Raw genomic sequence first — 230,686 nt, forward strand, 5'->3', positions numbered from 1 at the left:
GCCATGTCCGCGGGCGGGAGGCTGTTCCAGACGGTCTCGTTGCCGTAGATCAGCATCACGTACTTCATGGCGGCCATCCTGCCGGCGCGGTCACCGCCGGGCGCGCCGGCGCCGGGTCCGGCATCCTGGCCGGACCACGACGAGAGGACCCGCAATGCCGCTGGTGAGCCCATCGGATCCCGGCCGTGACGACGTGTCGGTCAACCCGGTGTTCACGCGGGAGCCGGTGCGGATCCCGCGCAACCGCCTGCCCGACGGCGAGCTGGACCCGGACACCGCCTACCAGGTCGTGCACGACGAGCTGATGCTCGACGGCAACGCCCGGCTGAACCTGGCCACGTTCGTCACGACCTGGATGGAGCCCCAGGCGCAGCGGCTCATGGGCGAGTCCTTCGACAAGAACATGATCGACAAGGACGAGTACCCGCGCACCGCCGAGCTGGAGCAGCGGTGCGTGCGGATGCTCGCCGACCTGTGGCACGCCCCGGACCCCGACCACACCACCGGCTGCTCCACCACCGGGTCCAGCGAGGCCTGCATGCTCGCCGGACTCGCCCTCAAGCGGCGGTGGCAGCACCGGCGGCGCGCGTCGGGGCGGTCGACCGACCGGCCGAACATCGTGATGGGCGTGGACGTCCAGGTGTGCTGGGAGAAGTTCGCGAACTACTGGGAGGTCGAGGCCCGGCTGGTCCCGATGGAGGGCGAGCGCTTTCACCTCACCGCGGCCGAGGTGGCGGCCTACTGCGACGAGAACACCATCGGTGTCGTGGTGATCCTGGGGTCAACCTTCGACGGCAGCTACGAGCCCGTCGCCGACATCTGCGCGGTCCTCGACGCCCTCCAGCACGAGCACGGGTGGGACATCCCGGTCCACGTCGACGGCGCGTCCGGCGCGATGATCGCCCCGTTCTGCGACCCGGACCTGGTGTGGGACTTCAGGTTGCCGCGCGTCGCGTCGATCAACACCTCCGGCCACAAGTACGGGCTGGTCTACCCCGGCGTGGGCTGGGTGGTGTGGCGCGACGTGGACGCGCTGCCCGCCGACCTGGTGTTCAAGGTCAACTACCTGGGCGGTGAGATGCCGACGTTCGCGCTGAACTTCTCCCGGCCGGGCGCGCAGGTGATCGCGCAGTACTACAACTTCCTGCGGCTGGGGTTCGACGGGTACCGGCGGGTGCAGCTGTACTGCCGGGAGGTCGCGTCCTCGTTGGCCGACCGGATCGAAGGGCTCGGGGCGTTCCGGCTGCTGACGCGGGGGCGGGAGCTGCCGGTGTTCGCGTTCACGCTCGCTGACGGGGAGAGCGGCTACTCGGTGTTCGACGTGTCGGCGGCGCTGCGGGAACGCGGGTGGCTCGTGCCCGCGTACTCGTTCCCGGAGCACCGCGAGGACCTGGCGGTGCTGCGGGTCGTGGTGCGCAACGGTTTCAGCCACGACCTCGCCGACCTGCTCGTCGACGCGCTGGCCCAGGCCCTGCCCCGGCTGCGCGCCCAGAACGCGCCGCAACGGGGCTCGGAGTCGGCCTCCTTCTCCCACGGCGCCGACCCCGCGCACGACTGACGACAACACGCCACCCGCCGAAGCTCCGGCCCCCCAGCCGTTCCGCGCCTGTACCCCTGCTTGACATCATGGCGCGCACAGGAGGCCCGGATGGTGAGCGAGGCGTCCGTCGGCGGTGCCGGCGGACATGAGGACGACGTGGTGGCGAAGGTGGCCTCCGCGGTGGTGGGGTGCGCGGTCTACGTCGGCGGTGAGCGGTTGGCGGGGGAGTGGTCGCACGGTGACGCGCTGGCGGAGGTGAGGGAGCGGCGCGCGGGGTTCGTGTGGCTCGGGTTGTTCGAGCCGTCGGTGGAGTGCATGCGCGAGGTGGCGGCGACGTTCGGGCTGCACGCGCGGGCGGTGCAGGCGGCGGTGGGGGCCTACCAGCGGCCGAAGCTGGAGTACCACGACGGCACGGTGTTCATGGTGTTGAAGACCGTGCGGCACGTGGAGCACGAGTCGCCGACGACGGCGAACGAGATCGTGGAGACCGGCGAGGTGATGGCGTTCGTCGGCGCCGACTTCGTGGTGACGGTGCGGCACGGCGTGCACTCGAGCCTGCGGGGGCTGCGGGCGGAGCTGGAGGGGGTACCGGAGCGGTTGGCGGTCGGGCCCAGTGCGGTGCTGCACGCGATCGCGGCGCACGTGGTGGACAGCTACCTGTCGGTCACGAGCGCGTTCGAAGGGGACATCGACACGATCGAGGCGCTGGTGTTCGCGCCGGACGCGCCGGTCGAGGCCGAGCAGATGTACCTGATGAAGCGGGAGATCGTCGAGCTGAACCGGTCGGTGACGCCGCTGGCGACGTTGCTGAAGGCGTTGTGCGGCACGGAGAGCGCGCTGGTCCCGGACGACGTGCGGTCGGCGTTGCGCGACCTCGACGACCGGCTGGCGGTGGTGGCGGCGCAGGTGACGGCGTTCGACGAGCTGCTGACGAGCCTGCTGTACGCGACGTTGGCGAAGGTGCAGCTGCAGCAGAACAACGACATGCGCAAGATCTCGGCGTGGGCGGCGATCATCGCGGTGCCGACGCTGCTGGTCGGCGTGTACGGGATGAACTTCGAGCACATGCCGGAGCTTGGCTGGGAGTTCGGCTACTACGGGGTGCTCGGCGTGATCGCGGTCGGGTGCCTGGTGCTGCACCGGTCGTTCAAGCGGAACCGGTGGCTGTAGACCAGCGGGCGACGAGGTCGGTCACGTGGGCGCGCAGCTCGGTGTCCGGTAGCGCGGTCTGCGCGGTGAGCACCTGGTAGACGACCGGCCCGACCAGGTGCGCGGTGCACAGGGCCGGGTCCGGCATCGCGGGCGCGGTCCGGCGGACGCGGTCCAGCACGGCCCGCGCGCTGGTGCCCAACGGGTCGGCCGTGCGGACGAGGTCGCGCACGGCCGGGTCGTGCTGGGCCTCGCCGACGAGCGCGCGGTAGGCCAGGCCCGCCGGGTCGTCGAGCAGGAAGCGGCCCAACGCCCGCAGGTAGGTCGACAGGTCCTCGACCGGGTCCGGCTCGGCGGGGGTGGTGAGCTCCTCCAGGAGGTCGTCGATGGTGGCCTCGAGCAGGATCTCGGCCTTCGTCGTCCACCACCGGTAGAGCGTCTGGCGGCCGACGCCCGCGCGTTCGGCGATGCCCTTCATGGTCATCGCGGCGTAGCCGACGTCGACGAGCAGGTCGTCCGCCGCGTGCAGGATCGACTGTCGTGCCTGCTCACTGCGGGGACGGCCGATCCGCGCGTTGTCGCTGCCCATCCGGGGAACTGTACCGAGACACCCGATCGGCGCTGTGCTAGCGTACAAACGAGGCATTAAGCCTCGTAAGTCGACCCGTCGGGATGACCGTTCCCCGCCCCGACCTCCGTCCCCCGGACCGACGCACGCGGCCCCACCACGCCGTGGTGCGGTGAGGTGTGTCCCCATGCGCCCTGAGCGCGCCCTGATCGTCGACGTCCTGCGTCGGCGAGCCCGCCCGGCGGTCGCCGGCTGCGCGGCCTCCACCGTCCACCAGACCTGCGAGGCGCTGGTGCCGCTGGCCATCGGCCTGGCCGTCGACCACGCGATCGACGGGGCACCACCGGTCGCCGTCCTGATCGCGGTCGCCGGTGTCCTGCTGCTGTTCACCGTGCTCGCGACGGGCGGCGGGGTCGCGGCCTGGGTGCTCGGCTCGACCTGCCTGGCCGAGGCCCACGACCTGCGGGTGCGGGCGGTCGGCCGGGTGCTGGCCGACCCGCTCGTGGGCCGCGACCGGCGGCCGGGGGAGCTGATGAGCATCCTGACCTCCGACACCAAGGCCACCGCCGACGTCATGCGGGTCCTGTCCAACCTGACCTCGGGCTGCGCGGGCCTGGTCGTCGCGGTCGTCGTCCTGCTGCGGGTGGACCTCTGGCTGGGCCTCGGCATCGTGGTGGTGCTCCCGCTGCTGGTGCTCGGCATCGACCGGCTCGGCCCGTGGCTCGAACGCAAGGTGCGCGCCCGCCAGCAGGCCGGCGGTCTGGCCGCCGCACTCGCCGCCGAGCTCATCCACGCCCTCCGGCCGCTGCGCAGCTTCGGCGGCGTGCCCGAGGCGGTCCGCCGCTACCGCCTGACCAGCGGCCGGTCGCTGCACACCGCGCTCGACACGGCCTCGGCGACGGCCGTCGTCGCGGTCACCGGCCTGCTGGCGACCGGCCTGGTGCTGGTCGGCACCGCCGCCGCGGCCGGGACCATGGCGCTGTCCGGACGCATCACCGTCGGCGAGTTCGTGACCGTGGTCGTCATGGCGTCGTTCGTCGCCGACCCGGTGCGGCGCATCGCGACCAGCGTCGAGCAGGTCGCCGTCTCGCGCGCCAGCGCCGCCAGGGTCGCCGCGCTGCTCGCGCCGCCCACCGCGTCCGCCGACGGTGGCGCACCCGGCCACCCCGGCCCGCTGCGCGTCCACGACGTGGCGGTCGGACCGGTCACCGGCCTGGACTTCACGCTCGCGGCGGGCGAGGTCCTCGGCATCGCGACCACCGACCCCGCCACCGCGGACGCCGTGACGGCGCTGCTCGCCGGGCGCACGGCCCCGACGGCGGGGCGGGTCTCGTTCGGCGACGTCGACCTGGGTGCGTTCGACCGGAAAGCCCTGCGGCGCCACGTCCTGGTCGAGCCGCACACCGCCCACCTGCTCGGCGGCACCCTCGACGCCGTCCTGGACACCGGCCGCGGCACCGACCGCGCGACCGTGGACCGGGCGTTGGCCGCGGCGGGCGCCGACGACCTCGACCAGCACGTCCTGGAAGGCGGCGCGAACCTCTCCGGCGGCCAGCGGCAGCGCGTCGCGCTGGCCAGGGCGCTGGCGGCCGAACCGCCCGTGCTCGTGCTGCGCGACCCGCTCACGGCGGTCGACGCCGTCACCGAGGACGCGGTCGCCGAAGGCCTGGACGCGGTGCGCCGCAGCGGGTCCGCGGGCACCATCGTCATCACCACCTCACCACCGCTGCTGTCTCGGTGCGACCGGGTCGTGTTCCTCGACGGCGGCGCGCCACCCGTCGTCGCGACCCACGCCAGCCTCACCACCGACCGCGCCTACGCCGAGGCGGTGCTCCGATGACCACGACCACGACCGCGACCACGACCGGGCGGCGGACCCCGACCACCGCCGACGCCCCCGTCCTGCCCATCGCGACCGGCGCGCAGACCCTCGCGGGCCTCGGCCGGGCCCTGCGCGCCCACCCGGCCGACTGCGTACTGGCGTTCGTGCTGACCGCGTTCGCGAGCGCCGGCGCCGTCGCCGTGCCGCTGCTGCTGGGCAGGCTCGTCGACACCGTCCGCGCGGGTCGACCCGACCTCGTGCCGCTGCTCCTGCTCACCGCCGCGGGCGTGGTGTCCGGCGCCGTGTTCACGGCACTGGCCCAGCGCGCGACCGACCGGCTCGGCGCCCGGATCGCCGCCGACCTGCGCGACCGCGTCCTGGTCCGCGCGCTCGGCATCGAGTCGCGGGTGCTGGAGCGCGTCGGCAGCGGCGACATCTCGTCGCGGGTCACCGAGGACGTGGAGAACTTCGTCGAGGCGGTCCCGTTGGCGGCCACGGTGTTCAGCGCCGTCATCACGATCCTGATCTCCACGGCGGGTTTCGCGACCCTGGACTGGCGGCTGGCGCTCGCGTTCACGGTCGTGTTCCCGGTCTACTGGCTCAGCCTGCGCGCCTACCTGCCCAAGGCGGGCCCGCTCTACGCCGCCGAACGCCGGGCCGCCGCCGCCCGCGGCCAGGTCGTCCTGGAGTCGTTGCACGGCCTGCCGACCGTGCACGCCTACGACATGGCCGACCTGCAGACCCGGCGGGTCGCCGACGCCTCCGGGCGCACCCTGACCGCGGGTCTGCGCGCGGCGCGGCTGTTCATCTGGTTCACCAAGTCCATGAACGCCGCCGAGGCCCTGGGGCTCTCGGTGATCCTGCTGGTCGGCTACCTGCTGGTCCACGGGGGTGCCGTCACGGTGGGCGACGTGACCGCCGCGGCCCTGCTGTTCCACCGCCTGTTCGACCCGCTCGGCACCGTGCTGCTGTCCTTCGACGACGTCCAGCGGGCCGGTGCCGCCCTGGCCCGGATCGTCGGCGTCACCCTCATCCCCACCCCGCCGCCACGCCCGAGCCGTCCCCACGACGGTCCCGTCGCGGTCACCGCGCACGGGCTCCGCCACTCCTACGACGACCACCACGAGGTCCTGCACGGCATCGACCTGCACGTCCCCGCTGGCACCTCGCTCGCCGTCGTCGGCACCAGCGGCGCGGGCAAGACCACGTTGGCGGGCATCCTCGCCGGGGCGTTCCCGGCCTCCCTCGGCCGCACCACGCTGACCGACGTGCGGGGCAGCACCTCCGTGGACGACCTCGACCAGGCGCAGGTCCGCGACTGGGTCGGCATGGTGTCCCAGGAGACCCACGTGTTCGCGGGCACGCTCCGCGACGACGTCACCTTCGCCGCCCCGACCAGCACCGACGAGCAGGTCGAGGCCGCGCTCCGCACGGTCGGCGCCGCCACCTGGGTCGCCGCGCTGCCCGACGGCCTGGACACCGTGGTCGGCGCGGGCGAGCACCCGCTGACCGCCGCCCAGGTCCAGCAGCTCGCCCTCGCCCGCCTCCTGCTGCGCGACCCGCCGGTCGTCGTCCTGGACGAGGCCACCGCCGAGGCGGGCAGCTCCGGCGCCCGCGACCTGGAGGAGGCGGCCGCCGCGCTGGTGGCGGGCCGCACCGCGATCGTGGTCGCGCACCGGCTGACCCAGGCGCGCGCCTGCGACCGGATCGCTGTGATGGCGGACGGGCGGATCGAGGAGCTGGGCACGCACGACGAGCTGCTCGCGCTGGGCGGGCGGTACGCGGAGCTGTGGAGGGCGTGGTCGCGCAGGTACTAGCAGGTGTCCGGGTGGCCGGTTCCGGACGTTGACACCGACCGGCCGACCCGGAAACGTGGGCACGTCAGGTCTGCGGGGAAACCGACACGTGGTGGTGTGATGTCGTTCGGCTCTCGGGGGAAGCGGCTGGCGGCGGCGGCCGCTTGCGCCCTGCTCGTGCTCGGCCTGGCCACCGCACCGGCCGCGGCGGCCCCCGGTGACCCCGTGGCGGTCGGCTCGACCGACCGCGCCGTGGACTTCGACGGCGGCTGGAAGTTCGCCCTGGTCAACACCACCGGCGCGGACGCGCCCCAGCCCGCCAACGCCTCGGCGTGGCGCCCGGTCACCCTGCCCCACGACTGGAGCATCGGCCTCGACCCGACCCCCGGTCCCGGCACGACCGCGGGCACCGGGTTCCTCCCCGGCGGTCTCGGCTGGTACCGCAAGGACTTCCGCCTCCCGGCGTCGACCGCGGGCAAGAGGGTGTCCGTCGAGTTCGACGGCGTCTACATGGACTCCGAGGTCTACCTCAACGGTCGGCTCATCGGCTCCCACGCCTACGGCTACACCGGCTTCGCCCTCGACCTCACCCGGCTGGCCCACACCGACGGCACCACCGACACCCTCGCGGTCAAGGTCCGCAACCAGGTCCCCAGCAGCCGCTGGTACTCCGGCAGCGGCATCTACCGCCACGTCCGCCTGGTGGTGACCGACCAGGCCCACGTCACGCGGCACGGCGTCACCGCGACCACGCCGGACCTCGCGAACACCGCCAAGTCCGGCTACGCCACCGTCCACGTGGACGCCGAGGCCGTGCACGAGGGCGGCGCGGCCGACGCCGACGTCGTCTCCACCGTCAAGGACGCCGACGGCCGCATCGTGGCGACCGGGTCCGCCCGGACCACCCTGGGCGCCGAGCCCCGCACGGCGGGCGTCGACATCCGGGTCGACCAGCCGCACCTGTGGTCGACCACCGACCCGTACCTGTACTCCGTGGAGACCAGGGTCGTGGTCGCGGGCAGGACCGTCGACACCACCACGACGAGGGTCGGCCTGCGCTGGGCGGTGTTCGACCCGAACGAGGGCTTCTCGCTCAACGGCAAGCCGATGAAGCTCCAGGGCGTCGACATGCACCACGACCTCGGCGCACTGGGCGCGGCGGTCAACCTCGACGCCGTCCGCAGGCAGCTGACCGTCATGAAGGGCATGGGCGTCAACGCCCTGCGCACCTCACACAACCCGCCCGCCCCCGAGGTGGTCCAGGTGTGCGAGGAGCTGGGCATCGTCATGATGGTCGAGGCGTTCGACACCTGGCGCACCCCCAAGGTGCCCTACGACTACGGCCGGTTCTTCGACGCCAACAGCGACGCCGACGTGCGGGAGATGGTTCAAGCGGCCAAGAACTCGCCCGCGGTCGTGCTGTGGTCGATCGGCAACGAGATCCCCGACTCGACGTCGGCCGCCATCGGCGTGCCGATCGCGAAGCGGCTGATCGCGGACGTCCGCGCGGTCGACACCACCCGGCCGATCGTGATGGGGTCGGACAAGTACCGCAGCGTGCCCGCGCCGGGCTCCGCGCAGGACCAGATCCTCGCGCTGCTCGACGGCATGGGCCTGAACTACAACACCGCGGGCTCGGTCGACGAGCTGCACGCCCGGTACCCGGACAAGTTCCTGTTCGAGAGCGAGTCGGCCTCGTCCACGTCCACCCGCGGCGAGTACCAGGAGCCCGACCAGCTCAACACCGGCGAGAACTACACGCCGGGCAAGCGGTCCGCGTCCTCCTACGACAACAACCTGGCGTCGTGGACGATGAGCGGCGAGTACGGCCTGAAGAAGGACCGCGACCGCAAGTACTTCGCGGGCCAGTTCCTCTGGTCGGGCTTCGACTACCTCGGCGAGCCGACGCCGTTCGACAACGCGTTCCCGGTGAAGTCGTCGTTCTTCGGCGCGGTCGACACCGCGGGCTTCCCCAAGGACCTCTACCACCTGTTCCGCAGCCAGTGGAGCAGCGAGCCGGTCGTGCACCTGCTGCCGGTGGACTGGACCGACCACCGGCCCGGCGAGCAGGTGTCGGTGTGGGCCTACAGCAACGCCGAGGACGTGGAGCTGTTCCTCGACGGCCGGTCGCTCGGCACGAGGTCGTTCGACCGCAAGACCACCACCTACGGCACCGGCTACCTGGAGACCACCGAGGCCACCGGCGACGACAAGAACGTCACCTCCGGTCCGTACCCCGGCAGCTACACCAGCCCCAACGGCAGCGCGGGCAAGCTGCACCTGACCTGGGACGTCCCCTTCGCCCCCGGCAGGCTCGTCGCGGTGGCCAGGAAGAACGGCGTCGAGGTCGCCAGGGACGAGATCCGCACCGCGGGCGCCCCCGCCGCCGTCCGGCTCACCCCGGACCGCAAGGCGGTCGCCGCCGACGGCGAGTCGCTGGTGTTCGTGACCGCGGACGTCGTCGACCGGCGCGGGGTCGTCGTGCCGGGCGCGGCCGACCAGCTCACCTTCCAGGTGCACGGCGGCACGCTCGTCGGCCTGGACAACGGAGCGCAGGAGAGCGCGGAGAACTACCAGTCGACATCGCGGAAGGCGTTCAACGGCAAGGCCTTGGCGATCGTCCGAACAGGACTGAACGCGGGACCGGTCACGGTCACGGCGACCTCGCCGCGACTGCGGTCGGCGTCCACCACCGTCATCGCCACCCGCTCCCGGCACCAGGGGACCGCGCTGCCGCCCCCGGCCGGTCCGCTCCGCGAGGTCCTCACCGCGCTGCCGACCAGCCCGACCGCGGACGCGAGCTACTCCGGCTCGCCCGACACCGTCCCGGCCGCGATGACCGACGGCGACACCACCGGCGGCGGCTGGTCGAACGCCTACGTCAAGCAGGCCACCGCGCTGCTGCCCGCGATCAGCTGCGCCCGCCCCGCCGAATGGGTCTCCCTGACGCTGCCGCGCCAGCAGCGCCTGAGCGGTGTCCAGGCGTACTTCACCACCGACGCCACGCACGCGCTGCCCGCCTCGATCGACGTGACCTACTGGAACGGACGGGCCTACGAACCGGTGCGCGGCCTGAAGATCGCGTGGGCCGCGGGCTCGAACCAGCCGACCCGGATCACGTTCGACCCCGTCCCGACCGACCGGGTCAGGCTGGACCTCACCAGCAGCGCTCCCCGCACGTCCACCGGGTTCCTCCAGATCGCCGAGCTCACCGCGGGCTGAACCGACCCGTTCCGGTAGCGGTCCGCCCGAGCGCTTGACCTCAAGCGCTTGAAGGCTGGTTCGCTGGTCCCATGGCGACCTTGACCATCCAGGACGTGTCCCGGCACAGCGGGCTGAGCGAGCCGACGCTGCGCTACTACGAGGCGGTCGGCCTGATCGGCCCGATCCAGCGGGACGAGCGCTCCGGGCACCGCCGCTACGGCCCCGACGACGTCGACTCGATCGAGGTGCTGACCTGCCTGCGCGCGGTCGGCGTCGGCATCGAGGAGATGCGCTCCTACCTGGCCAACCGGACGCGCGGGCGGTCGGCCGCGGCCGAGCAGCGCGACCTGCTGCTCAGGCACGCGGAGCGGATCGAGGCCGAGATCGAGGCCCAGCGGGCCCGGCTCGGCTACCTGCGGGTCAAGGCGGCGATGTGGGACGCCCGCGACCGCGGGGACGTCGAGGCGGAGGCCGAGGCCAACCGCCTGCTGCCGGAGGTCGCCACCCGGATGATCGCGGCGGGGTGAACCGGCCCGCCGTCGACGTCCCCAGCCCAGTGGAGGAACGACGATGACATCGACAGACCCCGGAACCGTGCTGGTCACCGGCCCGACCGGAGGGCTCGGCAAGGTCGCGGCGCTGGCCATGGCGCGGCGCCCGCAGGCCGAACGCCCCGACCTGCTCCTGGTCGGCAGGCCCGGCCCCCGCATGGACGCCGTCGCCGCCGAGGCCCGCGCGGCCGGGGCGAACGCCCACGTCGTCGGCTGCGAGCTGTCCAGCCTGGCCGACGTCCGCGGGGCCGCGGCCGAGGTGCGCGACCTGCTCGCCTCGGCCGCGGTGCGACCGCTGCGCGGCCTGCTCGCCAACGCCGGGACCATGTCCGGCGACGTGAGCAGGGCCTCCGCCGACGGCTACGAGCTGACGTTCGCCGTGAACCACCTCGCGCACGCCCAGCTCATCGGCGACCTGCTCGGCTCGTTCGCGGCGCCCGCGCGGATCGTGCTGCTCGGCTCGGACACCTACCGCGCGGGGCGCGTCAAGCGGCTGCTGGGCGTGCGGCCCGCGAAGTGGCGCGACCCCGTGGACCTCGCCAGGCCCGCCACCGAGCCCGGTGGACTCGCGGGCTCCGCCGTCGCCTACGCCACGTCCAAGCTGGCGGTCCTGTACTACGCCCACGAGCTCCAGCGCCGCGTCGGCGACGCGATCGGCGTCTCGGTGTACGAACCGGGCTGGATGCCCGGCACCGACCTCGGCCGGGACGCCCCCAAGGCGTTCCAGGCGATGGCCCGCGGTCTGCAGCGCGTCCCCGGCATGGCGACGGCCGCCAAGTCCGGGCGGATCCTCGCGTCGATCGTCCTGGACGACCGGTGGTCACACCTGCGCGACGGCGCCTACGTGGTGGTGGACGAGGTCGACGAGCAGCCCGCCTTCGCCCACGACCGCGACCGCGAGCTGCGGCTGTGGGACGCGACCGCCGAGCTGCTCTCGAAGGCCGCGACGACGACCGCCTGAGCGCTGTCCGGAAACTTGCCATTCCGACGCGCCGTGGAATAACCGGTCCGTTCCCGTTCAGGGGAATACGGCGGGAATGGGGCCTTTGGTCTGCGCCGACCGGGCGATCGGCCGTGTCCTGAACGCGACAGGACCTTTTGGCGCCCTTGACGGACCTTTCCTCCGAGGACTTCTCTGGTCGTCCCGGTGATGACAACGATGTCATGGAAAGGTCCCGAGATGGCGTTGCCGAGAGTGCTCTCGGTGGCCGCGGTCTGCGCGGTCACCACTATCGGTCTGGTCGTTCCGACGTCCGCCGCTTCGGCGGCACCCGCCCTGGTCTCCGACCCCGCGGCGGTGGTCAACCCGTTCATCGGCACCAGCAACGCGGCCGACGACTTCCCCGGCGCCGACGTGCCGTTCGGCATGGTCCAGTGGAGCCCGGACACGCCGAGCCGCCCCGACGGCGGCGGGTACGAGTACAACGACTCCTCGATCACCGGGTTCAGCCTCACGCACATCGCGGGACCCGGCTGCGACGCGATGGGCGACGTGCCGTTCCTGCCGACCGTCGGCGCCGTCGACGGCGGGGCGACCGAGGCCTTCTCGCACACCAACGAGAAGGCGGACGCGGGCTACTACCGGGTGAAGGCGAACTCGGGCATCACCACCGAGCTGACCGCCACCACCCGGTCCGGGATGGGCCGGTTCACCTTCCCCGCCACCAAGCAGGCCAACCTGCTGATCAAGCTCGCGGGCAGCCAGACCCCCGTCAGCGGCACCGGCGTCACGGTCGTCAGCAGCACCGAGGTCGTCGGATCCGTTACCACCGGTCACTTCTGCGGCGCCAGCCCGACGTACACGGTGTACTTCGCGGCGAAGTTCGACCGCCCGTTCACCACCAGCGGCACCTTCAGCACCGCGGCCGCGGCCGCCGTCCCGCAGGCCCGCCCCGGTTCGCCGCGGACCACCCAGGAGGCGGCACCGCAGCTGGCCGGACCCAACGGCGAGTACCTGACCTTCGACACCACCGCGAACCAGGTCGTGCAGGCCAGGGTCGGCATCTCCTACGTGTCCACCGGCAACGCGCAGGCCAACCGCGAGGCCGAGAACGCCGACCGGACGTTCGACGCCGTGCACCAGAGCGCGCACGACGCGTGGAACACGATGCTGAACCGGATCCGGATCGCGGGCGGAACCTCCTCGCAGCAAACGGTCTTCTACACCGCGCTGTACCACGCCCTGCAGCACCCCAACGTGTACTCCGACACCAACGGCCAGTACCCCGGCTTCGACAACACCACCCACACCGCCGCCGCCGGGCACGCGCAGTACGCCAACTTCTCCGGCTGGGACATCTACCGCAGCCAGGCGCAGCTGTCCGCGCTGCTGGCACCGGCGCAGGCCAGCGACATGGCGCAGTCCATGGTCAACGACTACGCGCACAGCGGCAGACTGCCGAAGTGGTCGCTCAACAACGGCGAGACCTACGTGATGGTCGGCGATCCGGGCACCGCGATCCTCGCCGACTACTACGCGTTCGGCGCCCGCGCCTTCGACACCAGGGCCGCACTGGCCGCGATGGTGAAGGAGGCCAACACCCAGAACAACGTCCGGCCCGGTCAGAACTACCTGACCAGCCCCGGATACCTGCCCACCAACGGCCAGTGGAACTGCTGCAACTTCTACGGCCCGGTGTCCACCCAGCTCGAGTACAACACCGCCGACTTCGCGCTCTCGGCGTTCGCCGGCTCCCTCGGCGACACGGCCGACCAGGTCAAGTTCGCCAACCGCGCGCAGACGTGGAAGGCGCTGTTCAACCCCGCCACCGGTTTCATGCAGCCCAGGGAGGCCGACGGCTCCTGGACCTCCGGCTTCAACCCCGCCAGCGGCAGCAACTTCGTCGAAGGAACCTCCTGGCAGTACACGGGAATGGTGCCGTTCAACGTCGGCGGGCTCGCGCAGGCGTTCGGCGGCAACGCCAAGATGATCGCCTACCTGGACAAGGTCCTCGCCGGTTTCCACGGCAGCGGCGGCAGCCAGGCCGACCTCGGCAACGAGCCCAGCATCGAGCTGCCCTGGGAGTACGACTACGTCGGCCAGCCGTACAAGGCGCAGCGGATCATCCGCCAGGTCCAGGACGGCATCTGGACCGACAAGCCCAACGGCCTCGCGGGCAACGACGACCTCGGCACCATGAGCGCCTGGTACGTCTGGTCCGCGCTCGGCATGTTCCCGGAAACCCCCGGCACCGCCGACTTCGCCCTCGGCAGCCCGCTGTTCACCCAGGCCCTCGTCACCCTGCCCACCGGCAACACCCTCACCATCAACGCCCCGGCCGCCGCCGACAACGCGCCGTACGTGCAGAGCATGACCCTCAACGGCACCAGTTGGAACAACGCCTACCTACCGCCATCGATCATCACCACCGGCGGCACCGTCGACTACACCCTCGGCACCACCGCCAACACCTCCTGGGCCAGCACCCCCTCCTCAGCCCCACCCTCCTACCCCGGCACAGGCGCCCCCGTCGCCCCCACCGGCCCGATCGCCTCGGCACTCACCGGCAAGTGCGCCGACGTCGACCACAGCGCCGTCGCCAACGCCGCCCACATCCAACTCTGGGACTGCAACCAATCCAACGCCCAACGCTGGGTCGCCCCCGGCGACGGCTCGTTGCAGGCGATGGGCAAGTGCATGGACGTGTCGAACTCCGGCACGACCAACGGCACCAAGGTCCAACTCTGGGACTGCAACAACTCCGCCGCCCAACAATGGCAACAAACCTCCGGCACCCTCCTCAACCCCCAATCCGGCCGCTGCCTCGACGTCCCCAACAGCACCACCACCAACGGCACCCAACTGCAGATCTACGACTGCAACCAAACCACCGCCCAAAAATGGACCGCCCCGGCCTGACCAGGCAACCAAGCCGGCCGATCGACCCGGCCGACAAGACCGCCCAACCACACCAGTGACAGCGGACAGCTGCCCACCCGAGTCGGAAACGAGCGTGGCCGTCCGCAGTGCGGCCGGCTTTGCCTGGTACGACAACGGGCACAGGTTCGACGATGCGGGACTGGGCCGGCGTTCATCCCACCGGGTCAACCGTGGCGCGACGGCTACATCGAGTCGTTCCAGGGCCGGGGCCGCGATGAATGCCTCGACCTCACCCGGTTCTGGTCGTTGCCCAGGCCGGGGTCGTGACCACCGACTGGAAGACCGAGTCGACCTCGGTCCGAATGGGCGTTCACCGCGTCGTGGGTCTGGGTTACCGGGTCCGGCGTTGTCTGGTGAGCAGTACGAGCCCCACACCACCAGAGATGACCAGTGCGCCCAGGGCAAGCGCCGGACCGACGTTGGCGCCGGTGTTCGGCAGGTTGCCGGACGACGACGTGCCAGCGGTGCCACTGGGGCTTGTCGGGACGGTGGACGTGCCTGCCGTGCTCGCGGTGGTGACGGCGGGCGTGGTGGTCGTGGGTTCTGCGGTGGTCTGGTCGGTGGTCGAGGTGCCAGGACCGGTTGTGGTCGTGGGGGTGGTCGTCGTGGTCGGCTCCGGTGGTTTCGTGCACGACGGCAGGTCGCCTGTGAACGGGTACGCGTGGAACTCCTGCCCGCCGCCCGCGCCCGTGCTGGAGCCGTGGACGAGGTCGCCCGCGGTGAAGAACCGACCGTTGACGCCCGGCAGCGTCACCGTGGTCGTGCCGTCCGCGTTGCCCACGAGCACGCTGCCTTGGAACATTCCGCTGCCGGTGAGGGTGACCGTCTCCGCGTCCGGGAAGTTCCACAGGAGGCGGGAGCGGAGCTTGTCGAGCGGGTCGCCGTCGTCGAGGGTTCCGCTGTAGGTGTTGATCGTGCGAGGGCCGCCGGTGACGTTGACCAGCACCGTGGCGCCTTCCGGGATGCCGGTGAACACGATGCCCTGCGCGCTGTTCCCCGGCCCGGCGATGTCTTCGGTGAGGATGAAAACCTGGAGCGCGGACTTGCCGTCGCCGGTGAAAAGGGTTTGGTACTGCTGGTTGACCACGGTCCCGGTCGGTGGTCTCGGAGCCTCGTCGATGCGGGCGTAGCACCGGCTGGCGGCCGTCAGCTCGTCCCGGAGCCCCGCGTACGGCTTCATCGCCGCCGGGTCGTGGACGACAGTCCCGATGACGGTGCCGCTGACCACCCCGGCGTGGCGGACCACACCACCGCCGGAGTCGCCCACCGCGTCGAGCCGCTGACCGTCGGCCACGGTGAGGTCACCACCCACGGTGAGGAAATCGGCACCGTCCGACGGAGGCACTCGTGAGCCGACCCCGGCGACACCGACGTTGTAGATCGACGATCCCGACGTCTTGCGCAGGCTGAAGTCACCGCCGACGACCACTCTGCCCTCGGCCTCGGCCGCTGTGCCGGTGACGCGCATCCCGCCGCCGACGAACACGTCGATGCCGTCGTCGCGCCCCGCGAAGGACCCGTTGCCGATCGGCGGGTGCGTGCCGGGGCAGGTACCCGGCACGCACGGCCCGAGACCGCCGGGAAGCGGATCCGCGTGAGCCGCCGGCAGGGAGAGCACCACGAGCCCGCAAGCTGCCAGTGCCGCCAAAGCCGCACGGGTCACGTGCACGATGAACCCTCCCGTCCACTGTGGACCAACCAGTTCGGACGGTAGCCCCGATGGCAGGTGTTATCCGTTCGACCAGCGCTGATCCACCCGATAGAGGTGCCCGTCGTGGTGCCGGGGAGGGTCGACCGGGCTCGGTGAGCTGGTCGGCCCACCGTCGCAGGACGAGCTTGCCCGCACCGCCGAGCAGCCACCGGGTGCGGCGGGCTTGACCTCACGATGTCTCCTCGGTCAACGACCAGAGTCGGTTGGTGGGCATGGCGGTGGTCCGCTACCGGGTAGGCCACACGGTTGCGCGCTCGAGGTCCGACCACGCCGACGCGATGGTGTTGGCCGACATCCTGCGCACCGACATGCACGTCCACCGGCGGCCGTAGGCCGACACCGAAGGTACGGTGAACCGCGGTCCTCGCTCGCGCCCGTCAGGACGCGGTTCGGCGTCGCACCAGGGCGTCCACCAAGTTGCGTTCGTTGCCGCGCGAGTACTTTCCCGCCTTCCTGGGCGCGTTCATCGGCAAGCTCGGCGGTGTGAGCAGTCCGGTCGCCCAAGCGGTCCTCGCCATCGCGCCCACTCCCTGCCAGGCCGCGAAATCGTCCACCACCAGGATCGTCACCGCGGTGAACTAGGCGGCGCCAGTGGGTACCGACGCCGCGACGCGTGAGACCGGTGAACACGCACCACCCACCGCTCAGATTTCCTCGGCGATGTTCTGGATGGCCTGTAGCGCGATGTCCGGTCGATCCACGTAGATGTAGTGCCCGCTGCCCTCCGCGATGCTCTGCGTGCTCCGCGGCGACAACGCGAGCCACTTCTGCTGCCCGGTCGCCCACACCTGTTCCAGGGCAGGGCCGTATTCAGGGATCTCGGCGAGGTAAGGATTTCCGTGTCGGACGATCTCGACCGGGATCGTGCCCGCGGATCGGACGGGTCCGTCGTCGAGGGCGAGTTTCTCGGGATTCTCACCGTGGGTCGTCGCGAGCAGGCCTGCGCGCAGCTCCGCCGCGGGCCCGGTGGCGGTTTCGGGGATCAGGCTCGTGGTGTCGGTCAGCATCGTGGGAGGTGTGGCGTCCAGCAGGACCATTCCCTTGACGCGGTCCTGGTGGTCGGGGGCGTACCGGGCGGCGATCAACCCGCCCAGTGAGTGTCCGGCGAGCACGACCGGATGGTGCCTGGCCACGTGGTCGAGGACCTCGGACAAGGTCTTCTCGACGTCTTCGAGGTCCTGTTGTCCCGTCGGCTGGTCGCTCGAGCCTTCACCAAGTCGGTCGTAGGAACAGGTTCGGTGTTCCTTGCTGAGTGACGTCTGGATTCCGCTGAGCTTGTCGAGGCCGTCACCGAGGCCGGCCATCAGGAGGATGACCGGCTTGTTCTCACCGAAGCGGCCTGAGCAGGACACGGTCACCAGTCGGTCTCCGACGCGGATCCTCGTGGGTTTGCCTGCGAAGTCGTTCTCCTCGCCGAGCGGTGCGGCCGAGGTGTGGGAGGGGGCGTCCTCTCCGGTTGCCTCTGCCGCGTCGGAACAGCCGGTGAGCGCCATTCCTGCTGCACAGCAGACGGCGAGCAAGGCAGACGCGCGAAAAACCTGGGACATGTTCTCTCCGAGACTGGTGTGCCGGTGCCGAATTGGCGCGTTTGGGGCGGGGGATTCCGCCGAGGCTGGGCTCATGGGGGTACGTGATCAAATTAGGGTCACCGGCATGGCGCTTCCATGGTCTGCGCCCCACTGTTTCAGGTGGGGGCAGCCCTACCGCGGACTTGCCGCATTGCCAGGTGCAAGGCATGAGGTCGCTGCGATGGCGCTGTTGCGCCAACTCTCACGGCAGCAGCCGCAATTGCCTGACGAGAAGTCCGGTCTACCAGGTGACCGGCAGATCGGTGAGGCCGCGGAACACCCAGCCGGACCAGTTCCCCGCCCGCAGGGCGTCGGTGCGGAGGGTGGGAATGCGTTGGTGGAGCAGGGGAACGGCTATTTCCCCGACGGCGATCCGGGCCGCCCAGTGACCTGCGCAGCGGTGGACGCCGCTGCCGAAGCCGAGGTGCGGTTGCCTGGGGCGCGTGATGTCGAAGTCGGCTGGGCGGGGGAAGGCGGAGGGATCCCGGTTGGCTGCCGCGACGACCACGCCGAGCGCCGCCCCGGCGGGAAGACGGAAGCCTTCGAGCACCGCGGGTCTGGTGGTCTCACGCGGATACATGCCCACTGGGGAGCACCAGCGCAGGGCCTCGTCGAACACGGCAGGCCACCGCGCGGGATCGGACAGGGCCAGTTCGCGCTGCTCGGGGTGGTCGCCCAACGCCCGCACGATGGTGGTGGTCATGTGCTGCGGCTCGTTCAGTCCCCCGGAGATGGTGAGTTTGACGTTTGCCCGGACCTGGTCGTCGGTGAGGCCCGCGTTCGCGAGTGCGGAGGTGATCGAACCGTCCGGCTTCGCGCGGAGCCGGGGGAGGAGGTCGTCCAGTACCGCGTCGACCTCGCGTTGGGCGGCGTCGCAGCGCACCCAGATGTCCGGGTCGTCCTGGATGTTGCCGATGCCCTCGATGAAGGTGTGCGACCAGCGCCGCACGTCCTGCGGGTCGGCCATGGGCAGGCCAAGCATGTCGACGAGGTTGTACGCGGCCAGCGGTGCCGCGAAGTCGTGGTCGAGGTCGGCTTCGTCGGGGCCCTTTTCGAGCAGCGCCGCGAGGCAGGTCTCCGCGTTGCGTTCGAAGAGCGGAGCCCAGGCCTCGCGAACCCGCTTGGGACGCAGCGGCGGGTTGACCGGGCCGCGCTCGGTGGCGTGGTCGGGGTCGTCCCGGCGCAGCATGGGTGTGCCTCCGAGGGCTCGGACCATGGTCGCGGCCGCGCCACCAGCGCGTGCCGAGTAGGTTTCCTGGTCGGACTCGATCGCGCGGCAGGCGTCGGACGTCGTGACCAGGTAGCGGTTCAGGGCCGGGACGTGGACGACGGGTGCCAGGTCGCGAAGGCGGTCGTAGGTGTCGTAGGGGTCCCGCTGCATGGCCAGGGGATCGACCCAGTCCGCGGTGGGCGGTGGGGTGGATGCGGCGGTGTCCGGCGTTGTGGTCATGGTGATGCTCCGATGTCAGGTCTGGCTCACTGGTATGTCGACCTCGATCTCGTCGGCCACCGCGTCGAGCGTCACCTGGCAGCCGAGCCGGCTGCGCCGTGGATCGCGTGGCGCGGCCACGCGGTCGAGCATCTCGTTCTCGTCCTCACCCGGCCTGGGCAGTGCCCGGAGGTAGGGCTCCCGGACGTACACGTGGCAGGTGGCGCACATCGCCTGACCCCCGCACTCGCCGACGATGCCCCGAACGCCATTGGTCACCGCTGCCCGCATGAGGTTCATGCCCGCGGCGATGTCGAACGCCTCGCTGCTTCCCCCGTCGTGGTGGAAGGTCACCCTGGGCATCGCGCTCCTTGTCGGTCAGTGGATCGTCTTCCCCGCCTGGTGCGGCGGCCGCCGACTGCTCCTGAGAGTGTCAGGGCTGCTCAAAACCTGTAAAGCAGTGGTTGTTCAAGCGGTAGTCCAGAAAAACTCAAGCGAGAGCAGGACGTCGACATGCCTGGTACGGGCCCGCGCTTCACCATGCGGCAGTTGGACTACTTCGTCACCGTGGCGGACGAGGGCACGATGGCCGCCGCGGCCAAGCGGCACCACATCTCCCAGTCGGCCGTGTCGCTGGCGATCACCAAGCTCGAACGCGCTCTCGGTGTGCAGCTGTTCCTGCGCCGCAAGTCCCGCGGTATCGAGCTGACCGGTGCCGCCCGCCACATGCTCCCGGAGGTGCGCAACCTGCTCGCGCACGCGGGCGAGGTGCAGTCGGCGGCGCAGAACCTGGGGCAGGTGGTGAGCGGCGAGCTGGCGCTCGGCTGCTACCCGACGCTCACGCCGTTCCTGGTTCCCAGGATCCTCAAGGGGTTCCCGGTCGAGTACCCGGAGGTCACCATCCGGTTGTTCGAGGGGTCGGTGGCCGACATGCTCGGGCGGCTGCTGGACGGCACCTGCGAGATGGCGCTGATGTACGACCTCGGTGTGGGCCAGGACATCTCCACGACCGTCCTCTACCGCGTCCGCCCCTACGTCCTGCTCCCGTCCGACCACCGGCTCGCGGTACCGGGGCCGCTCTCCCTGGCGGAGCTGAGGGACGAGCCGATGATCATGCTGGACATGCCGCCCAGCTCGGAGATGTTCCGCGAGGTGCTGGCAGCAGGGGGCATCGACCCGGCCGTGCGCTTCACGACCGCGAACTTCGAGTCCGTCCGGTCACTGGTCGCGAGCGGAGCCGGGTACTCGCTCCTGCTGCAACGCCCGTCGCCGGAGACGACCTACGCCGGGCCTTCGTTGGTGTACCGGGAGATCGTCGAGGAGGTCAGGCAGGTCGACGTCGTCCTGGCGCACGCTCGCGACGCCCGCCTGACCCGCCGCATGCAGGCCTTCGCCGAGTTCTGCCGCGTGACCTTCGACGGGTCGCGCGCCGGCCAGGGGCGGGACTGACGGCCTTGCGCGTCGGCGGATCGGTGCGCGAGTCGTGATCTGGTTCCGGCGATGTCGGCGGGGGTTTCCGACGCGGCCGAGGGGAGCGACTGTCCACTCAGGACTCGACCGTTCCTGGGAGTTGCCCGTCGTGCCGTACGCAGGGGCACCGCGTTGACCTGGATACGGTGCGGGGCGAGCTCGCCGGCGAAGGATCGCATGGGAGGCGGCAGGGCCCCTTCGGCCACGGTCGTGGCCGCACCGATCCCCTCGCGGTCGGTCTCGACGAAGCGGCGCCGCTCGCCCTTGTGCCCGCGATGGATCTTCGACCGTCCGGTGGGTGGGGATTTGAGGGGAGTCCAGATCGATGGGATTCTCCTGCCGTCGCATCAGCTGCGAAAACGACCGGCTGACCTGAGGGCGTCGTCGAGCGACTCGCGTTGACGCATGTCGCCGAATTCGTCGATCTTGTTGATCTTACCGTTGCGGACCTCTGCCACCAGGCAGCGTGGGACACGGACGGGCCGACCGTCCTCAAGTTCACCCTGAAGTGTGGCCGCAAGTGCGAAGCCGTCCTCGCCGACGAGAAAAGAAGACAAGGAGTCGGAGTGGTTTCGCACCACCTCGGTGGTGGCCCGCAGCATGCGAACCATGGCGGCGGCGAAATCGCCTCCGTTCATGGACATCGACTTTTCGTAGTTGTGCCTGATCTCGACGGATTCGGCAAACAGATCCTCGAATCGGGGGTCGACTTCTTCGAGCAGGTAGGTGCGTCGAAAGCGTTGCGCGATCCTGTCGACGGAGATTGACATAAACCCACGAAACCAGTCATGGTCGGATCTGGCAAGCATCTTTGCCGTAGTGGCAAACCGAGGGCATGTGCACTCAGGCCGCCGAATTTCGGGTGGGGAGTTTCCGATGGCGTGTCTGGGATATTCCAGCTGGGCGGTAGCCGGCTTTTTGATGGCTCGTGTGATGGGGTAGGTTGTCGCTCAGCGCCGTGAGCGAAGCGTTTCGCCCGTGCGCCACATGATCATGCGATCGTGGTCGAACCACGAGATGCGCTGGTGCCACTCGGGCACGGCGACACCCCCAAGCACCGAAGCCGTCCTCAATGCACCAACACGATCTTCCCTCGCGCATGCCTCGTCTCGCACAGCTCATGCGCCGCCACCACCTCCCCGACCGGAAACGCCGCCGCCACCGGCACCCGCAGCCGTCCCTGCTCCGCCAACCCCACCGCGACCGCCAACCCGTGCACCGCCATCGGGTCGGCCGACGTCCCCGCGGCACCAGCGGGCACGCCGTGCGACATGTGCACGCCCAGCCCCGCCGCCGTGAAGTCCGGCGCGATCGTCACCACCTTCTCCGCTCCACCCGCGATCGCCACCAGATCCGGCAACGCCCCGCCCGCGCAGTCGAACACCGCGTCCACCCCCGACGGCGCCAGCGCCCGCACCCGTTGCACCAGCCCAGCTCCGTACGCGGTCGGCTCGGCACCCAGCGACCTCAGGAACTCGTGGTTCCCCTCGCTGGCCGTCCCGATCACCCGAGCACCGCGGGCCACCGCCATCTGCACCGCCACGGCACCGACCCCACCCGCGGCACCCTGGATCAGCACGGTGTCCCCGTCCGCGACGCCGAGCCGGTCCAGCACCCTGGTGGCCGTCTCCACCGCCCCGGCGGCACCACCGGCCTCCTCCCAACTCCACGACGCGGGCTTGGGCGCCCACGCCGTCAACACCGCGAAGTCCGCGTTGGCCGCCCGCGCGGCCGTGGTCGTCATGCCGAACACCTCGTCGCCGACCGCCACGCCGGTGACCCCGTCGCCCACCTCGTCCACCACACCGGCGGCGTCGAAGCCGGTCAGGTAGGGGAACGTCGTGGGCACGACGTCGCGGAACTCGCCTGACCTGATGTGCGTCTCGCCGGGGGAGATGCCGGAGGCGCGCACGGCCACGCGGACCGTGCCGGGGCGGGCGTGGGGTGCTTCCACCTCCGCGACGTGCATGACGGAGGGTGGGCCGAACTGGGTGAACCGGACTGCTCTCATGGTTCGGGAACGTAACGGAGCACCCCGTCCGTTTGGCTGAAGTGAGAGACGTGACGGCTGAAGTGGGAACGAAGCTCCGTTCGGACGCGCGCGACAACCGCGAGCGCATCCTCGCGGTCGCGCGCACGGCGTTCGCCGCGGACGGCCTCGACGTGCCGATCCGGGAGATCGCCCGGCGGGCCGAGCTCGGTGTGGCGACCGTGTACCGGCACTTCCAGACCAAGGAGGCGCTGCTCACCGAGGCGTTCGCCGAGCGGATGGCCTCGTGCTCGGTGATCGTGCAGGAGGGGCTGGCCGCGGACGACCCGTGGGAGGGCTTCAGCCTGGTGGTCTCCCGGCTCATGGAGGTGCACGCCCTGGACCGCGGGTTCGCCCGCGCGTTCACCTCGCAGCTGCCGCACGCGGTCGACCTGGCCGCCGAGCGCGACCGCACGCTGCGCCTGCTGCTGGAGCTGGTGCGGCGCGCGAAGGAGACGGGCCCGCTGCGGTCGGACTTCGTGCTGGAGGACATCAGCATGGCGCTGATGGCGAACGAGGGCATCCGCGCCGAGTCACCCGCCCTGCGCGTCGCCGCGTCCCGCCGCTTCGCCGCCCTCATGCTCCTGTCGTTCCGGACCGACCCCGTGCGGAGCCCGCTCCCACCGGCCGTCCGGCTACCGCTGTCCAGGGGCTAGGGCGGCCTGCCGGGCCGCGTCGAACGGCGCCCGGTCGAACACGATCCGGATGTGCGTGATCAGGCCGTCGTGGACCGTCACGCACTCGCTGCCCGGTGCGTGGTCCACCGGGACGGTCCTGGTGTCGTACATCAGCAGCGCGGTCCGGTCGTCGCCGAACGCGGCGATCAGGGTCGACCCGGTCACGAGCCGGGTGAACGGGCCCATGAAGTCGCGGAACGCCGCCGCGCCCTCGATGCGGCCCGCCGGGGCGTCGCAGACGACGTCCTCGGCGACGTGGGTCATCGCGCGCTCGAAGTCGTGGGCGGTCCAGGCGCGGTGGTAGGCGAGCGCGGTGTCGAGAGCCTTGGTGGTCATGGTTGGTTTCCCTTCGTCGGTGTCCCTGGTTGGACACCACGGGGGTGCGCGGCGGAACGGTCCGCGCCCGACCCGCGCCCCCGTGCGAGGATGCCGAGGTGACCCGGAGCACGCGCACGGTCGACGAGCAGGCGTTCCGCGAGCTCGTCACCGCGCACGAGCGCGAGCTGCTGCTGCACTGCTACCGGATGCTCGGGTCGTTCGCCGACGCCGAGGACGTGCTCCAGGAGACGCTGGTCGCGGCGTGGCGAGGGCTGGACGGCTTCGAGGGCCGGTCGTCGGTGCGGACCTGGCTGTACCGCATCGCGACCAACCGCTGCCTCAACGCCCAGCGCGACGCCCGCCGACGCCGCCCACCCGAGCCGGTGCCGCCGTTCGACCCGCCCACGCCCACCCGGCGCGGCGAGGTCACCTGGCTGCAGCCCTACCCCGACGCCCTCCTGGACACCGCGCCCGGCCCCGAGGCCAGGTCCTCCGCCAGGGAGGCGGTCGAGCTGGCGTTCATCGCGGGACTCCAGCGGCTCCCACCGCGCCAGGCCGCCGTCCTGGTGCTCCGCGACGTGCTCGACTTCTCCACCGCGGAGGTCGCCGACCTGCTGGGGACCACAGCGACCGCGGTCAAGGGAGCCTTGCAACGCGCCCGTGCGCGGCTGGACGGACAGGTGCCCGACCACGCGCCGCGGCCGGGCTCACCGGGGGAGCGCGACCTCGTCCGGCGGTTCGCCGACGCGTACACCGCCGACGACGTGGAGGGCGTGGTCGCGCTGCTCACCGACGACGCCTGGCTGGCCATGCCGCCCGCGCCCCACGAGTACCGGGGCCCGGCGGCCATCGCGGGGTTCCTGGGCGCGAGCGCCGCCTCGCGCGCGGGTCGCCGGTTCCTGCTGGTGCCCACCCGCGCCAACACCCAGCCCGCGTTCGGCTGCTACCTGGCCGGTCTCGACCAACCGGTCGGACTGCTCGTGCTGACCGTGCGCGACGACCGGATCAGCGCCATCACCCGCTTCCTCGGCGAGGACCTGCCCCGGCGCTTCGGCCTGCCGTGCTGACCGCGTCCGACAGCGGCGAGAAGTTTTTCGAGGTCGGTGTCGATCCGGTGTCTCCCTGTTCGACGCAGGGGTAGAGGCAGGGCGACGGAAGCCCCGCCGGACCGAGGGGACCCGACATGACCACCACGACCGCCCAGCGCACCGCGACCACCTCCGCCGCCGCTCCGCTCACCCGCCACCTGCCGACCGCGGGCCGGGTCGTCCTGGGCCTGCTGTTCGTGGTCATGGGGCTCAACGGCTTCCTGAACTTCCTGCCCCAGCCCGAAGGCGCCGCGATGCCCGCCGAGGCGCTCGCGTTCAGCATGGCGCTGGCCCAGACCGGCTACATGATGCAGATGACGATGGGCGTCCAGGTGCTGTGCGGGATCCTGTTGCTGGCCAACCGCTTCGTCCCGCTGGCACTCGTCCTGCTCGCGCCGGTCGTCGTCAACATCGTCGCCTTCCACCTGTTCCTCGAACAGGGCGGACTGCCGATCGCCGTCGCCGTGGCCGCCATCGAGCTCGGCCTGGCCTGGACCCACCGCGCCGCGTTCCGCTCGGTCCTGCGCGCCACCTCGGCGTGACGGGCGGGGCTAGTCGAGGAACCTCCGGGCCGCCGCCGCACCCGCGGCGGCGTCGCCCTTGGTCCCGAGAACGGCCGCGACCAGCTCCTCGGTGACGTCGGCGTCCGCCGCGACCAGCGCGTCGATCGCGGAGCTCCGCCCGGTGGCGTCGGCGTACGCGGCGATCAGCTCGTGGCACCGCTCGTCGGACGCGAACGGCGGGTCGACCGAGGAGAAGCCGTCGGGCAGGTCGTAGGGGACCCGCCGCCACCCGCCGTCCTCGTAGCCGTAGACGAACCCGATCCACTGGCCGGGACCCTCGGTCGCCCGAACCGGTCCGCCCCACCAGTCCGGGGCACCGGCCAGCAGGTCGGTCTCCGGCTCACCGAAGTACTCGGCCGCCAGGTTGTAGTAGGTCTCCGACATCTCGTGGTCGTGCCCGATCAGCACCGCCCGCCCACCGTCGAGCCGGTGGAGCTCCGCCCAGTTGCCCCCGCCGTCGTCGTAGTACCACCGACCGCCCTCCGCGTTCGAGCCGTCCCCGAACCCGAGCGCCCCGAGCACCGCCGAGTGCGCCGCCCACCGCCCTCGCATCTCCCGCGGAGCGGGCAGCTCCACCGCGACCAGACCCACGTGCTTCCCCCATCGTCGACAGTGGACAACAGGGGGTCATCCTGCCAAAGGACCCGACTACCCGCCGAGCCGTTCGACGGTGAAGGCCGTCAGGAACCCCACCGTCGTGATCAGTCCGGTGTAGAGCCCGCTGCGCTCGAACGCCTCGGGGATCATCGTGTCCGCCACCATCGCCAGGATCGCACCGGCCGCCACGGCCGTGATCACCGCGATCGTCGCGGGCGAGGCGTCGCGCAGCAACAGGTTCCCCAACAGGGCCGCCACCCCGCTGGCCACCGCGATCCCGCCCCACACCCCGAACACGTACCGGGCCCCGCGCCCAGCCTGCTTCATCCCCGCCGCGCTGGACAGTCCTTCCGGGACGTTCGAGATGAACACGGCCACCAGCACCGCCACCCCGACCCCGCCTCCGCTGAGCAGGGAAAGCCCCAGCACCACCGACTCCGGCACCCCGTCCAGCAACGCCCCCACGGCGATCGCCGCCCCCACCACCAACGCCCCGCCCCGCCCCCGAACCACCCGCAAAGCCAAGGCGCCAAACGATGCACAGCCGCCACCCCTCCCGCTACGGACCGCCCGCCCCTTCCCCGGCGGCAAAGCCGAGCAGCCACCCCAGCCACGTTGGGCGAAGCCCGCCAGCGCGCATCCGGCGCGAAGCGCCTGGGGCCTTGTCCGCCGCGAAGCAAGGATGTCCTGTCCGCGGCGAAGCGCGGATGCTTGGTCCAATGGCGCAGCCGAGGATGCAGTGTCGAGCGGAGCTCGATGCTGGCGAAGCCAGACTTCTCCTCTGTCCCCGATCCACAGCGCCCTCCTGCCCGATCTTGCTTGTCAAGATAGCTCTATCGTCTTGACAAGCAAGATCGGGCATTGAGACAATCGCGCACCGGGGGCCGGGCTTCGCCCCGCCGGTGACCAGGCTCCACCCCCCCGGTGACCCCCTACTCACCAAACCCCACCCCGCTCACCGCAAAGGCACAGCGAACTCCCCGTCCGGCCCCGTCCGCTCCCCACCGGCATTCGGCACCAGCACCATCCTCAACGCCCCCGCGGGCTCCCGCCCCTCCCGCACCACCCAGGCCGCCAACGACCTCAGCGCCTGTTCCGCCTGAGCCGCGCTGTCCCACCGCCCGGCCGCACCCTGCCGGATGAACGCCTCCTGGTGCGCCGCCTCCCGCCTCACCGTCAGGTCCGGGAACCGCGCCGCGACCTCCTCGGCCCCGTCGTCGGGCACCGGCCAGCACCACTCCACCGGGCCGTCGCTGTCCCCGCCGACCTCGCCGTGGTAGATCATGAACGGCGCCCCGGCGATGCCGTCGACCCGCGCGACACCCCCACCCCTCAACCGGTGGATGAACAGCTCCCGCCCGGTGGGCACCAGCTCCTCCTGCCGCACCCTCCGGACCATGCCCACCACGCTGCGCGCGGGCACGTCCCGCACCTCGACCTCGTCCATCTCCGACTCCTCCTCGTGCAGCCTCTCCACGAGCCCGCCCACGACCCGGCGCCGCGCCGCGTGTTCCGCCTCGGTCCCGGCCCAGTGCGCCCGGATCTCCTCGGCCGCCGCGGCGGGGTCCAGTGCCAGCAGCTCCTTCACGCGCGCCAACGGGATCCCGATCCGCCGCAGCGCGGCCACCAGCCCGGCCCGCTCCAGCTGCCCGGCCGAGTACCACCGGTACCCGGTCTCGGCATCGACGCGGGCGGGTACCAGGAGTCCCAGCTCGTCGTACAGCCGCAGCGCCTTGGCCGACAGCCGCGACAACCGCGAGAACTCCCCGATGCTGACCAGCTCCATGGACGGCTCCTCCGTTCCCGACGAGGCCCACTCTGCGGCCTGCCCGAGGGTGAAGGTCAACCAGGACCTCAGCGCCGCCCGTCCCACAGCACGCGCTCGTCCGCCCGGTCGTCCTCGACGGTCGCTGAGTCGGTGTCGAACACCATCGCGACGCGGTGGTCGGGGGAGTACACCGGCCAGCCCGGATCGCCGGAGGTGGCGAAGTCCACCCACGCGCGGTGCACGGTGTCGGCCAGCTTCTGCGGCGCGTGCCCGTCCGAGAGGGCGGCGAACGCGGGTTCGTCGAGGTTGTCGAAGACGAACGGGAGCTCGATCACGTGGCAGGCACCGAGAGCGCCGTCGTAGGCGGGGGACCGCCAGGCGAACTCGTAGACGTGCGTGCGGCCGTGGGCCTCGGCCAGGCGGAGCGCGGGGATCCGGTAGTACCAGTCGGTGATCACGGCGGCCAGCACGTCGCCCGGTGTGCTCCCCGGCCGGTTCGCGCGGTAGCGGCGCACGGCACTCCCGACGGGCAGCCCGTAGCGGAGCGCCGCGAGGTGCAGCACCGCGGAACGGATCTTCGAGATCGCCCCGGTCGGCACCACGAACAGCCGCGCCTCCTCGGTGTTGGTGCCGATCAGCACGTCCACGTCCGACCCGGCCCCCCCGGCGATGCGCTCGATCGGCGGGCCGGGGAGCACGTCCCCGTCGACCACCGGCTCGAACGGCATCAGGTTGCGGGCGACCTCGCCCCACAGCTTCGCCCTCGGTCGGGCCCCGACCTCGGTGGCGACCCGGGTCTGCGCGGCCAACAACCGGTCCGTGGACACGGAGGCGACACCCTCACGGGTCGGCGCGACACCGAGGATCGCGGCCAACCGGGTGCCGATCAGCCGGGCGGTGGCGGGGGAGACGACGCTGTGCGCCGCACCCGACTGCGCGATCGCCCGGTGGAACAGGCCGCGGGCCAAGGGCATGGCGAGCAGCGTGCACACGCTCATGGCGCCCGCCGACTCGCCGAAGACGGTGACGTTGGCCGGGTCCCCGCCGAACCCGGCGATGTTGTCGCGCACCCAGGTCAGCGCGGCCACCTGGTCGAGCAGCCCGAGGTTGGGGGTGCCGTCGCCGAACCAGAGGAAGCCGTCCGCGCCGAGCCGGTAGTTGAGGGTGACCAGGACGACCCCGTCGCGGGCGAAGCGGGTGCCGTCGTAGCCGCCGATCGAGCCGGAGCCGCTGGTGAACGCGCCACCGTGGACGAACACCATGACCGGCGCCGCGCCCGAGGTGTCCGGCGTCCACACGTTGAGGTTGAGGTAGTCGTCGCCGGGGATGATCGACCGGGGCACCAGGTCGGCCAGCGGTCCCGTGCCCTCGGCCTGCGGCGCGGTGGGCCCGAACCGGGTGGCGTCGCGCGTCGACGTCCACGGCTCCACCGGCCGCGGCGGCTGGAACCGGTTGGGGCCGACCGGCGGCGCGGCGTAGGGGATGCCCTTGAACACGAGGACGCCGCCGTCCGCGACGGCGCCGCGGACGCTCCCGTGGCTGGTGGTGGCGATCGGCTGGTCGGTCAACGATCCTCCGGGCGTCGTGCGGTCCGAAACGGTGGTCAGCGCATCGTGCCGGTCACGCGGCGAGCCCGCCGACGAGGAGGGCCACGACCCGGCGGGCGAGGTCGTCGACCTCGGCGGCGGTCTGGCCCTCGACCTTGCGGTACCACATGTCCACGGCGTTGAGGCTGCTCAGCAGCGTCCTGGTGGCCAGGCTCGGGTCCACCGCGCGCAGCGAGCCGTCGTCCACGCCCGCCACCACGACACCGTGGAACAGCTGCTCGTAGTCGCGGCGGAGCTGGTTCAACGCCACCAGGGCGTCGCGCTGGCGGGTCTTGAGCGCGGTCGACACCTCGCCCCGCACGGCCTGGTGGACGATGTGGTGGAACGCCAGGTCCTCCATCAGGTTGAGCAGGTGCGCGACCGACATGGCCACGAGCCGGTCCTTCCCGCTCCCGGTACGGGTCGCGTGCGGCTCGACGCGGTCGCGGACGCGCCGCATGGCCTCCTCGTACACCGCGAGGAAGATGTCGAACTTCGACCGGAAGTGGTAGTAGACCAGGCCCTTGGTCGCGCCGAGGACGTCGGCGATGTCGTCGATCGTGGTGTTGGCGAACCCCGTGACCATGAACGCCTCGGCGGCCGCGTCGAGGATCCTGCTCCGGGCGTCGGGCGCCGCCTCCGGGCTCGCGCTCACCGGCATCTCCTCTCGCCCGACTCGGCCATCGTCGCACACAGTCAACTGTGACGGTTGACACACCAGTCCGCTCGAAATACCGTAATACTCAGTAGTATCCCAGGTGAAGGGGTCTTTGCGAATCCGCCGCACTGGCCTGAACCAGCCGCAGGACCCGGACACCCCCGTGGAGCGCCAACTCCGGAGGGGCCGTCGATGACGACGAACGAGCACGACCTGCCGCACGAGAACGCCACCAGGAAGGCGATGGCTCGGCTGCTGCCGGTCCTGGGCATCGCCTACTTCATGTCCTACGTCGACCGCACGAACATCGCGCTCGCGAAGACCTCGCTGGAAGCCGACATCGGCCTCGGCGCCGCCGCCTACGGGCTCGGCGCGGGCCTGTTCTTCCTGAGCTACGCGCTGCTGGAGGTGCCGAGCAACCTGGTGCTCTACCGGGTCGGCGCCAGGGTGTGGATCGCCCGCATCGCCGTGACGTGGGGCGCGGTGTCCGCGGCGATGATGTTCGTGCAGGACGAGATCTCCTTCTACGCCCTGCGCCTGCTGCTCGGCGCGACGGAGGCGGGCCTGTTCCCGGCCCTGATGTACACGGTCACGCTGTGGTTCTCCCAGAAGCACCGGGTCACGGTGGTCGGCCTGATCTACACCGCCCCCTGCGTCGCCATCGTCATCGGCTCGCCCATGGGCGGCGCGCTGATGGAGCTGCAAGGAGTGGGCGGGCTGCACGGCTGGCAGTGGATGTTCCTCGTCGAGGGGCTCGTGACGATCCTCGTCGGCGTGCTGGTCTGGTTCGTCCTGCCCGGCCGTCCCGCCGACGCCAAGTGGCTCACCCGCGAGGAGGCCGACCTGCTCGCGGAGCGGGCCGTCACGCGGGGAGTGCCGTCGCCGACGCGGATGCGCGGGAACCTGCGGCTGGCGTTCGGGCGCCCGACCGTGCTCGTCCTCGCGTCGATCTACTTCGTCAACCAGGCCATCAGCTCCGGCATCGGGTTCAACTTCCCCGCGCTGCTGCAGTCGCTGGGCCTCAAGAGTCCTTTCCTCATCGGCCTGCTGGCCGGTGGCGGCGGCATCACCGCGCTGGCGGGCGTGCTCTTCTTCCCCTGGCTCAAACGCCGGGTCGGCCGCGAGGTCCAGCTGATCGGCCTGTGCGCCGGGGCGGGGCTGCTGATCCTCGTCGGCTTCCTGTCCTCCGCGAACCCGTTGTGGCGCATCAGCCTCGTCTTCGTCGCCAACTTCTTCGCCCTCGGCACGCTGCCGCTGTTCTGGTCGATCGCGATGTCCCGGATGTCCGGCCTGGTCGCCGTGGCGGGGCTCGCGTTCATCAACATGGTCGGCATCACCGGCGGGTTCGCCGGTCCGTACGCCTACGGCCTCGTCGAGGAGGCGACCGGCAGCCTCATCGCCCCCTACTACCTGATCACCGCCGCCTCCTGCGTCGGCGTGGCCCTCGTGCCCGTCCTCGCCCTGTGCATCCGCCGCGAGAAGCAGCACGAGGACACCGCCGAACCGCTGCCCACCGCCGGAGCCGACACGGCGAACGCGGGTGCGTCATGAGGGCCCGGTGGCTGGTTCTCCTGGTGGTGGCGGCGTTCGCCACCGGCACCGCGCCCGCGGTGGCGAGCGCGCCGCTGCGGTACGCGGCCCTCGGCGACTCGTCGGCTTCGGGTCCGCTGATCCCCAACCAGATCGACGAGCGGTGCCTGCGCTCGGACCGCAACTGGCCGCACGTGCTGGCCGGGCGGCTGCGCGCCGCGCTGGTCGACGTGACCTGCTCGGGCGCGCGGACGGTCGACCTCGCGGGCAGGCAGTCCGGTGTGGTGCCGCCGCAGTACGACGCGCTGCGCCGCGACACCGAGCTGGTCACGATCGCCATAGCCGCCAACGACATCGCGATGTACGAGGCCTTCACCGAGTGCGCGACCCCGGCACCGCCGCCCGTCCCCGCGGGGCCGACGTGCCAGCAGAAGTCCACTTCGGGCGGAGTCGACAAGTACACCGCCCGCACGGCCGCGACCGCGCCGAAGGTGGGGGCCGCGCTGGAGGAGATCCACCGCAGGTCGCCCAACGCGCGGGTGGTCGTCGTCGGGTACCTGACCTACTGGCGTTCCGGCGGCTGCTACCCGACCGACCCGTACCTGCCCGCCGACGCGGACTACATCCAGAGCCGGATGGACGGGGTCGCCACGATGCTGGCGCAGCAGGCGAACGCGCACGGCGCGACCTTCGTGGACATCCGGCGGCCCAGTTCCGACCGCGGCCTGTGCGAGCAGCCCGCCCGCCGGTGGCTGGAGGGCGGGAACCCGGCTTCCCCGACCTACCCGTACCACCCGAACGCCGCCGGGATGGCCGCCGCGGCCTCGATCATCGCGGGGGTGGTGCAGACCCGCCGCTGAGCGCGGGGACGAGCGCCCCGCGGAACGGCGCGGGCGGGCTCCGGTGCGGTCCGCGATCGGCGTCGCGGACGCGCAGGGAGCGGAGTCCGCCCGCGCCCCCGACCACTACCCGCCGAGTGCGACGTGCAGCAGCTTCTCGTTGCTGTTGTTGGGAGTGCTGTCCTTGTCGCCGGTGGTCGACGTCGTCAGCCACAGACCGCCGTCGGGGGCAGGTTCCACCGTGCGCAGCCGCCCGTAGGTGCCGTTGAAGTAGACCTGCGCCTCGGGCAGGCTCTCACCCGAGATCGGCTCCCGGTACAGCCGGGTGCCGCGCTCGCAGGCCACGTACAGCACGTCGCGGACCACGGTGATGCCCGAGCACGAGCCGTCGGCGGTGGAGTAGGTGCGCTTGGGCGCGATGAACCCGGCGGTGCCGCAGGACCCCGTGCCGTTCGTGGTGCCCTCGCACGCGGGCCAGCCGTAGTTGCCGCCCTTGGTGATCAGGTTGGTCTCGTCCATGACCGAGTTGCCGAACTCCTGCTCCCACAGCCGTCCCTGGGAGTCGAACGCCAGCCCCTGCGGGTTGCGGTGGCCGTAGCTCCACACGTAGTTGCCGAACGGGTTGTCCGACGGCACGCCGCCGTCCGGGTTCAGCCGCAGGACCTTGCCGTTGAGCCCGGACTTGTTCTGCGCGTTGTCGCCGTTCTGGGCGTCGCCGGTGCTGGCGTAGAGCTTGCCGTCCGGGCCGAACCGCAGCCTGCCGCCGTCGTGGAACTTGTTGCGCAGGATGCCGCTGAGCAGGATCTGCTCGGACCCGGTGTCGAGCCGGTCGTTCTCCAGCTTCATCCGCACGATCCGGTTGTCGTTCGGGGAGGTGTGCATGACGTAGAGCCAGTGGTCGCTCGCGAACGACGGCGAGATCGCCAGGCCCATCAGGCCGCCCTCGCCGTCGGTGCCGGACACGTTGGGCACCGTGCCGACCGTCGTCTTCGCGCCGGTGGCCGGGTTGAGGTGGACGATGTCCTGCGCGTCGCGGCGGCTGTAGAGGACCGTGCTGTCGGGCAGGGTGACCAGGCCCCACGGGATGTCGGTGTCGGTCCCGACCTGCGTCACCCCGCACACCGGGTTGCTGCACCCGGCGCCGGTGGTCACCGAGGCGGTGTTGCTGCGGCCCGAGGTGTTGGCCTGCCCGTCGCGCGCCGCGACGGAGTACTGGTACCGGGTGTTCGCGGCCAGCCCGCTGTCGATGAACGAGGTGGCGGGCGGGACGGTGGCGGTGCCGGTGACCGTGCCGACCTTGGTGTCCCCGCGGAACACGTCGTAGGCGCGGACACCGATGTTGTCGGTCGACGCGGCCCACGACAGCGTCACCGTGGTGCCGGACGCGGACCCCACCAACTGCGAGGGCGCGGTCGGCGGCTGGGTGTCGGCCTGGCACTGCGGCGGCGTGATCGGCACCGTCGTGCTGGCCTGCGACACGTTGCCCGCGGCGTCGCGCGCGTTCACGAACAGCCCCCAGGTGACACCGGCGACCACGTCGAGGCTGGTGGACAGGGTGGTGCCGCTGACCGACTTCATCAGCTGGCCGTCGTGGTAGACGTCGTAGAAGGCGACGCCGACGTTGTCGGTCGAGGCGTTCCAGGAGAACGTCACCGAGTCGCACGCCAGGTTGCCGACCCTGGCGTTGCCCGGCACCGTCGGGGCCTGGGTGTCGACGCTGCCGCCGGAGGTGCGCCACTTCTGGTTGTCCTGGCCGTTGCAGGTCCACATGCCCACCAGGGCGCTGTTGGCCGTGCTCTGGCCCTTCACGTCCAGGCAGAGGCCGGACTGCGCGCCGACGATCGTGCCGTTCGCGTTGAGCGACCAGCGCTGGTTGGCGCCTCCGTTGCAGGTGTAGACCTGCACGTCGGCAGGCGACGTCGTGTCCGCGCCGACCACGTCCAGGCACAGGGTGTCGTCGTAGACCCGGATCTCGCCGGTCGAGGTGAGGTTCCACGACTGGTTGGCCTGGCCGTGGCAGTCGAAGATGTTGACGGCGGTACCCGACTCGCGGGAGCCGCCCACCACGTCGAGGCAGCGGCCGGAGGCCACGCCGACCACGGCCGTCCCCGCCGCCGCGGAGGCGGGCACCGCGCTCGCGGTCGAGGCGATCGTCGCCAGGGTCGCCACGATGGCCAGCAGGCGGGCCGTCCCGGCCCTCGTCGTGCTTCGTCGCATGGGGTTCCTTCGGTGTCGCACAGGGACCGCGACGGTGGGAGGACCCCGGCGCCGCGGAGGGGAACGGCTCCGCGACCAGGCGGGTGGCGACGGTGCCGCGGCGGGCGGACCAGTGGAAGCGCTCTCACCCACCTGGAGGCCACTGTCCCAACGGTCCGCCTCCCCGTCAACTCGAGAGCGGCGAGGCGGGCTTCGTCGGACGACGGGGCCCTTGCGCCACCGGCGTTTTCCCGCCGTCGACCGTTCGCCACCTGAGACGGCCCTGTCCGGACCGGACCACAAAGGACGGTGCGTGGACCCGTCGGTCTACTCCGGGGTCGTCGCGTGGTCGGCGAAAGCACGCGCGTAGGAGTCCGCGCAGCTCTCCGGGGTGGTCAGCGACGTGACCACATGACCGTCCACGCTCAGCGGCGGGTCGACCGGTAGCGCGCGCACGCGGCGCGAGACCAGCCCGGCGAGCTGCTCGGCGGGCAGCAGCGTCCAGGCCCTCGGGTCGGCGCCGACCTCGATCAGGACGTTCACCGGGGTGCCGCCCGACGGCCCGGTCAGCGGACCCACCCCCGCCTGGCGCAGCGCGGACACGATCGCGTCGTGCAACGGCGGGTCGACGTCGCGCGAGGGCAGCCGCACGGCCGTGCGGTCCAGGTCGGCGAGCACGACCGCGGGGCGGTCGGCCGCCGGGTGGGTCTCGGACACCGCCACCCACAGGGCCTCCGACCACACCCGCACCGCGCGGACACCGGCCGTCGTCACCTGCCCGCGCACGAGCGCCAGGTCCAGCTCCCCGTCGCGGACTGCGTCGAGCCGCGCGGGCACGGGCAGGTCCACGAGCACCGGTTCCGCGGGCCGCTCCGCCTCGCGCATGCGGGCGACACCGCGTTCCAGCCGGTTGGTGAACCCCGAGGCCACCCCGATCCGCACCCGCGCCGCCGACTCACCCGCGACCACCCGCACGCGGGCCGCCACGGCCAGGGTCTCGCGCGCGGCCTCCAGCACCCGGACACCGGCCTCGGTGAGCCGCACGTGCCGGGGCGACCGGTCCAGCAGCACCACGCCCAGCTCGCGTTCCAGCCTGGCGATCTGCTGGCTCACGGCGGACTGCACGATGTCCAGCCGCTGGGCGGCCCGCCCGAAGTGCAGTTCTTCGGCGACGGTCACGAAGTACCGCAACGCCCGGAGCTCCACGGCGCCCTCCTCGATCACGAAATGTGATTACTGCGGAGTCTAGGTGGGGCTGGTTCGGGCCCGCCGGGTCGACTGGGATCGACCCATGCGCATCGGAACCGGACTGATCGGCCCAGCCACGCCCGCGGACGTGGTGGAGGCCGCCGCGGACGCCGCCCACCGCGGCCTGGACAGCTTCTGGACCAACCAGAACCCCGGCGGGTGGGACCCGCTCACGCTGCTGGCCACCCTCGGCGAACGGCCGCCCGAGATCGGCACCTCGATCGTCGCGACCTACCCCCGGCACCCGGTGACCTTGGCGGCCGAGGCCGTCACCCTGCAGGCCGCGACCGGCGGTCTGACGCTGGGCATCGGGCCCAGCCACGCCTGGTACGTGCGCGACCAGCTCGGCCTGCCCTACACCTCGCCCCTGCGGCACACCCGCGAGTACCTCACCGTGCTGCGCCCGCTGCTGCGCGGCGAGCACGTGCGGCACACGGGGGAGTTCTTCACCGTCGACACCGAGCTGTCGGTCTCCGCACCGCCCCCGCCGCTGCTGATGTCGGCGCTCGGGCCGCGGATGCTCGACCTCGCGCGGGAGCTCGCCGACGGGGTCGTGACCACCTGGGTGACACCCGAGCTCATCGCCGAGCACGTCGTGCCCCGCGTCGGACCCGGCCTCCGCGTCGTGGCCGGGGTGATCACCCTGCTGACCACCGACCCCGACGCCGCCCGCGAGGCGCTGGCCGTGGACCTCGCCTTCGTCGGCGACATGCCCGCCTACCGCGCGTCGCTCGGTCGCGCGGGCCTGTCGAACCCGGCCGACACCGTCGTCGTCGGCGACGAGGCGACGATCCTCGACGCCCTCGCCCGGTTCCGCGACGCCGGGGTCACCGACGCCGTCGTGACGCCCCTGGGCAGCGCGGCCGACCGGGCGCGGACCCTCGACCTGGTCGGCGCGTTCACGGCCACCGCGGGCTGACCGGCGTCAGGCCCGCCTCGCGGTGGTGAGCGCGTCGAACCAGGTGGGCACCACCGCGTCGGGGTCGGGGGTGGGGCGGCGGTGGCGGATCGCGTCGACCCCCGCCGCCCGTGCCGCCGCGAGGTCCACGGGCAGGGTGCCCACGAACGCGCACGCCTCCGCGGGCGTGGCACCGGTCAGCACCGCCGTGGCGACCAGGTCCGGCGCGGGCGGCAGGACGGCCGGGTCGGACCCGCTCCGCCCCGCCACCCTGCCCACGTGCTCGACCAGCCCGTGCAGCACGAGGAACGCCCGGATCGCGCCCACGTCGAGCGAGCCGACCACGGTGATCCGGGTCCCGCCCGCGGCCAACGCGGCGAAGGCCTCGCGGACACCGGGCGTGACCCGCGCCGCGGCCACCAGCTCGTGCTCGATCCGGCACCACTGCGCGTACACCGCGTGCTCGGTGGCGGGGCCGATCGTCGCCGCGTAGGCCAGCACGGCGAACGGGTCCTCGGTCCGCACGACCTTCCTCGGCAACCGGTCCTCGGCCACCATCATCCGCAGCCGGGCGGCGACCGGCCCCCGCACCAGCCCCTCGGCCACCGGTCCGTCCAACGCCACCAGCACGTGGTCCCGGTCCGCGAGCAGTTCCCCGGCACGCATCGGATCCCCCTTCCCCCGAGGTCCAGCATGCCGCCGATCACCCGTCCTGTCAGGGGTGTCGGGCAGGATTGCGCCGATCACCCCGAGACCACGAGACCGAGGATCGACGATGCCGCGACGGACCTCCACGACCCTGCACCACATCGAGGTGGGGGAGGGCGTCCCCGTGCTGGCGCTGCACGGGTGGACGCTGGACCACCGGGTGGTGCTGGGCTGCCTGGAGCCGGTGTTCGCCGGGCTGCCCGGCTACCGGCGGCTCTACCCGGACCTGCCGGGGATGGGGCGCTCGCCCGCGCCGGAGTCCGTGGCCGGGTCGGACGACCTGCTCGACGCCGTGCTGGACTTCGTGGACGACGAGCTCGGCGACGAGCCGTTCCTGCTGGTCGGCGAGTCCTTCGGCGGCTACCTCGCCCGCGCGCTCACCCGCGCTCGTCCGGAACGGGTGCTCGGGCTGGCGCTGGTGTGCCCGGTCGGCACGGCGGTGGACAGGACCGAGCGCGTCCTGCCGCCGCCGGAGGTGCTGGAGGACGAACCGGGGCTGCTGGACGGGGTCGACCCGCGAGTCGCCGAGGAGTTCACCGAGGACGCCGTCGTCCGGACCACCGAGACGCTGCGCCGGTTCCGCGAGGACGTCATGGTCGGCATCGAGCTCGCCGACGAGACCGCGTTGGCGCGCCTCGAAGGCAACCGGCGGCTGTCGCTGGACCCGGAGGGCGGGGCCCCGTTCACCCGGCCGACGCTCATCGTCGCCGGGCGGCAGGACTCCGTCGTCGGCCACGTCGACCAGTACGCCCTGCTGCCGCACTACCCGAGGGCGAGCTTCGCGGTGCTCGACCTGGCCGGGCACAACCTCCAGTTCGAGCGGCCCGAGCTGTTCGGGGCGCTGGTGGTCGACTGGGTCGACCGCGTCGCCCGCCACCGCTGAGCCGGACTCAGGCCAGGTTCGGCGAGCCGAGGCAGTGGGCGGCGGAGGTCGCGGCGGCGGTGAGGGCCGCGGGCACGTCGGCGCCCGCGAGGTGGGCCAGCAGGAAGCCCGCGAAGAACGCGTCGCCGGCCCCGTTGGTGTCCACGACCCGTTCGACCGGGACCGCCGCCACCCGGTGGTGCACGCCGTCGGCCACCGCCATGGCACCGTCCGCGCCCAGCGTCGCCACCGCGACCCGGCACCCGGCCGAGGCGAGCAGGGCGGCCAGGTCGGCGCGGTCGGGCACGCCGTCGTCGTTGAGGAACAGGTAGTCGGCGGCGTCCAGGAAGTCCTGGTGGTAGGCCGAACTGCCGTCGTAGTCGTGCAGGTCGCACCAGACGGGGAGACCGGAGGTCGCGGCCAGCAGGGGGCGGGAGTGCTCGGCGAGGTCGATCACGACGGCGTCGGCGTCGGCCAGGGCGGCCAGCGCCCGGTCGTCGTGCCGGGGAGCCGTCAGCACCGGCACCTCCAGGTAGATCGACACCCGGCCGCCGTGGGAGTCCATCAGGTTGAGGTGCTGCTCGGTCGGCCCGTCGGCGATCTCCGCGATCACCTCGACCCCGGCCGCCGCGAGGGTGTCCACGATCCTGCGCCCGTGGTCGTCGTCGCCCACGGCGGTCCGCAGGGTGACCCGCGCGCCGAGCCTGGCGAGGTTCAGCGCCTTGCCCGCCGACGTGCCGCCGATGGTCTCCCAGTGGCGCCGGGCGGACGCCTTGTGCGGACGGGCCTCGGGCAGCTCCTCCAGTTCCACCAGGCGGTTCCAGGACACCGGGCCCGCGACGAACACCCTCGGATCGGTCATCGGCCCATTGTGGATCACGAACCGGTGTAGCTGCGGTAGCGCAGCAGCACCCGGTCCACCAGCGGCCCGGCGGCCCCGGTGTAGCAGGCCGGGTCCAGCAGCTCGGCGAGGTCGGCCGCGGCCAGCTCGGGCGCCTCGGCGAGGACGTCGCCGAGCGGGACGTCCGCCGCCGCGGCGCGGAACGCGGCCCCGGTCAGCAGCGACTTGGCCTTCGCCTTGCCCACCAACGGGGTCAGGGCCACCGCGAGGCGTTCCGCCACGATGGCGCCGCGGGTGAGGGCGACGTTGGCCAGCATCCGCTCGGGGTGGACCTCCAGGCCCTCGGCCAGCTCCACGGCGGCGAACGCCGCGCCCCCGGCCAGCCGCAGCGCCTCCCGCAACGGCTGCCACTCGGCGTGCCAGGCCCCGGCGGGGCGCTCGTCCTCGGCGACCATGGACTGCGCCAGGACCATCGCGTGGGCGGGCACCTGCCGGGCGGCCGACACGATCAGCGTCGACAGCACCGGGTTGCGCTTCTGCGGCATCGCCGACGACGCGCCGCGCCCCTCGGCCGCGGGCTCGGTGACCTCGCCGATCTCCGTGCGGGACAACGTCTGCACGTCCACCGCGAACTTCCCCAGCGCCCCGGTGACGAAGCTCAGCACCGCGCCGAGGTCCGCGATCGGCGTGCGCACGGTGTGCCACGGCAGCACCGGCTCGGCCAGGCCCAGCTCCTCGGCGAACGGCGCGATCAGCTCCACACCGCCCAGCGGCAGCCCGCCCTCCCGCTTCGCGTGCTCCCCGTAGGCGGCCAGGGTCCCGGCCGCGCCGCCGAGCGAGGCGGGCAGCCCGGCGGAGGCCACCGACCGGACCCGCGCCAGCGCGTCGAGCACGAGCTGCAACCACCCGGCGGCCTTGAGCCCGAACGTCGTCGGCACCGCGTGCTGCGCCAGCGTCCGCCCGGCCACCAGGGTGTCGCGGTGCTCCTCGGCCAACGCGGCCAGCGCGGCCGCGACCCGGCTCAGGTCGGCGTCGATCCCGGCCAGCACCCGGCGGGCCACCAGCATCGCCGCCGAGTCCAGCACGTCCTGGCTGGTGGACCCGCGGTGCACGTGCTCGGCCGCCGCCGGGTCGACGGTCGCGACGAGCGCCGTGAACGCGGGCACCAGCGCCACCACGGGGTTCGCCGCCGCCCGCGACGCGCGGGCCAGCGCGACCAGGTCCAGCCTGTCGGCCTCGGCGGACTTGGTGATCACCTCGGCGTGCGCCGCGGGCACCATGCCGATCCGCGCCTGCGCCCGCGCCAGCGCGGCCTCGACCTCCAGCATGGCCTGCAACCAGGCCTCGTCGCACGTCGACGCCTCGGCGGGCGTCCCTGTCCAGGTGGGGGCTAGCAGTCCGGAGTCGGTCCCGGCGGCGGTTCGGCTCATGCTGTGGCGCTCCTGTACGGGCTGTGGATGGTGAGCACGGCGCGGGCGATGGCGTCGGCGTCCTCCAACGTGACCGATCCGACGCCGGGGCGGATGCCCGCCGCCGTCACCCAGTGCACGCCCTCGGTGGGCACGCCGAAGGCGAACCGCGCGGGGTGCGCGGCACCCGTGCGGTCGACCAGGCGGTACGGGCGCCCGGTCACGGCGAGGCCGCCGCTCTCGTAGCCCCCGACCAGGTAGGGCCGCGAACGGCCGGTGGTGAGCAGGTAGCGCAGCAGCGGGTTCGCGCTGCGCCGCACGTCGACGTCGGGCAGCCGGGCCTCCACGAGCGCGCGGCAGCGGACCGGGTCGCCGGGGACCTCCTGGGAGTCCACCAGGAACACCCCCTCCGCGGTAGACCGGCGGATCCTGATCCCCGGCCCGACCGCGTGCAGCACACCGGCCTCGACCAGGGCGATCATCTCCTCGACCCGCCGCGCGGGCGGGCCGATCGAGGTGAACGCGTTGAGCGGGCTGTACCAGCCCTCCAGCTCGTCGCGGTAGGACGTGCCGCTGATGCCGCCGTGGTCCACCACCAGCCGGATCTCGTTGCGCAGGTCCCGCAGCACGTCGAGCGCGGACTTGAGCGGGCTGGACAGGTTGCCCATCCTGGCCTGCCGCACGTCCTGGTGCAGGTGCTCCAGCAGCCACGCCTGGAACTCCTCGCGCCCGCCGAACACGCGGTCGCCCTGCGGGCGTTCGACCAGCGCCCAGTCCCACCGCTGCTCGACCGGGACGCCGTACTTCTCCAGCAGGGCGTCGTCCTCGGCCGGGTCACCGTCCACGAAGGACCTGGTGAACGAGTCCGAGTCCACGTCGCCGCTCGCCGCGCGGATCAGGATCCCGTAGTAGACGGCCCTGACCTCGCGGTCCACCAGCGGCCACACGGCCTTGCGGAAGCCCACCGGCTCCCCGGACCCGGCCCGCGCGCGCAGCCCGGCGATCACCTCCTCGGTGAGGAAGAACGGCTGGTGCCTGCCGTGCGCGCCCTTCTGGTTCTCCCCGCGGGCGTGGTAGGGGATGCCGCGGCGGGATCCCGCGTGCAGCACGGGTTCCAGCCCGGACGGCTCGTAGCGCAGCCCGTCGGCGACGCGGTGGAACCGCCCGCCCCGGCCGACGGTGAGCAGCGCCAGGTAGTCGAAGAAGTTGAGCCCGACACCGCGCACCGCCACCACCGTGCCCGGAGCGATCGCGCTCAGGTCGACGTCGGCGGGGTTGGCGGGTTCGACGTGGGCCAGCCGGTGCCGCCGGGCGAACCGCCGGTTCTCGTCCTGCTCGCGGCTGCGCGCGAGTGGACCGTGGCCCAGCGCCAGCACGACCGCGTCCAGGCCGGTGAGCCGAGAGCCGTCCAGCAGCGTCACGGTCTGCGTGCCGTCCTCGTCGTCGTCGACCGCTACCGCGGTGCCCGCGTGCACCGAGATCGCGACCGACCCCGGCGCGGTCGCGACCAGCCGCTGGAACACCCAGTCCAGGTACCGCCCGTAGAACGCCCTGGTGGGGTAGTCGTCCGGGCCGAGCGAGGACGCCTGGGAGGCAACGGGTTCCGCGCACTCGACCGCGCCCGCGACCACCAGCCGGGCCCACTCGTACAGGCTCGGCCCCGGCACCACGGGCCCCTCGCAGGGCACGCTGTCGTCGGTGTACAGGCTGATCTGCGAGGTGACCGTGTTCATCAGCAGGTGGTCGGACTGGTGGGTGCGCCACACGCCGCCCGGCCCCGGCGGGTACGGGTCGACCACGTGCACCTCCACCGGGCGGCCGTCCGCGTTGGCGCACAGGCGTTCCAGCACCGAGGTCCCGCGCGGGCCCGCCCCGACCAGGCAGACCCGCAGGGTGGCCCGCGCGCTCATCCGGACGCCAGCCCGCGCCGCCACGACACCGACGGCTTCCACCCGAGCCGTTCGCGGGCCCGGTCGGTGCTCGCGCCGCGCATCGCGGTGAGCTGGTGGTTGGTGAACCACCCCAGCACCCGCTGCGCCATCTCCGCGTCCAGCACCCGCGGCTCGGGCGCGCCCAGCATCCGGGCGTACTCCGGCAGCCAGGCCGCCCCCTCGGCCGGGTCGTCGTCGGCGATGTTGAACACTCCGGTCACCTCACTGTCCACAGCGGACAGAGCGGCGGTCGCGGCGTCGTCGACGTGCAGGAACGACGTCACGCCCACGGCGTCCTCCGGCAACGGCATCCGACCGCGGCCGACCCTGGCGCCGAACGGGCCCTCCGGGTCGTACTGCGTCCGGGCGCCGAACAGGGTGCCGTAGCGCAGGATCGTGCCCGCGATGTCGGGCGTGCCCAGCACCAGCCGTTCCAGCTCGGCCACGGCCTGCACCGTCCGCGCCCACGACGGGTCGGGCGCGTCCAGGTGCAGCGGCGCGTCCTCGTCCAGCACGGGCCCGCCGAGCGGCGCGGTGGCGAACGCGATGCTCTGCACCACCAGCTTCCGCGTGCCCGCCTCCCTGGCCGCGGTGATGAGGTTCGCGGTGCCCTCGGTGCGCAGCCGGGCCGTGGTCTCCATCGCGTCCGCGCTCATCTGCCGCAACGCGGTCAGCTGGTGCACCACGACGTCCGCGCGGGCGGCGCGCAGCGCGAGCCGCACCGCCACCGGGTCCAGGGCGTCGGCCACCACGACCTCGTCCGCCTCGGCGGTCCGCGACCCGTCGCGGACCATGGCGGTGACGTGGTGGCCCCTGGCCCGCAGCAACGGCAGCAGGGCGCTGCCGACAAGGCCGGTCGCACCGGCGACGAGCACCCGCACCGCTAGTCCCCTTCCGCCGGAGCGATCCGCATCAGCAGCCTGCACGCCGGGTCGCCGTGCCGCAGGCACCCCGTCGAGCAGTTCTCCACCAGGGCCACGCCGAGACCGTCCGACCAGCCCGCGTGCACCTCGGTGCACGGGCACTCGTAGCCCTCGGTCGACCCGGCCATCCGCACCATGGTGAGCGCGAAGTTCTGCCGGATGGTGATCTCCACCAGCTCGTCGTCGAGCACCTCCGACCGGATGTCGCGCAGCTCGTGGGGGAACATCCGGTCGGCGCACGCGTCGTAGCGCTGCCGCAGCTCCTCCATGTCCCGCGCGGGCTTCCCACCGAAGTGGCGCGCGACCTTGCGGCCCACGGCCGTGGCCACGTACCGCAGCGCCTCGGCGTTGACCTCGTTCGCGACCTCCTGGCCGAACCGCTTGGCCACGCCCTGGTACCAGCGGGCGTCGTGCAGCCACCAGGAGCGGTAGACGTCCATCATCTCCGCACGGGTGGTGCTGTCGACCTCCTCCACCGCCGTCATCGACCACCGCCGGAGAGCTGTTCCTGGAAGCGCTCGCGCATGAGCCGCTTGAGGACCTTGCCGGTCGCGCCCTTGACCACGTCGGTCGCGTCCATCCGCAGCGCCCGCGTCAGCGTCGGGAAGCCCTTGGCGCGCAACACCTCGTTGACCAGCTCGGTCCACTTCGCGTCGTCGGTGCCGTCGTCGGCGACCTGGAGCAGCACGTAGGCGTCGGCCAGCCCGTCGCCGTCCCAGTCGGCCCGGACGCCCTCGGGCGCCACGCCGACCACGGTGCAGTCGGCCAGCACGGGCAGCTCGGCCAGCAGCAGCTCCTCGGTGCGGGTGCTGAAGACGATGCCCTCGGCGGTGCGGATCGCGTCCGGCGCCCGGTCGAGGTGGTAGAAGTTGCCCTGCTCGTCCTGCATCGACAGGTCGCCGGTCAACCAGTACCCGCCCAGCCGCAACCGGTGGAACGTCAGGGAGTCGTTCCAGTAGCCGGGGGTCAGCGTGGGGGAGCGCACCCCGAGCCTGCCGACCACGCCGGGCGGCAGCGGCTCGCCGTCCTCGGAGAGCACCGCGGCCTCGGCGAAGCTGATCGGCTTGCCGATGCACCGGCCGTAGGCGGCGCTGCCCGGCTTGTGGCCGTTGTGGAAGATCGAGTACCCGGTCTCCGACGAGCCGAGCCCGTCGGTGAACACCGAGCCCGCGACCCGCACGCGCTGGAAGTCCTCGCCCACGGTCTCGTGGCTGCCCTGCGCGATCAGCTCCCGCACGTGCGCCTCGTGCGCCGCGTCCCCGGTGTTGTACCAGGCCTCGACGCTGTCCAGGTCGCGCGCGGACAGGTCCTCCGCGGCCATCTCGCCGTAGGTGCCGGCGAACGCGAAGATCGTGGTCGGGTGGAACCCCTCCGCCGCGTCGAGCACGTCCACACCGCGCTGGCTGGACAGCAGCTTCACCGGCGAGCGCAGCAGGAAGCCGAACAGCATCACCGAGATCGCGGCGTTGTGCGAGCCCGGCAGCGCCACCAGCAGCCTGCCCATCGCGGCCCCGACCGACAGCCGCAGGCGGTGCAGCTGCGCGTACAGCAGGGTCTCGTGGGTGTGCGGCACGGCCTTGGGCATGCCGGTCGTGCCGGAGGAGTGCGAGATGATGATCGGGTCGGTCTTGTGGTGGGAGTAGGGGTAGCTCTCGGGCAGCGGCCCGGACGCGGTGATGTCCTGGGCCGTGACCAGGAAACCGAGCTCCAGGTCGTCGTGCGCGAGCGTCGGGTGGTGCTCGACGTCGGCCACCGCGCCGACCGCGCCCTGGCGGCGGATGTACTCGCGGGCGATCTCGGGGCGCAGGTTGCCGTTGACGAACGACGGGATGGCGCCCAGCGAGGTCAGCGCCAGGAAGTTCACCGCGAACTCGGTGCTGGACCGGGTCTGGATGGCCACCGGGTCCCTCGGCTTCACGCCCCTGGCGTGGAACCAGGAGGCGTAGGCCTCGACGGCGGCGTGCAGCTCGCCGAGCGTGAGCACCTCGGGGTGGGTCCCGTCGGGCGCGAGCCAGGTGCCGTCGGTCCAGAGCACGTCGTCGTCCATCGACCTGCCGTAGGCCTTCAGCCGGTGGATGACGTTGCCCGCGCCGAGCGTGCCGTCGTTCAGCACCTGCGCGCGTTCCGCTTTGCTGATCATGGTGTCGACCCTTTGTTCTGGGCGGCCAGTGCGGCCAGCTGTCGGAGGTCTTGGCCGCCGGGTTCGGCGGCGGGGGAGTCGCGGTCGACGAGCAGGGCGACCGCGTAGTCCTCGGTGGGGGGCGGGACGTCCAGCTCCCGCAGCGCCGCGGTGGCGCGGTCGTTCGCGGCCAGCTCGACGCCGACGACGAGCACCCGGTCGAGCTCCGGGTCGTCCAGCAGGACGGCCGCGGCGTCGAGCAGCTCGAAGCCCAGGTCCGCGGTCGCGGACAGCGCCACCAGCGGTCCGGTGATCCCGAACTCCTTGCTCAGGTAGCCGAGGACGGCGTTCGGGGTGGCCTGCATGAACAGCAGCGGGTTGCCCACCTGCCCGCCGACCATCAGCGTGCTCGCCAGGTCGGTCGTGGTGGCGTCGCCGACGACGCTGCCCAGCACGACCGCGGTCCGCGTGCCGTCGCCGGGGTGCTCGACCAGGCAGCGGTGCGCGACCGCGTTCACCAGCGGGCTGAACGTGGACTCGATGAAGCCGGGCAGCGGCTCGGCGCTGCTCGCGGTCGTCACGGGCGCTCCAGCAGGAGCGCGGTGTTGGCCCCGCCGAACGCCGCGTTGATGCTCAGCACCCGCCGCACGTCGGCTTCGCGGCTCCGGTTGGGCACGACGTCGAGGTCGCAGTCCGGGTCGGGCCCGGTGAGGTTCGCGGTGGGCGGCAGCACGCCGTCGCTGAGCGCCAGCAGCGCGATCACCAGCTCCACGACCCCGGCGGCTTCCAGCAGGTGGCCGGTCGTGCTCTTGGTGGAGCTGACCGGGACCCGGTCGGCGCGCGTGCCGAACACCTCGCGCAGCCCGCGGGTCTCGGCCGGGTCGTTGTGCTTGGTCGCGGTGCCGTGCGCGTTCACGTAGTCGACCCGCAGCCCGTCCGGGTCGCCGGCGCGGCGCAGCGCCCGACCGACCGCGGCGGCCAGCCCGGCGCCCTCCGGGTGCGGCCGGGCGATGTGGTGCGCGTCGGAGGCGGCGCCCCAGCCGACGACACCCGCCAGCGGTCGCGCGCCCCGGCGCCGCGCGGCCGTCGCCGACTCCAGCACCACCGCGGCCGCGCCGTCACCGAGCAGCAGCCCGTCGCGGTCCGCGCTGAACGGCCGGATCACGCCTCCGCGCGACAACGCCCGGCCCGAGTCGAACTTGGCGAAGTTCTCCTCCTCCACCAGGTAGGCGCCCGCGCACACGGCCGACTCCAGCCGCCCGGACGCGATCAGCCCGCAGGCGTGGATGATCGCGGTCGCGGAGGCGACGCAGGCGTTGGTGAACGCCAGCCGCCGCCCCGTCGCGCCGAGCCGCGCGGCGAGCAGGTCGGCCAGCCGCGAGGGCACCGTGTCGGCCACCTCGACACCCGCCTCGCCGCGCCGGAACCGGGTCAGCGCGGCGAAGTCGCCCGCCGTGCCGACCAGCACGGCGGTGTCCTCGCCCGCGGTGAACCCGGCCATCCCCACGGCGTCGTCGGCGCACTCGCCGAGCACGTCGCGCAGCGCGTCGGGCTTGTCGCCCCCGGTCGTGGCGGCGAACCGGGTCCGGTAGGGGGCGGTGTCGAACCGGGTCGTCGGCGCGAACGCGTGCACACCGCCGAAGACACCGCGCCGCACGGCGTCGGCGCCCCGGCCGAAGGCCGTCCGCACCCCGAACCCGGTCACCACGACCTCACCCATCGACGCGTCCACCGGCCTTGTTGACGTAGTCGGTGATGCCGCGGATCGAGCCGAACGCCGTGATCAGCTCGTCCTCGGGCTCGATCACCAGGTCGTGCTTGGTGCCCAGCAGGTGCAGGAACCACACCAGCCCCAACGAGTCCAGCGCCAGCTCGGCGTCCTCGTCGAGCTCGGCGGGCAGCTCGGGGAAGATCTTGGGGTCGGACAGCAGCTCCCGCACCACGTCCGTGGTGATCTCCACCCGTGCCGAGGATCCGGTCGTCATGCTGTCGCGCCCCTCCCGGCCACGTCGGCCGCCAGCTCGCCGAGCGTCATGGCGCCGAGCGGTTCGATGTCGGTCTCCGGGAACTGCACGTTGAACCGCCGCTCCAGCCTCATCGTCAGCTCGATCAGGCTCAACGAGTCCAGGTCGATGCCGCCGCTGCCCAGCGGGCTGGCGACGTCGACCTCGCCGTCGTCGATCGGGTGGTTCATGTCCTTGGTGACCGTGGTGACGATGAACTCGCGGATCTCGTTCTCGAGTGCTGCTGGCATGGGTCGACCCCTTCTGTGGTGGGACTTCAGGACGGTTCCGGCACGGCGGCGCGCAGGGTCTGCGTGCGCCGGATCAACTTCCCGTTCGGCGTGCGCGGCAACGACGGCAGCACCCGGACCAGCCGCGGCACCTTGTAGGCGGCCAGCCGGTCGCGGCACCAGCCGACGAGCTCACCCGCGCCCGGCCCGTCGTCCTCGGCGGACACGTAGGCCTCGATGGACTCGGCGTGGACCACGACGACGTCGGTGACGCGGGGGTGCTGGCGCAGCACGGACTCGACCTCGACCAGGTCGACCTTGAGCCCGCCGATCACGACCAGCGAGTCGCTGCGGCCCAGCAGCCGGACGGCTCCGCGCTCGTCCTGCGAGGCGCGGTCGTGCGTGCGCAACCAGCCGTCGACGTACCGCTCCGTCGCGGGGTGACCGGACGCGGCCGCGCCGCTCCCGGACTCGAACAGGTAGGGCGTGCCCTCCGGCAGCTCCACCTCCAGCTCGCCGTCGGCGACCCGCAGCACGACGCCGGGCGCGGCCCTGCCGACCGCGGGCCGCAGGTCCCCGCTCACGTCCATCGCGATCACACCGGTCTCGGTGGTGCCGTAGGACTCGCCGAGCCCCACGCCGAACCGCTCCCGGAACGCCTCCGCGACCCCGGCGGGCATCAGCTCGCCACCGGACACCGCCGCCCGCAGGGACGGCAGCACCGGCACGGACCTCGTCGTGGTCAGCAGCTCGTAGTGGAACGGCGTGCCGAAGATCGCGTGCACGTCGTGCCGCTCGGCCGTGGCCAGGACGTCCTTCGCGGACAGTCGGGGCGTGAACACCGCCGCCACCCCCGCGGCGAGCGAGTGCAGCAGCCCGGCGACCAGGCCGAAGCTGTGCGCGGTGGAGCTGAGCAGCAGCACCCGTTCGCCCGCCGTGGGCATGCGGTCGATCCGGGTGAACCGCTCGACCTCCGCCGCCAGCGACCCCGGCGTCCGGCCGATCACCTTGGGCAGCCCCGTGGACCCCGAGCTGAACTGGACCAGCCGGTGGTCGGTCGCGGCCCGCTCGCCGTCGCGGTGGTGCTTGGTGACCAGCTCGTAGGTCGGCTGGAACGCCATCGCGAACCGGCCGCCCGCCGTGGCCCGCACGGTGAACTCCGGGCGGCACAGCCCGCGCAGCGCCTCGACCTCCGCGGGCGCGAGCCGGTGGTCCACCAGCATCACCTGCGCCCCCAACGACCACAGGGCGAACACCACCTCGACCTGGGTCCGGCTCGACGGCACCTGCACCAGGACCGCCGACCCGTCCCCGATGCCGAAACCGCCGAACACCTTGGCCTCCGCGGCGACGGACGCGCGGACCTCGTCGCGGTCCACGACGCGCTCGTCGTGCACGAGGTAGGGCAGGCCGCCGGGGTGCGCCTCGAACAGCTCGTCGAGCAGGGCCCGCATTCCGCCGCCCATCAGCTCTCCTTGCAGAATTCGCCGATCGGGATGCCCACGTGCCGCTGGTCGGTGGCCAGGTAGCCCAGCAGCTCGTCGCCCTGGCGCAGCTCGGTCACGTTGCGGACCTTGCCGCCGGGGCCGAGCAGCCGGACGTGCCAGTCGTCCTGCACCGTCAGGCTGACCTCGACGCCGTCCACCGAGTGCGCGGTGATGCTCAGCAGCGGCCGGGACTCGAGCTTGGACCGCCCCACCACGACCCGGCGGGTGCGGCCCTCGGAGTTGACCGCGAGCACCGTGCTGCCGGAGTGCAGCTCGCTGAGGTAGTTCGTCCGGTTGTCCGGGCCGAGCACGTAGGAGTGCAGCGCGCCCGCGTTGACCCGGAACGGCCGGGTCGGCATGTAGGGCAACGGGTGCGTCTCGCTGCAGGACAGCAGGAACCCGGTCGAGAACGACCCGACCAGGATGCCCTCGTCCTCCTCGAAGTGCGTGCAGGTGTCCACGCACACCCGGTCGCCGAGGCCGTGGTGCTCGATGCGGTCCACGATCAGCGTCGCCAGCTCCAGCTTCGGGCTGGTCGCCTCCAGCAGCCTGCTCAGCGCGAACACCTCGGTGGCGTCCTTGGGCGCCAGCATCACGCCCTCGGAGCCGCGTTCCAGCACGTCCACGACGATCGAGGCCTCCTCGATGTCGGCGCAGACGGTGAACAGGCTGCCCGGCGCGCGGTCGGCCGCCGCCAGCACGATCTCCAGCGGGATCTTCGTCGGGTCGGCGAACCGCACCACGCTGTAGGGCAGCGCGACCGCGGCCGCGCACGCCAGCTGCAGGGTGCGGTCGTCGTGCACGTCCACCCACGCGGCGGCGTTCTCGTCGCCGCGGCTGGCGAGCACGAGCTCGTCGAGCTGGGCCTGGTCGGCGACCACGGTGGTGGTGATGCCGCCGAACCCCTCACCGCCGTCGGCGCCGACGAGCACGCCCGCGATGGTCGGGGGCAGCGTCGCGAGCACGGCGGGGTCGTCGGACACCAGGCCGTGCAGCCGGGAGTGGATCGCGGCGTCGACGACGCCTTCCACGTGCTGCGGGGCCACGGTGCGGAGGTCGATCCAAGCGAGCGTCATACGGCACCTGTCGTCATCGTCGGAAGAGGGGGGAAGTCGGCCCGCGGGCCGGGCGCGTGCACGACGGCGGCGAGCCGGGCGACGAGCGAGGCGGGGTTGGACGAGGTGAAGACCTTGCGCCCCACGGCGAGCCCGGCGCAGCCCGCGGCCATCACCTGGGTGGCGTGGGCGACCACGTCGGAGCCGTCGGTCGGGCCGCCCGCGACGAGCACGGGCACCGGTGAGCTGGCGACGACCTCCGCCATGCGGTGCACGGGCAGCGTCACCGAGGTCTTCACGATGTCGGCGCCCAGGTCGGCCGCGATGTTGACGACGTGCGCCAGCAGGGCGGGGTCGTGCGGGTCGGTGATGCGGGGACCGCGCGGGTAGGCCATCGCGATCAGCGGCAGCCCCCAGGCGTCGCACGCCGTCGCGACCGCGCCGAGGTCGGCCAGTTGCCGCTCCTCGGTGTCCGAGCCGATGTTCACGTGCACGCTGACCGCGTCCGCGCCGAGCCGCAGCGCGTCCTCGGCCTCGCCGACGAGCACCTTGGCGTTGGTGTCGGCCGCGTGGGACGTGCCCGCGCTCAGGTGCACCACGAGCGCGCAGGTCGCCAGCACGTCCGGTGGCACCGTGCGCGCCCGTCCCTTGTGGACGATGATCGCGTCGGCGCCGCCCGCGACGAGGTCGCGGAGCAGGTCGTGCCACCGGTCGTTGGGGACGACCGGGCCGTCGGACACGCTGTGGTCCAGGGGGACGAACAGGTGCCTGCCGTCGTTCGCCGAGGACAGCCTGCGCATTCGGAAGAGCTTCCCGGTATTCGCCATGGCCGTTGACACCTCCTTTTCGTGAACTGGTCGGAGAGAAGGAAGTGGAGGGGGAATCTGCGCCGCCACGCTAGCCGGGGGCCGGGATCGCGGACAAATAACTTCTACCGATAACCCGGCAGTTATGGCCGGTCGGGGCGAATTCGTCGGCATCGGTTACCGGGGTGTATACCGCCGATCGGCGCATCCGGTTCCCAGGGAATGGGCTCTAAGAAGTTTCTCATTTCCGGCTGGCACATTCGTGGGGTCGCCGGGCTCGGCGTTGAGCGGGAGGTCGTCTTGAGAGGTCCGACGGATCCGGTGCTGCTGGTCGTGGCCAGCCACGACGGGCGAGGGCACACCGGCAGGCTCGCCGAGGCGGTCCGCAAGGGCGCCGGCGAGGTCGAGGGCACCGAGGTGGTGGCCATCGCCGTCGACGACATGGCACCTGAGCAGTGGTTCCTGCTCGACGACGCGGACGCGGTCATCTTCGGCGCCCCGACCTACATGGGGTCGGCGTCGGCGGCGTTCCACCGGTTCGCGGAGGCCAGCAGCAGGCGGTGGCTGACCCGCCGGTGGCAGGACAAGCTCGCTGCGGGGTTCACCAACTCGGGCGCGAAGGCGGGGGACAAGTCCGGCACGCTCGGGTACCTCACCACATTCGCGGCCCAGCACGGAATGGTGTGGGTCAACCTCGGCCTGCGTTCCGGCTGGAACTCCACGAAGGGCAGCGAGGACGACCTCAACCGGCTGGGCTTTTCCCACGGGGTCGCCGCTCAGTCCAACACCGACGAGGGGCCGGAACGGATGCACGAGTCCGACCTGGCCACCGCCGAGTACCTGGGGAAAAGGGTTGCCTCCTACGCGCGGATCGTCGCCGAGGGAAAGAAGGCGATGGGCGGGTGAAAAGGGTTTCCGAGATCGGCGGCACCGCGGCGGGGGAGCGCGTGGTCGCGCACCCGTGGCTGGTGGTCGCCGTCGCGGTGGGAGCCCAGACGCTGCTCTGGCTGGACAACTCCATCCTCAACATCGCGCTGGAGACCCTCGCGGACCCGGTGCGCGGGCTCGGCGCGACCGCGGGCGAGCTCGCCTGGGCGGGCAGCTCGTACTCGCTGGTCTTCGCCGCCGCCATGTTCGCAGGCGGCGCGCTCGGCGACCGCTACGGGCCGCGCGCGACCATGGTCGTCGGCCTGGTGGTGTTCTCCACGGCGTCGGCGTTCGGCGCGGTCAGCAGCACCATGCCGGAGCTGGTCGTGGCCCGCGGGTTCATGGGCGCGGGCAGCGCGCTGCTGATGCCCGCGACGCTGTCGGTCGTCGTGCGCTCGACCTCGGAGGCCGACCGGCCCAAGGCCATCGCGCTGTGGGCGTCGGCCAGCGGCATCGGCGTCGCGCTGGGACCGGTGCTGGGCGGCGCGCTGCTGGCCCGGTTCTGGTGGGGCTCGGTGTTCCTGGTCAACGTGCCGATCGTGCTGGTCTGCCTGGTGGGCGTCGCGGCCTTCGTGCCGCGGCTGCGGCTGCCCGAGCGGCGACCGCTGGACCCGGCCGGGCTGGTGCTCTCGGTGCTGGGGCTGGGCAGCCTGGTCTACGGGATCATCGAGGGCGGCGACCATGCCGACTGGACGGCGCCGGGCGCCCTCGTGCCGCTGGTGCTGGGCGTGCTGCTGCTGGCGTGGTTCGTGCGCGTGCAGCGTTCGGCCGAGCACCCGAGCTTCGACGTGACGTTGTTCACGGTCCGGCGGTTCGCAGGCGGCAGCGTCGCCCTGCTGGTCGCGTTCTTCGGGTTGACGGGGCAGCTTTTCGCCAACGCCTTCTACCTCCAGGGCATCCGCGGGCTCACCCCGTTCGGCGCCGGTGTGGTCATGGTGGCCGCGGCCGTGGGCATCGTCGTCGGCAACCTGGTCTCGCCGCGGGTCACCGGGTACCTCACGGTCCGCTGGACGGTGGTCGGCGGGATGCTGCTGGCCATCGCCACGTTCGCGGGCTACGTGTTCTTCGACCAGCGCACGCCCATCGCGGTGCTGGTGGCGGTCCTGGTGGCGCAGGGCTTCGGCATGGGCATGATCAGCGCCCCGATCACCACCGCGATGATGGCCGTCCTGCCACCCGCGGTCAGCGGCGCGGGCGCGGCGATCAACAGCGCCATGCGGCAGGTCGGCGGAGCGCTGGGCACCGCGGTGCTCGGGTCCGTGCTCACGGCGGCCTACCACCGCGCGATCACCCCGAGCCTGGCCCGGTTGCCGGAGCCCGTGCGCGACCAGGCGGCGGAGTCCGCGCAGGGCGCCAGGGCGGTGGCCGCGACCTCCGGGCAGCCGTGGCTCGCCGACGCGGCGGACAGCGCTTTCCTGCACGCGATGCGCACGTCCTCGACCTGGGGCACCCTGCTGTGCCTGGTCGGGGTCGTGTTCGTCGCCAGAAGTCTTCGACCGGAGAGGTGAAGGGCGTCATGGAGTTGGGACTTCGACACCTGCGGGTCGTCGTGGCCGTGGCCGAGGCGGGCAGCGTCAGCCGGGCCGCCTCCGCGCTGCGCATCGCGCAGTCGGGGCTCACCGCGCAGCTGGCCAGGATCGAGCGGGAGTTCGGCGCGCCGCTGTTCGTCCGGCGGTCGCAGGGCGTGGAGCCGACGGAGCTGGGCACGCATGTCCTGCTGGGCGCCAAGGGCGTGATCGCCGGGTTCGAGGAGCTCGTCGCGTCGACCCGCCGCCGGGCCCACGCGGGGTCGACGACGGCGGTCCGGCTCGGCGGCGTGGACAGCCCGTGGATCCCCGCGGCCGCGGCCGCGCTGCGCGGCCTGCTGCCCGGCCACGAGCAGATCACCTACGTGGAGGACAGCTCCGCCGAGGTCGTGGAGCTGGTCCGCACCGGGGGCCTCGACCTCGCGGTGATCACCGAGTTCCCGGACGTGCCCGCGCCGACCGACCACCGGCTGGTCGTGCGCGAGGTCGACGTCGAGCCGCTGCTCGTCGGGATGCGCGCCGACCACCCCGACGCCGCCCGCGACCGGGTCCGGCTCGCCGACCTCGCCCGGCACGACTGGATCGCGCCACCGGACCGGGCGGGAGGGCTGCGGCGCAGCCTGCGCACGGCGTGCGAACGGGCCGGGTTCGCGCCGCGGTTCCGGCACTTCGGCGTCGACCAGGCCACCGCCGCCACGATCGTCGCCTCCGGCACGGCCGTCGGGATCTTCCCGGCGCACACCGGCCACGTGCCGGGCGTGGTGTTCCGCGCCGTGTCCGACGAACCGCTGTGGTGCCGCACGTCCCTGCTCTGGCAACCGGGCTCGCCGGTGGCGCACCTGGCCGCGGAGCTGGTCGGGGCGGTGGTGGACGAGCGGTTCGGCAGGCGCCCCCAGCCGTTCCGCGTCCTGGACCGGGTGACCGGCGACTACCCGCGGGCCGGGTGACCCCGCTGGACCTTGGCCTTGCAGGCGGCCACCGGGTTCGTCGCCGCGCGCGGCGACGGGATCGGGGTCGCGACCGACGGCAGCTCGACGGTGAACACCGCGCCGACACCGGGACTGCCCTGCGCTGACAACCTGCCGTGATGGCTCTCCACCACCTCGCGCACCAGCGCGAGACCGATGCCGAACCGCTGGCCGCGACCGTCGTGGCCGCGGGTGAACCGGTCAAACAGCGCGGGCCCCTCCGCCTGGTCGAAGCCCACCCCGCTGTCGCGCACCGAGAGCCGCACGGTGTCGGGGGCGGGGTTGTCCAGCGTCACCACGACGCGGCCGCCCGACGGGGTGTGGCCGATCGCGTTGTCCACCAGCGCCGTGACGACCCGGCGCAACGCGGACTCCGCCCCGTTGACCAGGTAGCCGCCGGGCTCGCGGCGCACCCGCAGCACCAGGCCGATCTCGGCGGCGCGCACGTCCTCCGCGGCGACGACCTCGTCGGCCACGGCGGCCAGGTCCACCTCGTCCAACGGGTCCGGCGGCCGCTCACCCGGCCCGCCGACCAGCGTCGAGCGCAGGATGTCGTCCACCACGTCACCGAGCTGGCGGGTGCCGGTCACCAGCTTGCGCATCTCGCTGGCGAGGGTCTGCGGGCAGTCCAGCGACTCCGCCTTGCGCGCCAGCATCTGCGCGCGGGTGTGCAGCTGGGTCAGCGGCGCGCGCAGCTCGTGGCTCGCGTCGGAGACGAACCGGCGCTGCCGGGTCAGGGCGTCGGTGAGCGGCGCGGTCGCGCGGTCGCACAGGAAGCGGGTCGCGCTGGACACCACGGCGGCCACCACCAGCGCGGTCAGCAGCATCGCGACCCCGAACGCGACCAGCAGGTTCCGCTGTTCCAGCAGGGAGAACCGCTGGTCGAACACCACCTGCACGACCTCGTCGCCCCGCCGCCGGGTCAGCACGCTGTAGTCGCGGTCGCCGAAGCCGACGTCCTGGAACAGCTCGGGCCCGCCCCGGCGCACCGAGTCGAGGCTCGCGGTCAACGGGAACTCCGCGGGCAGCCCGGCGGTGCCCTCGGCGATGCCGCCGCGGTCGACGACCAGCCAGGTGCACGCGGGCGGGCTGGACAGGGAGCTGTGCTCGACGGCCCAGCCCATGTCGCGGCGGGCGTCGTCGGCGCGCATGTCCGCGGTGAGGAAGTAGACCAGGCACTCGACCAGCAGCACGACGACCGTGGTCAGCACGGTCATCCGGGTGGTCATCGACCAGCGCGCGCGGCGCAGGTCGGCGTGCTCCCGCCGCGGTGTCCTGGTGGGGGCGGGTCGGACGAGCAGCGCCATCAGACGGCCCCCGCCCGGTAGCCGAGCCCGTGCACGGTGCGGACGGACTCACGGCCCAGCTTGCGGCGCAGGTAGTGCACGTACGTGTCCACGATGGACTCCGATGTCGCCTCCGGGAAGACCTGCGTGCGCAGGTCCGTGCGGCGGTAGATGGTGTTGGGGGCGGTGGCCAGCGTGCGGAGCAGGTCGCACTCGCGCGCGGACAGCCCGACCACCTCGCCGGTGGAGGTCAGCACCTCGCGGTGCTGCAGGTCGAGGTGGCCGCCGCCCAGGGGGAGCAGGTCGGTGTGCTCGAGGTGCCGCCGGTGCAGGGCGTTCACCCTGGCCAGCAGCTCGTCCAGCTCGAACGGCTTGCCGAGGTAGTCGTCAGCGCCCGCGTTCAGGCCCTCGACGCGGGCGGTCACGTCGCCGAGCCCGGTCAGCATCAGGACCCGCGCGGTCACCCCGGCGCGCCGCAGCCGGACCAGCAGGTCCAGCCCGTCGATCCCCGGTAGACCGCGGTCCAGCACCATGATCCGGTGCTTGCGGCTCAACGCCAGGTGCAGTCCTTGCTGGCCGTCGAGGGCCACGTCGACCGCGTAGCCCTCGCTGGTGAGCAGCTCGGCCAGCATGGCCGCGACCTCCCGGTCGTCCTCGACGAGGAGCAGGCCGATCGGCTCCGTCTCGGCTGGGTTCGGCACGGTGACCACCTTGGCACTTCCGGCCCGCCGCCACACCCCCTATCTGACTGTGAGTCGTGTCCCTGGTACGGAAAGCTACGGGAAAGCGGTCACCGCACCGACAGCATCAACTTCGCCACGAGACTCGCCCTGGTGAGCCCCGACTCGCTCTCCACCGGTGCCCGCGACTCCGGGGGGTGCGACGGCGACATCCCGTCGAGCCTGCGGTTCCCCTTGCCGTCGGGCCCCGTCGCGAACAGCGCCACGGCGGTCGTGACCGCCTGGTCCTGGCCCACCGCCCACGCCCATTGGCCGCCGTCGTCCACGGCCTGGTGCAAACCCTGCGCGGGTACCGCGAACGTGCCCGCCCTGGCCTTCTCCTGGGCTTCCGCCCGCGTGTCCCGCTCCGGTTCGGGAGCGCGCCACACGACCTCGCCGTCCTTGCGGACCTCCACCACGTGGTGCGGCTCGTGGTAGTCGGTGCCGATCGCGGCGAACGCGGCGGCCGCGCGCATCGGGGTCGTCGCGAAGTCGTTGGGGCCCGGCGGTTTGCCGTCGTCGCGGGCGTCGAAGATCCGCATGGACTCCAGCGACCGCTCCGAGGAGTCCAGCAGGCTCTTCACCAGCAGACCGCCGAGGCGACCGATCGGTCCGTTGGCCTGGAAGGCGTCGTTGAAGCTCTGCTGCAGGTAGCCGGGCCCGCCGCGGAAGCCGACCACCGCGCCGGTGGCGGTGTCCACGCACGCGACGGCCAGGTGGACGTCGCGGTCCTCCGGCCGCGCCGGGTCGAGGTTCGCCAGACCCGCGGTCACGGCCCGCTCGACCGCGCTCATCACCTCGGGGCGGTAGGTCGTCTGGACTGTGTAGCCTCCCCTGGTCAGCATCGCGGCGTCCGGAACGGACGGATCCCGCTCGTGCAACCCGTTGAGGTACTGGGTGGCCGCGTCGACCGCGTACCCGTTCACGCCCGTCAGCTCGTCCGGCTCGTACTTCACCGGCTCCGGGAACGCCAGCCCCGCTCGTTTCCCGGCCTCCAGCCATCCTTCCTGGACCATGCCGTCCAGGACGTAGTCCCACCGCTCCCGCAACGCCTTCGCCGCCTCCGGGTCGTCCGGCGCGGTGGCGTAGTAGTACGGCGCCTGGATGATCGCGGCGATGTAGGCGGCACGCGCCGGGTCCTCGGCGAGATCGCCGACGGGGACACCGAAGTAGGCGCGCGAGGCGGCCTCGACGCCGTAGGTGCCGCGCGCGAAGAACGCGGTGTTGAGGTAGTCGCGCAGCACGATGTCCTTCGGGACCTCGTTGGCGATCTTGATCGACACCAGGATCTCCTCGGCCTTGCGGCTGAAGGTCTGCTCCTGCGTGAGGTAGTAGTTCTTGACGTACTGCTGGGTGATCGTCGACCCGCCCTGCAGGCTCCCGCCGTCGCTGGTGATGTTGTTCTTCACCGCCCGCAGCAGCCCCGTGACCGAGACACCGGGGTCGCCGTAGAACGAGCGGTCCTCCGCCGCCAGCACGGCGTCGCGCACCACCTTCGGGATCCGGTCGAACTCGACGGGCTGCCGGTTCACCCCGACGTGGGTGATGCGCGACCCGTCGTCCCACGTGAAGATCGACGCCTCGCGGGTCGCGAAGTCGTTGGGCTCCGGGATCTCCACCACGGCCAGCGCGATCGCGAACGCCGCCCCGGCGAGGGACACCACCAGCAGGACGAGGCTCGCGGCCAGCTTCGGCGACGGCAGGAACCGCCGCACGCCCCCGCGACCGCCGGCTCTGTGCCGGGGTCGCGTGGTCCGGGTGGTCCCCTGGTCCGCGGGATCACCGCCGACATCGCCCGCCGCCGTGACTTCGCTGTCGTTGCTCATCACCAGACGTGACTCGCCGGGCGCGTGCCGAGTTGCACGGTGGCGAGTTCGAGCCGCCGCGACGGGCGGTTGAACCGGGTGCGCCCATCCGTACGTGGCGCACCCGGTCGACTCCTACCCGCTGACCGCCGCGGAGAAGTTCGCCACCGCCAACCCGGTCCCGCCGTTCCACGGCTCGAACCCGGCCTGGACGCTCGTCAGGTACCACGAGGTGGTGATCGCCCCGCGGGCCTTCACGTCGTTGACGAAGTCCATGACGCTGAACGACCAGGAGGACAGCGCGGACGGCGCAACGTACGAGATCACGTTGTTCCCGCCGTTGTTTCCGCGCCACACCTCCCAGGTACGACCACCGACGGAGGTCGTCCCCACGACGCTCCCGATCGGCTGGATCGACCCCTGCCGGTTGAACCAGATCATGATCTCCACCTGGTTCACCCCGGTGGTCTTCGGCGTCGGGTCCAGCCAGATGTCGTACGCGGCGTCGTAGGTGCCGCCGGTGTACTGGTAGGTGATGGACGAGGTCGCGCTGCGGATCCGGCTCACCTGCATCGGCAGGGTGGAACCGGGGGAGCAGTTGCCGTAGTGGCACCCCAGGTAGACCGACGGGTACGACACCGGTGCGCCGTTGGTCGGGGCCGAGCCCTGCTGGGTGGTGATCCGGAAGCCGGTCGAGGTCACGTTGAGGCACTGCGTGGCCGACGTGCCCCACCGGTTGTTCTGGACCACGTAGCGGCCCTGGATGGTGGTCGACCCGTACTGGTCGCAGATCGTCGTGTCCGCCTGCGCCTGAGCGCTCGTGGCGACCACGGTGCCCGCGGCCAGCAGGACGGCCAGCGCGAGGGCGCGGATGGTGCTAACCATCGAACTCCTTCCGATGAGCCCGCGGCGACGGTGACGGGGCTTCTGGGAGCGTTCCCAGACTAGGTACCCGCCCGTGGGCGCGCTACACCTGGCGAGCTCGGCGTCGGTGTCCGGCGGAAAAAATCCGCGACGGGTGTCGATCGGCGGGCGGCCCGTTCGACGCAGGGGTATGACCGACACCGTGAACGAACCGACCTCGACCGGCAACCTCGACCGCTACGGCTCCGCCGAGCTGCCGTGGAGCCGTGCGCGCGACGTCCTCGTCGCCGACACGCCCACCGCCGACCTGACCTTCTTCGTGGCCACCACCCGGCCCGACGGACGCCCGCACTCGGCGGGCGTCGGCGCGGTGTGGGTGGACGACGCCCTGTACTTCACCAGCGGACCGGGCACCCGCAAGGCGCGCAACCTCGCGGCGAACCCGGCGTGCAGCGTGTCCGTGCGCCTGCGCGGCGTCGACCTGGTGCTGGAGGGCGACGCCCACCGGGTCACCGACGCCACCACCCTGGACCGCCTGGTCGCCGTCTACCGCACCGGCGGCTGGCCCGCCGAGGTCGACGGCGACGCCCTCACCGCGCCCTACAGCGCCCCCAGCGCCGGCCCTGCCCCCTGGCACCTCTACCGGCTCACCCTGCGCAGGGCGGTCGGCGTGGCCACCGCCGAACCCCACGGCGCCACCCGCTGGGACTTCACGGGCTGAGGTCGGGCGCGGCCGTCACAGGCCGGACGTGTCGGTCTGCTCGATCAGCCCGTGGTGGTGGGCGAACCGCACGGCGTGCACCCGGTCGCGCAGCCCCAGCTTGGCGAGCACGCGCGACACGTGGGTCTTCACCGTCTGGCTCCCGACGTAGAGCTGGTCGCAGATCTCGGCGTTGGAGAGACCGGCCGCCATCAGCAGGAACACCTCGTGCTCGCGCGCGGTGAGCCGGTCGACACCCGGTGCCGCGCCGCGCGGCCGGGCGGTGGGGACGAGGGCGTCGGCCAGTCGGGGGACGAGTCGTCGGGTGACCGAGGGGTCGATGTAGGTGTCGCCCCGCGCGGCGACGCGGATCGCGGTGACCAGCTCCTCGGGCGGCAGGCTCTTCAGCACGAACCCGCTCACGCCCGACGCCAGCGCCTTGCGGACGTAGTCGTCGGCGTCGAACGTGGTGAGCAGCACGACCTTGAGGTCCTTGTTGCCCGCCGCCATCAGCTCGTGGGTGGCCGCGAGCCCGTCCATCTTGGGCATGCGCACGTCGAGGATCACCAGGTCCGGCCGCAGCCGCCTGGTGGCCTCCACGGCGCTGTAGCCGTCGCCGACGTCGGCGACGCAGGTCATGTCCGGCTGCGCGTCGAGCACCGCGCGCAGGCCCGAGCGGAACATCGCGTGGTCGTCGGCGATGACGATGCGCAGCGTCATGACCCGGTCCCGGTCGGCATCGTCACGGTCGTCTCCCAGAACTGCCCGTCCTCGACGGGACCGCAGGTCGCGGACCCGCCCGCCATCTCTGCGCGCTGCGCCATGCCGCGCAGCCCCCGCGACGAACCCTGGTGCGCTATCAGGGAACCCCGCCCCGCCAGCACCGTGCCGGAGGCGATCCGGTTGCGGGACGTGAGCGTCACGCGGTCGCCGCCGTACTCGAGCTCCACCCGCACCGCCGTCCCGTCGCCGTGCCGCAGCGCGTTGGTCATCATCTCCTGCGCCACCCGGTACAGGGCCGTGTCGACGGACCGCGCGATGGGGCACGGGTCGTTGTAGACCGCGAAAGCCACCCGCAGCCCGGAGGACCGGACCCCGTCGAACAGCTCCTGGAGCTTGCCGAGTCCCGGTTGGCCCTCGGAGTCGTCACCCTGGTGCAGCAGGTCGAGCAACCGCCGCAGGTCCACCATCGCCGCGCGGCTGGACGCCTCCACCGCGGCGAGCGAGGTGTTTACCGGACCCGGTTCCGCCGACGACCGGTCGACCAGGTTCAGCCGGGCCGCCGCCGCGTGCACGCCGATCGCGCTGACGTGGTGGGAGATCACGTCGTGCAGGTCGTTCGCGATCGTCTCGCGCTCCCTGGCCACGGCCTTGCCCACCTCCGCCTCGGCGTCGCGCAACGCGTCCTCCCGTTGCCTGCGCAGCTCGTCCACGTGGGCCTTGCGCGCGGTGGTGTAGCGGCCGACCAGCCACGGCAGCACGCTGTTGGCGGTCACCAGGGTCAGCAGCGCGAACGGCGCCGTCGACCCGCCGATCAGCATCGACGTCAACGCGCCGAGCGCCAGGACGGCCAGCGTCAGCGCCGCGGACCAGCCGCGCAGCCAGGCACCGGCCCGGTAGGCGGACACCAGGAACCCCGCGGTGATCGCGCTGCGCCCCGGGAGGACGACCGCCAGCACGGGCACCAGGGCGGCGTGCGCGAGCGCGACCCACCCCGAGTAGCGCGGCGAGGACGCGAGCGCGGCGTCCGCGGCGACGAGCCCCAGCAGCAGCAGCCCGTCCAGGACACCGATGCTCTCCGGCCCCCTGGTCGCGAAGCTCACCGCGTCCGTCACCAGGCACACCGCCGCGACCAGGAACGACTGGCGTGCCAGGGACTGCTCCACCTCGCGCCCGAACACCCGGTGGGCGAGAGCCCTGCCCACGTCGAGGGCGCTGCTGGTCATGCGCACATTGTGCTGACCGCCGGATGGCGGGGCGTCACTCCCCAGGGGGAGGGCTCCTCCCCACCGGGTACGACGGCATCTTCCTGCCGTTCCGCGAACCCGGCGCCGCCCGTTCACGGGTATCGCGATCGCCGGCGATCTCCTGGATCCTGTCTTCTGCACGTCATCGGACGACCGGCCTTGGGAGTATCCAGTGACCCTCAACCAGTTGGCTGACCGGGTGGTCCTCGCCGACCCGGCCGCGGTGCTCGTCGGAAGGGTCTTCGACCCCGACGCCGACGGGCCGTGCCTGGTCGTCAGGCGCGGCGACGAGCTCGTCGACATCACCCCGCACGGCCCGACCTCCGCCGACCTCCTGGCCCGGCCGGACGTCCTGGACGTCGCCCGCCATGCGGAGGGGCGGACCTGGAACCTCCACGAGGTCGTCCACTCGACCATGTCCGGTGCCGGGGGGAGTGCCCACCTGCTCGCTCCCTGCGACCTCCAGGTGATCAAGGCGGCGGGCGTGACCTTCGTCAGCAGCATGATCGAGCGGGTCATCGAGGAACGCGTCGCGGGAGACGCCGCACGCGCGGACGCCATCCGCGCGTCCCTGCACGACATCGTCGGCACGGCCCTCACCGTCACCCCCGGCAGCCCCGAAGCCGCCGCGGTCAAGCAAGCGCTGGTCGAGCAAGGCCTGTGGTCGCAGTACCTCGAAGTCGGCATCGGACCCGACCCGGAGATCTTCACCAAGGCACCCGTCCTGTCCGCGGTGGGCGTCGGCGCCGACGTGGGCGTCCTGTCCAGCTCCTCCTGGAACAACCCCGAACCCGAACTGGTCCTCGTCGCCGGTCCAGACGGCACCGCGGTCGGCGCGACCCTCGGCAACGACGTCAACCTGCGCGACTACGAAGGTCGCAGCGCCCTGCTCCTGGGCAAGGCCAAGGACAACAACGCCTCCTGCGCCATCGGTCCGTTCATCCGCCTGTTCGACGACCAATTCGGCCTCACGGACATCGCTACCACCACCATCACGATCCACGTCACCGGCAACGACGGGTTCCACACCGAACACACGGGCCGCATCACGGACATCAGCCGCCCACTCCCCACCCTCCTCGCCGCCACCTGCGGCCCCCACCACCAGTACCCGGACGGCTTCATCCTCTTCACCGGCACCTCCTTCGCCCCGGCTATGGACCGCGGCGAGCCCGGCATGGGCTTCACCCACCACGACGGCGACATCGTCACCATCGAATCCCCCCACCTCGGCCTGCTCGCGAACACCGTCGTCAAAAGCGAAGCCGCCACCCCCTGGACATCCGGCGTCAGAACACTCATGCACAACCTGGCCACCCGCGGACTCCTCGGCACTCCGAACGGTGCCCGATGAGTTCGTGTGTGCGGTCGGCACCGCACTGAGCAAGAAGAACGACAACGACGCCGTGGTGCGGCTGGTCCGGCTGGACACCGCCCACATCCACATCCTGCTGTCCGACCGCCACACCGGAGTCCGTCGTCGTGCGGGAGGACACCAAGCCCAGCAGCGCCTTCTCGCGTTCGCAACCAGTCGTGAAGACCGGACAGACCGCGCACATTTCTGAGCTGACCGCAGTTTTGCGGCCGCGCATAAGGGGAGTTGACTATTAGGTAGGGGTGACGATGGGGGAGACGCGTGGCGGACGGCCGGATTCCACGAGGTCGGGTCGTCTTCGTCGGTGTGGCGGCGATCGTCGGTGCTGTGCTGGTGCCCACCGCGATCAACGTCGGCACAGGCGGGGTTCTGCCGGCCCCGTTGGCGGGTTTCGAGCCGTGGGCGTGGCCGGTCGTGGGGGCGGGACTCGCTGTCCTGATCACGTTGGGAGTGCTGGAGATCCAGCGTTCCCGCGATTCCGTGCGTGCTTATGACCATCCCCGGAATCGGGCGAACGCGTTGGCGCAGGTGGAGAACTACGTGACCAAGAGGTCGGCACAAGCCTTGGCCGAACGCGTGCACATCACCCTTGTCCTGGACCAAGCGTCTTCCGCCGTACGGCCGACTCCCCACCTGGTCCAACCCGTGGACGAGATCCAACTCCCCCCGAACTCGAGCATCGTCGACGCGTTCGGCATGTTCCAGGAATCGCTGCTGCTACTGGGTGAACCGGGCGCGGGCAAAAGCACGTTGCTCCTGGAGCTGGGTCACCACCTGGTCGAACGCGCCAAACACGACGTCGGCCAACCCATTCCGGTACTGGTGGATCTGGGCGCGTGGTCGAGGTCCGGGAGGGTGCGATCCCGACACGACCCCGAGCCCGTCGGGGTGATTCGTCAGCGGGTGGACGGGTCGCCCGTCGTGGCACGGGACTTCGCGGGTTGGCTGTTCGCCGAACTGCAGCGCCGCTACACCTTTCCGCCGCAGATCGCCCGCGCGTGGCTGGCAGCAGGGCGGTTGGCGTTGCTGTTCGACGGCCTGGACGAGGTGGAACCCGCCGACCGCGAGCGATGTGTGCATGAGCTCAACCTCTTGCAGAAGACGTTCGCCGTGCCGCACTTGGTCGTGTGCAGCAGGGACGAGGTGTACAAACGGCTCCAGGGACATCTGCGCTTGCAGGGCGCGGTATCGATCAGACCGGTGGATCCCGGCCAGGTGGAGGAGTACTTCGACAAGGCGCAGGGACGGCTCGACGGACTGCGGGAAGCCATGCGCACCGACGGAGCGCTGCGGAACCTGGCTCGGACCCCGCTCGTGCTGAGCATCATGTTCCTGGCGTACCACGACCGTCCGGCAGCGGCGCTGGCCGGACATGCCCGACTTGGCTGGTTGTTCGACGCCTACGTCAGCGAGATGGTGGTCCGTCGCCGCGTCCCGCGCACCCGGTACACCGCTGAGCAGGTGGCGCGTTGGCTGTGGATGCTGGCCAACCTCGACGACTACGGACGTCGGATGCTGCTTGCGGGGTTGCCCGCCGGCGCGCGGCGCCGGATCACCCGCGAAGACCTGCCCGTGCTGCTCGCCGGATGCGTAGCTGGGATGGTGGTGCCGATGGCGTTGGCGTACGGCACGGTCGCTGGACTGGCGACCGCGCTGGTCGGTGTCGGACATGTTGCGCTGCTGGACCACACCATCGGACTCGGCACCGTTGTCAGCCCTGTACCGGAAAGGAAGTGGCGACTGTCCGCAGGGATGCCGCTGTGCCTGCTCGGCGGGCTCGCGCTGGGGACTGGTGCGTTCCTGTTGGGCGATGCCGCGAGCGGCATGTTGAGTCGCTGGGTGTTCACGGCTTTGTGCGGGTGCGCAGCGCTGAACATCGTGTTGTACGTGGCTCGACTTCGTTGGCCGTTCGCGATTCCCACGGTTCCGCTGGCGATCCTGGGTGGCCACGAACTGTCCGAAGTGGATGGCGTGATGGTCGGCTTCGGTTTCGGGGCAACGTTCGGATGGGCGTTGGCGAGCCTGTGCGTGGTGGGCGACATGATCCTTTTCGCCGTGTTCAACTCCGAGTGGGACCTGCGCGGTTTCACAATCCGGGTTGTCGTGTGTTCGTCGCCCGTGGCTCCAATAGTGTTGCTCGTGGGGGAGAACGGCTCGATCGAGTGGCCCTTGCTCGCCGGGGTCGTGATCGGTGGCCTGCTCGCACCGACCGCCACCGAGACCACGTGGGCCTGGCTGGAGCGGCTTCGTCAGGAGTGGTGTGGGTTGGTGGTGCGGTTGCTGCTTGTGTGGGACGGCTACCTCCCATGGAGACGGCGTGCGTTCGTCCGGTACGCGGTCGACCGCGGTGTGCTCGTCACGGACAGCGGGGGAAAGCACCGGTTCGCGCACGCCCTGCTTCGCGATCACCTGAAACGACGCGATCCGACGCAGTTGGCCGATCTGATCCGAGAACGCGCCGCTCGCTCATGACCGAACGTCGATGCAGCCGCATCCGCTGTCCTCCCATGACCGTGGCGCTGTGCTGATCGGAGGCCTGTGCCGCGGAGTCGCCTCTTCGGGTGAACGTGTCCGCGATCCGTAACGGATACGACCACTTGGCCTATCTCACAGAGGTGATGGCGCGGCGGTTCGCACTTCGTCTCCCTCGCCGGGTGGTGATCTCGGTGGCGGTGGTCCTCGTGCTGGCCTGCGTCGCAGCAGGGGTTGTCGCGGTGCGCTCCGGGTGGTTCGGCAAGGAACCGTCGTCCGCCAAGGAAAATGCGATCTCCGCAGTGGTGGGTACGGACGGTCTCGACGTGACGTTGAGCGGTGTCCACCTCAGCGGCCCGGCAGGCTTGGCTCCCGCCGGCACGGTTGTCACCGCCACGCCGACGACCTCTTCTCCTCCCGAACTCCCGACCGCGATCACCACGAACCTCGGCGCGGGTGTGGACATCTCCTTGCAGGGGCGACAACCCGACAAACCGTTGGAGGTGCGCTTCCCGGTGGTGGGCACACCTCCGGAAGGGCAGCACGCGGTGCTGGTCACCGTTCCTTCCGACGGGTCCGGCGCACATCTGGTCCCTGCCTCGTTCGACGCTGGTACCGGCACGATCACCGCCACCACCAACCACCTGAGCCTGTTCTGGCCCGCGTTCATCGATCTCCGTGAGGTCGGCCGGACGTTCGACAAGTTCGTCACGCAGACCCTCGGCATCACCTCACCCCGACCGGACTGCGCGGGCGAGAAGGTCACCGACCCGTCCGGCACGACGATTTCCCCCGTGGGTGACTACTCGCCGACGGCGAAGCCCGCCGCGTGGCCTTGCGTGTCCACGAAGGACGGTCAGGTGGTCGTCGAGCTCACCAGCAACTCGCCCCTGCCGTGGCGCACCCGCGCCACACCGGCAGCTACCCTCGACCCACAGGGCACCCCTGACCTCGCCAAGGCCGCGATCCTCGCCGGCTACCACACCCTGGTGACCGAACGGCCCTACGCCGAGGGCCTGCTCATCCCCGGAACGACCATGTCCTACCGGTTTCCGGCGGGATCGTCGACGGCGACCGTGCAGGGGCAGGTGGACCTCGGCACCTGGCTGGCCATGGACCTGGTGTTCGCCGTCCAGTCGTTGATGGCGTTGTTCCACGTCGACTACCAGGACGTGGGCACGAACGCGGACAGGCTCACGTGCCTGGGCGACGCGGTAGAAGCCGCCCAACTCGGTGCCAAACCCGGTGTGGACGCGGTGACGAACCTCGCCCGCGCGGTCCTCTCCTGCCTGGCGCCGCTCGCCGGCGACGCCCTGAAGGACGCGGCCGCGTTCGTCCTGCTCGTCTTGTCCAGCGGCATCAGCCTGGTCGTCGGCGGGTTCCTCGGCGCGGCCCTGACCGCGACCTCGGCGGACACCTTCCGGATCGACGTCGAGTCGACCGGCAAACCGATCACCGCGGCCGACCTCTCCACCGCACCGGTGCCGGGGATGTGCCAACACCCCGCGGGCACGCTGGTCGACGGCTCCCTACCCGGCATCCCCACGCACGACGGTTTCGTCCAACTCGTCGCCAAGGGTTCGCCCTCGGAAGTCGACAACCCCATCGTCGTCGGCGACTTGACCGCCGACGGGACACCCGACGCGGCGGCGGTGTTCATGTGCTCACGCGGCGGCGTCGGCTGGCCCCACCACGTCGTCCTCTACGGACCGGGACCGGAGGTTCTCGGCTCGGTCGACCTTGGTTCGGTCACCGACGGCGAACACTCGAACGTGCGGAACATGAGCATCGAGGGTGGTGACGTCGCGCTGGAGTGGAACTCCTACCAGGGCGCGTCCTTCTGCCTACGGGGATGGTCGGCTCGCATCCACTGGACCGGGTCGCAGGCGTCGGTGACCGGACTTGTGCAGACGTCAGGTCCAGCGAAAGGCACGTGCTAGAGCTCGCGGTCGACGACAGAAGGCGCTCACCCGGTTCAAAACCCCACCGACCCAGGAAACAGGTCGACATGCGTGCTCCTTCGCGGTTCACCGCAATCCTCGCGGTGCTGGCGATGGCCGCCATGAGCCCCGGCACGGTTCGGGTTGCCCCAGAGCCGACGGGGGCCTCCCCTTTCGCCGTGTCCGACCCGGCGCCGCGCACCGCGGGCTCGGGGACGGCCGTCGGCCCGGAGGGCACCTCGGTCGTGGTCGGTGCCGCGCAGGTGGTCGTGCCGCCGGACGCGGTGCCCGCCGGGCACACGTTCCGGATCGCCGACACGCTGGCGATCCGGCGGAACGCGGCCGAGATCTACGGGCAGCCGGTCGGACTGGACCACGACGCCCCCTTGGCCAAGCCGGTCACGGTCCGGTGGACCCTCCCCTTGCTGTCCGATGTGCAGCGGGCATCGCTGGTCCTTGTGCGCTGGGACAGCCAGAGAAACGCCTGGAGGCCCGAACCAGAGGTGCCGTTCCGGATCGAGGACGACGTCCTGGTCGCGGATCTCGACGAGTTCTCCTTCTGGGACTGGGTGGCCAACGTGGGCCAGGTTGTCGGGGAGATCGTCGGTGTTCGCAAGGACGGGCCGACTTGTGGTGGTGCCGAGCTTCCCGTGTGGGTCCGCGATGTCGTGGACCCGGACGAAGGCATGAGTGCGGCCGCCATCCGGGTGTGCTTCGAAGCAGACCACGACGACATCGTCACGGTCAGAGTCGTCAACAACCGGACCTTCACCCAGCAGTTGGTGATGTCCCAAGGCGGCCAACGCTGGGCGTGGACCTGGCCGGGTCCGGACGGGTTCGACGTGTCGGCAGCCCTTGACGGCGCGGCTCACCTCGCCTTGGACAGCGACACCGCGTACCTGCTGCCGCCACTGACCGAGGTGGCGGTGGGGATCGACCGCCCCTCCGAGCCGGGCAGCGTCGTGATCGCGGCGAAGGCGTCCGCGACCCCGATCAGCGTGCTGGTCGACGTACTGCGATTCGCCCTGGACCAGGTGAACATCGGCGGCTTCGACAACCCCCTGCTCAACGCTTTGGTCCAGGCGACCTTTGAGTGCGGTGGACAGCAGTTGCTGGCCCGTCCGGACCTGTCGGACGCCGCCCAGTTCGTGCAGGTCGCCATCGACGCGATCGGCACCTGCGCCACGGAGATCCGTCGCTCGGACAGCGAGTTCGGCATGCGCTTCGAACAGCTCTCACTCGCGGCGATCAAGAAGGTCGGCAAGGTCGGCGACGACGTGGTCATCAAGGCCAACCGGCTCGCCTACCAAGCAGCCGGTGCGTTCAAGGCGTTGACCTTCGCCAAGATGGCCTTCTACGTCAGCGACCAGTTGCAGAACGCCGCAGTGGGTCCGCTGTCGTTCAGCGTCCGCGGCGATGGCCGACCGCCGCAACTCGGCGCATGGACACCGAGCTGCGGTGACGTGCGGGCCGACGCCAACCTGCTCTACCGCAACCTCGCGCTCCAGGACGCATTCCGCGACACGGCCAAGCAGCTGTGGGAGTACCCCGACTGGGACTCCGCCTCGGCCACCGCGGTGCGACCGTTGAAAACCTGCTCCACCTCTTACCTGCGCGACCTCGCCGTCGAGTTGTCGAACGGCTGGGCCGACCGGAAGTCGGCCGAGATCGTCGCCGACAAGATCCGCGCCCTGGTCGCGGCGGTGGACCCGAAGGTGATCGGGTTCGGCGGTGTCGGCACCTTCACCCTCGGCCTGACCGCCACCGAACTCGGCGCCATGGGTTTCGCCAACAAGGGCAACCAGTACAGCGGGATGACCGCGGAGTGCGTGGGGTACGCCAAATCCGGGTCGCCCCTGACCTTCAGCGTCGAGTCGAAGACCGGCCGCGTGCTGTCCATCAACACCGCCGGCACGGACCCATCGCTGCGCACCGAGATCGGCGGGATCCGCGTTGGCTCCACCCTGGCCGACGTGCGGAAGGCCTTCGCAGGCTACGAGATCGAGGAACACCTCGCCGCGGACTTCGGCCAGGGCAGCAACGGCGTGATCATCAACGGCCCAAGCGGATCGATCGGACTCAGCCTCACCGATGCCACGCCGACCGACTACGCCTCCGGGCGCCCCACGGTCAGCTTTCTCAACGGGGTGGGTGTACCGGGGCACGCTCCGACAAACAAGGAGGACGGGTGCTGACGCGCCACCGAGACAGCGTCAGCCGTACACGTACGACTCCGAATCCACTGGGGTCATGGCTTCCAGGCCCTCCGGCAGGCGCAGCGAAGGGGATCTCGTAGTCACCGACGTCCTGCTGTCGGAAACGGAGAGATGACGGCTTGTCGTTCATCAGCCGCCACCGCACTTCTGTACGGCCTTCGGTGGCGAGGAGATACCGCAGAGGTAGCGAACGCCGTCATCGGTAGCGATTAACGGCCTGCCCGCCGAGCGCAGGAAGACGAGGCTGTAGAGGCCTTCGTCGACCTTCTTGAACCGGAACGAGTCCTGAACTTGATGGACGTACTTGGGTACCTCCGACACAGGGGAGCCGTTCATGCTGTACGAGAGCGACACGTAAAACCCGATCAAGCCATCGTCAGTGGGCAAGAACTCGAGTTCGCCCGACTCCTCGCAGAACCCTACGGCGCCAGTGCACGGTCCGAGGTTGGATGACACGCTGCCTCTGAGATCAGGGCCAATCTTGATCGTGGTCCCGTGGAACATCCATTCTCCCGCGTAGTTCGCCGGATCGAGTTGCGCCGTGCCGGTCGGGGGAGATGTCTGGCTCGCCGCCATGATGCCGCGAACAATTCGGACGGCGGTCAGGACATCGCGGGATTCCGAGGTGACCACGTCCTCGTCATCGCAGGAGGTGTAGTTCTGGGGTGAGGTGTTGACGCAGGTGATCGACACGAGTGAATCCCTCCCGCTCGACGTGCCGCCCGCCAGAGATGTCCTGTTCAGGAACCGGGCGTGAAGGGTCTTCTCGTCTGGCACCCACACCAGGCGGATACCGTTCACGTTCATTGTTGCCGCGCCAGGTTTTTCCTTCAGGGTGGCGAACACGTCGATCCCGTTCTGCACGGCGGGAGTGAGGATGATCCGCAGCAGGTCGGCCGGTTGTGCATTGGACCCGGTCGCCTCGCACCCGGCGGATTGCGGAGGTGTTGGCAACAACGGTGCCACGGCGACGACCGCTTCTTCGATGCCGGTGAGCCGCTTGGACACGGCTTTGGTGTCGATGACCGAACACAAGCTCTCCACCTTGACAGGTGGTGCTTCTTCGAGTGGCGGTAATGATGTGGTGGCGGTCGTTCCGGGGCTCGGCGGTTCAGCCGGAGACGGCGTCTCGTCGACCCCGCAAGCCGTTGCCACGAGCAGGAGCAGCGCGACCGAGCCCGACCGGATTCTCCTTGTCGCCCTGACCATCAACCCGTGCCCTTGAACGACTTGGGATCTGCGGCGACGAACTTTCCTGTTCTGCTGGCCACTCCTCCGGCATAGATCGCTTGGTAGGTGTCGAAAGCGACCATGGCAGTGGGGCTGCTGTCGGTGGTTGGCATCGCTGAAACCTCGAAAGGCCTACCTGCGTTGTCCACCGCCTTGGTAAGCGTCGGCTGCCCGTCCCCTGGGTTCACGGTCAGGTCGAAGTGGAACGCGCAGTAGCTTTTGCTGGTCGCGACGTTGATGAGCAGGGTGGCCACCTCGCCGGGGACCAGCTGGATCGTCTGCGCGCTCGTTCCGGTGAAGTAGCCGCTCCCCTCACGGCCGTCGAGGGCGACCGGGTAGTCGGCGTCCAAGTCGAAGTACATGGCGATGCTGCCGGTGGGGCCCGCTGTCGGTGAGTACAGCAGAGTTCCGGTCAACGGCTCGCGGCACTGCTTGACGATCTTCACGTCGGTGATGTTCAGCGTTTCCCGCCCGGTACCGCGGAGCCCAACCTGTATCGTCGCTGCGTTGGGATAGACTCCGCCGTGAGCGAGTACCCAGTCGACGTAGCCCTTGCCGTCGCCCTTCTTCGAATCGAGTTCTGCCAGCTCCTCGGATGAGAAGGACTGGGCATCCGGGAAGACGAAGTCGTGGTTGCCCCTGTTTTCCAGATAGGCGACTGATTCGACGGCTATGGGAGCTGTCGCGTTGGCAGTCTGACTGGCCGGCGGCAAGGCGATGTCGTTCTTCACCTGTCCGGTGTGCGACCGAACCGCCCAGACGATCGCGGACGCCCCAATGAGTGCCACGAGGAGAATCGCGCCGAGCAGGGTGTACACCCGCTTGTCGGTGGGGTTGAAGTTCACCGACCCGATGCTGCCGCTCTGGACGACATTGCTCTGCCCCAGTTCGGTCGCGGAGTTCGACGCCGTCGGCGGGTGTTCGTCGTGGTGATCCTCTGTCACCTCATGGCTATCCTTCTGTGCCGAATTGCCGTTACGCGGTCGCTCTGGTTCAACCCGATTGGGTGCTGACCGGGTGCGTCAGGACGCCCGAAGCGGTGGTGGCCAGTGAAGAGACGGCTCACCCAACGCCCCGGCTGCCAGCGACTACGGGACGGCCTGTGACCACTCTTGCCCAGCTGCCGTGCCAGTTCGAACCTGTCGCGGTGGGACTGCATCACGTCGAGCAGGACCAGGTCGGCGTCCGGGCAAGCAGGCCCGGCCGCCGCCACATCGAACCCGGCGAACCGCAGTGTGCGTTCCGACAGTTCGCGGATCGTCGTCACCATCAGGATCAGCGCACGCTCACTCACGCTGCGGGCCCATGAGTGCCGCAGAGCTCAGCAGGTGATCAGCTGAGACGGCGGGGTCGTGTGGTCGAGCTGTTTCACGTAGGCGTCCCCGCCGACGGCGGCGCGCTGCGCGCACGCCTCGTCCTGGGTGGCGAAGGTGCCGTAGTACACGGCGTAGATGTCGACCCCGTCGAGCTGCTTGCGCAGGGAACCGCACCCGGTCGTCGGCGCGTGCAGGTACCGCGTGCCGGGGTGGTTCGACAGGAACTGCTGGACGTCCGCGCGGTACCGCGCCGGTACGACGGCCGCCCCGACGAACGTGACGTAGGCGCCGTTGCAGGCGGGCACGCTCATCGGCTCGGTCAGGCCGAGGTCCGCACCGGGCGGCACCACGACAGCCGGCGGCGCGCTGACCGGCGGTGGTGAGGTCGCCACTGGTGCTGCTGTCGTCACCGGCAGAGGCGTCGCTGTCGACGCCGTCGTGGTGGTCTCGGCGCCGCTCGCCGGGGTGAACCGCTCCGCTCGCGTCTCGCCCGTGCTGGTCGCGGTCCCGGATGTCGACCGTCCCGAGAGGGCGACCGTCGTGATCACAGCTGTCGTCGCCACCACGACTGTCACAGCCGCGACCAGCCACTGCGTCCGTCGTGGCCGCGCACCCGCAGACACCAACGTCGGCCGGGGCGCGACCGACGGCGGCGGGGCGGGCGGCGTGTGTCCGGTGAGCGCCGCACGTGCGGCTGCGGCCAGTTCGCCCGCGCTCGCGAAGCGGTCTGCCGGGTTCTTCGCCATCCCACGCACCACGACGGCGTTCAGGGCGTGCGGCAGCCCAGGTCGTACCGAGTCAAGTGAAGGCGGCGGCTGGTTCAGGTGCGCGCCGATGAGCGACGCGGCGGTGGTGCCGGGGAACGGCTTGCTGCCGGTCAGGCACTCGTGGAGGAGGCACGCCAGTGAGTAGACGTCCACCCGGTAGTCGGTGGGGCCGTCACCGAACCGCTCCGGCGCCATGTAGTCCAGCGTGCCGATCACGGCGCCGGTCCCGGTCAGCCCCGTCGTCGCGTCCAGCGCCCGCGCGATCCCGAAGTCCACGAGGTAAGCGAACCCGGCCTCGGCGATGAGGACGTTGGACGGCTTCACGTCCCGGTGCACCAGGTTCTGCGCATGGGCGGCACCGAGTGCCTGCGCGATCTGTTCGACGATCCCCACGGCCTCACCGGGATCGAGCGGGCCGCCGTTCCGCAACCGCGCGGCCAAGTCCTGCCCGTCGACGAGGCGCATGTCCAGGTACAGCCGACCGTCCAGCTCGCCGTAAGCGTGAATCGGGACGATGTGCGGTTCTTGCAACCGCGCCACCGCGTGCGCCTCGCGTCGAAACCGCTCCCGATACTGCTGGTCCTCCGCGAACTGCGGGGCGAGCAATTTCAGCGCGACCATCCGGTCGTGCCGGGTGTCGTAGGCACGCACGACCTCGCCCATTCCACCCCGAGCGATGAGCGACTCCACCCGATAAGGTCCATACTTCCAAACCACCGAACGACCCCTTCGGCTCTCGTACCGTGCCTGACCACCCACACTTCGGATCATCCCGCCCGTTCGTTACAAAGGACCGGCGGCAGATGCAGATACCCGCAAACACCCGTGCCGAGACGTAGATTCACCATCGTGGCTGCCGAGGCGTTCCATAAGCAGGGACCTGCTGCGGGAAGTAGGGATCTGCTGTGGGCGTGGAAATGGGAGCACGGTTGTGAGAGCAGATTGGGAGAAGTCGAGCGCGTTGAATGGTGCTGAACTGCTCTCAACGTCCTGCTATAGCACCGTAATGACGTGTGGCGTCTCTATTTCCACTGGTCAGAACTCTTTGGGATTTATGTTGACGGTAGTGCTCATCGGGTGGTGATCGACAGTGATTTCCGCTGTTCGAACGCTCGGTTGAAGTGGGGAACTCGGCCAGAGACACCTGGTTCTACCCCGGCGAGCTCGCCGACGACCTGGAGTACGCCGGGGTGCTGGACGCCGTGGTTGCAGGCATCCCCGCCCATGCTGCGAGTTCCGCATGTTCCTACCCAGCTGAGGGGCATCCCGGTGCGTGCCGTCGCCGTCTTTGCCGGCTTGGAAGCGCAACTTTCGGAACTGTGAGCAATCGCACGAACACGTAGGGTGGGAACCAAACGGACATTTGGGCCGTTCTGCCTCTCGTGGGTGGGGTTGGCTCCGCCCAACGGCCCAGTGCTGTGCCGGTACGGACCGCTGCTCTCCCGGAGGACCCCACGTGGACCCACGCGATGTGCCCTCGACCGTCCAGCACACCCGCCGCGCTGCCGTGCGGCGGTGGGCCAGGCGGGACCTGAGGTACGACCTGTCGGCATCGTTGGTCGTGTTCCTGGTGGCGATGCCGTTGTCGTTGGGCATCGCGGTCGCCTCCGACGCGCCGATCACGGCCGGGTTGATCGCGGCGGTTGTCGGGGGTGTTGTCGCGGGGTTGCTTGGTGGGGCGCCGTTGCAGGTGAGTGGTCCGGCCGCGGGGTTGACGTTGGTGGTGGCGGGGTTCGTCGCGCAGTTCGGGTGGGCGGTGACGTGTGCCATCACGGTGGCGGCGGGTGTGTTGCAGGTCGGGCTTGGGGTGAGTCGGGTGGCTCGGGCGGCGCTCGCCATCTCGCCCGCGGTGGTGCACGGGATGCTTGCGGGGATCGGGGTCACGATCGCGTTGGCGCAGCTGCACGTGCTGCTGGGTGGTGAGCCGGGTACGGGGGCGTGGGAGAACCTGACGCAGCTGCCCGCGCAGTTGCTCGGCGTGCACACCGGGGAGGCGGTGGTCGGGCTGGTCGTGCTCGGTGTGCTGCTGCTGTGGCCGGTTATGCCGGCGGCCGTGCGTGGGGTGCCGGCCTCGCTGGTCGGGGTCGTGGGTGCCACGTTGCTGGCGGGGGTGCTGTCGTGGGACGTGGACAGGGTGGAGCTGCCCGGTTCGCTGCTCGACTCCGTGCGGCTGCCGGAGCTGCCCGACGGGCGGTGGGGAGCGGTGGCGTTGGCGGTGTTCACGATGACCGTGATCGCCAGCGTCGAGAGCCTGCTGTCCGCGGTGGCCGTGGACAAGCTCAAGGACCGGGGTCGGTCGGCCGACCTGGACCGCGAGCTGGTCGGGCAGGGCGCGGCCAACGCGGTGTCCGGCCTGCTCGGCGGCCTGCCGGTCACCGGCGTCATCGTCCGCAGCTCCACCAACGTGGCCGCGGGCGCGCGGACCAGGGCGTCCGCGGTCCTGCACGGCGTGTGGGTGCTGCTGTTCTCGCTGCTGCTGGTCGGCCTGATCGAACAGGTGCCGATGGCCGCGCTCGCCGGGCTGCTGGTCTACGTCGGCTTCAAGCTGCTCAAGCTGCAGGACGTGCGCACGGCGCTGCGCCAGTCCGAGCTGCCGGTCTACGTCACCACCGTCACCTGCGTCGTGTTCCTCGACCTGCTGATGGGCGTGCTGATCGGGTTCGCCCTGTCCGTGGCGGTGATGCTGCGCCGCGTCGTGTGGGCGAAGCTGCGGGTGTCGCGGACCCCGGTGCCCGGCGGGCCGGACCACTGGACGGTCGTGGTCGAGGGCACGCTGAGCTTCCTGTCGATCCCGCGGCTGTCACGGGTGCTGTCCCACGTGCCCGACGGCGCCCCGGTGGACGTCGAGCTCGCCGTGGACTTCCTCGACCACGCCACCTACGAGCACCTCGTGATGTGGCGCGACCAGCACGAGAAGACCGGGGGAGTGGTGCACGTCGACGAGGTGTCCGGCATCCGCGGCGGCATGTCGCGGCGCGGTGCCGGAGCGGTGCTGCCGCGCTGGTTCGCGCCCTGGTCGTCCTGGCAGACCTCGGTACCCGCGCAGCGCCACAGCGACCACGACGAGGCCGCCCGCCCGCTGGTGTCGGGCGTGCAGGAGTACCACCGCCGCTCGGCCCCGTTGCTGCGCCCGGTGTTCGAGGGGCTGTCGGACGGGCAGGAGCCGCAGGCGATGTTCCTGACGTGCGCGGACTCGCGGATCGTGCCGAACGTGATCACCAGCAGCGGACCGGGCGACCTGTTCACGGTCCGCAACGTCGGCAACCTCGCGCCCTGCGACGACGACGGCGTGGGCGCCTCGGTGCACTACGCCGTGGACGTGCTGCGCGTGTCGGCTTTGGTGGTGTGCGGGCATTCCGGGTGCGGCGGGATGCGCGCCCTGCTCGATGGCGACGCGGGCTCGGACGGTCCGGTCGGCCGCTGGCTGCACTCGGGCGTCGGCAGCCTGCACGCCCTGCGCGCGGGCCATCCCGCCGACCCCGGCACGGGGTCCGAAGTGGACAGACTGGCCATGGTCAACGTCGCCGTCCAGGTCGCCTCCCTGGAACGCATGCCCGTCGTGCGCGACGCCGTCGCCGAGGGCAGGCTCAAGGTGATCGGCATGTTCTTCGACATCGGCGCCGCCCGGCTGTCGTTGCTCACCGACGACCGGACGGCGTTCTCGGCGTTGCCCGAAGGGGTGGACGTGCTGGGCTAGGGCGTGTGTCGAAGTCCGTGTTCGCGGTAGCCGGGCCTGAGGCGGCCCCTGGGGGCACGGCCGACTGACCCGCATACAACAGAGGTATGCGGGCCAGTCGGCCGCACCGCCAGGAACCACCTCAGGCGCGACTCCCATCGAACGAGACTTCGACACACGCCCTAAAGGTTGTCCCGTAACGCTATCCCCGCAAGATCGATGCCCCTGGTGTGGAGCAGGTGATCAGTGCGGACCGGCCCGACTGGGTGCCGGTGTTCACGGGCTTGTCGGTGCGGGTGTTCCGCACGCTCGTGCGGGTCGTGGCCCGTCGGGGCGGCGAGCAGCCCGGAACCGGTCGACGCTGGGGGTTGCCGCTGGAGGATCGGGTGCTGCTGGTGGCGGTCTACTACCGGACGAACCTGACGTTCCGTCAGGTCGCGCTGCTGTTCGGCATCTCGAAATTGGCCGCGGGCCGTGTCGTGGATCATCTGGCACCCTTGTTGGCGCTCGCGCCGGTGACCCGCAAGCACGGCCCGGACACCGTGCTGATCGTGGACGGCACGCTGGTGCCCACCCACGACCGGAGCGTGTCCGCCTCGTCGAGGAACTACCGGTACTCGGTGAACATGCAGGTCGTCATCGACGCCAACACCCGCCTGGTCGTCGCGGTCGGCGACCCCGCACCGGGCAACCGCAACGACTGCCGGGCCTACACCGACTCAGGAGTGGACCGGCAGTGTCGGGGAGCGACGGTGATGGCCGACGGCGGCTACCAGGGCAACCCCGAGGTGATCATGCCTTACCGGAAACCGCGTAAGGGACAACCGCCACTGCCGCAATGGAAGGAGGACCTCAACACCGTCCACCGGAGCGTCCGCGCGCGGGTGGAGCACGCCCTGGCACAGATGAAGTCCTACAACATCCTGCGCAACTGCCGCCGCAAACGCGACGGCGTCCTGCACGCCACCCGAGGCATCGCCCAGATGCGGAACCTGGCCATGACGACCTGAGCGGCCAACAGGCCCAGACAGCACCGTGGTTACCTCTGCCCACCAACACTCTCGATCATTACGGGACAACCTTTAGGCGACCGCGAAGCCGCCCGTGGCGCCGGTGAAGCCGGTGATCCGCCCGGTCCACCCGCTCTTCCAGTCGCCGAAGTGCACGATCCGGTAGGTCCCCGCGGGCGTGCCGGCCGGGATGGTCCAGGTGATGGTGGCCTCGGAGTCGGCGACGCCGGACCGGCGCCACCGGTAGCGGGTGGACCAGTCGCCGTCGTCGCCGTGGCGGGTCCACCTGCCGTCGACCAGGCGCTGCACCTCCAGGAAGGTGCCGTTGCGGTGCAGGTCGTTCTTGGGGTGGCCGGTGACGAACACGGCGGTGACGGTCTGGCCGGCGGTGTAGGACGCGGCGGGCTGGGTGAGGACCTGGCCGAAGGTCCGCGACGGGGCCTTGTCGTCGAAGACGACGCCGGTCTGCAGGTTCAGCTCGGTGAACGGCGGCCTGGTCGGCGTGGGGCCCGGCGTCAACGGCGTGCCCGCGCGCAGGGAGGCGGCGAGCTTGCCGAACTCCTGCTGGTAGGCGGGAGTGGTGTTGCGGCCGAACAGGGTGGAGCCGCCCTCGTACTGCTGGAGGTCGTACTCCTCGGGGGTGGTGACGTACTGGCTGTAGTCGTTGGCGTAGCCCTGGATGAGCACGTCCTGCAACGGCACGCCCAGTTCCGCGGCCACCGAGCGGCGGATCCGCAGACCCGCGGTGATCGTGACCTCGCCGGGCACGGCGACCAGGTGCAGCTGTCCTATCCGGACGATCTGCAGCGGCACGACGTTCGGGGTGGCCTGGACGAGACCGGTCGGGACGAGGGAGGCCTTGGGGTACTGGCAGTCCTTGAGCCACTGGGGGACCGGGATGTCCAACGGCTCCAGCAACGACTTGATCGGGCTCTGCATCCCCTCGGTGAAGCCGGGGATGGCCGGGCCGTCCTCGACGCTGCCCGCGAGCGTCGAGGCGCCGACCACGCCCGAGCAGGTGGTGCCGGGCGTGCCGTCGGTGGTGTAGCGGCCGTCGACGGCGACCGATCCCATGTCCACGAACCGCATCCGGTGGCCGACGCCGCCGGTGACCGCGGTCTGCGGGCCCGCGAAGATCTGCTGCGCCTTGCGGTTCTGCCGCTCGCCGATGATCCGGGTGTTCTCGACGTAGTCCTCGGTCGGCCCGGATCCGGGGCGCAGGTCGAGGTTCGGCGACATGTCGCCCGCGTTGGTGTTGGGGAACGCCGCCACGAAACCGGGCCGCCCGTCGAGGTAGCGGACGCCCGCGTCGTCGTGCTCCCACTGGTAGGAGGCGTAACCCTTGTTGTCCGGGCTGATCAGGGTGTTCTCGCCGACCATCGACGTGTTGTGGGTGGCGAACCAGCTGACCGCGCCCACGTCGGTCCCGCCCTGCCGGAACTTCAGCACGGTCATCGACGGGTCGATCGCGTCGGGGAAGAAAGCCTTGTCCGAGGCGGGGTTCGCGTCGAACGCGACCCGCGACCGGTTGACGCTCGCGTCGGTCAGCTCACCGCGGCCCAGCGACAACGAGCCCGGCTTCACGTCCTCGTGCGCCGCCACCACGGACTCGACGATGCCGTCGGTGACCGCGTCGAGCGTCTGCTGCTGCATGCCGAGGACCGACAGGTTGTAGGCCAGGTTGTGGGAGTAGCCGCCGGGACCGGCGTGCGTGTGCGTCGCGGACAGCAGCAGGTTCTCGCGGGTGTAGAGCGACCCGTAGCGCTGCTGGAGCTTGGCCAGCACGCCCTCCTGGACCGCGCGGAAGACCATCGCCAGGTCGGCGTTGACGTAGGCGACCCGACCGCCGGTGGCCCGGTCGACCACGACGTAGGCGCGGGAGCGCTGGCGCTGGTGGATGCCGGTGGTCTTCTGGTCGAAGTCCGAGTACCCCATCATGCCGTTCTCGGCGGCGGGACCGGTCACGTCGGAGATGCCGCGGCCGACCAGGTAGGGCTCGGCGTCCGCCCGCGCGGACTGCTGCCCGGTGACCACGAGCAGGCCCGCCAGGGTGGCCAGCACCGTGGCGAGGGCCGAACGCCGAGTCGTCCGCATGCGCACTCCCGAGGTACGTGAAGCAGATTCATGTTCGCCTCGACCGTAGGTGATCCGCGCAATTCGGACAAGGGTCCGGACGTCGGTCGGGGTGTCCGACAAACGGACACGGCGGCGGTCGACGCCGCGGTGAAATCGACCGGCCATTCCTAGTACGCGTCCGCGGGCGGATTCGCCACCCGTGAGCAGCGTTGTTTATCGCTGCTATAGGGGTAGCTGATGGGAAAAGGCCAATCGGCCGAATTCGCGGCGCCCTGCCGAATGGTGATGTACGCCCGCCGGCCTCAGGTGGTCCATTTCCGGCCCGGAGGTCGCCACCGGGTATCGGGGCGGGGAACCGGGTTGACCTCGGGTGTCCCGGTGCGGCCGTCCGGTGGGGGTGGCGGCTCGAAATCGACTTCCTGTAGCCCACCGTCACGTGATACTGGAGGTTGACTTGAGTTGTACGCCAATCGGCTGACGTATTAACACCGGATGTCCATTGGCCATCGACAGGGTTCCACGCCGTGTATACGGTGAGGCCTCGGTAAGGCCCGACCGACTGGGGGAAGGGCCTCGTTCATGAATGGGTGGTCATGGGGGATGCCGTCATGCGGTCGGCGACCGCGGGTGAGCTGGGCGGCCTGTACGCCGCGCTGGCGGGGGAGGACCCGGCGTTCGACGCGGGGTCGCCCGCCGTCGTGCTGGTCGGGGTGCCCGCCGACGCGGTCGTGTGCAAACGGTTGCGGCAGTTCGGGTTCGGCGTGCACACCCTGGACGGGCAGGCGCCCGGCGTCTACGTCCTCGGCGGCTCGCTGCACGGGACGTGCCTGACCGGCCCCGACTTCGTCGAGGTGCTGGAACGGGCCCGGCTGCGCGACCTCGCGGGCGACGTGGCCGCCGAGCCGCGGTTCACCACCCTGCACAAGCCCGGTTCCGACTCGCGCGGGGTCGTCCAGTTCCACCTGGACGGCCGCGAGGTCGTGGCCAAGATCGGCGAGGCGGAGGCGATCGCGGGCGAGGTCCGGTTCGCGGGCGCGGTCAACGACCTGCTGGCCCGCGAGGGTCGGCGCGCGCTCTTCCCCGTGGTGCACGGACTCCGCGTCGAGGGCGGCCAGGCCGTCAGCCTCATGGAGGCGGGCGAGCCGATGCCCATCGCGCTGCTGTTCGCCGACGACCGGCGCACCACGCTCGCCGACGACGCGCTGGGCCGCCTGGAGGCGCACCTGGACCAGGTCTCCGCCTGGTACCGGCTCACCGCCGCCGACCGGCGCCCCACCGTGGCCGACTACCTCTACCGCGAGCGCTACCACGCGCTGCCCGCGGAACCCGTGTTCGCCTCCACGTTCCGCGCCCTGTTTGGCGAGGCGGACCTGGAGGAGGTCCTCGACGCGCGGGTGCTGCTGCCCGGCGGCGTCGACCTGCCGTCCTACCGGGAGTCGGTGCGGTGGCTGGACGAGGTCGTCCCCGGCCTGCTGCCCGACCACGGCAGCGCGGTGCACGGCGACATCTACGCGGCCAACATGCTCCTGCGCGCCGACGGCAGCGCGGTGCTCATCGACCCCCGCACCGTGTGGGAGGGCCGCGACCGCCCCGACGTCGGCTACGGCGACCCCGTGTTCGACTTCTCCACGCTGCTGCACGGCGTGTTCCCGATGGCCGCGATCCTGCGGGCGGTCGAGACCGGCACGACCGCCGACCTGTTCGACGGTCCGGTGCGCCCGGCGGCGGGCGTGCTCGACCTGTCCTCGCTGCGCCTGCCCGGCGAGTTCCCGGACGCCGTGGAGAAGCTGGAAGCCGTGATGCTGCAAGGGCTGCCGCGTCCCGACGGGCACGCGCGGACCCGGCTGCTCATCGGCGCGGCCACCTCGCTGCTGGGGTGGCTCAAGTACGAGAAGTCGCTGCGGTCGCCGCAGGCGTGGCTGGCCACCTTCGGCTACGTCGCCTGGTACCTCGACCGGGCCAGGAAGTCCTTTGACGACAACGGGAGACGAGAGCTGTGACGGCACTGGACTACGACGACCTCGCCACCGAGTACGCCAAGCACCGGCGTCCCTACCCCGGCCTGGTCGAGCACATCGTGGAACGCGCGGGCGTGACGTCCGACTCGACCGTGCTGGAGGTCGGCTGCGGCACCGCGAACCACCTCGCCGCGGTGCGCCGCACGACGGGCGCGCGCTGCATCGGCGTCGAGCCGTCGGCTGAGATGCGCAAGCAGGCCGCCGAGCACCCGGAGGAGCTGGACCTGCGCGAGGGCTTCGCCGAGGAGCTGGACTTCCCCGAGGGCACCTTCGACCTGGTCATGTCGGTCGACATGATCCACTACGTGCGCGAGCCGCTGCGCTACTTCCAACGCGCCTTCGCCGCGCTCAAGCCGGGCGGCCACTTCCTCACGGTCACCGACTCCGACTGGGCCATCCGCAACCGGATCCCGATGGCCCGGTACTTCCCCGCCACGATCGAGGTCGAGTTCGCGCGCTACCAGCCGGTCCCGGCGCTCGCGGGCGACCTCGCGCTGGCCGGGTTCACCGACCTGTACGAGCGGATGATCGAGAGCACCTACCTGCTGCACGAGGCCACCAAGTTCGAGGACAAGTCCCACTCCTGCCTGCACCTCATCGGCGACGAGGAGTTCGCGGCGGGCATCGCGGCCCTGCGCGCCGACCTCGCCAAGGGGCCGATCGAGGCGAACCAGCGGAGCCTCGCGCTCTGGGGGCGGCGGCCGCTGTGATCGACCGGTACGCCCTTCCCGAGATGAAGGGGCTCTGGACACCCGAGCGGAAGTACGCCTCGTGGGTGGAGGTCGAGGTCCTCGCGAGCGAGGCGCAGGTGCGGCTCGGCGTCGTGCCCGCCGAGGCGCTGCCCGCGATCCGCGACGGCGAGGTGCCCACGCCCGCGCGGGTCGAGGAGTTCGAGCGCGTCCGCGACCACGAGATCCTCGCGTTCCTGGCCGCCTACACCGAGACGATCGCCGACGGCCACGGCCGCTGGGTGCACCACGGCATGACGAGCTACGACCTCGTGGACACCGCGCTGGGCCACACCCTGGCCGCCTCGTGCGACCTGGTGCTGGCCGAGGCCGTCCGGCTGCGCGCGGTGCTCGTCGCGCGGTCCAAGGAGCACTGGGACACCGTGTGCGTGGCCCGCACGCACGGCATCCACGCCGAGCCCACCACGTTCGGCCAGAAGCTGGCGCTGCACGCCTTCGCCGTCGACCGGAGCATCACCCGGCTGCGCGCCGCCCGCACGGCGGTCGCGGTCGGCACGATCTCCGGCGCGGTCGGCACGTACTCCAGCATCGACCCGGCGGTCGAGGCCTACGTGTGCGACCGGCTCGGGCTGGGCGTCGAGCCCGTGCCCAGCCAGGTCGTCGCCCGCGACCGGCACGCCGAGCTGATGGCCGCGCTGGCGCTGCTCGGCGCGGTCGTCGAGCAGATCGGCCTGGAGCTGAGGCTGTTGCAGCGCACCGAGGTGCGCGAGGTCGAGGAGCCGCGCACCAGCGAGTACCAGGGCTCCAGCGCCATGCCGCACAAGCGCAACCCGACCACGAGCGAGCGGATCAACGGCCTGGCCAGGCTCCTGCGCGCCTACGCCAACGCCGCCTACGAGAACGTGGCCCTGTGGCACGAGCGCGACCTGGCGCACTCGCCGGTGGAGCGGGTCGTGTTCCCCGACGCGTTCACCATCGCGCACTACCAGGCCGGCAAGGCCGCGGACGTCATCGGGAACCTCACCGTCCACAGTGGCCGGATGCTGGCCAACCTCGAGGCCACCCACGGCCTGATCTACAGCTCCGAGGTGCTGCTGGACCTCGTGAACGCAGGCGAGGACCGGGACAAGGCCTACCGCGTGGTGCAGGCCGCCGCGCTGGAGTCGACCGAGACCGGCGAGCACCTCGCCGACACCCTGGCGGACCGCGGGATCACCACGACCGCCGCCCAGTTCCAGCCGGAGCGGTTCCTCGGTCGGCGGGACGTCCTCCGCGACAGAATGGAGAAGTTGCTCGATGTGGAAGTGTGAAGTCGTCCAAGGCGCCGACCTGGACGTGGCCGAGGTCGCGGCGCTCTACCACGCCTCGACGCTGGGGGAGCGCCGCCCGGTGGCGGACACCGAGCGCTTCCGGGACATGGTGCGCGGCGCGAACCTCATCGTGGTGGCCCGAGTGGACGACCGGCTCGTCGGCATCTCGCGGTGCGTCACCGACTGGTCCTACGCGACCTACCTGTCCGACCTGGCCGTGGACAAGGAGTTCCAGCACCAGGGGATCGGCCGCGACCTGATCGAGAAGACCAGGCAGGCCGCTCCCCGCGCCAAGATCGTGCTGCTGTCGGCGCCCGCCTCCGTGGAGTACTACCCCCACGTCGGGTTCAAGCAGCACAACTCGGCCTGGGTGATGGATCCGCTGACCCCATGAGCACGAGCAGAGCGCCCCGGATCGGTGTCACCACCTACCAGGAGAACGCCTCCTGGCGCGGCTGGCACCGCAGTGCGTCCCTGGTGCCCAGGGACTTCCTCTCCCCGCTGGCCGACGCCGGCGCGTTGCCGCTGATGCTGCCGCCCGACGGCGGACCGGCCGAGGCGGCCGACCTGGCCGCGTGGCTCGACGGGCTGCTGCTCGTCGGCGGTCCCGACGTGGACCCGGCCAGGTACGGCGCACGGCGCGAGGAGCACACCGGTGGCGCGGAGCGCAAGCGCGACGAGTGGGAGCTCGCGCTGCTCGCCGCCGCCCTCGACGCCGGCATCCCGGTGCTGGGCGTGTGCCGGGGCATGCAGCTGCTCAACGTCGTCCGCGGCGGCACCCTGCGCCAGGACATCGGCAAGACCGACCACCAGCCCGAGGGCAGCCGGTTCGGCTCGGTCGTGGTGACCATGGTCGAGGACCTGATGCCGGGCGCGCTGATCGGCCCGTCCACGACGGTCTCCTGCTACCACCACCAAGCCGTCGACGTGCTCGGCGCCGGTCTCGTGGCCACCGGGCGCAGCGCGGACGGCACGGTGGAGAGCCTGCAGCTCACCGACCGCGACTTCGTCGTCGGCGTGCAGTGGCACCCGGAGGTCGGCGGGGACCAGTCGCTGTTCAAGGCCTTCGCGACGGCCGCGGCCGGGCGGGTCCCGTGCTGAGCGCGGTGCTGCCGCGCAGCCACCGGGGCCGGGTGCTGGCCGCGGGGGCGCTGCTCGACGCCGTGGCCACCGGCCTGTACCAGGCCGTGGCGACGCTGTACTTCGTCCAGCACGTGGGCATCCCGGCCGCCTCGGTCGGGCTCGCCCTCACGCTGGCCAACACGTTCGGCCTGCTCGTCCCGATGCCGGTCGCGCGGCTCACCCGCCGGATCGGGGTGACCAGGGTCTACGTCGCCCTGCTGGTGCTGCGCGGTGTCGGCATGGCCGGCTACGTCCTCGTGGACGGCTACTGGCGCTACCTCCTCGTCACGGCCTTCTTCACCGCCGCCAGCCGCGCGGCCCTGCCGCTGCTGCAGGTGCTCGTGGGGCAGATGGAGGGCGAGGGCGACCGGACGCGCACGATGGCGTCGATGCGGACGGTGAACAACATCGGCCTCGCCACCGGCTTCTTCTTCGCCGCGGGCGTCCAGCTGTTCCAGTCCCGCCTGGCCTACCAGGTGCTGTTCCTGGTCGGCGGTATCGCCTTCGCGCTCGTCTCGTTCGTCACGGTCGCGGCCACGCGCGGGATCGAGGGGCGCGACGCCGCCGTGCCGGACAAGGAGAAGCGGCCCAGGACGGTCTACCGGGACGGCCGGTTCATGGTCGTCGCGGTCGCCAACGCGGCCCTGCTCCTGCACGACAGCATGCTGTTCATCCTCATCCCGCTGTGGGTGGTGCAGCGGGCAGGACTGTCGCCCACGGCGAGCTCGGTCCTGCTGATGCTCAACACCGCGATCACCGTGCTCATCCAGGTCCGCCTGGCCAAGTACGGCAAGGGTTTCGGCGGCGCCATGCGACTGCTCCGGTGGTCGGTGGTGGCGCTGGCGACCGCCTCGCTGTTCCTCGGTTCCGCGGGATCGGGCGGCGACACGTGGGTGCTGGTCGCCCTGCTCGCCGCGGCGGTCGTGCTGCTGACCGTGGGCGAGAACCTGCACGCCATCGCCGGGTGGGAGCTGTCGTTCCTGCTGTCGGCGCCCGAGCAGCGGGCGCAGTACCTCAGCCTGTTCAGCCTCGGGTACACCGGCCAGCTCATCGTCGGGCCGGTGCTGATGACCTCGGTCGTGCTGCCCTGGGGCATGCCGGGTCTGCTGGTGATGATCCTCGTCTTCGTGCTCGCCGCGGTGGCCACCTCGATCGCGGTCCGCGGTCACTCGGCCGTCCGCGAAGCGGAGGTGCGCGCGTGAGCACGCCGACCGGGTTCGTCTTGTCCCACCTGTCGTTCGTCAACGGGTCGGCCTCCCCTGATCGAGCCGGTGGATGCCAGCCACGGGAAGGGGAGCTGTGGTCTCGCTCAAGTCCGAAGGGTTCACCGAACTGGTCGCCGACGTCGCGCAGGTCGCGCGGTCGTCGCGGGACGTCGCCGTGGTCACGAAGATCGCGCTGACCCTGGACGGCCGTCTCGGCGAGGACATCGGGTCGGCGGCGCTCACCGCCGCGGACCGGGTGGTCGTGGAGCTGTTGCGGGGTCCGGGGATCCACCTGGACGCCGACGACGTCGACGACGCCGACGACCGGCTGTTCCTCACCCGCACCGGCAGGCTCGCGGTGCGGCTCGACGGGGCCGAGGGCCCCGAGGACGCGTTCCCGCTCGGCGCGGTGCGGTGGGGCGACGTCGACCCCACCGACGTGAAGGCGCGGGCGCGGGCCGAGCACGACCGGACCGCGCGGGGCATCGCCGCGCTGCACGCCGAGCTGGTCGCCCAGCCGGAGGCGGAGGTCCACGCGCGGCTCAAGCGGATCGAGCACGCCGTGGTGCACATGGCACCCGTGGTGATCTACGTCGACGAGCGCGTGTACACCAACCTGACCAAGTTCGGGACCCTGCCGGGGAAGTCGCTGTCCGCGACGCACGCCCGGTCGCTGTTCAACCGGCTGCGCGCCACCCCGGTCGCGGACTGGGCCCCGGTGGACGCCTGCTTCGTGGCGTGCGCCGACGTCCTGCTGGTGTCCGGGCCGCCGGTGCGGCTGGAGGAGTTCAACGGCACCCAGCTCGACCCGGAGGCGCTGCGCGACTTCCTGGTCGAGCGCATCGGCACCTACGGCGGGGCACCGCTGCCGGGCGGGACCGACCTGCGGCGGCTGGAGGAGCTCGCCGTCCGGTGCGCCGCGCTGCGCAAGGAGACCGTCGGCGGCGGCGACTCGACGCCCTACCGCGTGATCAACGGCCTCAACCTGCACAAGTCCGAGCACCTGCTGCCCACCCCGGCGGTGCTCGGCGACGCGCCGGAGGCCGTGATGGCCCGATTAGCAGAGGTCCTCGGGGTCGACTCGCCCGTCGACACCCGGATCACCGACCTGGCACCGCTGTTCACCGACCTGGCCTCGCGCCTGGTGACCGCGCCCGCGCCCGAGGGGTTCACCACGGCGTTCGAGTCGGTCCTGCACGCGTTCGTGACCACGGCCGCCGAGGCCTTCGACGCCGACGTGGCGATGAGCAGGGGCCCGCAGACGTTCGACCCGCTGCGCACCGAGCACGAGGTCGACCCGCTCGGGCTGGGCACCGGGGACTTCTACTGCTGCGTCGCGCCCAGGCAGGCGTTCGTGGAGCGGTTCCGCGAGTTCACGCCGGGCCTGACGCGGGCGCTGTCCGCCTACAGCGCCCGGATGCGGTTCAACACCTGGCACTACCTGCCCTCGACGCTGGGCGTGGTCGAACGCGAGCCCGGCCGGGACGACTGGTTCTTCGCGCCCACCATGCCGGACGTGGCGTCGTGGTCCGACCAGCACCACACCGGGCACGTGGCCTTCGGCGTCCGGTACGCCATCCGCGTCCCGTTCGGCATCGACTACGACGGCCGCGCGCTGCCCGGTCTCTACGACCTGCGGCTCATGCGCACCTCCCTGCCCGCGTTCACGGTGGGGGAGCTGCGCGGCGCCATCGCCACGGCACTGCTGCTCAAGCAGCTCTACCAGGCGATGTCCGCGCACGAGCCGAAGGTCGTCGACTTCGGCAAGAGCTGGTACGAGAGGTTCCATGGTTGACCCGCGCCACGCGAGCGCGGCCGAACTGCGCGCCTGCTACTCGACCAAGGAGCTGTCCCCGACCGAGCACGTCCGCGCGACGCTCGACCTGCTGGAGGAGTCCCAACCGGAGCTGCACGCCTTCACGACCGTCACCGCCGACCTGGCCATGGCCCAGGCCGCGGAGGCGGAACGGCTGATCCTGGAGCACGGGGAGGAGGCCTGGCACGGGCGACCGCTGCTGGGCCTGCCCGTGTCGGTCAAGGACCTGACGCCCACCGCGGGCGTGCGCACGACCCGCGGGTCGCTGCTGCGCGCCGACTGGGTGCCGGAGCAGGACGCGCCCGCCGTGACCCGGCTGCGCGAGGCGGGTGCGGCCCTGCTCGGCAAGACGGCCACCTCCGAGTTCGGCTGGAGCGCGGGCACCGTCAACCGGCTCACCGAGCCGGTGGCCAACCCGTGGGACCTCACCCGCAGCGCGGGCGGGTCCAGCGGGGGAGCCGCGGCGGCCGTGGCCGCCGGGATCGGCGTCGCCGCACTGGGCACCGACGGCGCCGGGTCGATCCGGATCCCGGCGGCGTTCTGCGGGGTGGTCGGCTACAAACCGACCTTCGGGCACGTGCCGTACGCGCCGCTGAGCCCGGAGGGCCTGTCCCACCTCGGGCCGCTGGCCCGTGACGTGGCCACGGCGCGGCTGGTCGCCGACGCGATCGCCGGACCGCACCCCGACGACCCGCTGTCGGTGCCCCGACCGCCCCGGCGTCCCACACCGGACCGCGTGCGGGTGGCGTGGCTGCGCTGGCCGGACGAGACCGGCGCACCGGGCGAGGTGGCGGCCATCGCGCGGGACGCGGCGGCGGCGCTCGGCGACGTCGCCGAGGTCGACCTGCCCTTCGCCGACCCCTACCCCCACCTGGTGACCATCCTCGCCGCGTTCGACGCGGGCCAGCGGCCGCGGGACGACGCGCTGTCCGACCCCTTCCGGCTGCGCGTGGTCGAGCACGGACGGCGGCTGGGCGCCGCCGACCTCGCGCACGCCCTGACCGAACGGCAGCGGCTCGTCCAACGGGTCGACGCGCTGATGGAGCGCTTCGACGTGCTCGCCTCGCCCACCGCGTGGGTCGAGCCGTTCGCCGTCGACCGGTGGCGGCCCGACGACGGCGACGACCTCGACTGGCTGGCGTGGTGCCGCGCCGCCTACCCGTTCAACCTCACCGGCCAGCCCGCGGTCTCCGTCCCGGCGGGGCTCACCGCGGCGGGCCTGCCCGTCGGGCTGCACCTCGCGGGCCGACGGCACGAGGACGACCTCGTCCTCGACGTCGCCGAACGGTTCGGGAACGCCCGCCCGTGGCACCGGCAGCACCTCGGAAAGGAACAGCGGTGAACAGCGACAGCTACCTGGCGCAAGCGGCGGGGCAGACGGACTTCGTCGCCCGCCACGGGTTGTGGGACGACGAGCAGAAGGCCGCGGCCACCGAGGTAGAGGCCCGGCTGGACTCGGTGGACTTCGTCCGGGTCGTCTACGGCGACCCGCACGGCATCGCGCGCTCCAAGACCGTGAGCACGGAGGTGTTCCGCACGGTCCTGCGCAACGGCATGGACTTCAGCCCCGGCCCGTTCGTCTTCGACACCGGGCACGCCGTCGCCGTCGACTTCTTCGCCGAGGGCGGCGGGATCGGCATCCCCGAGCTGACGGGGGCGGGCGACTTCATCGTGGTGCCGGACCCGCGCACGTTCCGCGTCCTGCCGCACACCGGCCGCCCCACCGGCTGGGTGATCGGCGACGAGCACCTGCGCGACGGCTCACCGCACCCGCTGTCCGGACGGGCCGTGCTCAAGCGCCAGTGCGACCAGCTCGCCGCCCGCGGCCTGAGCTACGTGGTCGGGCTGGAGGTCGAGTGGTACCTCACGAAGAAGACCGGGGACCCGCTCGCCCGGCCCGGCGGGTTCGGCGTCCAGGGCGGGCCGCCCGCGGTGGAGCACGTCAACGGCGGCTACCAGTTCAACTCCGACTCGCTGCTGGACGCCGTGATGCCGGTGATCGACCCGGTGATCGACGCCCTGCTGGCGCTGGGCCTGCCGATCAGGACCGTCGAGCACGAGTCGGGGCCGGGGCAGCTGGAGTTCACCTTCAGCCCGATGGACGGACTGGACGCCGCCGACGCGATGCTGCTGTTCCGCACCGTCACCAAGCAGGTGCTCGCCCGCGGCGGCCACCACGCGTCGTTCATGGCACTGCCCGGCCTGCCGGGGTTCGACCCCAGCGGCTGGCACCTGCACCAGTCGCTGGCCGACCGCGCGACCGGCCGCAACCTGTTCGTCGCCGAACCGGGCGCGGACGTGCTCTCGGAGCTGGGGATGGCCTACCTCGGCGGGCTGCTGGAGCACGCCCCCGCGGCGAGCCTGCTGTGCGTGCCGACGATCAACGGCTACCGGCGGATGCGGACCGGGTTCAGCCTGTCGCCCGACCGGATCGCCTGGTCGACGGAGAACCGCGGCGCGTTCCTGCGGGTGCTCGGGGCGAACGGAGACCCCGGCAGCCACGTGGAGAACCGCATCGGCGAGCCGTCGGCCAACCCGTACCTCTACCTGGCCAGCCAGGTCAGCGCGGGCGTGGACGGCGTGGACAACCAGCTCAAACCGGGTCCGCCCGCCGGCGACCCGCACAGCCCGGAGGCGCTGCCGCTGCCCACGACGCTCGTCGAGGCCCTGGAGGGCTTCACCGCGAGTGATCATTACCGCGTTACGCTGGGCGGGGCCCTGCACGAGGCGCTGCGGCTGATGAAGACCAGCGAGCAGGCCAGGTACGACGAGTGGCGCACCGGCGGCGGTGCGGTGCGGGACGACGAGGTCACCGAATGGGAGCACAGTGAGTACTTCGCCACTTACTAGCGGCGCTTACCGGCGCCGGGTGGTGCGCAGCGTCGACGACCTGAGCCCCGGCACGGCCGCGGTGGTCAAGGCGGCGGGCGCGAACATGAACTACAGCACCGAGTTCATGCGCGCCTACGAGCGCTTCCCGATCCAGGCCGTGCACGGCAACTACTACGTCGAGCTGCTCGACGACGCCGACGAGGTGGTGGCGTTCGCGCCGTGCTTCGTGCAGGGCGACCCGCTGGGCGCGCTCGGCCTCGGCCCCGGCGAGCACGCGCTGCTCAGCCAGGTCTGGCACTGCTCGGACACCCGGCTGGTCGCGGCGGAGGCGACCCCGGAGATCGCCACCGAGCTGCTGGCGGCCATGCGCGAGGTGGCCGCGTCGCTGGGCTTGGCGCGCACCGGGTTCATCAACGTCGCCGAGGGCTCGCCCAGCGCGGTGGCGCTGGAGACCGCCGGGGTGAAGGGCGTCCACCTGGACACCCGGTACTGGCTCGACCTGGCCAAGTACGGCAGCGAGGAGGGCGTGATCGAGTCGATCAAGCCCACCAACCGCCGCGAGTACCAGCGGCACTGGCGGCGCGGCACCGAGGCGGGGGTGCGGATCACCACCCGGCACGCCGGTCCCGACGAGCAGGTGTCGAAGCTGAACCTGCTGCTGACGACCATGGACCGGGTCGGGTCGCCCGGCTACTACGACGCGGAGAAGCTCGCGAAGTTCCTCGCCGAGACCCCGACCGCGTGGATCATCGAGATCGCGCTGGACGAGAAGCTGCTGGGCTTCGCGATCCTGTTCGTCGACGACACCCGGCTGCACGCATGGGCGCTGGGGTACGACCGCGAGACGAAGCTGACGTTCAGCCCGTACTACCTGATGTGGGGTTCCTTCATGCGGCTCGGCTACGAGCTCGGCCTGCCGACGCTGGAGGCGGGGCGGCGCAACGGCGAGTTCAAGATGCGCCACGGCCTCGTGCCCCAGGACCTCAGCGCGTACGTGGTGGACGTGTGATGACCGAGCTCCTGGTGACGCCCGGCCTGCCCGACGACTGGGACGCGGTGGCAGGCGACGGCCCCGCGGCCGGTCGCGGCCGCTGGGTCCGCTTCGGCCAGTCCTGGTACCCCGGCCCGTACAGCACGTTCGCCCTGCGCGACGAGGACGGCACGTGCCTGGTCGCCATGGGCGGCACCGTCCTGCCCGAGCCCGCCGCCGTGCCCCGGCGCGACGCCTACCACATCCTCACCGGCCGCACGGCGCACCTCGGGTTGTTCACCGAGGACGAGCACCCGTGGCCGACGGACCTCGACCCCGCCGAGGTCCACCCGTGCCTGGTGCTGATGTACCCCAACTACGCCACCTACCAGGCGGGTCCCGGCGCCGAGGACCCCGAGGTGCTGCGCCGGTTCGTGGCCGAGCTGGTGGCGTGGGCCAAGACCGGCGGCATCGCCTCGATCGCCCTGCTCTACCTCACGCCCCGCGCCCGGCCGCTGGTGGACGAGCTCGCCAAGGCCGGGTTCGGCGTGCACCGCAAGGGCGAGCGCTGCGACATGGCCGTCACCTGGACCGACTTCGGCGGCTACCTGCGCACGTTGCCGAAGAAGTACCGCGACGAGGCCAAGCGCGAGATCAACCGGATGGACGAGCGCGGGCTCGTCCGCGCCCACCGCCCGATGGCCGCCGACGAACCCGAGCTGCTGGACCTGCGCTGCCGCCTCATCGAGAAGTACGACGGCAAGGTCGACCGCGCCGACCAGGCCGCCATCTTCGACGGCATCCGCGAGCACGTGGCACCCGAGGACATCACCGTCTTCACCGTCTCCGACGGCGACAAGCTGCTCAGCTTCAGCCTGTTCATCCAGGACGGTCCGGAGTGGACGGTCATGCTGATCGGCTCCGACTACAGCGAGCCCGACGCGTCCTACGGCTACTTCTCCTGCATGTTCTACCAGCCCATCGAGCTGGCGCCCGCGCGCGGCGTGGAGCTGCTCGCCTACGGCTACGGAACCCTGGACGCCAAGCGCCGCAGGGGGTGCCAGCTCTCGCCGTACTACACCGCGGACCTGAGGTTCTGACCGCCGCGCCGCCACCCGTGCCAGCCCTTGCACAGGACGAGGGCGACCACGGTCGCCACGACCAGGCTGCAGTCGACGAAGAAGGTCTGCTTCGCGTCGGGCAGGTCGAAGAACACCAGGGCGAACACGGTGATCGCGGACTTCTGCACCAGCAGCAGCTCCCACACGCCCCGCTGCGCGCGCGGCGCGACGGCCAGCATCGCCCACATCCCCGCGAACACGATGTAGGCGAACGTCCGCCACGCCTCGGTCAGCACCCGCTCGTCGGACACCTCGGTGACCAGCTTGATCCCGCCCGCGAACGCGGCGGCGGTCGCGACCGAGCACGCCGCCAGCAACCCCCGCCCGATCCGGTCCGCGAGCGCGCTGGGGGCGTCGACGGTGACTGCGTTCGCCATGGCTTTCCTTCCCTCGTGGGGCTCCGCCTCCGTGGCGGCCGTGCCCCACGCTCCCGCGCGGCGAGGTGTCCCGGCATCGGTGGTACCTACGTAGATCGGGCGCTCAGCCCTCCAGCTCCGCCCGCCCCCGGAGCTGCCTGCGGGACGTGATCCCCAGCTTGCGGAAGATGTTGCGCAGGTGGGCGTCCACCGTCCGCGGGCTCAGGAACAGCCGCGCCGCCACCTCGTTGGACGTGGCCCCGGTGGCCACCTGCCTGGCGATGAACAGCTCCTGCATCGTCAGCTGGTCGTAGCCGTCCCCGGACCGGCCGCGGACCTTCTCGCCGGTGGCCCGCAGCTCGTCGGCCGCGCGCCGGGCGAACGCCTCCATCCCGATGTCCGACAACAGCTCGTGCGCGGTCCGCAGGTGGGTGCGGCAGTCCTTGCGCCGCCCCTCCCGCCGCAGCCACTCCCCGTACAGCAGGTGGGCCCTGGCCCGGTAGGGCACCAACGGGGTCTCCTCCAACAGGTCCACGGCCTCCCGGTAGTGCTCCTCCGCCCCGGTCACCAACCCGCGCGCGTACGCGGCGACGCCGAGCCCCGCCGTGGTTCCGCCCGCCTCGGTGCGTTCGGTCAGCGACTCCAGCGCCTCGACCGCCGCCCCCGTCTCCCCGCACCGGACCGCCGCCTCCACCAGCTCCGGCAACGAGCCCCCGGCCAGGAACAGGTCGCCGTGCGCGGTGGCCCGCCTGGCCGAGGCCAGCGCGGTCGGGTAGTCGGCCACACCGTTGTGCAGCACGGCCGACGCCCAGTGCACGTTGGCGACCAGCTGCCCGGAACCGCTCGCGGCCGCGGCCTTCGTGGCCCTGGCGAACAGCTCCACGGCCTCCGCGCGGCGGCCGCGCACCGCGGCCAGCTGCAGCCGGTGGTAGAACACCTCGGGCCCGCCGACCGCGTCGGCGATGGCCTCCTCCTCCGCGACCGCGGCCATCGCCCGGTCGAGGTCGCCCGTCCACACCCCGCTGGAGACCACCTGGGCGAGGCCAAGGCGCAGCACGAGCGGGGAACCGGACTCGCGGCCGCTCTTGAGCAGCCACTCGACGATGGCGGCGTGGGTGTGCGGGTCCCACAGCTCACCCGCGATCATCACCGCGAGCGCGGGCCGCCGCGTCCACATCGGACTCTCGCCGCCGTCGAGGACCCGGCGCAGCAACGGAACCGCGGCCCGGTGCCCGTCCGCGGCCAGGACGGCCAGCGCGTCCAGCACGTCCGGGGAGCGCCCCGAGTCCGCGGCGGACCGCACCGCGGCCAGGACCTGGTCCAGCACCCCGCCCGCGCGGCCGACGACCAGCGCCATCTCGAGCGCGTCCAGGTAGGTCTCCCGCGACCGCCGCGGGTCCAGCACCTCCAGCCGTCGTCCGGCGCGCAGCATGAACATCGGCCCGTTGCCGTCGTTGTGCCGCACGAAGGCGATCCGGCCCCGCAGCACGTCGACCGCGGCGTGCTGGAGCTCGTCCAGCACCGCGTTCTCCACCGTCGTGAGCAGGGCCGCCGCCGTGTCGGTGGCGCCCGCGTCGAGGTGCGCCCGCACGGCCGCGAGCGTCCGCTCGACCCGGTCGGTGGTGTCCAGCGACAACGCGGCCGCGCGTTCCATGAACGCCGCCGCGGCCGTCACCCCGCCGCGGGACAGGGCGCGGGAGGCGGAGCGCTCCAGCTCGGCGGCGACGTCGTCGTCGGGGCCGGTGCCCGCCTGCGCGCGGTGCCAGGCCCGCCGGTCCGGGTCCACGACCGGGTCGGTCACCTCGGCCAGCACCCGGTGGGCCGCGAAGCGGTCGTGCGGCTCGGCGGCCCGGTAGACCGCCGAGCGGGCCAGCGGGTGGCAGAAGCGGACGCGGGTGGCGAACTCGACCAGCCCGGTGGACGCGGCGGCCGCCCCCGCCGTCGCCACCTCGACGCCCAGCCGGGCCGCGGCGGGCCACAGCAGACCGGGGTCACCGGTCGGGTCGGCACTGGCGATGGTCAGCAACAGCCGCGCGTCCGCGTCCAGATCCTCAAGCCTGGCCCGGAAACCGCGTTCGATCCGGGTCGGCGCCGACGACGTGTCGGGCGGCGCGAACCCACCCGCCCGCGGCAGCTCCAGCAACGCCAACGGGTTCCCGCGCGCCTCGGCCATGATCCGGTCGCGCACCTGCTCGTCCAGCGTGACGTGACCGGCCGCCGCCAGCAACGCCCGCGCGTCCGCGTCCGCCAACCCCTCCACGTCCAGCGCCGGCAGCTCGTCCAACCCGCCCGCCGGACAGGGCGACCGCACCGCGAACAGCACGGCCACCGGCTCGGCCGCGACCCTCCTGGCCAGGAACGCCAACGCCTTCGCCGACTCGGCGTCCAGCCAGTGCGCGTCGTCCACCACGCACAGCAGCGGACGGTCGCGGGCCGCGGCCGCCAGCAGCTCCAGCGTCGCCAGCCCGATCCGGAACAGGTCGGGCGTCCCCGTGTCGAGCCCGAAAGCGATCCGCAGGGCCTCCCGGTGCCGGTCGGGCAGGTCCACCAGGTGCTCCAGCACCGGCACGCACAGCTGGTGCAGGGCGGCGAAGGGCAGCTCCGTCTCGAACTCCGCCCCGGACGCGTGCACCACCCGGAACCCCGACGTCCGCCGCGCGTGGTCCAGCAGCGCGCTCTTGCCGATGCCGGCCTCGCCGCGCAGCACCAGCACCCCGCCCCGGCCCCCGCGCGCCGCGCCGGTCAGCTCGTCGACGCGCCGGAGCTCCTGCCGCCTGCCGACGAGAGGACCGGAGGGGGAGGCCGACGTCCGCATAGCCCCGTACGGTAGCGAGCCCGCGTCACTCGGGCAGGTGCGCCGCGGAGTACGGCGAACTGACGCCGACGTAGGCCAGGTGCATGATCATGCCGTCGGCGCCGTGCTCGAAGTTGTGGCAGTGGTCCATCCAGATGCCGGGGTTGTCCGCGGTGAACGCGACCTCGTACACCTCGCCGGGCGCGACGTTGAGCGTGTCGGTCCACCACGGGGAACCGCTCGCGGGAGTCCCGTTGCGGGACAGCACCCGGACGCGGTGGCCGTGCAGGTGCATCGGGTGGTCGATGACGCTGCGGTTGGCGATGCGCACCCGCACCCGGTCGCCCTCGGCGACGGTCAGCGTGGGCACCGCCGGGTACAGCCGGCCGTTGATCAGGCTGCTGACGTAGCCGAACCGCCCCTGGCTGAACCCGAGCCCGTCGTCCAGCCGCAGGTCGTAGTCCCGGTCGAAGCCGTCCGGGACGGGCGTCGCGCCCGAGCCGTAGGCGAGCGGGTCGAACAGCGGCCCGTCGACCAGCGGTGCCGGGTCGGCCTTGCCGTCGGGGCTGAACGTGAGCACCGCGGAGTCCGGTGCCTCGGCGACGGCCACGGTGACCGGGCCGTCCGGCATCGTGAACGCCAGGTCGCGCCGTCCGCCCGCGGGGAGCAGGAACTCCGTCCCCTCCTCCAGCGGGGTCGCGCCCTGGACCGCGTTCCCGTCGATGGCCGCGACGGCCACCCCGGTACCGCCGACCCGGACGTGCTTGGGCTCCCTGGAGCTGTTGACCAGCCGCAGCCGGACGTCCTCACCCGCCCGCGCGGCCTGCCGGGAGGGCTGGTCCGAGCGGTCGAGGGCCACGACCGGCCTGGTCGCGTCCGGCCACTCGTGGGTGAAGACCGTGCGCTCGATCCCGGTGAACGGCTGCTCGTCCTCGATGACCAGCGGTCCGAACAGGCCGCGCTGCACGGTGCCCAGCGCGTCGCGGTGCGTGTGGTACCAGAAGGTGCCCGGCCGGTCGGGCACGAACCGGTAGACGTGCCGCTGACCCGGTGGCACGGCGTCCTGCGTCACGCCCGCCACGCCGTCCTCGGCGTTGGGCACGTCCACGCCGTGCCAGTGCACGGTCACGCCCTCGTCGACGTCGGTGTTGACCAGGGTGACCTCGACGAGCTGGCCCTGCTTGGCGCGGATCTCCGGGCCGGGGGCGGTGCCGTTGAAGGTGAGCGCGTCGACCGTCCTGCCCGAGTCCAGCCGCACCTGGGTGTGGGCCGCGGTCAGCGTCATCCGGACGTCGGGCTCGCGGTCGCGCGGGCCGGTGAGCGTGTCGACGCTCGTGGCCCCTGAGGTCGGGTGGTGGTGCTCCTCGGGGACCGCGTTGGCCTGGCTGGCGAGGGCCAGCGAGACCGCGGGGACCAGCAGGAACGCCGTCGCCAGCCAAGGTGCGCGCGAGGCACGGGAGCCCTTCGCACGCCAACGGCCCAGCGCGACGGACAGGCCGGTGACCACGCCCAGGGCCACCGCGGACCCGGCGAGGACGACCGCGGTGTCCTGGAGCCCGAACGGCAGCAGGAACCACCAGACCGACAGCAGCACCCCCGCCGCGCCCACGTGGACGGTCGTCGTCCCCGGTCGCCAGAGCGCCACGGCGACCGGGACGACGGCCAGCGGGACCTGCACCACCAGCCGGGTGTCGGCCAGCGCCGGACCGCCGGTGAGGAGCAGGAGGGCGACCGCCAGTCGCGCTGCCACCAGGACGGCGGTGACCAGCAGCCAGCGCCTGCGCGGACGGCCGTCGGCGGACGCCCTGGCCGCGAGGGCGAGGGCGGCGGCGATCGCCAGGACGGCCAGGGTCATGTCGGTGAGCAAGAGCGGTTCGAACACCTGTCCACGGTGACCGGTGGCCCGCCGTGCTCGCGTCGGTGGAAGTCGCCTACCCGCGTGACCCGATGGTGTGAGTCGCGCCGGAGGACCGATCCCCGCGGCGCGTCGGCGCGAACGTCCGGATGCGCGGGCCGACCGAGTGGCCCGACCGGTTTCGGGCCGGGAGCGCGTCCGGGCCTCCGCACCCACCCCCAGGGGTCCTCGGGGTGCGGAGGTCCGGGCATCCGGCGGGCTCTACGACGGTTCCGCCGCGCGGTCGGCGAGCCCGGTCAGCACACCGGGCAGCGGGTGCCGGTGCAGGACGCCGAGGCGCTGGGTGGCGCGGGTGAGGGCCACGTACAGCTCCGCCTGCCCGCGCGGACCGTCGGCCAGGATGCGGTCCGGGTCCACGACGAGCACGGCGTCGAACTCCAGGCCCTTCGTGTCCGACGCCGCCGTCACCCCCGGCACGTCGGGCGGCCCGATCACGACGCTGGTGCCCTCGCGGCCCGCCTCGTCCCGCACGAACTCCTCGATCGCACCGGCGAGCCCGTCGTCGGTGACCCGCCGGGACCACGGCCGGACACCGCACGCGCGCACGGACTCCGGCGGCCGCACGTCCGGCGCCAGCTCGGCCAGCAGGGCGGCCGCCACGGCCATGATCTCGGCCGGGGTGCGGTAGTTCACCGTCAGCGACCGGTACACCCAGCGCCCAGGCACGTACCGCTCCAGCATCGAGCCCCACGACCTCGCACCCGCCTCGGACCGGCGTTGCACGAGGTCGCCCACCACGGTGAAGGAACGACCGGGGCAGCGGCGCATCAGCACCCGCCAGTCCATCTCGGACAGCTCCTGCGCCTCGTCCACGACGACGTGCCGGTAGGTCCAGTCCCGGTCCGCCGAGGCGCGTTCGACGAGGGTGCGGGTGTCGTGCTCGACGAACCGGTCGGCGAGGTCCTCGGCGTAGAGCAGGTCGGTGGCGAACAGGTGGTCCTCGTCGTCCATCGAGTCCTGGCGGCCGACCAGGCTGTCCAGCACCTCGGCGGCGTGCGCGGCCGCCGCCCTGCGCTCCCGCTCGGCCGCCCGGTCGTCGGTCCTCGGCCTGCCGAGCAGGTCGACCAGCTCGTCGAGCAGCGGAACGTCCGACACCGTCCACGCGGCACCGTCGGCGCGCGCCAGCACCGGGTCCGCCCCGATCGCCCGCAGCCGTTCGGGGGAGGAGTACAGCGGTGCCAGCAGGTCCTGCGGCGTCAGCACCGGCCACAGCTCGTCGAGCGCGGCGGTGAACGCACCCTCCTCGGCCAGCTCCTTGACCAGGTCCGCCCGCATCCGCTCCCACGCCGCCTTGTCCGACCGGTTCAGCCAGCCCTTGCCGATCCGGCCGATCGCCCGCTCGGTCAGCACGTAGGTGACGATCTCGGCGAACACCGCGCGGGCCTCGTTGTGCGGCAGCCCGCTGGCCCGCGCCTCGTCCCTGGCCCACTCGGCCGTGGCGGCGTCGATCCGCGCCGTGACACCGCCCAGCCCCACCGGCAGCGGCTCGTCGGGCAACCGCTGCCGGTCGGCGACCGCCGCCGCGAGCACGTCGAGGATCTTCAGCGACCCCTTGAGCCGCGCGGCCTCCGGCGGGTCCTCCGCGGTGACGCGCAGGCCCGGCACGAGGTCACCGGTGGTCGTGAACACCACGTCGGACTCGCCCAGCGACGGCAGGACGCGGCCGATGTGGTCGAGGAACGCCGGGTTCGGCCCGACCACGAGCACACCGTGCCGTTCCATCCGCTCCCGCTGCGTGTAGAGCAGGTAGGCGACGCGGTGCAGCGCCACCACGGTCTTGCCGGTGCCGGGACCGCCCTCGATCACCAGCACACCGGGGTGGTCGAGCCGGATGATCTCGTCCTGCTCGGCCTGGATCGTGGCCACGATGTCGCGCATGCCCTCGCCGCGCGGCGCGTTGACCGCCGCGAGCAGCGCCGCGTCACCCCGTTCGACGCCGTCGGGGCGGCCGAGCACCTCGTCGGTGAAGTCGACGACCTGCCGGCCGCGGGTCTGGAACTGGCGTCGTCGCCGCATCCCCTCCGGCGAGGCCCCGGTGGCGATGTAGAACGGCCGCGAGGCCGGTGCCCGCCAGTCCAGCAGCACCGGCTCGTAGTCGTGCTCCTCGTCGAACAGGCCGATCCGGCCGATGTAGGACCGCTCACCGGTGATGGCGTCCAACCGGCCGAAGCACAGCCCGCTGGACCCGAAGTCCAGCCGCTTGAGCTCCCTGGCCGACGTGCGCACCTGGACGTCGCGTTCCATCGGCGTCCCGCCGGTGCCGCCCAGCGCCGACGTGTACTCGTCCTTCACCCGCGCGCGCTCGGCGTCGAGCCGCGCGTACAGCCCGGCCACGTAGGCGCGCTCGGACCGCAGTTCCTCTTCGTACCCCTGGGTCGACACAGGCCCCTCACCCCGTTGGACTGCGATCGCGTTCGTTGCGGTGTCCTTCACGCGGTGACCCGCTCCCGGTCGACGAGCAGCCTCGCGGCCACCGCCGCCCCGTCGGTGCGGATCGTGCCGGCGACGGCGGCCGCCCGCTCGCGGGTCCGCTCCGCCAGCACCTTCGCGAGCGCGGCCGTCAGCGACCCGACCGTCGGCGTCGGACCGTCGTGCGCCACGCCCACGCCGAGGTCGGCCACCCGACCCGCCCAGTACGGCTGGTCCGCCAGCTGGGGGACCACGACCTGCGGCGCACCCGCCCGCGTCGCCGTCGTCGTGGTGCCCGCACCGCCGTGGTGCACCACCGCGGCCACCCGACCGAACAGCGCCCGCTGGTTCACCTCGCCGACCACGAAGCAGTCGTCCCGCAGGTCCACCGGCGCCAACCCGGCCCAACCGCGCAGCACCACCACGCGGTGCCCCACCGCCCGCACAGCCTCGACGGCGTCCTGGGCGACGTCGGCCGAACCATGCATCGGCATGCTGCCGAACCCGACGTACACCGGCGGCGCCCCCGCGTCCAGGAACGCCACCAGGTCGTCCGGCAGCGGGCGCTCGTCCGGCACGACCCACGCGCCGGTCTGCACGACGTCGAAGTACGCGGGCTCCCGCCACGGGTCCAGCACCGGATCCGTGGCCAGCCACGGCCGGTCGCCGATCACGTGGTCGCGCACGCCCCGCACCGGCGCCATCCCGTTCGCCACCCGGCTCGAGTTGAGCGCCTCGCCGAACAGCTCCTCGACGCTCTCGGCGTCCAGGTCCCACAGCGCCCGGTTGTCGGTCACGTCGACCGGCAGCTCCCGACCGGGGTAGGCGAGCGGTGCGCGGTGCGGCGAGGGCAGGGTGAGCTGCTGGAACGTCACCGACACCGCGGGCACACCCACCATCTCCGCCACCGACAGCGCCCCCGCCGCGGTCGGCGTCATCCCCGTCACCACCATCGCGTCACACCCGCGCGCCGCCCCGGCCACCACCTCGAACTGCTCGGCGACCAACCGCGCCGCGCGCTCCGGAATCGACGACGGCGCCGGCGCCGCCACCGTCAACGCGCTCGCCGACGGCCCGACCGGCACGAACCCCACCCCGACACCCGCCAACCGCTCGGCGAAGTCCGGCGGCGCGCACACCACCACCTCCACCCCAAGCACCCGCAACTCCACCGCCAGCGCGACCAGCGGCTCGACGTCCCCCCGCGATCCGTACGTCGACAACAACACTCGCACTGGGCGACTCCCATTTCCGCAGGTGACCGGCTTAGGGCGCTGATTCTGCGGCACAACCGGGGCCTTGCCACAAGCCCCCCGGTGCGCTATACGTTGAACATGGAAGGGAGTGTCCACTCCTCCTTCCGACTCCGTTTGGAGATCACGTCCGCCGTTCCAAAGCCCCGCCGATGACCTGTGCCGCGCGGGGGAAGGCGCCGGGGTTCGGGCCTGCGTAGTTGAGCCTGAGGTAGCGGCCGGTCGGTTCGGCCGGGAACCACTCGTCGCCGGGGGCGACGACGACGCCGGAGGCCTCGCAGGCGTGGACGACCGCGGCCAGGTCGGTGGTGTCCGGCAGTCGCACCCACAGGTTGAGCCCGCCCGGCGGGACGGCCTCCAGGTGTGCCTCGGGCACGTGGTCGCGGAGCGCGTCGACGAGGAGGTCGCGGCGGGCGGTCAGGTGTTTGCGCAGGCCGCGAAGGTGGGTGCGCCAAGCGGGGTCGGTGACGACGTCGAGCGCCACGGACTGGAGCAGGCCGCTGACGTAGATCGACACGGCCTGCGCGTCGGCCAGGATCCGTTCGCGGGCCGGGCCGCGGGCGACGATCCCGGCCACGCGCACGGCGGGGGAGACGCTCTTGGTCAACGACCGCAGGTACACGACGTGGCCGCCGTCGTCGCGCGCGGCGAGCGGCACCGCGTCGGTGGTGATGCCGAAGTCGTGCGCCCAGTCGTCCTCGACCAGGAACGCCCCGTGCGCGCGCACGACGTCCAGCACCTGGTCGGCCAACGCCGGTGACCACTGGGCGCCGGTCGGGTTGGCGTAGTTCGGCTGGGCGTAGAACGCGTTCGCCCCGGTGCGCTCGAACGCCCGCGCCAACGCCTCCGGGTCCGGCCCGCGCACACCGCTGGGCACGGGCACCAGCCGCACACCCACCTGCGCGGCGGCCAGGATCGCGCCCCAGTACGTCGGCGACTCCACCAGCAGCGGCCGACCCGCGCCCACCAGCGCGCGGAACGCCGTGCCGAGCCCGATCTGGCTGCCCGGCAGCACGATCGCGTCGCTCGGCGCGGGCGGCGCCACCCCGACCGGGGCGGCCGCACCGAGCTCGGCCGCGAACCACGCCTGAAGCTCCGGCAACCCCGCCGCCGGTGGCCTGCTCACGGCCGCGTCACCGCGGGCGGCGCGGGTGAACGCGGCGCGCACCAGCCGTTCGGGCAGCAGCTCGCGGTCCGGGTAGCCCGAGTGCAGCGCGAGCACGTCGTTCGGGGTGGTGCGCAACGCCGACGACAGCGGCGGGACGGGGTGGTCCGGCGACCCGAGCGCGGCGGTCTGCCAGCCGTAGTCGTTCGGGCGCGCGACGCGGACCGCGCTCACGAACGTGCCCACACCGGGACGGCTCTCCACCACCCCCTGCGAGGTCAACGCCCGCAGCGCCTTCTGCACGGTCACCGGACTGGCCCCGAACCGGGCCACCAGCTCCCGCGTCGACGGCAGCCGCGCACCCGGCGCCGCCCCGGCGACCCACTCCCGCAGTTCCGCCACGATCCGCGAGCTGCTATCAATGGACATGACAGCGGACAGTAGCGCTACTCTCGCTCGACCCCCAGTGCTATCCACGCCCCGCGCCGGGCTCGGCTGGGGTCTGCTCGGCGTGCTGGCGTTCTCCTTCAGCGTCCCGTTCACCCGCGTCGCCGTGGCCGGCGGCGGGATGCCCCCGCTGTTCATCGGCTGCGGCCGGGCCGTCGTCGCCGCCGTCCTCGCGGCTGCGGCGCTCGCGCTCACCCGGCAGCGCCTGCCCCGCGGCGTCCAGTGGGGCCGCCTCGCGGTCGTCGCCGCTGGCGTGGTCATCGGGTTCCCGGTGCTCACGTCGTTCGCGCTCACCACCGCGCCCGCGGGACACAGCGCCGTCGTGATCGCCCTGCTGCCCGCCGCGACCGCCGTGCTGGCCGTGCTCCGCGGCCACGAGCGGCCACCGCTCGCCTTCTGGGTCACCGCCGCCGCGGGCGCGCTCGCCGCACTCGGCTTCGCCGCCTCCCAGGGCAGTGGCCTGGGCGGCCTCGGCTGGGCCGACCTGCTCCTGTTCGGCGCCGTCGTCTCCGCCGCGATCGGCTACGCCGAAGGCGGTCTGCTCGCCCGTGAGCTCGGCGCGTGGCAGACCGTGTCCTGGGCGCTGGTGCTCGCCGCGCCGCTGATGGTCGCCCTCACCGCCGTCTCGGTGGCCGGACAGCCGCCCACCGGCACCCCGGTGGAGTGGGCCGCGTTCGCCTACCTCGCCGTCGTCAGCATGTTCCTCGGCTTCTTCGCCTGGTACCGCGGCCTCGCGATCGGACCCATGGTCCGGGTCAGCCAGGTCCAGCTCGTCCAACCCGTCCTGACCATCACCTGGGCCGCGATCCTGCTGCGCGAACAGGTCACCTGGGCCACCGTCCTGGGCGGCGCGGCGGTCGTCGCGTGCGCCGCAGTGGCCGTCCGCTCCAGGCTCGCCGCGGGGGAGGACTAGGGTTTCCTGTCCGCGGGTCTCCCCGTGTGCGCCGGTCCTCTACGGGGTACACCCACCGCGGCGCACCCTGCCCGTCGTCCGGAGGAGCCGCCCGATGGATCACCAGCACGACCCCGGTCCCCCGTTCGACTTCTTCGGCAGGCCCCCACTGGTCAGCGGCTCCGTCACCGCCGCCGTGGCCGCGTTGCACACCGAGGTCGAGGAGGCGCTGACCCTGGCCGTGCTGCCCTGGGAGGCCGACCTGCGGCACTGGCAGGACGTGCGCTCGGTCCGCTCCGGCATCCGCAGCCACCTCGAGGCAGTCCTCACCTCCCGCGTCCTCGAGGACGTCCTCGTGGTCGCCTCCGAGCTGGCCGCCAACGCCCACCGCCACGCCCGCCTCCCCGGCCGCGTCCGCGTCTTCCGCAAGGGCTGCGCCGTTCGCGTGGAGGTGACCGACCGCGACCCCAACCGCCCCAGCACCGGCGGCCGCGGCATCCCGCTCGTCGACCGCGTCAGCAACGCCTGGGGCGTCCTGCCCGACGGCGAGGGCGGCAAGACCGTGTGGGCCGAGCTCTCCGAACACCGCTGAGCCCCGAAGAAGGATGCGTATGCGCAAGTTTGCGCGTGCGCAGTACTCCTTGGGATGCTGACCCGGTGACCACGGGCCGTCCGGGACTGCGCGAGCAGAAGAAGCAGGCCACCCGCGAAGCACTGCGCGAAGCTGCACTCCGCCTGGCCCTGGAGGTCGGCCCGGACAACGTCCGCGTGGACGACATCGCCACCGCCGCGGGCGTCTCGCCGAGGACCTACAACAACTACTTCTCCAGCCGCGAACAGGCCATCGTCGCCGCCATCACCACCGAACGGGAAACCCGGATCGCCGCGGCGGTGACCGCCCGGCCGCCGACCGTCGGACTCGCCGACGCCGTGGTCGACGCGGTCGTCGACCAGTACGCGAACCAGGGCAACAGCTCCCGCGACGCACTGCTGCTGATCACCACCAGCCCCGCGCTCCGTGACGCCTTCGTCACCAGCCCCGCCACGATCGAACACCCGCTCGCCGACGCCATCACCCACCGCCTCGGCGACACCGACCCGCACACCGCCCACGTCCTCGCGGCGAGCATCGCCGCCGCGGTGCGCATCGCACTCGAACGCTGGGCGACCCCCACCTCGACCATCCCCGGCTTCCTGCGGCTGTCCGGCTCGCTGCCCGACCTGCTCCGCGCCACCCTGGCCCCGCTCGTCCCCGCACTCGACGCCGCGGAGCAGAGCCTGTCGTCCCGGTGAGGCGGACATCCCCCGTCTCCGGCGCGGCACGCCAGTGCGCTCGACCACCCCGGCGGGCGTGGGCGATGCTGTGGGCGTGGAGTACGTGTCCAGAGTGCCGCGACCGCCGCTGGACGGGCTGATCGACGACCTCTACTACCTGGAGGGCACGCCGCCGTACGCCCGGCTGACGCTGCCGCCGATGCCGGGCGCGCTGCTCATCGTCAACCTCGGGGAGCCCTTCCGCATCCGCGGTGGCACCGACGTCGAGACGGCCGAGTACGCCGACGGCTGCGTGGTCACCACGCCCACCCGTGCCTTCGAGTTCGGCTACCCGCTCCGTACCCGGTCCGTCGGCGCGCACGTCAAGCCGTGGGGCGTGGCACCGTTCCTGCCGATGCCCGCGGCCGAGCTGTGCGACCGGCCGGTCACGCTGGAGCAGGTCTGGGGCAGGCCCGCCGTCGCCGGGCTGCGGGACCGGCTGGCCGCGGCGGACGGACCGCACGAGATGCTGACGGTGCTCGAGAACGAGCTGGTGCGACGGCTGCGCGAGACCACCGGCCTCGGGCTGGTCCGCCACACGAGCAGCGTCATCGCCGCGACCACCGGAGCGGTGGCGATCGGTGACCTGACCACGGCGGCCGGTGTCAGCAGCACCCACCTGGCCCAGCGGTTCAAGGAGCTCGTCGGCGTCACGCCGAAGCGGCTGGCCCGCACCCACCGCTTCGCCGCCACCGTGTTCGCGATCGACCCCGCCGGACCGGTCGACTGGGGCGACCTCGCCGGGGGCGCGGGCTACTTCGACCAGGCCCACTTCGGCCACGAGTTCCGGGCGTTCACCGGGCTCACGCCGACCCGGTACGTCGAAGTCCGGCGCCGGTTCCTGCGCGAGCACCCCGGCCACGTGCTGGACGGCTGGTCGCTGCCCGCCGATTGATTTCTTACAAGAGCGGGCGGGCGCGACGCGTTAATTTGGGGCTCCCGAAGCAAAAGGAGAGTCCCGTGGGCAAGGTCGTCATGTACAGCTCGGTGTCGGTGGACGGCTTCGTCGCGGACGAGGACGACCAGCCCGGACCGCTGTTCGACTGGCTGACCGGTGGTGACGTCCCGCTGGACGAGAGCGGCGCGCTGAAGGTGTCGCAGGCCTCCTACGACCACACCCGGTCCTACTGGGACCGGATCGGGGTGACCGTCGTCGGCCGCCACGTCTTCGACATGACCGACGGCTGGGACGGGAAGCCGCCGGGCGGCATCGACCACGTGGTCGTCGTGACGCACCGACCGGCGCCCGAGGGCTGGGACCCCGAGGCGCCGTTCCACTTCGTCGACGGCGTCGAGGCGGCCGTGGCCAAGGCGCAGGAGCTCGCGGGCGACCGCCTGGTCGAGGTCGCCGCGGGCGACGTCGGCGGCCAGGTGCTCGCCGCGGGTCTGGTCGACGAGGTGCGCATGGACGTCGTCCCCGTCGTGTTCGGGTCCGGCAAGCGCTACTTCGGGTCGGTCGACGCGCAGCACCTGCTGGAGGACCCCGAGGTGATCCAGGGCGACCGGGTGCTCCACCTGAGCTACCGGGTGCGCCGCCGACCCGACCGGACCGCTGTCACTCCAGGTGTCGTTGCGGCTTCGGAGGGTCACCTGTAGGCTCCGTTCTGGGAACGCTCCCAGACCGCCGCTGCCGCTCTCGTTCAACGGAGAATGGAGCTCACTCATGCGCATGCGCAGCACTTCCGGGTCGGCGACCCGACGGAGGGGCGTCATCGCACTGGTGGTCAGCGTGCTGGTCGGAATGTTCGTCCTCACCCCGTCCGCCTCGGCGCACGGCACGATCGTCGGCCCGGCCACCCGCGCCTACCAGTGCTGGCAGACGTGGGGCAGCCAGCACACGAACCCGGCCATGCAACAGCAGGACCCCATGTGCTACCAGGCTTTCCAGGCCAACGCCGACACCATGTGGAACTGGATGAGCGCCCTGCGGGACGGCCTCCGCGGGGACTTCCAGGGGACCACGCCCGACGGCCAGCTCTGCAGCAACGCCTTGTCGCGCAACAACTCCCTGAACGTCCCCGGCAAGTGGAAGACCACCAGCCTGGGCAGCAGCTTCTCGATGCACCTGTACGACCAGGCGAGCCACGGCGCCGACTACCTCAAGGTCTACGTCAGCAAGCAGGGCTTCGACCCGACCACCCAGCGCCTCGGGTGGGGCAACCTCGACTTCATCACGCAGACGGGCAGGTACGCCCCGGCCAAGGACATCAACTTCACCGTCACCACCAACGGTTCCTACCGCGGACACCACATCGTGTTCACGATCTGGCAGGCCTCGCACGCCGACCAGGCCTACATGTGGTGCAGTGACGTGAACTTCGGCTAGGACCCGAACCAGGGGAGTGCCCGTCCGGTGCGCACCGGACGGGCACTCCCCGCGCGGGAACCGTTCGCGCGCAAGGCGAGGAGACGGGACCGCGGTCGACGTGCCTCACCCGGTGGCGTCAGGTTTCGCGCCGATCCCGTCGAGCTCGGCCAGGTCGTCATCGGAGAGCGCGATCCCCGCGCCCGCGACGTTCTCGGTCAGGTGCGCCACCGACGAGGTGCCGGGGATGAGCAGGACGTTCGGCGACCGCCGCAGCAACCAGGCCAGGGCGACCGCCATCGGCGTCGTGCGCAACCGCGAGGCGACGGTCGACAGCGCCGAGGACTGCAGCGGGCTGAAACCGCCGAGCGGGAAGAAGGGCACGTAGGCGATGCCCTTGTCGGCGAGCTCGTCGACCAGCGGGTCGTCGTGCCGGTGCGCGAGGTTGTACATGTTCTGCACGCACGCGATCGGCGCGATCTCCTGGGCTTCGGCGATCTGCTCCGCGGTGGCGTTGGACACGCCGAGGTGGCGGATCAGGCCCTGTCCCCGGAGCTCGACCAGGGTGCCCAACGCCTCGGCGAGCGAGCCCGGCTGCGGCCCCAGGGCGTTGCCGAGCCGGAGGTTGACCAGGTCGAGCCGTTGGAGGCCAAGGGTTTCCAGGTTCTTGTGGACCGCACGGCGCAGGTCCTCGGGCCGTCGGGCCGGGGGCCAGCCGCCCTGCTCGTCGCGGTCGGCGCCGACCTTCGTCACGATGTGCAGCGATTCCGGGTAGGGGTGCAGCGCCTCGCGGATCAGCTCGTTGGTGACGTGCGGGCCGTAGGCGCCGGAGGTGTCGATGTGGGTGATGCCGAGGTCGACGGCCTCGCGCAGGACGGCGATCGCGCCGTCGCGGTCGGCGGGCGGACCCATGACACCAGGGCCCGCCAACTGCATCGCGCCGTACCCGAACCGGGTGACGGTGAGATCGCCCAGGGGCCAGGTGCCACCAGGCAGGGAGGCCGCGTGTCCGTTCGTGTTCATGCCGTCGATCGTCACCCGCGGACGGGCGGGGCGGCCAACACCGATCCGGTGAGCTGTGATACTCGGCAGGTATCACCGCGGGTACGCTGTGGCATGGACACCGTGGAGACCCGCGAGCTGCGCTACTTCATCGCCGTCGCCGACGAGCTGCACTTCGGCCGCGCCGCCGAACGCCTCGGCATCGCCCAGCCCCCGCTGTCACGGGCGATCCAGCAGCTCGAACGCCGCCTCGGAGTCGCCCTGCTGCACCGCAACCGTCGCGGTGTCTCGCTGACCGGCGCCGGGGAGGTCCTGCGCCAGGAAGGCCGCGCGGCCCTCGACGCGACCGCCGCCGCCGTCCGCCGCACCCGCCGTGCCGGGGGAGCCGACGGTCCGGGCGACACCGGCGACCACCTGGTGCTGGCGGTGAAGGCAGGCGCTTTCCACGAGCTGCTGAACAAGCTCCTCGACGCCTACGCGAACGAGCCCGGCGCCGCCCGGATCGACGTGCTGCCCAGCGGCACCTGCGAACAGGAGGGGATGCTGCGCGACGGGCGGGCCGACGTGGCGCTCATGCACACGCCGTTCAACACCCTCGCCGGGTTCGACAGCGTCGCGCTGATGACGGAGGAGCAGGTGGCCATCGTGCCCGCGCGGCACCCCCTGGCCACGCGCAGGACGTTGTCGCTGGCCGACATCGCCGACGTCCCCGACCTCCCGCTCGCCCGCTGGTCCAGCAACGGCGTCTTCCCACCCGGCCCAGGGCCCGAGGTCCACGACCAGACGCAGCTGGCCCAGCTGATCGCGCTCGGCCGCACCATGACGGTCTTCCCCGAGTCGGCCCGCACGTGGCTGTGGCACGAGCACGCCGCCGTCCCGCTGACCGACGCCCCCAAGGTCACCACCCACATCGCCTGGCCCGCGCACAGCCGTTCCCGCGCACTGGCCGAGCTGGTCCGGACAGCCTCGAGGTTGTGATACCGCACGGATATCACAGCGCAGCGAATCGGTCTTGGACGGCACCGCACTCCCGGACGCACCCTCGGCGGGTCACCCGAGAAGGACCGCGCTGAAGGAGAAAGCAGTGAGGGAACCCGGTTTCCGCCGCTGGAAGGCCGCCGCCGCGCTATGTGCCGCCGTGATCGCGACGACCACGGTCACGCCGACCGCCGCGTCCGCCGGTCAGGCTCCTCATCTCGACTTCCAGGTCGAGGTCGGAGTCGACGGCGTCAGCTCGGCCACGATCCACGCCGAGCGGTACACCCCGACCGGGCGCGCCCGCGGCGTGCAGGTCATGGTCCCCGGCACCACCTACGACCACCACTACTTCGACCTCGGCGTCGGCGTCGTCTCGCAGGCGCGGCAGGCCGCTCGGGAAGGATGGGTGGTGATCGCACTCGACCGGGTCGGCACCGGCCGGTCGTCCACACCCCCGGCCGCGTCCGTCACGACCGCGGTCCAGGTGGCCTCGATCGACCGCGTCGTCGACAGGATCGACCGCATGTACCGGGGTCTGCCGATCGTCCTGGTCGGCCACTCCTACGGCAGCGTCGTCGCAGAGGGCGTGGCCGCCGCGTCGGACAAGGTCGACGCCCTGGTCGTCACCGGGTTCATGTACCGCCGCACCCCACCGTCGTTCGAGGGCTTCCCCGCACTCACCCCGGCGGCCACCGACCCCGTTCTCGGAGGCAGGAACCTGCCCGCGGACTACCTGACCACCGCGCCGGACTCCCGGACGTTCTTCTACCACCTGCCCAACACCGACCCCGCCACCCCGGCCGCCGACGAACGGACGAAGACGACCACCACCGCCGCCGAGGTACCCGGCTTCGCCCAGGAACTGACCGGCCAGACCTACGCGAAGGCAGTCCACGTACCGGTCCTCGTCGTCGTGGGGGAGTACGACTACCTCTACCAGGGCGACGATCCGACCGCCTTCGAACCCGACCAGAAGAACGCGTTCGCCGCCGCCACCGACGTCCGGGTGCACCTCATCCCCAACGCCGCCCACGACCTCGCACTGCACCGCAACGCCCCGTTCACCACCGCGCTCATCGACCGGTGGGCGTCCTCAGCGGTCGCGTGACCACGTGGCGTGGTCGATCACGGTCTGTCCTTTGTGGAGCAGGCGCCGGTGGAGGCGATCACGAACACTGGGCAAGTAGCGGATACAGGATCGACCGCAAGCGCGTCACCGGGTTTCCGCGGCGCAGAGCACATCGGTGCTCGGCTGCTTGCCCGTCACCAGGAATTCGGTCACCGCGGTGTTGGCGCACCGGTTCGTCCCGAACAGGTAGACGCCGTGACCGCCCTGGTCGACGGTGACCATGCGGGCACGGTCACCCAGTGCGGAGCGCAGCGTGCGGGCGTTGGCCAGCGGAGTGCCGGGATCGCGTTGGTTCTGCACCATGAGCACGTTCGACGGCCCCTGGTCGGTGATCCGGACCCGCGGCTCCAGTGGTGCCGGCCAGTACGCGCAGGCCGAGATGTTCGCCGCGGCGGCACCGAGAAGGGGGTAGCGGAGTCGGTTGACCTCCACGTCCAGCTGGTAGCTCCTCACCGACCGCGGCCACGTCGAGTCGCCGCAGATCACGGCGAACCGGGCGGACAGCAGGGTGTCGAGGTCGTCCGTCGTCGGCACGTCCGGGGCTTTGCCCGCGTCCAACGCCTGCCAGTTCTCCGCGAGGGCCGTCAGGTCCGCCGAGTACAGCCCTTCGAAGGTCAAGCCGCGGAACAACGAGCCGGTGATGCCCGCGACCGGGGCCCGGTCGAGCCGGGCGGCCAGTTCGTGGAACTTGGCGGTGACCTGCGCGGGTGTGGTGCCCAGCCCGTACTGCGGCCGGGCGGCCGCGAACTCCGCGAAGTCCGGGAACCGGTCCTCCATGCCGCGGGCGAAACCGTGCATCGCCTCGATGTCGTAACCGCCCGCACCCAGGTTGCTGTCCAGCACGAACCGGTCGCCGCGCCGGGGGAACAGTTCGGTGTAGACCGCGCCGAGGTAGGTGCCGTACGACGCGCCGAGGTAGGACACCGTCGACTCGCCGAGAGCCGCGCGGACCCGGTCCATGTCCCGTGCGGTGTTCGCCGTGGTGATGTGCGGGAGCAGCGGCCCGGACTCGGACTCGGCGCACCGCTTCGCTTGCGCCTTCGCGCGTTCGGCCTGGTCCAGCACGTCGGCCGGGCCGTTGGGGTAGGGCAGGTTGCCGCGGGCGACCTGCTCGGGGGTGAAGTCGCAGGCGACCGGGGTGCTGTGCCCGGTTCCGCGCGGGTCGAGCCCGATGACGTCGTAGGTGTCGAGCACGTCCTGCGGCAGCTCGAAGAGCTTCAGCAGCTGCGGGTAGTCCAGGCCGCCAGGGCCGGGGCCGCCGGGGTTGGTGAGCAGCACACCGCGCCGTTTCTGCGGGTTCTTGCTGGGCAGGCGCGAGATGGTCAGGTCGATCCTGCGGCCGTTGGGGTCCCGGTAGTCCAGTGGGACTTCGAGCGTCGTGCACTCCAGGTCCGGGGTGGGCAGGGGACCTGCCGGGCATGGTGCCCAGTCCAGTCGGGCGGGTGCCGAGGACGCCGTCGGTGTCACGACGGTCGCGCCGAGTACCGCGATGGCGGCGATCAGCAGGGTGGTGCGCATCAGGATTTCCTCTTTCGCAGGGTTCTGCCCGTCGACGACAGGTCCGCTCATTGGAGGCCATGCCGTCGCGGCACACGCAACGGACGCGGCGGGTGATCTACGCGACAAGCGCGAGTGCTGGACACGACCGGCGGCACCACCCACCGTGGACCGTCGACCACCGCCGCGGCGAGAACGGAGACCGTGCCCGTGCCCTGGAGCACCCGAGAACTCGCCGATCTCGCCCGCACGAGTCTGCGGACCGTCCGGCACTACCAGGAACTGGGCCTGCTGTGCGCGCCGCCGCGCGACGCGAAGGGTTACAAGCAGTACGGCACCGAACACCTGGTCCAGCTTTTGCGCATCAAACGCCTCACCAACCTGGGGTTCTCCCTGTCCCAGGTCGCGACCGCGCTCGACGAACCCGACAACACCCAGACGGCGCTGCTCCACCGGCTCGACGACGAGTTGACCCTGGCCATCGCCCAGCTCGAACGGACCCGCGACGACGTGCGCGACGTCCTGCGCCTCGGTATCGCCCCGGACGTCCCGCCTGAGCTCGCCCACGCGCTCAACCCCCGAGACCGCACCGCGTTCGGGACATCGCTGGGCATCGTGGTCTCCCATCTGCTCGGACCCGTCACCGCCGAAGTCCTTTCCGCGCTGGATCAGGAGCACCGGGAGAAGGTGATCAGCTTCGACCGCGAGTTCGTCCAGCTCGCCGCCGACGCGGGCCCCGACGCACGGGAACGGCTGGCCCGAGCGGCGATCGACCTGCTCGCGGTTCTCCTCGAACACCCCGGTGACCGTGTCGAGGCGCGACCAGTGCACCCGGACGCGTACAGGAACCTGGACGCCGTCCTGCCGGACCTCCTCAATCCCGCGCAGGCCGACGTCGTGCGCAGGATCCAGGAGGGCTTCGGCCACCAGGACCCCGACGACTCCCGCGGGCACTAATATCCCGGTCGGTACAGATGTGCTACGGTCGGATCATGGCGGTCACGCAAGGCGTTCCGGCGGGCAGGCCGAGGGAGTTCGACCTCGACCAAGCGCTGGACCGCGCCGTGGAGGTCTTCTGGCGGCAGGGGTACGAGGCGACCAGCCTGGCCGACCTGACCGCCGCGATGAAGATCGGCAAGCCCAGCCTGTACGCCGCCTTCGGGAACAAGGAGCAGCTGTTCCGCAGGGTGCTGGACCGCTACAGCGAAGGTCCGGGGTCCTACGCGGTCCGCGCGTTGGAGGAGCCCACGGCCAGGAAGGTGGTCGAGGCGTTCCTGAAGGGCGCGGTCGAGGCCACGACCCGGCCGCAGTGCCCGCACGGCTGCCTGGGTGTCCAGGCCGCGCTCGCCGCCAGCGATGACGGGGTGGCGGTGCACGACCTGCTGACGGCCTGGCGCGACAGTGCGCGCGCCATGCTGGAGGTCCGGTTCCGGGCGGCACTCGCGGAGGGCGACCTGACGAAGGGCGCCGACCCCGCCCGCCTGGCCCGTTATGTCATGACGCTCTCCTTCGGCCTGGCGGTCCAGGCGGCAGGCGGGGCGGAGGCGGACGAGCTCCTCGGTGTCGTCGAGGAGGTCCTGCTCGGCTGGCGCTCGTAGCGCCGCCCGCGGCTCACTGTGCAGGCGTGGCGATCACGCATGTCCGCATTCTGTACCAAATGGGATAGAACTAGCGGGTCGAGGAGACTTGATGAGGTCGGAGGAAGCACCCGGCGATGACGACGGCCGCCGGATCGGTGTCGGCGTCGTCGGCCTGAGCGCGAGCGGCGGCTGGGGAGCCGGAGCCCACCTGCCCGCGATGGCCGAGGCCGGAGGGTTCGAGCTCCGCGGACTCGTGGCCGGCTCCGAGGCATCGGGGCGCGTGGCGAGCCAGGTGCACGGCGCACCCAAGTACGCCTCGGTCGAGCAGCTCGCCGCCGCGGACGACATCGACCTCGTCGTCGTCACGGTGAAAACCCCACGACACCGGGAGCTCGTCCTTCCCGCGGCCGCCGCGGGAAAACCCGTCTTCTGCGAATGGCCCTTCGCCGTCGACCACCGCGAAGCGGAAGAGCTCGCGTCAGCGGCCGCGGGGCTCCACACCTTCGTCGGCCTGCAAGGGCGGTCCTCGCCGACCTTCCGCTGGCTGGCGGACCTCGTGGCGCAGGGCTACGTCGGCACCGTCCTCTCCGCGACCGTCCTGTCCTCCGCGGCGGAATGGGGCTCGCCCGTCTCGGAGCGGGAGCTCTACCTGCTCGATCGGGACCAGGGGGCGGCGATGCTGGGCATCGCGTTCGGCCACGCCATCGACCCCGTGCTCATGGTGCTGGGTGAGCTGCGCGACGTGGTCGCGACAACGGCGACCCGCCGCCCCGAGATCCCGCTCGGCGGCACCGGACGAGTCGTGCCCATGACAGCGGCCGACCAGATCGCGATCTCCGGATCGCTGCCGGGCGGCGCTGTCCTGTCGGCCCACCAACGAGGTGGCACGGCCTCGGGCCCCGGATTCTCGGTCACGGTCGACGGCACCGAGGGCACCCTCGTGGCCACTGCCGCCGACCACCCCCACATCGCGCCGGTGACGGTGCGCGGGGCGCGCGGCGGTCTGCCGCTCGCGACGCTGACACCGCCCACCGGGTACGACGCGTTCCCCGGGCTCGCGGGCTCTCCGATCCACACCCTCGCGCACGCCTATGCCGGTATCCGCGAGGAGCTGCGGGGAGGCGCCCGCCTCGTTCCCGACTTCGCCCACGCGGTCAGGCGCCACCGCCTCCTGGACGCGATCTCGGACTCCGCCGCCACCGGACGGCGGATCGCACTCCCCGCGGAGGACGGGGTTTGACCACTCGCAGCACGACTCCTCCCCAGGCGGCCGCCGTAGCAGGCGGTCTCCTCCCCGCCTGCCCCACCAACGCAGAATGAGAAGGGAAAGGTTCATGCGCAAGAAGATGACCGGACTGGCCGGTGTGGTCGCGACGGTCGTGGTCGCGATCTCCCTGCTGTCGTCCGGAACGAGTGCGACCGTGGCACAGCCGCTCGACGCCGTGCAGGCCGTCGCGGACACGGCGGCGGAGTCGGTGAAGCCGCCCAGCGGCTACCGGTCGGAGTTCGCCGAGGTGAACGGGTTCCGCATGCACTACCTGCGCGGCGGAAGCGGTTCACCTGTTGTCCTCGTCCACGGTTTCCCGCAGACCTCGGCCGAGTGGCGCCCCCAGCTCGACGCCCTCGCCCGCGACCACACGGTGATCGCCGTGGACCTGCGCGGCGCCGGAGACTCCGGGGTCCCGGCTGACGGGTACGACACCGTGCAGCTCGCGACCGACATCCACGCGCTGCTGTCCAAGCTGGGCCTCAACAACAGGGTCCAGGTCGTCGCCCACGACATCGGGGCGTGGATCGCCTACCCGTACGCGGCGATGTGGCCGACCGAGGTCAGCCGGGTGGTGGTCATGGAGGGGCCCATCGTCGACGACTCCGTCTACCAGTTCCCCTCGTTGGCCCCTGAGGGAAACCTGTACGTCTGGCACTTCGGTCTGTTCCAGAAGAAGCTCGCGGAGCAGCTGGTGCGCGGCCACGAGCGCGAGTTCGTCGAGGGCTTCGTCGACCAGTACCTCGTGCAGAAGAAGGCGTTCGGTCCGGCGGACTACGAGTTCTACGCCCGCTACCTCCGCGAGCCCGGCCGTTTCCACGCCTGGATGCGGATGTACCAGGCGATCGACACCGACGTCCGCCAGACCAAGCAGCTGCGCGAGGCAGGACCGCTGCCGATGCCCGTGCTCGCCATCGGGGGAGAGAAGGCGTTGGCCGGAGGTGTCGGTGCCCAGTGGAGCACCTACGCCACGAACGTCGAGACCCGAGTGCTGGCCGACACGGGCCACTGGGTCACGGAGGAGCGACCGCAGGAACTGACGGACCTGTTGCTCGGGTTCCTGCGCTGACCACCTCCGGATCGCGGTCGGTCGCGCTCACCTGCTGAGCCGCAAGCGCCCGCGAACGAGCTGGAGGGCCGCGTCGGAGCGCGGCCCTCCAGCTCCTCCACCGTGATCATCGTGTCCCGCGCTGGTCGGACCATCTCCGTCTTCACCGGATCGGCTCCGGGACGGGGACTCCGGGGGAGCCCTTGACGGTGTGCAGCACCAGCGAGCTCTCCACGGCGCGCACGTCGTCGAGAGCCGGGACCGCACCCGACAGGAACGCGTAGAGCCCGGCGACGTCGGGCGTGGCCACCGACGCGTACAGGTTGTGGGCGCCGGTGGTCGCCGCGGCGAACACCACCTCCGGGTGGGCGGCCAGTGCCGTGCCGGTGGCGTGCACACGCGCTGGTGCGACGGTCAACCACAGCAGGGTACGGACGTGCAGGCCGAGGCGGGCCCGGTCGGTGTCGACGTCGAAGTAGAGCACTCCCGTGCCCCGCAGGTCGGCGATCCGGCGCTGCACAGCGGAATGCGACATCCCGGTCTCGGCGGCCAGCGTGCTGACCGACGTCCGCCCGTCGACCCTGAGCAGAGCGAGCAGGCGGTGGTCGACCTCGTCCAGCTCGACCGGCCGCGCCAGGTCGGGGGAGGGCGGCCGCAACAGGTCGACCTGCTCCGGGGAGAGGGCGTCCAGCTTGGTGACCGCGCCACCAGCGCGGCCGCCGAAGACGTGCAGCAGGCAATGCGCCGTGATGTCGAGGATCCTTGCACTGCGCGGCAACGACTTCAGCAGCAGGTCGCCCGCCGGTGTCGGGGAGTGCGTCACGCAGACCAACTCGGTGCCACCGGAGGTGCGGCTGATCCACGAGGTGTCACCGCGTCGGGCGAGGGCGGACGCCACGCCCGCGGCGGAGTCGGGCGCGCACCGGATGCGCACCACCCATTCCACGTGCCCCAACCGGGCCGGGTCGGCCAGCCCCCGCACGCGCAGCGAACCCTCGGCGCGCAGACGGGCGCACCGCCGTGCGACGGTCTGGTCGGAAACCCCCAGGACAGCGGCGATCCGGGCGAACGGCGCCCGCGCGTCGAGGTGCAGAGCGTGCAGGATCCGCAGGTCGAGCACGTCGTAGCTGAGGGAATTCATCGCTGTGGTCCCGAGGGATGTCGGATGTGTGCGTGCGGGAGATTCTAGGCGGAGGTCGGTTCGGTCGCGTGGACAGGATCGGGGCATGACTCCTCAGAGCACTCCGGTGCTGATCGTCGGCGGCAGCGTCGTGGGCGCGTCCGCCGCGTTGTTCCTCGCCTCCCGCGGCATCACCCCCGTCCTCGTGGAGAAGCACCGGTCGGTGTCGACGAGGTTGCGGGCCAAGCTGTTCACCCCGCGGACGATGGAGGCCTACCGGGCCGTCGGAGCCAGCCAGGACATCTACGCCCGGCAACGCACCCTTCCACCGGCCGATCACGCGGCTGTGGTCGACTCGCTGGCAGGGGCGGAGGTGCGGCGGTGGCGGCTGCCCGCCGCCGAGTACTTCGGGGACGTCTCGCCGTGCCCGAGCGCGTTGGTCAAGCAGGCCGACCTGGAAGTGATCGTCCGCGCGCACGCCCGCGCCGCCGGTGCCGACCTGCGCTTCGGCCACCGGTTCCTCGGGCTGGTCCAGCACGGCGACCACGTCGTGGCCCACGTGCTCGACGAGGACGGTGAACCGTACGAGGTGCGGGCCCGCTACCTGCTCGCCGCCGACGGGAACGGCAGCAGCATCAGGGAAGCGCTCGGGATCGGCCGCACAGGCGAGGAAAATGTCGCGCACGTACGGGAGATCGGCTTCGAGGCGGACCTGCGACCCGTCCTCGACAACCGCAGGCTCGCGATGGCGTGGGCAGGTGAGGCGTTCATCTCGTGGAACACCGCACAGGACGGCGGCGCCGTGTCCGTTCCCCGCGATCCGGGAACGGCCCCGACCGCCGAGGAGGACCGGGACGCGGTCACCCGCGCGCTCGGCCTGTCCCCGGCCGACGTCGTGATCACCGGCGGCACCCCGTGGCGGATGAGCGGCTGGGTGGCCGACTCCTACCGCGCGGGACAGGTCTTCCTCCTCGGGGACGCCGCGCACGTCACCCCGCCGACCGGCGGGTTCGGCGCCAACCTCGGCATCCAGGACGCCTGGAACCTCGCCGCGAAACTGGTCTCCGTCCTGCGCGGCCACGCCGACCCGCGACTGCTGGACGACTACAAGACCGAACGACGCGCGATCGCCGGACCGACCGTGGACCAGGCACTGCTCCGCGTCCGCGACCACGCGGCGGACCGGCCGCCGTTGAGCGAGGCGGCCGTGGCCGTTGGCTACCGCTACCCCGGAGGTGACGACCTGCCGGTGTTCGCCGAGCCGGACCACTGGCGCGGCGAACCCGGCACCCGCCTGCCTCACCTGTGGCTCGACGACATCTCCACCCTCGACCTCGTGCGCGACGGCCGTCACCTGCTGCTCACCGGCCCGGACAACAGCATGTGGGTGCGGGCTGCTCGCGAGCTCGATCCCGTGGGCGCCTTCCTCGACGTGGCGGTGCTCCCGCACGGACTCGACCGCTGCGGCATCGCCGAAGACGGCGCACTGCTGCTCCGGCCCGACCTGGTGGTCGCCTGGCGTGCGGTCCACGCGGCACCGCACGACCTCGCCGACGCGGTGGCCGTGGCTCTGGGACGTGCCGCACGCCCCGATGTGCCTGCGTGTCAACGGGTCGGCTGCGGTCCATCCACAGAGGACGCCTCGATGGGGGAGACGGGCGAGGCCGGGAGCTGAGTGGGAGACGGCGACGTGGTGGTCGAGGTGGACGGGGTCGTGGTGGCTGGGTCGTCCGGCGCGGGCGGCAGCGTCATCGACAGCGCCACCGCGGCGACGACGGCGGTCACCACGGCGGCCGCGGTGACCGCCGCCGTCACGTTCCTGCGGCGCCGCAGTGCCCGACGCCCTTCGTGCAGCACCGAGTCGACCGGAGGACACGCCGGCTCGTCCGCCGCGGCGTGGTGGAACGCTCGGCGGAGGTCGTCCTCATCCATGCCGTCCACCTCGCGTGTACTCGGTGAAACTGGTGCCCACCCTCACCTTCAGCGCCGCGAGAGCCTTGGTGGTCTGGCTCTTGACGGTACCGGTGGAACAGCCCAGCACCCGCGCGGTGTCGTCCACGCCGAGGTCGAGCCAGAAGCGCGCCACCAGCACCGCGCGCTGCCTGGGGCTCAACGCGCCCATCGCCGACCACAGCACCATCCGGTTCTCCCCGGTGCCCTGCGGCGGCGCGGGCGGCTCCGGCGGTTCGGAGGTGGTGCGCTCGCGCCGCCACCACGAGGCGCGGCGCTGGGCAAGGTACCTGCGCAGCACCAGGGTGCGCAGGTAGTTGCCCAGGCGCTCGCGTTCGTCCACCCGGTCCCACGCCACGTAGAGCGCGAGGAACGCCGACTGCGCCAGGTCCTCGGCTCGATGCCGGTCACCGCACAGCAGGTACGCGGTAGTCGTCAACGACGCCACGTGCTCGCCGTAGCAGCGGCTGAACTCGGCGTCGTCCAGGGTGGACCTCATCGGCAATGGTCCTCGTGGTCCCCGGTCAGACCTCCGGCACCGGCTGTGCCGACGGGTCCGCCGTCTGCGCGGGCAGCTGCACCGGCTCGGCCGGGAGCTGCACCGGCTCGGCCGGGAGCTGCACCGGCTCGGCCGGGAGCTGCACCGGCTCGGCCGGCTCCTGCTCGGGCTGCGCGGGCTCCTGGATGGGCTGGGCAGGCTCCTGCACCGGCTGTGCGGGGAGCTGCGTCGAGGAGGCGGGCGGGGTGGGCCGCGCCTCGTCGCTGGCGAAGGCGATCGTGGTGCCGCCGAGCGCCATCAGACCGAGGGTCATGGCGATGACGAGTCGTACGTTCACAGAACACTCCTGGCCTTCGGTGCACCCCGTTGTTCGCGGTGCCTCACCCCTCCCCAGTCCTCGCCCTCCAGTCCGGTTGCCGCGACTTCGGCGATCGGACGACGCCGGCACATTTCTGCCTGACCCTCTGTTGTAGTAGCTATAGATCAGATAGAGTCCCTCTTGTGCATCTGATACTGGACCTCGACAGCGAGACGCCGATCTACCAGCAGATCCGTGACCGCGTGGTCGAGGCCATCGCCGACGGGGAGCTGGCACCCGGTGCCGACCTCCCCTCGACCAGGCAGTTGGGCGTCGATCTGGCGATCAACTTCCACACCGTGAGCAAGGCCTACGACCTGTTGCGCCGCGAGGGGATCATCCGGATCAACCGGAAGAGCGGCGCGGTCGTCCGGCCGGACGTCAAGCAGCCGTCCGGTGACGCGGGAGCCGACACCGACTGGAAACGGCGCGCCCGGACGCTGCTCGCCGAGGCCGACGTCCGCGGGCTGCCGAAGGCGGACGTCCTGGAGTTCATCCGCACGACCCTGCACGGCTTCCCCGGCGGTGAAGGCGGTGATCCGGGTGACCGGTGACCCGAGCGCCGCAAGGTCCGTGCGGACCCGTCCCCGTCCTGTCACACAGCGATCTCCCATCAACCGGAACAGGTGAACGTCGTGCTGGTCATCGCAGCCCTCAACCTCGGCATCATCGCGATGGTGGGTGCCCTCCTCCACCTCGTCCCGCATCCGCGCCTCGGCTCGCCGTCCGCCGCGTTCGGGGTCCGGACACCTCCGGACCGGGCGGACGATCCGGTGATCCTCGAGCAGCGCCGCCGGTACGGCAGTGTCCTCCTCATCGTCATCCCGGTGATCTCGCTGCTCACCGCCCTCGCCGGGGCGTTGCTCGACAGCGTGGCGCCCGCGAGCGTGGGTGTCGCCGTCCTCTGCCTCGTCGCCGCCGCGCTGTGGGCACGCGCTCACCGCGCGATCAGCCAGGCCAAGGACACCGGCAGGTGGTACGGACACCTGCGCCAAGGCGCGGTCGCCGACACCTCGTTGCGCACCGACCCCGTCCGCTTTCCCTGGCTGTGGACGATCCCCTCGGCTCTGGTCGTCGCGGTCACCGCGTTGGTCGGCGTCGTCGTGTACCCGAACCTGCCCGACACGCTCCAACTGCCTCGGCGTGGGGTCGGGGAAACCGCTTACCTCGACTACCCCACGACCGTCTGGACCGCCTTCGGTCTGGTCTTCGGCCAGGTGCTGCTCACCGCGCTCATGGTCGGCGTGGTCGTCTCGGCGCTGCGTGCACGGCCCGACCTGGACGCCGCACAGCCTCGCGGAAGTGCCGTGCGGTACCGCAAGTACCTCGCGGGCACGGCTCGCGCCCTCCTCGCAATGGCCACCCTGCTGAACCTCATGCTGTCGGGCCTCTCCGCCGTGGTCTGGAGCGGGAACCACTCCGGCTGGCTGCTGGCGGCGATCGTCGGGATTCCCCTGGCGGCATCCCTCGCGGTGGCCGCGCACCTGGTCCTGCGGGTCGGTGGTGGGGGAAAGGCGTCCGAGGCGGAGGCACCAACCGGCCTCGTGCGCCGAGATGACGACCGTCATTCGGCGGCGGCCGGACTGCTCTACATCAACGCCGACGACCCGGCGGTGCTGGTGCCCAGCCGGGTGGGCCGCGGCTGGACCGTCAACCTCGGCAACCCGCGCGTCCTCGCCGGAGCGGCGGCGACGCTCGCCGCGGCAGGCGGTGCGGCAGCACTGTTCGTCCTGATGTGAACAGGACCGACAACGTCCCGACAACACCCATCCACAGAGGAGAACGAACCATGATTCCCCGCACTGACCCGACCTCGGCCAGGATCAGGACACGGGTCGCGCTCGCCACCGCGGCGACTGTAGCCGTGGCAACAGGTCTGGCCCTCGGACCCCAGATCTCCGACGCCGCGCCCCGCCCGCCGTCCACCACTCCCCGCGCCATCGCCCAGCACGACGCCGACGCCTTGCTGAAGTTCGGTTCTCCAGGGGTGCTGGTCGGCGTGGACAGCGCGGACGGCGACTTCAAGGTCCGTAGCGGGGTGGGGAACCGCACCACCAGGACGCCCGTGCCCTGGGAGGCGAAGTTCCGGATCGGCAGCTTCACGAAGACCTTCGTGGCGGCGACGCTGCTCCAGCTCGTCGGCGAGGGGAAGCTCTCGCTCGACGACACCGTGGACCACTGGCTGCCCGGCCTGGTCACGGGCAACGGCAACGACGGCACCAGGATCACCGTGCGGCAGCTCCTGCAGCACACGAGCGGGCTGCCCGACTACACCCACTTCATCCCGTGGCTCGGCGACAAGGCGAAGTTCCTGGACGAGCGCACCACGACCATGACGCCCCAGGAGGCCATGGCCTTGGCCATGGGGTCCGCACCGCTGTTCCCGCCGGGGACGTCGTGGAGCTACTCGAACACCAACTACCTGCTCGCCGGCATGATCATCGGCAAGGTCACCGGCACCAGCTGGCGCAGCGAGGTGACCACCCGCATCATCAAGCCGCTCAAGCTCACCAACACCTCCGTCCCCGGAACGTCAACCACACTGCCCACCCCGCACGCCATCGGCTACCAACGCTTCCCAGGGGAGGGCGCGACGCCCGAGGACCCCAAGTTCGGCGATGAGATCGACGCGACCACGATGAACCCGTCCTGGGCGAACGCGGCCGGGGAGATGATCAGCACCGTCGACGACACCAACCGGTTCCTGCGCGCCCTGATGGGCGGCAAGATCCTCAAACCCGCCCAACTCGCGGAAATGCGCACCACCGTCGACACCAACGACGTCTTCCGGACCATCCTGCCGGGCGTGCGCTACGGGCTGGGCATCATGTACGTCCCGAACGCCTGCGGCGGTTCCTGGACGCACGGCGGCGACATCCACGGCTTCAAAACCCGCAACGGCGTAACCCCTGACGGCTCCCGCAGCGTCGTCGTCTCCATCAACACCGACTCCCCGAAACCCGACCAGGGCACCGAACTACCCGCGACCGACCTCGCCTACGACCTCGTCAACCACGCACTCTGCGGCCCTGACACGGGGCTGACCCGCTAGAGCCGATTCCCTGATCCGGCCAACATCATCGAAACCCCACATCCGATGCTCCTCACGGAGCGCACGACCAATGCCACCGGCCCGTCCTTTGATCTCGGTCAGTGGTCGAGGCGGCTCCAGAAGCTCCTCGTCAACTCCACCACCGCGTCCGGGGCCTGGTTCATCCAGTAGTGCGACTTGCCCGGTGGCACCGGTTCGGCGGAGGTCCACTCTGCTGTCGCGCGGTTCAAGCGCAGATGTCGCGCCGAATGCAGGTGGACCGAGTACCGCACCTTGCCGATGACGACCACCTCGCCCCGGGGTTCACCCCGGGGCGAGGTGGTCGTTCACCTGTCGGGCTTCGTCAGCGCACTCCGGCAACTCGTCAACCGCGATCCCGGCCGCGGTCAGCAGCTCGTAGCCCCGTCCTTCGACGAACAGCGGAGGTTCCCGCCATGCGATCACCACGCGCGTGATCCCCGAACGGAGTACCAGGGCGGTGCACGACAGCAGTCGTGACGCGCGAGCGGAACAGGGTTCGAGGGTGGAGTACAAGGTCGAACCGACCGCGTTGTCGGGTCGGTCGACGAGCTTGGTCAACGCGGCCTCCTCAGCGTGTTCGAGAGGATCGAACTCGCGGGAGTAGCCCGAGGCGACCTCCTCGTCGGTCGCAGAGACGATGATCGCTCCCACGGAGAACGCTGTGGCGGAGGGTGGGCAGCGGCGCGACAGGTCGATTGCTGCCTTCATCCACCGCACGTCATGCGGATCAGTCATGATGTTGTCTCCGACTTGGGCAGGTGGTGCGTCACCACCACGTCCTCGACCTGCTCCACGTCCGCCGGGTCCATTCGGCATTTGGCCTCGCCTGGTTTCCGGAAGGCGACACGCGCGTTCTTTGCATTTCGACCTCATCCGGGAGCAGGCCCCTGACCTCAGTCAGGTCGAGCACCTCGGACAACCAGTCGCCCGCCATAATCGCACTATCGGGCACGACCCGTCGGGGCCGCAACCCATCCGCTCAAGCCTTGAACGGCGTTGTCGATACTCCCGGTACGGCAGCCGACGAGCCTCGGTCAGGTAGTTCTTGCAGCTGCCGGCCCGTTCCGGCACCGGGTTCACGCTGTCGTCGCTTCTCGTTCATCCCGCGGAATGGGCTGTTCACGCGAGATCCGATGTGGCGCGGATGTCCTAATCGATGACGCTGTAGTCCAATTCGACGATGGTCCAATACAGCTAGTCTGTCGAGTCGGGCAGCCCCGATTGCCCTGCCGGAGGTTTGCAAAGGACAGGTAAAGTGTAAGCCAAGAACCTGGACGTACACACCGCCATCTCCACGCACTTTCGCTGCGGAAATCGTGCTGCCTGCCGCGAGACGGGGTGATCGACACATGGTGAGCTGCATCCCCGAAAAGGTACGACCATCGGCATGCGGTGGCTGGATGTGGTGGTCGATTTCGTATGGAGATGGAGCTGTGCGGTGAAGGATGACGTTGCGATCCCGCAGTCGGCGAGTTCCGCGTCAAGCGATGTCGAGTCGCAGCCACTTCGGCGGGTGCCGATCGCGGAGCTCACGGGCGCGTTCTCGCCGCGCCTGGGCGGTGAAAGCGCGAAACACGTAAGCCTGCTGGCGGAACTGGATAAACAGCTGCCCCCGATCGTGGTGCACCGGCCGACGATGCGTGTCGTGGATGGCATGCACCGCGTTCGAGCCGCGGCAAGGCGTGGCGAGGAAACCATCGACGCGGTGTTCTTCGACGGGAGCGAGGATGACGCGTTCGTCATCGCCGTCGAGCTCAACCACGCGCACGGCCTTCCGTTGTCCACTGCCGACCGGCGTGCCGCGGCGGATCGCATCGTCGTGGCTCACCCTGAATGGTCGGACCGGCGCATCGCCGCGGTCGCGGGACTGGCGGCGAGCACGGTGGGATCGATTCGCGCCCGTTCGACCGACCGGATCGAACAGTCGGACACGCGCATCGGCAGCGACGGCCGGGCGCGTCCTCGCGACAGTGCTGAGGGGCGACGGCGTGCGGCCGAGCTGATCCTGGCTGATCCGGAGGCCTCGTTGCGAGAGGTCGCCCGAAGAGTGGGCATCTCACCGGCGACGGTGAGCGACGTGCGTGCCCGTCTCGCCAAAGGGGAGCGGCCGGAGCGGCCTCGTCGACGAACCAGGAGCGGGTTCAAAGGTCGACAGCGAGACGACGACGAGCCACTGGTGGTCGACAGTTCGCCTTTTGTCCGAATTGTCGGCGCGCTTGCTCGCGACCCTTCGCTGCGCGGCACCGAGGCTGGTCGAACGCTGTTGCGCCTATTGAACTGGGGCACGACCAACCGGCAGCACTGGGATCGGTTGGCTCAAGGTGTACCGGCGCACCAGCGGACCATCGTGGCTCGCCTTGCGAGGGAGAGCGCGGAGTTGTGGCAAAGGTTCGCCGACCAGCTGGATGGACACGGGGAAAACCGACCTCCGGTGTGATCCGCTTGACACTCGGTAACGACGAGTCTATGAAAGTAGTAGTCGGGAAAAAGGAACGGTATCGCTGCCAGGTCAGGGTCAACAGAGGAGTAATTGTATCCATGTTCCCGTTGCAGCCCTGGAAGAAGGCCACCAGTACGGTTGGTTTGGTCGTCACTCGCGGATCGGGGTGCACCAATGTCATGGCCGCCGAATGGACCTATTTTGTCGCACGTGAGCCGCCGCACATCGCAGTGGTCATCAACGAGAAGAACTGGACCGCCGAACTGGTCGGACTAGGTGATTCCTTCACCGTTACGCTGGCTTCGAGCGGGCAAGCCGATCTCGTCGATTTCGTCGGTGGATTTTCCGGGCGGGACGTGGACAAGTCCACGACGTCGGGCCTGCGTTTCGAGCCCGGCTCCTCCGTGGAGGTTCCCTGGGTCGCCGGGGGAGTGGCGGCCTTCGAATGCGTGGCCGTCGCCGAGCTGGACCTGCCGCAGTACCGTCAGGTCGTCGGCGAGGTGGTGGACTGGCACGAGACCGTTCCTGAGCCTGCGCCGCTGGTCAAGCATGACGGGATGTACCACCTCGGCATCCCGGTCGAGCGTGTGGCCGTGGTCGCGGCCGCCGGGCTCCTGTCGGGGGGCCGGACCGTCCGGGTGTGCGCGACCGGCCCGGTGGACGACGACCTGCCGTTCGGGATCCGGCTCGACGCCCTCGACGGCACCACCGTCGAACTGGGCGGGTATCCGTGCGACGAGTACGGCGATCTGCTCGCCGAAATAGAGGTCCCGGAAGGCATCGCTGTTTCCGGACTGACCATCCAGGTGTCTCGGCCTGGGCTGAGGAGTGCTGTGGTCAGGCTCGCTCGCCCACACGTCGAGAGCTGATTCCCGGCCCATCTTTCCAGCGGGTCGGTGCTCCAGTCGGAGAGGAGGTGTTTCGTATGCGCAAGCCCGTGCGCCGCTTCACCCGTCGAGCGCGGTAATTAAACCGAAAGGGCGTCGCGGGGAGCCGCTACTTCTTCCCGCGACGCCCCTCGGTCTCGTTTCTCTTCCTGAGTCGGAAGTGGTGGGCAAAAATGGAAAGCAAGGCCAGGATCGTCCGTGTCATCGAATATCCCGGAAATGGCTTCTTCGTGGCCGACGTCGCCGGCCACATCCACCGGCTCGACCACGACCTGACGTTACGGCAGTCCTCGATCGACTCACCGGGCAGGCAACCGTTCTACGCACTGGTCACCGACGGCACGTCGGTCGTCGGCAAAGACCGGCTCGGCAACATCGCGCGCTGGGACGCGGACAGCCTCGACATGCTGGACTACCTGCACAGCGCCGCGTTGCGCGACAGCTCGTTGCCCGAGGAAGAGGAACCCTCGCTCACGCTCGCGCGTGGGATCGCCATCTGGGGGGACAAGGTCTACACCAGCACCGGCTACCTCCAACTCGCCGTCCTCGACCTGGTCGGCCTCCGGGTGCGGGAGCTGCGCGAGTCCCCCACCGGTGACGCGCCCATAGAGTGGATCTGCACCGAGGCCGATGGGCTGCACGCCTTGTCGGACAAGCTCGGGCGACTGTTCCTCGGGGACCTGGACACACTCGAGTTCCCCACGGTGGTCCAGATCGACGCCGAGAGCAATCTCCACCGCGTGCGCTACGACCGGGCGTTCGACCGGTTCTGGGTCACCCAGGACAGCGGCATCGGGGACTCGCGAAAGGTCGCGAACGGGGTCGTCACCATCACGAGGTCCGGTGAGCTCGACCAGAACAACCTCTTCGCCTCCGACGACGTGGAGTGCATGGAGCTGTCTCGTGACGGCACGTCCGTCTACGTCGGTGGTTTCGACGGCGTCGTGCACCAGTTCGACAACCGGACACCCGAGCTGAAGATCGCGCGGACCTACGGCCCCTTCTCCCACCAGATCAGCGACCTGGTGGTCGGTGAGGACGGGGCCGTCACCGTCCTCACCCAGGACGGCGAACTGCGCACGTTCACCGAGTCGGGCGAGATTCGCGACCGGCACCCGTTCCGCAGGCAGGCGGTCTGGGACATGCAGCCCACCGTTGAGGACGAGCGCGTCCTGCTGCTGGCCACCGATCACGGCGTGACGCGCGCGAAGTTCACCGCCTCCGACGTCTCGGGCCCCGCACTCGTCGTGCAGGAGAGCGAAGAGCTCGACCGCGGTTTTGTGCGCCGAGTCGTCCCCGTGCCGGGAGGATGGGTCGCCGCCACCCGACAGCAGTTCATCCTCCGCTCGGGCCCGGACGGGATCGCCTGGGAGAAGCGGTTCGACGGACTGATCCACACGATCTCGGTCGCCCCGGACTTCCGGACCGTTCTCGCGGCGACGAACAACGGCGGTTTCGAACTGGACCTGGAGACCGGCGACGTCCTGCGGAGCCTGTCGATCTCCGACAACCCCTTGTGGGCCAGCTGCTACCTGCCGAACGGCGACGCCGTCCTGGGCACGCACAGCGGAAAGGTGTGCGTGTTCGACGCCGGAAGTCGGATCACCGCCGAAGTCGAGCTCATCGACTACCCGAAGCGGATGTGGCTGCACGACGGCGAACTCATGGTCAGCGGCGCCGGTGGTGTGCAGCAGCTCGACCTCGCCACGAACAGCGTGCGCGCGATCTGGGGCGAGGCGTTGTCGAACACCTGCGAGAACGCGGCGGTCGTCGACGACGCGAGGATGTACATCGTCACCTACGACCAGCAGTTGGGCGCGTACGACTACGCCTCGGGCGAGCTGATCGGCATCTTGGAAGACCTACCGGACATCCCCAAGGCGATCACGGTTCTCACCGACGAGAACGGATCGCACCTCGTGGTCGGGGGCCGATCGGGTTTCCTGCGCACCTACCGATTGGCCAAGGACGGCACCGTCCTCGCCGGCCGCGACATCTACCTGCCGCGGCACGCCGATCCAGGTTCGACGCGCATCCCGGTCAGCACGGTCCGGGACCACTGAGCGCCGCGTCGCGTGATGACGACGCCGGACCACTCTTCCGAGCCCTCGCCGTGGAAAGACCCGCGGTTCCGGATCTTCGCGCTCGGCAACGCGCTCAACAACGTCGGTGAAGGAGCCTACGACCTCGCCATGCCGTTGTTGGCCTACCAGCTGACCGGCTCGCTGGGCCTGATGGGCGTGTTGGCGGCGTTCACCCCGGCGACCCTTTTGCTGGGCCCGGTTTTCGGGGCGGCCGCCGACCGCTGGGGGCCGCGTTGCCTGGTGCTGCCGGGGCTGGCACTGCAACTGTTCGCGGCGGCGATGGTCAACCTGGTCGCGTTGCGGGGCGACCAGCCGTCGATCCCACTGCTCGCGGTCCTCGCAGCGCTGGTGCAGCTGGGGGGGAGCGCTTATCGGGTGGGGTGGATGACCGGGGTCCCGCAGATGTTCCCCGGCTGCCCGGTCCGTGCCCGCGGAACTCTCTCGAGCCTGTACGTGGGCACCACCATCGCCGGTCCCGCACTGGTGGCCGTGCTGGTCGGGTCGATCGGGTACACCGGGCTGATCTGGGTCAACACCGCGACTTTCCTGGCCCCCGTGGTGGTGTGGATGCTGGGCGTGCACCCGAAGGGAAGGCCGGGGAGCAGCAGGTCCGAAGGGTTCCGGGCGACCGTGCTGAACGGCTGGTCCGCGATTCGCGACCGGCCGGTCTTGTTGGCGGCGACACTCGCGCTGATCCCGCTGCAGTTCGTGACGTCGGCCGTGGTGCCGACGCTGGCGACCTTCCACCTGCGGAACGAGGCGCACGTCTCGGCCGACGCGGTCAGCACGGTGTTCGTCGTGGTCAACCTGGGCGGCCTCGCCGGTGCCCTGTTCGTCTCCGAACGGCGCCGATTCGATCCCGGCCGCCTGCTGACCGTGTCCGCCGCGGGCCTCGCCGCGGGCTCCTTCGGTGCCGGGAGCGAGGTGACGGTGGTCAGCGTCGCGGCACTCGTGGTGTTCCAGTTCTGCAACGGGAGCTGCGGTTCGGCGGTTTCGATGCTGATCGTCCAATCGTTGCCGCAGGAGACGCTGGGCCGGGCCTCAGGTCTGGTGCGGCTGATCAGCGGGGTGCCGTTCGTGCTCGGACCGCTGCTGGTGGTCCCGCTGCAGCAGAGCTTCGGCAGCACCGCGACTTTCGCGGTCCTCGGCACCTTGTGCTGCGTAGGACTGGCGGCGCTGCGCGGGTCCGCGCTCCGTGTGCGGCAGCAGCGAGAATCAGGAGGTTGAATGGCTGCGATCAGGTCCCATGTGAAAGTCCGGATGCAACGCGCCGGCGGACGGGTCGCCGAGCTCGTCACCTTCACCGGCATCTACGACGGGTTGGAGCACTTCGCGTGCGTCTTCGGCGAACCGCGACCCGAGGCGCTGGTGCGCCTGCACAGCGAGTGCCTGACCGGCGACGTGTTCGCCTCGACGCGCTGCGACTGCGGCGCGCAGCTGGACGAGGCCCTGCGCCGCCTGGCCGCCGAGGACGGTGTGCTGCTGTACATGCGACAGGAGGGGCGTGGCATCGGTCTGTACAACAAGATCGACGCCTATTCCTTGCAAGACCACGACATCGACACCTTCCGCGCCAACGAACTGCTCGGCCGCGGTCGCGACGAACGCGACTACGGTGCCGCCGCGGAGATGCTGCGGGCTCTCGGCGTCGAACGGGTTCGCCTGCTGACCAACAACCCGGACAAGTGTCGACAGCTGGAGGAGAACGGGATCAGCATCGTGGCGCAGGAACGCACTGGCGTGTACCTCACTCCCGACAACCGCGCTTACCTGGCAGACAAGGCCGCCCAGTCAGGGCACCTGCTGCCGGGAATGGAGTCCCTGTCCTGACCGTGCACGAAGGGATGTGCGAGAAGTGATCGAACACCACGGCCCGATCAGCGGGATCGCGGCCTACGCCGACCGCTACGTCGCCACCGCGGGCTACGACAACCAGGTCGTCCTCTGGGACCAGGCCACCGGGCGGGCACTGTCCAGGTCGATGCACGACCACCTGGTCAACCAGTGCGCGTTCAGCCCGGATGGCCGATACCTGGTCACGTCGTCCAGCGACTACACCGCCCGCCTCTGGTCGGTACCCGAACTCGACCTGCTGACCGTGTTCAGGGGCGCCGAGGACGACGTCGAGATGGCGGTGTTCCACCCGACCCGTGAGTGGGTGGCCACCGCCTCGCGCGACTTCGTCGCACGCGTGCACGACTTCTCCGGAAAGCTGCTCCGCGAGTTCAAGGGGCACAGGGCCGACGTGGTCTCCGTCGAATGGGTCGACGACGGCGACGAACTGATCTCCTCCAGCGACGGCGGTGAGATCAAGCGCTGGTCCATGGCGACGGGCGCACTGGTCGAAGACGTCGGGCTCGACGGGGTGGAGCAGACCGACGCCACCGCGGTCTCGCGCAACGTCCTCTACGCGGGGAACGACAGAGGCGAGATCGTCGTGATCTCCGAGCAGGGGACGGCGCAGGTTCCGGCACACGAGGCCGGTGTCAAGCGGCTGCTGCTGAAAGCCGATCGAGACCTGCTCGTCAGCCTCAGCTACGACTCGACCATGCGGTTGTGGGACATCTCGGAGACGATACCCAAGAACATCGCCGAGACGACCTTCCCCGTTGACGTGTGGCCTCGTTCCAGCGCGTTCGCCGGGGAGTCGAAGCTCGTGTTCGGCACGTTCGGCAGCAAGTACCGGACCTACGACTACGAACGCCAGGAGTGGCTGGCCGAAGAGGTCCCGCCGACCCATGGCATCAACGGGTTGTGCGTCTGGGACGACCACGTGATCACAGTGGGCGACTCGGGGGTGGTGTACCGCGACGGGGTGCCCATCTCCGAAACGGGCAGCCTGTGCAACTTCGTCCTCCCCACAGGCCCGACCATCCTCACCGGCGGGCAACTGGGGACGGTGGTGGACGCGACCGACGGTCGAGTGCTGCATCGGCACCACTCGCCGTTGAACTGCGGCACCACGTTCACCAAGGACGGCAGCGAGCACGTCGCCATCGGGTCGTACGCCGGTGAGGCGCTCGTGTTCCGCTGGGAGGGAAGCACCCTCGTCCACGTCGAGGACCTCAAGCTGCACACCAGTGCGATCAAAGGGCTTGTCACGTCGGGGGACGTCCTGTTCTCCACGAGCTCCGACCAGTCGATCGCCTGGCACCGCATCACCGACTTCAGCGAGCTGCACCGGATCGAGGAAGCCCACGAGCGGGTCGCCAACGGCTGCGTCGCGTTCGACGCCGGTCACTTCGCCACCGTGGGCCGGGACCTGACGCTGCGCACCTGGACACCGGAATACGAGTGCACGACGATCCGGCTGCCCATCCGTCGTTCCATCCGCTGCGTGGCCGCGTCGGCGGACGGGGACGTCGTCGCGATCGGCAGCTACGACGGCCACATCGCCCGTTACGATCCCCGTACCCGCGGCCTGCTCGCCATCGACCGCCCGACGGCGGCCGGTATTTCCGCGATGACGTTCTCCTCCGCGAGGGACGCTTTCCTGGCCAGCTCGTACGACGGCCAGGTCTACGAGATTCCGAGGACGGTATGACGATCGAGGACCAAGCGGTGCTGGTGGACCCGCACGACGCCGACGACCGGGTGGCGATGGGCCTGCCGCATCGGCTGGTCACCCGCGTGCCCGCGGACAGCGCCGGTCACCTGGCAGAACTGGTGCCGCTGCCCGCGGACGAACTCGTCGGGATCGTGGAGTCGGAGTCGGTGGAGACATCCCGCCGGTACTTCGCCGGCCAGCTCCTGGCCTTGCTCGGTGACCCGAGGATCCGGCCCGACGACCCGGCGATGGTGGACATCCCCGGCGGTGCCACAGCGATCGGACTCCCCGAGGAGGAAGTCGACGCCGTCCTGCGGCGCTGGGGGCCGTACGGCGTGCAACGCGACTGGATCGTCAAGGAGTGCCCGCGGCACGAGGTGGAGGTCGCACCATTCCGGATGATGCGCTTCCCCGTCACGAACCTCGAATACCACCGCTTCCTGTCGGACACCGGGCATTGGCCGGTACCGACGTCGTGGCAGTTCGGCGCCTACCCCCACGAGCGCGCCAACCATCCTGTGTGGACGGTGAGCGAGACCGGGGCCGAGGCGTTCGCCGACTGGTCGTCCCGGCGGTTGGGGCGGGCTCTGCGGTTGCCCACCGAGGCGGAGTGGGAGTACGCCGCGTGCGGCGGTGATGACCGGGCCTACCCGTGGGGTGCGGAGTTCCGGCCCGATGCCGCCAACACCGTCGAGGCCGGGCCGTTGACCACGACACCGGTGGGGATGTACCCGATGGGGCGAAGCCCGTTCGGACTGGATGACCTGGCGGGCAACGTCGAGGAGATCGTCGCCGACAGCTATGCGCCCTACCCCGGTGGTGTGGCCGTGGCCGACGACCTCACTTCCGGCGACCCGCAGTACAGGGTCGCACGGGGCGGGAGCTTCACGAGGTTCGGCGACCTCGCCCGGTGCCGGCGCCGACACGGCTGGTACCGGGACCGGTACATGTACGCGGTCGGATTCCGGCTCGTCGAGGACATCTGAACCAGCACACTGGCGCGCCACCGGACCCCGTCGGTCCGGTGGCCGGTCCTTTTCGGCGACCGCATGACGGATGTGGTCGCCAACGGTAGTTCTGCGATGAAAGCCCGGCGAACCCGGCCGACGCGACCCGAGGACGCCGTCGCCTCGGAATTGAGGTCGGCGGCCTCTGGTCGGGGACCGGCTCGACCAGGACCGAGTTCCGGTCGGAGAGCGTCCCACGACCACCTGTCGTGCTGGAAGTGCCGCACCCGGCGCAGGTCCGGCCCTCCGACGGCCTTGTGTGCCGCCATCGACGACGCCGCTGGTCAACGCCACCCGCGACCGCTACAGCGGTGCCACCGGTGCAATCACGTCCTCGGTGCTGCCGGTCCGCATTGGTGACCGCTCACCAGGAATCCCTTTGACGATGCCGTGTTATGCAAGAACCGCGACATCGGACGGCAGAAGCCTCGCAACCCCTTGCTGAAATGGGCTATTGCGCCCTCTGCAATATTTCGCCTTCGACTGGTCGATTCTATTGTAGTGTGCGCTCGGCATGTCGGTCGGGTCTGCGCGCAACCGAAATGCCGCTAATATGACATATACGTGCCACATCGCGAGTTCGGCTTTCGTGCGGGCTTGGGTGCGAATAGCATTGCGGTTCCTGACCGGTAGTCGAGGGTGAGGAGCTTGGTGTGGGGCACCGTGCGGTACCAGTGCTTCGAATCATCGAAGTCGGGATGGGCTGACCGGCGATGAACGATGTCGCTGTGCAGGTCGATGCTTCGCTCGGTGTCGGTTCTTCACCCCATTTTTCTTTCGGGACCACAATTAGCGGACTGGATGATTTTCGACGCGAATGGGGTGCGCAGTTCGGCAAAAGATTTCAACTTCCGGCCTTCACGCGCGATTCGATGAACGACTTCCAAGTCAGGAGCAGGGGCTTCAGGATTCACGACGTCGCGAGCGTCAACCTGCACGGCGTATCGGCCGTTCGGACCGCAGGTGTCCCTGGCTGCGACGAGGACCTGGTGCGGCTGTACGTGGTGCGGCGCGGGACGTGGACATTGGGTGGGCTCCGCGATCTCGACGAGCACGACGTTTCGGCGGGCCAGTTCTTCTTTCGTCATTTCGGGCAGGCGCCGAGCTTCGAGACGACGCCGCGCACCACGGCGTCGATTCTCTACCTGCCCACTCCGGCGCTGGCACCTCTACTGCGAGGGCGCAGCGCCTCCGGGCCGGCGGACTCGGCCGAGCTGCGTCTGCTGCTCGCCCACACGAACATGCTCCAGGAGAACATGTCCGGTCTCAGTCCGGTCGGTGTGCGTACCGCCTACAACGTCCTGGTGGAATTGGCCGGAGCGGTGTTGCTCGGTCGGTTCGATGACGTGGAACCACTATTGGCTCCTGCGCTGGCTCAGGCCGCGAAGGGCATCGTGGACCGTCGTCTGGCTGATCCCGAATTGTCCACGACGATGCTCGCACGTGAACTCCACGTCTCCCCCCGAACCCTTCAGCGGGCTTTCGCCGTGGCGGGGGAGTCGGTGACCGCCTACATCCGCCACCAGCGACTGGAACGAGCTCGGAATGTGCTCAACACTCCGTTCACGCGGTTGAGCGTCTCCCAGCTCGCTGCTCATTGGCACTTCACCGACAGCAGTCACTTCATCCGTGCCTTCAAGAAGCAGTACGGCCAAACACCTGCCGAGTACGCCCGCTCGCGAAGGTCCGGAACAGCATCCTGACCGATCCGACAAGCCGCGCGTCCTTCGTTGCAGCCGGGCGCACCTGGGGCTCGATCGGGTGGGCGAGGTGGTCCGTTGCGTGGACGGGTCGGTGCGTGCTCCAGTGCGGTGGCGCAAGGGAGGCACGGGGGGATGTCGATGTCCGGTCCTGCAGTTGACACCGAATGGCGTGTGCCGTGGTTCGACGGTCGTGCCTCGTTCCGCGACGAGTGGCCGGACATCGCCGGGCGGGTGCGCCGCGTGTTCGACAACGACCGGTTCGCCCACGGTGAGCTGACCCTCGAACTGGAGGAGGCGGTCGGGCGGTACACGGGTGCGCGGTACGCGGTCGGGGTGAGCTCCGGTGCGGACGCCCTGCACCTGGCGCTGCGGGCCGCGGGAGTCGGGGAGGGCGACGAGGTGGTCGTGCCCGCCTTCGGTCCCCGGTCGTCGGTGGCGGCGGTCCTCCGCACTCGTGCCACACCCGTGTTCGCCGATGTGGACGCGGTTTCCGGCACGCTGGCACCGGACGCCGTCGCGGCTCGACTCTCGGAGCGCACCAAGGCGGTGGTGCCGGTGCACGTGTTCGCCCGGCCGGTGGACGTGGTGGCGTTGCGGAGGATCACCGACGAGGCGGGCGTGGCGGTGGTCGAGGACACCATGCAGGCCATGGGGGCGCGGGCCGAAGGAGTCCATTCAGGACTCGGCGGCGCCGCTGGAGCGCTGTCCTTCGCCCCGTGGAACACCCTCGGCGCGCTCGGTGACGCGGGGATGGTCATCACCGACGACGCCGAACTGGCGCGGAGGTGCCTCCTGCTGCGGCACCACGGCAGGACCGGGGAGGTCCCCGGCCGACCGTCCGAGGTGTCCGGCTCGGCCGCGGTGGTCGGGGTGAACAGCAAGATGGACGAGATCCAGGCGGCGGTCCTCTTGACCAGGCTCGCCTCGCTCGACCACGCGATCGCCCGGCGCCGCGCGGTCGCCGCCCGCTACACCGGACGACTGGCCGGGCTCCCCGGCGTGGACGTGCCCCTCACGACCGACGACCAGGTGTGGCCCACCTACGTGCTGGAGGTCGACCGCCGGGACGCCTTGGCCGACCACCTGGCGCGGGCGGGCGTCCAGACCGCGATCCCCTGCCCGGTCCCGCTGCACCTGCTGACCGGAGGCTCGCCGGGCACGTACCCCGCGGCGGAAGCGGCCTCCGCGCGGACGTTGGCGCTACCGGTGCACCCGGACCTCGCCACGGCCGACGTCGACCACGTGTGCGCCGCCGTCGCCCTGTTCTGCGAAGGGGGACGAGGATGAGGCCCCTCCCGTTCTTCCCGCCCGCGGCGTTCGAACAGGAGCGGGAGGCCACGCTGGAGATGATCCGGCGGATCGGCCTCGATCCCGCGCAGCGGTTCGTGCTCGGCCCGGCCGTCACCGAGCTGGAAGAAGAGATCAGCCGGGAGACCGGTGCCCGGTACGCCATCGCGTGCGCGACCGGGTCCAGCGCGCTCGCGCTGGCCCTGGCCGCCGTCGGCGTCGAACCCGGCGCCGAGGTCGTCGTGCCCGCCTTCGGCTGCCAACCGATCGCGGGCATGGTCGTGGGCTTGGGAGGGGTCCCCGTCTTCGCCGACGTCGACCCGCGGACGCTCGTCCTCGACCCGGCCGCCGCCGAGACCGCGGTGACCTCCCGGACCACCGCGGTCGTCCCCACGCACATCTTCGCCACCATGGCCGACATGCCCGCGTTCCGGACGATGGCCCACGACCGCGGACTGACGCTGGTGGAGGACGCCGCGGTGGCCTACGGCGCGGCCCTGGACGGGAAGGCGGCCGGTCGGTGGGGTGACGCGGGAGTGTTCTCCCACGCGCAGTTCAAACCGCTCGGCGGGATCGGCGAAGGGGGTGTCGTCGTCACCGACGACGACGGTGTCGCCGCGAGGTGCCGGGCGTCGCGCGACGGCGACCGACCGGACGGCTGGAGCGGCGGGATGGACGAGATGACCGCGCGGTTCCTCCTGCGACGGCGACGCGGGTTCACCGCGCGGATGCGCCGCAAGGCCGAGATCGCGCGCCGCTACACCGACGCGTTCGCACCGCTGGTCGAGGCGGGACTGCTCACGTTGCCCGCCGCCGAGCCCGCGCCGGGTCGGTTCTGCCACGTGTACGCGCTGCTGACCGACCGCCGCGACGACCTCGCCGCGCACCTGCGGGAGCAGGGGATCGGCACGCACGTCTACTACCCGGTCCCGCTCCCGCGGCAACCGGCCTTCGCGCGATTCGCGGGGCGGGCGCGGTTCCCCAACGCCGAAGCGGTCGGGAACCGCAACCTCGCCATCCCGGTCTGGCCCGGCCTGGACGACGAGGACGTGGACCGGATCATCGCCGCGGTCAAGGGGTTCTTCGCCTCCGCCGTTCGGGAACAGCCGCGCTGAGCCCGTGTTCATCCGGCGCTCGTACCCGGTTGAACACCAGCCTTGCCCACCACGACGGCGCCGAATACCTTCGGCCGTGTCGAGGCGGGCCGACGGTGATCTCCCCGCGGAACGCCCCGGCGGATCACCGGAGCCGACCGACGGGATGCGGTCGGCGGGGGCCGGTTCACCTGTGGGGGTTGGTACCTGATGTCGTTGACGGATTCCACCGCTTTCGAAGACCGATTGACCGCTGCCTTCCGCGCGGGCCTCGACCTGCCCGCCGATGCCGACGCGACCGCGTTGACCTTCGGCGGGCATCCGCACTGGGACTCCCTGGGGCACATGTCCCTGGTCACCACGATCGAAGAAGCCTTCGCCGTCGAGCTGTCCGAGGACGACGTGATGGCCATCGACAGCTACGCGTCCGCCGCGGCCGTGCTCAAGGCCGTCGTCCCCGTCGTGCCATGAGGCAGAACCTGCTGTGGTGGCTGGGGAACCCACCATCGGGTACCGCGTTCGTCGACGCGCCGTCGGGCCGGAGGTGGACCTACGCCGAGCTCGCCGCGGACGTCCTGTCGCGAGCCGACGAACTGGCCTCCCGGCGCAAGTCCGTGGTGGCCTGCCTGTGCCGGACGGATCCGGACACGGCCATCGGCTACCTCGCCGCACTGGCCGCGGGCCACACCGCGCTGATGCTCGACGCCTCCGCCGACCCGGCCACGACCGATCGGCTGATCACGGCCTACCGGCCCGACTTCGTGCTCGACGGCGAGCGGACCGAACGGCTCCAGGGCTCCAGCGGCCCGGTGGCGGACCCGACCGCGGTCCTGCTGGGGACGTCGGGCAGCACGGGTACGCCCAAGTACGTGCGGCTCAGCCGGGACAACGTCGACGCCAACGCCGCGCAGATCATGCAGGCGCTGACCATCGACGGCGGCGAACGCGCCGTGCAGAACCTCCCGCTGCACTACTCCTACGGCCTGTCGGTGCTCAACTCCCACCTGCTCGCCGGAGCGGCGGTCGTCTTCCCCGGGACCAGCCCCGTGCGCCCCCGGTTCTGGGAAGTCGTGCGGGACAACGCCTGCACCTCGCTGGCGGGTGTGCCCCACACCTACGACCTGCTCTCCCGGATCGGCTTCGAGAACCAGTCCCTCCCGAGCCTGCGGACGCTGACCCAGGCGGGAGGGCGGATGGAACCCGACCACGTCGTGCGCTTCGGCCGATGGGCCGCCGACCGCGGCGCCCGGCTGGTGGTGATGTACGGCCAGACCGAGGCCACCGCGAGGATCGCGTACCTCCCGCCCGAGCGGGTGCTCGACAAACCGGACCGCATCGGTGTACCCGTCCCGCAGGGCGAGCTGACCCTGGCCCCGGACGGTGAACTGCTCTACCGCGGCCCGAACGTGATGCTGGGCTACGCGAAGGGGCGCGAGGACCTGGCCGCGGGCGACGTGAACAGGGGAGTGCTGGCCACCGGTGACCTGGCCCGGGTCGACGACGAGGGCTTCTACTCGGTGGTCGGCCGCAAACGCCGAGTGGCCAAGCTGGCGGGCAAGCGGGTGAACCTGGACGAGCTGGAGGCGCTGCTGGCCCGGCACGGCCGGGTCGCGGCCCTGGAGGTGGACGGGCGGCTGGTCCTGGCCACGGCAGGCGGACGGGCAGGCGGTGAGCTGTCCCTGCACGCACGCGAGCTGGTCGGTGTGCCCACCCGGTACATCCGCGTGCTGGACGTCGACCCGCTGCCGAGGACCAGTTCGGGCAAGACCGACTACGCCGCGCTCACCGCCGTGCTGGAGGCCGGTGGCGCACCATGACTGACCGACCGGGAGGAACACGGGGATGACCAGGGTCGTGCAGCACGACCGCACCGCCGAGGAAGCGGTGCCGACCGACGTCGACCGGGTGGTGCGGGCGGGCGAGGAGCTGGTCGGCTTCCTGGCCCCTGACGTCGAACCGGGCGTGGACGTGGCCAGCTGGCTCAACGTCACGCGGTTCGCCGAGGCGCTGGGCGACGAGAACCCGCTCTACACCGACCCGGAGCACGGAGCCGGGTCGTCCCACCACTCCATGCTCGCGCCACCGGCGTTCGTGCTCGCGGTGAGGATGCCGGGCTCGGCGGGCGCCGCGGACCAGGTGGACCACCAGCTCGCCACCGACCTCGCCGCGGTGACCGTGACCTGGGACGACGTCGTCCGGCTCGGCGACCGCCACCTGACCGGGCGGATCCACGTCACCGGCGTCACCGCGGAGCTCACCGCAGCAGGCCGCCCGAAGGCGACGGTGACGTCCACAGTGGACTACCAGCGGGACGGCGAGCGGATCGCGCGAGCCCAGGCGCAGGTCGACCTGGTACCGATCGCCGACCTGCCCCCGATCCGGCCGCTGAGGCGCTACGACCCCGCCGAGATCGACCGGATGAAGCACGAACTGGACACCGAGCCGCCACCCAGGGGCACGACACCCCGGTTCTGGAAGGACGTGACCGTCGGCGACATCGGCGTGACCATCCTGAAAGGACCGCTGACCCTGGCCGACCTCATGGTGTGGACCTTCGCGGAGGGACGACCGGTGCGGGCGGGAAACCTGGTGCACCAGCGCTTGGCCGAACGGGCGGGCAGACGGGCGACGCACCCGATCACCCAGTGGCCGGTCTGGGACCGCGCCGAAGCCGGACTGGACTCCGCGGTCACCGACCCCGGCGGCCCGCAGGCGCCCGGCGGACTCCTCTTCGCGCTCGCCACCCAGTACGCGACGCACTGGATGGGCGACGACGGGTTCCTCCGGCAGGTGGGCGCGCGGCTGCACCGGCCGTTCCGCTACGGCGACGCCCTGCGCCTCACCGGGAGCGTCACCGACCGCTGCACCGCGACCGACGAGGCCGGTAGCCGCCACCACGCGGTCCACCTGCGAGTGGACGGCCGCGACCAGCTGGACGAACCCGTGATCACCGCGCACGCCGTGGTGCTCCTCCCGGATCCGGGCAAACCGGTCCGGTTGCCCATCCGCGGCGGACTCGTCCGCGACACACCGCCGGAGACCTGATGCAGACCCACGAGGAAGCCCTGACCGAGTTCATCGACCGCAGCAGGGACCTGCTGGACGCGGAAAGCCCGGAAGACCTCCCACCACCCACCGGACCCTACGACCGCACCGCGGTGCCGGTACCCAGCGCGCTCATGCTGACCTCGGACCTGATCCGGCGCTACGCGCACGCGATCGGCGAGGACAACCCGCTCTACACCGACCCGGCCCACGGCGAGCGCTCCTGGCTGGGCAGCCAGATCGCCCCCGGACCGGCGCTCATCCACGTCCGCTACCCCGGCGACCACGGCGCGCAGCGGCCGCAGGGGTACCCGGTGGCGAACTTCCTGTCCGGTGTCGCCTGGGAGTTCTACGACGTGCTGCGGCCGGGCACGCGGTTCACCTCGTCGAAGACACCGAGGGAGCTGGTCGTCACGAGGGGCAGGCAGGGCAAGGCCATCTCGCACCACTCCGAGACCTTCTACTGGGACAACACGGGTGCGCTGCTGGGCAAGGCGTACGGGCGACTGATCCACATGTCGGTCGAGCAGATGGGCGCGACACGGGTCATGCCGGTCGAGCGCCTGCGCGAGCGGCTGTTCTACGACCGCGAACCGCACCGGTACTCGGCCGCGGAGATCACGCGCCTGCGCGCCGCGCTCGACGGTCAGAGGTGGCGGGGCGCCGAACGCCTTTACTGGGAGGACGTGCGGGAGGGCGACGCCCTGCCGGACCTGGTGCAGCCGCCCTACAGCACCCGCGACGAGCTGACCTACCAGGCGATCGACCACGGGCTGCTCTCCGCCTTCGACGGCAGCAGGCTGGTGCGCGCGTTCGGGCCCGCCTACCGGCGTGGCGTGGCCAGCCCCGACTTCGCCAGGACGCACCCGGTGACCGGCTGGCCCTACTCGCCCTGGGACGAGCACGAGGACAGGTTCCTGTCGCCGTACCGGTGCGAGCCCTTGCCGTTCGACTTCGGCATCCAGCGCGCGCAGATGCCCATCCGCCTGCTCACCAACTGGGCGGGGGACTTCGCGTTCGTGCACCGGATGTACACCTCGATGCGCAAGCCGGTGTTCTACGGCGACGCGGTCTGCTACCGGGGTCGGGTGATCCGCAAGTACGTCGCGGAGAAGACCACCGCGGCCGGCCGGACCGCGCGGTACGCCGCCGTGGCCGTGGAGATCACCGGCCTCAACCAGCGCGACGAGGTGCACTGCCTGGGGTACGGGACGGTGTTGTTGCCCTCCAAGGCGTTCGGCGACCTGACACTGCCGATCCCGCACCCCGAACGCCCGGACTATGTGCCGTTCGACGTGCACCGCTCGGCCGGGTGGTTCTGATGACGGGAACGAGGTGACCGGATGTCCACCACCAGCGACCTCGCCGTGACCGGGGGCCGAGCCCTCATCGGCCCCGACGAGCACCGGCCGTGGCCGGAGATCACCCCCGCCGACCGCCGAGCCGTCGCCGCGGTGCTGGAACGCGGAGTGCTGGCAGGCCCCAACGCCCCGGAGATCCGGGCGCTGGAAGAGGAGTACGCCGCCTACACCGGTGCCCGCTACTGCCTGGCGACCAACGCGGGCACGTCGTCCCTGCACGCCGCCCTCGCCGCGGTCGGGGTACGCCCTGGGGGCGAGGTCATCGTGCCCGCCTACACCTTCGTCGCCTCGGCGTTCGCCGCGATCCACCAAGGCGCCGAGCCGGTGTTCTGCGACGTCGACCCGCGCACGTTCACCCTGGACAGCACACTGGTCGAAGCGCTGATCACCGACCGCACCCAGGCGATCATGGCCGTGCACGCCCACGGCCAGCCCGCCGACATGGCCGAGCTCGCGGCCGTCGCCGAACGGCACGGCGTCCCGGTGGTGGAGGACAACTCGCAGGCCCACGGCATCCGCTACCGGGGCCGGACGACCGGCTCGCTCAGCGAGGCGTCGGGAGCCAGCGTCAACCACTCGAAGAACCTCCCGGCGGGGGAGGGCGGGCTGTTCACCACCGACGACGAGGACCGCTACCACGTGGTGCGGCGGATGATCCTCTACGGCGAGGACGTGCCCGCGGACGCCCCGCGCCCGTACTGGTCGCACGGCGTCGGCTGGAACTACCGCGGCCAGGAGATGGTGTGCGCGCTGGCCCGCAGCCAGCTCCGCAGGCTGGACGAGCACAACACCCGGTCCCAGGACAACGCCGCACGGCTGAGCGGCGGCCTGCGGGGGATGGCGGGCGTCGAGACGCCGTACGTGCACCACGACCGCGGGTCCTCCTTCTGGAAGTACCACCTGCTGCTGCACCCCGAGGAGCTGGGCTTCGACGGCGATCCGCGCGACCTGCGCGACGGCGTCATGCGGGCGCTGCGAGCCGAAGGCGTCGAGGTGAGCACCTGGCAGCCGCAGCCCGTTCCCGCCCAGCCGGTGTTCCGCCGCCGCACCCAGGTGTGGCGACCGGACACCGAGGCCGAACCCGCCCGCCCGTGGGACTCCGACGCGTTCCCGGTGGCCTCGCGGATCTGCGCCACCGGGTTGAGCCTGGGCACCATGTGGCGGCCGCTCTACGTGCAGGAGCCGGAACTGATGGACCGGTACGTGCTGGCCGTGGAGAAGGTCTTCGCGAACCTGGACCGCGTGCTGTCCGTCCCGTTCCGGCCGTACCCGCGGCCGACCTGACCTCGGCGCGTCAGCCGCCCGCGACCGGTGCGGTGGCCCGCGTCCGGCACAGCGACCGGGCTGCCACACCGGCCACCGCCGCCGCGACCCCGAGCCCGATCCAGCCCGACCACTCGCTCCCGACCACGATGAGCGTGACGACCGCGGGCCCGGCGAAGGTCATGAACCCCTCACCGATGGCGAAGACCGACAGGTAACGACCCCGCCTGCCGTCCGGGGCGAGGGCGAGGGGAACGCTCCACCCCGCCGCCGAGCTGAAGATCTCGGCGATCGTGAGACCGACCACCCCGACGACCATGCACAGCACGGCCACCGCCGTGCCGCCCGCGGCCGCCAGCACGAACATCGCGCAGCCCACCAGCAGTGCCACTCCGCTGAACAGGTAGGCCCGGCCCGCTCCACCGAGGGTCCTGGCCATCCGGCCGAGACCGACCTGCAGCAGCACGATCAGCACGGTGTTCAGGGCGAACAGCAGCCCGACGAGCGCCGCCGGAGCGGAGGTCCGGGTCGTGAGCCAGACGGGCACACCCACCAGCAGCGCCGAGTTCCCGGCGAGGAACACCGCGTTGAGGGCGGCGAGCAGGAGGAAACGCCGATCGCGCAACACCCTCCGGTCCGCCCCGCGGTCCGACGTCCCCGCCTCGACGTGGTGACCGTCGGCGGGCAGCGTCCTGACGAGCAGCGCGCCCACCACGTAGGACACCGCGTTGGCCCACACGACCGCGAGGTAGGCGGCGCGGCTGTCCACGACGATCGCCGCGGTGGCCCCCAGGTTGCCGATGCCGACGGCGAGGTTGCGGATCGCGTTGAGCCCGGACAGCATCCGGATCCGGTCCTCCTCGCCCGCCATGCCCGCGACCACCATCGTCCGCGCCGAACGCGCGGCCTGCGACGAGATCCGGTCGAGGCACACGAGCGGGACGAAGACGCCGACGGAGTGCACCAACGGGTAGGCCAGGTAGACGGCGGTCCTGAGGGCGTACGACGCGACCAGGACCAGCCGCGGGTCGTACCGGTCCAGCACGCGCCCCGCCAGGGGCGTCATGGCGACCGAGGCGATGCCCCCGCAGGTCAGGCCCAGCCCCACCGTGGCCACGTCGAGTCCCGCGCTGCGGGTGAAGAACAGCACCATCACCGGCAGGAACAGCCCGGAGCCGAGCGAGTCGACGAACGACCCGATCGCCAGCCTGCGCCGAGGTCCGTCCGTGAAGACGTCGCTGCCGATGGACGCCCGCCACAGCCTGCCCACCCCGGTCATGCCGACCGCCCGCGCACGTGCCCGTCACCCATAAGCCAAGCCCCCGGTGTTCGTCGCCCGCCCCTCCACGACGCCTGTTCTGGCATCATGGCACACCGGGGGGCGCTCGTCGCGCAGGTCGGATCCGACCGACCGACACCGTGGAACTTCTTTCCCACCAACGAATTCAGGGGGATCAATGGGTTTGCCGCGTCTGCTGGTGGTGGATGGGATGGGCGGGGCCTCGCCGCGCGACTACCTGAGGTCGCTGGCTCCGCTGGCCGAGCTGAAGGTGGTCTACTCGCCGCCACCGTTCCCCGATCTGGCCGCGCAGAAGGAACGCGAGCTGGCCGCGCGGGCGGACACCGTCGAAGTGGTGACGGCCCACCGTCCCGACGACGTGGCGGAGGTCGTCGAACGCACAGCCCGCTCGTGGTCCGCGGACGGGGTCTTCGCGCAGAACGAGCACCTGCTCACCGAGGTGGCACTCGCGGCCGAACGACTCGGGCTCGCCTACCACTCACCGCACAGCGCGTCGCTGTTGCGGCGCAAGGACCTGCAGCGCGACGCGCTGAGCGCGGCCGGGCTGCCCGGACCGCGGACCGCGGTGCTGGAGCCGGGCGTGGACCCGGCGGTCGCACTGGCCAAGGTCGGGCTGCCCGCCGTGCTCAAACCGGCGGTGGGCGTCGGCAGCATCTCCACCATGCTCGTCGACTCGGCGCAGGCACTGGCGGCCGCGGTGGACGAGGCTGCGCACCACTACCGCAACGACCCCCGGATGTACGGCAGGGAACCCCTGCTGGTGCTGGAAAGCCTGCTCGTCGGCGAGCGGTGGCACCAGGACGAGCGCTTCGGCGACCACGCGAGCGTGGAGTCGCTGGTCTTCGACGGGGAGATCACCCACCTCGCGGTGAGCGACAAGACGCCGTTGGCGAGGCCGTTCCGCGAGACCGGGCACCTGTTGCCATCCATTTTGGACGATGAGCGGCAGGAAGTCCTGCGGGAGGCCGCGAGCGCGGCCATCCGCGCGCTGGGTCTGCGCCACGGCGCGACGCACATCGAGTTCAAGCTCACCTCGGCCGGACCGCGGGTGATCGAGGTCAACGGCCGCCTCGGCGGATCGGTGGCCCGGCAGCTGGAGCTGACAGCCGGGTACGACGTGATCGCCGACCTCGGCCGGATCGCGCTGGGCGTGCGCCCGCACGCCAACCCGCGGTTCGAGTGCTCCTCGCTGTTCCTCAGCCCCGCCTCCCCGCAGCGCGACGTGGTGGTGCGGGCCGTCCACGGCGAGGACCGGGCCCGTGCCATCGAAGGTGTGCGCGACCTCGCCATCCGCTGGCCCGCGGGAACCAGGCCGGACTGGCGGATGGGCGGGTTCAGCAGCCTGTGGCGGGCGTGCCTCACCAGCCCCACCGCGGACGGCGTGTTCACCGTCGCCCGTCGACTGGAGGACGCGCTCACGGTGGAGCTCGACGACGTCGGCTGACCTGCGGCGCCGGTCCTCGTCGGGGGCGAGGACCGGCGCCGCCGGACGGTCACGCCATGCCGCGGATCGTGCCGCCGTCCACGCCCCAGACGCTGCCGGTGACGAACGACGCGGCGTCCGAGGCCAGGAACGCGATCACGGTGGCCACCTCGTCGGGTTCGCCCATGCGCCCCAACGGCAGTTGCCGCCTGCTCATCTCGTACTCGACCGCCTCCGCGGCCTCCCTGCCGTGCAGTCGGCCGAGGCTGTCCGCGAGCCCGCCCGGTCGCGTCCACAGTGGAGTCATGACCGGGCCCGGCGCCACGGCGTTGACCCGTATCGCGGGCCCCTCGGACAACGCCAGGCTCTTGGTGAGCCCGATGAGGGACACCTTGGAGACCTGGTAGTCGATCAGCGCCGCCTCCGGCTGCCGGGCCAGGTCCGAGGCGTTGGTGACGATGCAGCCACGCCCCTTGGCGCGCATTCCCGGCAACACCACGCGGATCGCTCGCACGGCACTGAGGAAGTTGATCTCGAAGGTGTCCAGGAAGTCCTGGTCGGTGAGCTCGTCGAAGGACCTGACCACGGCTTGGCCGACGTTGTTGACCAGCACGTCCGCCGTGCCGCCCAGGTCGTCGAGCAGCCCGGCCACCCCCTCGGCGACCCCCTGGGCGGTGGAGAGGTCGGCGACGCGCACGGCCACCTCGGCGCCCAGCCCCCTGGCCGCGTCGGCGACATCGGACAACCCGGCCCCGTCCCGGTCGACCAGCCCCAGTCGGGCGCCTTCCGCGGCGAACGCCGACGCGGTGCCCGCGCCGATCCCGCCTGCCGCGCCGGTGATCAGCACGGTCCGTCCCGCCAGTCCCAGCTTCATCGGACGCCTACCTCCGTGCTGATCAGGGTCAGGGCGCTGTGCGCCCTGGCCGTCCAGGTCGTTCGGGGCCCGACCGCGAGGCAGGTGCCCGCGCCACCGCGGTGGTGCTCACCGTCCACTTCGAACTCGACGGTGCCGCTGACGACGTACAGCACCTGGGTGTTCCCCGGTGGTGCTTCCCGCACGGCGGTGCCGTCCTCGGGGACCTCGATCAGGCTGAAGGTCCGCCAGTCACCGGTGAAGTGCGGACGCAGGTCGACGACGGCGCGCCGCCGACCCTCCGGGCCGCTCGCCAGTTCCGGCACCGCGACCCTGCTCGGTCGCCCGGCCGCTCCGTCGCGGGGGAAGACCTCGATGACGAAGAAGTGCATGTCCTCGTCCTCGCGGTTCGCGATCGCGTGCGCCGCCCCGATGGGCGTGGTGATGAGATCACCCGCGCGCACCGGGAACTCGACGTCGTTCATCGTCATCACGGCCCGGCCCCGCAGGATGTAGTAGATCTCCTCGGTGCGGGTGTGGACGTGCTCGCCCACCGATCCACCCGGCCGGATCACCAGGTGTTCGACCAGGTTCCAGTCACCTTCCAGGTGCGCGCCGTTGACCAGTGTCTTCCACAGGCAGACGCCTTCCCCGCCCGCGTGGCGGTACGTGGTGCCTGCACCGCCGGTGTCGTTGACGATCGGCCCGAACGGTGGGCGTGCGCCCCTCACGACCGTGCCCATCAGAGCACCTCCCCGGAGTCGTCGATCCGTGCGATGGAGTCGATGCCCAGCCGGACGACCTCCCGCGGCACCTGCGTGATCAGCGTGCCGTTGGTGCGGTGCGGCCTGCCGAGGCCGTCCAGCAGGATCATGTCCTGCATGCCCTCCGCCGGCTTCACGTAGCCGCGCTTGTTGTCCAGCCGCACCGCGTCGAACACCGCGTCCGCCGGTGCGTCGGCGGGCAGCCTGGTCGGTGCCCCGTTGCGCCGGAGCAGCTCGTGGTGGGCGTCGTGGTCCGCCTGGTCGAGGAACCCCAGCTCGCGCGAGACACGGGCCGCGGCCAGCAGGCCGAGACCCACGCCGTAGCCGTGCCGCAGACGACCGCCGGTGACCAGTTCGGCGGCGTGGCCGACGGTGTGCCCGTACTCCAGCACCAGGCCCTCGGCCTCCTCGCGCGGGTCGTCCCGCATGACCGCGGACTTCGCGTCGACGCACAGGTCGATGAACCAGGCGATGTCGCACAGGGGGTAGACGCCGTCCGTGCGGAGCCGGGCGGAGACCTCGTCGTAGCGCTCGGGCACGACGCACAGCACGTTCTTGATCATTTCGCAGAGCGCGGAGCGGATCTCGTCGACGGGCAGCGTCCGCAGGAAGTCCAGGTGGTTCCACACCAGGGTCGGGACGTGGAAGGCACCCAGGTGGTTCTTGCCGACACTGGAGTTGACGGCCTGCTTGAGCGACAGGACCGAGTCGGACATGTTCAGCAGCGTCGTCGGGAGGTGCACGAGGCGGATGCCGCGGAAGATGAGCGCGCTGAGCAGTCCGGCGACGTTCCCCACCAGTCCGCCGCCCAGTGCGATGACCACGGACTGCCGGGTGATCCGGGTCGGGAACACCTGCTCGGCCAGGGAGTTGACCACCTCCAGTGATTTGGCGGGCTCGTCGGCGTGCACCGTCAGGACCGTTGTCGGAGCGACCTTCCCCACGTGGCGGGTGACCTCGCCGACCTGCCCCTCGGTGAGGGCGGAGTCGGCGATGACCACCACGCGGTCGGGATCGAGGGCTTTCATCCTCCGGCCCAGCTCGCGAAGCGATCCGCGGCCGTGTCCGACGTAGAAGCCGTAACCGACATCGCCGAAACGCACCTCGCGGTCGACAATGGTTGAAGCCTCAGCTAATAAAGACACAACTTCCCCATTTGCGATGTTGAGTTCACCTGGATGCCGCTCGTCCGGACAAGAGGTGCACGGAAATCTTTCCGCGCGCCTCGGTCACATGGCCGAGTGCATTTTCTTCTCCAGCTGCTGCGCGAACTGGAGATACGCCTCCGCGCAGCCGCGCGAGATCTCGATCACGAGATCGGCGCAGTGCGGTGGAACGGAAGTGGCCAACCTGGCCCATTGACCGGGATCCACCGACCCCGCCTCCAGCAGTCGCAGCACCGCTCGGCCCACGTCGTTGAACCGCAGCGACGGGTCCTGGCGCAGGGCGCGCAGCGCCACCTGCGGGTCGACCGGGGCGACGTTCTGGACGGCCTGGGTCTGCGGCGGCCGAGGCCGTTCCGGCAGCCGCACCTCGTCGCCGCGATGGCGTTCGGGCACCGGGTCCGCACCCGACCTGACCCGGTCGCGGACGTCGCGGACGGTGGCGACCGCTATGCCCGCCTCGCGGGATATCTCGCGGAGCGAGGCCTGCGGCCGCTCGACGATCAGCTCGGCGGCCAACCGCCTGCCGCCCGCCGAACTGACGGGCCTGGTCCTGCCGTCCTGCCCACGGCGGAAGCTCCGCTCCGGTAGGTCGGCGCCTGCCCGGTGTCGAATGCCCCAGACCGTCTTGTGAGCCAGGCCCGCCAACGCCGCGATCATGCGATCGGACCACTCCGGGTGGGACCTCATCACGCGCGCGGCGGCGGCGAGGCGGTCGGGCAGCGACAGCGGCAACCCGTGCTGGGTGTTGAGCCGCACCGCGAGGGCGAACGCGTCCCGTTCGTCCCCGGAGTAGAAACGCGCGGGCACAAGGGTCTCGCCACGCGCCTGCGCGACCCTGAGCCGGTGCATCCCGTCGATCACCCGCAGGGTGTCGCGGTGGACGGTGATGGGTGGCAGTGGATCATCGGATTCGGCCAGCAATCGGACGTGCTCCTCTTTCACGCCCTCGGTCCTCGGTGAAAGCGCGGGCCCCAGGGAACTGATGACGACGTCGACGACCTCGGCGTCGATCAGGTGCTCCGCGGGCTCCGGCCGTTCAGTGGTTCGATCTCCGCTGTCGACCTGTTCGGCAGCGTCCAATTCTCCCTGCTGCGACATGTGAATTCCCCCCGGGTGGACATCCGTCCACCGGAAACAAATGCACGCGGTCATTGCCCCCCAAGGCAATCCGCTGTGCCCCCCGACGCCGTGAGCATCTCATCGGTGGTTAAGGTTGTCAACGAATCCCGTCGCTGCCGAAAACAGACTTTTGCGACCTCGTGGCTGTGCTATGGAAGCGGCCACGGTGATTTGCGCATTGTACCCGCAGGTGAATTAGTCACGCTCCGCGACGCGGCAATCACCAAAAGGGTCGCATATGGGGAAAGGCTGACAGTGGTCGTGAGCGAGCGGCTGGGCGTGCGGTCTCGGCGGCCCACTCCGCCAGGTGTTGTCCCGCAGGGCGTTCGCGTCGAGGACGGTGGCCTTGACCGGTGCCTCCCGCGCCACGGCTGGAGCTTGGTCGAAGCGGCTTCCGGGCCGCGCCGCCGGCTGCGCCGCTTTGTCGCGGTTGCGTAGCAAGACGTGGTCCTGCGACGGTGGGCCGGGTGGTCGTTGTCGATACTGGACCGCGTGGCGTCGATTCTGCTCATCGAGGACGACCCGCTGGTCCGGCGCGGCATGGAGCTCGCGCTGAGCCGGCTCGGGCACGTCGTGCGGACCGTTCCCACCGGGGAGGACGGGTTGTGCGAGTTCCGATCGTCCACTCCGGACATCGTGGTGCTCGACCTGATGCTGCCCGGCATCGACGGGTTCGAGGTGTGCCGGGAGATCCGGGCCCGCGGCGACGTCCCGGTCATCATGCTGACGGCCAGGGGTGACGACTTCGACGTCGTCGACGGGCTGGCGGCGGGGGCGGACGACTACGTGGTGAAGCCCGCGCAGCCGACGGTCCTCGACGCGCGGATCAGGGCGGTCCTGCGCCGGGCCTCCGTCGTGCCCGCCGACGTCCGGGTCCACGCCGCGCTGCGCATCGACACCGCCGGGCTCGTGGTGACCGTGCGGGGTGAGCCGGTGCCGCTGACACCGACCGAGATGCGCTTCCTGCTGACCGTGTCCAGGGCGCCGGGCCGGGTGTTCAGCCGCGAGCTGCTGCTGCAGGAGGTGTGGGAGCAGGACTACCTCGGCGACTCCAGGCTCGTCGACAACTGCGTCCAGCGGCTGCGCGCGAAGATCGAGCAGGACCCGGCCGCACCGCGTTACGTGCAGACCGTGCGCGGGTTCGGCTACCGGTTCGGGCCCGTGTGACCGGGCGGTGGCGGCCGCGCGGGCTGCGGTCCCGGCTGGTGGTGGCGTTCGTGCTGGTGACCGTGTCCGGCGCCGGAGCGGCGGCCTGGTCGAGCGCCGGGTCCGCGAGCGCCGCGCTCGTCACGTCCGGCGAGCAGCGACTTGCCGAGACCGTCACCGGCCAGATCGCCGCGGTCGCGCCCGGCCTCACCTACCCGCCGGACCAGGACGCGGTGGAACGGCTGCGCGTCGCGGTCGGCCCGGACACCGTGGTGACCTACCGGGACCTGGCGTCGGCGGACGGGCCCGACCGGACCACCGCCGAGCTCCGCGCCGCTGTGCGCACGGGACAGCGGCTGGTCACCCAGCGGATCACCGCGGACGGGACGGCGTGGCTGCTCGTCGGCACACCGGTGATGATCACGGCCGTGGACGGGACGCGCACGCCGTCCGGGATCGAGGTCTACACCGCCCGCGACCTCACCTCCGTCGAGCAGCAGATCGACGGCATGGCCAGGGCGGCCGCCCTCACCGCCGGGCTGGCGCTGCCCCTCGCGGTGCTCCTGGCGCTGCTGGCGGCGGCGAGCGTGCTGCGTCCCGTGCGCGACCTGCGGGACACCGCCCGGCGGCTGGCCGCGGGGGACATGGCAGCGCGGTCGCAGCCGCAGGGCGTGGACGAGCTCGCCGACCTGACGGTGACCGTGAACGAGATGGCGGAGTCGGTGCAGGCGAGCATGGCCGCGATGCAGCGCATGCAGGTCGACGCACGCAGGTTCGTCGCCGACGTCTCGCACGAGCTGCGCACCCCGTTGAGCACCCTGACCGCCGTGGTGGAGGTGCTGGGGATGTCCGCGGACGGGATGCAGGCCGACGCCAGGGAGTCCGCGGAGCTCGCGATCGTCGAGACGCAACGGCTGGTGCGGCTCGTGGAGGACCTCATGGAGGTGTCGCGCTTCGATGCCGGAACCGCCGCGCTGCGCATCGAGGACGTGGACGTCGCGGTGGCCGTGCGGGACTGCCTGCGGGCCCGGCGCTGGCTCGACCAGGTCGACGTGGACACGCCTGCCGCGCTCCGGGCGCGGCTGGACCGCCGCAGGCTCGATGTCGTGGTGGCCAACCTCGTCGGCAACGCCCTGCGGCACGGTGCGCCGCCGGTGCGCGTCGCGGTGCAGGCGGTGGGCGGACAGGTGTCGATCGAGGTGACCGACTCCGGGCCCGGACTGCCGGACCACGTGCTGCCGCACGTGTTCGACCGGTTCTACAAGGCGGACGCGGCACGGACGCGCACCCCCGGCAGCGGGTTGGGGCTGGCCATCGCGCAGGAGAACGCCAAGCTGCACGGCGGCGGGATCACCGCGACCAACCGGTCCGGCGGCGGCGCGCGGTTCGTGGTGCGGTTGCCTGCTGGGGAGCGCGGGTGAAGCGGGCCTGGCTGGCGGTGGTGCTGCTGTTGGTGGGCTGCGGCGTGCGACCTTCGGGTGTCGTCGACGGTGGTGACCCGCCGACCGGTGTGGCGCCCGGCGTGACGCTGTACTTCGTGAACGCACGCGGAGAACTGGAACCGCAACTGCGCGAGACCTCCCGGCTCGGGTCGATCTCGGAGGCGTTGTCCCTGTTGCTGACCGGCCCCGGAACCTCCAGCCTGCACAGCGAGATCGCCGACACCCCGGCACCACGGGTGACCGTCGTGACGTCTTCCCAGGTCATCCGACTGGTGCTGCCGCTGACCGTGCAGGAGGTGACACCGCTGGGCATCGACCAGATCGTCTGCACGGCTCTCGGCGTGCACGTGCAGAGCGGGGGAGCGCGCACGATGAAGGTGCAGGCGCGCTTCACCCAGCCCGCGGCGGAGTCCGACGTCGAGCGGACCTGCCCGCTGATCACCACGGGCGGCTGACGCCGATCGGCGTGTGGCGGAGCCTTCGCGACGCAACCGCGACACGACCGGAGAGGGAACCCGACACCGCGGCGGCAGGGTCGGCGTCATGAAACCCGCACTGACAGCCGCGCTGATCGCCGCGGCCACAGGACTGCTGACGCCGACGTCGGCCACCGGACCGCTCGACATCGCCGAGTACGACGTGACGATCGACTACCGCCCGGACGACGGTGTGCTGCGCGGCTCGGCGGTGATCACCGCGACGGCGCCCTCCGCTCTGGACGAGGTGGCACTCCACCTCGACGGCCCGGTGGTCAGCGCGGTGACGCTCGACGACACCCCGGTGAAGTCGTTCGCCCAGAATGGTGGTGACCTCGCCATCACGCCGTCCGAGCGGATCCGGCCCGGTGCACGGTTCCGCGTCCGCGTCGACTACGAGGGCAAGCCCGGTCCCGGCTGGCTGCCGACGGACTCCGGTGGCGCTACCGCGTTCCAGGGCGCCTCCAGCACCTGGTTCCCCGTCGGCGACGCCCGGGACCGCGCCGACTTCCGGCTGACCGGCACGGCGCCCGCGGGGTGGCACGTCGTCGCGGTCGGCCGGGAACAGCAGGCTCCAGGGCCGACCACGATGCGGTGGGCCGCACTCGACATCGCGCCGGACAACATCGCCGTGTCCGTCGACCGGTTCACCGTCGACCGCTCCACGCTCCCCAACGGCATTCCCGTCGTCAACGCCTACGCCCCAGGGCTTCGCGAGAAGACCGCGCCACTGGCCGACCGGCTTCCCGAGATCCTGGACTTCCTCACGACCCGTTACGGCACTTACCCCTTCGAGGCCGCGGGCAACGTCTTCGTGCACGTGAACAACGACGGACCAGGCACCTCACCGCAGACCCGCCCGGTGTACCTCGGCGCCCGCAGCGACTACATGGACCTCCTCCAGGTCGTGCACGAGCAGGCGCACCAGTGGTACGGGGTCTCGGTCGGCGCGCGACTGCCCGAGGACGCCTGCCTGTCCGAGTGCTTCGCCTCCCACAGCACCTGGATGTGGGAGGAGGCCAAGGACCGCGTCGACCTCGACGAGCGCTACCGGTCGATCGTCACCGCGAAGAAGGCGGACGCCGCGTTCTGGCGGGAACCGCTCTACCAGGCGGGCAAGCAGCCGGGGTTCCAGATGTACGACCGAGGACCACTGGCGCTGCACGCCCTGCACCGGAAGATCGGCACGGAGGCGTTCGGTCGGCTGCTCACCCGGTGGGCACAGGAGAACCGCCACAGCACCGCGTCGTGGCCGCGCTTCGAACACCTCGCCCAGCAGGTCGGCGGACAGGACCTCACCGGGTTCCTCGCGGCCTGGTTCCACGGGACCGCAGTGCCCCCGGACGACTTCCTGTGGCCCGGCGGCTTGAAGCCGTGATGACGCGTGGCAGATCGTCTGCTGAACACTTCTACCAGTTGGGTTGGCCCGGATCCGAAAATCATGACCCGAGCCAACCCCTCGCTGATCATTTTTGTTCGCTCATCCGCTGGTCCAGTTTTGTCTGAAATTCAACGACAGTGTGCGGTCCGGGTCACGCCCAAGGTGATTCGGGAAGGGACACCAGGTTGGCATCCCCTCGGGCTTTCACGTAGTACGCCCAGTAGTTGCCGGTCGCTCCGAAGCAGACCGACCACGAGTTCGCCGCGACCCCTGAACTCGCACATGACCACCGGTCCACGAACTCATCGCCCCTCGAAAGGTCGGACTGGGCTGTCATCCCGACGAGGAAGGAGTTGTTGTTCCGCACGATCACCGCCGACTGGGCGTAGTGTTCATCGGCCGTTCGGACCACGCAGACCTGCGCGAGCAGGTTGCTGCCGACCGGCCAGGTCTGACCGCAGTGCCAGGTGGAAGTGCCGACTTCGAACGGGCTCTTCTTGTACGCGACCCAGCTTCCGGTCGCCGCCGCGGCTGAACCTGCGCCGACCCACCCCGTACCCAGCACGGTGCTGACGACCAGAGCCGCCGAAGCGGCCATCTTCCAAAACTTCATCGCGCGTCCCCTCGAGATGTATTCATCGGACATGAGTACTCTAGTGGGGTTTACGTCCTGCGAGAGGGTAATCCACAAGAATTTCAAAGGATGCGGATGTCCGATTTCGGCCATGGATATTCCGGCCGGATCCGCTCTGGCTTGTCCGAAATGGAGTATCGAGCATTACCGTCCACAATGACAGTGCGCTGACTGTTTTCGCAGGTCTGTCGGCTACCTGTTTCCACAGCGAGGACCGGCACCTGATCCCATTCGGCGGCGCCCCGGTCAAGCCGACGCCCTCGTCGCCACCGCGGGCGTTCCGCCAGTGTTGCGCGGCGCCGCCGCTACCACTGCAACGGGCCCGAGCGGCCGATGAAGGTGCCGGTGGGGCCGTCGGGTGCGAGGGTGGCGAGGGCGATGATGCCGTCGGTTCCCTCGGTGACGGTCTGGGTGCCGTTGTGGCCGTTGAGGTCCGTCGCGGTGTAGCCGGGGTCGGCGACGTTGACGCGGAAGCGCGGCAGGGCCTTCGCGTACTGGGTCGTGATCATGTTGAGGGCGGCCTTGGACGCGGGGTAGGTGAGCGCGACGATGGTCGACTCCTCCCGGCTCGGGTCGCCGGTCAGGGCGAAGGAGCCCATGCCGCTGGTGACCATCACGATCCGGGGCGCGGCCGAGAGGTCGAGCAGGGGCAGGAACGCGTGCGTCACCCTGACCACGCCGATGGTGTTGGTGTCGAGGACGATCCGCATGTGGTCGGCGGTGGTGTCGCGCGGCCCGACGCGTTGACCGGTGATGCCCGCGTTGTTGACCAGCACGTCCAGCCTGCCCCAGCGGCGCTCGATCGTCTTGGCCGCGGTCGCCACGGAGTCGTCGTCGGTCACGTCGATGACGACGCTGTGCACGTCCCCCTCGATCTCCGCCGCGGCGGCGGCCCCACGCCCGGCGTCCCGGCTGCCGAGCAGCACCGTCCACCCCAGTCCGGCCAGCCGCCGGGCCGACTCGTGGCCGAGTCCCTTGTTCGCACCGGTGATCAGCGCGATCGTCGTGTTCTTCATGGTCCCCACGATCGAACAGGCCTCGGCGCGGTGCCAGGGATCGGCGGTACCACGCTCCGGCGGCCGCCGTGGGCCATGCTGGGCCCATGGACCGGACAGAACTGGGTGCCGCGCTGCGGATGTGGCGGGAGCGGATCAACCCGTCCGACGTCGGGCTGCCCGCCGGGCTGCGCAGGCGCACACCCGGTCTGCGGCGGGAAGAGGTCGCCCACCTGGCCGGAGTGTCGGTCGACTACCTGGTGCGGCTGGAACAGGCCCGTGGGCCCCACCCGTCGGAGGTCGTGCTGAGTGCGCTGGCACGGGCGCTGCGGCTGTCCGAGGCCGAATGCGACCACCTGTTCCGGCTGGCCGGGGTGAGCCCACCGGGTGCCGGGCGGATCCGCGCCACGGTGCGACCGAGCGTGCTGCGCCTGTTCGACCGGTTCGCCGACGTGCCCGCGATGCTCATCGACGCGAAGACCGACGTGCTGGCCTGGAACCCGGTGGCCGCGGCGCTGCTGGGCGACTACTCCGCCGTGCCGCACGCCGAGCGGAACGTGGCGTGGCAGGCGTTCCTCGGCGGTGCGGGCCGGAGGTGGATGGACCCGGTCGACCGGGCGCGCATCAGCGCGCACCTGGTGGCCGACCTGCGGCGCGCCTCCGCGCGCTACCCGGACGATCCGGGGCTGCGCCGCCTGGTCGGCGCGCTGCTGGCGGGAAGCCCGCGGTTCGCCGACCTCTGGGAGGGGCACGACGTCGAGGAGCACCGCAGCGAGCGCAAGACGATCCACCACCCAGAACTGGGCGAGATCGTGCTCGACTGCGACCACCTCCAGCTCGACAAGGACGACCAGGTGCTGATCATCTACTCGGCCGAGCCGGGCACGCCCAGCGCGCGGGCGTTGGAACTGCTGCGCGCGGTGGGCCTGCAACGGTTCGCGGAGCGACCATGACCCCGCGGCAGCTCCTACCGCGGGCCCGCCAGGAGCTGGTCGAAGTGGCGCATGAAACCGGCCATCACGGCCTCGAAGTCCATGTCCATGCCGCGCGCGGACATCGTCAGAGCACCCTCGCGGCAGCAGCACATCATGCTCGCCATCTCCGCGCAGTCCACGCCCTCGGCGACCTCGCCGCGGTCCCGCATCCTGACCAGACAGCCCTCCACGAACGCCCGCTGCTTCTCGTGGAACTCGAGGAAGTGACCGGCCATGAAGTTGTCCTGCCGTGACATGTAGGCGATGTTGGAGAACACGTCCTCCAGCTCCACGGCGTGCACGCCCAGTCGCGCGTCCATCTTCTCCCTGACCTTGGAGGTGAAGGTCGTGAAGAAGCGCAGGATGTCCGCGGTGGAGTTCGCCTCGTTCTTCTCGAACTCGGCGAACGCGTCCGAGACCGGTTTCAGGTAGCACTCCTCGAAACAGGCCTGGATGAATTGTTCCTTGGTGTCGAAGTAGTAGTAGAACGCGCCCTTCTTCACCTCGCTGTACCGCAGGATGTCGTCCAGCGATACGCTCGCCACCCCGTTCTTGATGGACAGCGAGAAACCGGACACCACCAGCCGCTCGCGGGTGCGCTTTCCTCTTGCCCCCAGTTCTGCGGCGCCGGTCAAAGCAGTCCTCCAGGTCGTTTTCGCGAAAACTGAGTCAATCGTATTGCCCGATTTGACCACTTGTCAAACCGATCAGTCCCGCCTTCGCGCTAAACATCCCGTTGACACGGAAATGGGCCGGTGCTAGCTTTCACGTTCACTAGACCAACCAGTTGGTACAGTTGCTGGAGGCCAGGTAGATGCCCATCGAGACACCGCACCGCGCACCTCGGACCAACAGGGACCAGGCCGACCGGGCCAAGCAGGGGATTCGCGTCTTCTCCGGACTCGGCCAACGCGACCTGCTCGCTTCGAATCGGCTCGAGACCGCAGGTCCCGGCTGGCGAATGCTCATCCGGAACCCCTGGTACACCGGCACGCACCTGTCCACCGTGACCTCGATGAGGATCACGGTGAACGGTCATCCCGTGCCCGAGGAGAACACCCTGATCTCACTGCGCGGCCAGACGCTCCCCATCGCCTGCGCCAAGGCCATGCACGAACTGTGGTGGGGCATGGGCGAGGTCGCGGAACTGTTCCTGACCGACCCCGCCTTGAGCGGGGTCCTCGCCGAGAAGAACGTCGTGAACATCGACATCGACATGCGCACCACGTTCAGCTACGGCTTTCCCGACGACACCCTGCCGTACCGGTTGACCGGCGAGATGGAGTTCGAGAAATGAAACTGGGACTCAGCCTGTACTCGTTCGGCGCGGACGTCCACGCGGGCCGCATGGACGTCTACGACGCCATTCGCGCGGCCGCCGAGATCGGCTGCGACGGCGTCGAGATCATCGCCGAACAGCACATCCCGGGGTGGCCCAACCCCAGCCTGGACGACCTGACCGCCATCCGCGAGCTCGTCGCGTCGCTGGGCATGGAGATCTTCTGCTTCAGCTGCTACTTCGGCAGGAACGTCCGCAGCGACCGCCCGCAGACGCAGGACGAGATGGTGCACCACGCGAAGCGGATGATCGCCATGACGAGCTACCTGGGCGCGAAGGTCATGCGTCCCGCGTTCAACGCCAGCCCGGTCGGCATCCTGGTCGACTACGTCACCAGCGTCCTGCCCGCACTGGAGAAGTACGGCGTCATCTGGGGCGTCGAACTGCACGCCCCCCACCCTCCCGAGTACTACCTGGAGGCGCTGGAGGCCGTCGACTCGCCGTGGTTCCGGCTCGTCCCGGACTTCTCCTGCTGGCAGGGCCCGAACGCGCCGGGCCAGATCCACCCCAACGAACTGTCCACCTTCGAGCCGCTGCTCGAGTACACCGTGCACTGCCACGCCAAGGCGCACATGTTCGACGAGAACGGCGACGAGCCCAACACGCCCTACCGGGAGCTGATGGGCATGCTCGCCGACCACGGGTTCGACGGCTCGGTGGCGGGGGAGTACGAGGGCTGGTTCATCAAGGACGTGCCCTCCGAGCGGACGGCGCGCACGCTGTTCGCCCTCCTGGAGAAGCACGGCCGATGACCACGACAGCGAACACCGGCCCCGTCTTCGCCGGACCGCGCACCCCTCTGCCGATCCCCGCGCAGGTCGACGTGCTGATCGTCGGCTCCGGGCCGAACGGGGCCACCTACGCCCGCGTCCTGAGCGAACACCACCCCCGCGCCCGCATCCTGATGGTCGAGGCCGGGCCGCGCCTCACCACCGTCCCCGGCCTGCACACCCGCAACATCACCGACCCCGACGAGCTCCGCCGCACCGTCGTCGGGTCCGAGGGCGGCGACTCGACCCGTTCCGCCGAAGTCGGCACGCACCTGCGCCAGGAACGCGCGGGCGCCGTCCCCGCGGCCGGCACGTTCTTCGTCGACCGCGACGCGGCAGCCCGCAACGACGCCGGCACCCTCCCCGCCGCCGCGCTCTCCTCCAACGTCGGGGGAATGGGCCGCCACTGGGCCTGCGCGACACCGGACCCGCACCCGGCGGAGCTGCCGCGGTTCGTCCCCCGCGAGGAATGGGCGCGGGTCCTGGACCGGGGCCGTCGCCTGCTCGGGGCGAACGACGGTCCGCTGACCACCGCGGCCCACTGGGCGGAATGCCTCCGCAGGGTCTCGGCCACCTTCGACGCCTCCCTCCCCGCCGACCGCCGCTCGGGCAACATGCCCGTCGCCCGGCGGAGCACACCGGACGGCTCCGTGCACTGGTCGGGCAGCGACACCATCCTCGGCGCACTGGCCACCGAACCCCGCGACACGTTCACGATCGCCGCGGAAACCCTCTGCACCGCACTGCACGAGGAGGACGGCCGCGTCCGTGCCGCGACCCTGCGGTCCCTTGTGGACGGATCCACGACGACGGTGGCCGCCTCGGTCGTGGTCGTCGCCGCGGACTCGCTGCGCACCCCGCAGCTGCTGTGGAACTCAGGCATCCGGCCACCCGCCCTCGGCCGCTACCTGGGCGACCACCTCGTGATCGCGGGCTCGTTCACCCCGGAGTACCTGGACGCCCCCGAGGACATCTCCGAGATCTTCGGAGCGGGCCGCAGCCTGAACAACACCACCGGAACGGCGTCCAACGGCCTGGGCACCATCCCGTTCAACCCCGACACCCACCCCCTGCACAGCCAGTTCGGCCAGGCCGCGGTCCAGCGTGAAGGCAGGCCGCGTCCGGTGGGGGTGACCATGTTCGGCTACATGCTGCCCAAGCAGGCGCGCTACGAGGACCGCGTGCGCTTCCGCGCCGACAAGAGCGACCGGTACGGGATGCCCGCCATCGAGTTCGACTACTCGCTGACCGACCGCGACCACGAGCTGGCCGACCTCGCCACCGCCAACGTGGTCCGCGCCGCCGAGGTGCTCGGCGCGTCGGACGTGACACCGGTGAGGCAACCCCACGGCATGTCGCTGCACTACCTCGGCACCGTCCGGATGGGCGCCGAGGACGACGGGACCTCGGTCTGCGACAGCGGTTCACGGGTGTGGGGGTACGACAACCTCCACGTCGCGTGCAACGGCGTGATCCCGGCCGACCTGAGCTGCAACCCCACCCTCACCAGCGTCGCCATGTCGGTCCGGGGCGCCATCGCGGCCTCCGCCGTCCTCGAAGCCGCCATGGCCTGAACCGACCCTCCCACCAGCCACCGGACCGCCGTGTGAAGGAGCACCCATGTCCGTCGCGTCGCACGAACCCGAAGCCACCACCAACGACCCGCACGACGGGAGAGGACTCCCCGGCCTGCGGGAGAACCGCCTGTTCCCGCTGCTGTCCACGCTCGTCCTCACCGCGGTCGTGCTGTTCCTGTTCTGGTCCGCGTTGTCCTCGGTTTTCCTTGCCCTGCAAGTGAAGCAGCTCGACCCCGAAGGCGCCGCGGGCGGACTGGCCAAGGTCCTGGCCGTCGGCGCGATCGGGGCCCTGCTCTCCGCACCGCTCGCGGGCGCGCTGAGCGACCGCACCCGCAGCCGGATCGGCGGACGCGGACCCTGGATGCTCGGCGGCGCCGTCGTGACGCTCGTGCTCGCGTTCCTGATCGGCCGCGCCTCCAGCACCACCGAGCTGATGGTCTACTGGACGCTCGTCCAGGCGAGCACCAACTTCATCTTCACCCCGCTGCTCGTGCACATCCCGGAACGGGTCCCGCTTGCCCGCCGCGGGATCTTCTCCGCCGGCTTGGGCCTCAGCCACCTCGGGGGCATGCTGCTCGGCTCTGCGGTCGGCGCGGCCTTCGCCACCAGGCTCACCGTCGGCTACCTCCTGGTGAGCGTGCTGCTGGTCCTCGCCGTCACCGCCTTCGTCCTGGTGAACCGCCGCTCCAACGTCGGCACACCCACGTCAGCCTTCCGCCTCGGGCCCCTGCTCAGGACGTTCTGGGTCAACCCCGTCAAGCACCCCGCCTTCGGGCTGGTGTTCCTGGGCAGGTTCCTGTTCATGACCGGGTTCTTCCCGACCACCGTGTACCTGCTCTACGTGCTGCAGGACTACCTCGGCCTCGGCGACGCGGCGGTGGCGCGCATGCCCGCGGTCAGCCTCGCCAGCCTGGTCGGCTCCCTCATCGGCACACCGCTGGCGGGCTGGCTGACCGACCGCCTGCGCGCCACCCGCCCGTTGATCTACGCCAGCTCGGCCATCATGGTCGTCGCCTTCGTGCTGCCACTGGTGTTCCCCACGTTCATCGGCCTGCTCGCCTACAGCTTCCTGATCGGACTGGGCTTCGCGTCGTTCGGTGCCGTGGACTACGTCCTGATCACGAAGGTGCTGCCGTCCCAGGACGACGCGGGCAAGGACCTCGGCATCATCAACATGACCACCACGCTCTCCCAGACCCTGGGGGTCGGTGTCGCCGGCGCGCTGATCGGCGCCGTCGGCTCCTACGCCGTCCTGTTCCCGCTGGGGATCGTGCTGGTCTCGCTGGGCGCGGTGTGCGTGATGTTCATCAAGGGCGTGCGGTAGCGCCCTGCTAGCCTCCACGCCACTGTTCCCGACCTGGTGGGACCACCCGTGTTCGACGCTGACGACCTGCCCGCCTTCGAACCGCTTGAGCTCGACGACGAGAGCGACGGCGACGACGTCGAGCGGCCGCCGTTGCGCGGCACCACGACACCGCCCGCCGGGGTGCACGACGTGGACTGGGCCGCCCTAGAGGACGCGTACGGCACGGCCCACATGACTCCGTGGTTCATCGAGGCGCTCACGAGCGACGACGCCGGCGACCGGGACTTCGGTGTCTACGGCCTGTACTCGGCCACCACGCACCAGGGCTCGGTGTACACGGCGTCGGAGGCCGCGATCCCGTTCCTGGCCGAGCTCGTCCGCCGCGACACCCCGTCGGCGTTGGTGTTCCTGGCCAGGATCGCCGTCGGCGAGACGCACTTCGTGACCCGACCCGACGACGTCGCCAAGGCCACCAGCGAGTACGCGGGAGCCGTGGCCGAGTTCGCCGCCGACGTCGAGGCCATGTGGACCCGCACCGGCGACGAGGAGGCGTTGCGGCTGCTGGTCCTCCTGGGCCGGGAACCCAAAGAACTCCCCGCGCTCACCCCGGACGCCACCGCGGGTCTGTGCTTGGCCCACGCCTTCCTCGCCGCACGGGACAACGACGTCACCCCCGGCACCGCGAAGCACACCGGCCCGAAGGTGGACCACCTCGCCGCCGCGCGAGACCTGATGACCAGCAGCCCGTCGCTGCACGTGCGAGGCGCCGCCGCGGCATGCCTGGTCTACTCCGGATTCCCCGACGACCACGCGTTCGCCCTGCTCCACCACCTCGCGCAGGGCGAGTACCCCGTGCTCGACGCGTGGACCGCGGATCTCGCCGACCTGGCCGCCTCCGCGTGGACCTTCGGCACGGACGACGACGGGCTGCTCACGGCACCCGACAACACCCTGCCGAACCTCTACTCCCGACTCCTCGAACGCATGGCCCGCCAGTTCCGCCCCAGCGGCGACGCCTACCGCCCGCTGTCACCGGACGAGGTGACGCCCGACCAGCGCACCACCCTGGAGACCGCGCTGCGCGCCGCCCCGGAGGCGATCACCGGCACCGACGCCTCCTACCTGTCCATCGACGCCCCGGCGACACTGGCCGCGACCCACCGCCTGCTCGGCACCGCCACCGGCGAACTCACCCGACGCACGTCCCGAGGCCTGCTCTGGTACGTCCTCGAAACCGACCTGCTCGCCCAGGGCCACCAGGAACCAGCCCTCACCGCCCTTGCCGAAGTAGACGCCTGGACCGCCCTCGCCGAGGTGTTCGCGCCCAGACAGCCGAACGGCACCGAAGAGTCGATCACCCTGACCGTCCGCCACCTCAACGGCGACCCGAACGCCGCGACGCTCGCCCTGTGCTCGACCTTCGCCGACGCCCTCACCGACTACCGCCCCCAGGCGGAGGCGTTCCTCGACGAATGGCTTCCGACTGTGTCCGAAGTGGACGGTTACGACCTCGCGTTCAAGGTGCCCGCCCAGCGCATCGGCACCGCACTGACCGCACTGGCCCGATCGGGCGAACTACCGACGCGCTTCCACCCGATGATCAAGCCCTACCACCGCTTCCCGGAGCACTCCCGGATTCCGCTGCCGCTGCTGCGCGAACTGGCAGCTGTACTGCCGCCGGACATCGCACCCGTCTGATCCGACGACATCGGAACATCCACCTGTCCAGGTCACGACAAGCGGTCGCCACCCCCGCGATGATCACGAGGTCGGCGTGGTCCGGTCCGCCGCGTCGAGCCGTCCGGAATCGTCCGGATTCCTTGTCGCCGGAAGGGTGTCGGAACGACGATGACGCGCACAGGCAGAGCCAACGGCGATGTGCTGCCACGACCCCGGACACCTTGGTGGAAGACCCCGCACACGGGGGTGAGTGGGCGACGACCACCTTGAATGGACATCGATGGCTTATCGCACGGTTACCGAGTTCGTCGACGACCTCGACGGTGGCGAAGCCCACGAGACGGTGACCTTCGGTCTGGACGGTGTCCACTACCGGATCGACTTGTCGGAGGCCAACGCGACCAGGCTCCGTCAGGAACTCGCCCTGTTCATCCGGCACGGTCGGCGCGCGGAAAGCACACGCCGTTCTCCCTCCGCGACAGGCGCTTCAGCCGGAGAAGCCGCCCGCAACCGGCAGATCCGCTCCTGGGCCCAGGCCGCCGGACTCCCCATCAACTACCGCGGACGCATTCCGGCCGAGATCACCGCGATGTTCCGCGCGAGACACGACTGAGCAACCACGGACCACCGTCCCGTGAAACAGCAACGCGGGACACGACCCGATCCGGTGCCGGGCTGATTCCGCCATCGCGGCCCCGGCCGCAGGGACCCTGGTGGCCCCGATCGCCCGGCTCATCGCCGCGCACGAGAACCCATCTGCGAGTCCCACGGGCACACCTGGGCGGACCGGGGTCGAATCTCGGCCACGATCAGATGCTCCCAGCTTTTGGCTGTGCGGAGGTTCCAAGGGGCGATTCGGTCGGCTCATCCTGCGTGGCGGATTCCGAGGCTCTACCAGTGTCGACGCTGATGGTCTTCAACTCACCAAGCGCGGACATCGCCTTGCGCCGAACGGACTGGTGCAGGTCGTCGGCGAGATAATCGTTCCTGCCTTCCAAATCGTCGAACGTAACGATGGCGGCATGGGTGAACGGGGCAGACGACTCCGGAAAACCACGGTTCTCGCCGATCGAGACGTCCTTGACAGCGGGGATGGTGGCGAAACTCCGGATACCCTCCAGGATCTCCTCCACCTCCGCTTGCGGCGAGTCCTTCCGGAACCAGAAGAACAACAGGTGGTGAATCACTACGCACTCCTCACCCTGATGGCCGACCTTCTCGGTCTGCTGTTCAGCGAGGTCGCCCTGACCCCTGTCGCCCGCACCGACTTCGGGCCCACCCACCGCGCCTCCGTGGAGGCGGGACCGGTGTGAGCCCGCTCAGGCCACCCACTCCTTGAGAAGACGCACCAGTTCGGCGGCGTCGTCACCGACAGGGGTCACCTGGAGGTCGGTCACACCCGATTCCCGGAAGGCCTCGACGCGTTCCTTGACGTACGACGCCGGGCCGACGAGATTGGTGCGTTCCAGCAGTTCGAGCGGTACGGCGGCCTCGGCCTCCTGCTTCTTGCCGTCGAGGTAGAGCTCCTGGATCCGCCGGGCCTCGTCCTCGTAGCCGTACCGACGAACGAGGTCGTTGAAGAAGTTCTCGCCGCGACCGCCCATGCCGCCGACGTAGCGGGCGAACACCGGGCGGACGAGGTCGAGGACGCCCTTCACGTCTTCTCCGATGGCCACCACGCCACCGGCCACGACCTCCAGCGGCGCGAGATCCGCGGAGCGCGCGGCCACGCCGGCGGCGAGCGCGTCTCCCCATACCCGAGCGGCGTCCTCGGGCGAGTAGAGGAACGGCAGCCAGCCGTCGGCGTACGACGCGGCGCCCTCGACCGACTTCGGGCCCAAGGCGGCGAGGTAGATCGGGACCGCGGGACGCGGCGGCCTGCTCATCAGCTTGAGCGGCCTGCCAAGGCTCCCAGGGAGCGGCACCTGGAAGGACGGGCCGTCGTGCTCGATCGGCTCACGGCGCAGGGCGGAGCGCATGATCCCCACGACCTCCTTGGTCCGACCGACGGGTCGGGCGTAGGGCACGCCGTGCCAGCCCTCGACGACCCGCGGTCCGGAGGCGCCCAGGCCGATGACGGCGCGGCCGCCGGAGACGCTGTCGAGGCCCGCTGCGGTCTGGGCGAGCAGGGTCGGCGTGCGGGAGTAGACGTTGAGGATCGCCGACCCGATCTCGACGGTCGAGGTGCGCGCCGCCAGGTAGCCCATCAGCGTCGGGGAGTCGAAGCCGTAGCCCTCCCCGACCCACACCGTGTCGAGCCCGGCGGCCTCGAAGGCAACGACCTGCTCCGCGGCCGCCCGTGGATTACCTCCGTGGGCCAGCATGGTCGACAGCCTCACGACCGGGACCCCTTCGGTGCGGGAGCCGCGGAGTCGAAACTGGCGCCCATCCCGATGCTGGCGCCTCCGTCGACCGGGGTCACCGTGCCGGTCACGAACCTCGCGCCCGGCGAGACCAGTGTGGCGACGAGGTCCGCGAACTCCCGGGGTGCGCCGATGCGACCCAGCGGCGCCGTGGTCCCCAGCCGCTCCTTGGACAGTTCGGGCTGACGTTCGATGGTCTTGGCGAGCAGCGACGTGTCGAAGTAGCCGGCCAGCAGCGTGTTGACGCTGATGTCCTGCGCACCGACCTCGAGTGCGAGGGTCTGCGCGTAGCCGATCACCGCCGACCACACCGTCGTCGGCGCGGCCATGCCGACCGCGGGACGCCGGGCGACCGCCGACACGACGTTGAGGATGCTGCCGCCCTCGGCCGTCATGTGCGGCAGCGTGGCCCGCACGGACCTGACGACGTAGAAGAAGTGCCGTTCGAAGGCCTGCAACCAGACCTCGTCGGTGAGCTCGGAGATCCGCCGGATCGGCGGCCCGCCGTCGTTGGTCACCAGCACGTGGACGGCGTCCCCGAACCGCTCCAGCGTCGAGGCGGTCACCCCTTCCAGGTCCGCGGCGCTCGAGCAGTCGGCGGCCAGGCCGAGGACCCGCTCCTCGCCGTACCTCTCGGCGAGCTGCCTCTCCGCCGCGGCGACCTTCTCCGCGCGCCGTGCGAAGAAGGCGACATGGGCGCCCTCAGCCAGGAGGCGCTCGGCGATCGCGAAACCGAGCCCGTCGCTACCGCCACCGACGATGGCGACCTTGCCGGTCAGTCCCAGGTCCATCACGCCACCCGATCCCGGCGAGGAAAGCCGCGGCATTGCCCGTGAAGACGTCGTCGAGGACGTCAGCGGAATAGCCCTGCTCGCGCCACTCGGCGACCAGCCGCTCGTGGCTGAGCATCGGGTAGTCGGCGCCGAAGAAGACGCGCTTGCGCAGCCGCTTACCGATCTCGCGCTTGAGCTCGTCGGGGAAGTAGCGCGGGGACCAACCGTGGAGCTCCATCCAGACGTTCCCCTTGTGCAGGGCCGTCGCGATCATCTCCGACTGCCAGGGCCAGGCCACGCGGCCCGCGATCACGTTGAGCTCCGGGTGGCGCGCGGCCACCCGATCGACGTACCGCGGGTGGCCGCCCTCCAGGGTGATGCCCATGCCGCCGCGGGTGCCGGCGCCCGTCGCCGACATCCCGACGTGCATCAGCACGGGGCGGCCGGCCTCGCGGCACAGGTTCAGGCAGGCCTCCCAGCCCGGCTCGTCCGGCGTGCCTGCCGCTGTGAACGAGTGCACCGCCAGTCCGATCAGCCCTGGTCCGTCGCTGAGACAGCGCTCCAACTCCTTGACGTGGGCCGGCTGCGTGGGATCGATGCCGATCCAGTGGCCGAGGACGACATCGGGGTACCGGCGCGAGAAGTCGAAGGCGTAGTCGTGCTGCTCCCGGACGGCGCCGACCTCCAACGTGTAGGTGAAGGCGAAGTCCAGCATCACCCGTGCGTTCGCCGTGCGGAACTGCTCGGCCTGCTCCTCGTCGCTGACGAAGCTCATGCCCCACTTGAAGTAGCCCCGCAGCGCTTCGCGGTCCGCCGCGGTTTTGTAGGGACTGCCTCGCCACCCTCGTTCGGTGCCCCAGTGGGAGTGGAAGTCGATCAGGCGGGGGGCCGTGTCCGTGCGCAACGCTGAGCGCCTTTCCTCGATGCTGCGGGTGGGTCTGATGGGTCAGTGGACGTTGCGCGTCGAGTCGCGCCAATAGGGAGCCCGCAGTGCCTTCTTGTCGACCTTCCCGACAGCCGTCCGGGGCAGCGAGTCGACGACCACGACCTCCTTGGGCGCGTACATCGAGCCCTTGACCTGCTTGACGAAGGCCTGGAGAGAGCGCCCGTCGATCTCCTGCCCCGAGCGGGCAACCACGAATGCGGTGACGATCTCGCCCCACCGCTCGTCGGGTACGCCGATGACCGCGGCCGAGCTCACCGACGGATGGCCGGTCAGGATCGTCTCGACCTCGCTGGCGTAGATGTTGAAGCCGCCGGAGATGATCATGTCCTTCTTGCGGTCCACGATGTAGAGCAGACCCTCGTCGTCCTGGCGAGCGAGGTCGCCGGTGTGGAGCCAGCCGTTCTTCAGTGCCTCGTCGGTCTGTTCGGGCAGGTTCCGGTAGCCCGACATGACGCCGCGGTTGCGCATGACGATCTCGCCGACCTCGCCCACGGGTACGTCGTGGCCGCCGTCGTCGACCAGCCGGATGCGGTTGCCGAGGACCGGCCGGCCGCAGGAGCCGAGCCGCTCGAGGTCAGTGGTCTCGTGAGCGGCCTTGGGCAGCACAGTCCCGATGCCGGTCGACTCGGTCTGGCCGTAGATCTGGGAGAAGACCGGCCCGATGCGCTCGCGCGCCTCGGCCAGTCGCACCGGCGACATCGGCCCGGTGGCGTACCAGATCACCTCGAGGCTCGACAGGTCCCTGGTCTCCGGCCTGGCGTGGTCGAGCAACGCGTAGATCATCGTCGGCATCCCCATGAGGCAGTTGACGCGCTCCGCCTCGATCACGTCCAGGAAGCGGCCGGGCTCGAAGCCCTGCTCGACGACGACCGTCCCACCGCGCAGCAGGACCGGCACGACGCTGAGCACGGTGGCGTGGGTGAGCGGTGCCGCGGCCAGGAAGCGCGGCAAGTGCGGCTGCTCGAAGTCCACCAGGTGCGAGAGCGCGATCTGCGCCATCGCCCGGTGCGGCAGCATCACGCCCTTGGGCCGACCGGTCGTGCCGCCGGTGTACTGCAGCCACGCGATGTCGGACTCGGTGGCCGGCCCGGCATCGAGCGCCCGTGCGGCGTAGGACTCGCCCTCGGGCAGACCCCCGTCGGTCGGCACCACCAGCAGGTGGCGCAACGAGTCGACCTGGTCGAGGACCTCCCGGCCGTGCTCCTCAAGAGGCGCCGACACCACGAGCACGACTGCCTCCGCGTCCTCGCAGACCACGATGTGGTCCTGCATCGAGGCCAGGGCCTGGAGTCCCGTGAAGCGCCCTCCGAGGAGGTAGGTCGCGGCCTGCACGATCCAGGACTCAGGCATGTTCGGGCTGAGCATGGTGACGCCCACGCCCAGACCAACGCCGCGCCGGCTGAGCGCACCCATGTACTGCGCGACCAGGTCCCGCACCTGGGCGTAGCTCAGTCGCCGGTCGCCCGCGACGAACGCCTCCGACGAGCTGTGCCGCGTCAGCGACTGGACGATGAGGTCGCTCAGCGTCGCACCGGCCGAGGCCGTCGATGCAGGCGAGGCGCTCTGGGTGGTGGCGGAGGGAGTCACCCACCCAGCGTGTGCTCCCGCACCATTGGGCTGCCACCGATGTTCCGCCAGGAATTACGGCTACTCCGCCGGCCCCTCATCCATGGGAGCCGCGGGAGGACCGGGCCGACGAGCGATAGCCCCCTGGTGTCTGACCGACCAGCTCGGTGAAGGCGTCGATGAAGCTGCTGGGGTTCGACCAGCCCAGCCGGATCGCCGTGGCGGTGACCGAGGCACCGTCGTCGAGTTCGATCAGCGCCCGCTGGATGCGCAGCAGGGTGCGCCACTGGTGGAAGCTCATCGACAGCTCGCTGCCGAACAGCCGGCTCAGGGTGCGTTCGCTGGTGCCGGCGCGGTGGCCCAGCTCGGCCAGGGTCGCCGGGCTTGCCGGGTCCACGTGGAGCAGGTCGGTGACCGCCTTGAGACGCCGGTCGCTCGGCTCCGGGAGGCGCAGCGGCTCCTGTGCGGCGCGGGCGAGCTCGGCGAGCACGACGTCGATCAGCAGCCGCGCACGAGGACTCTCCAGCGGCTCGCCCTCGCTCATCAGCGCCAGGTAGGCCTCGCGCAGCAACGCGCTCGCCACGAAGACCGACGGCTCGGCCGGCAGCTGTCCGGTCAGGGCCACGGGCAGCGACAGCACCCGGATGTCCGTCTCGCCGTACGCCTTGCTGCTGTGCACCGCGAAGGGCGGCACCCACATGATCCGACTGGCCGGCGCCACCCAGGTGCCCGCCCTGGTCGCTGTGACCAGGGCTCCGCGCGCGGCGTAGCGGAGCTGGCCGTAGTCGTGGAAGTGCGGGGCCACGTCGGCGCCATGGGCCAGCGCCGCCGACAACGGCGCGTCGTCGGTGCAGAAGGTCGGCTCGCCGCTGGGGTCGGACATGCGGTTGAGGCTACCCACCGCTGGCGGGTTATCGGAAGAACCTGGCGTGATACCAGTGGCGCGCCTGAAGCCGCAGACCGCACCATGGGGACATGTCACAACAGATCAAGGTCGAGGCCGCTGGTGAAGGGTGGCAGCGATGAGCACGAAGACCACCGGCACGATCGCGGTCTTCGGCGCGACGGGCCGACAGGGTCGGGCGGTGGTCGACGCGCTGCTGGACCACGAGGCCCCGGTTCGGGCCCTGGTCCGCGACCCGCAATCCGACCGGGCTCGGGCGCTGGCCGCTCGGGGCGTCGAGTTGGCGGCCATCCGGACCGACTTCCCGGCATCACTGGCCGCCGCGCTGACGGAGGTCGAGGCGTTCTACTTCATGACCCCGGAGGCGAACAACCTCGAAGAGGTCGAGACGGAGATCCGCATCGGCACCGCTCTCGTCGACGCGGCGGTCGCGGCACGCGTCCCGCACGTCGTGTTCAACTCGGTCATCGGCGCGGACCGGGCGTCGGGTGTGCCGCACCACGACTCGAAGCACTCGATCGAGGATCACCTGAGGAAGTCCGGCCTCAGGGCCACGATGGTCCGCCCGGCCCCCTTCATGGAGGAGATGGCGCCGAGCCTGGAGCACGGGGAGATCGTGCTGAGGCTGCCGCTGCCGGAGGACGCCGCCCTGAAGATGATCTCGATCAGGGACATCGGCCGGGTCGTCGCGGCGCTCCTGCTCGACACCGCGGAGGCACCCGGCGGGGCTGTCGAGCTCGTCGGCGACGAGCTGACGGGCCCTCGGATCGCTGCGGCGTTCGGCGCGCGCGCCGGGCTCCCGGCACGATACGAGGCCCTCCCCTTGAGCGTGCTTCCCAGCGAGCTCGACAGGGGATGTTCCGCCAGTTCGCGGAGCTGGCGGAACACCCGTCGGATCTTGCGGCGGTGCGGGCGATCGAACCGGCCACCCTGGACCTGGCCGAGTGGATCCGATCCACCGGTTGGACCGCGCCCGCAAACGTCGCGGTCTCCTGAGCCTCCGGCCGCGATGACCGTCCCGCGATCATGCCCGCGGTCTCGGTGCTCCGGGCACGTCAACGCATCCGCCACCAGTCGAAGTCACAACTCGAGGAGCGACGAGAACCCATGCGAGCGATCACCTTCTCCGCCTACGGCGGGCCGGACGTCCTGCAGCTGTCCGAGGTCCCGGTGCCGCAACCCGGCCCTGGACAGGTGCGGGTCGCCGTCCGGGCCGCCGGAATCAACCCGCTCGACTGGAAGATCCGCAACGGCACCAAGCAGCAGAGCTTCCCGGTCTCCTTCCCGCACACCCCCGGTTTCGAAGTCGCCGGAGTCGTCGACGCCGTCGGCGAGGGCGCGGACTTCGCCGTCGGCGACGAGGTGTTCGGCCTGCCCGACACCGGCGGCTACGCCGAGTACGCGCTGGCGAAAACGCTCGCGCCCAAGCCCGCCGGCATCTCGTGGGCGGACGCGGCGGCGCTGCCGGTCGCCGGCGAGACCGCGCTTCGCGTTCTCGGGCTGCTCGGGGTCCGCGAAGGCGAGACGCTGCTCGTGCACGGCGCCAGCGGCACGACCGGGCGCTTCGCCGCGCAGGCGGCCGTCGCGCAGCGCGTCATCGTCATCGGCACCGCAGGCAGCCGGAACCTCGACGACCTGAAGTCGCTGGGGGTCGTGCCCGTCCTCTACGGCGACGGCTGGGAGGAGCGGGTCCGCGAGGCCGCGTTCGGATCGGTGGACGCCGTGCTCGACGCCTCCGGGCACGGGGTGCTGCCAGGGTCGATCAAGCTGCGGGGCACGAAGGACCGGATCGTCACCATCGCCGATGAGGCCGCCTTCGAGCTGGGGATCCCGTACTCGGGTCCCGAGCAGTCGCGGGAGGTGCTGACCGCGATCGCCGGCTGGGTCACCGACCGCGGGGTCCGGATCGCGCACGGCGGGAGCTACCCGCTCGAGGACGCGGCCGCCGCGCAGATCGAGAGCGAGAACGGTCACCCCGGCGGGAAGCTCACGCTCGCCATCAGCTGAACGGCGGCGTGGCTTCGTGCAGGCGGAGACCGGGCGCGCCTGACAGACCGGTCAGACCGGCCTGTCGCGTCAACTGGGCGATGTCAGCCGGACTGGCGGGGCCTTCGTGCGCCGTTACCCGCGGCGAGCCCCGCCGTGTCGCGGGTCGAGGAGTGCAGCCCGTCCGCGGCGACGAGGTACCGGGCGCGCAGGTCGTCGACGCGCACGTGGTCGGCGTGCTGCTGCGCCTCGGCAGAGTCGACGTTGCCCGGCCACGTGGACAGCGTCGGCGACGAGAAGCTCGTTGTCGACATGCTCGTCGGCGACCTGCACCGCGTCGCCGAACATCCCAAGTTCGGCTGACGTGGTGTTGTGCGAGTTGGTTCCGGATGAGTGCCGGTCGAGGATCTCGCCGCGGCAGGTCCGGATCCAGCGTTCGACGATCGTGTTGCACCCTGCGGCCCACGCCCTCGGGAAGCCTTACGCCGGTTGATGGTGTCGCGTTCCCACCCGGCGCGGCCACACTGGTGCGGGGCAAGGAAAACGGAGGGGAAACGATGATGGTTCCTGCTCGTCCTGCTGTGGTTGTGGCCGTCGCGCTGGCGCTGTCCGGCGTCGTGACGGGTACCGCGGCCGCCGCGGGTGTCGACGTGGTCAGCTCCTACACCTGCGTCACCTCGACCGGGCGGAGCGTGCCGGTCGGCGTCCACTTCGGCGGGGGTCTGCCCGACGACGTCGGCACCAACGGCGTGTCCTACTCGCAGTACTCCTACGTCGACCTGGACCTGGACATCGCCAGCCTGGTGAGCGGCCGGGTCGACGGCGACAGCACCGCGGTCGTCCAGGCCTCCGCTGTCGGCCCGACCACGAAGCAGGTCCAGGGCACCCTGAAGTTCGCGGCCACGCAGGACACGCCGTGGCTGCATGCGGCAGGCGGGCTTGCCCCGCTCTACCTCGACCCTGCCGGCACCTACCAGATCCGCCTCGGCGCGGTGTCGATGTCGTTGCGCCCCAAGGCCTCCGACGGCTCGCCGCTGCCCCAGGTCGATGCCCGGTGCACCCCGAACACGGGTGACTCGGTCTTGTTGGGGTCCATCCAGTCCTTCGGCCTGAACGCCGACCGGCCGCTGAGGCCCACCGCGCTGACGGTCACCGCGGCCACGGCGACCACGGCGACGTTGACGTGGCAGGCCAACCGCTGGTGGTACCCGACCGCCTACTACCAGGTCTACCTCAACGACACCGTGGTGGCCACACCGGTGGACAAGCAGGTGACTCTGACCGGGCTGGTCCCCGACGGCCAGTACCGGGTGAAGGTCGTGACGCGCGACACGACCGGCAGCGCCTCGCTCAAGAGCGAGGGCCTGGTCTTCAACACCGCCCCCGCCTAGCCGACCGGGGCCGCCTGGTACTTCGAGGAGAACACCACCGGTGTCCTCCGCCTGGACCGGGTGGGCCGCGCCCGTCAGGCTCGACACGTGAGCGGGCGACCACCGTTGTAGACGACCATCTCCCGGAACGCGGCGGGGATGTCGAGCGGGGCGCCGGGCTCGGCTCCGCGGATCTCGGCGTAGGCCCGGTGGAGGTTGCCGACGATCCTCTCGGGCTCGCTCCACCCGGCGTAGTCGCCCAGGTCGGTTTCACGGGCCGCGTCGAGCGGGGACAGCCCGGCCTCGACACCGCGTCGGGCCACGTCTTGCACGAACCGCAGGTAGTCCAGGGTCGCGTCTATCGTCTCCGCCCCGCACACGGGTCCGTGCCCCGGCACGATCGTCTTCGCGCCGAGCGGCGCGATGACGTGGGTGAGCGCGGCGATCGCGCCGGAGATCGAGCCGGACAACAGGAACGGGGTGCCGCCCGCGAAGAGCAGGTCGCCCGCGTAGAGCACGGACCGCTCGGGCACCCAGAGGACGGAGTCGTTGGTGGTGTGGGCGGGAGTGCCCACGTGCCGGACTTCGCACCGGAGGTCGTCCACCCACAGCGTGACGCCACGGGTGTAGGTCAGGAACGGCGGTGCGGGCGGTACGTCGCCCTGGTCGATGGGCTCGAAGACGCCGTCCATCGGCGGCAGGTCCCTCGCCGCGATCAACTCGGCCCTGGTGCGCTCGTGGGCGACGATCGTGGCGCCGGGGAACCAGCTGTTGCCCGCGGTGTGGTCGGGGTGGCTGTGGGTGTTGAGCAGCGTGCGGACCGGCGCTGCGGTGAGGGTGACGACGGTGTCGGCGAACGCGCGGGTGCGGCGTTCGGTGGAACAGGTGTCGATCGCGACCACGCCGTTGGACCCGACGAGGAAACCGGTGTTGTTGATCATCCAGCTGCCGTCGGGCTGGATGTAGGCGTAAAGCCCGCCGCCGAGGTCCTCGACCCGCGGTGCGCCGATCGCGGTGGTCATGGCGATACCTCCTTGGTGGTGCTGCACAGGCCGATGAGGACCGCGGGTACCGCGACGAGCGAGGCGACTCCGAGCAGACCCAGCGCCGGTCGCACCCCGCCGACTCCGGCGCCCACCCCGAGCGTGGTGCAGCACGTCATGATCGCGGCCTCGCAGACCCCGACGAGGACGCGGCGGTGATCTGCGGGAGGACGGGCGCGATGAGGGCCGCGCCGAGGATCGGCATGCAGCTCCCCACGAGGAGCAGGAGGAGTTGGAGCAGGCCGGGTTCGTGTCGGACCGGGCGCGGTGGACTGGGCGGGGTCGAGGAGTCCGTCGGACATGGGAGCCTCCCGTCGTAGAGGGGAACCGAGGTCAGGACCGGTCCCGCGGACGGTGCCGCGCCGGTGCGATCGGTCGTGGGGTCCGTCCTTTCACGACGGTGTTGGTGATGGTCCCGATGCCCTGCACCGTCATCGTCACAACGTCTCCCGGTCCGAGTGGCGGCGGGTCCTGGATCCCCCGACGCCCCCACGACTCGGCCAGACACCCACCACCACCGCAGGTTCCGGAGCCGAGGACGTCCCCCGGACGGATCTCCGCGCCGCGGGAGGCGTAGGCGACCAGCTCCTCGAACGGCCACCCCATGTTGGACAGCAGGTCCCGGCCGACTTCTCGTCCGTTGACCTCGACCGCCATCATCAACCGCAGGAAGTCGTCGGCGTCGCGGCAGGGCTCCAGTTCGTCCGCCGTCACGAGCACCGGGCCCAACGTCGAGGCGAAGTCCTTTCCCTTGCAAGGGCCGAGGTTGACCTTCATCTCGCGGAACTGGAGATCCCTGGCCGACCAGTCGTTGAAGATCGTGTAGCCCACGATGTGGTCGCGGGCCTCCTCGGGGGAGAGATCGCGTCCGCCGGACCCGATCACGGCGGCGACCTCCAGTTCGAAGTCGAGCAGTTCGCAGCCCGCCGGCACGGGGACGTCCTCGCCCGATCCGATCAGGGCGTAGGGGTTGGTGAAGTAGAAAGTCGGCGCCTCGTACCACTCCGGTGCCACGCCGGGGTTTCCCGGCGCCGCGGCCACCATGCCCTCGACGTGCTCCTCGAACGCGACGAAGTCGCGCACCGTCGGGGCGTCGAGCGGAGGCAGCAGCCGCAGCCCGGCGAAGGGCACGGCGTCGTTCGCCGACACCGCCGTCGCCCCGGCCTCGTGCAGGGTCCCGGACCGCAGCAGGTCGAGGACGGTGGTCCCGGTGGGGAACCGGAACAGGACGTCGTCGACGACTACACCGCAGCGGATGCCGGTGGCGTCCTCGACGGTCGCGACGCGCATCAGACCGGCGGGGCCACGAACAGGCCCCTGTCCGGGGCGTTGAACGACTTCCTGGCGACGAACTCGTCCATCCGGTTCGCGGTGCCCCACTGGTCGGAGACCTCGGGATCGGAGAAGTCGTGCAGGCTGGGGTGCCAGGTGTCCTCGTCGAGGCGTTCGAGCTCCGTCGTGTACTCGACGGTGTTGCCCAGCGGGTCGAGGAAGTAGGTGAAGGTGTTGTTGCCCGCCTTGTGCCGCCCCGGCCCCCAGATCTTCTCGACGCCCGCGCGCATCAACCGCCCGGAGCCGCGCATGTACTCGTCGATGCCGCGCATCTCGAAGCTCGCGTGGTGCAGCGACGGGTGCGGGCCGCGGGCGACGGCGAAGCTGTGGTGCCAGTCGTTGCAGCGCAGGAACCACATCATGTCGCCCATGCGCGGGTGGGTGAGCACGTCGGAGAGCGCGAACGCCAGGTGCCGCTCGTAGAAGGCGACGGTGCCCTCCGGGTCGGCGGAGTTGACGACGACGTGGGAGAGCCGGACGGGGATGGACTCCCGCTCCTCGATCCTGCGGTGGGTGCGCGGTGTGACGTCGGCGGAGACCTCCACGGTGCGGCCCTCGTTGTCGAAGAACCGGAACCCGTGGCCGCCACCGGGAGTCGTCACCGTGCCGGGTTCGGACACGAGCCGCACGCCGTCACGGGCCAGCTGGAGGGCGAGGGTGTCGACGTCGGCGGGGGTGGCCGCGCCGAAGGCGATCAGGTCGATCCGCTTGTCGGTCGCCTGCCGCAGTCGCACGACGTACTGCTCGGGTGAGCCCTCGGCGGCCAGGAACGAGATCCCGGAGTCGTGTTCCACCTCGGTCAGGCCCCACAGGCCGGTGTAGAACCCTCGTTGGACGGCGAGGTCCTCGACGCCGAGGTCGACGTGCCGCAGGTGGGTGATGAGGCGTCGGGGCGGCGCGGTCATGCGAGCTCCTCGGTGAGGACCGGGAGCAGGCCGAGCAGTTCGGCGTTCCCGGAACGGATGGCGTGCTGGTCGGCGTCGTCGAGGCCGGCGGCGGCGAGCCGTGCGACGGGATCGGTGACGCCCATGTCGAAGGGGTGGTCGGAGCCCAGCAGCACCCGGTCGGCGCCGACGGCGGAGACGAGGGCGCGCAGCGCGTCGGGGGTGTGGACGAGCGAGTCGAACCACAGCCGCCGCAGGTAGGTGCTCGGCGGTTCGGCGCAGCCGCGGGCTTCGGGCCGAACCCGCCAGGCGTGGTCCGACCGCCCGAGGAAGGTGGGCAGGTAACCGCCGCCGTGCGCGGCGACCAGGCGCAGCCGCGGGTGCCGGTCGAGCACCCCGGAGAAGATCAGGTGCGACAGCGCCACGGCGTTCTCGACGGGCTGCCCGACGGTGTTGGACAGGTAGAACCGGTCGAGCCGCTCGTCGAGCGAGCAGCCGAAGGGGTGCAGGAACACGACCGCGCCGGTGGCGGCCGCGTGCGCCCAGAACGGTTCCAGCGCCGCGTCGGAGAGCTCGACGCCGGGGGCGAAGGAGGAGATCTCCACGCCGCGCAGTCCGAGGTCGAGAGCGTCGTCCAGAGCGGCGACGCACAGGTCCGGGTGCTGCAGCGGCACCAGCCCCATGCCGGTGAACCGGACGGGCTCCTCCGCGACGACGGCCGCGACCCCGCGGTTGGCCGCCCTGACGACCGTCATCGCGAGGTCCCGATCGGCCCAGTAGTGGTAGTGCGACGGCGAAGGCGACAGCACCTGGACGTCGACTCCCGCGGCGTCCATGTCGGCCAAACGCGGTTCGACCATGGTGAGCTGTGCGATCCGTGCACCGACCATGCGGCCGGAGATCGCGGTCGACTCCGGTCCGTTGCGGCGCAGGTCCAGCGCGCGGTGCTCGTCGAGGCCCGGCTGTCCGGCGACGACCGCCTCCACCTCGGGAACGATCACGTGGGCGTGCACGTCGACCACCGGCGCCCGACCGGCGGGGGCGTTCACGCCGGCCTGCCCACGGTCTCGGCGACGGTGCGCATGAGCCCCGGCACGTCGCCGCGCTCGCCGTCGAGCAGCCACTGCCCGAGCTGCACCGACGCGTCCACGACCGTGCGGACCCGTTCCAGTCTGCGTTCGGTGAACGCGGCCCACAGTCCTTCGTCGACGGTGTCGGCGGCGAGGAGGAGTTCGACGAGCACCGCCGCGTCCTCCAGCGCGAGCGCAGCGCCCTGGGCGACGGTCGGGGGACAGGTGTGCACGGCGTCGCCGATGAGCACCACCCTGCCGCGGTTCCACGCCCCGTCGAGCAGGTGGGTCTCGAACCACGTGTAGTTGATCCGCGTCGGGTCGACGAGCAGGGCGCGGATGTCGTCCCACGGCCCGTGGTAGTGCTCGGCGAGCCCGCGCATCACAGCCAGTCGTTCGTTCGGGGAGAGCGCGCTGCGGTCCTGCGCGTCCTCGACGAGGTAGGCGTAGAGCGAGTCGTCGCCGGTGGGGCAGTAGCCCGCGATGTAGGAGGGGCCTCCGTAGTAGAGGTCGGTGCGGGTGACCGATGCCGGGCGTGAGGTGAACGCGCGCCAGATGCCCATGCCCGTCGAGCGGGTCCGGAGCTCGATCCCGATCAGGCCGCGCACCGAGGAGCGCACTCCGTCGGCGCCGACGACGAGGTCGTACCGGCCTCGGGAGGAGTCGGAGAAGGTGGCGTCGACGCCCTCGTCGTCCTGTTCCAGTCCGACGACCGTGGTGCCGAAGCGGATCTTCACGCCGAGCGCGGCCGCCCGGTCGACGAGGATGCGGGCCAGGTCGGGCCGGTACATGCCGACGGTGGCGGGCAGCCCCGAGGCGCCGGGGATCTCCGGCGTCTCGAACAGGAGCGTGCCGTGCGCGTCCGGGGCGCGCATCCCGATGCCGTTGAACGCGTACCCGGTCTGCTCGACCAGGGGCCACACGCCGAGGTCGCGCAGCACGCGCAGGGCGTTCTCCTGGACGGTGATGCCCGATCCGGTGGCCGTGACGTCGGGTGCGACCTCCACGAGGTCGACGGCGATCCCGGCGTCGGCGAGCAGGATCGCGGCGGCGGTCCCGGCCGGGCCGCCACCGACCACGAGCACGGAGCCGACGGCGGTCACGGTGCCACCGCCCTGACCCGCTGGGTGCCCAGCGACAGCGAGTCGCCGCCGGTGATCGTGCCTTCCATGACGTCGCCGTCGCGCAGCAGCCGTCCGTGGTGGATCCCGTTGCCCGCCGGGCTCCCGGTCAGGACGAGGTCGCCGGGCAGCAGCGGAACCGTGTGCGACGCCGCGGCCACGAGTGCGGCGACATCGAAGATCATGTCCTTTGTGGACTCGTCCTGCATGGTGTCGCCGTTGAGCGTCAGGGTCACCCGCAGGTCTCCCGGATCACCGACGAACCGGCTCGGCACGAGGAACGGCCCGGTGGGCAGGAAGCCCGGCGCGTTCTTGGCGCGGAACCAGTCGGTGCCGATCTCCGGCATGTCCCTGCGGAACACCAGGTCTCGGGTCGTGAGGTCGTTGACGATGGTGTATCCGGCGACGTGGTCTAGCGCCTCGTCGCGGTCGATGCGGAACGCGCGGCGTCCGATGACCGCGGCCAGTTCCAGTTCCCAGTCGTGCTGACGCGAGTAGTCCGGCAGGACGACGTCGTCGTACGGGCCGCCGATCACGGTGGGGAGCCCGAGGAAGAAGTACGGAGTGCCCTCGGCCGCGCGGCGATCCATCATCGCCGCGGCCTCCGCCCGGACCTGCTCGACGGTCCGCTCGGCGCCGATATCGCTGTGCTGGACGGCCAGGTCGATCACGTGGGTGCGGTAGTTCGCCCCGGCCTGGAGCACTTGGCGGGGTGCCACGGGCGCCCGCACGTCGAGGGCCGCGAGCGGCTGCCACGCGCCGGTGCTGTCCGCCAGTTCCACCAGGACCGGCAGGACGCTGTCCCACTCGTCCAGCAGGTCTCTCACCGCTGCGCCGGGGAAGCGGGCGGAAAGGTCGAGCACGCGCTCCCCGACGACGAGCCCGGCGAACTCCGGGCTGTCCACGGTCGTGCGGAAGGTTCCGATGCCGAACCTGGTCGACGCTGCGGGATCGGGCACGTGGACGGCCCCTTTCGTCGGCGATGACGGTGATGCCGGTGCATACTCTTCGCCGACCTCGGTCATCCAGGAAGATGAATCTGCTGATGATCGACATAAGCGACGTCGATGAGAGGGGGCGCGGTGCAGCTGGCCAATCTCGACCTCAACCTGTTGGTGCCGCTGGACGCGCTGCTGCGGGAACGCAGCGTGACGCGGGCGGCCGCCGCGCTCGGGTTGAGCCAGCCCGCGCTCAGCGCCTCACTGGCGCGGCTGCGCAGGCACTTCGGCGACGAGCTGCTGACCCGCGTCGGCAACACCTACGAGCTCACACCGCTCGCCGTGGCCCTGCGCCGCCGAGTCGGCGTCGCACTGACCGGAGCCGAGCGGGTCTTCGCGAGCGAACCCGGCTTCGACCCGACGACCTCGACGCGCGACTTCATCCTGCTCGGCTCCGACTACCCGATGGTGGTGCTCGGCTCCTCGGTCGCGCGGATCATGGGCGAACGCGCCCCAGGGGTCCGGCTGCGGTTCCAGCACCAGATGCCGTCGATCATCGAGACCGCGGGGGAGGCCCTGCGCGAGGTCGACGGGCTCGTGTTCCCGCACGGCTTCCTGTCCGACATGCCGCACCTGGACCTGTACCGCGACACCTGGGTCTGCCTGGTGGCGACCGACAACCCCCGTGTCGGGGACTCGCTCACCATGGACGACCTGGCCACGCTCCCGTGGGTGCTCACCTACAACTCCTCGACCGCGTTCACCCCCGCCGACCGGCAGCTGCAGATCCTCGGCGTGCAGCCGAAGGTCCAGGTGGTGGTCGAGAGCTTCGTCGCGCTGCCCTACTTCATCGCCGGGACGGACCGGATCGGTCTGGTGCAGGGCCACCTGGCCGGGCACCTGACCCGCAACGGCGACGTGCGAGCCCTGCCCTGCCCCTATGACGTCGTCCCGCTGGTGGAGGCGTTGTGGTGGCACCCGATGCACGAACGCGATCCCGAGCACGTGTGGATGCGGTCGGTCATGGCGGAGGCGGGCGCTCGTGTGGGCGCGGGCAGTGCGGAGACCGGGCCGGTCGGCAGGTAGCGCTCACCGGGTGCGGATCGAGCCGACGGGAGCGGCCGCTGGACCACACCCCCGCGCGAACGTCACCCGGTCGGATCGACCAGGAGCTTCATCTTCCGACCGGCGCGCAGCACCTCGAAACCCTGGTCGACGACGCTGGCCCCCAGGGGTACGAGGCGGGCTGGCGTGAGCGGTGCGAGGATCGGCTGGAACGGCGCCAGTCGGCACGATGACCGGTACGGTCGAGTCGGAGTTGATCCACCATGCCCGCTGACGGCTCTCGGACCCTGTCGACGGAGCACGTGACCTCGCGCGACGGCACCCGCATCGGTTTCACGCGCTCCGGCAACGGCCCTGGTCTCGTGCTCGTGCAGGGGGCGATGGCCGACCTGCACGCCTACGACGCACTGGCGACGGCCCTGTCGTCCTCGTTCACCGTCTACGCCGCGGATCGCAGGGGACGCGGACTGAGCCCCAAGCCCTTCGACTCCGACCACACCATCGCCCGCGACGTCGAGGACGTCGACGCCATCCTCGCCGCGACCGGCGCCGACCGCGTGTTCGGCCTCAGCTCCGGCGCCGTGATCACCCTGGAGGCCGCGCGCACCCTCGACCGGATCGCGCGGATCGCGCTCTACGAGCCGCCCTTCTACGCCGCCGGGATCTCCCGCGGCGGCATCCGGCGGCTCAACTCCGAGATCGAACGCGGCGACCTGGCCTCGGCGCTCCTGGACTCACTCCTGGTGGCCGGAACCGCCCCCGCCCCGATCCGCCTGCTCCCGCGCCCACTCGCCCGTCTCCTCGCCGCCGCCGTGATGGCGGTCGACCAACGACGAGCCCGCCCCGGCTCGACGTTCCGCGACCTGCTGCCCGGTGTGCGCTACGACTTCCACGACGTCGCCACTGTGGACGGTGGCATGAACGCGTTCACGACGGTGACCATGCCGGTCCTGCTGCTCAGCGGCACCACAAGCCCCGCATTCCTCCGGGACGCCACCCTCGCGCTCCGCGCTTTGCTTCCCGACTCCCGACACGTCGTGATCGACGGAGCGGGCCACGACGGCCCGTGGAACTCCGGGAACCCGCACGCCGTCGCCGCAGCACTGAGGACGTTCTTCGCCTGAACCGGCATCATCACTGATTCCGCCAACCAGGTCAGGGGCAACGTCGCCGGCCCTCTTCCACACCTGGTTGGCAAGCCGCAGCCTTGACGCCAGTCCGAACGACTGCGAAGACGGATGGCGCGGTGCACCCCGAGATCACTGGGGTCCTGCTCCCGCACCCGCGGCCCCGTGGCGGGCCGTCACCGATCCGGCGTCACGGCCACCCGGTCGCAGTCCACCACGGCGGTCTGCCGGTCAGGGAGCTCGCCGCGTTGGTCACGAGAACGTCGACGTCACCGGCTTTCCGATGTGGCCAGGACGTTCTTCCTGATGGATCTCATAGCTGCTTTCTTGCCTTTCCTGTGCGGCGGAATCGTGTTCCTCGCGAGCGTGAACACGTTCGAAAGCTTCTCACAGTCTTCGCGGAGCTACACCTGGGCCATTCCGCCGTCGACGCAGAGTTCCGCGCCGGTCATGAAACTGCTTTCGTCCGACGCCAGGAACAGCGCCGCGCCGGCGAGTTCTTCGGGGCGTCCAAGGCGACCCAGGGGGACGTGCGCGGCCATTTGGGCGCGCAGCGCCGCCGGTTCCTGCCCGAAGTACTCGGCCTGCCCGTCGATGATGGCCGTGTCGAACGGCCCAGGGGTGAGCACGTTGACCCGCGGACCCCTGTCGCCGAACTCGGCCGCCCACACGCGCGCGTAGGAGCGCACCGCCGCCTTCGCCGCGCTGTAGGTGCTCGATCCCGGCAGTCCCTTGAACCCTTGGATGGAACCCACCAGGACGATCGAGCCGGTGGCCGGCATGAGCGGCAGCACCGTTTGCACGGTGAACAGCGTGCCGCGGGCGTTGAGGTCGAACGTGCGGTCGAAGTGGTCTTCGGTCACCTCGCCGAAATCGGCCCGCTCGATCATGCCCGCGTTGGCGACGAGCACGTCGAGCCGCCCGCTCCGGCTCCTGATGGTGTTGGCGAGGTCGTCGAGACCACTCGACGACGTGGAGTCCGCGACAACGGTCGTGACTTGCCCTTCGATGGAAGCCGCGGCGTCGTCGAGAACATCTTTTCGGCGACCCGTGATGTAGACGTGGGCACCTTCGGCCGCGAATCTTGCGGCAATTGCCAGGCCGAGACCTGCTCCGCCGCCCGTGACCAGAGCGACTTTGTCGTCGAGACGCATCGGTTCTCCGTTTTCCTTGCGTGAGTCGTGCGATCCAGAAGGTACGCACGACACTGGTATAGACGCAAAGAGTCGGTTGCTATGCTCAGCATAGAAGGTTTCTATGTAGCGAGGCGGCTTCGGGTGGACTTGCGGTAGCACGAGTACGCTGCCGGTGGCCGAAGAGGGCAGTGGACATGGGACGGCTCGCCCATTGTCGAGTGCGCGGATCAGTTCACCGCCGGTGACGTCGTGGTCGGGCCTGGTGAGGGATGTCTTCCCCGATCGCGCATGCTTATCCGGCCCGGACCCACCGCGTAGGCGGATTCCGTGTTGCCGGGGGAACCTCAGTCGACCATCCATAGTGGACGCATGACAGGTCTGTCGGGACAGCGCTGGCCAGGAAGGGTGCTGCGCCGATCGGTCGACCTCGAGTCCGTCACGTGAACAGCGCCGAGCTGACCGCTGATCGGACTGTGGAGTGCTCATCGCAGGGTGACGTTGCAGCCAGGCCGAGACGGCGTCGCTCGTCTGGGTGACCTCTTCGCCCAGAGGTAAGGCGGGCGAGCCGGTTCACACGAGCAAGGAAGCAGGCCGTGCGCAACGTCATGCTCAACAATGGCGTCGAGATGCCGACCCTCGGCTTCGGCGTCTGCAGTAGGCGGTGCCGACACCGGCCAACTGGGCGATTTCCTCGCGGCGCAGCCCAGGGACGCGCCGGACGATGAGAGGGTGCTCGAGGAGTTCGCCGCCGGGCAGCCGCCGAGGCTCGAGTTCACCGGTGCGGCCGTCGAACGCTCAGGCGGCCTTTCCTTCGCGGGGTGGGCGATCGCCTGGGACGCCGCCGACCTGTTCTCCGACGTATGCCGGCCCCGGCTGCGCGAGTGTGAACGGACGGCTTGCACGCGGTTGTTCGTCGACCGGTCGCGCACCATGAACCGGCGGTGGTGCGGCATAAGCGAATGCGGCAACCGGATCGAGGTCGCCAACTACCGCGCGCGCCGTGCTACCGCACATCAGCCCGAAGTGGAAGTGACCGGGACCGCCGGAAAACGGCATTGTGAAACAGGTAGGTCGAGTTCCCGTGCGGATATCATGGTGTGTGACGGCTTTCTCGCACCGCCGCCAGTGGCACGGCAGGGTGCGTCGCATGCACGTGAGGCTTCGGCACCAGCAGACCGGCCGCGGCGCAGCCCAGCACCGCGAAGCCCCAGTAGGTGTAGCCGCTGCCCACCAGTTGCTGCCACAGCGGCCAGGTGCGTTCCACGTCGCCGGTGGCCGGGAACCACCAGTGCGCGCCCAACGTGAACAGCGTCATCCCGCTGATGGCCAGCACCAGCGGCGGACGTGCCCGCCAGCCCGCCACCCCCAACGCCAGCACCAAGGGAACAGCCCACACCCAGTGGTGCGACCACGAGATGGGTGAGCACAGCAGGGGGACGAGGGCGGTCAACGCCAGTGCGAGGGTGGTCTGACCTTCGGCCAACGCCTTGCCGATGCCGACCACGGCAAGCCCGACGACCACCGCGCCCAGTCCCAGCCACAGGCCGGTGTGCAGCAATGGCGGCACGTCGAACCGGGCGAGCACGCCGGTGATGGACTGGTTCGCCGTGAACACCGGGCCGCCGACCCGATTGGTCTGGTACAGCACTTCCGTCCAGAACCGCCACGAATCCACGGGCGCGCAGAGGAAACCGATGCCCGAACACGCGACGAACGACAGCACAGCGTTCAGAGCCGCTCGTCGATCGCGCTTGAGCAGGAAGAACAGGATGAACGCGGCGGGGGTGAGCTTCACTGCCGCGGCGATGCCGACCAACGCGCCGCGGTACCGCGACGGGGTGAGCACCAGGCAGTCCACGACGACGAGCAGCAGCAGGAGCGGATTGATCTGACCCGCCGCCACGTTGCTGCGCATCGGCTCGAACACCAGCGTGAACGGGACCGTGGCGACGGCGAGCACGGACCAGTACCGCCGCGGCGCGCCGAGCGCCCGCGCCACCAGCATGGTCGACCCGGCCATCACGACCGCGGACACCACCGTGAGCAGCGTGTTGGCCACCCACAACGGCGGCAGCGTCAGCGGTGCGAGCACAGCGGCCGCGAACGGCGGGTAGGTGAACGGCAGGGTGAACCCGGCCAGGAGCGGGAGGTCGGCGTACAGGTCGCCGCCGTCCAGCCAGACCCGCGCCCCGGTCCGGTACACGTCGAGGTCGAGCAGGTAGCGGTTGCCCGCCTCCGGGTGGAACGTGAACACGGTCGACACGACCAGCGCGAGGTCGAACGCGAGCAGCGCGGCGAACACCGCGGGATGCCGGGCCCAGCGGAGAAGGTGCGTCATTTCGTGGAATCCTCTTTTCTGCCGTATTTGGCAGAGGAAGAGGTACTTGCCGCGCATTACGCACCCGATAAGACGATTTCTTATGTCGCGCTTATCCTTGCGCGGGTAGACAGTGCGGACGGAGGTGGAGATGCGGGTTCTGGTCGCCGAGGACGAGCGCAAGCTGGCGGACACCGTCGCGCACGGACTTCGGCATCTGGGGATGTCGGTCGACGTCTGCTACGACGGCGATGCGGCGCTGGAGAAGGCGTTGGTCCACGACTACGACGTGGTCGTGCTCGACCGCGATCTTCCGGAGGTGCACGGCGACGAGGTGTGCCGTCGGATCATGAGCGGACAGCGCGACAGCCGGGTTCTGATGCTGACGGCCGCCGCGTCCATCCGGGACCGGGTGGAGGGGCTGGGCATCGGCGCCGACGACTACCTGACCAAGCCGTTCGCGTTCGCCGAACTCGTGGCGCGGATCGGCGCGCTGGGCCGTCGGGTGCGGCCCGCGCTGCCACCCGTGCTCGACCAGGCGGGGGTGCAGCTCGACACCGCGCGGCGCTTCGCCAGCCGGGACGGCCGTCCGCTCAAGCTGGCGCCGAAGGAATTCGCGGTCCTCGGCGTGCTGATGCGGGCCGAGGGCGCGGTCGTCACCACCGAGCAACTGCTGGAGAAGGCATGGGACGAGCACGCCGACCCGTTCACGAACGCCGTCCGGGTGGCGGTGATGACGTTGCGGCGCAAGCTGGGCAGCCCACCGCTGATCCACACCGTCGCCGGCGCCGGCTATCGCTTCGACAGCTGATCAGCGAGCCCGCGTCGCTGGCGGGCCGGGTCGCCACGCTCGTCCTCGGCAGCTTCGCTCTGGGAGTCGCGCTGTTCCACCCGGTGATGAGCCTGGGCGGCTGGCTCGGTGACCGGTTCGCGGACCTGCGGTGGTGGTGGGACGGCTGGGACCGGTGGGACGAGTCGCTGATGAACAGGCGCGCGTTCTGGGCGGTGCTCGGTACGGTGGGGCTCGTGATCGCGCTGCTGATCGCGCTGGTGGTGCTCCACCAGCTGATCCGCACGGTCGTCAACGAAGTCGTCTTGCGCCCGCTCAAGACAATGCAGAGCGTCCTTCGCTCCACCGGGCCGCAGAACCTGGGCCAACGCGTTCCGACGGCAGGCGCGCCCGACCAGCTGACCGACCTCACCCTCACCATCAACGACATGCTCGACCGCGTGGCGCTCAGCTACGAAGGCCAGCGGCGGTTCGCCGCCAACGCCTCCCACGAGTTGCGCACGCCGCTCGCCGTGCAGCGGGCGCTGGTGGAGGTGACGATGGTGACCGAGGAGGACAACCCCGCTGTGGACCGGCTCGGCCGGGAACTGCTGCTGGTCAACGAAAGCAGCGAGGCGTTGATCGAGGGCCTGCTGGTGCTCGCGGAAAGCGATCGGGGCGTTTCCGGTGCGATCCCGGTTCGCATGGATGAGCTCGCCGACTCCGTGCTGGACCGCTACACGGATCTGGCCGCGCGGCACGAGGTCTCACTGCGCCGGGCCCTGCAGGAAAGCATCGTGCCGGGCGACCCGTTGCTGCTGGAGCGAATGCTCGGCAACCTGGTGCACAACGCGATCAAGTACAACCGCACCGGTGGCTGGGTCGAGGTGGCCGTGACCTCCAACGGGGTCACCGTGCACAACACCGGCAGGGAAATCCTCGCCCACCAGGTCGCCCCGCTGTTCGAACCGTTCCGCAGGCTCGTCGCGGACCGGACGTCACAACGGGAGGGCGCAGGCCTCGGCCTGTCCATCGTGCGATCCATCACCGCCGCACACCACGGCACAGTCGACGCCCGCCCCGGCCAGGACGGTGGCTTGCACGTCGAGATCGGCCTGCCGGCGAGCTAGTGTCGCGCGCCAGGGATTCGCCTGCAAAAGCGTGCCAGTGACTCCACGATCTCCTCCGCATGTACGTCCAACCCGGCGGGCACGGTCTTGTCGACCGTGATCAGGAACTTGCGGAACTCCGCGTCCCGGCGGTGCAGCTCGCCGATCACGGTGCCGTCGGCGGTGTCGAACGCGGCGAACAGGCTGGTGATGCCATTGCGGACGTAGTCGTGGGTGCGTCGCTCGGGCAGTCCGGCATCATCGGCAGTACCGGCTGGGAGCGTACCAACGCCGTGACCCGCGCGGCGCTGATGAGCACCGAGTGCCTGCTGTCGACGATACTGGACCTGGCGTACAGCTCCAGCTTGGCGCGGGAGTCGGCGATGTCCAGGTTGCACATGGTCAGCTGCCCGATACGGTCGACTGGGCTGAACGCCGAGTCCTCGGTCCGCTCCACCTGCGGCTTGTCGGGGTGGTACGGGCATACCCTGTGCCTGGCCGCGAAGGTGCTGGCCAAACCGGACTTGAGTCGGTGGTCGGCAGGCTCGTGACCTACTGGACCGCTCCTGCCTGGGTCAGCAGCGACTGGTACCAGGCGTCCCACGGGTGGTTCGTCGCTGGGTAGTTCGCCAGCGGGTTCGTGGCGCGAGCGGCGGAATCGAAGTCCCAGCCGCGCACGACGCGCCCGGCTTGGCGCGCCGAGGTGATGAACGAGGCGCTTGTCGCCGGTGCCGCGTAGAACAGCGCTCCCTGCTGGAGTTCTGCGCTGTCGCCCTCCTGGTACTCGGCGAAAGCCGTTGGCCGGTAGCGGATCCGGTCCGACGCCAGCCTGTCAGTGGAGTACCGCAGAGTCTGAGCGGGGGTCGGTCCGTCCGCGCCGGTCCATACCGACACGCGGGAACTGCCACGTACGGTGTTCGCCTTGTCGTAGCGGACATCGGAGGTCTTCGCGTTCCCGCCCCAGGTCACCGTCGAGGCACCGGTGTCCAGCGCGCCGTGCCACTCCCAGTTCTGGGTGCTGCCCTGGCTGCGGTGGATCTCGCGGAGCGCCGTGCCCGCCAGGTCGGTGAAGGCGACTGTCGGGAGCACACCGGAGTCGTACTTCTTGCTCGCTGACCAGGTAATCTCGCCGTCCGCACCCAGCCTGCCGATGCGGGACCAGAGGCTGGTCTCGTTCTCCGACTGGTGGACCTCGACGAGCCAGCCGTTGTCGTTGAGGGCGATCGCAGGCGTCTTGCCGCTGTCGTACCGGCCGTGGCGCAGCCACGTGACGCGGCCGTCCGCGCCGTAGGCGCCGGTCCAGTACCAGAGCGCGCCCGCTCCGGAGTCGTGCACCTCGACGACCTGGCCGCGCCCGTTGATCGCCACCGCCGGGTTGTAGCCGAGGTCGCGGCGGTACTCGGCGCGGCTCCCGCTGTCGCCGGAGAGCAACGTCAGCACCCGGCCGCGCAGTGCGTCGACCGACGGCAATTCGGCGGGGTAGTCCATGGCCTGCACCAGGTTCGACCCGAACGCCTCGGTCAGCTCCTGGTTGAGCGCGGTCATGTTGCCCGCCGCGAACGACGGGTTGTCGGTCAGGTCGTCCTTCAGGTCGAGCATGACCACGATCGGCGCGTGCGACGGGTGACCGTCCGACCAGGTGTTGACCACCGCCAGCCAGTCATGCAGGTTGTTCGACGCCGGGTTGTTCGCGTGGTCGACCAGGTCGCCAGGGGAGTCGTGCCCGATCGCGTAGTCGTGTGACGTCCCGTAGCCGTTGTCGTGGACGTCCAACTCGAGGAAGCGGACGCCGTGGTCGAGTTGGTAGGTCACGGAGTTCTTGGCGCCGTCGACGTTGCCCGAGTAGCTGTTGTGCGTCGACCGGAAGGTCGCGGACGCGAACGGGACGTCGGCCGCCGCCGTGCCGCCGGTCAGCAGCGCGGCCACGACCGTCGCCACACCGACCACTGCGTACGCGCGGGAACTCGTTCTGGTCACGCTGAATCCTCACCTCGGCACGGGTGGATCTCCTGCGAGGCAAGGCTAGCTGGGTGGCACTATGAATCTTCTCTATCGGGGTTCTGCTCTTCGAAGTGCCGCCGATGGATCCGATGTCTCTCGAGCGAGGGTGACAGCAATGAGATCTCTCGCGGCGGCGGCCGCGGCTTGGTTCGGCTATGGCACCATAACGACCTGCGGTGCCTCTGTTTCCGCTGGTCAGGGCTCTTTGGGATCTACGTTGACATAGTTGCGCTCTTCCGAACTGCGCCCAACTGCGCCTAACGGCGCGAAACCGCAGGTAAGGGTGGTCACATGCGCCGGTCCCGAGATGATCACATACGCGGGTCCGGTATGGGTTCATCGGGTGTCGTGGTGGGTAGCTGAGGTCTTCGGTCACGCGTTCATCGTGGCCAGGAAGCGCTCTTGGTTGCCTGGTAGCGAGTTGATGCCGCGGTTGGACGGGGTGTGGTGCGTCAAGGACGGTGAGGTCGTCACGTCGTACCGCTGCTCGGCGCCATCCGTCCTCGGCCGCGCGCCCGAAGAGCGCAAGTGAAGTGGCTGATCGATTGCGGCTCCGTACTTCTCGTTTTGTCCCTTTCGAGACTTTTTGCCCCGTGAGAGTCATGTGATCTGTCCACGCCAGGGGGACATGCCGGGCGGTGGGTTTCCGATAGCTTCGCCGCATGACCGTCGTATTCGTCCACGGGGTGTTCGAGACCGCGAGACTCTGGGACGACGTCAGATCACATCTGTTCACCGACTCGATCGCCTGGGAACTACCGGGATTTGGTGTGCCGCGCCCGGATGGGTTCGGTGCGTCGATGGACGACTACGTCGACTGGTTGGTACGAGAACTCCGTGGCTTGGGCAAGCCGGTCGACTTGGTGGGGCACGGTTGGGGCGCGCTGCTCGTCGTGCGGGCGGTCACTCTGCACCCCGCTGCGGCGCGCAGTTGGACTGCTGATCAGATTGGCGCCCTGCACCCCGAGTACGCGTGGCCCGACGCCGCCAGGTGGTGGCAGGCGGGAGATGCTGGCCGAGACCGGTCGGACTCCTCTCTTGAGCGTGACAAGGGCTACCTCGCCCTGCAGTTCGCCGCTGCGGGGGCTCCCTCTGGGCATGTCGACACGCTGTGCAAGGGCTTGACTGCCACGTCGGTGCGGTGTGCTCACGACCTGTACCGCTCGGCGACCCCGAATGTCCACGCCTACTGGGGGGCCGCTCTGTCCATGCCCACCCGCATGCCGGGGCTTGTTCTTCAGCCGTCTCTCGACGCGTTCGACGACCGGGCGATGGCGGACTACATGGCCGCCCGGCTCGCCGCCCGTACCCAGAGCTTGGACGGATTGGGGCATTGGTGGATGCTCGAGCGGCCCAAGACCGCACGGGTGCTGGAGAGGTTCTGGAATTCGGTCGTCGCTTGACGTGCGGGGCCACGGGCGACCACCTGCCCTGCTGTGTGGGTACCGAGCCCTTGATAGCCGGCGTCGGCCAGGATCCGCACACCCATGGTGTTCTTGAGGAACGTGACCAGTCCGGATTGGCGGGCTTGGGTGATGTTCGCGGTCGAGCCGGATGTGGTGGCGCCGCAGAACAACATCCCGCCGACCTTGTCGGTGACGATCATGGTCTTGATGGCGTAGAACCCCGTGCCACCAGCGACGTCCAGCACGGCGCGCCCGCGGACGTCGGTCAGCGGACGGCCCAGCGTCGGCTGTTCGCCGTAGCGGACGATCGGGATGAGTTTGACCGGGTCGTACGCGGCACCGATTCGCCGTACCGCAGTTCCACGGCAACTCCCTGGGGCTACGGTGTCGCGGCGACGCGTGACGGGCATCGTCAGGCCGGAGGCGGCAGCTGGGCCAGTTCGGCCTCGACGCGTTCCCGGTCAGCGCCGTGGAGCGTCTCGTCGAAGGTGTTGAAAGCCAGCTCCAAGCACCTCCTCGCGCGTTCGTGCTCACCGGCCTCGCGCCACGCGACGCCTTCGTGCAGCATTTCCTCGGCCATCTGGTAGTCGTTGCGGTTCGCCTCGGCGAGCGAACAGGCCTCGTGGTGCGTGTTCGCGGCTTCCTGCCATCGCCCCAACGCGGACAGGCACCGACCGGCGCCGCGCAACTTGATCATGCGCACCCAGCGTTCGGCTTCGGGGTTGATCTCGCCGCGGTGGTCGTCCATCTCGGCGAGCAGCGCGCGGAACACCGCCAGCGCCTCCTCGGGTTTGCCCGCTTGCCGCAGCGCGACGCCGAGCCCGACGCGGGTCGGCCCCTGGACGTCGTAGAAGCCGAACTCCATCGAGACCTCCGCCGCGGCCTCGGCGTGCGCCAGCGCCTCGTCGAACTGGCCGAGCCGCAGCAGGATCGAGGGTATGCGCCGTTGGGCGTTCAGGCGCTCGCGCCGGTCACCCAGCTGTTCCGCGAGCGCCAGTGCTTCCAGGTAGGTCGCGAGCCCGGCCTCGTTGTCGTTGAGGCAGATGTACTGCGCCCAGCCGAAGAGGTTGAGCAAGGTCAGCTCGTCCTGCCGGTCGCCCACCGCCCTGGCGGCGTCGAGCGCGGTTCCGAGGATCTCGTGCCACGGGTGGACATGTGCCCTGCTGTCGCCGTAGTAGGGCATGGCCTTGGCCAGTTCGATCACCTGGCGGTGCCATCCCAGGCGGGCTGCCACGCGCTGCGCCGCCACCCAGTTCGCGTTCTCCCGTGACAACCAGTCCGCGGCGGCTTCCCTCGACGGGAACGCGCTGTCCTGCGGCACGTCCTGCACGCTGGGGAAGAACAGTCGTGCGGCGGAGGTGGCCCGCTCGATCAGGTGGCCGAGCAGTCCGTCCCGCAGTCGGTCACGAGTAGCCGGGTCCTCCTCGGTCGCCAGTTGCTCACCGGCGAAGACCCTGATCAGGTCGTGGAACTGGAGCCGCTCAGCGGCGGCCGCGTGCTGCAACAGCGACGCCTCGGCCAGTTCGTCGAGTACCGGGGCCGCCTCACCGGGCATTCCACCCGCCACCTTCGCGAGCCCCTCGTCGAAGCTCGGTCCCGGCACCAGGGCGAGCCTGCGGAACAGCCGTCGTGCGTCGGGCGACAGCCTCCGGTAGGACACGTCGAACGCCGCGCGCACCTGCCGGTCGCCCGCGGACAGCGTCGTGAGCCGTGAGCGGTCATCGCGCAGCTGCGCGACCAGGTAGGCAACTGTCCAGTGCCTGCGGGTGGCAAGCCGGTTGCCCACGATGCGCACCGCCAGTGGGAGGTTGCCGCACAACGCCACCAGTTGGACGGACGCCTCGGGTTCGCTGTGCACGACCTGCTCACCCGCGATCCCCGCGAACATCGCGAGGGCGTCGACCGCGGGCAGTGGTTCCAGCGGAAGCGAACGGACCTGCGCCAGTTCGGTGAGCGCGCGCCGGGACGTGACCATCGTGAGCCCGCTCGATCCTGTGCCGACCAGCGGGCGCAACTGCGCCTCGTCGGCGACGTTGTCCAGCAGCACCAGCGTTTGCCGGTTCCGCAGGAGTTCTCGGAGCAGGGACGACAACTCCTCGACGCCGGAGGGCATCTGCGAGCGGGGCACGTTCAACGCGGTCAGCAGCCGTTCGAGGGCCGCGAGCGCGGTCACCGGCTGTTCGTCGACACCGCGCAGGTCGAGCGCGACGCAGCCGTCGGGGAAGTGCGGGGCCAACCGGTGCAGAGCGGAGACGGCCAGCGTCGTCTTGCCGACGCCGGGGGGCCCGACGATCGCGACCACCCCACCCGCCATCGCCTCTCCGCGCAGCCACGCGAACTCCTCCTCGCGCCCGACCAGGTCGGGAACCAGCGGGAGCACGTGCAGCAGTGAGGGGGCGACGGTCTGGGGCGACCTGCGACGGCCTTCCCGCGCGACCGCCAGGAACGACCGGCGCTCATCGGCGGTGAGTCCGAGCGCGTCGGCGAGGAGGTACGCGGACTGCTGTTTGGGGGCTTGTGCCCGGCCGTGTTCGAGGTCCCGCAGCGTGCGCACGCTCAGTCCGGAGGCGCGCGCGAGATCTGCCTGTGACAGCTTCGCCACCTGTCGGTGCCGCAACAACGCCCTGCCGAACGCGGGGAGTGCATCCTGCGGCTCGGACATGCAACTGATTCAACAAGCGGGGGTCGATCAGCGCAAGGTGCGCCCGCCGTGGTGCGCTGGTCGACGCACGCGCTGGGTCTCACATGGCCTCGACTTGGGTGAGGTCACCACGGTCGCGTCCACGCGCGGATGGCGGTCCGGGCCGTCGCCGACCGGATCGTGCCGGACGATGGTGCGACACCGGTGTTCCCGCTCGGGAAGTCCGTGTTCACGCTGTCCGCGGACGTTCCGCCCACAGGCATGGTGTCCGCGTTCCTGTCGTCGGGTCAACTTCCGTTCAGCACCATCACAGCGATGAGCACACCGACGAGCAGCATGACTCCGGCCGCCAGCGCCGCGGCCGCCAGCACACCCGTCCGGTTGAGCGGAGATCGGGACCACGTCGCGGGCGCGGGGCTGGGAATGGTGCGCTTGGCAGGGCCACGACCACGTGCGGACGTGATCGGCGTCGGGAACGACAGCGGAGCGCGCACCTCGGCGACCGCAGTTCGCGACCGCGACGACACGGGGGAGCGCGTGGCCGCCAGTGACACGAGCGGCGGGGGAGAAGCGACCCGACGCGCGGGGATGGCGGGACGGTTCGCCTCAAGGCGGGCGATCGCCGCCGCCCCCATCGCCACGGTCAGCTTGGGGTGCAGGCCGACGCGCACCGGTTTGCCGAACGCGTCGGAGACGATCTGCTCGACGAACGGGATGCGTGATGAACCACCCGCGAGCAGGACTCCCGTGAGGTCGGCCGGGTTCAGCCCTGCCGATCCGATGGCGCGTTTCAAGGATTCGGTCGTCAGGTCGAGGTGGGACTTGATCAGGCTGTTGAACTTCGCGCGGCTGATCGCGGTCTCGTGCCTGGTGCCATCGGGCGACTCGACGCGGATGACCGTCTCCGCGTTGGTGGAGAGGTCCTCCTTGGCCTGTCGGCACGCCTCGCGTGCGGCGTGGCGCAGTCGTGCGTGGTCGACGAGCGGCGTGTCCATCGAGCTGAGCGCGCCGCCGAGCTGTCCGTCGACGAACGCGAGCAGCGCGTCGTCGAAGTCCAGGCCGCCCAGCTGTTCCACACCTTCAGGCGTGCCGAGGATCTCCATGCCGTTGGGGCGTGCGCGCAGGATCGTGGCGTCGAACGTGCCGCCGCCGAGGTCGTAGACCCCGACGATCTCCCCGTCACCGAGCCGTCGCTCGACCGAGTAGTGCATCGCCGCGGCTTCGGGTTCGGTCACCACCCGCACGTTCCGGAGGCCCGCGAGCCTCGGTACCTGGATGAAGTGCTCGCGGCGGTACGGTCCCCAGACCGCCGGACAGGTCAGCACGACGACACCGGGCGGCCGTCCCTGTGCCCGTGTCACCGTGTCGACGACGTCGCGCAACTGGGCCGCCATCAACGACGTGGGGGACCGCACGGATCCCGCGATCCGCAGCAAGTTCGGGTCGGCGAGCCTGCGCTTGTGCGCTCGCGACGCCCGCAGGGGCTGACCGACCGCCTCCCGTTCGGCGGCGTCACCGGTGATCAGCTCGCCGCTCTCGGCGACGAACACCGCGGACGACACCGTTGCCTCGCGGCCGAGCCGGACGATTCTGGTGCCGGTGCCGTCCGACACCGCGGCGGCGGTACAGGTGGTCCCCAGGTCGATTCCAAGGCTGTAGGTCATGACGCAACTCCGGTCTGCCGCTGACAGTGGGAAGACACTTGATTGAAGGGCCCTCGGGCGTGTGCGGTCGGTGCCCGTGTGTGAAGGGGCAACGAAGAATGCATGTTGGGACCTGTCCGGCCTACAGCCGACCGTCCTGCGTCCACGGGTCTTCGCCGCGGTGATGAGGCGGCCGCCGAACGACGCACGTGGTGCGGACTGCCGTCGGGTTCGGGTGGTCCCGTGGTGCTCGCGTCGGAGGTGGTTCACGGACGGGTGTGGACACCGCTGGTACGTAGCGGTTCTCGCGCCCAGGAGGGCGCCGGGCACTGGGGGAACGGTGCGTCACCGACGTTCCCGCCGTGCGGTACCGACCCCAGGGGAACGGGCGGCACCGGAACGGGCGAAGAGCTTTCCTGCGGACGAGCCGTGTTGTCCGGCGATGGTGTCGTGGCCGCATGGAACACCACGTTTCGGTTGCCCTACCGGTGGCTCGCTCCGCTCAGATCAAGCCGTGGCGCAGTGCGTACGCGACCGCGTGGGCGCGGTTGTGCAGGTCGAGCCGGGTCAGGAGGTTGTGCAGCACGTTCTTCACGGTGCGCTCCGAGTAGATCAGCTGTTCGGCTATCTCCGCGGTGTCCAGCCCGTCGGCCAGCAGCCGGACGATCTGGGTCTCCCGTAACGACAACCCGCTCAGCGTGAGCTCGCGCGGCCCCAGCGTGGTCTCGTGCAGCTGCTTGAGACCGCGCAGCACGGCGCCGAGCAGTTCGGGCGGCAGGTCGCCGCGGCCCCCGCGGGCATCGGAGATGGCTTGCAGCAGGCGCGACCGCGTCGCGGCCTGCGCCCTGGGCACCAGCACGACGAGGCCGTGCTCGATGGCGGTCCACAGCTCGGCCTGCCGCAGCTCGTCCGCGATGAGGACGAGCCGGGAAGTCGTGAAGGTGCTGAGCAGGTCGAGCAGGCTGGAGTCGTCGGCCACGGCGATGGTGACCTCGGGCTGCTGCTCGGCGGAGACGATGGTGATGCCCGGCGTGGTGCGGAGCATCGCGTGCAGTCCCGAGGCCATGAGAGCGTCCACGGTGTTGATGGCGACCCGGATGCTCGTCCGGCGTGCCTGTCCAGTGAGGGGCCGTCGCTGGTTGTCCAGCCGGGCGACATTCGTAGTCATGCCTATCAGGGAACCGCCTCGCACGCGGTGTCACCAGAGCTGCCGGGCGGCAGGTTTGGGAATCGGCAAACCTGCCGGTCCCGCCTCGCCGCCCGGTGGTGCTCGGGGCGGGCGCCGTAGCGGTGTCCGACTCCGATGCGGTCGAATATGGCGCGTTCGGGCAACGTTGTGTGACCGCAGACGTAACCGGCGCCCGGTCGCGTTGAACGGCCGATCGGCTGTGCTTCTACTGAGCAGATGGACTACCCCCACTCGGAGCGGCTCCACCAGTTGACGAGCCAGTACCGGCGACAACTCGCAGAGGTCGGGGAGACGCAGCGCAAGCTGCGGGAGATCTCCTGCACGGCAAGCGCACCCAGGCACGCCGTCACCGTGACGGTCACCCACGGTGGCGTGGTCGCCGACATCAAGTTCCCCTCCGGGGCTTACCGGCGCATGGCGCCCGCCGAGCTGGCGGGTGTGCTGCTCAAGACGCTCGCGGAGGCCCAGCGACTCGCTCGTCGAGCGGCCGCGGAGGTGGTCGCGCCGACCCTGCCACCCGGCATGGACGCGCAGAAGCTCTTCTCCGGCGAGGTCGACCTCCAGTCCTTGCTCACGCCCGAGCCGGAGCTGCGGGACGTCACCCGCGACCTCATGGACATCAGGGATTGATGACGATGGTCACGAGCTCCTTCAACGGCAATCCGGGCTCCGTCCCCGGATCCGGCGGCGAAGTGCCGACCAAGTCGGCACCCGGCAGCAGGCCGATCGACCGCGGCCCCGGTGCCGGGCACATCTCGATCAACACCGGCGCGATCGTCCGCAGCGCCGGCCAGTTCGAGGGAGCGGGCGACAACATCGACCGCTTCGCGAGCCGGCAGCAGAAGATCCTGCCCCGTCCGCCGCTGGTCGACGGCCAGGCCGACGAGACCTGGAACCAGTTCTCCGGCGACTACGAGCAGGGCACCAGCACGTTCCTGGAGGGCGTGCGCTGCCTCGGCCAGGCCGTGCGCTCACTGGTGGAAAGCCTCGTGCAGTTCGCGCAGTACTGCCAAGCGACCGAGGACAACGCCGTGTCCATCGCGAAGCACGCGGTGGATTCCGACGACCCGCCGCCCTAGGGCGTGTGTCGAAGTCTGTGTTCGCGGTAGCCGGGCCTGAGGTGGTTCCTGGGGGCACGGCCGACTGGCCCGCATACAACAGCGGTATGCGGGCCAGTCGGCCGCACCGCCAGGAACCACCTCAGGCGCGACTCCCATCGAACGAGACTTCGACACACGCCCTAGCCCCACCCCACGTTCCGACCTCGTCCGACCTCGTCCGGCCACGGTGGCGGCCGGGCCGCGGCGGCACTTCCACTTGGTGGTCCCGGAGAGCCGGCCCGCCGCGCCGATCCGATACGACCACTGGGATCCCCATGAGCGGCACCCGCACGTGCTCGGTCAGCGAGTCGTCGCTGCCTGCCTTGTGCCGCGCGGTCGGGGGGTGAGCGGTGGAGATCAACTTCGATCCGGACTTCGACTGGTTGTGGATCCTGGTAGCGGGTCAGAAGGCGCCGAGGGTCGATGTGGCGGCCACTCGCGCGTTGGCGCGGAGCTGGTTGGAAAGCGGTGCCACGCTCAGCGAGATGACGGCCGCCCTCGACGAGCTGGCGGCCAAGGTCGAGGACGCCCTTGGTGGCAGGCTGGGCGGTGCGTTCCGCAGTCAGGTCCGGGAAGTCGTCGCTTCCGTGCCCCAGTTGGTGGGTCTGGCCCGGCAGCAGTCGGACAGCCTGTTGAAGCTGGCGTTGAACGTCGAGCAGTCGATCTACTCGATGATGATCGAGATCGTGTGGTTCGCCTCGTCCATCGTGTGGGCGCTGTCCAATCCGTTCACCGCCCCCTTGGTGCCGTCGTTCATCACCGCCGCACGTGTTGCCGTCACTCGCATCCTGGAGAAGCTGCACTGGGTTCTGCGGTTGCTGGCCGAGGCCGTGCAGGAGGGCGTGGAGGAGGTCGTGCAGGGCGCGATCGCGCAGCTGATCCAGTTCGCGGAGGGCAACCGCGTCCAGTGGGACGGCGAGAGCACGTTGATCGAGTTCGTCGCGGGTGCCGCGGCGGGTGGCCTGATCAAGGGCGGCCACATGGGTATGGCGAAGTGGAAGCCGGGTGTGGCGAAGTCGGTGGTGTTCGGCGCGGCGAACGAGGCCGCCGCGGAGACCTTCGTGGGCCTGGGGACCGCCGGGGTCTTCGGCAGCAGCCTGGACGACGTGTGGACCGGCACGGTCAACGGCGCGTTCAGCCACGCGGCGGAGCGGGGTGCGGGCCACGCCGGGCAGAAGATCGGCGAGGTCGTCGCCGGCATGGCCGCCGCGAAGCTCTTGAGCATCCCCGACATCGCCATGCCCGACGCGCCCGCGCTGTCGGGGGAGCACAAGGCGCTGGGCGGCGGCTCCGGCCCTGGACCCGGTTTCGACGGTGGTGCCGGTGACGTCGGCGCGGCTGCTGTTCCGGTCAAGAGCCTGGGGGGCGGTGGTCCTGGTGCGGCTGGTGTCGTACCCACCGGGCAGCCTGGCGGAGGCCAGACAGGCGGGGAGACAGCGGGTCTGAGCGTGCCAAGAGGGGCACCGGCCGGGGCGGACGCCCTGTCGGGCACAACGGTGGCGAGCGATCGGCCTGGGGGGACGCCGGGCGTGGCGCAGATGCCGTCGAACTCCGGTGCCACGCCGGGAACAGGGGTTCCGGAGGGCGACGCGCTCGATGTCGCACCGGGTGCGGAGACGCCTGCTCCGACCGGCGCTGAAGCCGGTTCGCGTGCGCAGGTGGACGGCATCGTCACGTCGACCGCGCCGGATGGTGCCGCACCGTCCCAGATACCGACCGCTGTCGCCGAATCGCCTTCCGCCGATGAGGTCGTGCACTCCGACTCGGGCCTGACCGCCGATTCACCGGTGACGGATTCGCCGCACGTGAGCGGGCCCGACGGTGGGCCGCAGGACCTCCCCGGCACGTCGGGGTCTTCGCCCGAGAGGCCCGCGTCGGCCGTCCCACCGGACGCGGGGGTCCAGCCGCCTCCCGTCCAACAGGAGCACGCTCTGTTGGGGCAAAACCAGCCGGGGCAAGCCCTGCCGGGGCAGCCGCAAACCACCGCGCCACAACAGGGACAGGCACAGCCGGGCCAGACATCGGGGGGCTTTGGCCGAGGTGGCCCGACTACTCGTGCGGGCCTTCCGTCGGTTGCCCCGGTCGACTTGCCCGTGCCGGGCCCGCCCAGGTTGTCGGGTACTCCCTTGCTGGAGCGGGACTCGCCGTTGTCGCAACCCACCCTGGTGGCCGACGTGGCCCACGCCCACGCTTCGTACACCCCCAGGTCGGCGGTCGACTCCGATGTGGACGAGGTCGAAAGCTTCACCAGCGACGAGACTCCCGCCACCGTCGGCCGGCCTTTCGGTGGGACGGGCCAGAACGATCCGTCGCCGGGAGTCGGTTCGGCGCTGACGATGGATACCGCGGTGGAGTCGCCCGTCCGCGGTGCCGCGGATCCGAACGAGTCCGCGCCTGGAGACGACGTGGGAGAGCCGAGTGACGGCCCGGTGGTTTCCGCTGCGGCGCCGTACTCCAGCGAGTACCGAGTCGACGTGGACGAGCTCAACCTGGTGGCGACCATCCCGGTCGACGTGGGCGAGATCGAGGTTTTCGACGTCGCTTGGCGGACATCGCGCGAACCGCTGTACCGCTTGGACGACCGTCCGCTGGACGAGGTGTTCGGTGTGGGCTTCCAGCCATTGAGCAGAACGAACTACGACCTGATGAGCAGAATTCTCGCGGACGACGCGAGCGTGTACGTGTCGACGACCCGCAATGCCGATCTGCACCTCGAGCCGAGAGCGCGCGGAGCCTACCGAATCCGCTACCGGCACCTGTTCGACGTGCCTGGCGGAATCGTCGTCAACGACTCGCCCATTCTGCATTCGGTGTTGCACGAGCACGAGGAAGAGGTCGCGTTCGCCGGCGGCATCCGGTCCGAGTTCCACGTCGGCGCCCACGAGATCAACGCCGACGGCAGCATCGGCCGCTTCCACCCGAACCCCGGCTATCGGCCCGGCGAAGCACAGGCGGTTGCTGCCCCCGTCCCTGCACCGCCCTCGGCTGAACGGGCTGATACCACCACGTTGGAGCCGGTCCCGTCCGGCTTCACGCGGGTGTCCTCGGGCCCGGTGTTCGGGTTTCCCGTGCCGGGCGGCGTCGATGCCTCCGTGGTGACCGCTCTGAGCGACGCCCTCGACGAGAGCGGCGACGGTCCGCAGAGCGGGGGAGACCGGATCGTCGTCGTGGTCGACTCGCCGGACGGCAGGCAAGCGAGAGTCGCGTCCGGCGACGGACAGGTGCACGAGATCGACGGTCGGGAACTGGCCGTGGAGCTGCTCGCCGACCCGGAGTTCCGGCGGAGGGTCAACGAGGGCCACGAGGTGTTGCTGGTGGCGAACAAGGCCGGTGAGCGGGGCAACTTCGGCGGGCTCGGCTTCGACTTCGCCGGTGCCCTGCGGGCGGAGGGGCTGTTCAACGATGTCCGGGCAACGACCGGCACCCCGCAGGTCGGTCCGGACGGAGTGCGGCTGGGAGCCGTTGAACTCGTGTCGACCCTGCGCGCCGGCGACCTGCGCATCACTGTGTTGCGCGATACCGCCGGTCGACCGGTGGCGCTGATGGTGCGCAGTCCGGGCGACAGCGAACTGTTCGAACAGGCGCGGGAATGGGCGCGCAACGTCACCGCGAACGGGCTGAGCGACCACGACGTCGACGGCGGACGGCTCGCCCCTTCGCCGTGGTCGTCTCGACAGGTACCGGGCTTCGTCCTGCTCAGCACCAGCCCGCGGGGGGCGCGGGCGGTACGCGCCGACGGTGCCCCGGTCGACGTCTCGTTGACGGAGCTGGCCGTCGTCCTGCGTGCCGACCCCGCCCTGCGCGACCTGCTCGGCGACGGGAGGAAAGTCGCTTCCCACAAGGACATCGTGCTCGGCACCCTGACCGGCGGGCTAGTGGGCGACGGGGCGGAGTTCAACCAAGCCCTGCTCGACGGCGGGTACGCCCGCCGGCTGCACTCGGCCCCCAGCCCGATGACGTTGTCCCCCGACGGCAGGATCACGCTGGGGGACGGGTCGTTCACCACCCACCAGGCCCCGTTGCCAGGTCCGGACAACGTCGTCGCCCGCGTGATGGCCAACGCGGCCCTCGGCACCTACGGGGTCTTCTTCCCGTTGGACAAGTCGGACGAAAAGGCGGAGCGGAGCGCGAGCTACCGCACGCCGATGCGCCTGCAGTACTTCCTCCGCGGCAAGGATCGGTTCGAGGCGTTCGTGGCACCGTGGTCGGGCAGCGCCACTCGGCCGGTGGTCGTCGACGGGCACAACATGGGCGACGACGGCTTCGGGCTGAGGTTGACGACCGATCACCCTGATGTCTGGGGCGATGCCACGACCGTGGACGGTGCGCGGAAGGCCATGATCGTCGCGGGCTCCGCGATCTACCGGCAGGCCGGCCTCGATCCCACCGCGCCGGTCGTGCTGCTCCAGTGCTGGGTGAACCGCCCGACGCCGGGGTCTGACACCCCCACGCCGGCAGCGGGGTTCAGGGAGCAATGGGCGCGTTTGGTGCGGTCGGTCGAGGTGTTCGGAGCCACCGGGAAAGCACTGGTCGCCGACCATACCGCGGCGATCGGGTTCCACGAGGCCGGTGGTGCGATGACCCTGGCCGGGCCGGACGGCGGGCAGCCGGTGCCGGAGCTGCCGATGGCCGACCTCGTGACCCAGGAGATCGACCCGCTGCTGCTCCGGTTCGACCACCGCGCCCCGAACATCCGGACGCGGGACGTCGAGCAGGTGCGGGAGACCGCGCGAAGGGTCGCTCGTGCGGCGGCGTGGCGCAAGATCAAGGGGGCGGGCATCCCGGAGGTGCTGATCACCGGCTACGGCGACGAGAGCGACCCGGCCGGCGGGGTCACCGACGAGCAGCGGGGCCAACTGCGCGCGGATGACGTGGCGGCCGTCTTCACCCAGGAGTTGACCGAGGAGTCCTTGCGCCTGAGGAAGTTCGGTTTCGACGTTCGTGCCGAGCACATCGCCCTCCGTTCCACCGGTTCCGCGGCGGACGACCGGTTCGGGCGGGCGGCGACCGTCGAGGTCCGGTTGTCCGCCGCGGAACTCGGTCAGCGTGCGTTGGAGGGCGATCTCGACTTCACGTCGGAGGCCGCCCTCCAGGAGTTGGAGGAGGCCTTCGCGGAGCTCGCGCCGTCCTGGAGCAGCGACCTGCCGCAGGTCGTGCGGCCGACGGCGGGGTCGGCGACCTACACGTCGCGGAACGGGGACGACAGCTCGGACGCGGAGTCGGATCCCGGCTCGGACCTCGAGACCGCGGTCGGGAACCTGCGGGTGGTGGAGGCGGCCAGACCCCTTCCGCGTACCGCGACCACGTCCGGTGGTGTCGCCTTCACCGCTGATGACGATGTGCTCGACAAGTGGTCCGATGTGCACGAGGCGATGCCGTCGAGAAAGGAGGGCGACGGGCCCGAGCCGTTCCTCGTGTTCGTGGGTGTGCGGGGCGAGACGTTCGTCGTCGACGGTGTGGCCGTGACCGGTGCGGAGCTCGCTCGTCAGGTATCGGCACACGCCTCGTTCCGATCGGCGGTGTCGGCGTCGCCGGGTGTCGAGGTGTCCGTGGTGCTCGACGATCCGACCGGGGTCGCGGATGTCGCCGAGGAGCTGAGGGCGTTCGCGGTGGCGATGCGGGACGACGGAGGGTATCGGCACGTGACGGTGGCGCGGCGCCCCGTCGATCGAGAACCGTTCGCCGGTGGTTTCGAGCAGGTGTCGCCGGTGCTGCCGGACGATGTGGTGTTGGTGCCGTTGTTCGACGGGCGGCGGGAGATCGGCGTCGGGGTTCCCTCGGACGTCGCCGCTCAGCGCTCCTTCGAAAAGGTCGCCTCGCACGCGATTCCCGAGGGGCGCAGGCTGATCGAGGAGAAGGAGGGCTTCGACTACCGCCTGTCCAAGGAGGCGGGGGAGGAGGTCGTCGCGCCGTGGGCGCAGTCCCTCGAGCCGAGTGGGGGCGGTGAGTTGCGCGCGCTGTTGCAGACGAAGAACGGGCACTACACGGCTCTGCTCAGGAACCGCGCACGGTCCGTGCGGGTCAGCGATTCCGAGGCCGCCGGGATTCTGCTGGGGACCAGTGTTTTCAAGGGGGCCCTGAGCGGGGACGTGCGGCCGACGCTCGTCGTCGCCACCAACGACCTCACCATGACCGGTGGTCCGGATCTGACTCCTGGCCTGTGGAGCGAACTCGTCGCTCGATCCGGTCCCTGGCCGGGTTTCCACTTCCAGGGAAGGATCGCGCCTTCCAAGCGCGGCCAGCTGAGGGTGTTGCCGGGCAAGCGGTTCACCGAGGTGCCGCTCACGCTTTCCGACGTTCGGCACCGCGAGACCGGTTCGGTGGTCGGCCTTCCGGCAAGCGCCGAGGACCTTGATCAGCTGAAGAGGTTCGCGGGAGCGCATCCGGATCTCGGCCAGGCCCTGTCCGGTCCGTGGGGTGGGCGTGAGCCCCTTGTCGTCGTGGTCGACGGTTCCGAAGGGCACGCCAGGGTCTCGCTGTCGAACGGTCAGTCCTTCTCGGCAGAGGGAGGGCAGCTCGGGCGGTTGTTGCTGGAGCTTCCCGAGTTCGCCGCACGGATGCGGGCGGATCCGACGCGGCCGGTGGTGTTGGTGTCCGGCCACGGCGCGGCGCGGCTCGGTTTCGGGGGACTGGGGTTCGACGTCGCCGGCGCGTTCCGCGCGGCCGGACTGTTCAACCCCGTCTACGCGCCGACGGGGGGCGCGACGCTGGCCGGGGGTGAGGTCGTGCTCGCCGAGGGGTCCACGTTCGCGGAGGTGTCGGTCTGGCGGGCGGGTGATCTGCGCGTCGAGGTCTTGTCGGGAACCAAGAACGACGTGCGAATGCTGGTGATCCGGTCACCTGGTGACGAATCCTTCGTCGACGGACTGCGCAACTGGCTGTCGCGGACGGATCGGAAGGCCATCAGCACCTTCCTCGGCGCGGGCTGGAAGCAGCACAAGGCGCCGTGGCGCGAGGAGGTCCCGCCCGTGCTCGTCGTCGCCCGGTCCACCGGGGACGGTTTCCGCGGGCAGCGTTCCGACAGTCGCGGCGTCGTGGTCTCCACGGCCGAGTTGGCGCAGGTGCTGCGCGACGACCCTCAGCTGCGTGAGCTCATGGGACACGTAGGAAAGACGGGCGACCTGGGTGCCAGCACACCTCTGCTCCTGGTCGCCCAAGGGGAGCGACCTGTTCTCGACCTGGATGTCTTCGCCGAGTCGATGGTTCCTGGCGGCTATGCGCGGACGATGTACGCGAGCGTCGGCCCGCTCACGTTCGGGTTCGGGGCCCGGGGTTTCCTCGGGGCCGAGGGGGGATTTCAGAGCGTTACCCCGACACTGGGGCCTGAGGCCTACGTCAGCTACCCGATCGTGTCCTCCGATGGTGTGGTGTGGGGCCACACCTTCCCCACGGTGGCCTTCCAGGTGCCGTTCGACACCCTGTTCGGCCTGCGCTACGCGGGTGATCGGCAGAAGTTCTACTTCCAGCAGAAGAAGGACTCGAACGGAGTGATCTCCGATGTCCCGCGGAGAACTCCCTGGGCGGGCAAGCCGGTGTGGGTCAACATGGGTCATGCGGGCTCGCGAGAGGGCCTCCAGTTCGCGGTGGCGACCGGGCGTCCGCACGTCCGGGGTGACCTCGTGTGGCTCGTCGGCGATGAGGCCGCCGGTGCCATCCACGGCAGCGAGATCTTCCGGCGCGCTGGTGGTTCCGACCGGATCCTGCTGCTGTACTGCGAGATCAACCAGCCCATTCCGGACGGGAACGGAGTCACGCGGGCGCAGCAGGTCAAAGTCGCGTGGGTGGCTGATCACGGGCCGGTGGAGATGTTCGGCGCGACGACGGAAGCCTTTGCCGACATGGGTGGCTACCTCCTCGTCGAGGACGGCGGTGAGTTCACGGAGGTCCTGCTGCCGGGCGAGGAGCCGTCGGCACAGCCCGACTCGGAGCAGGGGATGGCGGGCGCCGCCGGGCTGGAGGTCGCGGGATCGCCCGGTCGGCAGCAGACGGAGCGCATGGGTGCGAGTGCGCGCGGGACGGCTCCTGGGGTGCCCCCCGGCCCCGCGGCGGGGGCGGCGGGTTCCGACGGACCGCCTCCGGCCGCATCCGCTGCTCCGGCCGAACCGGCCCCGCCCGTCGAACCGGCGGTGCAGGAGGAGACCGCGCCCGCCGGGCCAGTCGTGCAGCAGCAGACCACGCCCGCGGCCGAGTCCGCGGGTTCCGAGGTGCCGGTGCGGCCGAAGGGTGTGGCCCCGGAGCTTCCCGCCGCCCAGGAGTTCGCGGAGGCGCTGGGCGCGAGCGAGCCCGGCGGTTCCGGGTCGGTGGCGAGCACGGCAGGCCATGAGCTGTCTTCGGTCGCGCCGGCCGAACCGGCCGTGCCGGCGGCCCAGGCCGCGCCCGCGCCCGTGATCCCCGGCGTGCCGAGTTACCTGCGCGACAGCACGAGTCTGGGCATCGCCCAGCAGAACGGACCGGTTCGCGCGGACTTCGGCGGCGCGTTGGACGAGCTGCTGCCGCCGGGCCCGCGCGTCGGCGTCGACGGCTTCGTCGAGGACCTGGTGAACGGCATCGGCAAGTTCCTCGGCAGGGGGCACACCGCCGACGTGACGATCGGTGGCAGGCCGTACGAGCTGCACGGCGTCGCGCGCTTCGGCTGGCAGACCGCGGTCGAGGGCGCGCCATCGGACCTGAGCACCACGATGACCGGACCCGGTGGCACCGGCACGATCTCGGCGTCGGCGACGGTGAAGGACGGCAACACCGGGCTGCTGGTGTTCGTCCTGACCGCCGCACCCGGCATCTTCGCGGTCGGCAGCGCGCAGCTGTCCACGGACGCGAGCAACGTCGTCACCTCGTCCGTGGACGCCAAGGCCGGGGAAAGCAACCAGATGGACCTGCTGATGCCCGCGAGGGAGTTCGCGGTTCCGGTGCGGGTCGAGCTGACTCTGCGGCACGCCGGGCAGCGCCCGGTCGGTGAACCGGTTGTCGTCGCCGGTAACACCGACCTGCTGGTGCCTGCCGGGCTGAGCGACACCGGAGGCACCGGTGCCGTCGCCACCGGGACGTCGTACGTCGAGTCGGTCGAGTTCGGGGGCGGCGCACCCGGTGTGTACCGCGGCAGGCCACTGCCGCCCGGACCGGACGGCAGCCACCGGTTGTTCGACAAGGTCGCCGCCGCGCTGCCGTCGTCACTGGTGAAACCGGGGCGGCCAGGACGCACGGCACTGCGGGAGTTCCTGACCGGCGACACCGTGCACGACCACTACCACGACATCGCCGTGACCGCGGAGGACGCCGCCCGAGGTCGGGGCTGGGTGCGTTCGGAGTCGCTGTTCTCCGGCAAGCACCCGCTCCTGTCGTGGTCCGACACCCCCAGCGCGGTCGAGATGCGGCTGGTCGAACGGGTCGAGCCACAGGTGTTGCAGACCGTGCCGGACGCGACGTTCGTCGAGACCGGCACGGTCGGCACCGGCACCTCGGACACCGGCACCGCCGCCCGAGGGCTGACCGGCAAGATCATGATCGGCCCCGGCATGGACATGGGGGCGATCAGCCTGGTCGTGGGGCCGATCGCGGGCGTCGGGGCGGAGCGTGGCCGCGACCAGGACATCGGTCGTTCGGGTGAGATCGAGACCACGAAGACCTGGCGCGGGCCCGCTCAGCGGGTGCGGCGGCGGTTCGACCTCGAGGTGCGGGTACCGGGCAAACCCGCGATGAGGTTCGCCGACGACGTGACGGTGGTCGAGTGGGTGCGAGTGCTGGCCGACGCTGCCACGGCCGTACCCGCGGAAGCGCCGCCGGCGACCCCCGCGCAGGGCGGAGAACCGTCCACGGGCCAGGACACGGCCCCTCAGCGGAGTCTGTTCGGTCCCGAGGCGCTCGAGTCCGGCCGGGCGCTGGCCGGTGCGTCGCTGCGGGTCTCCGGTGTCGCCGAGCGGATGCTCGACCTCATCGAGAACTCCGTGCGCAAGGTACCCGGCCACCGGTCGTGGTACCTGAGCAGTGACCGCTTCCTCGACCAGTTCGACGACAAGTCCGCGGGCCGGGTACTGGGGCGCAAGCTCCAGGAGGGACTGCGCCGCCGGGACGCGCTGCGGGGGCTGCTGACCGACCGCGAGCTGTCGATGCTGGCCGACCGCGCGCTGTCCGCGGACGGGCTGCGACTCCCGATGGTGCCCCGGCACGGCTGGGGCCACGACTACCACGTGGCCTTCACCCTCCGGGCGACCATGTCGGACCTGCGCGACACCGGTGAGGTCACGACACCCGCCGCCGTGGAGCAGGTCACCACGACCGACGTCGCGAGCAGCAGTCTCAAGGGCACCAGGACGACGACCGCGAGCGCCGGGTTCGCCAGCCGGGTCACCGGTGTGATCGCGGAGCGGGCCGCGATCCTGGTGTCGTCGTTGACGGGCGTGTTCACCTGGACCAAGACCGGCTTGACCGGTGTCACCGCGAAGCGTTCCCTGGTGTCGAAGATCGGTCAGGACAGCGGACTCACCGCCGAGCCGGTGCACCACTTCACCGCGAACCTGGCGTGGTCGCTGACCGGCACGACCTACCGCCGCCACAACGCGATGACGCGCGGCCTCAGCTTCGGCAGTCGCGGTCTGCACGTGCCGCGGGTGGAGCCGGTGTCCATCGTGGACCCGGCGACGGACGAGGCGGCTCCGGAAGCCGTCGTCACCGTCGCGGCGGATCTGCGAGTGCCCGCGGCCCACGTCTCGCGCACCCGTCCCGACCCCATCGCCGTGGATCGCACGCCGGGACAGGAACTGCCCGGCCTGACCTTGCGACCGGGCCCCGACACCCCGGCGGCGGACGACGCGTTGCGCAGTGGACTGTCCCGCGACCTCGACGGCGTACGGGTGACCAGCTTCGGGGGACTGGAGTACGTGCGCGCGGCGGTGAAGAACGCGCTCACCCGTGCGTCCGGAGATCCCGTGTTCTCGTTCCCCGAGTCGGACAACAGCACCCTCATCGAGAACGTGCTGGCCCCCGACACCCTCAAAGCGGACCCGCGCCTGTTCAGCCGGACCATCGGTGTCCGCGGCCTGACCTGGCCACGGCGGCGCCTCAAGCAGCACGCCGCGGCCGAGGTGTCGTTCGTGCCGCGCGACGTCGAGGTGCTGCCCGGTGAGCGTTGGGAGCAGAGCACGGTCACCACGTCGACGGAGACGCAGACCGGCAACAGCACCCGGACGACGTGGAAGGCCGTCCCTGTCGTCGACACCACGGCCATCGCCTTCTACAGGGACGTCGCGCCCGGCGACAAGATCGTGATCCCTGGCGCGCTCGCCATCCTGGAGAACAACCCGATGACGACCGAGGGCGGTAGCGACGACGAGGTGGCCACCGAGGTGGCCACCGGCACCACCATCAGCAGGCAGCCCGAGCGGTTGCACCACGTGCGGTTCGGAGTGCGGGTCACGGTCGCCGCCGAGGTGCGGTCGCGGCGCTGGCGCCACGCGTGGGGCCTGTTCCGCGCAGGCTCACCGGGCGCGGCCAACGAGCGGTTCGACCTGCCGCGTGCGGTCACCGCCTGGGTCACCACCGCACAGCTCGCCGCGTTGCGCGCGGGGCAGGCGGCGCAAGACGCTCGTGCCGACCTGCACGACGAGGCACAGGCACCTGAGCGGGCCGCGCCCGTTCCCGCGTTCCTGCGTCCCCATGAACCGCTGTCGCTGGGCATCGGCGCGGTGGACGGCGTGGTGGACCTGCGGTCCGTGCTCCCCGCCCTGCGCCAGGACCTCGCCCGATCACTCGGCCCCAAGCGCGCGGCGCGGCTCATCCCGTCCTCGCCGTTGAGTCGCGCCCACGACAACTACGCGGCGATCACGTCGTGGCTCGCCGACTCGCAGACCTGGCTCGAGGACTCGTCGTCGACCGGCACACCGCGCCCCCTGAGGCTCGAGGACCGCGCGAGCGGACAGACCTACGAGTTCGTCGTCACCAACGAGCTGCTGGCCACACCCGAGTTCACCGGTCTCGTCCACGGCCGGCTCAAGCAGACGCGGACCACCACGTCGCTCGGCACGAGGGTGCGCACCTTCGCCAGGACCGCGCTGCGGATGGAACCCGTCGCGGTGCCCGGTGTGCTGGTGGGCGGACCCGCGCCGAACGAGCAGGTCTCGCGCAGCAACCCCTTCGGAATGCTCGGAGGCGGGCTCACGGGCGACGTCGTGCTGGGGATGAAGAAGCGCGCGAAGAAGGAGACCCGCAAGACCGTGCGCGACCGCTCGGTGGAGACGTCCGGGCCGCTCGCGTCCTACCGCGCCCGCGTCGGGTTCACCGTGTCGGTGCACCGACACGGTCGGCAGATCGCGGAGGCCGGCACCGAACGCGCGCTGACGGTGCTGCACCTGCCGGAGGACGCGGGGGCCCCAGGACGTTCCGGTGCAACGCCGGGCGCGGTGGTGCGTCCGCGGGAGCAGGCCACCCCGGACGCGCTCTCGCACTGGCGTGGTGAGCCCGCGTTCACCGGTGGCTGGGTGAGCCGCCTCCAGTTCGACGTCGACGACCTGGCCGACGGCGCCGCGACCGCCTACCGGACGGCGACGGGGAGCGAGGTCGTCCCGGCCGGGATCAGCCGCGCGCTGCGCGCCTCGCTCACCGGGCCGCGGGTCAAGGCGCTGCTCCCGGCCGCGGGCACCGGCGCTGTCCCGCTCGATCTGCCCGCCTGGTCCGGCCTGGCGATCGAGATGCACGTTCGCCGGTCCGGCTCACCGACGCTGACCGGAACAACGGCCCGCACCACCGTGACGACCTCGGGCGAGGAGTCCGTGCAGCGAAGCGCGGAGGAGATGACGAAGGCCGAGTTCGGCCTGTTGGGCACGCCCATGGCGGGATTCGGTGGCACCCAGCCCCCTGGGAGCGAGAGAATCGGCGAACGCCGGGCCTTCGGTGGTGGAACCGGGTTCTTGCTGCCGCTGCTGTCGATGGGCGGAGTCGAGTCCGAAGGCGAGGTCGAGGCCTCCCACACCCACGCGACGCCCGGCGATAAGTCCACTTCGGACGGTCTGACCGGACTGTGGCTCAACGATGTCGAGGTCCGGTTCGTGGCCCGGCCGACCTCCAGGATCACCCGCAAGGACACCGCGGTGGTCGACGTGCTGATCAGCGACGCGGTGGTGGTCGCGGAGGACCGCGGGCAGGACACGATCCCGGCTGAACTGGCCGACGCCGCTCGTTCACTCGCCGCAGCGGCGGACGAGGAAGCGTGGTGGGCCGCGTACGGCGACTACCTCGCGGCGTTGCCGGATCTGACACCGGATGAGGAGGTCGTGCCGCCGGGGCCGGTGGTGGAGGCGGTGCCGCCGCAGCTGCCGAACCCGGAGGGGGAGGAGGAGGTACCGCTCGAACCGGTGGTGGAGCAGGTGCCGCCGCAGTCGCCGGATCTGGTCGTGGTGGAGGAGGTTGCGCAGCCTGAACCGGTGGTGGAGGAGGTGCCGTCGCGGTTGCCGGGGCCGGCCGGGGACGAGGAGGTCGTGCCGCTCGAACCCGCGGAGGAGCAGGAGTCGCCGGTCGACGAGTCCAGCCGCGGCGCGGTGTTCCCGCCGCCCACCCTGCGGACCTCGGACGAACCGCTCTACGTCACCGACTCGCGCCCGCCGGACGTCGTCCGGGAGGAGGGGTTCCCCGCACCGGATCGTGGTCTTGACCTCTACTCGCAGGTCACCTCGCCGGATGGGGACGGCTTCCCGACGATGAGGCGGGATCGTGCCGCGGCACGAGAACTCGGTGTGGGCGAACCCCTCTACGTCGTCAGCGCCCCGGGAGGCGTGGACGTGGCGGCGACGATGGCGCGCCACGGGGACCGGGGCGGTCCGTCGGGCGTGGTGTTCCCCGAAGGCGTGGCACCCGAGCACGTCACTCCGTGGGTGGAGCCCGACGAGCCGGACAGCGTGGTGCGGCTGACGGTGGCCGCCGATGCGGTGTCGTTGCCCCCGTCCGACCGGCTGTCGCTCGACGGTCTCGCCGACGTGGGCGAGGTGCACGTGCGCGCGGAAGGCGACCTCAGCGGGGACGAGCCGCGTGACGCGCTCGCGCTCGTCGTCGAACGACTGCGGCCGGACCTCCGGATGCCGGAGATCCGGCAGGTGGAGAGCAGGCGGCAGGTGCGGGTCGAGGAGGCGACCGTGCCAGGGCCGCTGACGGGCGAGGCCGCCGACGTGGGGGAGATCCGGGAGGTGCAGGCCAGGCGGGAGGTGCGGATCGAGGTGTGGACCGCGCCCGAGCCGCTGACGGTCGAGGTCGTGTCCCCGGAGGACGAACCGCCCCCCTCGTTCCGGGTGGTGCGGCGCAACAACCTGGTCCACTTCCCGGCGGGCACGCGCTCCGATCTCGCGGACCGCCTGGAACAGCTCGACGTCGCTCTCGACGTCTACGCCCAGTTCGACGCCGGGGGACGGGTGCAGTCGCCGTCGCGGCCTGTTCCGCACCATTCGCCGGACGCGCTCGTGCTCGTCGTCGACGACGTGACCGCCGTGCCGGACGTGCTGGGTTCCGCACTGGTGGAAGGGCTGTCCGCCGCCGCTCCGCTGGCGCTGGTCGTGCTGGTCGGGCAAGCGGCGGGCGCGGAACTCGCGGCACAGGTGGCGGCGCGGCTCCCGGCAGGACGCCCTCTGGTGTACGCCACGGGCCCGTCCGGGGTGAGTCCCGAGGACGGCACCCTCCTGGTGCACGCCGACGCGAGCCTCGAACTCTGGGAGCACGGTGCGGTCGAGCTGGCACCGGTTCCCGAGCCGTCCACCGGGCCTGGCGGGTTGCGCCACGACCGCCCAGACCTGCTCCTGGAAGCGGTGGGCCTCCAGCTCACCCCGGTGCAGGTGCTGGGGATCCGCGCGCAGGCCGCCCAACTGGTCGAGCACACGGCCGTGCGATCCGCCAAGGGGTTCGCCGCGCCCGTCGTGACGGTGAACGCGCCCACCGCGGCGGCCGCGGAGCACGTGGCGAAGGTGTGGCGCGGCGAGGTCGCGGACCACGCGAGCCGGGGTCGGGACACCTTGGTGTCGGCGGCCGACCTCGGTCTCGAGGCCGAGGTCGTGCTCGTGCCGGAGCTGCCCTCCGGTGTCGTCGAGCTGAGGATCGACTGGGAGATGGCAGGTCCCGGTTGTCAGCCGCTCGGCGGGTCCGGGCCGGACCACGTCGCCGCGCCCGTGGTGATCACCACCGAGTCGCTGCCCCGGCCGCACCCCGTGCTCGACGACCCGAGCTGGGCGCACAGCACCCTTCCCACCGCGCAGTGGATGGTCGACCCCGATCCGGTGAGCGAGTCGGAGCGGGAAGCGGCCCGGCGCGGTGCGGTGCCGGTGGCGGTGTCCGGCGAGGACGTCGGACCGACGACGGCGGTGATGGGCCCGGTTCCCCGATTCGAGGCCTGGCGGCACCCGATCGTCTACGACCTCGCGAGGTACGAGGTCCGGCCGGGGAAGTGGGTGCAGGAGTACACGGCCCGGCTGCGGTTCCAGGCCGGTCCCGACGTCGACGTTCCCGCGCTGGTGGCCCGTGCCCAGGCCGGTGCCGACAGGATGTTCAACAACCCCGGCTACCGCCTGCCCAGCGGCGACAGCCTTCACGTCCGGGTGCTGCACGACCCCACTCCCGACGCGCACGCCACGGTGGACATCGGGCCCGCGGGCACCGCGACGGACATGCTGCACTGGGCCGTCGACGCCGATGAGCTCGTGTTCGCGGAGGAACTGGGTCACATGCTCGGTCTGCACGACGAGTACCCCGTGCAAGCGGACGACGGTGAGCACTGGGTGTTCCGCGGCCCCCGGTCGAACCGGGTCGTCACCGACAACGGCCTGTTCACCGCGCACGTCGGGCACTACCTGCGGGAGCTGCGGGAGAACGGTCACACGGAGCTGCCGCCGCCGTCGGTGAAACCTCGGAACCTGTGGCTGCTGGAGACCAGGGCGCGAGCACTCGGAGCGGTGGTGGACGCACCGCTTCCGGTGGAACGGCACGAACCCGCCGCGGGCGTGCTGCCCGCCACCTCCGCGGGCCCCTCGGGTCAGCCCTGGTCGGAGCCGGGCTCGTCGTCCAGCGGGCCCGGCACCGAACAAACCCGGCCCGGCGGTGTCGGGGAGCCGAGCGCGGTGGTGTCGCTCGGGTCGCAGATCGCGCTCGGCCGCAGACACCTCGACGTGCTCGGCGGACGGTTCGCGGAGGCCGCACTGCCACTGGCGCACCGACTGAAGCAGGTCTGGGAGAACGAGGCCCGGCTGCCCGCCGTCGACCGCCTGGCCATCGCACGGGAGGCGGTTGTCCGCCTGCGGCAGCTGCGGTTGGCGCAGATGGAGGAGACCTACGACGCCGCGGCCGCCATTGGCGCGAACGGCGGCAACCCGCTGACGTTCTACCCCGATGGCGTGCCCGGCGGGGTCAGCGGCAGGCCCGATGCCTGGTTCGGCTTCGAGGTCGAGCTCCGGCTGCCGGGGGAGTCCTTCGCCGATGTCAGCCAGGACCTCGGGCAGAAGCTGGTCGCCGCCGGACACCTCTCCGCCGGGAACGAGGTCGAAGCGGGCTCCTGGTCCATGGTGGAGGAGCGCAACCCGCGGTGGGGGGTGGAGCTCGTCTCGTCGGTGCTGTCGGGTAGCCCGACCACGTGGGCGAGCCTGGCAGGGGTGCTCGAGGTCGCCCGGAACCACCGCGGCCGCGCCGGTCAGCAGCCGGACGTGATCGACACGGGCGGTCACGTGAACGTCAGCTTCACCCAGCAGCTCGGACCCGCGGAGTACGCCAGGTTGGCGCAGTTGGCCAAGGCGAACGAGATGGTGCTCTACCGGCTGGGGAACTTCAACGGCGCAGGCGCGCCGCAACGCGACATGATGTGGGTGGGCCCTCTGCCGATACCGCCGCACCCCGACGGGGTTACCTCGATCGGCGACGTCAAGAGGCTGAACCGCAGCAAGTTCGAGCTGATCAACTTCCGGCACGTGGAAGGCAAGCAGACCGACCGCCTGGAGTTCCGGTTCTGGGCGGGCAGCCTGGATCCGGCGGTGTGGCAAGTGCGCGCGGAGCTGTCGGCGGCGATGGCGTCGGCGGCGAAGGACCGGTCGATCCACGCCCTGCTGGACAAGGCGATGGCCGCGCTCAAGCCGGTGGGACCGGCCACGCCCCCCACCGACCGGGACGCGGCACTGGCCGTGCTGCTGGACTTCCTCGAACTCCTCCAGCTCAGCCCCGAGGCGCACGAGCAGGCGGTGCGACTGTTCGCTTGGAACACCTGGTGGAACCACACCGGTGCCAACGACACGCGGTTGCGCACCCAGTCGCTCATCGGGAGGGGAATCCGGAACGTCTACTTCCCGGACAACGCGCGGAGCGTGCCCGAGGCGCTGATGGCGATCGAGTCCATGCCCCGGATCGCGGGCGCGGAGATCGTCGCGGCGACGCTGTCCCCCGACGCGGGCACCGTCGAGATGTGGCACGGTGCCCCGGTCCACGCCCGCGACTTCGTAGTGGCCGTGGACAAGGTGAAGCCCGCCGCGTTCGTCCTGGGGGAGCTTCCTCCGGGCGTCGCGCCTCACGTGGTCTTCGCGATCGCAGGCGCCGCGCGCGGCCTCGACCTCGACCAGGTCGTCGAGGACCTGAGGGTGCCGGGCACCTTGGATCCGCTGCCCTCGTTGCCGTTCGCCCACCTGTTGGCCATCGCGACCCGAGACCATCCGGTGCTGGTCACCGCAGGAGCGGTGGGTGTGACCGAGGACGGGCGCGTCGTCTCGGACACCGAGTGGATCGAGCTGCAGCGGGACCGGAAGCCGTTGCGCACCGGGGAGACCGACGCCGAACGGGCGCTGCACCGCGCCCGGGCCAACGCACCCCAGCTCCAGGGCGGAGGACGATGACGCCGCGGCAGGCGAGCAGATGTCGGGCGGTTCGAGAGCGCCTGGGCTTCCCAACACCCACGACGAGGCGGAATTCGCCGAGTCCGCAACGAGGAGGACGACCATGACGGGAACCGCTGAGGAGACGCGGGGGGATGGACCGTCGGAGAACTGGTTCCTGCTGATCGATCCGGCCTGGACCCCCGCCGGTGAGAACGACGTGCCGCCGCTGGAATCGGTGGTCGGACTGTGGCCGGTGGAGGAGGACGGGAAGCCCGGGAAGTTCCGACCCAACCCGGAGTACCTGCCGAGCGACGACAACTCGCCGTCGGACCCGTTGGACGCCGTGCTGCGGCTGGTGGTGCAGGGGAGGGCCGAGGCCGAGCACATCCAGCTGCTGCTGCGGGACTCCCTGTTCGACCTGGCCCTGAACGGCGATGGACGACCGTTGATCACCAAGTCGCCGGACGACGTGCCGTGCGTCGTGGTGGCGACCGGTGAGGCGCACCGGCGGCGGATCGGCTCACCCGACTGGCAGCGGATCGAGATCCACGAACTGGTGGTGGCACTGGCGGACGGCGTGGACGTGCTGGTCAACCCCGGCGGGCCCGCGTCGGTACGGCTGACCGGGGATTTCCTGCGCGACACGCTGATGCTGGACGACGATCAGGTGGCCGAGCTGTACGCGGGCCACGCGGACGCCTCCGGGCCGCGGCTCGTGCCATGGCCGTCCGCGGCCGAGCCGGAGAGCGGGGATGACGAGGCCGCGGACCGATCGTCCACGACGGGCCGCATCCGTCGAGAGCACGGCTTCGCCGGTCGAGGGTGAACGTGTCGGGAAGTTGGCCTGGAAGGGCAGGTACCCGGTGCGTACGCCTGATCGCGGTGCTGCTCGTGATTGCCTCGTCCCAGTGAATGCACGCCTGCGCACGTTCCGCTTGCCGGGCGACACGAGCAAGTTCGTTCCCAAGGGAGATGCCCAATGGCCCCAGTGTCGACTACCACCCCCGGAATGCTGGCCGCGGCGGGCCACCTCGCCGACACCCAGAGCGTGGCCAAGAAGGGCGTGGCGACGATCACCGACTCGCTCACCGCCCTGAAGTCGACCTGGATCGGTGACGCGTCCACGGCGTTCGACTCGGCGATGTGCGCGTGGATGGACGACTGCAAGTTCATCGTCGGGAAGCTCGGCGAGATGATCGACGTCATGAACGGCAACCAGAAGGTCATCGCGGCCGGCGAGCAGGCCAACACCCAGCAGGCTTCCCGCATCCCGACCGGCCCTGGCCTCGCGGGTATCTAGAACCGCCGCCACGACCTCGTCCACATCGAGCTGAAAGGGACACCGCAGTGGCTACCTACACCTTCGACCGCGGCATGGCGGACTCGGTGCGCGACCAGATGGCCTCCGTCACCATGGCGTTGCGGAGCGAACTGGAACGCATGGACCAGCAGGTCCAATCAACCCTGCAGGACTGGCAGGACGGCGCCAAGGACCAGTACCTGGTCGCGAAGTCCCAGTGGGACGAGGTGGCGGCGCGGATGCCGAACAGCCTCCACTCCGCCGAGGTCGCGCTGAGCGAGATCACCGACGGCTACCTCAAGATCGAGCACACGGGCATGAACGCCTGGGGCGGATACGACGTCAAGTGAGCGCGGGTGGAACCGCCAGGTCACACCCGGCAGCGCCACCTGTTCCGACAGCCACACACGTGAGGAGTGATCAGCGATGACCACCGTCGGCGAATCCGTCGTTCCGTACTACGGCCCTGGTAGCAACCACCCGCCGGCCGACACGAGCTGGCAGGGCCCTGCCGACGGCTACTACAGCGACCAGTTCGTCTGGGGAAGCTTGCCCAAGGCTTCGGAGAACGCCACGAGCGGGGTCAGCGTCAACACCGATGCCCTGAGGATGTTCGCGCAGAACCTCCGCTCGCTGCTCGTGCCGCTGAAGGCGGCCCAGGACAGCCTGGAGGGCATGAGGCTCGCCCCCGGCGGCTTCTTCGACGCGTACGCGTTGGTCGGCAAGGTGCTCGGTTCCGGTGCCGGTGCGGGAGAGGCCATCCAGCCGACCACGCTCGACTTCATCAAGAAGGCGGTCCAGGCCGTCACCATCGCCGCTGACGAGCTCGAAGGTCTTGCGCGCCAGTACAAGAGCGCCGAGGAGCTCAACGCCGCCACCGGACACGATGTCGAGGAGTACATCCAGGGCGCGAAGGCCTACATCGGCAACGCCGTCGGCGTCGCCCCCGGTCTCACCTGACCGCGGTTCCCCCTGCGTTCGTCGCCGCATCCACTCGGGTCACGAGTCCCGCCAGACAGGAAAGCTCCGCGACATGGCTGATGACAATCCGGGCTTCACGATCCAGAACGGCACCTTCTTCGCGACCGGTGACGGATCGGGCCTGAAGAAGGAGGACTACGACAACTGGGATTGGCACCGGATCGAGGCCGCGATCACCGGCTTCTCGTCCGTACCCCCGGACATGAAGGTCGACTTCTCCAGCGGGCCCTCAAATCCGTCGACCCTGTGGAACGCCGCGTTGGCCTTCCGCTCGGTGCAGGAGATCCTGTTCCAGATCGGTAGCACGACCCGCGAACAGGCGAAGACCCTCGCCGGCGAGGACGGCTACTGGAAGGGCGAGGCCGCCACGGCGTTCCTGCAGCTCATGACGCAGTTCGGCAACGCGTTCACCAGCCACGCGCGGCAGCTCGCAGGAGGTCCGGCCCACATCTCGCCCGTGCCGGAGTCGTTGTGGGCCGCGGGTTCGTACCTCGACTGGGCGCGGCGGACGATCTACGAGATCGATGCCCACTACGGCAACGAAGCCATAAAAGTCGCCACGATGTTCGGCTCGGCGGTAGTGGACGAACTGATCATGGACAACAAGATGGTCAAGATCAGCAGTTACCCCTTCATCGTCGCGATGATGGAGGCGGACATGCGGAAGGTCCTGAAGATCCTGGCGGCCGAGTACGAGAAGTCGAAGTTCGACAACACCCTCGTGTCCGTGCCGACGCCGGGCTCCGGCACGGGCCCGCCTCCGCCGAACAAGCCGTTCGTGACCAGCGAGCGGCCTCCTGCCCTCGGGCCTCCTTTCACCGGGATCGAGGCTCCGATGGAGGTGCAGCCCCCGCCGGGGCTGGGGATTCCACCGGAGTTGGGGTCGGCGATGCACGTCCCCGCCGGCATGGCCGAGGGGCCGGGTCTGTCTCCGTTCGACCAGGCCGCGCTGACCGGTCCGGGAAGCGGTGCGGGCCGGCCACCGGGCTTCGAACCGACGGGTTTCCCCGCCATGGTGCCGCCTTCGTTCGACGGTCCTCCTGCGTCGGAAGGGGTGGGCGCGCCACCGTCGCTCCAGCCTTTCGCGCCGTCGTCGCTGCCCCCGTCCGGCAGTGGCCTGAACGGGTCTGGGCCCGGCAACCGGGTGAACCTCCCGTCGGGTCAGAAGCCGGGATCGGGCGCGGGAGCCACGTCGCCGAACCTGCCGGAGCTCGAGCCGTTCGAGCCGTCCGAGCCGCCGGACCTGGCGGACTGGGCGGCGGACAAGGCCCTGGACAGCCTCGACTCGGCCGACCAGCGTGGTGCTGGCGTGCCAGGTGGTGCGCTTGGCGGGATGCCGATGATGCCGCCGATGTCGCCGCCCGCGGGGCCCGGCGCGGGTGGGTCCGAGCGGTCGGACGCATCCGGTCTGCTGGGTGGTGAGGTCGCTTCGTGGGAGGGTGCCGACCTTGCCGGGATCGGTGATCCGGAGGCGCTCGCCGATCTGGCTGAGGGCAAGGAGAAGTGGGAGGCGCCGTCGCTTGGTGCCGGTGTTCCCGGTGGTATGCCGATGGTGCCGCCGATGTCGCCGCCCGCGGGATCTGGTGCGGGTGGGTCCGAGCGGTCTGATGCGTCCGGTCTGCTGGGTGGTGAGGTCGCTTCGTGGGAGGGTGCCGACCTTGCCGGGATCGGTGATCCGGTCGCGGACGAGGCCCTCCCGGAGGGCGAGGCCCAAACCTGGGCCTCGGTCATGTCGTCGGGTGTGCCCGTGGACGGTCTGCTCCTGGAAGTGCCGAACGAGTCCGTCGAGCCGGTGGTGAACGGTTTCGGCGAACCCGATGACCGAGTCCACGGCCGGCCTGTCGCCCCCGGTGTTCCCGACGGGGACACCGCGGCGTGGGAGGGCGCGTCCGCACCGGGACAACCCCTCGGGACAGCCACGCGGTCCGCGTCCCTCCTGCCCGGTGCACCGGTGCTACCGGCCCCGGCCGCACCGGTGGTCTCGAACGTGCCCGCGCGCGCCGACTCGTCCGCGTTGATCGCGGACGATCGCGCCTCCTCGGCCGTGCCGTCCGATCCCGGCGCTTCCCGGCAGGAGGATGAGCGGGGTGGTCCGGGGAGCGGCGTGCCGCTCCCGCCCGAGTCGCTGGAAGAGCGGATCGCCGTTGTGCGGCCCCCTGACGCCGACGAGGACTTCGGCGCGTGGGACGTCCCCGCGAGCACCGGTCTCCTGTGGGCCGTGCCGGCTCCCGGCCGGACAGCGGAGGACGACGATGAGGCGGAACCGCACACGCCCGACCACACGGTGCGCGGGACAACGCCTTGGGAGTCCGTGACGAACCACGCTGCCGCGCGGTCGGCGGTGGACGTGAAAGCGCTCGGGAGTCGGAGTTTCAGGGACGGCAGCGAGTTCCTCCCGCGCCCCGACAGGCCAGAGGACTTGCGCAGGTGCGGAAGTGCCGAGCACGACGCCGAGGCCCAGCCTGCCGAGGAGGAAGTGGCGCGTGCTGCCGAGGAGGGGGAAACGGCGGAAGAGGAGCAGACGCCCACATCCGCCGACCTGCTTCGCCAGGACGGCGGCGCGTGGGCGGAGGCCTCGCGTCCGAGGACTACCGGGGTGATCGAATGAGCACCGTCACCGTCAAGCGCGGGCCTCGGCCTGCCGGCCCCGAGATGCCGGAAGGCCAGGAAGAACTCCAGGAACCGCCTTTGGTGCCTGAGCCGGCGGCGCGGGACTACAGCTCGGTGCTGATGTTCGTGCCGATGGCGCTCGGTCCGATCGCGATGGTCCTGATGTTCTCCAGCGTCGGATCGGGCGGCGGCTCACCGCTGATCATCATCATGTCCGGTGCGATGGCGATGGGCATGGTCGCGATGGCGACCAACCAGTTGTTCCGCGGTGCCGGTGAGCGCAGGAAGAAGCTGGACGCCGAGCGTCGTGACTACCTGCGCTACATCTCCCAGTTGCGCCGCAAGGCGAGGGAGAGGAGCGACGAGCAGCGGGGCGCGGTGGCGTGGAACAACCCCGACCCCTCCTGGCTCTGGTCGTTGGCCGCCGGACCCCGCCTGTGGGAGCGGCGGGGCAGCCACGACGATTTCGCGAGGGTGAGGATCGGCCTCGGCGTGCAGCACGCGGCGATGGAGTTCACGCCCCCGTCCACCAAACCGATCGAGGACCTCGAACCGCTGTGCGCGATCTCGCTCCGGCGCTTCAGCGAGACCTATCGGACCGTCACCGGCATCCCCATCGCCGTCGGCCTGCGCAGTTTCACCAGCGTCGAGTTCGCGGGCGACCCCGTCGCGGCGGTCGGGCTGGTGAGGGCCATGGTCGGGCAGCTGGTCACCTTCCACGCGCCGGACGAACTCCGGATCGCGGTGCTCACCGCGCCGCAGAACCAGGCGGACTGGGACTGGGTGAAGTGGCTGCCGCACAACGCGCACCCCACCGCTCGTGACGCCGCGGGCCCGTTGAGGATGCTGACCTGCGACCACGACGAGCTGGTCGAACTGCTCGGCGCCGAGGTCACCGATCGCGGCGACCACGACAAGGGCGTGCTGCCGGGAGTGGCGGAACCGTTCGTCGTGGTCGTCGTGCACCTCGCCACCATTCCGGAACACTCGCCGCTGTTCGGGCCCGGTCTGCGCAACGTGTCACTCCTCGACGCCACCGGTGCGTTGCCGGGTGGCGCGAAGGTGCTCCGGTTGACTTGCCGGGACGGCCAGGTCTCCTATCCGGCGGGCGACGACGAGATCGGCACCGCGACGGCGGACTCGCTCGGTCTACCGCAGGCGGACACCCTCGCGCGAGTGCTCGCCCCCAAGCGCACCAACGGGACCATCGACGTGGTCGACCGCCCGTTCGACAACGACTTCGAGCTGACCGCGTTGCTGGCCATCCGGGACGTGCACACCTTCGACGTCAACGCCCAGTGGCGCCACAAGGCCGCGCAACGGACCCGCCTCCAGGTGCCGATCGGGGTCACGGAGGAGGGCGAGGTCGTGGAGATCGACCTCAAGGAGTCCGCCCAGGGCGGCATGGGTCCGCACGGAATGCTGATCGGTGCCACCGGGTCCGGCAAGAGCGAACTGCTGCGCACACTGGTGTGCGCTCTCGCCGCCACGCACTCGTCGGAGATCCTCAACCTCGTCCTGGTGGACTTCAAGGGCGGTGCGACCTTCCTCAACATGGAGAAGCTGCCCCACACCTCGGCGGTGATCACCAACCTGGCCGACGAGCTGCCGCTGGTCGACCGGATGCAGGACTCGATCAACGGTGAGATGACCCGGCGCCAGGAAGCCCTCCGGCAAAGCGGGCACTCGTCCCTGTTCGAGTACGAGAAGGCCCGCCTGGCAGGTGGGCAGCTGCCGCCCCTGCCCACCCTGCTGGTCATCGTCGACGAGTTCTCCGAGCTGTTGAGCGCCAAGCCCGAGTTCATGGACCTGTTCGTCTCCATCGGCAGGCTGGGGCGCAGCCTCGGCGTGCACCTGCTGCTCGCCTCCCAGCGCCTGGACGAAGGGCGCATCCACCGGGTCGAAGGTCACCTGTCGTACCGGGTCGCACTGCGGACGTTCTCCTCCATGGAGTCCCGCAGCGTCATCGGCGTCGCCGACGCCTACGAGCTGCCGTCCGGTCCCGGCAACGGCTTCCTCAAGATCGACACCAGCACCTTGGTCCGGTTCAAGGGTGCTTACGTCTCCGGACCGTGCCGGACCGCCGCACCCGACAGCGGAGCTGTCAGCGAGGAGGACCTCGCGGCCGGGGAGATCGTCCCGTTCTACACCGGGCCGAACCCGACCGCGTTCCAGCTCCTCTCCACCGCCGAGCAGGACGAGGAGTCCGCCGAGGCGGAAGACGAGGACCAGCCGGCCGCCGAGGACGCGCCGAGCCTCGCGGAGGTGTTGATCGGGCGCCTGGCGGGAGCCGGTCCCGCGGCTCGCCAGGTGTGGCTCCCGCCGTTGGCCGAGTCCCCGAGCCTGGACTCCCTGCTGCCCAGCGTGGTGCCCGATCCCCGACTCGGCATGACCGTCGACGACCCGATGGCCCGCGGCAGGCTGCGCGTGCCCGTCGGCTTGGTCGACATGCCCTACGAGCAGGTGCGCGAGCTGCTGGTCGCCGACCTGTCCGGTGCGGACGGTCACGTCGGTGTGGTGGGCGCGCCGATGAGCGGCAAGTCGGCCTTGCTGCGCACGGTGATCCTCGGCCTCGCCCTGACACACACGCCGGCGGAGGTCCAGTTCTACGGGCTGGACTTCGGTGGTGGCGGCATCACGTCCGTCAGCGGCCTGCCGCACTTCGGGTCCGTCGCGACGCGCATGGAGCGCGACCGCGTGGTCCGCACGCTCGAAGAAGTGGTGCAGGTCATGGAGATGCGCGAGGCCGTGTTCGCCGCGGAGGGCCTGGAGTCGATGGCCGACTACCGCGCCGCCCGGCGGGACGGCCGGATCGAGGACCAGCACGGCGAGGTCTTCCTGATCATCGACGGCTGGTTCACGCTGCGCCAGGACTACGGCGACCTGGAGACCAAGCTGACCGAGATCGCCGCACGTGGTCTGTCCTTCGGCATCCACCTGGTGGTGTCGTCGACGCGCTGGTCGGAGATCCGGCCGTGGCTGCGGGACGTGCTGGGCACGCGGTTCGAGCTGCGGCTGGGCGACCCGATGGAATCGGAGGTGCAGAGCCGCAAGGCCGCCACCGTGCCGAACCAGCCGGGTCGTGGCCTCACGAGTTCGGGTTTCCACTTCCTCGCCGCGCTGCCGCGGCTCGACGGGTCTTCGACGACCGACGACCTGGCGGTGGCGACGAAGTCCGTGGTGGACGAGGTGCGCGCGTTCTGGCCCGGTCGCAGCGCACCCGGCGTGCGGCTGCTGCCGACCCGGTTGCCGGTGGTGGACCTGCCGCGGCCGGAGGGCGACCTGCGGATCTGCCTCGGGCTCGACGAGCAGCGCCTCACCCCCGTGTGGCACGACTTCAACGCGGTCCCGCACCTGTTCATGATGGGTGACGCGGAGACCGGCAAGACCAACGCGCTGCGGCTCGTGCTCCGCTCGATCGTGTCCGCCTACCGCCCCGGACAGGCGAAGATCCTCGTGGCCGACTCCCGGCGCGACCTCGACGGCATGGTCCCGGAGGCTTACCGCGTCGGGCACGTCGTCGGTTCCGACGCGCTGATCGACCTCGCCACGAAGGCCGCGGTGTCGCTGCACAAGCGCGTACCCGGTCCGGACATCTCGTCGGAACGCCTGCGGCGCCGGGACTGGTGGGAGGGACCGCAGCTGTTCGTGGTCGTCGACGACTACGAGCTGTTCGCGGGCGGGATGTCGATGGGCACCCCGATGGACGCGCTGCTCCCGTTGCTGGCGCAGGGTGTCCACATCGGATTTCACCTGGTTCTGGCGCGCAGCAGCGCGAACGCGATGCGCGGCTTGATGGATCCGGTGATGCGGCGGCTGTGGGAGCTCGGCACGCCGGCGCTGCTGTTCTCCTACCCGAAGGAGGAGGGCAAGTTCCTCGGCGAGGCCCCGCCGCGCACCCTGCCGCCCGGCCGCGCCCAACTGGTCACCCGCCGGGGCGTGAAGCTGATCCAGACCGGGGTCGTGCCGGTGGACGGCGCGCACCACGTCGGCGCCGGTTCCGTGAGCGCGTCGTCAAGGAATGAGGGACTGTGACCACGATTCCCGCATCGTGCCGCATCACGGTGCTCGGCCCGAGCGGACGGGCTGATCTCGCTGTGCCCGTCTCCACCAACGTCTCCGCGCTGCTGCCGACACTCGTCCGGCACGTCGTGCGGGACCAGGACCGCGATGGCGACGGGCACGAGTCCTGGGCGTTGCAACGGCTCGGTGACGCGCCGTTCGACCCCGAAGGCACTCCGGAGACCCTCGACTGGCTCGACGGTGAGCAGCTCTACCTCACCCGCGCGGAGAACCCGTTGCCGGAGTTGGACTTCGACGACGTGGCGGAGGGAATGGCCGCGGCGGTCAACCGGCAGGGCAACAGGTGGAACGGCGAGGTGAACCGCGCACTGTTCCTCGGCCTGACTGGTGTCGCGTTCGCCGCGATCGGGGTGTCGCTCTTCGCGAACACGAGCGCGGCGTTCGCCGCGACGACCGCCGGGGTGCTCGCGACCCTGCTCTGCCTGGCCGCCGTGCTCGTCGCGCGCACGATCGCGGACCGAGGGCTCGCCGCGGTCCTCGGTGTCGCGGGATGCCTGTTCGCCTGCCTGGCAGGGTTGATCGGCCAGGCAGGCCTGCCTGGCGCTCTGTCGTTGCCGCCGTGGGCCGTCTTCACCGGCGGGCTCGCCATGGGATTGGCGGCGGCCGTGTTGTTGCTGATCCAGCGGCTCTTCGCGCGAGACCTCCCGATCGTGTCGTTCGGGTGCGCCGCGGTGGCCGGACTCGGTGCGCTGCTCGCCATGTTCCTGCACCTGAACATGGACTTCACGGCGTTGCAGACGGCGCCACTGGTCATGGTGTTCTTCTTCGTGCTGTTGCTGTTCGCGCCGAAGCTGGCGACTCGCGCCGCTCGTCTGCGCGGTCCGCAGCTGCCTCGCAACGCGGAGGAGATGAAGATCGACATCGAGTCGGTGCCCGCCGCCAGGGTGATCGAGCAGACCGGTCACGCCGACCGCTACCTGGGCGTGCTGACCATCGGATCCTCCGCGGTGTTCGGGTGCGGGTTCTGGTACCTCCTGCGTGACCCGCACTGGCTGGACTTCACCCTCGCCCTCCTGCTGGCGGCCGCGATCCTGCTGCGTTCACGGGAGTTCCTCGACATCGCCCAGCGCACCGCGTTGGTGCTCGCCGGGACGTGGGGTCTGGTGCTGCTCTCACTCGGACTGCTCGCCGGGATGAACGACGTCGAGCGGGTCGTCGGTACCGCCGCGCTCGTGCTGGGCGCGTTTCTGCTCGTGGCGGCGGCGTTGCGGCCCGCGCACCGCCGTGTGCTGCCGATCTGGCCGCACCTGAGCGACGTGCTGGAGAACGCGTGCTGCCTCGCGTTGGTGCCCTTCCTGTTGCAGGCCTTGGGAGTTTTCGCCTGGGCTCGCGGTCTGGCGGGGTGAGGCGGTGCAGACCAAGAAGGACCACGTCCACGCCTACCAGACGCTCGTCGGCCGGATGAGCGCCGCGCTGTTGCTGGGAGACACCAACTACAGCGAGGCCCCGGCGCGGCGTGCCCTGATGGGACTGGTGTTCGGCCTCGTGCTCGCCCTGCTCGTCGGGGTGGGCTTCTGGGTCTACGGGCTGATGAACCCCGGCGGCAACACGGCGTGGCGCAAGCCGAACGTCATCGTCGTGGAGAAGGAGAGCGGAGCCCGGTTCGCCTACCAGCGGGGCGTGCTCGTCCCGGTGCTCAACCACGCGTCGGCGATGCTGTTGCTGGGCTCGGGGGCGAAGGTCGAGTCGGTCTCGCGCGCGTCGTTGGCCGGTGTGCCGCGGGGCGTGCCCGTCGGCATCGTGGGCGCCCCCGACCCGGTACCGGCGGCGGACGCCCTGGTGACCACACCGTGGCTGCTCTGCCTGCCCCGCACCGGCGGTGGTGACCAGCAGGGTGCGGGCCTGATGAGCATGACCTTCGGCTCCGCACCCTCGGTTCCGGTCGGCGAGCACGAGTACATGTGGGTCGGGTCGCCGTCCGGTGACCAGTACCTGGTGTGGTCGTACCGCAAGCTGAGACTGGCGGACCGCAAGGTGGCGGTGGCACTGGGGCTCGGCACCGCCTCCCCGCCGGTCGCGCCGAACGCGTGGCTCGGGTCCCTGCCCGACGGTCCCGAGCTCAAGGCCGCCCAGATCCCGGACGACGGGCGCAAGTCCGTTGCGGTGGCCGGTGTGCCGTGGCCGGTCGGCACGGTGTTCCGGCAGTCCGCGGGCAACGGCAGGCAGAACTTCACGGTGTTGCGCGACGACGGCCTGGCCTCGCTGTCCGCGACCGAGGCCGCGTTGCTGGAAGCGGCGAACGGCCGGGTCGTGGTGGAGCTGGACCCGGCGTCGATCGCGGCGGCACCCCGGTCGAGCGACACGTCGCTGACCGCGCGGATCCCCGACGTGCTCGCCGACAGCTCCCTGCAGACCGGGACGAGGTCCTTCTGCCTCAGACAGGAGACGAACGGCGCGAACCTGCTCAGCGTGCCGGTCACGACCGAGCGCGACAACGCGTGGACGGGGATGAGCGCCCAGGTCGGACCGTACCTCGAACCGGGCACCGGCCTGCTCGCCGCCTCGGTACCGGGCCCCACCACCGCGGGAGCCAAGCCGGACCGGTTCCTGATCACCGATCGCGGTGTCAAGTACGCACTTGCCGACGACCAGACCGTCTCGGCACTGGGCTTCGGCGGCGTTCAGCCACGCCCCGTGCCCAGGACCGTCCTGGACGAGATCCCGAGCGGACCGGCGTTGAGCCGGGCCGCGGTGGGCGTGGTGGAGAAAGGACGTGGCTGAATGAGACTCCTGACCAAGCACCAGGACGCCGGCGGCGATCGGGACCTGATCGGACACACGATCGGCAACGCGCTGGTCGTGCGGTCCAAGCACGTGTTGCGCGACGAGATCCGCGACCTCGCCCTCGGACTCGCCGCGGATCCGGATCACGAGCTCGTCATCGTCGACTTGCCGGTGGACAGCCCGTTCGCACTGTGGGAGTCGGCGGCGAAGCTGCTGCCCCGCAAGCGCCGAGGCGTGCGGCTGGTCATCGGCGGTCGGTCCCGCGAGACGACGACCCTGGCGGGCCAGTGGTTGTCGGAGCGGCTGAACCGCACGGTGATCGCGCCGGACGGCACGGTGATGAGGGGGGTCGGCGGTTCGCTGTTCGTCGACTCGGGCTGGGGCACCGGATGGGTGCGCTTCCAGCCCGGCAAGTCGCCCCAGCCGGACGGCAAGCGCTTCCCCCGCCCGCACTGGGAGGAGGCCTCGCCGCTGGTCGAGATCATGCCGACGAGTGCGGGCGGCGTCGCCGAACCGTTGCCGGGTGGGGTGTGGCTGCGGCCGCGCGGCCCGGAAACCGTGCTGCGACAGCACCGCAAGCGGTTGATCGAGTCGCTGCCGAGCCAGCCCGGCGTCTGCGTGGTCGTGCTGGGTTGTCCGGGGGCGTTGCCGATCTCGCCGCACGACGTCACCCGCTTCTGGAGCTGGCTACCCGTCGAGGCACGGGCGCGGTTGCGGCTGGTGGGGTTCGGGCCGGTGAAGTTGTCCGACGACATCTCCTACGGTCAGGCCCTCGCGGACGAGCTGCACGAGAAGGTCATCTGCTACACCGGGCTGCCCACCGGTTCCCGGATCGACCCGGACGTCTACACCGTGCGCCCCGACGGCGCCCTCGGGTGGCGGGCTTTCGCCGAGGAGATGACCTACCACCCCGCACGGGGCGGAGCGGCGCGGCCGCCCGCGTTGCTGAGCTACCGGGATCCCGTGTCCGGGGTCGAGGAGGTCGCGCCCGCCGTGTACCGGTACGCGCCGAACGTCGTGCTGGAGGTCGTCCAGTCGGGCCTGTGGGTCAGGCCCGACCAGGAGTTGCCACACGCGCCCGCGGTGCGCGCCGCGTTGCCCGATGCCGCCCGGCACCTGGTGCTGTTCGAGGCCGGCCACGGTGATGTCCTCCGGGAGCTCGCCGAGGACGTGCTCGGCAGGTTGGAGCCCGCGACGCGGTACCTGAGCGGGCTGACGCGGGCGACCTCGCTGGTACGGCAGCGGATCGAGGTCGGGGGAAGGGCGATGGCGGTCTTCGAACCGGTCGCTGCCGCGCCTCCCGTCATCGAGGCGGCCTCCGAGCCGGTGCCCGTCTCGACGATCGGGTCTCCGGCCTCGTCGTGGTCGGCGGACACCATGGGCGTGCGGCTGGAGAGCGCGCTGCCCGAGGCGATCCAGTACCGGCCCGCCCCCTGGACCGGTACTGGGCCGCGGACGGCGGTGCCGGACGCGACATCGGCTCAGAGCACCTCCGACGGTGGCAGCGTGATCGACGTGCGCTCCGTGAGCGGGCCGCCCGCCGCCGAGGTGTCGGGCGAGCCTGCGGCGCCCGGTGAGGGGTCGCCGGGAACTTCCCCGTCCGGCGGACCTGGTCCGGCGGTCGCCGAGCCGAGCGCCACGCCGACCGGGACGTCGTTCCTGGAGGCGGCTCCGCCGGTGGCCGGGATCACGGCCACCGAAGCCCCGGTCGTCGCGGGCCTCGCGACCACGGCGCCCGAACACGGGTCGGCCGCGGAGCGATCCGCCGTCATGCCTGCCGTCCCGGCCCCGACGGCGATGTCCCAGCCCACTCCGCCTACGCCGTCTGACCAGCCCGTGGCGGCCTCCCGCGAGGCCGTCGTCTCGGTGCAGCCCACGCCGTCCTCCGGCGCCGCCGCCCTCGTGCCGAAGCGCGGAGTCGAGGAGGAGCGCGCCTGGCTGCGCCGGGCTCTCAGCCGTGAGTACGCCGCGGTCGCGAACTCCGTGAGCAGGGTCTTGTCCGAGCACCCCGGTTTCCAGGGGGCGATCGAACGGTCGGCGGGCGTGCTGAGCGACGCGGTGGCGATCCGCCTCTACCTGTCGGGTCAGGGCGACGGGGTCGACGTGTCGTTGCGGTCGGGGGCCACCGGGCCCCACGTGCCGTTCGCGAGGTGTGTGGTGTCCGGACTGAGCAGGCTGCCGTCCCACCGCGGTGTGTCGGTGTTCGCCGCCTCGCCCACCGAGCGGGAATGGGATCTCTACCGGAGCCGGAAGTACTTCACCGACTGGGGTTTCGTGAACGCGCTGAGCGCGCCTTGCGCGAGGCAACGTCAGGAGCACGACGTCGACGTCGTGCTCTGGTCGATGACCGCGCGCCGCACGAAGCTGCTCGAACCCGAGCAGCACCCGACTCCGGACCGGGTGCTGTTCGTGCCCGGAACCAGCTTCAAGGTGCTCGACCTGGTCGAGCCGGAGGACGGCAGCCGAGGCCGGGTGCTGCTGCGCGAACTCGCGGCAGGGGAGGTCGACGAGTCCGGGCGGGTGGACGCGAACCGCGCCTCCCTCGACGAGCTGGCGCTGAACTCCTTGCGCCGCTTCGTGGACTCGTGGGCCGACGCGAAGCACGAGAAGCGAACGCCCCCTGCCGCCGCCTCCCGGTTCGGACCGCTGCCCGGCCTCGTGCGGCTGGGCGAGGAGGGACGATGAACCGCCAGTTGCTGGTAGTGGGCCCTGAGCGGCCGGGAGCGTATCCGACGATCGCGGCCGCCCTGCGGGAGGCGCCGGACGGGGCCACGATCAGCGTGCTGCCCGGCCGGTACGGGGAATCCCTCGTCGTCACGCGGATGGTCACCATCACCGCCGAAGGGGGAGTGGGGTCGGTACAGGTCGTCGCGCGCACCGGCAGCGCCGTTGTCGTGTCCGCCGCCGCGGCCCGATTCTCGGGGCTGGTGCTGACCAGCTCGGACCCGACCGCCGCGGCGGTGGACATCCGCCAGGGCGAGGTCGCGCTGGACGACTGCCGGGTGTCGGCGTCGGCGTGGGCTGCCGTGCTCGCGCGAGGTGAGGGCTGTGCGGTCCTGCACGGGTGCACCGTGTCCAGCAGCACGGGCGCGGGCATCGTGGTGACCTCCTCGCTGCCCAGCAGCGTGGAGGACACCGAGGTCGTGGACGTCGGTTCCTCCGGCGTGGTGGTGACGGAGGCGGGCGAGCTCCAGCTGCGCCGCGTCACCGTGCGCAACGCGAGCGGCAACGGCGTCTGCGTGAACGGGCGCGCTCGCGTCACCATCGAGGACTGCCGGATCATCGAGGCCGCGAAACCCGCGCTGGTCGTGGAGCAGGAGGCGAGCGCGGCGGTGCGCGAGGTCACCGTCACGGGGAGTGCGAGCCTCGACCTCTACGTGCGCAGCACGGGACAGGTGGTGATCACCGACTCCTCGTTCTCCGGCGCGGGTGTGCAGTCCGCGCACATCGCCGGTGGCAGCACACCGCGGTTGACGGGCTGCCGGTTCGACGCGGCGGGCCACAACGCCGTCTACGTCACCGGAGGGTCGTCGCCCGCGTTCGACGACTGCGTGATCACCGGCAGCCCGGTCGGCGTGCTGGTGGACGCGACGTCACGGCCGACGTTCGCGGCGCTGCGGGTCGAGGGCAGCTCGCTCGGTGCTGTCCTGGTCGACGCCGAGTCCTCCGCGCGGATCAGGGGACTGCGCGCGGTGCCGGAGTCCGGGCCGGCGGTGGCGGTGAAGAACCGGTCGCGGCTCGCGCTGGGTGACGCGGTGATCGAGGTGTCCGGCGCTGCCGGGTTGTCGTTGACCGAGAACTCCCACTGCGAGCTGACCGACGTGCGGGTCACCGGCGCGGTACCGCACCTCGTGACGCTGGCGAACGGCGCGCACGGGGAGTTCGTGTCGGCTTTGCTGCGCGGTGGCGGTGTGCGGGTGGAGAACGCTTCGCTGTCGATCCAGGACAGCGAGGTCGTCGACGCAGAGGAAGACGGCATCAGCGCGGGCGCGGGCAGTGTCGTGGAGGTCGTGCGCTGCCGCGTCCGATCTGCCAAGCG

Annotated in this window: 185 protein-coding genes and 4 pseudogenes (2 of these 189 cut by a window edge); 106 read left to right on the plus strand and 83 right to left on the minus strand. The window is 71.0% G+C overall.

Translation table 11 applies throughout. The features are described from left to right. On the minus strand, positions 1-68 hold the start of the coding sequence (locus tag CLV43_RS26540; protein ID WP_170156020.1) for a YciI family protein. It extends 304 nt beyond the left edge of the window; the window shows 68 of its 372 coding nt (coding positions 1-68); it begins with the start codon at positions 66-68; the stop codon falls past the left edge of the window. Between the two features lie 86 nt (positions 69-154). On the opposite strand from CLV43_RS26540, the gene gad reads away from it, so the two are divergent. Then, positions 155-1,558 (plus strand): glutamate decarboxylase, encoded by a 1,404-nt coding sequence (gad, locus tag CLV43_RS26545; RefSeq protein WP_106190107.1) that lies wholly within the window; start codon positions 155-157, stop codon positions 1,556-1,558. A gap of 90 nt (positions 1,559-1,648) precedes the next feature. After that, positions 1,649-2,710 (plus strand): magnesium and cobalt transport protein CorA, encoded by a 1,062-nt coding sequence (locus CLV43_RS26550; RefSeq protein WP_106190108.1) that lies wholly within the window; start codon positions 1,649-1,651, stop codon positions 2,708-2,710. On the opposite strand, the gene CLV43_RS26555 is transcribed toward CLV43_RS26550, so the two are convergent. Then, positions 2,688-3,278: a TetR/AcrR family transcriptional regulator gene (locus CLV43_RS26555; RefSeq protein ID WP_106190110.1), complete on the minus strand. Its 591-nt coding sequence runs from the start codon at positions 3,276-3,278 to the stop codon at positions 2,688-2,690. The two genes, CLV43_RS26550 and CLV43_RS26555, sit on opposite strands and share 23 nt — an antisense overlap. A 166-nt stretch (positions 3,279-3,444) precedes the next feature. Here CLV43_RS26555 and CLV43_RS26560 point away from each other — a divergent pair, with 166 nt between their 5' ends. The 7 genes from CLV43_RS26560 to CLV43_RS49450 all read left to right on the plus strand — a co-directional run bounded on the left by CLV43_RS26560 (position 3,445) and on the right by CLV43_RS49450 (position 14,777). Beyond that, entirely contained in the window at positions 3,445-5,097 is a 1,653-nt protein-coding gene (locus CLV43_RS26560; RefSeq protein WP_106190111.1) for an ABC transporter transmembrane domain-containing protein, read from the plus strand. Further along, entirely contained in the window at positions 5,094-6,896 is a 1,803-nt protein-coding gene (locus CLV43_RS26565; RefSeq protein WP_106190113.1) for an ABC transporter ATP-binding protein, read from the plus strand. The genes CLV43_RS26560 and CLV43_RS26565 overlap by 4 nt, the downstream gene beginning before the upstream one ends. 99 nt (positions 6,897-6,995) lie before the next feature. After that, positions 6,996-10,097 (plus strand): glycoside hydrolase family 2 TIM barrel-domain containing protein, encoded by a 3,102-nt coding sequence (locus CLV43_RS26570; RefSeq protein ID WP_106190115.1) that lies wholly within the window; start codon positions 6,996-6,998, stop codon positions 10,095-10,097. Between the two features lie 71 nt (positions 10,098-10,168). Next, positions 10,169-10,606: a MerR family transcriptional regulator gene (locus tag CLV43_RS26575; RefSeq protein WP_106190116.1), complete on the plus strand. Its 438-nt coding sequence runs from the start codon at positions 10,169-10,171 to the stop codon at positions 10,604-10,606. Positions 10,607-10,649: 43 nt separating this feature from the next. Further along, positions 10,650-11,591, plus strand: coding sequence for an SDR family NAD(P)-dependent oxidoreductase (locus CLV43_RS26580; protein WP_106190118.1), 942 nt, complete (start codon positions 10,650-10,652; stop codon positions 11,589-11,591). A gap of 219 nt (positions 11,592-11,810) precedes the next feature. Further along, complete coding sequence (locus CLV43_RS26585) at positions 11,811-14,489, plus strand: lectin (protein ID WP_106190119.1); 2,679 nt, start codon at positions 11,811-11,813, stop codon at positions 14,487-14,489. Positions 14,490-14,663: 174 nt separating this feature from the next. Next, a complete protein-coding gene (locus CLV43_RS49450; RefSeq protein WP_425445779.1) occupies positions 14,664-14,777 on the plus strand; it encodes an integrase core domain-containing protein in 114 nt (37 codons plus the stop codon). A gap of 64 nt (positions 14,778-14,841) precedes the next feature. On the opposite strand, the gene CLV43_RS26595 is transcribed toward CLV43_RS49450, so the two are convergent. After that, entirely contained in the window at positions 14,842-16,179 is a 1,338-nt protein-coding gene (locus tag CLV43_RS26595) for a choice-of-anchor A family protein (protein WP_245887022.1), read from the minus strand. A 468-nt stretch (positions 16,180-16,647) separates the two neighbouring features. Here CLV43_RS26595 and CLV43_RS47935 point away from each other — a divergent pair, with 468 nt between their 5' ends. Continuing rightward, positions 16,648-16,803, plus strand: coding sequence for a hypothetical protein (locus CLV43_RS47935; protein WP_170156021.1), 156 nt, complete (start codon positions 16,648-16,650; stop codon positions 16,801-16,803). 62 nt (positions 16,804-16,865) lie between these two features. Here CLV43_RS47935 and CLV43_RS26600 read toward each other — a convergent pair whose 3' ends face one another. From CLV43_RS26600 to CLV43_RS26610, 3 genes are all read right to left on the minus strand, one after another. After that, positions 16,866-17,714, minus strand: a complete 849-nt coding sequence (locus tag CLV43_RS26600; protein WP_245887023.1) for an alpha/beta fold hydrolase — start codon at positions 17,712-17,714, stop codon at positions 16,866-16,868. Between the two features lie 316 nt (positions 17,715-18,030). After that, positions 18,031-19,239 carry a cytochrome P450 gene (locus tag CLV43_RS26605; protein ID WP_106190124.1) on the minus strand — a complete coding sequence of 403 codons (1,209 nt, stop codon included), beginning with the start codon at positions 19,237-19,239 and terminating at the stop codon, positions 18,031-18,033. A 15-nt stretch (positions 19,240-19,254) separates the two neighbouring features. Continuing rightward, complete coding sequence (locus tag CLV43_RS26610) at positions 19,255-19,581, minus strand: 2Fe-2S iron-sulfur cluster-binding protein (RefSeq protein WP_106190125.1); 327 nt, start codon at positions 19,579-19,581, stop codon at positions 19,255-19,257. 150 nt (positions 19,582-19,731) lie between these two features. On the opposite strand from CLV43_RS26610, the gene CLV43_RS26615 reads away from it, so the two are divergent. Next, complete coding sequence (locus CLV43_RS26615) at positions 19,732-20,667, plus strand: LysR family transcriptional regulator (RefSeq protein WP_106190127.1); 936 nt, start codon at positions 19,732-19,734, stop codon at positions 20,665-20,667. Positions 20,668-21,035: 368 nt separating this feature from the next. On the opposite strand, the gene CLV43_RS26625 is transcribed toward CLV43_RS26615, so the two are convergent. Both CLV43_RS26625 and CLV43_RS26630 read right to left on the minus strand, forming a co-directional pair. After that, complete coding sequence (locus CLV43_RS26625) at positions 21,036-21,458, minus strand: nuclear transport factor 2-like protein (RefSeq protein ID WP_106190129.1); 423 nt, start codon at positions 21,456-21,458, stop codon at positions 21,036-21,038. 299 nt (positions 21,459-21,757) lie between these two features. Beyond that, positions 21,758-22,699 (minus strand): NADP-dependent oxidoreductase, encoded by a 942-nt coding sequence (locus CLV43_RS26630; RefSeq protein ID WP_170156022.1) that lies wholly within the window; start codon positions 22,697-22,699, stop codon positions 21,758-21,760. Positions 22,700-22,749: 50 nt separating this feature from the next. On the opposite strand from CLV43_RS26630, the gene CLV43_RS26635 reads away from it, so the two are divergent. Beyond that, a complete protein-coding gene (locus tag CLV43_RS26635; RefSeq protein WP_211304566.1) occupies positions 22,750-23,373 on the plus strand; it encodes a TetR/AcrR family transcriptional regulator in 624 nt (207 codons plus the stop codon). On the opposite strand, the gene CLV43_RS26640 is transcribed toward CLV43_RS26635, so the two are convergent. Beyond that, entirely contained in the window at positions 23,353-23,730 is a 378-nt protein-coding gene (locus tag CLV43_RS26640) for a nuclear transport factor 2 family protein (protein WP_106190132.1), read from the minus strand. The two genes, CLV43_RS26635 and CLV43_RS26640, sit on opposite strands and share 21 nt — an antisense overlap. A 98-nt stretch (positions 23,731-23,828) precedes the next feature. On the opposite strand from CLV43_RS26640, the gene CLV43_RS26645 reads away from it, so the two are divergent. Beyond that, complete coding sequence (locus CLV43_RS26645; protein ID WP_106190133.1) at positions 23,829-24,779, plus strand: RNA polymerase subunit sigma-70; 951 nt, start codon at positions 23,829-23,831, stop codon at positions 24,777-24,779. Between the two features lie 116 nt (positions 24,780-24,895). Continuing rightward, positions 24,896-25,342 (plus strand): DoxX family membrane protein, encoded by a 447-nt coding sequence (locus tag CLV43_RS26650; RefSeq protein ID WP_106190135.1) that lies wholly within the window; start codon positions 24,896-24,898, stop codon positions 25,340-25,342. A gap of 9 nt (positions 25,343-25,351) precedes the next feature. Here CLV43_RS26650 and CLV43_RS26655 read toward each other — a convergent pair whose 3' ends face one another. The 5 genes and pseudogenes from CLV43_RS26655 to CLV43_RS26675 all read right to left on the minus strand — a co-directional run bounded on the left by CLV43_RS26655 (position 25,352) and on the right by CLV43_RS26675 (position 29,969). Continuing rightward, positions 25,352-25,954 (minus strand): proteophosphoglycan 5, encoded by a 603-nt coding sequence (locus CLV43_RS26655; protein ID WP_106190137.1) that lies wholly within the window; start codon positions 25,952-25,954, stop codon positions 25,352-25,354. Between the two features lie 57 nt (positions 25,955-26,011). Beyond that, a pseudogene (locus CLV43_RS26660) lies at positions 26,012-26,440 on the minus strand (ZIP family metal transporter); the annotation flags it as partial. 475 nt (positions 26,441-26,915) lie between these two features. Next, positions 26,916-27,746: a MerR family transcriptional regulator gene (locus CLV43_RS26665; protein WP_146174905.1), complete on the minus strand. Its 831-nt coding sequence runs from the start codon at positions 27,744-27,746 to the stop codon at positions 26,916-26,918. 68 nt (positions 27,747-27,814) lie between these two features. Continuing rightward, entirely contained in the window at positions 27,815-29,296 is a 1,482-nt protein-coding gene (locus tag CLV43_RS26670; protein ID WP_106190140.1) for a carboxylesterase/lipase family protein, read from the minus strand. 52 nt (positions 29,297-29,348) lie between these two features. Next, a complete protein-coding gene (locus CLV43_RS26675) occupies positions 29,349-29,969 on the minus strand; it encodes a TetR-type transcription factor C-terminal domain-containing protein (protein WP_245887025.1) in 621 nt (206 codons plus the stop codon). Positions 29,970-30,164: 195 nt separating this feature from the next. Between CLV43_RS26675 and CLV43_RS26680 the strand changes: the two genes are divergently transcribed. Both CLV43_RS26680 and CLV43_RS26685 read left to right on the plus strand, forming a co-directional pair. After that, positions 30,165-31,523, plus strand: a complete 1,359-nt coding sequence (locus CLV43_RS26680) for an MFS transporter (protein WP_211304567.1) — start codon at positions 30,165-30,167, stop codon at positions 31,521-31,523. Further along, complete coding sequence (locus CLV43_RS26685; RefSeq protein WP_106190143.1) at positions 31,520-32,362, plus strand: SGNH/GDSL hydrolase family protein; 843 nt, start codon at positions 31,520-31,522, stop codon at positions 32,360-32,362. Before CLV43_RS26680 ends, CLV43_RS26685 begins: the two co-directional genes overlap by 4 nt. A gap of 105 nt (positions 32,363-32,467) precedes the next feature. Here the strand turns inward: CLV43_RS26685 and CLV43_RS26690 are convergent, their stop codons facing one another. Next, positions 32,468-34,558: a PQQ-dependent sugar dehydrogenase gene (locus CLV43_RS26690; RefSeq protein WP_106190144.1), complete on the minus strand. Its 2,091-nt coding sequence runs from the start codon at positions 34,556-34,558 to the stop codon at positions 32,468-32,470. A gap of 306 nt (positions 34,559-34,864) precedes the next feature. After that, a complete protein-coding gene (locus tag CLV43_RS26695; protein WP_245887026.1) occupies positions 34,865-35,761 on the minus strand; it encodes a LysR family transcriptional regulator in 897 nt (298 codons plus the stop codon). Positions 35,762-35,828: 67 nt separating this feature from the next. Here CLV43_RS26695 and CLV43_RS26700 point away from each other — a divergent pair, with 67 nt between their 5' ends. Continuing rightward, positions 35,829-36,704, plus strand: a complete 876-nt coding sequence (locus CLV43_RS26700; protein ID WP_106190147.1) for a TIGR03564 family F420-dependent LLM class oxidoreductase — start codon at positions 35,829-35,831, stop codon at positions 36,702-36,704. Positions 36,705-36,710: 6 nt separating this feature from the next. Here the strand turns inward: CLV43_RS26700 and CLV43_RS26705 are convergent, their stop codons facing one another. Next, the gene (locus CLV43_RS26705) at positions 36,711-37,349 is read right to left on the minus strand and encodes an HAD family hydrolase (protein WP_106190149.1); all 639 of its coding nucleotides are present in this window, start codon (positions 37,347-37,349) and stop codon (positions 36,711-36,713) included. A 109-nt stretch (positions 37,350-37,458) separates the two neighbouring features. On the opposite strand from CLV43_RS26705, the gene CLV43_RS26710 reads away from it, so the two are divergent. Next, positions 37,459-38,274 (plus strand): alpha/beta fold hydrolase, encoded by an 816-nt coding sequence (locus CLV43_RS26710; RefSeq protein ID WP_106190151.1) that lies wholly within the window; start codon positions 37,459-37,461, stop codon positions 38,272-38,274. A gap of 7 nt (positions 38,275-38,281) precedes the next feature. Here CLV43_RS26710 and CLV43_RS26715 read toward each other — a convergent pair whose 3' ends face one another. From CLV43_RS26715 to CLV43_RS26775, 13 genes are read right to left on the minus strand one after another with little or no spacing between them, the layout of a single operon-like run. Then, entirely contained in the window at positions 38,282-39,115 is an 834-nt protein-coding gene (locus CLV43_RS26715) for a carbohydrate kinase family protein (protein ID WP_106190152.1), read from the minus strand. A 14-nt stretch (positions 39,116-39,129) separates the two neighbouring features. After that, on the minus strand, positions 39,130-40,524 hold the full coding sequence (locus CLV43_RS26720) for a nitrosuccinate lyase (protein WP_106190154.1): 1,395 nt from the start codon (positions 40,522-40,524) through the stop codon (positions 39,130-39,132). After that, positions 40,521-42,413: an FAD/NAD(P)-binding protein gene (locus tag CLV43_RS26725; RefSeq protein WP_106190611.1), complete on the minus strand. Its 1,893-nt coding sequence runs from the start codon at positions 42,411-42,413 to the stop codon at positions 40,521-40,523. The genes CLV43_RS26720 and CLV43_RS26725 overlap by 4 nt, the downstream gene beginning before the upstream one ends. Continuing rightward, positions 42,410-43,315 (minus strand): NAD-dependent epimerase/dehydratase family protein, encoded by a 906-nt coding sequence (locus tag CLV43_RS26730; protein ID WP_106190155.1) that lies wholly within the window; start codon positions 43,313-43,315, stop codon positions 42,410-42,412. The genes CLV43_RS26725 and CLV43_RS26730 overlap by 4 nt, the downstream gene beginning before the upstream one ends. 2 nt (positions 43,316-43,317) lie before the next feature. Further along, positions 43,318-43,842 carry a hypothetical protein gene (locus CLV43_RS26735; RefSeq protein WP_106190157.1) on the minus strand — a complete coding sequence of 175 codons (525 nt, stop codon included), beginning with the start codon at positions 43,840-43,842 and terminating at the stop codon, positions 43,318-43,320. After that, complete coding sequence (locus tag CLV43_RS26740; RefSeq protein ID WP_106190158.1) at positions 43,839-45,497, minus strand: class I adenylate-forming enzyme family protein; 1,659 nt, start codon at positions 45,495-45,497, stop codon at positions 43,839-43,841. Before CLV43_RS26740 ends, CLV43_RS26735 begins: the two co-directional genes overlap by 4 nt. Then, on the minus strand, positions 45,494-46,057 hold the full coding sequence (locus CLV43_RS26745) for a beta-ketoacyl synthase N-terminal-like domain-containing protein (protein ID WP_106190160.1): 564 nt from the start codon (positions 46,055-46,057) through the stop codon (positions 45,494-45,496). The genes CLV43_RS26740 and CLV43_RS26745 overlap by 4 nt, the downstream gene beginning before the upstream one ends. Further along, on the minus strand, positions 46,054-47,196 hold the full coding sequence (locus CLV43_RS26750; protein ID WP_106190162.1) for a beta-ketoacyl-[acyl-carrier-protein] synthase family protein: 1,143 nt from the start codon (positions 47,194-47,196) through the stop codon (positions 46,054-46,056). Before CLV43_RS26750 ends, CLV43_RS26745 begins: the two co-directional genes overlap by 4 nt. After that, positions 47,189-47,461, minus strand: a complete 273-nt coding sequence (locus CLV43_RS26755) for a hypothetical protein (RefSeq protein WP_106190163.1) — start codon at positions 47,459-47,461, stop codon at positions 47,189-47,191. The genes CLV43_RS26750 and CLV43_RS26755 overlap by 8 nt, the downstream gene beginning before the upstream one ends. Then, positions 47,458-47,730 carry an acyl carrier protein gene (locus CLV43_RS26760; protein WP_106190165.1) on the minus strand — a complete coding sequence of 91 codons (273 nt, stop codon included), beginning with the start codon at positions 47,728-47,730 and terminating at the stop codon, positions 47,458-47,460. The genes CLV43_RS26755 and CLV43_RS26760 overlap by 4 nt, the downstream gene beginning before the upstream one ends. A 26-nt stretch (positions 47,731-47,756) precedes the next feature. Beyond that, positions 47,757-49,175: a class I adenylate-forming enzyme family protein gene (locus CLV43_RS26765; RefSeq protein WP_245887027.1), complete on the minus strand. Its 1,419-nt coding sequence runs from the start codon at positions 49,173-49,175 to the stop codon at positions 47,757-47,759. Then, positions 49,175-50,272: a 3-dehydroquinate synthase II family protein gene (locus CLV43_RS26770; protein WP_106190167.1), complete on the minus strand. Its 1,098-nt coding sequence runs from the start codon at positions 50,270-50,272 to the stop codon at positions 49,175-49,177. The genes CLV43_RS26765 and CLV43_RS26770 overlap by 1 nt, the downstream gene beginning before the upstream one ends. Beyond that, positions 50,269-51,078, minus strand: coding sequence for a 2-amino-3,7-dideoxy-D-threo-hept-6-ulosonate synthase (locus CLV43_RS26775; protein WP_106190168.1), 810 nt, complete (start codon positions 51,076-51,078; stop codon positions 50,269-50,271). The genes CLV43_RS26770 and CLV43_RS26775 overlap by 4 nt, the downstream gene beginning before the upstream one ends. A gap of 279 nt (positions 51,079-51,357) precedes the next feature. On the opposite strand from CLV43_RS26775, the gene CLV43_RS26780 reads away from it, so the two are divergent. Genes CLV43_RS26780 through CLV43_RS26790 form a run of 3 tightly spaced genes read left to right on the plus strand, consistent with a single transcriptional unit; the run spans position 51,358 to position 54,457 of the window. Next, on the plus strand, positions 51,358-51,963 hold the full coding sequence (locus CLV43_RS26780; protein WP_245887028.1) for a flavodoxin family protein: 606 nt from the start codon (positions 51,358-51,360) through the stop codon (positions 51,961-51,963). Next, positions 51,960-53,492: an MFS transporter gene (locus CLV43_RS26785; RefSeq protein WP_106190172.1), complete on the plus strand. Its 1,533-nt coding sequence runs from the start codon at positions 51,960-51,962 to the stop codon at positions 53,490-53,492. The genes CLV43_RS26780 and CLV43_RS26785 overlap by 4 nt, the downstream gene beginning before the upstream one ends. Positions 53,493-53,500: 8 nt before the next feature. Then, complete coding sequence (locus tag CLV43_RS26790; RefSeq protein ID WP_146174906.1) at positions 53,501-54,457, plus strand: LysR family transcriptional regulator; 957 nt, start codon at positions 53,501-53,503, stop codon at positions 54,455-54,457. On the opposite strand, the gene CLV43_RS26795 is transcribed toward CLV43_RS26790, so the two are convergent. The 4 genes from CLV43_RS26795 to CLV43_RS26810 form a co-directional block, all read right to left on the minus strand. After that, the gene (locus tag CLV43_RS26795; protein WP_106190175.1) at positions 54,439-55,785 is read right to left on the minus strand and encodes a sensor histidine kinase; all 1,347 of its coding nucleotides are present in this window, start codon (positions 55,783-55,785) and stop codon (positions 54,439-54,441) included. The genes CLV43_RS26790 and CLV43_RS26795 overlap by 19 nt on opposite strands. Further along, positions 55,785-56,432, minus strand: a complete 648-nt coding sequence (locus CLV43_RS26800; protein ID WP_106190615.1) for a response regulator transcription factor — start codon at positions 56,430-56,432, stop codon at positions 55,785-55,787. The genes CLV43_RS26795 and CLV43_RS26800 overlap by 1 nt, the downstream gene beginning before the upstream one ends. Positions 56,433-56,554: 122 nt before the next feature. Next, positions 56,555-58,309 carry a transglycosylase domain-containing protein gene (locus tag CLV43_RS26805; protein WP_106190176.1) on the minus strand — a complete coding sequence of 585 codons (1,755 nt, stop codon included), beginning with the start codon at positions 58,307-58,309 and terminating at the stop codon, positions 56,555-56,557. Between the two features lie 114 nt (positions 58,310-58,423). After that, positions 58,424-59,173 carry a GH12 family glycosyl hydrolase domain-containing protein gene (locus CLV43_RS26810; protein WP_106190178.1) on the minus strand — a complete coding sequence of 250 codons (750 nt, stop codon included), beginning with the start codon at positions 59,171-59,173 and terminating at the stop codon, positions 58,424-58,426. A 169-nt stretch (positions 59,174-59,342) separates the two neighbouring features. Here CLV43_RS26810 and CLV43_RS26815 point away from each other — a divergent pair, with 169 nt between their 5' ends. Next, entirely contained in the window at positions 59,343-59,873 is a 531-nt protein-coding gene (locus tag CLV43_RS26815) for a pyridoxamine 5'-phosphate oxidase family protein (protein WP_425445777.1), read from the plus strand. Between the two features lie 15 nt (positions 59,874-59,888). Here the strand turns inward: CLV43_RS26815 and CLV43_RS26820 are convergent, their stop codons facing one another. Both CLV43_RS26820 and CLV43_RS26825 read right to left on the minus strand, forming a co-directional pair. Beyond that, positions 59,889-60,572, minus strand: a complete 684-nt coding sequence (locus tag CLV43_RS26820) for a response regulator (RefSeq protein ID WP_106190179.1) — start codon at positions 60,570-60,572, stop codon at positions 59,889-59,891. Further along, on the minus strand, positions 60,569-61,798 hold the full coding sequence (locus CLV43_RS26825; RefSeq protein WP_106190181.1) for a sensor histidine kinase: 1,230 nt from the start codon (positions 61,796-61,798) through the stop codon (positions 60,569-60,571). The genes CLV43_RS26820 and CLV43_RS26825 overlap by 4 nt, the downstream gene beginning before the upstream one ends. 193 nt (positions 61,799-61,991) lie before the next feature. Between CLV43_RS26825 and CLV43_RS26830 the strand changes: the two genes are divergently transcribed. The 5 genes from CLV43_RS26830 (at position 61,992) to CLV43_RS26845 (ending at position 69,801) form a co-directional block, all read left to right on the plus strand. Then, positions 61,992-63,173: a fumarylacetoacetate hydrolase family protein gene (locus CLV43_RS26830; protein ID WP_106190182.1), complete on the plus strand. Its 1,182-nt coding sequence runs from the start codon at positions 61,992-61,994 to the stop codon at positions 63,171-63,173. Then, positions 63,163-63,384 (plus strand): hypothetical protein, encoded by a 222-nt coding sequence (locus CLV43_RS47210; protein ID WP_146174907.1) that lies wholly within the window; start codon positions 63,163-63,165, stop codon positions 63,382-63,384. The genes CLV43_RS26830 and CLV43_RS47210 overlap by 11 nt, the downstream gene beginning before the upstream one ends. 71 nt (positions 63,385-63,455) lie before the next feature. Further along, complete coding sequence (locus tag CLV43_RS26835) at positions 63,456-65,666, plus strand: NACHT domain-containing protein (RefSeq protein WP_146174908.1); 2,211 nt, start codon at positions 63,456-63,458, stop codon at positions 65,664-65,666. Between the two features lie 194 nt (positions 65,667-65,860). After that, a complete protein-coding gene (locus CLV43_RS26840; RefSeq protein ID WP_146174909.1) occupies positions 65,861-67,606 on the plus strand; it encodes a hypothetical protein in 1,746 nt (581 codons plus the stop codon). Next, on the plus strand, positions 67,600-69,801 hold the full coding sequence (locus tag CLV43_RS26845) for a hypothetical protein (protein WP_146174910.1): 2,202 nt from the start codon (positions 67,600-67,602) through the stop codon (positions 69,799-69,801). Before CLV43_RS26840 ends, CLV43_RS26845 begins: the two co-directional genes overlap by 7 nt. A 150-nt stretch (positions 69,802-69,951) precedes the next feature. Here CLV43_RS26845 and CLV43_RS26850 read toward each other — a convergent pair whose 3' ends face one another. From CLV43_RS26850 to CLV43_RS26865, 4 genes are read right to left on the minus strand one after another with little or no spacing between them, the layout of a single operon-like run. Then, positions 69,952-71,031, minus strand: a complete 1,080-nt coding sequence (locus CLV43_RS26850) for a hypothetical protein (RefSeq protein ID WP_146174911.1) — start codon at positions 71,029-71,031, stop codon at positions 69,952-69,954. After that, a complete protein-coding gene (locus CLV43_RS26855) occupies positions 71,031-71,996 on the minus strand; it encodes a hypothetical protein (protein ID WP_106190191.1) in 966 nt (321 codons plus the stop codon). The genes CLV43_RS26850 and CLV43_RS26855 overlap by 1 nt, the downstream gene beginning before the upstream one ends. Continuing rightward, positions 71,993-72,346, minus strand: coding sequence for a response regulator transcription factor (locus CLV43_RS26860; protein ID WP_106190193.1), 354 nt, complete (start codon positions 72,344-72,346; stop codon positions 71,993-71,995). The genes CLV43_RS26855 and CLV43_RS26860 overlap by 4 nt, the downstream gene beginning before the upstream one ends. A 27-nt stretch (positions 72,347-72,373) precedes the next feature. Next, positions 72,374-73,906: a serine/threonine-protein kinase gene (locus CLV43_RS26865; protein WP_106190194.1), complete on the minus strand. Its 1,533-nt coding sequence runs from the start codon at positions 73,904-73,906 to the stop codon at positions 72,374-72,376. 685 nt (positions 73,907-74,591) lie between these two features. Between CLV43_RS26865 and CLV43_RS26870 the strand changes: the two genes are divergently transcribed. Both CLV43_RS26870 and CLV43_RS26875 read left to right on the plus strand, forming a co-directional pair. After that, the gene (locus tag CLV43_RS26870; RefSeq protein WP_245887030.1) at positions 74,592-76,832 is read left to right on the plus strand and encodes a SulP family inorganic anion transporter; all 2,241 of its coding nucleotides are present in this window, start codon (positions 74,592-74,594) and stop codon (positions 76,830-76,832) included. Between the two features lie 209 nt (positions 76,833-77,041). Then, positions 77,042-77,821 carry a transposase gene (locus CLV43_RS26875; protein WP_106190196.1) on the plus strand — a complete coding sequence of 260 codons (780 nt, stop codon included), beginning with the start codon at positions 77,042-77,044 and terminating at the stop codon, positions 77,819-77,821. Positions 77,822-77,893: 72 nt separating this feature from the next. Here CLV43_RS26875 and CLV43_RS26880 read toward each other — a convergent pair whose 3' ends face one another. Then, positions 77,894-79,915, minus strand: a complete 2,022-nt coding sequence (locus tag CLV43_RS26880) for a neutral/alkaline ceramidase (protein ID WP_106190619.1) — start codon at positions 79,913-79,915, stop codon at positions 77,894-77,896. Positions 79,916-80,505: 590 nt separating this feature from the next. Here CLV43_RS26880 and CLV43_RS26885 point away from each other — a divergent pair. The 11 genes from CLV43_RS26885 (at position 80,506) to CLV43_RS26935 (ending at position 92,959) form a co-directional block, all read left to right on the plus strand. Next, positions 80,506-81,897: an aminoglycoside phosphotransferase family protein gene (locus tag CLV43_RS26885; protein ID WP_170156023.1), complete on the plus strand. Its 1,392-nt coding sequence runs from the start codon at positions 80,506-80,508 to the stop codon at positions 81,895-81,897. Beyond that, positions 81,894-82,625 (plus strand): class I SAM-dependent methyltransferase, encoded by a 732-nt coding sequence (locus tag CLV43_RS26890; RefSeq protein WP_106190199.1) that lies wholly within the window; start codon positions 81,894-81,896, stop codon positions 82,623-82,625. The genes CLV43_RS26885 and CLV43_RS26890 overlap by 4 nt, the downstream gene beginning before the upstream one ends. After that, positions 82,622-83,914, plus strand: coding sequence for an adenylosuccinate lyase (gene purB / locus CLV43_RS26895; protein WP_106190200.1), 1,293 nt, complete (start codon positions 82,622-82,624; stop codon positions 83,912-83,914). The genes CLV43_RS26890 and purB overlap by 4 nt, the downstream gene beginning before the upstream one ends. Next, positions 83,901-84,308 (plus strand): GNAT family N-acetyltransferase, encoded by a 408-nt coding sequence (locus CLV43_RS26900; RefSeq protein ID WP_106190202.1) that lies wholly within the window; start codon positions 83,901-83,903, stop codon positions 84,306-84,308. Before purB ends, CLV43_RS26900 begins: the two co-directional genes overlap by 14 nt. After that, the gene (locus CLV43_RS26905) at positions 84,305-85,015 is read left to right on the plus strand and encodes a gamma-glutamyl-gamma-aminobutyrate hydrolase family protein (RefSeq protein WP_106190203.1); all 711 of its coding nucleotides are present in this window, start codon (positions 84,305-84,307) and stop codon (positions 85,013-85,015) included. Before CLV43_RS26900 ends, CLV43_RS26905 begins: the two co-directional genes overlap by 4 nt. Further along, positions 85,009-86,238, plus strand: coding sequence for an MFS transporter (locus CLV43_RS26910; RefSeq protein WP_170156024.1), 1,230 nt, complete (start codon positions 85,009-85,011; stop codon positions 86,236-86,238). The genes CLV43_RS26905 and CLV43_RS26910 overlap by 7 nt, the downstream gene beginning before the upstream one ends. A gap of 73 nt (positions 86,239-86,311) precedes the next feature. Continuing rightward, positions 86,312-88,036: a hypothetical protein gene (locus CLV43_RS26915; RefSeq protein ID WP_146174912.1), complete on the plus strand. Its 1,725-nt coding sequence runs from the start codon at positions 86,312-86,314 to the stop codon at positions 88,034-88,036. After that, entirely contained in the window at positions 88,029-89,399 is a 1,371-nt protein-coding gene (locus tag CLV43_RS26920) for an amidase (protein WP_106190208.1), read from the plus strand. The genes CLV43_RS26915 and CLV43_RS26920 overlap by 8 nt, the downstream gene beginning before the upstream one ends. Further along, on the plus strand, positions 89,396-90,907 hold the full coding sequence (locus tag CLV43_RS26925; RefSeq protein ID WP_106190210.1) for a glutamine synthetase family protein: 1,512 nt from the start codon (positions 89,396-89,398) through the stop codon (positions 90,905-90,907). Before CLV43_RS26920 ends, CLV43_RS26925 begins: the two co-directional genes overlap by 4 nt. 19 nt (positions 90,908-90,926) lie before the next feature. After that, on the plus strand, positions 90,927-91,898 hold the full coding sequence (locus tag CLV43_RS26930; protein ID WP_146174913.1) for a GNAT family N-acetyltransferase: 972 nt from the start codon (positions 90,927-90,929) through the stop codon (positions 91,896-91,898). After that, positions 91,898-92,959, plus strand: coding sequence for a GNAT family N-acetyltransferase (locus tag CLV43_RS26935; protein ID WP_106190213.1), 1,062 nt, complete (start codon positions 91,898-91,900; stop codon positions 92,957-92,959). The genes CLV43_RS26930 and CLV43_RS26935 overlap by 1 nt, the downstream gene beginning before the upstream one ends. On the opposite strand, the gene CLV43_RS26940 is transcribed toward CLV43_RS26935, so the two are convergent. The 6 genes from CLV43_RS26940 to CLV43_RS26965 form a co-directional block, all read right to left on the minus strand. Further along, positions 92,935-93,357 (minus strand): hypothetical protein, encoded by a 423-nt coding sequence (locus tag CLV43_RS26940; protein WP_106190215.1) that lies wholly within the window; start codon positions 93,355-93,357, stop codon positions 92,935-92,937. The genes CLV43_RS26935 and CLV43_RS26940 overlap by 25 nt on opposite strands. A gap of 103 nt (positions 93,358-93,460) precedes the next feature. Next, the gene (locus CLV43_RS26945; protein ID WP_106190216.1) at positions 93,461-96,151 is read right to left on the minus strand and encodes an AAA family ATPase; all 2,691 of its coding nucleotides are present in this window, start codon (positions 96,149-96,151) and stop codon (positions 93,461-93,463) included. A gap of 25 nt (positions 96,152-96,176) precedes the next feature. Next, on the minus strand, positions 96,177-98,012 hold the full coding sequence (locus tag CLV43_RS26950) for a multicopper oxidase family protein (RefSeq protein ID WP_106190218.1): 1,836 nt from the start codon (positions 98,010-98,012) through the stop codon (positions 96,177-96,179). Positions 98,013-98,246: 234 nt separating this feature from the next. After that, complete coding sequence (gene helR, locus CLV43_RS26955; RefSeq protein ID WP_211304569.1) at positions 98,247-100,427, minus strand: RNA polymerase recycling motor ATPase HelR; 2,181 nt, start codon at positions 100,425-100,427, stop codon at positions 98,247-98,249. 47 nt (positions 100,428-100,474) lie between these two features. Beyond that, entirely contained in the window at positions 100,475-101,689 is a 1,215-nt protein-coding gene (locus CLV43_RS26960) for a glycosyltransferase (protein ID WP_106190220.1), read from the minus strand. Between the two features lie 142 nt (positions 101,690-101,831). Next, positions 101,832-103,241 (minus strand): aminotransferase-like domain-containing protein, encoded by a 1,410-nt coding sequence (locus CLV43_RS26965; protein WP_106190221.1) that lies wholly within the window; start codon positions 103,239-103,241, stop codon positions 101,832-101,834. Positions 103,242-103,278: 37 nt separating this feature from the next. Here CLV43_RS26965 and CLV43_RS26970 point away from each other — a divergent pair, with 37 nt between their 5' ends. The 6 genes from CLV43_RS26970 (at position 103,279) to CLV43_RS26995 (ending at position 107,791) form a co-directional block, all read left to right on the plus strand. Further along, positions 103,279-104,172: a DMT family transporter gene (locus tag CLV43_RS26970; RefSeq protein ID WP_211304570.1), complete on the plus strand. Its 894-nt coding sequence runs from the start codon at positions 103,279-103,281 to the stop codon at positions 104,170-104,172. A 94-nt stretch (positions 104,173-104,266) separates the two neighbouring features. Next, complete coding sequence (locus CLV43_RS49455; RefSeq protein WP_245887031.1) at positions 104,267-104,743, plus strand: ATP-binding protein; 477 nt, start codon at positions 104,267-104,269, stop codon at positions 104,741-104,743. Positions 104,744-104,808: 65 nt separating this feature from the next. Beyond that, a complete protein-coding gene (locus CLV43_RS26980; RefSeq protein ID WP_245887032.1) occupies positions 104,809-105,444 on the plus strand; it encodes a TetR/AcrR family transcriptional regulator in 636 nt (211 codons plus the stop codon). Between the two features lie 94 nt (positions 105,445-105,538). Continuing rightward, positions 105,539-106,360 (plus strand): helix-turn-helix domain-containing protein, encoded by an 822-nt coding sequence (locus CLV43_RS26985; RefSeq protein ID WP_106190626.1) that lies wholly within the window; start codon positions 105,539-105,541, stop codon positions 106,358-106,360. Positions 106,361-106,425: 65 nt separating this feature from the next. Beyond that, entirely contained in the window at positions 106,426-107,061 is a 636-nt protein-coding gene (locus tag CLV43_RS26990; RefSeq protein ID WP_106190225.1) for a dihydrofolate reductase family protein, read from the plus strand. Between the two features lie 73 nt (positions 107,062-107,134). Next, the gene (locus tag CLV43_RS26995) at positions 107,135-107,791 is read left to right on the plus strand and encodes a lytic polysaccharide monooxygenase auxiliary activity family 9 protein (RefSeq protein ID WP_483887666.1); all 657 of its coding nucleotides are present in this window, start codon (positions 107,135-107,137) and stop codon (positions 107,789-107,791) included. A gap of 105 nt (positions 107,792-107,896) precedes the next feature. Here CLV43_RS26995 and CLV43_RS27000 read toward each other — a convergent pair whose 3' ends face one another. Next, positions 107,897-108,793, minus strand: coding sequence for an aldo/keto reductase family oxidoreductase (locus CLV43_RS27000; protein WP_106190628.1), 897 nt, complete (start codon positions 108,791-108,793; stop codon positions 107,897-107,899). Positions 108,794-108,886: 93 nt separating this feature from the next. Here CLV43_RS27000 and CLV43_RS27005 point away from each other — a divergent pair, with 93 nt between their 5' ends. Both CLV43_RS27005 and CLV43_RS27010 read left to right on the plus strand, forming a co-directional pair. Beyond that, the gene (locus tag CLV43_RS27005; RefSeq protein ID WP_106190228.1) at positions 108,887-109,750 is read left to right on the plus strand and encodes a LysR family transcriptional regulator; all 864 of its coding nucleotides are present in this window, start codon (positions 108,887-108,889) and stop codon (positions 109,748-109,750) included. A 106-nt stretch (positions 109,751-109,856) separates the two neighbouring features. Further along, on the plus strand, positions 109,857-110,858 hold the full coding sequence (locus CLV43_RS27010) for an alpha/beta hydrolase (protein WP_146174914.1): 1,002 nt from the start codon (positions 109,857-109,859) through the stop codon (positions 110,856-110,858). A 105-nt stretch (positions 110,859-110,963) separates the two neighbouring features. On the opposite strand, the gene CLV43_RS27015 is transcribed toward CLV43_RS27010, so the two are convergent. After that, positions 110,964-112,397: an alpha/beta hydrolase gene (locus CLV43_RS27015; RefSeq protein ID WP_106190231.1), complete on the minus strand. Its 1,434-nt coding sequence runs from the start codon at positions 112,395-112,397 to the stop codon at positions 110,964-110,966. A 189-nt stretch (positions 112,398-112,586) separates the two neighbouring features. On the opposite strand from CLV43_RS27015, the gene CLV43_RS27020 reads away from it, so the two are divergent. The 4 genes from CLV43_RS27020 (at position 112,587) to CLV43_RS27035 (ending at position 116,292) form a co-directional block, all read left to right on the plus strand. Next, a complete protein-coding gene (locus CLV43_RS27020; protein WP_211304571.1) occupies positions 112,587-113,333 on the plus strand; it encodes a MerR family transcriptional regulator in 747 nt (248 codons plus the stop codon). A gap of 35 nt (positions 113,334-113,368) precedes the next feature. Then, the gene (locus tag CLV43_RS27025; protein WP_106190630.1) at positions 113,369-113,974 is read left to right on the plus strand and encodes a TetR/AcrR family transcriptional regulator; all 606 of its coding nucleotides are present in this window, start codon (positions 113,369-113,371) and stop codon (positions 113,972-113,974) included. Positions 113,975-114,065: 91 nt separating this feature from the next. Further along, positions 114,066-115,196, plus strand: coding sequence for a Gfo/Idh/MocA family protein (locus CLV43_RS27030; RefSeq protein ID WP_106190234.1), 1,131 nt, complete (start codon positions 114,066-114,068; stop codon positions 115,194-115,196). A gap of 94 nt (positions 115,197-115,290) precedes the next feature. After that, the gene (locus CLV43_RS27035; protein ID WP_106190236.1) at positions 115,291-116,292 is read left to right on the plus strand and encodes an alpha/beta fold hydrolase; all 1,002 of its coding nucleotides are present in this window, start codon (positions 115,291-115,293) and stop codon (positions 116,290-116,292) included. Positions 116,293-116,434: 142 nt separating this feature from the next. Here the strand turns inward: CLV43_RS27035 and CLV43_RS27040 are convergent, their stop codons facing one another. Beyond that, positions 116,435-117,412 carry an Lrp/AsnC family transcriptional regulator gene (locus CLV43_RS27040; protein WP_106190237.1) on the minus strand — a complete coding sequence of 326 codons (978 nt, stop codon included), beginning with the start codon at positions 117,410-117,412 and terminating at the stop codon, positions 116,435-116,437. A gap of 85 nt (positions 117,413-117,497) precedes the next feature. Here CLV43_RS27040 and CLV43_RS27045 point away from each other — a divergent pair, with 85 nt between their 5' ends. Beyond that, positions 117,498-119,066 (plus strand): FAD-dependent monooxygenase, encoded by a 1,569-nt coding sequence (locus CLV43_RS27045; RefSeq protein ID WP_106190239.1) that lies wholly within the window; start codon positions 117,498-117,500, stop codon positions 119,064-119,066. Here CLV43_RS27045 and CLV43_RS47215 read toward each other — a convergent pair. Genes CLV43_RS47215 through CLV43_RS27055 form a run of 3 tightly spaced genes read right to left on the minus strand, consistent with a single transcriptional unit; the run spans position 118,997 to position 120,177 of the window. After that, the gene (locus CLV43_RS47215) at positions 118,997-119,323 is read right to left on the minus strand and encodes a hypothetical protein (protein WP_146174915.1); all 327 of its coding nucleotides are present in this window, start codon (positions 119,321-119,323) and stop codon (positions 118,997-118,999) included. The two genes, CLV43_RS27045 and CLV43_RS47215, sit on opposite strands and share 70 nt — an antisense overlap. After that, positions 119,316-119,840 carry a SigE family RNA polymerase sigma factor gene (locus tag CLV43_RS27050; protein WP_106190240.1) on the minus strand — a complete coding sequence of 175 codons (525 nt, stop codon included), beginning with the start codon at positions 119,838-119,840 and terminating at the stop codon, positions 119,316-119,318. Before CLV43_RS27050 ends, CLV43_RS47215 begins: the two co-directional genes overlap by 8 nt. Before the next feature lie 25 nt (positions 119,841-119,865). Further along, positions 119,866-120,177, minus strand: coding sequence for a hypothetical protein (locus CLV43_RS27055; protein ID WP_106190242.1), 312 nt, complete (start codon positions 120,175-120,177; stop codon positions 119,866-119,868). A gap of 164 nt (positions 120,178-120,341) precedes the next feature. On the opposite strand from CLV43_RS27055, the gene CLV43_RS27060 reads away from it, so the two are divergent. The 3 genes from CLV43_RS27060 (at position 120,342) to CLV43_RS27070 (ending at position 123,250) form a co-directional block, all read left to right on the plus strand. Beyond that, positions 120,342-120,752 (plus strand): GntR family transcriptional regulator, encoded by a 411-nt coding sequence (locus CLV43_RS27060; protein ID WP_106190243.1) that lies wholly within the window; start codon positions 120,342-120,344, stop codon positions 120,750-120,752. A gap of 81 nt (positions 120,753-120,833) precedes the next feature. Next, positions 120,834-121,937, plus strand: a complete 1,104-nt coding sequence (locus CLV43_RS27065) for a DUF1648 domain-containing protein (protein WP_211304572.1) — start codon at positions 120,834-120,836, stop codon at positions 121,935-121,937. 50 nt (positions 121,938-121,987) lie between these two features. Beyond that, entirely contained in the window at positions 121,988-123,250 is a 1,263-nt protein-coding gene (locus CLV43_RS27070; RefSeq protein WP_106190246.1) for a serine hydrolase domain-containing protein, read from the plus strand. A 98-nt stretch (positions 123,251-123,348) separates the two neighbouring features. Here CLV43_RS27070 and CLV43_RS27075 read toward each other — a convergent pair whose 3' ends face one another. Then, positions 123,349-123,540 (minus strand): hypothetical protein, encoded by a 192-nt coding sequence (locus CLV43_RS27075; protein ID WP_106190248.1) that lies wholly within the window; start codon positions 123,538-123,540, stop codon positions 123,349-123,351. A gap of 13 nt (positions 123,541-123,553) precedes the next feature. Then, positions 123,554-124,006: a cytidine/deoxycytidylate deaminase family protein gene (locus tag CLV43_RS27080; RefSeq protein WP_106190249.1), complete on the minus strand. Its 453-nt coding sequence runs from the start codon at positions 124,004-124,006 to the stop codon at positions 123,554-123,556. Between the two features lie 703 nt (positions 124,007-124,709). Here CLV43_RS27080 and CLV43_RS27085 point away from each other — a divergent pair. The 15 genes from CLV43_RS27085 (at position 124,710) to CLV43_RS27155 (ending at position 143,010) form a co-directional block, all read left to right on the plus strand. Continuing rightward, a complete protein-coding gene (locus CLV43_RS27085) occupies positions 124,710-125,708 on the plus strand; it encodes a ParB/RepB/Spo0J family partition protein (RefSeq protein WP_245887033.1) in 999 nt (332 codons plus the stop codon). 101 nt (positions 125,709-125,809) lie between these two features. Then, on the plus strand, positions 125,810-126,580 hold the full coding sequence (locus CLV43_RS27090) for a flavin reductase family protein (RefSeq protein ID WP_170156025.1): 771 nt from the start codon (positions 125,810-125,812) through the stop codon (positions 126,578-126,580). 248 nt (positions 126,581-126,828) lie between these two features. Next, positions 126,829-128,661 carry a PQQ-binding-like beta-propeller repeat protein gene (locus CLV43_RS27095; protein ID WP_106190254.1) on the plus strand — a complete coding sequence of 611 codons (1,833 nt, stop codon included), beginning with the start codon at positions 126,829-126,831 and terminating at the stop codon, positions 128,659-128,661. Positions 128,662-128,676: 15 nt separating this feature from the next. Further along, positions 128,677-129,909 (plus strand): MFS transporter, encoded by a 1,233-nt coding sequence (locus tag CLV43_RS27100; RefSeq protein WP_106190256.1) that lies wholly within the window; start codon positions 128,677-128,679, stop codon positions 129,907-129,909. Further along, the gene (ribA, locus tag CLV43_RS27105) at positions 129,910-130,512 is read left to right on the plus strand and encodes a GTP cyclohydrolase II RibA (protein WP_106190257.1); all 603 of its coding nucleotides are present in this window, start codon (positions 129,910-129,912) and stop codon (positions 130,510-130,512) included. A 25-nt stretch (positions 130,513-130,537) separates the two neighbouring features. Then, positions 130,538-132,226: a WD40 repeat domain-containing protein gene (locus CLV43_RS27110; protein ID WP_106190259.1), complete on the plus strand. Its 1,689-nt coding sequence runs from the start codon at positions 130,538-130,540 to the stop codon at positions 132,224-132,226. Beyond that, entirely contained in the window at positions 132,223-133,215 is a 993-nt protein-coding gene (locus CLV43_RS27115) for a formylglycine-generating enzyme family protein (protein WP_106190261.1), read from the plus strand. The genes CLV43_RS27110 and CLV43_RS27115 overlap by 4 nt, the downstream gene beginning before the upstream one ends. Before the next feature lie 734 nt (positions 133,216-133,949). Beyond that, positions 133,950-134,939 (plus strand): helix-turn-helix domain-containing protein, encoded by a 990-nt coding sequence (locus CLV43_RS48590; RefSeq protein ID WP_211304573.1) that lies wholly within the window; start codon positions 133,950-133,952, stop codon positions 134,937-134,939. A 171-nt stretch (positions 134,940-135,110) separates the two neighbouring features. Continuing rightward, positions 135,111-136,226, plus strand: a complete 1,116-nt coding sequence (locus CLV43_RS27125) for a DegT/DnrJ/EryC1/StrS family aminotransferase (protein ID WP_170156026.1) — start codon at positions 135,111-135,113, stop codon at positions 136,224-136,226. Beyond that, positions 136,223-137,341, plus strand: a complete 1,119-nt coding sequence (locus tag CLV43_RS27130; protein WP_106190264.1) for a DegT/DnrJ/EryC1/StrS family aminotransferase — start codon at positions 136,223-136,225, stop codon at positions 137,339-137,341. Before CLV43_RS27125 ends, CLV43_RS27130 begins: the two co-directional genes overlap by 4 nt. A gap of 225 nt (positions 137,342-137,566) precedes the next feature. Then, entirely contained in the window at positions 137,567-137,791 is a 225-nt protein-coding gene (locus CLV43_RS27135; RefSeq protein ID WP_106190266.1) for an acyl carrier protein, read from the plus strand. Next, complete coding sequence (locus tag CLV43_RS27140) at positions 137,788-139,137, plus strand: AMP-binding protein (RefSeq protein ID WP_106190267.1); 1,350 nt, start codon at positions 137,788-137,790, stop codon at positions 139,135-139,137. The genes CLV43_RS27135 and CLV43_RS27140 overlap by 4 nt, the downstream gene beginning before the upstream one ends. Before the next feature lie 25 nt (positions 139,138-139,162). Next, positions 139,163-140,365 carry an FAS1-like dehydratase domain-containing protein gene (locus CLV43_RS27145; RefSeq protein WP_106190269.1) on the plus strand — a complete coding sequence of 401 codons (1,203 nt, stop codon included), beginning with the start codon at positions 139,163-139,165 and terminating at the stop codon, positions 140,363-140,365. Then, positions 140,365-141,687 (plus strand): FAS1-like dehydratase domain-containing protein, encoded by a 1,323-nt coding sequence (locus CLV43_RS27150; protein ID WP_106190270.1) that lies wholly within the window; start codon positions 140,365-140,367, stop codon positions 141,685-141,687. The genes CLV43_RS27145 and CLV43_RS27150 overlap by 1 nt, the downstream gene beginning before the upstream one ends. Positions 141,688-141,708: 21 nt before the next feature. After that, positions 141,709-143,010, plus strand: coding sequence for a DegT/DnrJ/EryC1/StrS family aminotransferase (locus CLV43_RS27155; RefSeq protein ID WP_106190272.1), 1,302 nt, complete (start codon positions 141,709-141,711; stop codon positions 143,008-143,010). Positions 143,011-143,020: 10 nt separating this feature from the next. Here CLV43_RS27155 and CLV43_RS27160 read toward each other — a convergent pair whose 3' ends face one another. Next, a complete protein-coding gene (locus CLV43_RS27160; RefSeq protein WP_106190273.1) occupies positions 143,021-144,268 on the minus strand; it encodes an MFS transporter in 1,248 nt (415 codons plus the stop codon). 178 nt (positions 144,269-144,446) lie between these two features. On the opposite strand from CLV43_RS27160, the gene CLV43_RS27165 reads away from it, so the two are divergent. Next, positions 144,447-145,733 carry an ATP-grasp domain-containing protein gene (locus CLV43_RS27165; RefSeq protein WP_106190275.1) on the plus strand — a complete coding sequence of 429 codons (1,287 nt, stop codon included), beginning with the start codon at positions 144,447-144,449 and terminating at the stop codon, positions 145,731-145,733. A 49-nt stretch (positions 145,734-145,782) separates the two neighbouring features. Here the strand turns inward: CLV43_RS27165 and CLV43_RS27170 are convergent, their stop codons facing one another. From CLV43_RS27170 to CLV43_RS27185, 4 genes are all read right to left on the minus strand, one after another. Then, entirely contained in the window at positions 145,783-146,586 is an 804-nt protein-coding gene (locus CLV43_RS27170; protein ID WP_106190277.1) for an SDR family NAD(P)-dependent oxidoreductase, read from the minus strand. Further along, positions 146,583-147,308, minus strand: coding sequence for a cupin domain-containing protein (locus CLV43_RS27175; protein WP_106190278.1), 726 nt, complete (start codon positions 147,306-147,308; stop codon positions 146,583-146,585). Before CLV43_RS27175 ends, CLV43_RS27170 begins: the two co-directional genes overlap by 4 nt. Beyond that, positions 147,308-148,357 carry a 2-deoxy-scyllo-inosose synthase gene (locus CLV43_RS27180; protein WP_146174919.1) on the minus strand — a complete coding sequence of 350 codons (1,050 nt, stop codon included), beginning with the start codon at positions 148,355-148,357 and terminating at the stop codon, positions 147,308-147,310. Before CLV43_RS27180 ends, CLV43_RS27175 begins: the two co-directional genes overlap by 1 nt. A gap of 201 nt (positions 148,358-148,558) precedes the next feature. Next, the gene (locus CLV43_RS27185; RefSeq protein WP_245887034.1) at positions 148,559-149,575 is read right to left on the minus strand and encodes a ParB/RepB/Spo0J family partition protein; all 1,017 of its coding nucleotides are present in this window, start codon (positions 149,573-149,575) and stop codon (positions 148,559-148,561) included. 531 nt (positions 149,576-150,106) lie between these two features. Between CLV43_RS27185 and CLV43_RS27190 the strand changes: the two genes are divergently transcribed. The 4 genes from CLV43_RS27190 to CLV43_RS27205 all read left to right on the plus strand — a co-directional run bounded on the left by CLV43_RS27190 (position 150,107) and on the right by CLV43_RS27205 (position 154,056). Then, positions 150,107-150,781: a response regulator transcription factor gene (locus CLV43_RS27190; protein ID WP_106190633.1), complete on the plus strand. Its 675-nt coding sequence runs from the start codon at positions 150,107-150,109 to the stop codon at positions 150,779-150,781. Then, positions 150,778-152,181, plus strand: coding sequence for a sensor histidine kinase (locus CLV43_RS27195; RefSeq protein WP_106190283.1), 1,404 nt, complete (start codon positions 150,778-150,780; stop codon positions 152,179-152,181). The genes CLV43_RS27190 and CLV43_RS27195 overlap by 4 nt, the downstream gene beginning before the upstream one ends. Continuing rightward, positions 152,178-152,657: a hypothetical protein gene (locus tag CLV43_RS27200; protein ID WP_106190285.1), complete on the plus strand. Its 480-nt coding sequence runs from the start codon at positions 152,178-152,180 to the stop codon at positions 152,655-152,657. Before CLV43_RS27195 ends, CLV43_RS27200 begins: the two co-directional genes overlap by 4 nt. An 88-nt stretch (positions 152,658-152,745) precedes the next feature. Next, on the plus strand, positions 152,746-154,056 hold the full coding sequence (locus tag CLV43_RS27205; RefSeq protein WP_106190287.1) for a M1 family aminopeptidase: 1,311 nt from the start codon (positions 152,746-152,748) through the stop codon (positions 154,054-154,056). A 154-nt stretch (positions 154,057-154,210) separates the two neighbouring features. Here CLV43_RS27205 and CLV43_RS27210 read toward each other — a convergent pair whose 3' ends face one another. Both CLV43_RS27210 and CLV43_RS27215 read right to left on the minus strand, forming a co-directional pair. After that, positions 154,211-154,672 (minus strand): hypothetical protein, encoded by a 462-nt coding sequence (locus tag CLV43_RS27210; protein WP_146174920.1) that lies wholly within the window; start codon positions 154,670-154,672, stop codon positions 154,211-154,213. 326 nt (positions 154,673-154,998) lie between these two features. After that, positions 154,999-155,709, minus strand: a complete 711-nt coding sequence (locus CLV43_RS27215) for an SDR family NAD(P)-dependent oxidoreductase (protein WP_106190290.1) — start codon at positions 155,707-155,709, stop codon at positions 154,999-155,001. Between the two features lie 86 nt (positions 155,710-155,795). Between CLV43_RS27215 and CLV43_RS27220 the strand changes: the two genes are divergently transcribed. Continuing rightward, on the plus strand, positions 155,796-156,641 hold the full coding sequence (locus tag CLV43_RS27220) for a helix-turn-helix transcriptional regulator (protein ID WP_106190292.1): 846 nt from the start codon (positions 155,796-155,798) through the stop codon (positions 156,639-156,641). 14 nt (positions 156,642-156,655) lie between these two features. Here CLV43_RS27220 and CLV43_RS27225 read toward each other — a convergent pair whose 3' ends face one another. Continuing rightward, a complete protein-coding gene (locus tag CLV43_RS27225) occupies positions 156,656-157,297 on the minus strand; it encodes a TetR/AcrR family transcriptional regulator (RefSeq protein ID WP_170156027.1) in 642 nt (213 codons plus the stop codon). 179 nt (positions 157,298-157,476) lie between these two features. Here CLV43_RS27225 and CLV43_RS27230 point away from each other — a divergent pair, with 179 nt between their 5' ends. The 6 genes from CLV43_RS27230 (at position 157,477) to CLV43_RS27255 (ending at position 163,947) form a co-directional block, all read left to right on the plus strand. Then, positions 157,477-157,959: a C-glycoside deglycosidase beta subunit domain-containing protein gene (locus tag CLV43_RS27230; RefSeq protein WP_281262180.1), complete on the plus strand. Its 483-nt coding sequence runs from the start codon at positions 157,477-157,479 to the stop codon at positions 157,957-157,959. Beyond that, positions 157,956-158,753 carry a sugar phosphate isomerase/epimerase family protein gene (locus CLV43_RS27235; protein WP_106190296.1) on the plus strand — a complete coding sequence of 266 codons (798 nt, stop codon included), beginning with the start codon at positions 157,956-157,958 and terminating at the stop codon, positions 158,751-158,753. The genes CLV43_RS27230 and CLV43_RS27235 overlap by 4 nt, the downstream gene beginning before the upstream one ends. Next, a complete protein-coding gene (locus tag CLV43_RS27240; protein ID WP_106190298.1) occupies positions 158,750-160,345 on the plus strand; it encodes a GMC oxidoreductase in 1,596 nt (531 codons plus the stop codon). The genes CLV43_RS27235 and CLV43_RS27240 overlap by 4 nt, the downstream gene beginning before the upstream one ends. 46 nt (positions 160,346-160,391) lie before the next feature. Then, on the plus strand, positions 160,392-161,672 hold the full coding sequence (locus tag CLV43_RS27245; protein ID WP_106190300.1) for an MFS transporter: 1,281 nt from the start codon (positions 160,392-160,394) through the stop codon (positions 161,670-161,672). 48 nt (positions 161,673-161,720) lie between these two features. Beyond that, complete coding sequence (locus CLV43_RS27250) at positions 161,721-163,352, plus strand: hypothetical protein (protein WP_106190301.1); 1,632 nt, start codon at positions 161,721-161,723, stop codon at positions 163,350-163,352. Positions 163,353-163,584: 232 nt separating this feature from the next. Next, positions 163,585-163,947, plus strand: coding sequence for a histone-like nucleoid-structuring protein Lsr2 (locus CLV43_RS27255; protein WP_425445778.1), 363 nt, complete (start codon positions 163,585-163,587; stop codon positions 163,945-163,947). Positions 163,948-164,143: 196 nt separating this feature from the next. On the opposite strand, the gene CLV43_RS27260 is transcribed toward CLV43_RS27255, so the two are convergent. The 6 genes from CLV43_RS27260 to CLV43_RS27285 all read right to left on the minus strand — a co-directional run bounded on the left by CLV43_RS27260 (position 164,144) and on the right by CLV43_RS27285 (position 169,865). Then, positions 164,144-164,521, minus strand: coding sequence for a Dabb family protein (locus CLV43_RS27260; RefSeq protein ID WP_170156028.1), 378 nt, complete (start codon positions 164,519-164,521; stop codon positions 164,144-164,146). Positions 164,522-164,653: 132 nt separating this feature from the next. Beyond that, positions 164,654-165,673 (minus strand): LLM class F420-dependent oxidoreductase, encoded by a 1,020-nt coding sequence (locus CLV43_RS27265; protein ID WP_106190305.1) that lies wholly within the window; start codon positions 165,671-165,673, stop codon positions 164,654-164,656. Beyond that, on the minus strand, positions 165,670-166,488 hold the full coding sequence (locus CLV43_RS27270) for an SDR family oxidoreductase (protein ID WP_170156029.1): 819 nt from the start codon (positions 166,486-166,488) through the stop codon (positions 165,670-165,672). The genes CLV43_RS27265 and CLV43_RS27270 overlap by 4 nt, the downstream gene beginning before the upstream one ends. Next, positions 166,442-167,245, minus strand: a complete 804-nt coding sequence (locus tag CLV43_RS27275) for an amidohydrolase family protein (RefSeq protein ID WP_170156030.1) — start codon at positions 167,243-167,245, stop codon at positions 166,442-166,444. Before CLV43_RS27275 ends, CLV43_RS27270 begins: the two co-directional genes overlap by 47 nt. 171 nt (positions 167,246-167,416) lie before the next feature. Then, positions 167,417-169,003 (minus strand): AMP-binding protein, encoded by a 1,587-nt coding sequence (locus CLV43_RS27280; RefSeq protein WP_170156031.1) that lies wholly within the window; start codon positions 169,001-169,003, stop codon positions 167,417-167,419. A 76-nt stretch (positions 169,004-169,079) separates the two neighbouring features. Next, positions 169,080-169,865, minus strand: a complete 786-nt coding sequence (locus tag CLV43_RS27285) for an AraC family transcriptional regulator (protein ID WP_106190312.1) — start codon at positions 169,863-169,865, stop codon at positions 169,080-169,082. Positions 169,866-170,004: 139 nt separating this feature from the next. Here CLV43_RS27285 and CLV43_RS27290 point away from each other — a divergent pair. Together CLV43_RS27290 and CLV43_RS27295 are read left to right on the plus strand one after the other, a co-directional pair. Continuing rightward, positions 170,005-170,667 (plus strand): annotated as a pseudogene (locus CLV43_RS27290) (NmrA/HSCARG family protein); the annotation flags it as partial. Between the two features lie 326 nt (positions 170,668-170,993). Then, a complete protein-coding gene (locus CLV43_RS27295; protein ID WP_106190313.1) occupies positions 170,994-171,893 on the plus strand; it encodes an NADP-dependent oxidoreductase in 900 nt (299 codons plus the stop codon). Between the two features lie 83 nt (positions 171,894-171,976). Here the strand turns inward: CLV43_RS27295 and CLV43_RS48595 are convergent, their stop codons facing one another. Beyond that, complete coding sequence (locus tag CLV43_RS48595) at positions 171,977-172,186, minus strand: FAD-dependent monooxygenase (protein WP_211304574.1); 210 nt, start codon at positions 172,184-172,186, stop codon at positions 171,977-171,979. A 273-nt stretch (positions 172,187-172,459) separates the two neighbouring features. On the opposite strand from CLV43_RS48595, the gene CLV43_RS27305 reads away from it, so the two are divergent. Next, entirely contained in the window at positions 172,460-173,263 is an 804-nt protein-coding gene (locus CLV43_RS27305) for a fibronectin type III domain-containing protein (protein WP_106190317.1), read from the plus strand. A gap of 74 nt (positions 173,264-173,337) precedes the next feature. Here the strand turns inward: CLV43_RS27305 and CLV43_RS27310 are convergent, their stop codons facing one another. The 6 genes from CLV43_RS27310 to CLV43_RS27340 all read right to left on the minus strand — a co-directional run bounded on the left by CLV43_RS27310 (position 173,338) and on the right by CLV43_RS27340 (position 179,651). Then, positions 173,338-174,264, minus strand: coding sequence for an MBL fold metallo-hydrolase (locus CLV43_RS27310; RefSeq protein WP_106190319.1), 927 nt, complete (start codon positions 174,262-174,264; stop codon positions 173,338-173,340). Between the two features lie 354 nt (positions 174,265-174,618). After that, positions 174,619-175,575 (minus strand): fumarylacetoacetate hydrolase family protein, encoded by a 957-nt coding sequence (locus CLV43_RS27320; protein WP_106190320.1) that lies wholly within the window; start codon positions 175,573-175,575, stop codon positions 174,619-174,621. Next, the gene (locus tag CLV43_RS27325; RefSeq protein WP_106190322.1) at positions 175,575-176,522 is read right to left on the minus strand and encodes a VOC family protein; all 948 of its coding nucleotides are present in this window, start codon (positions 176,520-176,522) and stop codon (positions 175,575-175,577) included. Before CLV43_RS27325 ends, CLV43_RS27320 begins: the two co-directional genes overlap by 1 nt. Further along, positions 176,519-177,550, minus strand: a complete 1,032-nt coding sequence (locus CLV43_RS27330; RefSeq protein WP_106190324.1) for an amidohydrolase family protein — start codon at positions 177,548-177,550, stop codon at positions 176,519-176,521. Before CLV43_RS27330 ends, CLV43_RS27325 begins: the two co-directional genes overlap by 4 nt. Further along, positions 177,547-178,674, minus strand: coding sequence for an FAD-dependent monooxygenase (locus CLV43_RS27335; RefSeq protein ID WP_106190326.1), 1,128 nt, complete (start codon positions 178,672-178,674; stop codon positions 177,547-177,549). Before CLV43_RS27335 ends, CLV43_RS27330 begins: the two co-directional genes overlap by 4 nt. Then, positions 178,671-179,651 carry a fumarylacetoacetate hydrolase family protein gene (locus CLV43_RS27340; protein ID WP_245887035.1) on the minus strand — a complete coding sequence of 327 codons (981 nt, stop codon included), beginning with the start codon at positions 179,649-179,651 and terminating at the stop codon, positions 178,671-178,673. The genes CLV43_RS27335 and CLV43_RS27340 overlap by 4 nt, the downstream gene beginning before the upstream one ends. Before the next feature lie 123 nt (positions 179,652-179,774). Here CLV43_RS27340 and CLV43_RS27345 point away from each other — a divergent pair, with 123 nt between their 5' ends. Beyond that, positions 179,775-180,716, plus strand: coding sequence for a LysR family transcriptional regulator (locus CLV43_RS27345; protein ID WP_106190329.1), 942 nt, complete (start codon positions 179,775-179,777; stop codon positions 180,714-180,716). A gap of 281 nt (positions 180,717-180,997) precedes the next feature. Then, positions 180,998-181,819 (plus strand): alpha/beta fold hydrolase, encoded by an 822-nt coding sequence (locus tag CLV43_RS27350; protein WP_170156032.1) that lies wholly within the window; start codon positions 180,998-181,000, stop codon positions 181,817-181,819. Between the two features lie 407 nt (positions 181,820-182,226). Here the strand turns inward: CLV43_RS27350 and CLV43_RS27355 are convergent, their stop codons facing one another. After that, positions 182,227-182,976 (minus strand): SDR family NAD(P)-dependent oxidoreductase, encoded by a 750-nt coding sequence (locus CLV43_RS27355; RefSeq protein WP_106190332.1) that lies wholly within the window; start codon positions 182,974-182,976, stop codon positions 182,227-182,229. Between the two features lie 597 nt (positions 182,977-183,573). Between CLV43_RS27355 and CLV43_RS50125 the strand changes: the two are divergent. Continuing rightward, a pseudogene (locus tag CLV43_RS50125) lies at positions 183,574-183,948 on the plus strand (CGNR zinc finger domain-containing protein); the annotation flags it as partial. A gap of 100 nt (positions 183,949-184,048) precedes the next feature. On the opposite strand, the gene CLV43_RS49465 reads toward CLV43_RS50125, so the two are convergent. Continuing rightward, positions 184,049-185,296: a glycosyltransferase 87 family protein gene (locus CLV43_RS49465; protein ID WP_245887036.1), complete on the minus strand. Its 1,248-nt coding sequence runs from the start codon at positions 185,294-185,296 to the stop codon at positions 184,049-184,051. A gap of 130 nt (positions 185,297-185,426) precedes the next feature. Between CLV43_RS49465 and CLV43_RS27375 the strand changes: the two genes are divergently transcribed. Together CLV43_RS27375 and CLV43_RS27380 are read left to right on the plus strand one after the other, a co-directional pair. Beyond that, entirely contained in the window at positions 185,427-186,086 is a 660-nt protein-coding gene (locus CLV43_RS27375; protein ID WP_106190638.1) for a response regulator transcription factor, read from the plus strand. 86 nt (positions 186,087-186,172) lie between these two features. Beyond that, positions 186,173-187,174, plus strand: coding sequence for a sensor histidine kinase (locus CLV43_RS27380; RefSeq protein ID WP_106190335.1), 1,002 nt, complete (start codon positions 186,173-186,175; stop codon positions 187,172-187,174). 283 nt (positions 187,175-187,457) lie between these two features. Here CLV43_RS27380 and CLV43_RS48600 read toward each other — a convergent pair. Both CLV43_RS48600 and CLV43_RS27390 read right to left on the minus strand, forming a co-directional pair. Next, a pseudogene (locus tag CLV43_RS48600) lies at positions 187,458-187,631 on the minus strand (argininosuccinate synthase); the annotation flags it as partial. 74 nt (positions 187,632-187,705) lie between these two features. Continuing rightward, entirely contained in the window at positions 187,706-189,130 is a 1,425-nt protein-coding gene (locus CLV43_RS27390; RefSeq protein ID WP_245887037.1) for a PI-PLC domain-containing protein, read from the minus strand. 686 nt (positions 189,131-189,816) lie between these two features. Here CLV43_RS27390 and CLV43_RS27400 point away from each other — a divergent pair. Both CLV43_RS27400 and CLV43_RS50130 read left to right on the plus strand, forming a co-directional pair. Continuing rightward, the gene (locus CLV43_RS27400; protein ID WP_106190340.1) at positions 189,817-190,557 is read left to right on the plus strand and encodes an alpha/beta fold hydrolase; all 741 of its coding nucleotides are present in this window, start codon (positions 189,817-189,819) and stop codon (positions 190,555-190,557) included. Positions 190,558-190,641: 84 nt separating this feature from the next. Beyond that, positions 190,642-190,776 carry a hypothetical protein gene (locus CLV43_RS50130; protein ID WP_281262181.1) on the plus strand — a complete coding sequence of 45 codons (135 nt, stop codon included), beginning with the start codon at positions 190,642-190,644 and terminating at the stop codon, positions 190,774-190,776. Positions 190,777-190,972: 196 nt separating this feature from the next. Here the strand turns inward: CLV43_RS50130 and CLV43_RS27405 are convergent, their stop codons facing one another. The 3 genes from CLV43_RS27405 to CLV43_RS27415 form a co-directional block, all read right to left on the minus strand. Beyond that, on the minus strand, positions 190,973-193,222 hold the full coding sequence (locus CLV43_RS27405; protein WP_106190342.1) for a helix-turn-helix domain-containing protein: 2,250 nt from the start codon (positions 193,220-193,222) through the stop codon (positions 190,973-190,975). A gap of 266 nt (positions 193,223-193,488) precedes the next feature. Next, the gene (locus CLV43_RS27410; RefSeq protein ID WP_106190343.1) at positions 193,489-194,865 is read right to left on the minus strand and encodes an Hsp70 family protein; all 1,377 of its coding nucleotides are present in this window, start codon (positions 194,863-194,865) and stop codon (positions 193,489-193,491) included. A gap of 481 nt (positions 194,866-195,346) precedes the next feature. After that, positions 195,347-196,012 carry a helix-turn-helix transcriptional regulator gene (locus tag CLV43_RS27415; RefSeq protein WP_106190345.1) on the minus strand — a complete coding sequence of 222 codons (666 nt, stop codon included), beginning with the start codon at positions 196,010-196,012 and terminating at the stop codon, positions 195,347-195,349. 237 nt (positions 196,013-196,249) lie between these two features. Between CLV43_RS27415 and CLV43_RS27420 the strand changes: the two genes are divergently transcribed. The 13 genes from CLV43_RS27420 to CLV43_RS27480 all read left to right on the plus strand — a co-directional run. Then, positions 196,250-196,663, plus strand: coding sequence for a YbaB/EbfC family nucleoid-associated protein (locus tag CLV43_RS27420; RefSeq protein WP_106190346.1), 414 nt, complete (start codon positions 196,250-196,252; stop codon positions 196,661-196,663). Beyond that, positions 196,663-197,112: a hypothetical protein gene (locus CLV43_RS27425; RefSeq protein ID WP_106190348.1), complete on the plus strand. Its 450-nt coding sequence runs from the start codon at positions 196,663-196,665 to the stop codon at positions 197,110-197,112. The genes CLV43_RS27420 and CLV43_RS27425 overlap by 1 nt, the downstream gene beginning before the upstream one ends. Before the next feature lie 371 nt (positions 197,113-197,483). Further along, on the plus strand, positions 197,484-214,967 hold the full coding sequence (locus tag CLV43_RS27430; RefSeq protein WP_106190349.1) for a scabin-related ADP-ribosyltransferase: 17,484 nt from the start codon (positions 197,484-197,486) through the stop codon (positions 214,965-214,967). A gap of 103 nt (positions 214,968-215,070) precedes the next feature. Beyond that, positions 215,071-215,775: a type VII secretion system-associated protein gene (locus CLV43_RS27435; protein ID WP_106190351.1), complete on the plus strand. Its 705-nt coding sequence runs from the start codon at positions 215,071-215,073 to the stop codon at positions 215,773-215,775. Positions 215,776-215,937: 162 nt separating this feature from the next. Continuing rightward, positions 215,938-216,249, plus strand: a complete 312-nt coding sequence (locus tag CLV43_RS27440) for a WXG100 family type VII secretion target (protein ID WP_170156033.1) — start codon at positions 215,938-215,940, stop codon at positions 216,247-216,249. A 47-nt stretch (positions 216,250-216,296) separates the two neighbouring features. After that, positions 216,297-216,599 (plus strand): WXG100 family type VII secretion target, encoded by a 303-nt coding sequence (locus CLV43_RS27445; RefSeq protein WP_106190354.1) that lies wholly within the window; start codon positions 216,297-216,299, stop codon positions 216,597-216,599. Positions 216,600-216,675: 76 nt separating this feature from the next. Beyond that, positions 216,676-217,209, plus strand: a complete 534-nt coding sequence (locus CLV43_RS27450) for a hypothetical protein (RefSeq protein WP_106190355.1) — start codon at positions 216,676-216,678, stop codon at positions 217,207-217,209. After that, positions 217,136-219,838: a hypothetical protein gene (locus CLV43_RS27455; protein ID WP_146174924.1), complete on the plus strand. Its 2,703-nt coding sequence runs from the start codon at positions 217,136-217,138 to the stop codon at positions 219,836-219,838. The genes CLV43_RS27450 and CLV43_RS27455 overlap by 74 nt, the downstream gene beginning before the upstream one ends. 44 nt (positions 219,839-219,882) lie before the next feature. Next, positions 219,883-223,875, plus strand: coding sequence for a type VII secretion protein EccCa (eccCa, locus tag CLV43_RS27460; RefSeq protein WP_281262183.1), 3,993 nt, complete (start codon positions 219,883-219,885; stop codon positions 223,873-223,875). Further along, a complete protein-coding gene (gene eccD, locus CLV43_RS27465) occupies positions 223,872-225,269 on the plus strand; it encodes a type VII secretion integral membrane protein EccD (RefSeq protein WP_106190360.1) in 1,398 nt (465 codons plus the stop codon). The genes eccCa and eccD overlap by 4 nt, the downstream gene beginning before the upstream one ends. Positions 225,270-225,273: 4 nt before the next feature. Next, the gene (eccB, locus tag CLV43_RS27470; RefSeq protein ID WP_106190362.1) at positions 225,274-226,644 is read left to right on the plus strand and encodes a type VII secretion protein EccB; all 1,371 of its coding nucleotides are present in this window, start codon (positions 225,274-225,276) and stop codon (positions 226,642-226,644) included. Next, positions 226,645-229,332, plus strand: coding sequence for a hypothetical protein (locus tag CLV43_RS27475; protein ID WP_106190363.1), 2,688 nt, complete (start codon positions 226,645-226,647; stop codon positions 229,330-229,332). It abuts the gene before it with no gap. Continuing rightward, a protein-coding gene (locus tag CLV43_RS27480; protein ID WP_106190364.1) for a right-handed parallel beta-helix repeat-containing protein crosses the window boundary here: on the plus strand, positions 229,329-230,686 show its 5' portion. The gene runs 1,960 nt beyond the window's last position; only the first 1,358 of its 3,318 coding nucleotides appear in the window; the start codon lies at positions 229,329-229,331; its stop codon lies off the right edge, out of view. The genes CLV43_RS27475 and CLV43_RS27480 overlap by 4 nt, the downstream gene beginning before the upstream one ends.

Origin of the sequence: Umezawaea tangerina (genome assembly GCF_003002815.1) — a bacterium.
GTDB lineage: Bacteria > Actinomycetota > Actinomycetes > Mycobacteriales > Pseudonocardiaceae > Umezawaea > Umezawaea tangerina.

Coding starts and splice junctions, on each gene's coding strand:
- CLV43_RS26790 (WP_146174906.1), top strand. CDS start 53,501: ATGGAGTTGGGACTTCGACACCTGCGGGTCGTCGTGGCCGTGGCCGAG.
- CLV43_RS26640 (WP_106190132.1), bottom strand. CDS start 23,730: ATGACCACCAAGGCTCTCGACACCGCGCTCGCCTACCACCGCGCCTGG.
- CLV43_RS26750 (WP_106190162.1), bottom strand. CDS start 47,196: ATGGGTGAGGTCGTGGTGACCGGGTTCGGGGTGCGGACGGCCTTCGGC.
- CLV43_RS27140 (WP_106190267.1), top strand. CDS start 137,788: ATGAGGCAGAACCTGCTGTGGTGGCTGGGGAACCCACCATCGGGTACC.
- CLV43_RS27145 (WP_106190269.1), top strand. CDS start 139,163: ATGACCAGGGTCGTGCAGCACGACCGCACCGCCGAGGAAGCGGTGCCG.
- CLV43_RS27150 (WP_106190270.1), top strand. CDS start 140,365: ATGCAGACCCACGAGGAAGCCCTGACCGAGTTCATCGACCGCAGCAGG.
- CLV43_RS27100 (WP_106190256.1), top strand. CDS start 128,677: ATGACGACGCCGGACCACTCTTCCGAGCCCTCGCCGTGGAAAGACCCG.
- CLV43_RS27355 (WP_106190332.1), bottom strand. CDS start 182,976: ATGCGTCTCGACGACAAAGTCGCTCTGGTCACGGGCGGCGGAGCAGGT.
- CLV43_RS26915 (WP_146174912.1), top strand. CDS start 86,312: ATGCCAGCCACGGGAAGGGGAGCTGTGGTCTCGCTCAAGTCCGAAGGG.
- CLV43_RS27090 (WP_170156025.1), top strand. CDS start 125,810: ATGTTCCCGTTGCAGCCCTGGAAGAAGGCCACCAGTACGGTTGGTTTG.
- CLV43_RS27205 (WP_106190287.1), top strand. CDS start 152,746: ATGAAACCCGCACTGACAGCCGCGCTGATCGCCGCGGCCACAGGACTG.
- CLV43_RS26605 (WP_106190124.1), bottom strand. CDS start 19,239: ATGACCACAACGCCGGACACCGCCGCATCCACCCCACCGCCCACCGCG.
- CLV43_RS26685 (WP_106190143.1), top strand. CDS start 31,520: ATGAGGGCCCGGTGGCTGGTTCTCCTGGTGGTGGCGGCGTTCGCCACC.
- CLV43_RS26935 (WP_106190213.1), top strand. CDS start 91,898: ATGACCGAGCTCCTGGTGACGCCCGGCCTGCCCGACGACTGGGACGCG.
- ribA (WP_106190257.1), top strand. CDS start 129,910: ATGGCTGCGATCAGGTCCCATGTGAAAGTCCGGATGCAACGCGCCGGC.
- CLV43_RS26680 (WP_211304567.1), top strand. CDS start 30,165: ATGACGACGAACGAGCACGACCTGCCGCACGAGAACGCCACCAGGAAG.
- CLV43_RS27455 (WP_146174924.1), top strand. CDS start 217,136: ATGTCGAGGAGTACATCCAGGGCGCGAAGGCCTACATCGGCAACGCCG.
- CLV43_RS26665 (WP_146174905.1), bottom strand. CDS start 27,746: ATGGAGCTGGTCAGCATCGGGGAGTTCTCGCGGTTGTCGCGGCTGTCG.
- CLV43_RS27005 (WP_106190228.1), top strand. CDS start 108,887: ATGGACACCGTGGAGACCCGCGAGCTGCGCTACTTCATCGCCGTCGCC.
- CLV43_RS27325 (WP_106190322.1), bottom strand. CDS start 176,522: ATGACCGCGCCGCCCCGACGCCTCATCACCCACCTGCGGCACGTCGAC.
- CLV43_RS27220 (WP_106190292.1), top strand. CDS start 155,796: ATGGACCGGACAGAACTGGGTGCCGCGCTGCGGATGTGGCGGGAGCGG.
- CLV43_RS27045 (WP_106190239.1), top strand. CDS start 117,498: ATGACTCCTCAGAGCACTCCGGTGCTGATCGTCGGCGGCAGCGTCGTG.
- CLV43_RS27050 (WP_106190240.1), bottom strand. CDS start 119,840: ATGAGGTCCACCCTGGACGACGCCGAGTTCAGCCGCTGCTACGGCGAG.
- CLV43_RS47215 (WP_146174915.1), bottom strand. CDS start 119,323: ATGGATGAGGACGACCTCCGCCGAGCGTTCCACCACGCCGCGGCGGAC.
- CLV43_RS27450 (WP_106190355.1), top strand. CDS start 216,676: ATGACCACCGTCGGCGAATCCGTCGTTCCGTACTACGGCCCTGGTAGC.
- CLV43_RS26805 (WP_106190176.1), bottom strand. CDS start 58,309: ATGAGCAACGACAGCGAAGTCACGGCGGCGGGCGATGTCGGCGGTGAT.
- CLV43_RS26560 (WP_106190111.1), top strand. CDS start 3,445: ATGCGCCCTGAGCGCGCCCTGATCGTCGACGTCCTGCGTCGGCGAGCC.
- CLV43_RS49465 (WP_245887036.1), bottom strand. CDS start 185,296: ATGACGCACCTTCTCCGCTGGGCCCGGCATCCCGCGGTGTTCGCCGCG.
- CLV43_RS26715 (WP_106190152.1), bottom strand. CDS start 39,115: ATGACCGATCCGAGGGTGTTCGTCGCGGGCCCGGTGTCCTGGAACCGC.
- CLV43_RS26710 (WP_106190151.1), top strand. CDS start 37,459: ATGCCGCGACGGACCTCCACGACCCTGCACCACATCGAGGTGGGGGAG.
- gad (WP_106190107.1), top strand. CDS start 155: ATGCCGCTGGTGAGCCCATCGGATCCCGGCCGTGACGACGTGTCGGTC.
- CLV43_RS26690 (WP_106190144.1), bottom strand. CDS start 34,558: ATGCGACGAAGCACGACGAGGGCCGGGACGGCCCGCCTGCTGGCCATC.
- CLV43_RS26600 (WP_245887023.1), bottom strand. CDS start 17,714: ATGGCGCTCACCGGCTGTTCCGACGCGGCAGAGGCAACCGGAGAGGAC.
- CLV43_RS27000 (WP_106190628.1), bottom strand. CDS start 108,793: ATGAACACGAACGGACACGCGGCCTCCCTGCCTGGTGGCACCTGGCCC.
- CLV43_RS26965 (WP_106190221.1), bottom strand. CDS start 103,241: ATGTCCATTGATAGCAGCTCGCGGATCGTGGCGGAACTGCGGGAGTGG.
- CLV43_RS27295 (WP_106190313.1), top strand. CDS start 170,994: ATGCGAGCGATCACCTTCTCCGCCTACGGCGGGCCGGACGTCCTGCAG.
- CLV43_RS26705 (WP_106190149.1), bottom strand. CDS start 37,349: ATGCGTGCCGGGGAACTGCTCGCGGACCGGGACCACGTGCTGGTGGCG.
- CLV43_RS26995 (WP_483887666.1), top strand. CDS start 107,135: ATGCGCAGCACTTCCGGGTCGGCGACCCGACGGAGGGGCGTCATCGCA.
- CLV43_RS26700 (WP_106190147.1), top strand. CDS start 35,829: ATGCGCATCGGAACCGGACTGATCGGCCCAGCCACGCCCGCGGACGTG.
- CLV43_RS26755 (WP_106190163.1), bottom strand. CDS start 47,461: ATGACGACCGGATCCTCGGCACGGGTGGAGATCACCACGGACGTGGTG.
- CLV43_RS48590 (WP_211304573.1), top strand. CDS start 133,950: ATGAACGATGTCGCTGTGCAGGTCGATGCTTCGCTCGGTGTCGGTTCT.
- CLV43_RS27210 (WP_146174920.1), bottom strand. CDS start 154,672: ATGAAGTTTTGGAAGATGGCCGCTTCGGCGGCTCTGGTCGTCAGCACC.
- CLV43_RS26825 (WP_106190181.1), bottom strand. CDS start 61,798: ATGACCAGCAGCGCCCTCGACGTGGGCAGGGCTCTCGCCCACCGGGTG.
- CLV43_RS27400 (WP_106190340.1), top strand. CDS start 189,817: ATGACCGTCGTATTCGTCCACGGGGTGTTCGAGACCGCGAGACTCTGG.
- CLV43_RS27310 (WP_106190319.1), bottom strand. CDS start 174,264: ATGACCACCGCGATCGGCGCACCGCGGGTCGAGGACCTCGGCGGCGGG.
- CLV43_RS27245 (WP_106190300.1), top strand. CDS start 160,392: ATGTCCGTCGCGTCGCACGAACCCGAAGCCACCACCAACGACCCGCAC.
- CLV43_RS27130 (WP_106190264.1), top strand. CDS start 136,223: ATGAGGCCCCTCCCGTTCTTCCCGCCCGCGGCGTTCGAACAGGAGCGG.
- CLV43_RS27160 (WP_106190273.1), bottom strand. CDS start 144,268: ATGACCGGGGTGGGCAGGCTGTGGCGGGCGTCCATCGGCAGCGACGTC.
- CLV43_RS26610 (WP_106190125.1), bottom strand. CDS start 19,581: ATGCCCAGGGTGACCTTCCACCACGACGGGGGAAGCAGCGAGGCGTTC.
- CLV43_RS27410 (WP_106190343.1), bottom strand. CDS start 194,865: ATGACCTACAGCCTTGGAATCGACCTGGGGACCACCTGTACCGCCGCC.
- CLV43_RS26735 (WP_106190157.1), bottom strand. CDS start 43,842: ATGACGGCGGTGGAGGAGGTCGACAGCACCACCCGTGCGGAGATGATG.
- CLV43_RS27155 (WP_106190272.1), top strand. CDS start 141,709: ATGTCCACCACCAGCGACCTCGCCGTGACCGGGGGCCGAGCCCTCATC.
- CLV43_RS26865 (WP_106190194.1), bottom strand. CDS start 73,906: ATGATCCGAAGTGTGGGTGGTCAGGCACGGTACGAGAGCCGAAGGGGT.
- CLV43_RS27380 (WP_106190335.1), top strand. CDS start 186,173: ATGAGCCTGGGCGGCTGGCTCGGTGACCGGTTCGCGGACCTGCGGTGG.
- CLV43_RS26850 (WP_146174911.1), bottom strand. CDS start 71,031: ATGGTCAGGGCGACAAGGAGAATCCGGTCGGGCTCGGTCGCGCTGCTC.
- CLV43_RS27115 (WP_106190261.1), top strand. CDS start 132,223: ATGACGATCGAGGACCAAGCGGTGCTGGTGGACCCGCACGACGCCGAC.
- eccCa (WP_281262183.1), top strand. CDS start 219,883: ATGCCGGAAGGCCAGGAAGAACTCCAGGAACCGCCTTTGGTGCCTGAG.
- CLV43_RS27170 (WP_106190277.1), bottom strand. CDS start 146,586: ATGAAGCTGGGACTGGCGGGACGGACCGTGCTGATCACCGGCGCGGCA.
- CLV43_RS26945 (WP_106190216.1), bottom strand. CDS start 96,151: ATGCGGACGTCGGCCTCCCCCTCCGGTCCTCTCGTCGGCAGGCGGCAG.
- CLV43_RS26615 (WP_106190127.1), top strand. CDS start 19,732: ATGCCTGGTACGGGCCCGCGCTTCACCATGCGGCAGTTGGACTACTTC.
- CLV43_RS27375 (WP_106190638.1), top strand. CDS start 185,427: ATGCGGGTTCTGGTCGCCGAGGACGAGCGCAAGCTGGCGGACACCGTC.
- CLV43_RS27035 (WP_106190236.1), top strand. CDS start 115,291: ATGCGCAAGAAGATGACCGGACTGGCCGGTGTGGTCGCGACGGTCGTG.
- CLV43_RS27425 (WP_106190348.1), top strand. CDS start 196,663: ATGACGATGGTCACGAGCTCCTTCAACGGCAATCCGGGCTCCGTCCCC.
- CLV43_RS26880 (WP_106190619.1), bottom strand. CDS start 79,915: ATGCGGACGACTCGGCGTTCGGCCCTCGCCACGGTGCTGGCCACCCTG.
- CLV43_RS27285 (WP_106190312.1), bottom strand. CDS start 169,865: ATGTCCGACCCCAGCGGCGAGCCGACCTTCTGCACCGACGACGCGCCG.
- CLV43_RS27215 (WP_106190290.1), bottom strand. CDS start 155,709: ATGAAGAACACGACGATCGCGCTGATCACCGGTGCGAACAAGGGACTC.
- CLV43_RS27230 (WP_281262180.1), top strand. CDS start 157,477: ATGCCCATCGAGACACCGCACCGCGCACCTCGGACCAACAGGGACCAG.
- CLV43_RS26920 (WP_106190208.1), top strand. CDS start 88,029: ATGGTTGACCCGCGCCACGCGAGCGCGGCCGAACTGCGCGCCTGCTAC.
- CLV43_RS26940 (WP_106190215.1), bottom strand. CDS start 93,357: ATGGCGAACGCAGTCACCGTCGACGCCCCCAGCGCGCTCGCGGACCGG.
- CLV43_RS27030 (WP_106190234.1), top strand. CDS start 114,066: ATGAGGTCGGAGGAAGCACCCGGCGATGACGACGGCCGCCGGATCGGT.
- CLV43_RS26820 (WP_106190179.1), bottom strand. CDS start 60,572: ATGACGCTGCGCATCGTCATCGCCGACGACCACGCGATGTTCCGCTCG.
- CLV43_RS27070 (WP_106190246.1), top strand. CDS start 121,988: ATGATTCCCCGCACTGACCCGACCTCGGCCAGGATCAGGACACGGGTC.
- CLV43_RS27475 (WP_106190363.1), top strand. CDS start 226,645: ATGAGACTCCTGACCAAGCACCAGGACGCCGGCGGCGATCGGGACCTG.
- CLV43_RS27235 (WP_106190296.1), top strand. CDS start 157,956: ATGAAACTGGGACTCAGCCTGTACTCGTTCGGCGCGGACGTCCACGCG.
- CLV43_RS48595 (WP_211304574.1), bottom strand. CDS start 172,186: ATGTCGACAACGAGCTTCTCGTCGCCGACGCTGTCCACGTGGCCGGGC.
- CLV43_RS26570 (WP_106190115.1), top strand. CDS start 6,996: ATGTCGTTCGGCTCTCGGGGGAAGCGGCTGGCGGCGGCGGCCGCTTGC.
- CLV43_RS26720 (WP_106190154.1), bottom strand. CDS start 40,524: ATGAGCCGAACCGCCGCCGGGACCGACTCCGGACTGCTAGCCCCCACC.
- CLV43_RS26630 (WP_170156022.1), bottom strand. CDS start 22,699: ATGAGAGCAGTCCGGTTCACCCAGTTCGGCCCACCCTCCGTCATGCAC.
- CLV43_RS27320 (WP_106190320.1), bottom strand. CDS start 175,575: ATGCGCGTCGCGACCGTCGAGGACGCCACCGGCATCCGCTGCGGTGTA.
- CLV43_RS26885 (WP_170156023.1), top strand. CDS start 80,506: ATGCGGTCGGCGACCGCGGGTGAGCTGGGCGGCCTGTACGCCGCGCTG.
- CLV43_RS27015 (WP_106190231.1), bottom strand. CDS start 112,397: ATGCGCACCACCCTGCTGATCGCCGCCATCGCGGTACTCGGCGCGACC.
- CLV43_RS26580 (WP_106190118.1), top strand. CDS start 10,650: ATGACATCGACAGACCCCGGAACCGTGCTGGTCACCGGCCCGACCGGA.
- CLV43_RS26725 (WP_106190611.1), bottom strand. CDS start 42,413: ATGAGCGCGCGGGCCACCCTGCGGGTCTGCCTGGTCGGGGCGGGCCCG.
- CLV43_RS26810 (WP_106190178.1), bottom strand. CDS start 59,173: ATGGTTAGCACCATCCGCGCCCTCGCGCTGGCCGTCCTGCTGGCCGCG.
- CLV43_RS26565 (WP_106190113.1), top strand. CDS start 5,094: ATGACCACGACCACGACCGCGACCACGACCGGGCGGCGGACCCCGACC.
- CLV43_RS27435 (WP_106190351.1), top strand. CDS start 215,071: ATGACGGGAACCGCTGAGGAGACGCGGGGGGATGGACCGTCGGAGAAC.
- CLV43_RS26795 (WP_106190175.1), bottom strand. CDS start 55,785: ATGGCGCTGCTCGTCCGACCCGCCCCCACCAGGACACCGCGGCGGGAG.
- CLV43_RS26555 (WP_106190110.1), bottom strand. CDS start 3,278: ATGGGCAGCGACAACGCGCGGATCGGCCGTCCCCGCAGTGAGCAGGCA.
- CLV43_RS26760 (WP_106190165.1), bottom strand. CDS start 47,730: ATGCCAGCAGCACTCGAGAACGAGATCCGCGAGTTCATCGTCACCACG.
- CLV43_RS27165 (WP_106190275.1), top strand. CDS start 144,447: ATGGGTTTGCCGCGTCTGCTGGTGGTGGATGGGATGGGCGGGGCCTCG.
- CLV43_RS26900 (WP_106190202.1), top strand. CDS start 83,901: ATGTGGAAGTGTGAAGTCGTCCAAGGCGCCGACCTGGACGTGGCCGAG.
- CLV43_RS27405 (WP_106190342.1), bottom strand. CDS start 193,222: ATGTCCGAGCCGCAGGATGCACTCCCCGCGTTCGGCAGGGCGTTGTTG.
- CLV43_RS50130 (WP_281262181.1), top strand. CDS start 190,642: ATGGTGTTCTTGAGGAACGTGACCAGTCCGGATTGGCGGGCTTGGGTG.
- CLV43_RS49455 (WP_245887031.1), top strand. CDS start 104,267: ATGGATCACCAGCACGACCCCGGTCCCCCGTTCGACTTCTTCGGCAGG.
- CLV43_RS26740 (WP_106190158.1), bottom strand. CDS start 45,497: ATGATCAGCAAAGCGGAACGCGCGCAGGTGCTGAACGACGGCACGCTC.
- CLV43_RS26770 (WP_106190167.1), bottom strand. CDS start 50,272: ATGACGCTCGCTTGGATCGACCTCCGCACCGTGGCCCCGCAGCACGTG.
- CLV43_RS27420 (WP_106190346.1), top strand. CDS start 196,250: ATGGACTACCCCCACTCGGAGCGGCTCCACCAGTTGACGAGCCAGTAC.
- CLV43_RS27040 (WP_106190237.1), bottom strand. CDS start 117,412: ATGAATTCCCTCAGCTACGACGTGCTCGACCTGCGGATCCTGCACGCT.
- CLV43_RS27025 (WP_106190630.1), top strand. CDS start 113,369: ATGGCGGTCACGCAAGGCGTTCCGGCGGGCAGGCCGAGGGAGTTCGAC.
- CLV43_RS27415 (WP_106190345.1), bottom strand. CDS start 196,012: ATGACTACGAATGTCGCCCGGCTGGACAACCAGCGACGGCCCCTCACT.
- CLV43_RS26765 (WP_245887027.1), bottom strand. CDS start 49,175: ATGGGCGGCGGAATGCGGGCCCTGCTCGACGAGCTGTTCGAGGCGCAC.
- CLV43_RS27180 (WP_146174919.1), bottom strand. CDS start 148,357: ATGAAAGCCCTCGATCCCGACCGCGTGGTGGTCATCGCCGACTCCGCC.
- CLV43_RS26905 (WP_106190203.1), top strand. CDS start 84,305: ATGAGCACGAGCAGAGCGCCCCGGATCGGTGTCACCACCTACCAGGAG.
- CLV43_RS26585 (WP_106190119.1), top strand. CDS start 11,811: ATGGCGTTGCCGAGAGTGCTCTCGGTGGCCGCGGTCTGCGCGGTCACC.
- CLV43_RS26625 (WP_106190129.1), bottom strand. CDS start 21,458: ATGTCAATCTCCGTCGACAGGATCGCGCAACGCTTTCGACGCACCTAC.
- CLV43_RS26550 (WP_106190108.1), top strand. CDS start 1,649: ATGGTGAGCGAGGCGTCCGTCGGCGGTGCCGGCGGACATGAGGACGAC.
- CLV43_RS26775 (WP_106190168.1), bottom strand. CDS start 51,078: ATGGCGAATACCGGGAAGCTCTTCCGAATGCGCAGGCTGTCCTCGGCG.
- CLV43_RS27275 (WP_170156030.1), bottom strand. CDS start 167,245: ATGAGCTTCGTCAGCGACGAGGAGCAGGCCGAGCAGTTCCGCACGGCG.
- CLV43_RS27175 (WP_106190278.1), bottom strand. CDS start 147,308: ATGGGCACGGTCGTGAGGGGCGCACGCCCACCGTTCGGGCCGATCGTC.
- CLV43_RS26815 (WP_425445777.1), top strand. CDS start 59,343: ATGACCGACACCGTGAACGAACCGACCTCGACCGGCAACCTCGACCGC.
- CLV43_RS26575 (WP_106190116.1), top strand. CDS start 10,169: ATGGCGACCTTGACCATCCAGGACGTGTCCCGGCACAGCGGGCTGAGC.
- CLV43_RS26650 (WP_106190135.1), top strand. CDS start 24,896: ATGACCACCACGACCGCCCAGCGCACCGCGACCACCTCCGCCGCCGCT.
- CLV43_RS27270 (WP_170156029.1), bottom strand. CDS start 166,488: ATGGACCTGGGACTGACCGGCAAGGTCGCCATCGTCGGTGGCGGTAGC.
- CLV43_RS27240 (WP_106190298.1), top strand. CDS start 158,750: ATGACCACGACAGCGAACACCGGCCCCGTCTTCGCCGGACCGCGCACC.
- CLV43_RS27080 (WP_106190249.1), bottom strand. CDS start 124,006: ATGACTGATCCGCATGACGTGCGGTGGATGAAGGCAGCAATCGACCTG.